The sequence below is a fragment of the Sphingobacterium sp. JUb20 genome, assembly GCF_004342035.1.
Classification (GTDB): domain Bacteria; phylum Bacteroidota; class Bacteroidia; order Sphingobacteriales; family Sphingobacteriaceae; genus Sphingobacterium; species Sphingobacterium anhuiense.
Map to the genome: position 1 here is coordinate 57,672 of NZ_SLYV01000001.1, position 230,686 is coordinate 288,357.

Below are 230,686 nucleotides of genomic sequence, written 5' to 3' on the forward strand. Positions count from 1 at the left end.
GTCTTGCGCGAAGAATTTATGTTTTGCAAAGGGTACAAGTTCTTTTTTATCATGACCAACCTGTCCATAAAGTTTATTATGCTCTAGGGTTACTTTAAATACAGGTCCTGGATTAAATTTGATCATATCAGTGCTTAAACCTGAAAACTACATCAGAATTAGGTTTTATAAAGTTCTTGCTAAGAAATATGATGAGAGACATAATACGAAAGATCTAACTCATCTTTATTGAAAGTTTATATTTCCAAAAAAATCTATAGCATGAAACTGTGGATGCGGTAAATGAATAGGAGACCAAGATAAATAATGAGGCTGTTCCAATTTATCACCGCATTTATAAAAGTTCCCTTTAAACTTTTGATTAGCAAATGAATCCATTGGATTTAAATAGAAAGCAGTTAATGGTATGATGACAGCTAGTTGCCAAGAGGTTGTTTGATTTTGAATATTGATCGGATCGCTACCTAAAGAGGACCATCGCTTGATACTGTTTAATATAGGTTCTGTGGCCAATGCACGTTTTCCAGGCTTACCTGCCTGCATTAATAACTTTCCGATACAGTTGAATTCAAAATTATAATAGGTTAAATCAGAGGCCTGAGGTTGGACAAAAAATTCAACACATGCATCTTGAAATACTTTCCCGTTATCATGATTAGTAACAGCCCTTACATGTTTCTCCTCCACTAGGTAATGAATTAATAAAGCCTTATCGGTATATGCAATAGCAAAACTAACCTGCGGTTTATAGGGATATGTAGTCCAATTCACCTGATCAATAGCTTGATAGGTAATAGCCGCTTTATTAAAAAAAAGAGGGATATCTTTAGGATCAGCTATATCCGTTTTCAATCTCACTACTGTTAAAGACTTTGACCTGTTATGCACTTGGGCAGTTAAGTTACATGTTGTAAATACCGCGAAAAAAATAAGTACAGCTCGAATCGAATTTCTCATTATAGATATAAGGTAAATATTTAAGTCAGCTATGGTGCTGGTATCAAAGCTTATTTAGAACACAACATAATCATATTTTCTATGTTTTATAGCCGTAGTTTTATATTCATTTTTTCAAAAAGACCAGCTGTCCAGATTACTAAAATAGCAAAAAGAAAGCAATTAAGAAGACCTGGCAACCCAGAGGTTAATTGATCGGGTAATGTAATTAAGGTTAAACTAGAGGCTGCATAATACAAATAAGGTATACAATAAGTAGTAAGTGTACTTGTACCAGCTGGTTTGATCCATTTAAACCATCCTGTCAAGTTATAATAGGTTAAGATATCCATTAAAGTATATGTCAAGAGAGAAATACATAAGACATAAAATAACCAAGGTAATGTCGCCGAGATTTTATTTACAATCCAATATTGATGACAGAAATGTCCCATCGCTAAACTGATCAACCCAGATAAAATGATATAGAACCATTGCATGCTTTTAGATAATTTTTCCATTTTAGCAAGTGACATACTGAGTATTACACCACCCATGGTGAAAGCTGTTAATACGCCATTGCCGATATGAAATAGTGCAATGAATCCGTCAATAAAATTACCTTTTGGTAGATTTAAGATTGAAGTTCCACCAAACTCTGCTTTTAATGGCGTTTTAAGAATTGCGATCAAAATAAGGATGACAGCAATGTAAAATAGGTATTTCTGTCGATCAGAAAATAGTAAATAAACAGTCGCACAAAAGAAATAAGAAAAACCAATCATCCCAAGAATACCCCAATTCGAAGAAAATACAGATCCATTTGCTCCTCTAAAGCTAATTGCTAAATAGAGAAGTATGAGTACACCTATTATTTTGAAGATGGGGATCAGGCCTTGTATTCGATGATTCGTAACCTTTGAATAGTCGTTCCAGATGGCAACAAAAGCTAGGATCATCAGTACCCAATAGATAGCGATTGAATAAGGAGTGTCTGCCGCTAGCCCGGCTTCGGAATTTCCGATAAAAACTCCAGTAATCAAAAGTGCAAATGTACGGGACAAAATATGCTTTATTGTCGATAGCGATTCATATCCTTTAGTATACCGTATCTCGATTGCATAAGGTATGGATAAACCGACAGAAAAAAGAAAGCATGGAAATATAACATCTGCTAGCCCCATAAAATCTTCTCCATAAGCAGCATGCTCAAGATAATGGGGAACGTCATGAATTTTCCAAAAATCATTAACAAAGATCATAATCAACATGGTCAGTGCCCGCATCATATCAATTGCTGGATTCCGCTTATGATAAAATAAACTTTGCTTTTCCATTCTTTCACAATAAGGTTATTCCTGTACTTATGTTCAATTGTTGATTACTCGAATATTCCTGAATAAACTGTACTTCGAAGTATTCCTTCTTCTGTATCACCAGCATATTCCCAATACATAGCTCCTAATAAACCTTTTGCTCTTATAAAATCGCACTTGAGCCTGATGGATTCGGGGCTTTCATAGGACAAAACAAATTCTCCTTGTTGATTGACCATGTAATTCGCTTTTGCAACATCATCCCATTTTTTTTCCAATCCTTGTAGCTTTAATAAGTCTTTGTAATCGATAAAACTTTTAACTTCTTCCTTATTTCCTCTTCCATAAAAGGGTATTCCTAAAACAAGTTTGTGAGCAGGCATCCCCGCGGTAATATGTGCTGCTACTGCTTCTTCACATGTTGTATTACCAGACAATGCTGATCGGTATAGGCTCGCATGGTGGTAAGGAGGATTACCGGAATCGTAGGTCATGATATTGACAAAATTTAGATAAGGTGCAACTATATCGAAAGCCACATATTTACCACTTGCCACAGAAGCCATAGTTAGCAATTTTTTAGTGCCAATAGCTTTTCTAATCGCTTTCATCAATAAACTAAAATTATGGGTATCATTAATATGGGAAGATATACCTGCGGCCGAACTAGTAGGGTATTCCCAGTCAATATCAATACCATCTAAATGAAATTGTTTGACAGCTCGAGCACAATCTTGGGCAAATTGCTCTCTTTTAGTGTTATCTGAGGCCATCTCACTAAATCGGCCACTTCCCCAACCACCGATCGACAATAATACCTTAAGATGAGCATATTTTTTCTTCAGATCGACAATCGATTGTAACCGTGTTTCATTATCGATACGAATACCATTAAAAGCATCATTAACATGACCAAATGCGTAATTAATATGTGTAATCTGTGTTGGATCGGGTATATCTGATGTCCAGGAAGTTACATAGGCGACTATAACCTTACTAGGTTTCTTTTTCGCAAAAATGGGTGAGACAGTAGATATTAGCAGTATTAACATAATAATAAGCTGAAAGGAAAAAAACGCTATACACGATTTCTCATTCTTTTTAATTAGCATAAGTTTCAATATATTAGATCTTTTTTTTAATGTTAGGTTAGTCCTATCTGTAAATATAATATATTATTTGTTGATAATCAATTCGTTCTATATCTTTTTTTCTAACAAGATAAATTGTCTGAACTAAAATGAAAAGTATATTTAAACATCCTTTTATCTAGCATTAATCTACCCAATCTGCTTACATCCTCCGGTTAATGTTGATAGAAGTCAGAAGTTTATTCTTTAACTTTATAAACCAGTATATTTGAATCGCAGCATGAATGAAAAGATAGAGACAATTAATAGGTGGATTGACCAATACAGTCTGCCCTTATTAAAAAGAGCAATGTATTTAGTGTCTGATAAAGAAGATGCCGAGGATTTGGTACAAGATGTTTTTATAAATGCCTTTGAGTCATATACTAACTTCAAGGGTAATAGTAGTCCCTTAACTTGGCTCATGCGTATCTTAAAGAATAAAGTTGCTGATTTCTATCGTAAAAAGTACCGTCATAACGATCAGATCAGTTTGGATTATTTTTTTGATGAATCAGGATCATGGAAAAGTGATGATATACTATATGAGTGGAACGAAGAACAAAATCTGCTGGATGACAAAGAGTTCCATGTTGCTTTGGAGGAGTGTTTAGAAGGTCTTCCTTTAAAGTGGAAAATCCCTGTAAAGCTTTATTATCTCGAAGAAAAAAAGGCAGCTATAGTTTGTCAGGAAACCGGAATTACAACGACTAACCTTTGGAAAATACTTCAGAGAAGTCGTTTACAATTACGGGCCTGTTTGGAAAATAATTGGTTTAATACTCAAAATTAAAACATTACTATGTTAAAAAGAACCATACACTTTTTACTGCTCTCTTGTTCTGAGACGACTTTGTTAATTGAACTGCAAAATGCTGACGAATTATCATTAATTCAAAGACTAAGATTAAAGGGACATCTTTCTATTTGTAAATGGTGCCGCGCTTATGAGAGAAAGTTTATTTTTATGGATACACTTTTGCGCAACAATCTGAATAAAGGGCATAATCAGGTTATTCATGAAAATGATATACAGGAGTTTAAAAGTAAAATAAAAAGTAAAATTAAAACTTAATCTTTTTTGTCAGGATTTGAAAGTATCAGCGACTATTGATGTAAAGAAACATCACTGAACTTTAAAATCAATCAAAATGCATGCAAAAAACAAAAATAATGATCCAAATATAGGGTCTTCGTTAGGTTACTATATTTCGTTTGGAGGAGCAGTTCTTATTTTACTTTGGATAGGAATATTTAAGTTTACACCTACGGAGGCAAATGCGATTAAACCACTGATAGAAAATCATCCACTATCGGCTTGGATGTATACCATATTGAGTGTGCAAACCGTATCGAATATAGTTGGTGTAGTGGAAATTTTGGTAGCAATTTTACTGATTCTGACATTAAAATTTGACGAACTGAAAAAATATGCAGGATTTGCAATGTGCGTCATATTCCTGATGACATTGAGTTACTTATTCACCACACCAAATATGTGGAAGATTATAGATGGCGTACCCTATACAGATTTTTTTATACTTAAAGATCTGATGTATCTAGGATTTGGTATGCATTTGGTAAGTTATAAGACAGTTTAAAACATAAAACAATGAAAAATACATTAATAATATTGATATGTTCTATTGGAGTTGTCACATTGATGGCAATGGGTCTTGCTTTAAAGAAAAAGACAATAGAGCCACTAAATAAAATACCAACCGACATGAATCGTAAAACAAAAGAAATTTATTTTGCAGGAGGATGCTTTTGGGGTACAGAGCATTTTTTTAAACAAGTAAGAGGTGTTACTGCTACAGAAGTAGGATATGCGAATGGAACAGTTGTAAAACCAACTTATGAGGCAGTTTCTAAAGGTGTAACAGGAGCTGCAGAAACCGTTAAAGTTGTCTATGACCCCGAAGAAATTGATTTAGAACTGTTAATTGACTTGTTTTTCAAAACGATCGATCCAACACTTTTAAATCAACAAGGGAATGATATAGGAACCCAATACCGGACAGGTATTTTTTTCTCCAATAAAGAAGATGAAAGTTTAGTACATCAAAAAATTGAGGAATTAGGAAGGGCTTATCCGCAAAAGAAAATAGTGGTAGAATTTGGACCTGTAAAGAGTTTTTATGATGCAGAAACATATCATCAAGATTATTTGGACAAGAATCCTGGAGGCTATTGTCATATAGGGGCAGATTTATTTGAATTAGCAAAGAAGGCAAATCCTGTCAAAGTGGGGGAATATAAAAAAAAGGATAAAGAAACCTTAAAAAAAGAACTTACGGATATCCAGTACAATGTAACGCAAAAAAACGCTACCGAAAGAGCTTTTGATAATGAGTACTGGAATGAATTTAGAGAAGGGATCTATGTTGATGTGACTACAGGCGAACCATTGTTTATATCTTCAGATAAGTTTGAGTCGGATTGTGGATGGCCAAGTTTTTCAAAACCGATTAGTGAGAAAATAGTGAAGGAACTATTGGATAATTCATACGGAATGGAACGTACTGAGGTGCGCAGTAAGACAGGCGATGCACATTTAGGACATATTTTTAATGATGGTCCAGCAGATAAAGGAGGTTTAAGATATTGTATCAATAGTGCATCTATCAAATTTATTCCTAAAGATGAAATGGCTACGAAAGGTTATGCTAAGTATATCGCATTGTTAGAGAAAAAAGATCAGAAGTCAATTAAATAACATGTTGTTAGGTAGTTCTTTATTTTATAATCATTTTCGAATTATCAGGATGGAAATTTATACATAAGATCATCCGTACATGATAAAGTTATTTATATAAGTGTTATCATTAAATAGGCGATGTGTTAAAATTATTATAGACAATCTCAGAGAGAGTAAGATATTTTAAAGATGAACTTACTCTCTTTTTTTATCTATTTATTTTTCCCTCGAACCGCTTAAAATATCTATTCATATATATTTAACAGGGCCGTAATTTATAACATGCATTCACGCGACGTCATTTACTTTAATAATGATGGATTGTCTATTCACCTTCAGTATACTGTTTTTTAGCGAGTTTAATATATTGTTAATCTAAATGTAATAAACAATATACGTTGTTTGTCTTAATTTTGAATCAGAAAGTTAAAGGAAATTATTAAGGGAAAAATTATCCAAAAATCTACTCATTTAAAGCACAACAAACGAGTACTAAAAAATAAAACATGATGACAACGTTAGTAAAAACATTCGCAGCGGTAGCATTAGTAACTTTAGGTAGCATTACTATGGCGGCAGATAAACCAGAAAAAAGTATGGTTAATCTTTCTACAGCTAACTTAGCAATTGGTCAATATATAGAAATCATTACCAAAGGACAATCAATAGGATTAGAGCAGTTGTTTGCAAGCGATTTTAATCAGAAAGTCCAAGGGACACATGCAAAAACAAATAGTCGATCAGAACTTATTAACTTCTTTAAAAAGCAAAAAGGAGAGCGATTAAACTGTAAGACTACTACACAGATTTTAGAAACCTCCAAAGACTACGCTATTGCCAAAGTGATCATGCAATTCGATAGCTTTACCAAGATTGACATTGTAACTTTAATCAACGATAAGGGGACTTGGAAAATAACGGACTCCGTCACCTCATATAAATAGAAAATTTCACTGAAAAATATAGGTTTTATATCAGGCCATATCGTTAGATATGGCTTTTTCTATTAGACATACATTTCTATAATATTACTCTTTTTGTTCTAAGATATTATAACTTTATTAGAACTAAAGAGTCAACATCTTGACAAACTGATGAATTTATTAAAATGTGAATAAGTTATTTTTACTGAAATATTTATTTGAATAAACATGAAAAAAGTAACAATTAAAAATACAGATTTAGAAATTGCTCCGATAAATTTTGGAGGTAATGTTTTTGGATGGACTTTAGATGAAAAAGAATCATTTGATATTTTAGACGCGTTTGTAGATGAAGGTTTTAATTTTGTGGATACTGCAGATACATATTCTTGGTGGGTGAATGGAGTAGGAGGTCAGTCTGAGACTATCATTGGAAAATGGATGAAGCTACGTAATAACAGAGAAAATATTGTCATTGCAACAAAAGTGGGATCTGAAACAAAAGAACATCCTGTTGATATCAGTAAAAAACATATCCTGAAATCCGTTGATGAATCTTTACAGCGTTTAGGTACAGACCATATCGATCTGTATTATACGCATTTTGATGATCAAATAACACCAATTGAGGAAACATTATCTGCGTATGACGAAATTATTAAGGCTGGTAAAGTTCGTTATATTGCAGCTTCTAATCTATCGCCTAAGCGATTGATAGAATCTTTTGATGTTGCTGAGAAGAACAATTTTCCGAAATATGTAGCGCTTCAACCACATTATAATTTGATGGAACGCACTACTTTTGAAAAGGATTACGCACCTTTAGTTGAAAAATATGATTTAAGTACTTTTTCATACTGGTCATTAGCCGCCGGATTTCTAACAGGAAAATATAGAAATGAATCAGATCTTAACAAGAGTGCGCGTGGTGAAGGAGTGCGGAAATATTTAAATGCTGAGGGATTAAATGTGCTGTCAGCTCTTGATAAAATAGCATTGAAATATCATACACAACCAGCAACAATAGCCTTAGCGTGGCTACTGGCCAATCCATTAATTACAGCACCAATAGTAAGCGCAACGAGTAATAATCAATTGAAAACGCTATTTGATGCTCCTAAAATCACTTTAGATCAGGAAGATTTAGCATTATTGAATGAGGTCAGTAAATAATTGAGATTTTGGTACTAATGGTAAGAATATTATTTATAATGGTATAAATTACGGATGTTTAAAAAGTAAAGGATCTGTCTAATTATTTTTTAAGTAGCTTTATGATAACACACTGTGCTGCTCAATACATAAATATGAAGACCATACTACTTATACTGCTCATTATAGTCGCTTTATTGATGATTTACTTTGGAATTGGAGGAAATCTATTACCCCCCATATTAACTGGATTAGGATTTATTATTATAGCAATCTTATTTAAAATCGGCGTCAAGAAATAATTTGACGCCGATTTTAAATTATATCGATTGGGAAAATAGGTGATCTATATCAACTATTTAAACAAGTTTAAAGAAGATGCGATCCGGCATGCTTCAATTGAATTCGTAACTCGAAGTTTTTCAAGAATATTTTGTCGGTGTCGATTGACAGTATTAATACTGATGGAGAGGTCATCAGCAATTTCTTTACTGCGTCTGCCAATTTTTATTAAACTAAGAATTTCTATCTCTCGCTTGGATAATAAATTGCTACTTTCCTGTTTTTCAGGTTGAATAATTTGCCCTGTAACACTGTTAACAATAAAGCCCTCGTAAGACTCTGTGTTATCGGACAAATGAGCAAAATTGTATAAACATAGGGCTAACCAAATACTGCCATTAGGTGAATTCTGAACATAATACATGCGATGGGATATCCATATATACTGACCTTCCTGATTGTACATCCTGATCTTACTAATGACATGAAAATTGTGACGGTCAGTAAGAGGTATATGTTTTATAAAATGAAAATATTGCAATTCAAGGATATGCTTCCGTAGTAGATCATCAGGGTGAATAAGCTTGAAAATTGCATCTTCCCATATGGAATCAATCTCTGAATCATGATCTGATAATCCTAGTGTTTGGGCAAGCCCTCCGTTGTAGATATAGCTTTTGTCATTTTTAAGATCACTCAAAACCGCGATCGCATTTTCAATATGAGCATAAAATTGTGCAATATATTGACATTGCTGAAGCAGTTTGTGAGGATCTGGCTCTTTCTCAAATACTTGCTCTAAAAGCTTTTCGTTAAGAACTCCTGCAATGTTATTCATATCTTAAAAAATGGTTATTTATCAGTATTGATAATCTTTAAACGCACGTATACCTTTGCTAAAGTAAAAAATTATAAGATTATTTGAATACAGAGATGAAGAAATTAATACTACTTATGATGACTGTCCTTTGCCAACAGTTGACAATGGCACAAAATCTAACGAAAATGCAGTGGTTTAATGAACCGGCAAAGTGGGAGGTAAAGGACCAAACGCTGAGTATGTTCGTAACACCCCAGAGTGATTATTGGCGTATATCGCATTATGGATTTACTGTTGACGATGCTCCATTTTATTATGGAACTTATGGTGGTGAGTTTGAGACAAAAGTAAAAATTTCTGCTGACTATAAAGCGAGATTTGATCAGATGGGATTGATGCTTCGTATTGATAAAGAAAATTATATTAAAGCAGGAATCGAGTTTGTTGATGGAAAATACAATTTAAGTACTGTCGTAACACACCGCACCAGTGATTGGAGTATCATCAGTCTAGAAAAAGCCATTCCATACGTATGGATAAAAGCTGTAAGGAGGTTGGATGCTGTAGAGATATTTTACTCTTTTGATGATAAAAATTATACTTTAATGCGTAATGCCTATTTACAAGATAATACACCTGTTATGGTGGGCTTAATGGCGGCATGTCCTGATGGTAATGGATTTAATGCAACATTTGAGCATTTCGAAGTGAAGCATCTTGCTGATCAAAGACGCTTAGAATGGTTAAAAAATCACGCAAACTAAATGGTACATGTTCATACCCCAATAAAAAAATAGAAGTACCCCTGTATTTTTAGTGAAAATTTAATAACTGAATCGGATAATAGCTACAGATTAGCTTTATCCGATTTTTCATTTCCTTTTTTGATGTTAATGCATTGGCATTTTTGCTAATATAAAAATTTGTTTGACAGATAATATGATTAATAAACGATGTTATATGGTGCTTTAGTTCAGGTTTTAAAAATAATTACATTAAATCTACTTAGTTAGTAGACTTTATTAAATTTATTTTTATATTTGCCTTATCGTTACTCAATTGGCGTTGGCAAACGAAACCGAAATTAATATTCATTATTTAACAAAGTTTATGAAAAACAACCTTACTAACCCATCTACAAGAGCAGTCTCCGTGACTGCTTATGTTTCCTTTAATTTCCCTTCCTGCTGGATGCGAATGTGCATCTAATTTCAAAAAATCTTCTTTAAAAAAATAGGGGAAGCTTTAACGCTCCCCCAAGTTTGGATATAATGAACCACAAGTCTTCAATTGGCGTTGGCACTTGTAAGTATTCACTATTAAACACCGTAAAACTATGAAAAAATTAGGAGTACTTCGGTATTCTATACTTATTTTGTTCTTAATACACAGCCTGAATTCGCTGTATGCTCAAATAGAACCTAAACCGATAATAAATGCCTCCTTAGTTGGTACAGTTATCGATGCTTCCAGTAAAGAGCCCATTGAAGGTGTCACTGTGCAATTGGAAGCAGTAACACATAGTGTAAAAACAGATGGAAATGGGCGGTTTCAATTTGTCACAGGTCAAAAACTCCCTTTTACGCTGATTGTATCTTTTGTCGGGTATGAAAAGAAAAAGATTGTTATCAATACATCACCTACTGTAATTGAATTAAGCCCTACTACGGAAGATCTTGATGAAGTCGTAGTGGTAGGCTATGGTACGCAGAAACGCCGCGATTTGACGGGATCAGTTGCTTCCTTAAATGAGTCTTTATTGAAACAGAATGTATCATCGCTAGATCAGACTTTGAAAGGTGGTATATCAGGGGTGCAGGTTACGCAAACTTCTGGGCAGCCGGGCGGTGGTGTCAGTATCCGTATTCGTGGAGGCGCATCTATTCAGGGGGGAAATGAACCCTTATATGTTATTGATGGTTTTCCCATATATAATCAAACAGAGAGTACTGGAGTAGGTAGTGGAACTCCTGTCAATCCCATGTCGAGCATCAATCCAAGTGATGTCGAAAGTATTGAAGTTTTAAAAGATGCTGCTGCAACAGCAATCTACGGTTCTCGTGGTGCTAACGGCGTAATATTGGTGACAACTAAGAAAGGTAAAGCAGGTCGTGTACAACTGAACTATGATGGTAGTATAGGCCAACAACAGGTGTTAAAAAAAATAGATGTCCTAACAGCTCCAGATTTTGCTATTCTTCGCAATGAGGCCTTATATGATGCATATCCGAATCTGGGAAAATTTCAGTACCTCACACAAGACAAAATCGATCAATTAGGTTCAGGAACAAATTGGCAAAAAGAAGCTTTCCAAAATGGACAGATTACGAATCATCAATTATCTTTATCAGGTGGAGCTGAACAGGTGCAATATTTTATTGGAGCCAATTATTTTGACCAAGATGGAGTAATTAAAAATACAGATTTTAAGCGTTTAGGTTTCCGTTCCAATATCAATGCTAATCCTTTTAAGCGCTTAAATGTTGGCGCTAATTTTTCAATTAACAGAACAACATCTCAAATTGCACCATCAGGAATTATCAATGCATTATTGATAATGCCTCCAACCGCAACCATATATGATGCCGATGGATCCTACACATTAAGAAATCCGTTTGAAAACATTTTTGCAAATCCTATTGCAACATTAAAAGAAACCACCAATACATCAAACGCATTACGCATTTTAGGAACTTCATTTGCTCAATATGATATTATAGAAGGGCTTCAAGCGAAAGTGTTATTAGGTGTAGATTTAAACAATAGGACCGATAAATTTTATTTGCCTTCTTACATCTACGAGGGGGCAGGTAACAATGGAAAAGCAAATTTAGGTAATCTAGATTCATATTCATGGCTGAATGAAAATACGTTAAACTATACCACTTCTTTTCAAGATCATCATTTAAATGCTTTAGTTGGATTTACGCAACAGGAAGCAAAGAATGAGACCTTCAACGCGGGAGCTGAAAATTTCGTAACGGATGATCTTTTGTATAACAGTCTGCAAAGTGGATCAACCCTTGTCCGTCCAAATTCCGATGCTTATTCTTGGATACTGCATTCTTATCTGGCTCGTGTAAATTATAATTATGCCAATAAATATTATTTATCAGCCAGTATCAGGCGCGACGGTAGCTCTAGATTTGGAGCTGATAATAAATGGGGAAATTTTCCTTCTTTAGCTTTTTCATGGAGAGCTAGCAACGAAAGCTTTTTTAAAGAAACGTTCAGTGCAGTCAATGATTTAAAAATCCGAGCTAGTTTTGGAACTACAGGCAACCAGGAGATCGGTCAGTATCAGTCGCTTTCGACATTATATAACTTAAATTATTTATTTGGCAATAAAATAGTAACCGGTTTTGCTTCGCAACGTATACCAAATAAAAATTTAGGTTGGGAAACGACCTATCAGTATGATGGAGGATTTGATATTGCGCTATTTAACAGTAAACTACAGTTTACCTTAGACTACTACTACAAAAAAACCACCGATTTATTACTTAATGTTGAAATTCCATGGACATCAGGTTATGCATCTTCTTTACAGAATTTTGGTTCAGTTTCCAACAAAGGATTTGAATTTGGCTTGAAAACCAGGAACCTAAATGGAAAATTTGTATGGAATACAGATGTGAACTTTTCATTCAATCGAAATCAAGTATTAACCATTGGTACAGGAGCACAATCTTATATTTCTGGAAATTATATCATTAAAGTTGGTGAACCTCTCGGAACTTTTTATGGCACACAGATCGATGGAATTTTACAAAAAGGAGAGGAATCAACTAAAGGTTTATTTACTGGAAATGCCATACCAAAAGCTGGGGATCGTCTTTACAAAGATATCGACGGTGACGGTAAATTTACAACAGCAAATGACCGAGGCATCATTGGAAATGCACAACCAGATTTTATTTTTGGACTAACCAATACGCTTTCTTATCGCGGCTTTGATCTTACTTTTTTAATACAAGGAACAGTTGGCAATGAGTTACTTAATATCAATCGTCAAAACTTGGAAATGTTTACGAGACAACAAAATGCATCAACAGATGCTTTAGACAGATGGACTGAAACAAATGCCAGTCAAAGCTATCCTAGAGCGAAATTAGATCCTGCTCCAATTTTTTCAGATCAGTTTGTTGAGAATGGTTCATTTGTCAGATTAAAGTCTTTTCAATTTGGCTATACCATTCCTAAACATGTATTAAATGCTACTCGAATATCCAATGTGAACGTATACCTATCTGGACAAAATTTACTTACCTGGAGTAAGTACAAAGGTTTTGATCCTGAAGTGACATCAGGTAGTAACGTACAGATAGGGACAGATTCTGGAATTTATCCAGCTTCACGCTCCCTCACAGTAGGTCTTTCTTTAACATTTTAATCCAGAGGTACATGAAAATTACAAATATATTATTCGCATCCACATTATTGATTGGAATCGTATCATGCTCAAAATTAGATGAGAAACCGGAAAGTCTACTGGTTTCTGAGCAATTTTATCTGAATGAAAATCAAGCTGTTTCTGCTGTTAACGGAACATATCGAAAACTATATGAAAGCGGACAGTCCATCTATAATAGTCTTTTTCAAATTGGAGTAGAAATGGCTACTGATGATTATGAAGCTGGACCAAGAGCGCGGAATGCACATGTACGTGCGATCAGTAACTTGACACACGATGCATCGAATGACCGTATGGAACAATTGTGGAAACAAAGTTACGACGCTATAAATGCTTCAAATCAAAATATTGAATACATCGCTTTGATATCACCTGAAAAGATTAATGACGCAATCCGTAAGCGTTTAATTAATGAAGCCAAGTTTTTAAGAGCACTGCATTATTTTAATTTAGTTCGTTGGTTTGGTCCCGTTCCTTTAGTTCTAAAACCTGTAACATCACTTAGCACGGAAGAACTTTATGTGACCAAGGCTTCTGAAAAAGAAGTCTATAACCAAATTATTGCAGATCTTAAAGATGCAGAAAATCTACCCAATTATAAATCTTACGGTGACAACGATAAAGGAAGAGCTTCATCAGGAGCTGCCAAAAGTATACTGGCAAAGGTATATTTAACACAACAAGATTGGTCAAATGCAAAATTAAAAGCACAGGATGTAATTGATAAAGAGGGATATGATTTGTTTTCCGAATTTACGGATGTATTTAATATCGATAAGAAAAACGGTATTGAACATATTTTCTCTGCACAATTCAAAGGGAACAGTGGATATCAGGGAAATTCGCTTGCAAGTAGATCTGCACCTGCGGATATTCCGGGTATTAATGGTGACTATGCGGATGCTTGGCATGCTGAAGGTGGTTTATATGGTACTTTTTCTAAACAGGATAAACGTTTAAATACCACATTTACTACAGGGATGATTTCTCCGGTCGATGGTAAGTATTATGCACTTGCAAAACCTCAATTTAATAAATATTATGATGAGAGCGTAGTAGGCAACCAAAGTCAATCATCTAAAAATTTACCCATTATTCGTTATGCTGAAATATTGCTCATATTGGCAGAAGCTGAAAATGAGCTCAATGGATCAACTTTACTAGCACAGACTTTTCTAAATAAAGTTAGAGTGCGTGCAGCAACAGGTGATATCGAAAAAAATTTAAGTAAAGATGATTTTAGAGAAGCAGTATTTGAAGAGAGAAGGAAGGAGTTAACTTTTGAATATCAAAGGTGGTTTGACTTAGCGCGCAGAGGGGCAACCTATTATGTTGCAAAACTAAAGGCCGCAGGTAAAACAAATGCGGCTCCAAGACATATTCATTTTCCCACGCCTCAACGCGAACTGAATTTAAATCCAAATCTTAAACAGCATCCAGATTGGGTTAATAATTAAAATCAATTCACATTCATTAAAAATCTCACATAATGAAAAGAAACTATTATTTATTGACGCTCTTAATGACTTTAAGCAGCCTCGCTGGATGGTCCCAGGACAAACGTCCAAATGTGATCTTGATCTTGGTCGATGATCTCGGTTTTTCAGATATTGAACCATATGGTGCATCTGATATCCATACGCCAAATCTAACAGAATTGGCATCTCAAGGAACTCGTTTTCAAGAATTTTATAACAACTCGATCTGTGCTCCAACAAGAGCATCTTTATTGACAGGGCAATATGCCCATAAGGCAGGACTAGGTTATTTCAATGTAAACCTTGGACTTCCTGCATATCAAGGTTTCTTGAATAAAGAATCGCCAACGTTGGCAGAAGTTTTAAAAAATGCAGGTTATTCCACTATTATATCAGGCAAATGGCATGTTGGGGACGATTACGATCAGTGGCCGGCACAACGAGGATTTGAAAGGTCGTTCAATTTTGTAGGAGGTGCGTCTAATTTTTATGAAATCAGCGATTCTACTCAAGCGACAGTGCCTTTGTACAAGAATAATAAACCCTTCTATTTACCTAAAGATCGATATCTGACCGATGAAATTACCGATCAGGCAATTGGATTTTTGAAAGAGCAACATCATGATAAAAAGCCATTCTTTCTATACCTAGCCTTTAATGCACCACACTGGCCTCTACAGGCACCAGAAGAAGAAACGCAAAAGTATCAGGGAACTTATACTATTGGTTGGGACAGTTTACGCACAAAACGATATGAAAATGCTATTAAACAAGGCGTATTCCCTGCGAAGCAGAAAATAAGTGCTAAAGATACATTAACGCAAGGATGGAATAAATTAACCTATGATGAGCAACAATACTGGAAAAGAAGACAACAAGTATTTGCAGGTATGATTGATCGTGTGGATCAAAGTATCGGTAAGATTCGTCAGACCCTAAAAGAGTTAAAAGTTGATGACAATACAATCATTATATTTTTGTCTGACAATGGTGCACAAGGTGGTGATCGAGCCCGTATTTATACAAGCAGAAACACGGGTACTGTTGGTTCTGCAGGATCTTATGATGTGCAAAATAGCAATTGGTCACAAACGGGAAATTCACCATTAAGAAGTTACAAGGATAACCCATACGAGGGCGGTATTGGCGCTCCTTTTATTGTTTGGTACCCTAAGTAAGTAAAAGCCAACACCATTAAAAGAGGAACTGGACATCTAATTGATATTGCTCCAACATTATATGATTATGCCCAAGCAAAGTACCCAAATACGAATTATGGGACCGCTACCAATACACTTCCCGGAGTCAGCCTTAGAAAACTGTTAAATACTGATCTGGCACAGGTGGAGCGTAATCAAGCTTTATTTTGGGAACGTGCCGGCAATCGAGCTGTCCGTTTCGGAAAATGGAAACTGGTGTCTACCTATCGTAACGGGAATAATGTAGAGTTATATGACATCGATACAGATAGAGGAGAGAATCATAATGTCGCGTCTCAGAATCCTCAAGTTGTAAAACAGCTTGAAGAACTGTATCGAAAATGGGCAAAGGAAAACGACGTTGTCAATTATGACCGAATCAAAGGACAATCCTCATTTCGCTAAAATTTAAAATCAAACATTACCATGAAAAAAATATTTTCCATATTATATTTAACTGCAAGCCTAACGACACTTGGTGTAGCACAGCAAAAAAAGTCTAACATCGTGCTAATCTTAGCCGATGATTTGGGTTATTCAGATCTTGGCGCATACGGAGGTGAGATTGAAACCCCCAACTTAGATCGGCTTGCATCAGAAGGATTGCGGTTACGTGAGTTCTATAATAATTCCATTTGTGCACCCACTCGTGCGTCTTTATTGACAGGGCAGTATCAGCATAAAGCTGGAGTAGGCTATTTTTCTAATGACCTCGGATTACCTGCTTATCAAGGATATATTAATCAAGAATCACTAACCCTTGCTGAAGTATTGAAGGAAAACGGTTATAACACCATCACATCCGGCAAATGGCATGTATCTGGCAAAGGGACGAGTCTTCCTTGGCAGCGTGGTTTTGATCTCGTATTTCCAAAGGATGAAAAGAGTTCTGATTCAGGTGCGCCCGGTTTTAAAGGTGAAACAGATGCACAAGGATATCCACTTCCTGAAAACTATGCTACCAATGTAATCAATCAACATGCTTTATCATTTTTGGATCAAGTAAAAGATGATAAAAAACCCTTCTTCCTCTATTTAGCTCATACAGCTCCACACTGGCCTTTAATAGCGCTACCTCAGGATATTGCAAAATATAAGGGGAAATACGATAAAGGCTGGGAAGCAATTCGTCAAGAAAGATTTAAACGTCAGAAGGAGTTAGGTTTAATTACACCTGATACCAAATTATCAATACGTGATGAAGATATTTACGATTGGGACCGACTATCTTTTGATCAACGTCAATTGTGGGCAAAGAAAATGGAAATATATGCCGCTATGGTCGACCGCTTAGATCAGAGTATTGGTCACCTTATCCAGAAATTGAAAGACAATAATCAACTGGATAATACACTCATTGTTTTTTTATCCGACAATGGAGCTCCGGCTGAAGATTTAGTGAAGTGGCATCATGGCGCAAGAATAAACTCAGGGCCTGTAGGCACTACAGGTTCGTATGAATCACAGAGTAAAAACTGGTCATATGCTTCCAACACACCTTATAAAGCATTTAAAGATTACACATATGAAGGTGGTATTAATACACCATTTATAGCTTGGTTTCCTAATCGAATACAGGCAAATACCATTAAAAATGGGACGGGACATATTATTGATTTAGCACCAACATTCTACGCTTTAGCAGGAGCGACATATCCAAAAATATACAAGGGTTTAAAAACCAATGATTTAAAAGGTAAAAATCTGTTGCCTGTTATTTTTGATGATAAGAATAAAATTGACAGACCTGAAGGACTTTTCTGGGAACGTGCCGGTAATCGCGCGGCTCGAATAGGCAAATGGAAGTTGATCTCAACTTGGCCCTCTTATAAATGGGAATTGTATAATTTAGAAAACGACCCTACTGAAATAAAAGATGTTGCTAGCCAAAATCATGATGTGGTATCCCAATTATCTCAAGCATATTTCAAATGGGCTAAAAATAACGGTGTTGTTGATTTCGCCGAACTTGAGGATCGTGAACCGGTATCTATGAAAGAATTTAGAAAAAGTAAGACACAAGAAATAGCAGCACCCGCTTTCCGTTTCTAGTGAATTATCTTTTCTAAAAAATGAACTCGTAACAATTTAAGAAAATTCGACATTTATATCGTGTTTAACAAATGAAAAAACAGATTACATTAATCCTAATTTTATTGGTCATCACAGTGTTTGATGGCAAAGGACAAAACCAATCATCTCCGATAGAGAAGGAAAAGAGAGAACAAAAAGATTTTCGCGTAAAAGCGGCGTTATTTCATGAAAAAATAAGCGAACAGGATAAGCCTCAGATTTTAGATGCTCGCAGTGCTGAAGAATATGAACAGGCACATTTACCACAAGCTCGTCAGATCGATCCTGCCGTTAAAGGTTATGAACAGCAATTGGGTAGATTAATCAAAAGTCAACCAGTCTTTATCTATTCTATCCAAACCGGGCGATCTACAAAAATCGCTAATTTACTCGCAGAACGTGGATTTACAAAGATCTATGTTTTGGCACCTGGTATTTCAGCTTGGATCGGAGCAGGATATCCAGTAGAGGTAGCAACTGTAAATAAAAATAGAATTTTATTGGCTGATTTTAAAACAGCATTGAAATCTCAGGAATATGTTCTCGTTGACTTCGGATCAAACTATTGCCCGCCTTGTAAAAAAGTAATACCAGTATTAGATTCAATCAACAGCAAGGCGGAAAATAATATCAAAACAATTTTAGTAGAAATAGATGCAAATCCTGAAATAATTAAAGATTTTAAAATAACTTCCATACCAACATTAATTCTTTATAAGAATGGTGAACCTATATGGAAAAAAACAGGTATTCCCTCCGTTGCAGAAATTGTAGCTGCAAGTGTCAAGTAGTGGTCTTGACCTGCTATAAGCATTATGATTTTAATAGCTAATCTGTATAGTACAGGTTAGCTATTTTTGTATACTAGTTCTGTCTTGTTTTCCAAAATCAGGTTTTAGTGACTTAAATTCCCATGTATTCATAGTATATGTAAATTTCCCTTTCTCCATCTGCCTTACACCTTTTGCAATTCGCTTCTCTCAGATAGTGATGAAATATAATTTCAGAATGATAGCATTACCCTTGTTCAAGTCATCCATTTAACTGCATAAATCTTATTTTGTAATGTAGATCATTTTTGTATATTTACGATAAGTAACCAATTATTTAATTACCAGAAACAACCTATATTCTTAACAATTTGATAACCTCCTAAAAGGATTAAGCTGTTTGTTTTTTAAATAAATTTGCCCGTGGTTTTCAAACCACAAAACCACAGATGTAGAAGATAAAACATATCAATTAACATGAATAAAACGGTAACAGAAATTGAAGAAATCGTAGCAATGTCGAGGGGAGACGTAAAGGCTTTCAATGCATTGTATGCGCGGTATCATAAACCTGTACATGCAAATATTCTAAAATTAATCGATAATCGTGAATTAGCGACCGAAGTGTTGCAAGATGTTTTTTTATCGCTTTGGCAGAATCGATTTAAGATACAGGTAGATCGTCCTGTTGGAGGCTGGTTATTTGTTGTTAGTTATAATAAATCGCTTAATGTTCTACGCAGTAAGTTGAAAGAATCAGTTGCGTATATTGCCAATTATCCCGAAGAAATTTATGCCGAGGAAGATAGCAGTATTCAGGAAGAAATTTTCAATAAGCAAATGGAAATCTTGGAAGAAGCCGTTGCCGTATTACCAAAAAGAAAACGGGAAGTATTTAAATTGTGTCGTTATGAGGGGCGCACAAAAGAAGATGTAGCTGATCTTTTAGGACTTAGCCCACAATCGGTAGCAGATTATCTCAAACAATCGAACAAAGCCATTAGAGAATATGTCGCTAAGCAATACCCTGCCTATGCAGAAAGATCATTAGTCATCGTCTTTCTTCTCGCGAATCTTTAATTTTTTTTATCCACTCCTTATTGCCTTATCTCCGGAACATTCTGATCAGAATCATAGTAAACCGCTTCATAACTTTACAAAAGGCTTTTTTACAAAAAAAAATAATCCTTTGTACCTCCGTAAAATTCGAATTATTATTTCTTTTTAAGTACGTTGGGTGATTCATCTCTCCCAAAGATTATTTGTCTTTTTTTGATAAGTATAAAAGGATGAGTATTGCGTTTACATTAAGGCTCAAATATAATCTTTCTCATATGTGATCATGTCTTTAGTATTAAGCGATGTATCCACATGTTTAATTGATGTTTTATTAATAATTTCTTAACAACAAAAGCATCCCCTTTGGAAATTTCTTGTGTATTTACTATTGATGAAGCAACAGATTCTTAATTTAATTACTCGTTTTTGGGAAGGAAAACTTTCTAAAAAGGATCAGCATAAACTATTGTCCGACTTAGAAGATTCCAAACACCCTCTAATGGAGGAACTTCGGAATGATTTTGCAACAGTACATGAAAACGAAAAATTGGCAACAGAAGAAGAGTATCAACAGATGTTATTCGGTATTCATGAAAAAATGGGAGTGATCAAAGCATTACCTAATCGACGTCGTTTAAAAATAGGCTGGTCTATTGCCGCCTCCATTTTATTGGCTATGGGAATATTTGGGTATCACTTTGTCCAAACAAATTTGCCTATTCCCATTACAACAGTACAAATACCAGAACCACTCATATATGAACTTGCCAACAGCAGTACAGATACGCTTACCTATAAAATGAAAGATGGATCTCGGATTATTTTATCCCCTAACAGTAATATTTATTATACAAAAGAATATGGAAACATCGATAGAAAACTGACACTAATTGGAGAAGCGAGATTTAATGTCGCCCATGATGCGCAACGACCATTTATTGTATCCGCCAACGGTTATACAACAACGGCACTTGGTACTGAATTTACAGTCGATAGTTATACTAAAAGTAAATTATCGGTTAGGTTAATATCTGGAAAAATAGTTGTGAAATCAACGAATCGCAGTCCATTTGAAATGAAAGATCAGGTGCTCAAGCCTGGACAACAGTTATTGATTGATGATCATTTTAAAACAGCTTTATTAGTTGATCGACAAGAAAAAGCGAACAATCTAAAATTAGCGGACAACGTGAAATCAGACGAACATAAACAAGAGGGTGGCCTGCAGTTTGATCAGACGCCACTTCCACAGGTGTTTTCTAAGATTGAAAAACTAAAGGGTGTAATCATTAATCTAGAAGAGGTATCTCTTGAAGGACTATCCTTTACTGGGAAATTTGAAGAACATTATCCACTGGATGTTATGCTATCCATTATTTGTCAGATGAATGAACTTACCTATACCCATAGCAATAACAGTATAATCATTAAAAATAAAAAGCAATAAAAGAAGTAAATAATACCGTTTAAATTTTAGTTCATGCGGTACAAACCACCTACAAATTAAAAGACTAAATGAAATGAAAAGAAACCCGATGAAGTTAAGAGCATTATTGACAATGCTATCGATCTCCGTTGCTCTGCAATCTTATGCCCAGTCCAATGGGCAAATAAGAGGTACCATTATGGATAATAATGGTGTTGTCAAAACAGGAGCGACGGTTGTACTTTTAGATACGAAAGGACAAGTTGTCACGAGTATATCGACAGATCAAAAAGGTGTATTTGCATTTAAAGAATTAAATGAAGATGCGAAGTATAAGATCAAGGTTTCCATGATTGGGTACGAATCTTACCTTGAAGATCTTAAAGGTATAAAGAGTGGTGATAGTAACTCAATTTTGATTACATTGAAAGAGCAACTTTCAGCTCTTGATGAGGTGGTTGTCATTGGTTACGGTCAGCAAAAAAGGGGAGATTTAACAACTGCTGTAAGCTCTTTACCTAATGTCGCAGAAAATGTTGCTCGTCCATTAACTAACGTGGCAGATCTGATGCAAGGAAATGTTGCAGGAGTAACGGTGATGTCTGCAGGTGGCGATCCTTCGGCAATGCCTAAAGTGATGATTAGAGGAATGGGGACACTAAACGCCGAATCGCCACTTTATGTAGTCGATGGAGCACCCTATTATGGCGGACCTATCAATCCAAATGATATTGAAAGCATGGATATCTTGAAAGATGCAGCTTCTGCAGCTATCTATGGAGCTCAGGCATCATCTGGAGTTATCGTGATCACAACTAAAAGCGGTAAAGCTGGAGCGCCCAAACTAAGTGTCGATCTGTATCGAGGTTGGCAAAATGCGAGTAATCTACCGACTGCTTTGAACGCGACACAATACGCCCAGGCCTATAATGATGCAGCGAAAAGAGATGGAGTGAATCCTGCCGATGGTCATAATGCGACATTAAATCCTTGGGGACAGGAAACCCGCACAAATTGGATGAATGAAATCTTCAGAACAGGGAATATTTTAAATGCAAATGCGCAGGTGTCTGGTGGATCAGAACGATCCAGGTATAATTCTTCATTTGGTTATCACGATAAGGAAGGTTTATTGCTGAATACAGGTTACAAACGTTTTGCTTATCGTTTGAAATCCGAATTTGATTTTTTTGATCGATTGACATTAGGACAAAATTTTTATGTCAACCATACCACCGCTCGAGGTACAAATACATCTAGCAGTTATAGTGGATCGATCATCAATGCAATTTATATGAATCCTGCAGCACCTGTATATGATGAGAAAGGATTATTTCACGGTACTGTTCCTTTTAATTTATCGCAATTTTCATCTGCATATGGTGATACTTATAATCCAGTAGCTTTACTTCTACGTCCAACAGTTAACAATCCGACACTTAACCTCAATGGTAATGTTTTTGCCAAAGTGGATTTATGGGATGGTTTAACCTTTAAATCTAATTTTGTTTTGGATATAAATCGGTATTCTTTAAAAAGATTTGATCCCAAAATACCAGAAATTGGAAGATCAAATGGCAACAATTATTTGACGCAAGAAGAAGCTCGTACAGATCGTTGGATTTGGGATCAGCAATTGAATTATACGAAACGTTTTGGTGATCACCAGATTGACGCTGTAGCAGTATACTCTGCCCAGAAAACAAAGTATGAACAATACTACATTCAGGGAATGGGATTTGAACGGGAAGACGATTGGTATCAATATATCGAGAATGCACAATCTATACCAGGAATTCCAACAAGTGATGTCTGGGAAGATGCACTAACATCTGCTATTGCTCGTGTTAATTACAATTATGCAGGACGGTATTATTTAGGAGCAAGTATCCGGCAGGATCGCAGTTCACGTTTACCAATAAATAATCGATCGGATGTATTTACATCAATTTCGGGAGCCTGGAAAATTTCTTCAGAATCATTTTTTAAAAGTGACTTTATTAATGATTTAAAACTACGCGCTTCCTGGGGCCAGATTGGAAATATTCAATCAGTAGATAAGTACGCATATAACTTACCTTTGAATAGCGGTACTGTCACACCTTTAGGGTCGGAAGGACTTTTGGTACGCCATTTTGCAATGATCAAACAAGGTAATCCTAATCTCATCTGGGAAACTTCTGAATCATGGGATATCGGCCTAGATATGACTTTATTTCGTCAGTTAAGTTTTACAGCAGATTATTATCGTAAAAAGACCATCGGAATGATCTATGAAATTCAACCCGATCCACATTCAGGTATGCAGAGAGGCCCTACAAGTAATACAGGTGATATTATGAACAAAGGATTTGAATTCAGTACAAAATATAATCATCAATTTGGAGATTGGAAACTTGGTTTAAATGCTAATATCGCTTTCAATCGGAATGAGGTATTAAATATTGATGGGTTAGGAAGTGACTTTATTGAACACGGAGATAATGTTCGAGGCATACTGTCTCCATATCGGTCTACGCCAGGACAAGCATTATATTCATACTATTTGATTCCGAATACCGGAATATTTAATTCCGAAGCAGAAGTACAGGCGCATAGTCTAAATGGTAAGCTTATTCAACCCTTTGCACGTCCTGGTGATTTAAAATTCGAAGATACAAATGGTGACGGTAAAATCAGTTTTGATGATCGTGTATATATGGGTAGTGCGGTTCCTAAGTTCACCTATGGTTTTGCCCTTAATTTAGATTATAAAAACTTTGATCTAAATGTATTAACCTATGGTATTTCAGGAGCAAAAATTTTTAACGGATATAAATTCACAGCCTATAACGCGGGCTTACAGGGTTATAATCTGGATAATCGTGTCCTAAATGCCTGGACGCCGGATAATCTAAATAGTAATATTCCAGCACTTTCTTCTAAAGATCCAAATGCTAATTACGGAACGATATCAGATTGGTACCTTGAAAGTGGCGATTATTTTCGTATAAAAAACATTACTGTTGGCTATAACTTACCTAAGTTTTTGAATAAACTGCAATCTAGGATTTATTTTTCTGCGGAAAACCCGTTCACCTTTACCTCTTATTCTGGTATAGATCCAGAGGTCGGCAGTATTGGATTAGATGTAGCGAATTATCCTTTAGCCAAGACATACACGATAGGATTAAATGTTAATTTTTAAGAATGAAAATCATGAAAACACCATCCATAAAAAAATACAAATACATTACAATAGCATTAGTAGGATTGAGTATAGGTATACAGGGCTGTAGCAAGAGTTTTACTGATCTGACTCCAAAAGGATCAATTACTAATGAAAACTTCTGGAAGACAGAAGCAGATGCCATCTTTGCCAGTAATGGTCTTTATGAACATTTCAATGACGATAATATGTTCGGAAGAGGTTTGTTTTGGTTTATCAACGCATCGGACGATATGGTAACAGGACGTACAGATGCAGGATCAGCAGCAGTGCGTAATTTTACTGCTACAGGTGCTGAAAGCCGTATTAATAGTATGTACAAGAAATTTTATCAGATCATACAACGTGCAAATACCATTATCACTAAAGTGCCAGCTATGAGCATTAGCGATAATGTAAAAAAACACGTATTAGGACAAGCATATTTCATGCGAGGTTATGCCTATTTTTATTTGTCACAATATTATGGAGATCAACGTGCTGGTGTTCCCATCGTTACAGATGCAAATATGAATGAAATTAAATTTGTACGACCGACACATGTAAAAGAGAATTTAGCACAGATTGAAGGGGATCTTTTAAAGGCAGCAGAACTATTGCCACTTGTCAACACATATGGAGCAGGTGATTTAGGAAGAGCGCATAAAGACGCTGCTTATGCCTATTTAGCCAAAACAAATTTGCAATGGGCACGATATGACGAGAGTAAATGGACGCAAGTTGTTAAGTACTGCGATATGGTGACCAACTCAGGATCAGGTCGTAAATTAATTAATACAGGAAAACCAGAAACAGATTTTGCAAGCGTCTTTTACATCGAAAACAATTTTTCATCTGAATATATCTTTTCTATAGTTTCTAATAAAATTCAGGGTTCCATATTGCCGGCTGTATTATTTGAAAATACAGGTTACGGACTTTATAATGGGTGGGGATACTTTCACCCCACTTTAGAATTGTATAACGCTTTCGAATCAGGTGACAATCGTAAAAAGGCAACCATACTTGAATTTAACGATACATTTACGTTATTTGGATTGGATCGGAAATATTATTCGTCTAATTCTCAAACTGGTTTTCAGTTCAAAAAGTATATGCAACCTTTCCGTTTTCCAAAAGATCAACATTTAAATCCAAGTGGAGATTATCCGACTTCTGATCTAAATATTCCTTTAATCCGTTATGCAGATATTCTTTTGATGAAAGCCGAAGCGCAGATTAAACAAGGGAAATCTGGAGATGTGGAGATTAATTTGGTACGTAACCGCGCAGGGCTCCCTGCAATAAGTGGCGCAACAATGGTTAATTTAAAAAGAGAGCGTCGTTCAGAGTTTGCTGCAGAATATACCGATAGGCATAGTGACTTGGTTCGTTGGGGTGATGCCCAAGCGGCCTATGCACGACCAGCAACCGGAAGGCAACATATTGCTAAAACTGATCCAACTTCTAGCTACACCATAGTACAAGTTTGGCCTGCCCGAACTTTTAATCCTGCTATTCATCATGTATGGCCAATTCCGCCATCAGATTTGAGTAATTCTGGGATCAGTCAAAATGAGGGATGGTAAAATTATCCTACAAATAACTTAAATCACAAAGACGGCAGGCTAGAAAGATGCGAAAGAGTGATCAGGTCTGTCGTTTTTTGTCCAATAGAAAGAATGAAAATGAAATTTGCTAAGTTATTATTAATACTGCCATTAGTTGGGATAATGGTCAGACTTGATGCGCAGGAAACAGCTACAGCTGTTAATCGTTTTGATAAACTCATGTATAGTACGCATCAACAGCACCATGCACTTCGGGTCCGTGGTCATAGTCATAATGATTATGAACAGGATATTCCCATGTTACGTGCTTATTATGCGGGAATGGAATCCATTGAAGCAGACCTATTTCTACGAGATGATACCTTATATGTTGCGCATGAGGCTAAAGATATCAAAGCAGGACGAACCTTGGAAAATCTATATATAAAGCCTTTGGCAAACTTATTTAAACAAAATAAGCAACATCCCTTTGCTGACAGCAGTAAAAACTTACAGCTGGTTTTAGATCTGAAAGAAGATTTTCAGATTATGATGCCAAAATTAGTAAACCTGTTAGCACCTTATCGTTACCTAGTAGATCCCAAACAAAATAAATATGCTATTCAAATTGTCATCAGTGGCAATATGCCGTCACCTGCTCTCTTTAAAAACTATCCAGACTACATATCCTTTGACGGTAGATTTGAAAACACATACACCAGCCAGCAACTGCAACGGGTAGCTATGATGAGCGATAATTTACGAACCTATACGCAATGGAACGGGAAGGGGGTGCCAACGAAGCAAGAGCAAATGAAAATTGAACAGCAAGGAGCAAAGGCACGAAAATGGGGTAAACCATTTCGTCTCTGGGGTGCACCTGAGAGTGTCAATACGTGGATAGTTTTAGAAAAAATGGGCGTTACCTGGTTAAATACAGATCATCCTGATGTGCTAAAAGCTTATTTAAATGATTTGGAGAGTTCACGTTTTACGGCAAATAAACCATACGCTGTGTATCAACCTAATTTTGCAAAAGATGGGAGTAAGGGTACAGTCAGAAATGTGATTCTGTTAATAGGAGACGGTATGGGATTAGGTCATATTCAAGCTGCTATGGTTGCCAACCGTGGTCAGTTGCATATGGCTCAGATGAAACATGTAGGGTTCTCTTTAACAGCATCAGCCAGTCCAGGTAATACAGATTCAGGAGCTGGGGGATCAGCAATTGCTACCGGGCATAAATCATATAACGGTTCGGTAAGCGTAGACACATCTGGTAATAGGTTACTGCGATTACCTGAACTATTAGCAAGAGTTGGAAAGGTTAGCGGAATACTATCCACAGGGGATGCCTCGGATGCGACTCCCGCAGCATTTTATGCGTCAAATATAGACCGAAATGCATCCATTGCAATTACAGAAGCGCTCATCGAGAATAAGGATGTTAAAATATTGGCAGGTGAACTACCTGGACCTTATCGGGAGAAAGAAAGAAAAGATGAGTTGGAAAAAAAATTAAATCAAGCCGGATATCAAGTTGTTGATAACCTAACCGAATTAAAAAACGCCAAATCAGAGAAAACAGTAGCTTATTTTAATGAACAAGATATGGTAGCTGTCAAAGATGGTAGAGGTACTATTTTAAAAGAATTGCTCGCAACGAGCATCAGTAAACTTCATGGAATGGGAAGTGGATTCTTTATTATGGCCGAGGGGGCTCAGATTGACTATGGTGGCCATGCGCGAGATTTAAACTATGTGGTAACAGAAGCTTTGGATTTTGATCAGGCAGTCGGCGAAGCACTTCGTTATGCTGATCAGAATGGTGAGACACTTGTAGTGGTAACAGCAGACCATGAAACTGGCGCATTATCTTTATTAGATGCTGATGTAAAAACAGGCAGTATACAAGCCAGCTTTGCGTCTAATGATCACAGTGCGATGATGGTGCCTGTAATGGCATATGGCCCCGGGGCTCAAAACTTTTTGGGTTATTATCAGAATACCGAACTTTTTAAAAAAATTGCACAAGTCTTAGGCGCAATACAGCAGTAGTTGAATTATCAAAAATAAGCTTGTATATAATAAACTGGGCATTTCATTCTTATTAAATGGCCGGTTTATTATCTAACAAAATCTGATACTAGTGCAAATTTTTTAAAAATTATCTCTTCATTATGATACCTTCACCATAAGCGTATATTCTTGAGCATTTATCTACATCTTCTGATGATTGGAGAAATAAGATTCCCCCTAAAGAATACAATTTTGCACATCCACCTTCATGTATAGTTGCTGTAAATCATTAAAAATCATATTATCTAATAGCTGTTTTTAGTTGTCAATTAAACTTTTGGGTATTAAAGAAGTCAAAACTAATATTTAACAGCACTTATTCTAGCCTTGAAAATAAGTGGTATCATTTCGAGTATTTACAATTTGTAAGTGTTAAGTGTAATCCTTACAAAAGAACAGCAGGAACACTCATAATTACTAATAAACAGTATTAAGGATAGTTTGGCTCGATATTTGAATGATATGAAGTAATCAAAACAATATATATATGATAAAAAGAGAAAGAACAAGAAAATCAAAAATTGAACAAAACCCATACATGTATTACATGACTAACTGGGGTTTTATGGAAACGGAAATCAAAGAAGATCGTCCCGTAGCATTGAAAAAAGAAAATGACAAGCTTGAGAAATAATTCTCAACGCTTTTAAAATCACAAATTAGACACTTGCTTTTCCTAACGGAAAGCATTTTGTGTTTATAGACCTTTCCAATCTTTTATTTAATTATTTCAGGTATGTCGACGTCTAGTCAGAGTTGCTCATGTGTCTACATGTAAAAGCCGCTATAAAAATTTATTTATAGCGGCTTTTAATTTTTAGAAAAATTTCGACTATTTCTTTGGCTCTAATCCTTTAGTCAGATCTTTTGCGTGCTTGACTTTTTTATCCAATAATCCGAGCGCAATGACATCAGCCATTTCCGTCACATAGTGAAACTTCATATCTTTGATATAACTCTCTTTGATCTCTTCAATATCTTTTTGATTAGATTTACATAAAATAATCTCTTTGATATTCGCTCGCTTAGCTGCCAAAATCTTCTCCTTAATACCGCCAACAGGAAGAACTTTTCCACGTAAAGTAATCTCACCTGTCATTGCTAAGTTTTCTTTAACCTTACGCTGTGTAAATAGGGAAGTTAATGCCGTCAACATGGTTACACCTGCCGAAGGCCCGTCTTTTGGTGTAGCTCCTGCTGGAACGTGAATATGTACATCCCAATGATCGAAAACGCGGTAATCAATGTCAAATTCTTCAGCATGCGAACGTAGATAAGCCATTGCAATGGAAGCTGATTCCTTCATCACGTCGCCCAAGTTACCTGTTAAGCTCATTTTTCCTTTACCTGGGCTCAAACTTGACTCTATAAACAATATATCGCCACCGACAGAAGTCCAGGCTAACCCTGTAACAACACCAGCAACTTCATTATTTTCATAACTATCTTTATCAAAAATAGGAGCACCTAAAATCTCTACAAGATCCTTATCATTAATATTGACATTGTATTCTTTTTCCATAACAATGCGAGTTGCAATACCACGGACAGTAGAACCTATTTTTTTCTCTAAACCACGTACACCAGATTCGCGCGTATATTCTTCAATTATTTTCTCAATAATTTTAGATTTCAACGAAATATCCTTTGCTGTTAATCCATGTGCTTCACGCTGTTTCGGAATAAGGTGTTTCTTGGCAATTTCAATTTTTTCTTCGATCGTATAACCATTAACTTCAATAATCTCCATACGATCCAAGAGAGCTGGTTGTATATTATTTAAGGAGTTAGCTGTAGCGATAAACATGACCTTAGATAAATCGTACTCCATCTCAACATAATGATCATAGAAACTCGTATTTTGCTCCGGATCTAAAACTTCTAATAGGGCAGAAGATGGATCTCCTTTAAAGTCAGCACTCATCTTATCAATTTCATCCAATACAAATACAGGGTTCGCTGCACCTGCTTTTTTCAAAGATTGAATGATACGACCTGGCATTGCACCAATATACGTCTTTCGGTGACCCCTGATTTCTGCTTCATCACGCACACCACCTAAGGCCATTCTAGTATACTTACGGCCTAATGCTTTTGCAATAGATTTCCCTAATGATGTTTTACCGACTCCCGGAGGGCCTACTAAACATAAAATAGGAGCCTTCATATTGTTTTTCAATTTCAATACGGCCAAATACTCAATAATACGCTGCTTAACTTTATCCAACCCATAATGGTCTTTATCCAGTACTTTTTGTGCTCTATTCAGGTCAAAATTATCTTTTGTAAACTCATTCCAAGGAAGGTCAAGTAATAATTCTAAATAATTGATCTGAACAGAATAATCTGCGGCAGCAGGATTGATCCGTGCTAATTTTTCAATTTCTTTATCGAAATGCTTAGCAACAACTTCATTCCATTTTTTCTTTGATGCTCTTTTTTTCAATTCGATAATCTCTAAATCGGGAGTGTTTCCGCCCAATTCTTCTTGAATCGTCTTTAACTGTTGATTTAAGAAATAATCGCGTTGTTGTTTATCTAAATCTATTCTTACTTTATTTTGAATCTGGTTTTTAAGTTCTAAAATTTGAATTTCAGAAGTTAATAACTCTAATAATAGGCGAGCTTTCTCATCAGCATTTAATAATTCCAATAACTGTTGTTTCTGAATTAAATCAACATTGATATTAGAAGAAATAAAGTTAATAAGGAAAGTCGGACTCTCGATATTCTTAATGGCAATACCTGCCTCGCTTGGTAGGTTCGGCGATAGTTGAATAATTTGAAGAGCCATCTCTTTTAAAGTCGCTATTAAGGCTTTAAATTCCTTAGTCGACTTCGGTTTCTCTTCCTTATATTTCTCAACGTTAGCTTTTAGATAAGGTTCGGTCTGAACAGCTTCAAGCAATTTAAAACGTTGCTTACCTTGTAAAATCACCGTTGTATTACCATCAGGCATCTGTAAAACTTTGATGATATGTGCTACAGTTCCGACTTGATAAAGCTCATCAATAGTAGGATCTTCCATAGACATATCCTTTTGAGCTACAACACCTATTGTTTTATCTCCTTGGTAAGCGTCTTTAACTAATTTGATGGATTTATCCCGACCCACAGTAATTGGAATAACTACTCCAGGAAATAAAACTGTATTGCGTAAAGACAAAATCGATAGTGACTCCGGAATCTCTGCATTGCGCATGTCATCTTCATCTTGTTGACTTAATAATGGAAAGAATTCGGTATCTTCAGATATAATGGGAATCGCCTGATTGAAATCAAATGTTTCGAATTTGCTCATATTATGTTAAGGTATATTAATATTTTTATGTCAGTTTATGACAACATGTCGTAATTCTGATAAAAAGTTATTTTAAATTTGTGAATGTAGGGTATTGCAAGTAAGATGCCAACCTATTATTTGAAAACGAATGATCCATTAATGCAGTGCTTTAAGAAAAAAAGACAGTCTGACATGTGAATTTTGTCACATTATTCAATTTATTATTGTGTAAATAGGCATAATAATTGTAATATTGAATACGTATTTAGCGTTGTATGTTGAAGTCAAGTAAAACGAGATTTCAACAACACAAACTAAGCGGTTGAATATGAATTAAATACTTTAAATTGAAACGTAATTAAATAAATATGACTCTTAAATCGATTAAATTAGGCTTATTTACTGGTGCATTTGCCTTGATGTCACTTTCATCTTTTGCACAGACAGCAAAACAGGAAGAGCATTCGAATCCAAATGTTCGTTTAGGTCAAAAAGCACTATTGGATGGTGACTTCAAAAAAGCAGCAATTTACTTAGAAAAGTCTTTGCCAGTGGAAAGTAAAGATCCAGATGTATTATATATGTTAGGTTACTCTCAATTTCAGAATGGCGAATTTAAAAAGGCAGCAGAGTCTTTCGGAAAAGTAGTTGCTTTGGACAGTAAAAATGCAAACGGTTACTATTTTAAAGGAAAAGCAAATAATAATTTAGCGACTCAAACTTCTACAAAATTGAGCAGTTCTGCTCGTGAAGCATTATTAAAATCTGCTATCGAAGATTATTCTAAAGCGATTGCATTAAATGCAAGTGATGTGAAGCTTTATCAAAATAGAGCGCTAGCTTTCCGTGACTATGGTATTTTAGTTGGAACTTCCGGAGTTGCGAATTATAATAAAGCAGTTGCAACTGATGCTTATAACAACGCAGTAAAAGATTTTGAAAAAGTTTTAACTTTTGATGCTTCTCGTAAAGACATTCAAACAGAAATCAAAAAAGCTAAAATTTACAGAGATAACTTGAAGTAATCTTTCAAAAACAAAAAAACACCATATCGCGATATGGTGTTTTTTTTTGTAATTACTTGAGATGTAGGAGAGGTTTCTAAATTTTAGTGATTCAGAAACTTTCCTATAATTTTATAATGACTTTTTCCCAATATCAGAATATCCTGATTTTTTTCAATTTGATAAATAGAGTCAACATCATACGTCAGTTTTTCTTCACTTGAATATAAGCTATTGTCTACTTTTCTTTCAATGACAACCTGTCTAATCTTACCTTTTAAATCATGCTCCACAGCGAGATACTGAATCGCTAATCCGGGATCTTTGGCCTGATAAATTGTTTTACAATCTTCTTCTCTAAAATTATACAAACTGGCATCAGCATTTTTTGTAATATCAGCAGCTATAAATCCACTGAGTTCATTTTGCCAGTTTGGGATCTTCAAAGATTTCACTTCCTCATCGGAGTCTTTAATGACCGTTTTTTCAACCGTTGGATTCAATTTTGTTAACTTTTCAATTTCAGAATTAAAAAATGAATCCAGAGAAAGAGTTGATCCTTTTACTTGCTTTTGCACCGTTTTGTCGTTTTGACAGGACGATAGTAGGAGCGCACCCCCTATAATTAATAAAGAGAGTGCGTTACCTATACGTTTATTTTTCATATTAGTCTTGAATCAATACCTCGCCATCCATTTCGGCAGGGATCTCAACTTTTAGTAATTTCAATACAGTAGGCGCTATATCACCCAATTTACCATCCTTAATGCTTTTATAATCCTTATCGATCAAAATACATGGAACAAGGTTTGTTGTATGAGCAGTGTTAACTGATCCATCAGCATTGACCATAAATTCGGAATTACCATGATCTGCAATGATGATAAATGAATATCCGTATTGTAAACCCTTTTCAACAACTTGTTTAGTACAATTGTCTACTGTTTCAACCGCTTTTACTACCGCGTCAAATACACCCGTATGTCCGACCATATCTGGGTTTGCAAAATTCAGACAGATAAAATCTGGTTGCGCTTCTTCAATATCTTTTATAATAGCATTAGTAATGCCTTGTGCAGACATTTCTGGCTGTAAATCGTAAGTCGCAACTTTAGGAGATGGTACCAACAAACGGTGTTCTCCATCAAACTCCTGTTCACGTCCTCCAGAAAAGAAAAATGTGACATGTGGATATTTTTCAGTTTCTGCGATACGTACCTGTGTTTTATGATGAGCCGCTAAAACTTCACCTAAAGTATTATTTAAATTGTCTTTATGGAAGATGACTTTAACATTTTTAAATGTCTCGTCATATGACGTCATCGTAATATAATAAAGATCCAATGGTTTTAGGTCGTACTCTGGAAACGCCTTTTGCGTTAAAGCAATAGTAATCTCGCGTCCTCGGTCTGTTCGGAAATTAAAACAGATTACGACATCTCCATCTTGAATTGTAGCAACAGGTTGATTTGCAGCATTAGTCAAAACAAGCGGTTGCACAAATTCATCTGTAATGTTTTGATTATATGATTCTTGTATAGCGTGTTGTAAATCTTTAGTTTCAGTCCCACTACCATGTACCATCAAATCATACGCAAGTTTTACACGCTCCCAGCGGTTGTCGCGGTCCATTGCATAATAACGACCGATTGCTGACGCAAGAGTACCGACAGACTGAGGTAGGAAATCTTGCAATTCTTTCACATAGTTTAATCCAGAATTTGGATCTGTATCGCGTCCGTCAAGAAAAGCATGTATAAATACCTGATCTGAAGTTAAACCCGCATGTTTTGCAGCATCACATAGACCACGTAAATGACTTGTATGTGCATGAACGCCACCGTCGGACAATAAACCGATAAAATGAACCTTCTTATTATTTGCTAAAGCATATTTAAAGGAGTCTTGAATAGTGATGTCCGTATTAAAAATACCATCACGAACAGCTTTATGAATGCGGCCTAATTCTTGATAAACCACACGTCCTGCGCCCAAATTCATATGTCCAACTTCAGAGTTACCCATTTGACCTTCAGGTAAACCAACAGCTTCACCAGAAGCTACTAGTTTTGAATTGGGGTAGTTCGCCTTCAAATAATCCAAGTAAGGAGTATTTGCCGCAAATGCTGCGTCAGATTGATCTTCTTTTCCGTATCCTAATCCGTCTAGGATTAATAGTGCTACTTTTTTTTCCATAATTATATAAGCAAATATAATTTAAAACAACTGATAATTCAAGATTATGAGGAATGTAATGAAGAATTAAAGTTTGTTTAATGTAAAATTTATATAAATTTGGCATTGTTTATGTGAATCATCTACCAAATCACAAAGCTAGTCTTTAACACAATAACTATTGGGTAAGTTCTTGAACTACACAGAGTTTAATTTCTATAATTAATGAAAAAGATCCTATTTTTTATAAGTCTTTTTATGTGTATAACTATGCGCATATCAGCGAATAATATTGACAAGAACAACTTACCAATGTATGAATCTTCTTTATTTATTTCTGATATTAACGATGCTTTAATGCTGCAATTGAAAGCAGGGAATGCTAAAAATATAGCACGGTATTTTGCGACAAATGTAACGTTGTCAATCTTAAGTGAGGATGGCCAATATTCTAAATTTCAGGCTGAAATGTTGTTAGAGTCATTTTTCTCAAAAAACAAACCAGGTGCAGTAAAATTAATACAGAAAATTACAAATAAAACCAATTACAGTTATTACGTATATCAACTTACCAGTAATAAAAATCTGTTTCGAGTTTTTGTGAAGATAAGTTCGGCAAAATCTACACAAACTATAGAAGAATTTAGAGTTGAAAAACAGGCTTCTAAATAATAATTCCAAATTATTTTCTTGAATAAAATTTAAATTTCCATCTTCGCTACATATTTTGTGAGGACTCATGATGGAAAAAAAAGAATATATTAAAAAATTCGTTCAACAGGCAATTCTAGAAGATGTCGGAGATGGTGATCATACAACACTTTCAACGATTCCTAAAGACAAAGCTGGAGAGGCTAAATTAATTGTTAAAGAAGAAGGTATACTTGCTGGGGTAGAGATTGCATTAGAAATTATCAATCAAATAGATCCTACACTTGCTCATGAAGTGCTAATTCATGATGGAGCGAGTGTAAAAATTGGTGATATAGCCTTAATCCTGAAAGGAAAAATCCATAGTATCCTAATTGCCGAACGCTTGATCTTAAACGTGATGCAACGCATGAGCGGGATTGCGACAACCACAAACCGATATGCGAAATTATTAGCCGGAACAAAAACGAAAATATTAGATACGCGCAAAACAACTCCCTTGTTACGTTTGTTAGAGAAAGAAGCGGTAAAGATCGGAGGGGGAACCAATCATCGTTTTGGCTTGTATGACATGATTTTAATTAAAGATAATCATGTTGATTACAGTGGAGGTATCACGCAGGCTTTAACTCGCGCAAATGCCTACAGAGACACCTTAAATAAGCATATTGAGATTGAAATTGAGGTTAGAAATTTTGAGGAGCTAGCTGAAGTTATTACCTTTGGCAAGGTCGACCGCATCATGTTAGACAATTTTAGTCCCTCAGATGTGAAGAAAGCTGTCGATATTATTGCAGAAAGATTTGTCACTGAGGCTTCTGGAGGAATTACAGAAGACACACTTCAAGCATATGCAGCAGCCGGAGTAGATTTTATCTCGGTTGGAGCATTGACGCATTCTGTAAAAAGTTTGGATTTAAGCTTAAAGGCCAAATTAGTTTAGGATTTAACAATAATTAATGATTTCTATTTATTTAGTAAGTGCAGTAGTACTAGCTTATTTATTTGGTTCAATCCCAACTGCGGTATGGTTTGGACAGGCATTTTATGGCGTTGACGTTAGAGAGTATGGAAGTGGTAATGCCGGTGCAACCAACACCTTTCGCGTTTTGGGACCAAAAGCAGGTGCTGTGGTGATGTTCGTCGATATCTTTAAAGGGTTCACGTCTACAAATCTAGCTTATTTAATAGAAGCGGGGCAAAGTACCAGTAATGTCCAATTTGTTAACTATCAATTGGCACTTGGTGTGATTGCTGTTTTAGGACATCTATTTCCTGTTTTTGCTGGCTTTAGAGGAGGCAAGGGAGTGGCAACACTCTTTGGCATGATCCTCGCAATTCATGCTCCCGCCGCATTACTTTGCGTTACGGTCTTTATTGTAATCTTGTTGACAACGCATTATGTATCATTAAGTTCAATAATGGCAGGTTTTACCTTTCCTTTTAGCATAGCTTTCTTATTTAAAACATCTATTCCTTCAGTTCTATTATATGGCATCGCGATCTGCGCATTGATATTGATTACCCATCAAAAGAATATCGAACGCCTCTTAAAGGGACACGAATCTAAAGTTTATCTTTTCAAGAATAAAAAGAAGAAAATTTAGGCATAGGAATTGCGTCGGGTACAATCTAATGCAGTGTTTAACATTTAAAATATGAAAAAGGTTTTTAAATATACAAGTATGTTCCTGATTGGAGCTACTTTAGCATCCTGCTCGACTGTGCCGATTACTGGACGTAAGCAGTTGAGTTTGGTGAGTGATAGTGAAATTCAGGAACAAGCGGCGTCTTCTTACAAACAATTTTTAAATTCCTCAAAAACAAAAGTAATTACAGGTACAAGTCAGGCAACTTTAGTTAAAAAAGTTGGTAATAAACTGGCGATAGCCGTTAATCAATACCTTACGCAGCAAGGTATAGCAAATCAATTTAATTTCAGTTGGGAGTTTAATTTGGTGCAAAGCGATGAAGTCAATGCATGGTGTATGCCCGGTGGAAAAGTAGCTATATACACAGGTATTCTTCCAGTTACGCAGAATGAAACTGGATTAGCGACAGTAATGGGACATGAAATTGCCCACGCAATAGCACGTCACTCTATGGAGCAGATGTCTCGTCAATATGCTACACAAGCAATTGGTAGTGTTATTGGGGTTGCAACTGCTGGGAGTAGTTATGCCGGGATTATCAATAACGCATACGGTATTGGCGGTCAATTAACGTCATTGAAATACTCGCGTGGGAATGAATCTGAAGCAGATCGTATGGGTTTAGTGATTATGGCAATGGCGGGCTACAATCCTGCTGAAGCTGTTAAATTTTGGGAACGCATGGCAAGTGGCGGGTCTAAAGGGAATCCTGAATTTTTAAGTACTCACCCTAGTGATGCAAGACGTATCAGTGATATTCAAAAATTGCTTCCAGAAGCTTTAAAGTATTATAAAAGATAGTTTCTATATAATTTAGAAAAAAAGAGGTTATTAAACCTCTTTTTTTGTGGCTAATCAGCTCGGGTTAATCCAATTCATTGGCTTAATTATTGTTTTGAATTTCTAAACGCAATTAAAACAGATGAAATTATGGGAATGACAGATTTAATCACAGGTGGCCTTGGTAATCAAATGGCTGCAGGATTGTCCAAAAAGCTGGGAATTGACAGCACCAAAGCAACTTGGATATTAGCAATAGCGGTTCCTTTGATCGCGGGAGCAATTAAATATAATCAAAGTAAGGACGACACCAGTCAGGCTAAAGGTTTTGCCGATGCATTAGACACAAAACATAACGGTGAAATATTGGATCATGTCGATGAGGTAATCGAACAGGGACCTACAGAAGATGGCAACAAGATCGTGCAGCACATCTTTGGCAGCAAGACTGAATATGTTGCTTCTGGATTAGCGGAGAAAAGTGGATTTAGTTCGGCTCAGGTTACAGGAGTACTGGCTACCCTGGCACCTATTGTTATGGGTTATTTGGGTAAGGAAAAAGCAAATGCCGCGCAAAATGGAACGAGTAATCCTTTAGGTGATCTGCTGGGAGGCTTTTTAGGTGGCAATACGGGTTCTGGAGGAGGATTAGGGAGTATAATTGGGAATATATTCGGTGCTGATAAAAATGAACCAACAGCCACAACTACTTCAGGAGGATTGACAGACAAGATCTCCGACTTTTTTGATAAGAATAAAGATGGTAGTGCCATAGATGATATTGTTGGTATGTTTACCAAAAAATAACCAGATGATAAAAAACACTTTGCTGTTCCAATTGTTATTTTATTAAAGATCAAGATACAAGATTATGGAAGATAGAAATAAATATGACTCAGCTACTGTTGCCCTAGAGAAGTTAAAAGAAGCGGGGTATACAATAGATTATAACATTGAACTGGATTCTTTGATTGCAAATCCATCTAATTATAAGATTGATTATATTTATCGATATGAAGGAGATTCGAATCCGGATGACGAAAACACAGTTTATGGAATCACGGAGAAAAACGGTTCAAATAAAGGTGTTTTTGTCATTGGAAATTTATCCTTTGTGGAAGGTGATATAAGAGATGTTATAATAAACCTCGAAATTGCCCATAAAGAGAGCATTTAATGCTATAAAATAGAAAGAGAGGTGTTGACCTCTCTTTCTATTTATAGAGGATCACAGCGCTTTATAAGTAATGTGTGGTTCTAGCGCTCAAAAGTCATGTAGAATCAGGCTTCCTAAATCCTCATCTTTCACAATTTTAACTGAAACAGGGATGCGCTCCTGTAATTCATCAACATGAGAGATAATTCCTACAATACGATTTTCTTTATGAAGGGCATTTAAAGTTTCAAAAATTAAATTGACAGATTCAGTATCTTGTGTTCCAAATCCTTCATCAATGAAAAAGAAATTCTTTTCATTCTGATTGAGACTACGCGTGCTCTCCGCTAGTGCTAGAGCCAAACATAAGGATGCCTGAAAAAATTGCCCTCCCGATAATGTCCTCACAGATCGCGATTTACCACCATTTAAATGATCCATTACTTCAAAATCATTTTCATTATTGATGATTAGTTTCAGATGACCTCGAGTGAGTCTTTCAAAACGATGATTGGCGATATGACATAGATCCTCTAAGTATTGAGTTGAAATGTAATCAACAAAACCATTTCCCTTAAAGAGATTTGATAAAATACTTAAATTCTTATTTCGAAGTGCCAATTTATCGAAAGCACTTCGCAATTCTAATTTCTCAGCGTATCTCTTTTTTGAAATTAGAATTTGATCTTTGAGAGATTGCAATTGACCTATCAGCATTTCTTTGGCTTCTTTTGCCAATTGCAGATCTTGGCTGATTTTTGTAATCTGGGAAATATCAACAGCTTCCTGATTTATTTTCTGCTCTAATTGTACCAGATTGGCCTTAACAATAGCAAAATGCTCTTCAAATCGTTTGATACGTAATTCTTCTTTTTCAAGATCATATTGCTGTTTTAATATTTCTTTTACAGCGTCAAGAGACACAAAATCATGCTGCTGCAACAGTTCTTCAATCAGCTTCTGCTGCAATGATATCTTAGATTGCTTACTCTTTAATTGCGTCTCTAACGTATTGCTTGTTGTAGAAAGTGATGCTATAGAAATATTGAATTGATTAATTTCATTTAGCAACCTACTGTATTCCTGCTCTATATGGCCTATTGATTGAAGTGATTGTGTAATCAATATTTCAATTTCAGATATTTCAAATTGTTCGAATTCCGATAATTTTAATCGTTTAATCAGTTGTTCATGAATACTTGATCGTCCTTCAAGTGTAGATTTAGTAAGAGCAATACTATTCAAACCATTACTGTATTTTTCCTTTTTAATCTTTAGATCATCTAATTCCTTTTGAATTGCTGCTAAAGTCGATTCTGCTTGTGTACAGGCTTGTTCAATGGATTCAGCCTGCAATTTCCATTGATCGAAACTTGTACGATCATTGTGCTGAAAGTTAGTCCACGTGAATTGAGTCAGGTGATGATTAAATTCTATCGTTAGCGCATTCAACTTTTCGACACTTTTATCTATATCCCTTTGCAATGTTATCAGGTTTGCATCTAGTTGGATGAATCGTTGTTGACGCTGTTGAATTTGCAGTATTGTTTCTTGCACATGCATTTTCTCAGATTTAAGTTTAACCAATTGCTCAGAAACATCCTCAGTTTGCATAATATGTGGATGGTGCTCGGAACCACATAAAGGACAGGCTTCTCCAGCTGTCAAAGCATGAGAAAAGTTAGCTAACTGTTGTTTTACCTGAATTTTATTTTCATCCAACTGAATTCTTTCTAGTAAAATAGATGCACTCTTCTCATCTTCAGTAAGTTTCTCTCGCCAGGATGTAGGAGTGAGGTTTTCCTTTTCGAATTGAAGTATGATATCCTGATAATCCTTTCGCTTAATTTTTAAATCTGCTTCTAAATCATGTTGCGTTTTAATATATTGCTCTTGTTTTGAATACCAATCATTTATAGTCATTAATAAATTACTTGCCACACGGCTTGCTTTAAGATTGGTAATTTCTTGCTGTTTTTCCTGAACTAACGTTTGTTTATTTAAAATCTGCTGGTCAACACCTTGCAGCACAACCTGTCCATTAGCTAATCGTTCAGCTTCTTTTTTGATATCAACTTGCAGTTTTAAAATATGAACAATATTTCTCATATCCTCAACAGCAATTCTTTTATTATCGAGTTGATTAAAATCCTGCTCTACTATCTTAAATGCACTATTTGCTGTTAACAGTGATGTATGGACTGCATTTAATTGATGTTTCGTTCGAGCAAAATCTTGTGTTAGCTGGAACTCCTCTGTCTGTAGATCTGCGAGATTATCGAGCGCATGCTTAAAAATACGATCAACTTTTTGAAATAACAGAATCTGTTTCTTTAAATTTTCAATTGTACCTTGTTCGGCATTTAATTGAGCAAAAGCTTGTTTCTGTATAGCTATTTCTTTATGGAACTGTTGAACTTCCAATAATTTTTGATGTTGTTGATCTAATTGTTGATGTGTATTTGTGACTTCTTGGAGCTTCAATTGTTCATTCTCCAATTGTAAAAGCAATTCAGCTATACTTTCTTCTGTGTAATCCTCTAAAGTTTGTACTGCGCCAGAAATATTTTGGAGTTTCAGTTCTGTTTCCTTACTTAGAGAAGCGACTTTATAAAATAGATCATAATGATCTAAATTAAAAAGTTCCTTCATCATGCCCGAGCGTTCAGCTCCCTTAAGCTCAAGAAACTCTTTAAATTGCCCCTGAGGTACAATAACTGTACGGTTGAAGTTTTTGTAAGATATGCCTAATATGGTTTCAGCATCGGTACTTTCAAGTGGTATTTTTTCATCACCTTCAAAAACATAAGCTTTTCGTACAGGTGTTGTAACTTTTTCAAACTGCTTGCTATTTCTTCGCCAAGATGATTCAAACGCATACTTTTTGTTTTCTTTTCCAATAAAATGAAACTCAATCCGCAACTGATTGGAATTTAAGTTCATCATATTGTAGGCTCTATTGTTGCTGTTTAACCGATTTGTGCTTGCAAATAAGGCAAAAGTAATGGCTTCCAGAATCGTTGATTTTCCAGAACCAACTTTTCCAAAAATACCGAAAAGACCGGCCGCTGTCAAAGCGGTAAAATCTATTTCTTGTTTTGATTGATAGGAATATAATCCTTCTATGGATAGATATAATGGCAACATAATCGTTAATTCTCCTTTTCAGTTTGAGTACCCAGAACTTCGTTAAATAGCGCTATCAATTCCTCCGATGGAGATTGGTCATTATTTCGAAATCGGAAATAATCAGAGAAATTTTCGTTAATACTTTTGCTTCTTCTGGATATGGGTTCGTTTTGATAGGTAGCACTACTGTTCACTTCAGGAATGATATAGATAATACCCGGGTGGCTATCTTCAATACGTTTCTTTTCACCTTGCGTTAAAGATGTTTCTGAAACAAGTGTTAGTTCAACTAAACAATCTTGATTCACTGTAAGCCAATCAATAGCATCTGTAACAGAATGAAATTTTTTTCGTATTAATTTTTTTCCAGATTGGATGTTGATCGCTTTATAGACCGCCTCTTTTTGTGGCTCCAGCGTTACAATCACCACTTTCTTATCTTGCCCTGCTTCGGAAAAAGAATAGCAAAGTGGACTACTCGAATAGATAACTGGTGCACGATGTCCTCCCACTTCTTGGTAGCGATGCAGGTGACCTAAAGCTGTATATTGAATTTGAGGAGGAATACATTCCGTATAAACAGTATCTGCAAAACCAATACGCAAAGGTTTTTCGCCGTCTGGCTCCTCTAATACGGGACCTCCCTTTTTATTCATGTATAAATGTGAAACCAAAATATTAGCGCCTCGATCATCGCAGTATAAATCGGCCAGCGAGCTCCATTTTTTACTTAAAACTTCATTGAGCCCGATCTGTTCATCTTCACCAAGATATTCTTTGAGTCGATGTTCGTTAGCAAAGGCAGTTATAATAAGCCGAATTGGAAAATCATGAGCTGGAAGCTTGATTTCAAGAAAACCGATATCCCCTTTAGTGATTTCAAATCCTCCCTCAATTTGATAAGGATTAAATTTCATGTTGGGTTTACCCGCGAAAATAATTCCGCAATCTCTCGCAAGGCTATCAGGAGCATCTACACGATCAGGTGAATCGTGATTTCCGGCAATGGCAATGACAGGTCTGGAACCATTTTTCGTTAAGCGTTTAAGTGTTTTATAAAGGAGTTCAATAGCTTCGACAGGTGGATTGAACGCATCGAACAGATCTCCAGCGACAATAACAAGATCAACTTGTTCTTGATCTGCTATCTGAACAATTTCATCCAGTACTTCTTTTTGTTCATCAAATCTGGAGAAATAATCCAATCGTTTACCCAAATGCCAATCGGCTGTATGTAAAATTTTTAGCGACATGTTTTACTTGTGAAAACTTAAAATTACCTCGAATTTTCTATAAAAAAGAAGTTAATTAATATTAATATCTATTTTGCTGATTCAGAATAAAATGTATTTTTGTTTCTTATGCATACGATAAACAATTCTCATAAACGTAATTTTTGGCTTTTAGGTATTATTTCCATGCTAATCTGTAGCATCTGGAATAATGAAGTATATGCCCAACTAAAGGCGATTAAAGGGGAGACGACCTATCCTTTTTTATTGAATTTACCAGAAGAAGAACAGATCGATAACCTGCCAGGCGATAAACAGCCCGTTTTGATATTTCTCCACGGAAGGAGTCTGTCGGGTACAAATCTTGATCGTGTTAAACGATATGGCGTACTTTATGCGATGAATAAAGGTCAGGAAGTTCCTGGTATTGTAATCGCTCCACAGTCACGAGGCGGATGGGATCCTGATAAAGTTATTGAGATTGTGGATTATGCTATCGAACATTATAACGCCGACCCGGATCGGGTATATATCTGCGGAATGAGTATGGGCGGATACGGCACAATGGATGTTGCAGGTAAATATCCAGATCGTATCGCAGCGGCAGTAGCTATATGTGGAGGTGGAAGTGTTAAGTATGCCGACAACCTAAGTCAGGTACCACTTTGGGTACAACATGGAAATCGTGACCGGGCTGTACCCATGTCAGAATCAAAAAAAATAGTCAATGCAATTAAGAAAGCAGATCCTGAAGCTGATGTAACGTTGACTATAATTCCAGGTGGTACACATGGGAGTGTGGAACGCCTTTTTCATCAAGATGAAATTTACGAATGGCTGTTTAAGCATACGAGGAAGGGATCCTAAACACCTAACTTGTTTTTTTGTTTTATTTAGAGATTAATATTACAAAACAGGTAAACTTTCAAAATTATTTTGCTCCAAAATGATCCATTATGACAATCGATTGCATTGTCTTTTTTGCAATTATTGAATGCATCAATTATTATAATTATAAAAACGAATGTTAATTTTTGTTAAAATTCTCAATTTATCAATTATTACTTATTTAAATAAAAAAGCATCCAATTGAAGACTCTTGTTATGAGTAGGTTAAGTTTTTGTTAAGTGCTTTCAATGTTAAATTCTCTTTATACTTTTGAGCCATATTTATAACAAAAATTTTCTTTATGAAAAGACCTTTACTCTTTTTTGCGCTTGTATTAGCAAGTTATGGTACCATTCACGCTCAAGTAACAACAAGTAGCATGACTGGTTTAGTAACACAATCTGGTGGTCAAATTACTTCTGGAGCCACCATTAAAGCAGTCCATGTACCATCAGGAACAGCGTACACAGGATCTTCAAATTCTGCCGGTCGTTTTAATCTTCCTGCAATGCGTGTAGGAGGTCCTTATAAGGTAGAAATTACCTATGTAGGACAACAACCGATCGTTTATAATGATGTTTATATTCAATTGGGACAACCGTACATTATTAACGGTAAATTTGGTTCAGGCGAAACTATGCTTGATGAAGTAGCTGTTACAAGGACTAAAGGATCAAAAAATTTAAAAACTGGTGCTGAAACGTCTATCTCTAGAAAACAGTTAGAAAATTTACCTACGGTTTCACGCTCAATTGAAGATTTTACAAGATTGACACCACAAGCTGATGTAAAAGGACAATCGGTATCCATCGGTGGTATGAATAATAGGTTCAATCAGTTCACTATCGATGGAGCAGTTACGAATGATGTTTTTGGACTTAACTCAAATGGATTAAACGGAGGTGGTAGTGGAACCAGTCCGATCTCATTAGATGCCATTGAACAGATGTCTGTTCAGGTGGCACCATTTGATGTCCGCTCAAGTGGATTTGCAGGGGGAGGGATTTCAGCGGTTACCAAGTCTGGAACCAATCAATTTCAAGGTTCAGTTTACCATTATTTTAGAAATCAAAGCTTAACAGGGAAGACTCCAAATGCTTTGCTAAAAGATAATGAAAAGGGGACAAGATTAGCTGATTTTTCTGAGAAAACTTATGGAGTACGTCTTGGAGGACCAATAGTTAAAGACAAATTATTCTTCTTTGTGAACTATGAGCATACAAAAAGCAAAACTCCAGAAAATTTTCAAGTTGGTTCAACCGGATCGAATTTACTAGAAGCCGATGCGCAACGTATTTATGATATTGCTCGGAATAAATATGGTTATGATGCAGGTTCTTTTACAGACCTAGTAGATGAAAATAAGTCCAATAAAATTATGACGCGTTTGGACTGGAATATTGACGAAAAAAACAAACTTTCATTAAGATACAATTACGTAGACGGTACAGATGTTGGCAATACTCGTACAGCTACATCACTGACATTTGGTAATGGTGCCATATTAAAAGATTTTAAATCTAATGCGCTCACCTTGGAATTTAGTAGCCGTATCAGTAATTCATTTGCTAATAGCTTTATTGCAGGTTATTCACGAGTTCGAGATGCGAGAAGTTATAAAAATCCCTTATTTCCGAATGTTCGTATAAATGTTCCAAGACAAATTGAGGTAAATGGAGAACCAACTACGGTAACAGGTAACTATTATTTGGGAACAGATCCATTTAGTAATATCAATCAATTGGACCAGGATGTATATACATTATCTAATAATTTAACGTGGTATAAAGGTCTTCATACATTGACATTTGGTACACAAAATGAATTCTACAAGATGTATAATGCTTATACAGGAAATTCGAATGGAGCATTTGTTTTCAGTGATTCTAAAGTAGGAGATGTAAATCCTGCAACAGGAAAACCCTATACTGCAATTGAGAATTTTGAACGTGGCATGGCCAATAGCATGCAATTCAGCTATAGTAATACTGATGATCCTCGTCAGGGTGCCAAATTCAATGCAGTTCAATTGGGATTCTATGTTCAAGATGAATTTCAAATGCAGGATAATTTAAAAATTACTGCAGGTGTACGTGTAGATATTCCAATTTATTTGGATAAACCATTGGAAAATACCGATTTTAACAACTCTATCCTAGCTAAGCAGTACGATGTTCAAACCAACCGTATGCCACGTCCTGCCTTGATGTTTTCTCCTAGAATAGGTTTTAACTGGGATGTGAATAGAGATCGCTCTACCATAGTACGTGGGGGAATGGGAATATTTACTTCTCGCGTTCCATTTGTATGGGCAGCAGGCGCCTTTACGCAAAGTGGAGCATTACTAGGTGGTAATAATCTTGGTAACGGTACCGATGCTAATGTTCCGTTTATTAGCGATGTTAATAAATTGCCTAAATATCAAGGAACTGTTACTCCATCCGGAAATATTACGGTACTTGACCGTAATTTAAAATTACCGCAAATTGCCCGCTTTTCAGGAGGAATAGATCAAGTGCTACCATATGGCATCAAAGCAACATTAGAATTGATTTATTCGAAGAATTTAAGTGCATTCAATTTTAGAGATATAAATTTAGAGAGACCAATTGGAACATTAGAAGGAGCGGATAACCGTCTTGTGTATGATGCCAATAACAATAACCGTCGTGTATTAGATAACTACAGTGAAGTTATCTATGTAAATAATGTCAATAAGGGCTATTCTTGGTCTACTACTGCGTCATTATCAAAAAGTTTCTTGTTTGGCTTAGATGCATCAGTAGCATATACCTATACAGCAGCCAAGGATCTAATTTCCGGCACTTCCTCTCAGAATCAATCAAATTGGTACCGGGTTGCTTCAGTAAATGGTTCAAATAATGTGACTCTTGCACACAATCCATTCAGTACGGGAAGTCGTGTAATTGGATTTTTATCATTCTCGAAAGAGTACCTTAAACATCTTGGGACATCAGTTTCTTTAGTTTATACAGGACAGTCAGGGGCTAGATTCTCTTATCTAGCTGGTGGAAACTTAACGGGGTATGCATCTTCACCTAGTAATCAGTTTAACTTAATGTACATTCCGAAAGATCAATCAGAGATTACATTTGTCCAAAATAAAGAACAAACCCCACAGCAACAATGGGATGCGCTCAATAGCTTTATTGAATCAAATGATTATTTAAAATCCAGAAGAGGTCAATATGCGGAAAGAAATGCAGCTAGAACACCTTTCTCTCATAAATTTGATTTAAAGATTGTTCAAGATTTATTTACCAATATTGGTAGTACAAAAAATAAATTACAACTTTCGGTTGATATCATGAATGTTGGAAACCTATTAAATAATGATTGGGGTAAACAGTATAATGGTTCCGGAGGATTCTTTGACAATAGTTTTATACCAGTTACATTCGCTGGATATGAGGGGACCACTAAGAAACCTACGTATAGATTGGCGAACGTTAATGGTAATGTACCTTATTATGTTCAAGATCTTTCTTCTAGATGGTCTGCTCAAGTTGGTATTCGTTATATCTTTAACTAATATAGGATCAAATTCTAAATAGGTTGAACTATATTTAACCATAAAAACCTTATCTGTTTACTTAGATAAGGTTTTTTTTAGAATTGTAACAATACTATTAAAACAGGATGATTTCATTCTAGCCGATTTTTTTGTTTGCTTTTCACTGTAAATTACAGCACCTGTTATTATCAAATTAAAGTCTCCTTTTGGTTTTATTAAAATATTTAAATCAGTATTGACATATTTTAGCCAGAAAATAGAGGGGATAGATCGTGTTTTACCTCGATGATGTCTCTAAAATGTAACAAGCATTTGTCAACGCATATAGTAGTAGAACAGTTTAATGCATTAGTACTATCAAACGATGGCTATAGTATATATTAGACACGTTGAATTTTAGAAAAGAAGCAATCACAAAAGGTATACCTTCCACATAAAAAAAGCTCAGCACATCCTATGCTAAGCTTTTTTTATATCAATCTTAAAGATCCTCTAATTAACGTTTTACTTATTTAGGCTTTCTAAACATAAAATAAAGTCCACCTAATATAAAAGGAATACTTAGGAGCTGTCCCATATTTAAAGCCATTCCTTGTTCAAATGCTTCCTGGTCAATTTTGAAACTTTCGAGGTAAAGTCGAGCAGAAAAAAGTAAGACAAAAAAGAGTCCCATTAATGCTCCGGGTTTTTGCAACTTTTTATTTTTGAATAAGTAAACAATAATAAAGAAGATGATGATATAGGCAATAGCTTCATAAAGTTGTCCTGGGTGACGAGGCACTTGATCTACATGATCAAAAACAATCGCCCATGGTTTATCGGTAGGTGTACCAATAATCTCCGAATTGAAAAAGTTACCTAAACGGATGAAGGCTCCTGCAATTGGTACAACCACTACAAGGCGGTCTGCCAGCCAAAGAAAGTTTGTTTTCGTTTTTCTGCAGAATAAGTATAATGCGACCAATATACCTATCGCGCCACCATGACTAGCTAAACCTGCAAATCCAGTCATTTGAAATTGACCATTTACAAATTTAAATGGTAATACCATTTCCCATAAATGATCTTTATAATAATCAAATTCATAAAATAGACAATGTCCTAATCTAGCGCCAATTAAAGTTCCTAGAAAGATATAAATGCTCAATTGATCCAATAATTCTTGACTCTTATTTTCATTTCTGAATATTTTAAGCATGATCATATACGATACCGCAAATGCCGCTAACCAGCATAAAGCATAGTAACGAAGACCAAAAGTGCCAATTTTAAATATTTCAGGATCTAAATTCCAATGTATGACGCTGAATAAATTCTCCATATTGTCTATTAATTTTTTTACAAGCGTAAATATAATGTTTAAAATCATTTTCAGCTCATGATTGCATCGGAATAAAGCTAAAAAAGCAAGAAAAGTGCCCAATATGGGCACAGATGAAATAAATTCAATTTTTACTTTTGTGGTTACTATAATTTTTCATAATTTGACATCGGAAATAAAATTAGGAGCATGGCAGACAAGAAGAAGAAAGAAAATAAACATATTTCAATAGTAACAAAGGACTCGATTTCTTTTTTTGAAAAATATATTAATAATCCGTCACCAACTGGATTTGAATGGGAGGGACAGCGCTTATGGTTAGATTATTTAAAGCCGTATGTAGACGAAACATTCACGGATAACTATGGTACTGCTGTAGGAGTTATCAACCCAGAAGCTGACTATAAAGTTGTTATAGAAGCACATGCTGATGAGATCTCCTGGTTCGTTAACTATATCACGAAGGACGGTTTAATTTATGTGATTCGCAATGGTGGTTCCGACCACCAGATCGCACCATCTAAAAAAGTAAATATTCATACTGATAAAGGTATTGTAAAGGCGGTATTCGGTTGGCCAGCAATACATACACGTTCAGGAGAGAAAGAAGAAGCACCTACATTAAAAAATATCTTTTTAGATTGTGGTTGTATTTCCAAGGACGAAGTAGAAGCTTTGGGTATTCATGTAGGTTGTGTTATTACTTATGAAGATGAGTTCAGCATCCTTAATGACCGCTATTATGTAGGTCGTGCTATGGACAACCGTGCTGGTGGCTTTATGATAGCTGAAGTAGCGCGTTTACTCAAAGAAAATAAAAAGAAATTACCATTTGGTTTATATATCGTAAACTCTGTTCAAGAGGAAATCGGTCTACGTGGAGCTGAAATGATTGCACAGCGTATCAAACCAAATGTTGCGATCGTTACAGATGTTACACATGATACTCAGACTCCAATGATTAACAAGATTACACAGGGTGATTTATCATCTGGAGGAGGACCTGTATTATCTTATGCTCCGGCAGTTCAGATTAATTTAAACAAATTATTGGTTCAGGTAGCAGAAAAAAATGCAATTCCTTTCCAACGTCAAGCATCATCACGTTCTACAGGTACCGATACCGATGCATTTGCATACAGTAATGGAGGTGTGCCATCTGCATTGATTTCATTACCTTTACGCTACATGCATACTACTGTAGAGATGGTGCACAAAGAAGATGTCGACAATGTCATCCGCCTGATCTATGAAACATTATTGAATATTGAAGCAGGACAGGACTTTAGAACTTTTAGCAAATAATAAGAATAACATATATTAAATACTTATAATAAATTTTATGGAAAATAATCAAAATCAAAACGAATTGAGTATCGAGTTGACAGAAGAAGTAGCAGAAGGAATCTACTCAAATCTAGCGATCATTACACATTCAAACACAGAGTTTGTGATTGACTTCGTACGTGTAATGCCAGGTGTGCCGAAAGCTAAAGTGAAATCTAGAATCGTTTTGACACCAGAACATGCTAAACGTTTGTTAGGTGCATTACAAGATAATGTTATTCGCTTTGACGCTATTGCTGCTGGAAACCAAACTGCTGATGCAGAAGTAATCGGTGGTGATCCAACTGTTGCGTTCCCATTTGGTGGAACAACTGGTCAAGCGTAATTTTTCGCATTGTAAAATGCAATAAATAAGCTTCTACAAAAGAGCTAAAGCCGTAGGTTTTAGCTCTTTTTCTTTTATATCGCATGAACTGTGCTTTTAGGCTTGAATTTTGTTTAAATTTAGATAACTAAAATTATATTATATGGATATTCAAGTCAGGAACTTGACGAAGAAAGATTATGTTGATTTGAGAAGGTCAATGACCGAAGCTTACCAAGGAGTAGGAGATGTCTGGACAAGAGAAAATATTGTCGATTTAATCGATATGTTTCCTGAAGGACAATTATGTGTAGAAATCGACGGTCATGTTGTAGCTTGCGCACTTTCCATCATTTTAAACTCAAAAAAAAGTAATATATACGATAGTTATTATGAAATTATTGATGACGGAAAATTTTCAAAACATACCAGCGATGGCGACACACTCTATGGTATAGAAGTCTTTGTACATCCAGATCATCGTGCATTAAGATTAGGAAGGCGCTTATATGATGCACGTAAAGAACTGTGTGAGCAGATGAATTTAAAATCTATCGTAGCAGGAGGAAGGATCCCCAATTATCACAATTATTCAGATAAAATGAGTCCAAGGACATATATTGAAAAAGTGAAACGTAAAGAAATTTTCGATCCAACGTTAACCTTTCAATTGTCCAATGATTTTCATGTCAAAAAGATATTGAAGCATTACCTTCCCGAAGATTCAGAATCGATGGAGTTTGCAACCCTATTGGAGTGGAATAATATCTATTACGAATCAGAAACACGTTCTATTTCTACCACCAAACAAACCATTCGATTAGGTTTAGTACAGTGGCAAATGCGTTTATTTGACAATATTGATGCCTTTTTTGATCAAATTGAATTCTTTGTTGATACCGTGAGCGATTATGGAACAGATTTTATTATGTTTCCAGAATTTTTCAATTCACCGTTAATGAGTCCGTATAATGAATTGCCTGAAAGGTTGGCAATGGAAAAACTAGCAGAGAAGACATCAGAAATTATTGATAAAATCCAACAATTTGCTGTTTCCTATAATGTCAATATCATTGCTGGCTCCATGCCCATCATGGAAAACAAGAAACTATATAATATATCTTACCTCTGTCACCGGAACGGTAAACTGGATTCATTTAAAAAGATTCACATTACTCCCAATGAAAGTAAATATTATGGAATGACCGGAGGTAATGAAGTGAAAGTATTTGATACAGATTGCGGGAAAGTAGGTTTACTGATTTGTTATGATGTTGAGTTTCCAGAATTGAGCCGTATTCTAGCCGATCAAGGAATGCAGATCTTATTTGTACCCTTTATGACAGACACACAGAATGGCTACATCCGTGTTAGAACCTGTGCACAGGCTCGCGCAATTGAGAATGAATGTTATGTGGCTATTGCCGGATCTGTAGGAAATTTACCTCGGGTCAATAATATGGATATCCAATATTCACAATCGGCCGTATTTACACCTTCGGATTTTGCCTTTCCAAATAATGCGATAAAAGCAGAGGCTACGCCAAACACCGAGATGGTGCTAATTGCAGATGTCGATTTATATGCACTTCGTGACCTGCATGAATATGGAACCGTCAAGGTGATGAAGGATCGACGAAAGGATCTTTATGAAGTAAAATTGTTAAAATAACGATATTAAAAAAGGGATTTAATGAATTAAATCCCTTTTTTAATATCGTTAACCTTGAATGTTATTTTTGCAATTTAACATTTACGGCATTCATACCTTTCAATCCTTTTTCAGTTTCAAAAGTTACTTTGTCGTTTTCTTTAACAGCATCAATCAGACCATTAACGTGGAAAAATATTTTATCCTGAGTCTTGAGATCACGAATGAAACCAAAACCTTTGTCTGTATTGTAAAAATTCACAATACCAGATTTGATTAAATCCTCAGGGTTTGCTTCATATTTAGCAGTTGATATCGCGATATCTTCTACGTTAATTTTTGTTTTTTTTGTTGGATCAGGAGGAGTAGAAGTTATATTTCCATATTCATCGACATAAACAAACATTTCTTCTAAACTTTTACCTTTATCGGTATTGTTTTTTCGTTCTTCTTTCTTTTGTTCCTTATCTTGTTTCTTTTTTAACTTTTTCTTCTCTTTTTCTTTTTTGCTAAAACTTTCTGAACTACTCATTTATTTATTTAAAATTAATATTAAACCATATTAAACTACTCAATTTATAGCAGTTTAAGTAAACAAAAGTCAGCGCATTAAATAAATTCAAAGGTGAAAGCCATATCTCGAATTAAGATAAAATTGATATGTTTTAAAACGTAAGGACTCTGCTTAATGACACAAATATACTAAAAAATAGTGAATATTATATATTATTCATAAAAATTACAATTTAATTTAGACTAGGAGACTGCGGAAAATTAACCACATGAGCATACTTGGGTCCCAGACTCATAACAGATTGTTTCCAAAGTAGTTCTGTATCTTTTTCAAACACCAATCCCGTTGAAAACTTGTTCTGTACAGCCCAGCTATTTTCCTTAATTTCTTTATCTAACTGCTCTGGTTGCCAGCCCGAATACCCTAAGAAAAACTTGACTTCATCTTCTTTTATCTTATGATCATTAATAAGTGAAAATAGCAATTCTGGATCTCCGCCGAAATAGATATTTTCACGAATTTCGTCACCACTTAACAATAAGTCAAATCTTGAGTGGATAAAGAATACCTCATTTTGTGCTACAGGTCCACCAATATGTAGTGGAAATGTGCAATTCGCTATTTTTTCAACCAAATCACCGATACAGCCCACAACCTTATGATTTAGAATAAATCCTAAAGTACCTTCTTTTTCATTATGATTACACAATAAAATCACAGATCTTTCGAAGTGCGGGTCGAGCATAAAAGGTTCAGATATTAATAAACAGCCAGCCTTTGGGTCAAGTTCGTTAAACATTGCGATACATATTAGACTTATTATACAATAAAATTAATGCCAAAGTCATTTTGCAGATTAATTTATACTAGATTAGTCGATAAAAATAAGTGAATTTAGTATGTTTGTGACATACAAAAAATCAAAGTCATGGCAATCGAACATAAAGATATTGCCGCTATTCGACAAGATTATGCATTAGGTAATCTGTGTGAAAGCGAAGTAAGCAATGATCCTTTAGTGCAATTTGAAAGATGGTTTAACGAAGCTGTTCATAGTGAGGTTCTTGAACCCAATGCAATGGTCTTATCAACCGTAGGAGAGTTTTCCCTACCTTCTTCCAGAATTGTTTTGCTTAAAGATCTTAAAGAGAACGGTTTTAGTTTTTTTACAAATTTTAATAGCCGTAAAGGAACAGAAATGGATGCTAATCCTCATGTTGCCGTACTATTTTTCTGGCCAGAATTGCAACGTCAGGTACGTATTGAGGGATTGATAGAAAAATTACCAGTAGAAGACTCTGATGAATATTTTCAGTCAAGACCAAAAGGAAGCCGTATTGGCGCTATTGCTTCACCTCAAAGTGATACCATTCCAAACCGTACTTTTTTAGAAGAAAGAGTGGCAGGTCTAACAGAAGAATTTAAAGACCAGGAGCAAGTACCTCGTCCCGAATTTTGGGGAGGATACTTAATTAAACCACTATATATGGAGTTCTGGCAAGGGCGTTCAAGCCGCCTGCATGATCGGATTGCTTTTCAGAAAGTTTCAGATTCATGGAAAATAACCCGTTTAGCACCATAGTATATGAATATACACGAAATTTCAAAATCAATAACTGCGCAGTTCGGGGAAGAGGCTATCGAAAAGATTGAGGAATCGGGTTTGCAGTCTGCTTTATTTGTTAATAAATCATTTTTAGAACAAATCTGTTATTACCTGAGGGATCAAGAAGGCTTCTATTTTGATTTTTTAAATAATATTGCGGCAGTTGATTTAGGTGATGCTGGATTTTTGGTAACTTATCATATGACCTCTATACCATACCAACACACTTTGGTGTTAAAAGTTGCCGTTGCAAATGATCGTGATTTACAGCAATTACCCGAAGTACCATCGTTAGCCGCAGTGTGGAAAACTGCAGATTGGCATGAAAGGGAAGCTTTTGATCTCATGGGTATATTTTTCACGAATCATCCTGATCTTAGACGTATTCTACTCCCTGATGACTGGGAAGGATACCCCTTAAGAAAGGATTATCAAGACCCTGAAAGTTATCATGGCATAGCAATTAAATAAAATAAGAACTGGATAACCAAAAATATGTCGCATACGAAGTATACTGCAGCTTTAGAAAAATACCAACAACATTTAGATAGCATTGGCTCTCAAGAAATGATTATTAATATGGGCCCGCAACATCCATCTACCCATGGCGTGCTTCGGCTTCAATTGATTACAGATGGAGAGCTTGTAAAAGAAGTCATTCCACATTTAGGCTATTTGCATCGCTGTTTTGATAAACATGCGGAATCAATGAATTATGGTAAAAGTATTCCATTTACAGATCGTCTGGATTATTTATCATCGATGAATAATAGCCATGCATTTGTAATGGGGGTAGAGCGCATGCTCGGTATCGACGATAAAATACCAAAAAGAGTTGAATATGTACGTGTTCTGGTCTGCGAATTAAATAGAATAGCATCGCACTTAATTGGTATCGGTACCTATGGAATTGATATAGGTGCATTTACGCCGTTTATGTGGTGTTTTAGAGATCGGGAGCATATCATGAATATGCTTGAATGGGTATCCGGTTCACGCATGCTCTATAATTACATTTGGGTTGGAGGCTTATTTTACGATTTACCGGTAGGTTTTGAAGAAAGGTGTGCTGAATTTGTAACTTATTTTAAACCAAAATTGGTCGAACTCGATGAACTGTTGACCGAGAACCAGATTTTCATATCCCGAACAGCAAATATTGGTGTGTTGCCTGCAGATGTCGCGATCAATTATGGTGTTTCTGGTCCGATGTTAAGAGCTTCAGGAATCAAATGGGATCTGAGAAGAATTGACGGTTATTCTGTTTATCCAGAAATTGATTTCGAAATCCCTGTTGGAAAAGGAGAGATGGGAGCGCTCGGAGATTGCTGGGACCGATACAAAATCCGGGTCGATGAAGTAAAAGAATCTGTTAAGATTATCGAACAATGCTTGGAAAGACTATTAAAAGAATTTCCGCGTACAGATACATTTGACCCAAGAGCACTTGTACCTAAAAAGGTGAATTTAAAAGCACAGGACTATTATGTAAGAGCAGAAAATCCGAAAGGTGAATTAGGATTTTACTTTGTAACACAAGAAAAAACAGACATTCCTAAGCGTGTGAAAGCAAGAGGTCCGAGTTTTAACAATCTTTCCGTTTTACCTGAATTAGGAAAAGGAACCTTAATTGCTGATCTGATCGCTATATTGGGTTCTATGGACATCGTATTAGGCGAAGTCGATCGCTAATCGCTGTATTTGTAATTTTTGTGTTATCAAGACGCATCAACCCGCAAATTAGTTTGGTTTACCATTCCTTTATCCTATATTTGTAGTCTCATAATTTAAGTTTATAATTGGTTAATAAAAGTCTGCTATTGCAAAATAGTGGACTTTTTTATTTTGCAAAACACCTCATTATACCAATTAAACGCACGTCAAAATCCCAATAAAATTAGTAACTTTACCACACACAAAATGTTTTTAAAGTGGCCGATAGTTTAGTTATCATACCTACATATAACGAGAAAGAGAATATTGAAAAAATAATTCGCAAAGTATGCTCACTCTCAGTACCTTTTCATATTTTAATCGTTGATGATGGTTCTCCAGATGGGACTGCACAAATCGTAAAATCGCTTGAAGCGGAATTCAGAGGACGTTTGTTCATTGAGGAACGCAAAGGGAAATTAGGACTTGGCACTGCTTATATCCATGGTTTTAAATGGGCATTAGCACGAGAATATGAGTTTATTTTTGAAATGGACGCAGATTTTAGCCATAATCCAGAAGATCTAATTCGTTTAAGACAAAGTTGCTTAGATGGTGCAGATATGAGTATCGGATCTCGTTATATCAAAGGGGTCAATGTCGTTAATTGGCCGATGAATAGGGTTTTGATGTCCTATTTCGCATCTGTTTATGTACGGTTTATCACCGGAATCAATATCCAAGATGCTACAGCCGGTTTTGTGTGTTTTAGACGGAAAGTTCTTGAGCGTATACCGCTTGATAAAATTCGATTTGTGGGCTATGCCTTTCAGATAGAAATGAAATTTACGGCGATACAATATAAGTTTAATGTGGTCGAAGTACCGATTATTTTTACAGACCGGACAGAAGGTACTTCAAAAATGAGTACCAGTATTTTTAAAGAAGCTTTTTTTGGTGTTATTCAACTAAAGATTTCAAGTTGGACGCGAAAGTATAATTAAATTGAAGAAAGGAAAGCGTAAATGAATGAACACTTAGATCCAAATGCGGAAAACTTAAGTCATACAGACAGAGACATTGAACGTGTATTGCGACCTCAGGCTTTTGAGGACTTTACGGGACAGGAGAAAATTTTAGAGAATCTTAATATTTTTGTTAAGGCTGCAAAATTAAGAGGCGAGTCTTTGGATCATGTATTACTTCATGGCCCCCCAGGATTGGGTAAAACGACACTTTCCAATATTATCGCCAATGAGATGGGCGTAGGTATTAAAATTACTTCAGGACCCGTTCTGGATAAACCCGGTGACCTGGCGGGATTACTGACCAATCTGGAAGAGGGTGACGTCTTGTTTATAGATGAAATCCACCGGTTAAGCCCGATTGTTGAAGAATACCTCTATTCAGCAATGGAAGACTTCAAGATCGATATCATGTTGGAGACCGGACCAAATGCACGATCTGTGCAAATATCGCTTAACCCATTCACCTTAATTGGAGCAACAACACGTTCAGGACTATTAACATCTCCATTACGTGCGCGATTTGGGATTAATGCGCGATTACAATATTACGACGTTAAGTTATTGACCACCATAGTACTGAGATCTGCAGATATCCTAAAAACACCCATTACAGATGAAGGTGCCTATGAAATTGCAAGAAGAAGCAGAGGAACACCGCGTATAGCCAATGCCCTGTTGAGAAGAACACGGGATTTTGCACAAATAAAAGGAACAGGTTCTATTGAGCGAGAGATAGCAAAATATGCACTTAATGCCCTAAACGTGGATGAAAATGGTTTGGATGAAATGGATAATCGTATTCTGACCACCATCATAGATAAATTTAAAGGAGGTCCTGTTGGTTTAAAAACCATTGCTACTGCCGTAGGAGAAGATGAAGGTACAATTGAAGAAGTTTATGAACCTTTTCTTATTCAAGAAGGTTATTTAATGCGAACTTCGAGAGGGAGAGAATGTACTGAAGCTGCTTTTAGGCACCTAGGGCGAGCATATTCACATAAAGGTAATACACTATTTTAGTGCTAGAGTTATCTGAAAAATAGTAATTAAATGCTATGATGATGGTGGACATCTCTTAAATCTTGAAGATAAGAGAGCGAAAGCAAGTCATAGCATTTTAGTTTAACCTATTTGATGTACTTTTTCAAAATTTTCAAACTCCTGCTTTTAATCGCTGGAGTAGGGTTTATTCTCAATAAATATTCGACCTGTGCATAAAGTTCTTCTTTAACCCACGCATATTTTTTACTCATTTGATCTAAAATATCCATGCAATTTGCAGCTACAGCAACCGGACAACTTGGATCAGTTAACCATTTGAAAGAGACGTCAATTATGCAATCATATTCTTCATCAGACAAGCGGATATGATTTACTTTTGGAGAGGTGATGTATATTAATACTTTGCTATAACTTCTAGCGCAGCTCCAATTATTTAAATCTGTCAGATTTTTAATCAGCATTTGGTAGTTACTCTTGTCAAGCAAGGCTTTATCTTTTAAAACAATGGTCTCGAACATCCAGGCGCTTCTAAAGGCAAGTTGCTTATCCGCTTCATATGTAGACAGCGCCAAAAGATCAAGTAAAGATAATCCTTGTAAAATATCCAAAGAAAAATCCGCTACCTGATACTGAGTATAGATAGCGGAAAAAATTTCTAATTTTTGTTTTGTAATCATTGATTATCTACTCAACGGTATTTCTCTATTCATTTCAGTCATATTGACTTCTTCAATTTTTGAATCACCGATTAGGTATTCTGCAAAATAGTCACCCATTTTCCAGAAAAAATATTCTGTCATATCACCAAATCCGTGACGTTGACCAGGTAAAAGCAAGAAGTCAAAACGCTTATTTGCTTTGATTAAAGCGTTCACCATTCTAATAGAATTAGCCGGGTGTACATTATTATCAATATCACCAGTTGCAATCAGAAGCTTACCTTTAAGATTTTTTGCTAAGTCTGTATTTTTATCGATCTGATAAGCAAATGTAGTATCGCCTTTGGCACTAATTTTCTCCGTTACACCATGATGTCTTTCACTCCACCATCTGTTGTAGATGTTATTTTCATGATTTCCAGCACCAGAAACAGCTACTTTGAAGAAATCAGGATATACCAACATTGCTGCAGTTGACATAAATCCACCACCCGAATGTCCTGTAATTCCAACACGGTTGATATCAATAAACTTGTAGCGGTCTGCCAATTGTTCAGCAGCGGCCTTTTTATCTTCCAATCCATAATCCCTTAAGTTACCATAGCCAAATGTATGGTACCATTGTGATCGAGCAGGATGACCACCACGGTTACCCACTGTAATGACAATCATGCCAAATTGTGCTAATCGGTCAATTCTATCCATGCTTCTACCAAAAGACTGATTTACAGCCTCCGTTTGTGGTCCAGGATAGATATATTCCACAATGGGATAAGTTCTGGTGCTATCAAAATCAAATGGTTTATACATAACACCATATAGATCAGTAATACCGTCACCAGCTTTTACTTTAAATGGTTGCGGAAACTTATAACCAGCAGCAAAAAGTAAAGATAGATCCGCCTTTTCTAAGGTCATTAATTTCTTACCATTTGTATGGTATAAAGCGATTTCTGGAATCGTATTTACCCTAGAAAAATTATTAACAAAGTAACGAGAACTTTCACTGACATCAACCTGATGATCAAAGTTTCCTGGGTTTAATAATTTTAGATTTCCACCATTAAAGCCCACACTGTAGTGATGTAAATAATACGGATCTTCATTTTTTTCTCGACCATTAGCCGTGAAATACAACGTTCTTGTTGCCATATCAGATCCTGTAATTTCTTCACAATTGAAAGATCCACTTGTCAACTGCTGTTTCAAATTACCTTGATTATCATACAGGTAAAAATGTCCCCAGCCATCACGTTGTGACCAATGGATAAACTCAGCACCATTATTAATTAATAAAGGCTTTTTGATATCCTGATAAACGTTAGATCTCTCTTCAACTAACACTTTAATTGAGCCGTCTATATTAACCTTAACCAAATCGATACGTTTCAAATCACGGCTAGAACGTGCGATGTAAAATGCCTCATTTGACCCTAACCAGTAATTGATAAAATAATCACCCTTGTAGCTATTTTTATCTGTGGTTTTAGACCAATTACTTATCGTTTGATTTTTAAAAGCATCAACTTTTATCTGTTTGTAAGTTTTATCAGAAGCCTTGAAGATGAACATTTGAGTTTCCGTAGAATCTACTTCACCTGGCATCTGGTATTTATAGGTCTCTAAAGTAGGACGTTTACTTCCTACGTTATTAATCACCCATAACGGGTTTAAACTTCTGTTATCTTTACGTGTAATAACAAAATGCTTACCATCAGGAGACCAGTTCATCCATACACGCTTGCGCTTCACAAGATCTTCATCTTTCTTATCGTCGCCTGTAGTGGTGCTATATTCATCACCCGCCCAAGCATAATATTGTACGCCATCTTTAGTGATCTGATGTTCTACAATTGTTGAATCTTTTTCATTCTTAACCGCTTTTTCATAATTGGCGCGATCCATCCAGTACAAATTAAAGTCCTTAGCAAAGTAGACGGTATTGGTATCAGGAGAGAAGGTTGCCCATGATAGAGGCTGTTTCTCTTTTGATTTATCGCTTAGCTCAATGACTTTCTGTGTTGCCAGATCATATTCCAGATAGAAAAGCTTCTTTTTTATCGTGTCAGTTTTCACTTTCAGCTTCTCAATCTCTTCTTTGGACTTTACTGTATCTTTCGTACTGGCAACCTCAAATCTGATTTTCTTCTCATCTTTTGTAAATCTTAAATTCTGAAGAGACAGATGTTGAGCATCAAATGGATTTTTCACAATCTTAGTAATTTGTGCCGCTAATTTTTCATTATCGAAAAGTGTTTCTTTTTTATTGGCAGCAGGATCCACTAGGTACCAGTTTTTTCCTTGAGGTGTAGTGAAATCGTACCAGAAGCGATCAGAAAAGTTTATCCAATTTGGTTTAACCGTAGTAGAAAAAATCATTTTCTTAAGCCTATCTGGCGAAAATTTTGACGCTAACAGGTAGTTTGCTTTAGGTGGTGAGGTTGATTCTTGGGCTGTAGCATAAAAACATGATAGCAACAGTCCTAAGAATAAGTAAATCTTATTCATTCTTTAGTTTTATGTGAAATTTATAAATCAAAAGTATTAAGTAATCACATGAGAAAGAAGCAAGTCTTGTAAAATTTTAGTTAAAGAGCCCTAAGAGTAGAACTTTTCATTAAAATTGACTAAAAAGAGCTCTTCTGTAGCCCGGGTAATTCCAGTATATAGCCACCTTAAAAACTCGGTAGTCAACATTTCATCTGTCAAATAGCCTTGGTCGACAAAAACAGCTGGCCATTGTCCACCCTGAGCCTTGTGACAGGTAATCGCAAAAGCAAATTTTATCTGTAACGCATTATAATAGGGATCTTTCTTAATCGCTTCCAGTCGATCCTGTTTTAAGAAAATATCTTCGTAATCCAGCGCCACTGCCTCGTATAGTTTTTTCTGTTCCTCATAAGGAAGATTAGGGCTGTCTGTATAGAGACTATCCAGAATAACACGGCAGGTTATTGGTTCTTGATTTTGAGTATCCATAAATTCAAGAGTAATATCCGCAAACCGAAATCCATGTTGCTCATGCACGTTGCTTACTTTTCTTATTTTCGCCATATCACCATTAGCAATAAAGCCATTTTCAATCCCATTATCTTGAAGCCAAAAATAATTATTGCGTACGACCATGATATGATCCCCACCTGTAATCTCCTCGTCTCGAAATAGAATCTGGTTACGGATATGCTGATTGTATAAGTTAGCAGACTTATTGCTACGACAGATTATCATTGTATTTTCGATTCCGAACTTATCATATGCATAATTAATTCCCTCAATTAAACGTTCACCTGTCATTCGGTAAATATCTTTAAATCCATTTGTTATGAATTTAGGGAAAGGGTAGGTGCCTTCCAGCTCTTCAAGATTTATTTCCTGACGGATCTTTGTCGCATTAAAAAGAATTCCAGAACTTTTCTGTTGCCGAACAACATCTGTCAATTCGAAGGTATAAGGGTGAAAATAAAATTCATGCTCTAAATAAGCCGGATTAAGAGCAGGGCTTTCCCACAGACCCACCGGCGGTAGCTGGGCGGTATCACCCACAAACATGATCGAACAGTTTTTACCGCTTCGTACATATTTCACAAGATCGTCCAATAAGCTTTTCGAAAACATGTTGACGCTTTCATTCGATATCATGGAAGATTCATCGATAATAAATAATGTATCTTCATGCAGGTTTTCAGCTAAAGTGAAATCCAGCTGAAAAGAAACCGCATTTTTCTTACGGTATATTTTCTTGTGGATGGTCAGTGCAGGTCTACCCGAATAGAAACTCATTACTTTTGCTGCTCGACCCGTAGGAGCAAGCAAGACCGCTTTCTTCTTGATATAAGGAAGGGTTTTCACGAGAGCGGAAATGATCGTTGTTTTACCTGTTCCGGCATAGCCCTTTAATACAAAACAATCTTGCGTATGAAAAGAACTCAGAAATTGAGCTAACAGTTCAAAAACAGAATTTTGTTGCGGAGTCGCTGTCCAAGGAAAGCGTTGGATCAATAAATCTTTAATAAGCACCATCAAAGTTATCTAAAAGGTTTGTCTTATCGTTTAGAAAAGTTAATTTTGTTAGGTTGTACAATTTAATAATTGAATTTGGAAAGCATAAATATGAATTATATATCGGAGAAGTTTAATATCCATTTTTTGCCAGAATACACCTTATCTGCGAAAGCGGGTTTTAGCAAAGATGTAATTGCAGTTACAGACAAGCAGTTAAATCTGAATCTGTTGCTAGAATATGACGCCGAAAACCCAAAATTGGATGCTACTCAAATCCTAAGTTTACCTTTTCGATATGTTAAGGTGGTCATTCCTCATCAAAGTTTAACATTCATTCCTAAGGAGGTTTTTCAAGAAGATCGATTAAGCGAATATGCACCATACTTGGTAGAACATGTTCCCAATCATATTCACACCTATGAAATGAAAAATTTGGGAATTGTTGCCGTGTTTGAATACGATCTCATCTTATATAATAGATGGAAAGCGCTTTTCCCTGATGCAGAAATTTTCCCTGAGTTCTGCATTATATTAGATCAGGCGCAAGATCTTGTTCCAATTAGAGGTTCCGTTTTAGGTGTACATTTTGTATCCGATCATTTGGTAGATTTATACTTGTTTCAAAATGGGCAATTCATGTTGTATAATTCTTTTGATGTGCATTTTGCAGATGATTTAAATTACTACATTTTAAATATTATACAACAATTTTCACTAACTGATCAAGTTTCTAAAGTATTGGTATCAGGCGAAATACCTAATGATACCTATCGTAAATGTTTAGAAAGATATTCGACAACCATAGCGCACTTAGAATCTAAAAGTAAGGCTCATATCAATAAGGATATCGAAGGAATCAATTTTAAAAAATATAATACATTATTTGACGCGATACTATGCGAATAATAGGAGGGCAATATGGTGGTATACGTCTTAATCCACCCACAAACTTACCAGTAAGACCAACTACAGACATCGCAAAAGAGGCTTTGTTTAATATTCTACAAAACCGACTGGATTTTGATGAACTGAATTGTTTAGATTTATTTGCAGGTACTGGTAATATCAGTTTTGAATTAGCTTCTCGATACGCAGCTTCAGTTGAATCAGTAGACCTGCATTTTAAATGCGTTCAATATATTACGGATACAGCAAAGAAAATGAACATATCCACTATAAAAGCTAAAAAAGCAGATGTATTCAAGTATATTCAAACAGCCAAAGGTAAGTTTGATTTTATCTTTGCTGATCCACCATATGATATTCCAAAACTGCCGCAGCTGGCACACCTTATTTTAGATAGCGGACTTTTGGATAAAGAAGGCTTATTGATTATTGAACATCCTTCCACCCGGGAAATGGATCCACATCCAAATTTTATTGAAAAACGGAAGTATGGATATTCATCATTTTCATTTTATACTATTTAAATTATGAAGATTGCTGTTTTTGCAGGATCCTTTGATCCTTTTACATTAGCACATCAAGACTTAGTGGAGCGTGCTTTACCTCTTTTTGATAAGATTTATATCGCAGTTGGAGTAAATAGTGCCAAACAGGGCTTATTAACTGTAGAAGACAAGTTATATACGATTCAGGCTGTTTTCAAAGATCATCCGGCAATTGAAATCGTTTCATTTGAAGGGTTAACGATTAATTTCTGTAAAAAGGTCGGCGCTAATTTCTTGCTAAGAGGACTTCGCAATACTGCTGACTTTGAATTTGAAAATAGCATTGCACAAAACAATTTATTGTTAGCTCCGCAGATCGAAACCTATTTCTTGATGAGCAGGAGTGGACTTGCCCATATCTCTTCGACTATCGTTCGGGATGTCTGGAAAAATAAGGGCTCCATTGCTCAAATGGTTCCGCCCGAAATAGATGATTTTTTGAAAAATAAATAGCTAACGTACAAAAAAAGGATATCCAGTCGGATATCCTTTTTTTTTGTTAAAAGCACTTATTTATTATACCAAATTATATTTTGTGTACTTATGTAGCTCTTTGTTTTACAATGCTTTACACAGCTTACATATACTCGAGGTACAACTAAATTAGCTATGTTGTAGAAAATACAGAAATACGCATACCTTATGACCAAATTTAATTTTGTTTTAGATGTTATCAATTTCTAATGAATTGATAATAAGTATTTTGTATCAAATTTATTAACCTATGAATCATATCGATCAAAGGCAACAATAAAGGATTTTCGCATGATACTGAAGTGGTTTAACACTTCCGCGATAAAGGTTTCATCCAGTAATTCGAAGACACCATTCACACCGCCTACGATATCGGTTTCTGCAATCTTATATGACTGTTCCAATGTCCCTTGTTCAAACTTAATGATGAACTTTTGATTCATACCAAAGATGGATATCTTACAATCAGGATGTGGTAATTCTGCTAATATTCTCATGTTGCTATTTTTTACAAAGTAAATAAAAAAACGGTTAATCCCACTTAGGGATTAACCGTTTATATGGAAAAAATACAACGTTAAATTAAACGATGCCTTGTTCAGTCATTGCTCGGGCAACTTTCAGGAATCCCCCAATATTTGCACCTTTTAAATAATTGATGTAATTTTTGTCATGACCATATTTAACACAAGTTTTGTGAATATTAACCATGATATCTTTTAGTTTACAATCGACTTCTTCTTTAGTCCATTGTTGGCGAATAGAATTTTGCGACATTTCTAAGCCAGATACAGCTACACCGCCTGCATTAGCAGCTTTCCCTGGTGCAAAACTAATTTTCGCATCGTGGAAGACTTTGATAGCTTCTGCTGTTGAAGGCATATTAGCACCTTCAGCTACACATTGACAGCCATTAGCAATTAATGTTAACGCATCCTCTTTTGTTAGCTCATTTTGAGTAGCACAAGGTAGCGCAATATCACATTTAAACGCCCAAGGCTTTTTGTCTGTAAAATACTTTGCATTCGGATATTTAACCACATATTGATCTAAATCACGTCCGATAGTTCCGATGTACGCTAATTTTTCAGAAGTAATTCCTTCTTCATCATAGATTGTTCCTTGACTATTTGATAGCGTAATTACCGTAGCACCTAATTGGATTGATTTCTCAGCAGCGTAATACGCTACATTTCCAGCACCTGAAATAGCAACGATTTTGTCTTTTAAATCCTGATTATTGAAATCATAGATGCATTCAACAAAATAAAGTAAACCATAACCAGTAGCCTCCGGTCTCGTGTAAGATCCACCCCAAGAACTTCCTTTGCCTGTTAATACGCCTGTAAATGCATTTTGCAATCTTTTATACTGGCCAAATAAATAACCAATTTCTCGTGTTCCAACGCCGATATCTCCAGCTGGTACATCTGTATCCGGACCGATATGTCTAAACAGCTCGGTCATAAAGCTTTGACAGAAACGCATGATTTCAGCATCTGACTTTCCTTTCGGATTAAAATCTGCACCGCCTTTACCGCCACCTATAGGTAAACCTGTTAAACTATTTTTGAACACCTGTTCAAAAGCTAAAAATTTTAAGATACTTAAGTTGACAGAAGGAGCAAAACGTAATCCACCTTTATATGGACCTATAGAACTACTCATCTGCACGCGGTAACCTCTATTGATTTCAACCTCGTTCTTGTCATTTAACCAAGCAACGCGAAAAGAAATAACGCGCTCAGGTTCAACTAATCTTTCTAAAATTTTCAGCTTAAGTAATTCTGGATGACTTTTAGAAATAAATGGAATTAAATCCTCTGTAACTTCTTGTACAGCTTGTAGAAATTCTGGTTCATTCGGATTGCGTTTCTCAACGTAATTTATGAATTCGTTAAAAGTGTTTGACATGTATTATAGTAAATTTTCCCTTTTGAATTGCTAATATATAAAAATTAATCTTATTTCATTACATTTTTTTTATAAAAACTTACAGTTATGTGTGAAAATTAAAAATAGCCGTTTAATTTCATATTCTTGATTAATTTATTATTTTTGTAGTAGATTCAATCGATAAATTTGAAGATATTCGTCTATATATTATGCTTATACTTCATCGGGTTAACGATGGTTCCTTGTGCAGACCAAGTGCAGGAGGCCACGGCTATACACATAACCGGAACGCAAGATAAGGGTCATTCTGATGAACATCAGGACTATTGCTCACCTTTTTGCATCTGCTCTTGTTGTTCTACTGTATTGAATATCGAACAAACAAATACCATTTCCTTTATTATAGTATTACTAGAATCAAAACGAAAAATTGCGTACGAAACCAATTTATATTCGTTTGATTACTCTAGTATTTGGCAACCGCCCCAGCTCGCATAATTTTACGATAAAGTCTTAGTTGACTACTTTTCATTCGCTTATCTTCATGATGAGCATTTTGTATAGCTATTTTAAGTAAAATATTATGTTGAACGCAATCATCAGGTTCAGTATCCGTAATAAAATTATTATCGGACTCTTTACACTGATATGGATCATCTGGGGACTATGGAGTGCATTGCACATTCCCATAGATGCTAACCCAGATATTACCAATAATCAAGTACAAATAATCACAAGCTCTCCGGCCTTAGCAACGCAAGAGGTGGAGCAATTCGTCACATATCCGATCGAACAAAAATTAACAAATCTACCGGATCTGGTAGAATTACGTTCGATATCCAGATTTGGACTTTCAGTTGTTACCGCAGTTTTTGACGATGATGTCAATATTTATTTTGCAAGGCAATTGATCAGCGAAAAACTGCAGGAAGCAAAGGAAAATATACCGGAAGGTCTCGGAAGTCCAGAATTAGCGCCGATTAGTACGGGGCTTGGTGAAATTTATCAGTATGTTATTCATCCTGCAAAAGGGGCTGAATCAAAGTATACTGCCACAGATCTCAGAACAATGCAAGACTGGATTATCGCCAGACAACTATATGGAACGCCTGGTGTTGCTGAAGTCAATAGTTTTGGTGGAAAACTAAAACAGTATGAAGTTGCTGTTAATCCTTATAAATTAAAAGCTACCGGTGTCGGAATCAATGAAATATTTGCAGCCCTGGAAGAAAATAATCAAAACACAGGTGGCGCATATATAGATAAAAAACCCAGTGCTTATTTTATACGGGGTATTGGTCTTTTGACATCCATGGAAGATATCGGCAATGTTGCTGTAAAAAATAAAAATGGCTTCCCTATTTATATTAGGGATGTCGCAGAAGTACGTGAAGGTGCTGCAGTACGCTATGGTGCACTGACTTATAATGGAGAAAAAGAAGCCGTAGGCGGCATTGTTATGATGCTAAAAGGCCAGAACTCCGCAGAAGTAGTCGCAGCAGTAAAGGAAAAACTCGAAAGAATTAAACAATCTCTACCTCAAGATGTTGTAGTTGAAGCTTTTTCAGACCGAACAGATCTGGTTAATCGTGCTATTGGAACGGTTGAGAAAAATTTGATTGAAGGTGCCCTGATCGTCATTTTTGTTTTAGTCATTTTTCTAGGAAACCTGAGAGCAGGCTTAATTGTAGCTTCGGCAATTCCATTATCAATGTTGTTTGCATTAGGAATGATGCGTTTATTTGGGGTAAGTGCCAACCTTATGAGTCTGGGCGCTATCGATTTCGGTTTAATTGTCGATGGCTCCTTAATTGTCGTGGAGGCAACTATGCATCATCTGGGGCTTAGAAAAAGTAAGCATGTCCTGAATCAGGCTGAGATGGATGAGGAAGTATACCAATCATCTTCAAAAATCAGAAATAGCGCCGCATTTGGTGAAATTATTATCCTCATTGTCTATATACCCATATTAACACTGGTAGGGGTCGAAGGGAAAATGTTTGGCCCTATGGCGCAAACCGTTAGCTTTGCCATTATAGGAGCGCTATTATTATCACTCACCTATATACCGATGATGAGTGCACTGTTTTTATCCAAAAAGCCTCACCACAAAATTACTTTCGCCGATAAGATGATGGCCAAATTGCAACAATGGTATGCACCATTAGTTCAAAAGGCTGTCCGCATAAGAAGAACACTATTATTATTAACAGTAGCACTCTTAGGTTTTTCCGGCTTCCTATTTAGTAAAATGGGTAGTGAATTTATACCGCAATTACAAGAAGGAGATTATGCATTTCATTGTATTTTACCACAAGGATCTTCACTCTCACAGAGTATAGAAACATCCATGCAGGCTGCGAAAATTATTAAAAAATTTCCCGAAGTAAAAATTGTTGTAGGCAAAACAGGTAGTGCCGAAATCCCGACAGATCCAATGCCGCCCGAGGCAACAGATATGATTATCACCTTGAAACCAATGTCAGAATGGAAATCCGGGGATACATATACGGGACTAGCAGAGCGCATGCTTGATTCACTTTCCGTCATTCCAGGTGTATTCTTTGAAGCATCGCAGCCTATTCAGATGCGATTTAATGAATTGATGACAGGTGTGAGACAGGACGTTGCCATAAAAATATTTGGTGAAAATATAGACTCACTTGCAACGATTGCAAGTCGTGTAGGTCAAGTTGTACAAAGTGTTGAAGGAGCTTCAGCACCACAGATTGAACGTACAACAGGGCTACCACAGATCTCGATTGTTTACAACAGAACACAGTTAGCCCTGCACAACGTAACAGTCAAGGACTTAAATAAAGTTATTGCTATGTCTTTCGCTGGCACAAGCACAGGATCGATATATGAGAATGAAAGGAAATTCGACCTTGTTGTTCGTTTAGATAGCGCATATAAAACGTCAATGGCCGATGTTGAAAACCTACCAGTCTTAACTGGGGATGGAGATCAGATTCCATTGAGCCAACTGGCAACAATTAGTATAAAAGATGGCCCTGCACAGATCAGCAGAGAATCAGGGAAGAGACTTGTCGTGATCGGATTTAATATAAAAGAGCGCGATGTTACTTCAGTAGTAAATGAGATTCAGGAAAAACTGACAAAGATGGATGTGATGCCAACAGGTTACTACTATACTTTCGGTGGGACATTTGAAAATCTAAATGCAGCTTCTAAAAGATTAGCACTGGCAGTCCCGGGCGCATTGTTGCTTATCTTTATATTACTTTACCTGACTTTTAGGTCAATTAAAGAATCCTTACTAATTTTCACAGCCATACCTATGAGTGCAATAGGTGGAGTATTTGCACTATTAATCCGCGATATGCCTTTTAGTATTTCCGCAGGTGTAGGGTTTATAGCATTATTTGGAGTAGCTGTACTGAATGGTATTGTTTTAATTTCCACATTTAATCAATTGGAGAAGGAAGGAATTTCCGATGTATTTGAGCGGGTATGGGAAGGGACAAAAATTCGACTCAGACCAGTGTTGATGACTGCGACAGTGGCTTCATTAGGGTTTTTACCAATGGCTCTAAGTACAGGAGCTGGAGCAGAAGTTCAAAAACCGTTGGCAACAGTTGTCATAGGAGGTTTGTTGTCTGCAACCTTTTTGACACTTTTTGTATTACCTTGTTTATATGTCTTATTTTTTAATACTAAGAAAATGAAAATAGGGAAATCGACAATCATAACATCATTAGTGCTGGCTTTCTTATCACTTTCTACAATAAGTTTAGCGCAAGAAAATCCAAAAAGGATTCAATTGGAAGAAGCTATAGCACAAGCTTTGGACGCCAATCTCAATTTTAAAAACACGGCATTAGAACTTGAAAAATCACAGATTGACCAACAGAAATCTTTCGATGGCAAAACAGGAATTTTTGTAGAGAATGAAGATTTCTCCCCTTTAGAGCCAAATGGATTATGGAAAGTTGGGTTAAGTCAAGATTTCGCCTGGCCAGGGTTTTATAAGGCTAGAAAAGAATTTTTAAAAAAGAATGCCCAAATGGTTTTGGAGCAAAGAGAAGATGCGAAAAAACAACTGATAAGGGATGTATCTTTAAATTACTATCAGCTTATTTATCTAGAAGCTAGACAAGCTTTCTTTCTACAGCTGGACAGTACCCATCAAAAATTATTTGAATCCGCAAAACTTCGGGTAAAAACAGGGGAAGCGGCCGGTTTGGAGCAGATGGCGGCAGAAACAAAATGGCAAGAAAATAAAACCATTATGCTACAAAATGAGCAGGATTTAGCCATTGCCGCACAAAACTTCAGCGTTTTATTAAATAACAACAACTTGATTTTACCGATCAAGAGTGCGCTGCAAAAAATAAGTGCTTTTCAATTGCCAGATTCAATAGGTGATCATCCTTTGCTTAAAATACAGCAGAAATCAATAGAGATGGCTGAAGCAAATACCAAAATGGAGCAAAAAACCAAGTTGCCAGATTTTTCTGGTAGAGCTTTCTCCCAAAAACTTTGGGGACAACGGAATCCTGTTACCGGTATATCACTAACGATGAATATGCCTTTATTCTCTAATAAATATTACCATAATAAAGTTAAAATAGCTGAATTGGAGACGGCAATAGAAAGACAAGAATTGGAGCAGCTGAAAATAAGCCTTACAGCGCAACAAGGTAATGCAAAGAAGGAAATCACCAAAAATGAGAAGCAATTGCAGTTTTATGAACAATCAGGATTAAAGCAATCCGAGGGCATTATGAAAGCTGCCAATTTAGCCTATCAAAGTGGTGAAATCAGTTACGCAGATCTTATCCAATTTCTATCACAGTCCATTGATATAAAAATAAATTACCTAACAGCTTTGAATGCGTACAATCAAAGTGTGATTCAATATCAATATTACCATTCAAATTAAGTATCATGAAACTAAAGTTTTTAATTCGATATAGTTTATTTTTTGCTAGTAGCGTAATCGCTCTAGGATGTCAAACCAATACTTCAACTGAAAAACAGCAAACAGAAGAGAAAGGGGAGCAAGAGCATGAGGAAGAGGCGCTTACATTGACAGCTGCCCAAGAAAAGCAGGTAGGATTAACCTATACAAATTTATCCTATCAGATGCTAAGTAATGGCTTAGTACTCAATGGTGTGCTTGATGTGCCGAATGATAAAAAAGCCTACGTGACATCTGTATATGGTGGAGTCTTGGAAGAACTTTACGCTAGACCGGGAGATTTTGTTAAGAAAGGACAGATTTTAGGAAAAGTGCTCAATCCAGATCTGATTAAAATGCAAGAGCAATTACAACTGATTAACAATCAGATTTCATTAACTCAGATTGAAGTCAACCGTCAGAAGGAATTAGTAGAAGGAAACGCCGCACCTTTAAAAAAGCTACAGCAAGTTGAGGTCGAACTGGCCAATTTGAAAGCTCAAAAGAACAGTTTGTCAAGACAGCTGTCATCCGGTGGAGGGTCTTTGCACATTTCTTCACAAATTACGATTAAGGCGCCAATCTCGGGAGTGGTGGCTTCGATTCAAGGATTGATTGGAACGCGTATCGAGGCGTCTTCGCCAATTTTAGAAATTGTCAATAATGATGCATTGCATGTGGATATGTATGTATATGAAAAAGATTTCTCAAAAGTGAAAAAAGGGCAAAAAATTCTATTTTCTCCTGTTAATAACGCTAATGCTTCATATGAAGCAAAAATAGATCAGCTCGGACAGGCTTTTGAAAAAGAGACCAATGCAATCGCAGTTCATGCCCAGGTTTTAGGCAACAAAGAAGGACTTATTAATGGCATGCAGGTTCAAGGTACAGTTGTTATTGGAGATGAAAAATCACTTGCTGTTCCCACAGATTGTATTGTAAGTGCCGAAGGTAAAGATTACATTTTCATATTAAAGGAAGACCATAAAGCACATGGATCAGAAACAAAAGAAGCTGATACCCATAGTCACGAAGATCATGCGGACCACAACCATGGAGAAGTAGGTAACGAATATGAAAGAGTTCCGGTTGTTAAAGGAGTTTCCTCAAGAGGATATACCGCAATTACTCCTATAAAAGAATTAGATGAACATACGAAGATTGTTCAAAAAGGGGCATTCTTTTTATTAGCCAAAATGACTAATTCCGGAGAACATTCGCATTAATCAATGGCAAGTTCCAAGTTTTATTGCATAAAAAAAGCCGTTATGAAAATAACGGCTTTTTTATTATCAGGCCTCTAATTTCAGTGTTAAAACAACACCGCTAAACGATACGCCATCCCAGCCACTAATCATAAATTGACGTATGTTTTGATGATTATCACCATCAGGATCATTTAAAACAGCCTCATAATGCTCCGCAAATAGGGCAAGAGTCTGATCTTTATCTAAATTGTTTAAACTAGCAAAAGCAAGAATCTTTGCACTGCCTTGATTTTCCGTCTCTTGATTTACTTGATTTCCATTCGTAAATGCAGTAGGGGTGTGCTCATAACGAGCTGCTATGTAGTTCAAAACATCTGAAAAAATAATTTCTTTATTCGCCAGTTTTGCCAAAAGTTCGTGTGCCATTTTGATACAGTATTTAATTTACACACGCAAAATAATAAATTTATTGCTCTTTATTGAGTAACAATTGAATTGAAATATCAATATCTTCATCAATCAAGAGACTATTGGCCTCTAAAACTGAATTATATTTCATATCAAATTCCCATCGGCTCACTTTTCCGGTCACCTCAAATGAAATTTTTTCCTGACCTTGTGGATCAATTATTTTACCATTATATTCCACTTGTAGCTCCACCAATTTTGTATGACCATGCATGGTTAAATGGCCTTCCAATCTAAATTTCTCACCCTTAATCTTTTTAAAACTAGTGGATTTAAATGAAATTGTCGGGTATTGTGCTGTATCAAAGAAATCAGCACTTTTCAAATGTTTATCTCTTTCTTCCACATTTGTATTGATACTGTTTGCATCAATATTAAATTGTATAGAGGCTTCTTTAAAATGCTCACCCCATTCAGCGAAACCGTTAAAAGTGTTAAAACTTCCTCTAATAGAGGCTATTACCAAATAAGTAATACGAAATTGTACCGAGGAGTGGGCAGAGTCTATAATCCATTTTGATTTTTTCATACGATTTACACATTTACAGATACATTGATGATCTAATTTACAAAATAAAAGCATGATATTCAATAGCATATAACGGTATTATGAATCGAAAAGAATCAATCTGATAGCAGTAGAGAAATGAAATTTAAAACAATCGACATCGATATACCTAGCTGTCATAGATGAATCAAAATCCCGTATAAAACCATTCTTCAAAAGATTCTGAAGATTATAAATTGTACTGTAGTAGCTTGATATAGCGCAGTAATAATTTGTTAAAAAACACCTAGATGAACTTAAATACGATGTTGCGAAATAGTCATTTTTGGTAAACAAATTTTAGATATAAATGTATGCAGGGGATGATCATATAATTTCTATTTAACATAATATAAATTATATGACTTATTAATATACTCATTTACAAGGGTTCCATATAATGGCGGTAGTTTCATTTATACGTGGAAATATTTTATTTATAAGACTTTGTTCATGTGATATAACCACCAAAGGCTTATTGTGCTAAAGAATCAATCAATATTGATCTGTATGACTTAGTCTAAATACCACCTGCATAGTACTGTTCATCTTATGCGGTTAACTTCAATACAATTCAAACCAGATGAACTCTAAATAAAACTGTACACAAATTTCCTGTCGAAATGGATCGATCAATAATCGAAATGAAAAATATGAATTTCATTAAATTTTTAAATTCGGACATTTTACAAAAAACAGCGAAATTATATTCTAAAAAACCATTTCTGAGATTTTGATTATCTGGACAATTGTCCGTTCATTTTTTTTTATTGAAATCTCAGCGATTAGGAATTTTGATAAAATACAGCTGCAGCAAATATTAAGACAATGTTTTTCTTTTGTAATATTTATGTGGTTGTTCCAGCATAACTATTTGATTTTATATATTTGTTTTTTATGTGGATTAAAATATTTCACTTCTTGGCATTATTTGGTTACTTGAACATCCTTTTTTATCAGGCTGGCGTCAATACCAATACGCGTGCATCAAATATTTCCACACAATATTTTACCGGAGATTCATTACTTGAATTTGTTCTTGACGATGTGTTGGATATTCCCATTGAAGTTCCTGAAAAAGATTCTGAAGTTCAATTTGACGATTATCGTATTTTCAATTTTAATCCTCAGATTTTATCCGTTTTTATTTTCGTTCTGGGACTTGTTTATTCTGCATTATCAATTTTAAAACAGAAAAAGCACCCGCTTTACAGTAAGAAAAATGCCTGCTTATCAGGTTACTATCAGTATCTCTACCGATACAGTTTATTCTAGTTTACCCCCTGCCCTATTTTTTAATTTTAAATTAGATTTTAAGAGTCTAATTTTCTAATAATCAATATTTTATATTGATTTATTCTATTCGTTAACATTTTATTTTTTATATGAAAACACGTTCCATGTCTTGGTATGCATTGTCATGCCTAGCGATTTTATCTGCCTGCACAGCCAAAAGCAATGATAAACAGGTAAGTACAGCTCCTAAAAAAGTACCTGTATCCAATTTAGTTGTTATGGATACCACAATTTACAAAGACTATATTGCTGATATACAATCAGTCAAAAATATTGAACTTCGATCACGTTTAAGTGGCTTTTTAGAACACATCTATGTGGATGAAGGTGCCGCAGTAAAGAAAGGTCAAGTATTGTTCAGACTAAGTGATGAAGAATACAAAGCCGATTATGCGCGCGCAAAAGCCAACTTTAATGCAGCACTTACAGATGTCAAAAAAGTGGTTCTTGAGTTAGAACGTACGAAAGATCTAGCCGCGAAAAACATCGTAAGTAAAACAGAAGTCGAATTACTTAAATTACAATATACAGCTGCGGAGTCAAAGGTCGAAGAAGCAAGATCGATCATGCAACAAGCTAAAACGCAGTTGAATTTCACATTAGTACGTGCTCCTTTTGATGGTAAGATTGATCGTATCCCCCTAAAAGAAGGATCACTCTTAGAGCAAGGTTCTTTACTAACGACTGTTTCCTCACTTAACGAAGTAAATGTATACTTTGACATTTCCGAAAATGAGTACTTAAGTATTGTATCTGACTCATCGTTTAACAAAGACTCTTTTAACAAAGATGTAAAACTGATCCTCGCTGACGGTAATCCGTACCCATATCCTGGAAAGGCATCCATTGTTGAGAGTGAATTTGAGAAGAACACAGGATCAATATCTTTACGGGCTAGGTTTTCAAATCCGCAGGGCATGTTAAAGCATGGTGCTTCAGGTAAAATCTCTGTTCCAATACAGACCGGCGATACCAAATTTGTACATCAAAAATCTGTTTTTGAAATTCAGGATAAAACTTACGTCTATATCTTAAATAAAGATAAAACTGTTTCGATGAAATCTTTTGAAGCTGGCCAACGTGTCGGGCATTACTATATCGTGAATGGAGGTTTGTCTGATACAGATCAGATCGTATACGAAGGTGTACAATCCTTGAAGGATGGTATGAAGGTGGAAGTAATCCCTGTTAAGTTATAAAAACTTTGTTTTAAAAATATTTTATGTTTGATGTTTATATAAAAAGGCCTATCCTATCGTTGGTAATTTCATTATTTATAACGTTACTAGGATTATTGGCCTTATTTACACTACCTGTTACCCAGTTTCCAGATATTGTACCTCCGTCGGTCGTTGTTACCGCAAATTACACAGGAGCAAATGCGGAAGTCAGTACCAATGCTGTTGCCATTCCGCTGGAACGTGCGATCAATGGTGTTGCAGGTATGACCTCGATGAATACCGTTTCCACTAACAATGGAACAACACTCATTCAAGTCGTTTTTAAAGTTGGAATTGATCCCGATATTGCCGCAGTAAATGTGCAGAATCGGGTAACAACAGTATTAGATGAGCTTCCCGAGGAAGTGACACGCGCAGGTGTTACCACAGAAAAAGAGGTAAACAGTATGTTGATGTATCTCAATCTGTATACTGAAGATGAAACTGCTGATGAACGCTTTATTTACAATTTTACAGATATCAATGTTTTAAAGGAACTCAAGCGTATTGAAGGCGTTGGTTTTGCTCAGATTATGGGTATGCGTGATTACGCGATGCGTGTTTGGGTTAAACCTGATCGGTTAGCGGCTTACAACATCTCAACCGACGAACTAATTGCTTCCCTTCGTAAACAAAATATCGAAGCTGCCCCTGGTCAAACGGGTATAAGCTCGGATAAAATGGTCAATATGCAACAGTATGTACTTCGTTATCCGGGAAAATTCTCGGAACCGGAAGAATATGCCAATGTACCTATTCGGGCAAATGCAGATGGTTCTATTATCCGTATAAAAGACGTTGCTGAGATCGAATTCGGCTCATTAGATTACGAAATGGTTTCTAAAACTGACGGTAGACCTTCGGCTTCCATCATGTTAAAGCAATTGCCGGGATCCAATGCACAAGATGTTATCAAACGTGTTAAAGATAGAATGGCGGAATTACAAAAAGCCACATTCCCGGCAGGTATGAAATATACAATGGGTTATGATGTTTCCCGCTTTTTAGATGCATCGATATCCAGTGTTATCAAAACCCTGCTTGAAGCATTCTTATTGGTGTTTATTGTCGTATTTATATTCTTACAGAATTTTAGAGCGACATTGATCCCGATCTTAGCTGTTCCGGTGAGTTTGATCGGTTCACTATTCTGTATGCAGATGCTCGGATTCTCAATCAACTTATTGACACTATTTGCACTCGTATTAGCGATCGGAATTGTAATTGACAATGGTATTGTCGTCGTCGAGGCCGTATTTGCCAAAATGGAAGAGGAAAATCTTCCACCTATGGAAGCTACGTTAGCGGCAATGAAAGAAGTGGGTACTGCTGTAATTGCGATCACTTTGGTCATGTCAGCCGTATTTATACCCGTGGCCTTCCTTGATGGACCCGTCGGTATTTTTTATCGGCAGTTTTCGCTCACATTGGCCTCAGCTATTATTATCTCCGGCATCAATGCCCTGACATTAACACCCGCACTTTGTGCGATCATGTTAAAAAATCCACACGATCAGAAAGAGAAAAATAACTGGATGACACGTTTCTTTAAAAAATTCAATCAAGCTTACGATAAATTAGCTGGAAAATACCGTGGATTTTTATCGAAAACCGTAAGCCGTCGCGGACTTACAGTACTTGTTCTGGTATTATCTTTTGTAGCAACTTGGGGAACAAGTGCGATCCTACCATCCGGTTTTATTCCCACAGAAGATCAAGGTATGGTCTATGTCAGTGTAACAACACCTCCAGGAGCCACAGTTGATAGAACAGAGAAAGCGTTAGATGAAGTAGATCGTATATCAAGAAGTTTAGAGTCCGTAGAAACGGTATCAACACTTGCCGGATATAGTATTTTGACAGAAGTATCAGGTTCATCCTACGGTATGGGAATGATCAATTTAAAAGCTTGGGAAGACCGTGCGCAGACAGTTGATGATGTGATGAATGAACTCAAAGAAAAAACAGCACATATCGCAGATGCACAGATCGAGTTCTTCCCTCCGCCTACCGTTCCCGGTTTTGGTAATGCCGCAGGTTTTGAGGTTCGTTTACTGGATAAAACAGGAACTGAAGATCTCAATAAAACGGCTGTTGTATTGGAAGAATTCATGAATAAACTAAACGCTAGCGAAGCTATAGAAAGCGTTTCTTCAGGATTTGACGTTAACTTTCCGCAGTATATGTTGGAAATTGACTACGATTTAGCGGCCAAGAAAGGAATATCTGTTGATAATGCAATGAATACATTGCAAACACTTATGGGTAGCTTCTACGCCACCAATTTCATTCGTTATGGACAGATGTATAAAGTAATGGTGCAAGCAGACGCACATTATCGGAAACAGCCCGAAGATGTTTTAAATCTTTTTGTGAAAACCGATAATGGCGAAATGGTTCCTTACTCAGCCTTTATTACCATGAAGCGCGTATTTGGACCGGAACAGATTACACGCTATAACATGTTTACAAGCGCCATGATCAATGGGCAGCCGGCATCTGGATTCAGTACCGGACAAGCAATTGAAACCATCCAGGAGATTGCGAAGAGCTTACCGCAAGGCTATAGTATTGAATGGTCAGGTATGACTAAAGAGCAGATTGCTTCTGGCGATCAGACTATTTACATTTTCGCCTTAGTACTATTGTTTGTTTACTTACTATTGGCTGCGCAGTATGAAAGTTTCTTCTTGCCCTTACCTGTTATCTTATGTATTCCCGCCGGTATGTTCGGAGCGTTTCTATTCTTAAAGTTATTGGGATTAGAAAACAACATTTATGCACAGGTGGCACTCGTCATGCTGATTGGGCTTTTAGGAAAAAATGCCATTTTGATTGTCGAATATGCAGTACTCAAAAACAAACAGGGTATGTCCATTGTGGAGGCCGCGATCGACGGTGCGATAGCACGTCTAAGGCCAATTTTAATGACATCATTTGCCTTTGTGGCGGGACTTATTCCATTGATGTTCTCCTCTGGAGCAAGTGCTATCGGTAACAGAACAATTGGTACCGCTTCCGTTGGAGGTATGTTGATCGGAACCATAATCGGTGTTTTGATTATACCTGCACTTTATGTTCTCTGTTCAAAAAAAACAACAAAAGTTAAGAAGAAGAAATTAGCAACAGTAGTTTCTGTTGTGCTTGCTGTTATTTTAATATCGAGCTGTTCTGTTCCTAAAAAGCTGACACCGATGCAAGCGACAGCATTGCCCGAAAAATTTTCACCGGCAAATGTGCAAACCGATAGTTCGATAGGTCAGATTTCTTGGAGAAAAGTATTTGAAGATAAAAAACTGATTGCCCTTGTGGATTCAGCATTACTGTATAACTATGATTTACAGATGGCGATAAAGCGTATAGAGATTGCTCAAGCAAGCTTCAAACAGAAAAAAGCTGCGCTATTTCCAAAAGTAAATGCTGAAGTTGGCGCAGGTTTGACAAAGTATGGCTTTTATACAGAAGAAGGCATTGGTAACTACGATAGTAACTTTTCAGAAAACTTAAAATCAGACGAAAAGATTCCATCACCTGCTATTCCAGATTATTTTGTAGGACTGCGCAGTTCTTGGGAAATCGATGTATGGGGCAAATTAAAAAATCTGAGACAGTCATCGTACGAGAATTATCTATCACAGCTTGAAGCAAAGCAATTGATTGCGACCGAATTGGTGACCAATATTGGTTCTGCCTACTATCAGCTCATCAGTCTGGATAATCAGTTAGCAGTCTTTGAAAGAAATCTAAAACTGCAGGAAAAAGCCTTAGCTATTATTGAAGTACAAAAAGAAGCGGGTCGAGCGACCGAATTAGCTGTTCAGCAGTTTAAAGCTATTCTAGCAAACTCCAAGTCAGATCGTGCTAAGACAAAGCAAGAAATCAGTATTCTCGAAAATCACATCAATTTCCTTATTGGACGTGTGAATCAGCCTATTGAACGTACTGCAATTCAGCTGGAAGAAGTACATCTGTTTGATAAATTGGCTTCTGGAGATCCCGCATTAATGCTTGCATTGAGACCAGATATCCGCGAAGCCTCTCATCAGATGGTTTCGGCCATGCATGAAGTTCATGCTGCGAAAGCTGCTTTTTTACCCGCAGTAGTCTTATCTCCTTTTATCGGCTTAAATTCATTTAGCTTCGATAAACTGATTGACATCAATAAATCGGCAACTTACGGTTTATTCGGTGGCATTACAGCTCCGATTTTTAATCAAAGAGAATTAAAGACGCAGTATGAACAGTACAAAGGAAATTATGGTATTTCATTCTTGAATTACGAGAAGATTGTTTTACAGGCTTATAACGAAGTATCCAATGCCTTGCTGACAGAAGATCATATTATTGAACGCTTTCAGCACAAAAATGAACAAGTCGTTGCCTTAGAATCATCCGTAAATTCGGCTCATGATTTATTTTTGGCAGGCCGTATCAATTACTTAGAGATCATCACCAGTCAAAGAGAATCCCTTGCTGCTCAAATTGAGCAGGTCAATATTCTAGAAGAAAAGATCTTAAATCAATTAGTGTTATATAAAGCCTTAGGTGGAGGTTGGAAATAAGAATAAAAAAATGTTAATGATAAAAGGGTGGCCAATAAGACCACCCTTTTTCATGTTAATTAAAAAGTAATTTACTTGACTTTCTATCCCCCTCGCCTGCTAAGCAACGCTTTCAATCATAACAGCCGCAACTGTTAAGTTAGTGCGCGGGTCAATGATAATGCCCCTGCCGGTTGCCTGGTGATCCTGGTAAAGATCAAACGAGATATCTTCAGCGGCCTTAATCTGTACACGGCCTATATCATTAAGAGCTATCTCTTCACCATACTTATATTCCTGGTTGTTGATATCCACTTTATGAATGATTTCATTTATTTTCACTTTTGTCGTTCTACCGAAATTCTGAAACAAATAGATCTGATTCGTATCCAGAGCCTTGTTGTCAAACCAGCAGATATTCGCTTCAAAATTACGTTCCACTAGACCCGAATTTTGAGCCGTTACAATGGTATCACCACGGCTGATATCAACATGGTCTGCAAGATGGACAATAACCGACTGGCCATCTTCCGCTTCCTGCAAATCTACTCCAGCCAGTTCAATACTTTTGATGCTACTTTTAATAGAAGAAGGTAAAATTAGCACATCATCTCCTACTTTTAGACCATGGCCAACAACACGTCCAGCATATCCCCTGTAGTCATGTAGCTCATCAGTCTGTGGCCTTACCACCCATTGCACCGGTAAACGCCAAGCTTGCTGATCTGCCTCTTTAAATTCTATCGTCTCGAGATAAGACAATAAAGAAGGTCCCTCATACCAAGTCAAATGTTCTGAAGGATGCACAATATTGTCACCTTTTAGTGCAGAAACCGGCATAAAATCAATATCAGTTAATTTTAAACGTTCCGCTAAGGTCTGATAATCAGCTTTAATGTTTTCAAACACTTCCTGGCTATAATCCACCATATCCATTTTATTGATACACACTAAAACTTTTTTAAGTTCAAGTAGTTTTGCTAAAAAAGAATGACGTTTCGTTTGCTCAATAACCCCTTTACGCGCATCGACCAATATAATAATGAGATCAGAGTTAGAAGCCCCCGTTATCATATTGCGTGTGTACTGTATGTGTCCCGGTGCATCAGCAATGATAAATTTGCGGTGCTCTGTTTGAAAGTATTTATAAGCCACATCGATCGTAATTCCCTGTTCACGTTCAGCTTTCAATCCGTCGGTCAAAATTGCTAGATCCACAGTCCCATCATTATTTTTGCGGTTAGCCTTTTTTATCGCTTCCAGTTGATCGTCCAGTATCGAATCTGTATCATATAATAAACGGCCGATCAATGTGCTTTTACCATCATCAACAGAACCAGCCGTTATAAATTTTAAAATTTTCATTTTCTAGATTTTTGTATTAGTCACCAAACCTTATTGCATTGCTCCTTAGAAGTATCCCTGTTTTTTTCGGTCTTCCATTGCCGCTTCAGAAACTTTATCATCCATACGGGCACCACGCTCACTTACTGTAGAAGCTTTTATTTCTGCAATGATATCATCTAAGGCAGTAGCCTGCGAGTCCACAGCTGCAGTACAGGTCATATCACCGACTGTTCTAAATCGGACCGATTTTGTTTCCACAACATCCTCTTCATCGATGTTTAAGAAAGACGCAGCTGCCATTAATTGGCCATTCCGGGTGATCACTTCACGCTCGTGACTGAAGTAAATACTTGGAAGTTTAATATTCTCCCGTTTGATGTAATTCCAAACATCCAGTTCAGTCCAGTTTGATATTGGAAATACGCGGACATTTTCGCCCTTATTGATTTTTCCGTTAAAGATATTCCATAATTCAGGACGTTGGCGCTTCGGATCCCACTGTCCAAATTCATCACGAACAGAGAATACACGTTCTTTAGCCCTTGCTTTCTCCTCATCACGACGTGCCCCTCCAATACAGGCGTCAAAACCATTTTCAGCAATTGTATCCAGTAAAGTCACCGTCTGTAAAGCATTTCTGCTGGCATTTTTTCCCTTTTGCTCAACAACTTTACCAGCATCGATACTATCTTGTACATGTCCTACGATCAGTTTTTCACCGATCTGTTCTACTAACCAATCGCGGTATGCAATGGTTTCCGGAAAATTGTGACCTGTATCAATATGCACTAGTGGAAAAGGAAATTTACCCGGTCTAAATGCTTTTAATGCCAAATGAACCAAAGTAATAGAATCTTTTCCACCAGAAAATAAGAGCGCAGGATTTTCAAATTGCCCGGCCACTTCACGTAATATATAGATTGATTCTGCTTCTAGTTGATCTAAATAATCCATTTAATCTTGCTTTATTTTGTTGTCACATGTAATCCACACTCTTTTTTACTCTGATCTTCCCACCACCATCGGCCGGCGCGAAAATCTTCACCCTCCTGAACAGCCCGGGTACAGGGCTCACATCCGATGCTCGGAAAACCCTTATCGTGCAGTATATTGTAAGGTATACGCTCGCTTTTAATATAATTGGTAACCATCTCAAAAGTCCAGTCAAATAGCGGATGAATTTTGATAATATTATTCGCCTCATCATACTCGATATACTCCATATCGTGACGATTCGCCGATTGCTCCGCTCTAATTCCTGTTATCCAAATTTTGGCACCTCGCAAAGCCCGCTGTAAAGGCTCTATTTTGCGTATGTAGCAACAAGATTTTCTATTTTCAACAGACTCATAAAATGAGTTCGGCCCCTTTTCAGAAACAAATTCCTGAACCTTTTCGGTATTCGGGTAGTACGTATCAATTTTTAGCGCATAGCGCTCAGCAGTTCTGCTCCATAACGAATAAGTCTCCTTAAAAAGTCTTCCCGTATCCAAAGTAAAAACCCTGATATTCACTTTGCTCTTTCCTATCCAATCTGTAATAATCTGATCTTCGATACCGAAAGATGTCGAAAATACAACCTGATCAGGATATTGTTCAGTAATAACCTGAAGCAGATCCGCTCCCTGTTTTCCTGATAAAAGTTCTTTAATTCCACTAATTTCCATCTCTCTCAATTAATGATTTTGTATGTTTATTCAGCGCCGTGACTTTTGACTGAAAATCACCTTTTAATTGATTCCGCAATTGGCTCATCAATTCCAATGTTTCATCAATCTCCTCAGGAAGCATTTCCTGTAAAAACTCCTTTACTCTTTTTGCAATTGTCGGGGATTTACCGTTCGTTGAAATCGCAATTTTCAAATTACCTTTTTTCACGATCGATCCAAGATAGAAGTCACATAGTTCCGGTTTATCTGCCGCATTTAGCAAAATATGTTTTGAACTCGCTAACGCTCTTATTTGATCATTAAGTTCATGATTGTTTGTTGCCAGCATCACGAGATGTTTTTCATTAAGATCCGATTCCACAAAATCACGCTCTTCAAAAACGATATGCTTATATTGCGTCATGATGATTTTAAATTCATGACATATTTTAGTCGCAATTACTGTTATATGCGCTTTATCATTATTCTGAATGATTGCTTGAAATTTCTCTAACCCGATCGGTCCACCTCCCACTAATAAAATGTGAATCTGATCTGGCTTGACAAAAATTGGAAATAGCGTATTCATTTAAACAGTTGCGTATTTTTCTATAATATGTTTAAAATTCGGATGCTTAGAAACAACTTCGCCCAAAACAATAATAGCCGGTACACCAATGCGTTTTTCCTGAGTTTCGTCCAGTATATCGTCAATCGTACCGATAATAATTTTTTCATTTGGCATAGAGCCATTTTGAATCAATGCAATAGGCAGATTTTCTTTACCATGCTGTTTGTATAATGCGACTATTTCTGTTAGCTTACCAAATCCCATCAGCACCACTACTGTTGCATTTGTTTTAACAGCTGCATACAAGTCCTCTGAGAGTTTTCCTTCAGTTGTAGAACCAGTTATCACCCAAAAACTTTCACTTATACCGCGATAAGTTAAAGGAATCTTTTGGAGGCCCGTTAATCCGATACTAGAGGAAATACCCGGAATAACCGCTGTTTCGATATCATATTGATTAATAAAATCAAGTTCTTCACCACCACGTCCAAATACAAATGGATCTCCGCCTTTTAATCGCACCACATGACCATGAGTCAGCGCATAATCGACCAGTAACTGGTTGATCTGATCTTGTGAAGTAGAAAGCTGTTCCGCTCTTTTCCCAACATATACCTTCGTGCAGTTTGCACTGGCAAAATCCAATAAACTCTCATCCACTAAAGCATCGTATAAAATTACATCCGCTGCCTTTATCGCTTTTATACCTTTTAAGCTGATCAATTCAGGATCACCAGGACCCGCTCCGACCAAAGTTACTTTTGGTTTAATATTCATCTTCTATCCTCCTCATTAATTAACTTTCATCGCATTTCTATACTCATACACAGCGTTAAAGAATGTATTCAAGCTCTCAAGGTAGTTTTCAGCAAACTCTGGAGTAGGCTCATTCTTATTTATTTGCAAAACCAGTTCTGGGAACGTAGTTTCCAATTCAAAAATATGTTGTTCCACAAATTGCGCTTGGAACTCCTGGATCACAGCATGCTGTGAACTCACATTAACACCTTTATCCAATAATAATGCTTTAGCACAACCTATAAAAGTACTGTAGGCATGATAAATAGCATCCGCATACTTTTTCTCCTCAAGAGCAGAAACCGCCCAAGCTCTTTTTTCTTCAGCTTCAAAGATCAAAGTAGCAACAAGGTCAATCATGACTCCCGCACATTCACCCACACCGATCGCTGTTTCAAAAGTCTCCTGATGACCCCAATCAATATATTCATCATCAGATAGTGTTGTTAGATCAGCAAGAGGTTTCAATAAAGTGTAGAAATAGTTTTTGGTCTGACGGTCATAATAAGCATGAAAGTTTTCACCTTCCTGAACATTCTTTTTATAATCCGTTAAAACCAGGTCAACCACGTGCAGCACTCTTTTGGTAGGTACTTTGATAATTCTTTCGGCCACACGACCTACACCATCACCAACAGTACCACCACCGATCATGACCTGTGCAGCAGGAACAACTTTACCGTTTGCTTTTACAGAACTTCCATGAAAACCCAGATGCGCCAATCCATGCTGTCCACAAGAGTTCATACAGCCTGAAATTTTGATCTTCAGTTCACGGTTGTAAACAAAATCTGCGTAAAAATCACGAATGTATGACTCAATAACCCGTGCCATCTCTGTACTGTTTGAAATACCCAGATTACATGTATCCGTTCCTGGGCAGGTCGTCACATCAGACGTGCTTTCAAATCCAGGAGAAGCCAACTCAAGCTTCGTCAATAATTTAAAAATATGAGGAAGCGTTTTCTCGGTAGCATACTTAAGCAATAATCCCTGATTCTGGGTGAAACGAATTTCATCGGCAACCAGACCTTCCAGTCCAGCAACCAAAACTCGTGCTTTTTCAGTTGGAAGATCGCCCGTAGATATTTTAGCAAATACACCATAAAAACCTTGCTGCTTTTGCTCAAAAGTATTTGTTGACTTCCAGATCAGGTAATCCGGATCTAAATCCAAAGATAAACTTTCCACGGCATCCGTATCCGGTGGAGTCGGTTGCGTGATCGTATCGCGGTTGATCTGAAAAGATTTTACATGATTAGCAACGCGTTCTTCAGCAATTAATCTTAACACTTCATCAATACCCAATTTTTGGATCAAATATTTAAAGCGTGCTTTATTTCTATTATTACGCTCGCCATAGCGGTCAAATACACGTAAAGAAGACTCAACAAACGGAATCAACTGATCTTCATGTAAAAATTCATGTACCAAGTGCGCTAGAAAAGGTTGAGAACCCAATCCACCACCTAACAGAACTTTAAAACCACGTTCTTCTTTACCATCAATAACCTGTATTTTAGGAATAAAGCCAAGATCATGGATATATGAAAAAGCAGTATCATCATCTGATGAAGAAAATGACATCTTAAATTTACGACCCATTTCCGCACAGATCGGGTTTCTTAAACAAAATTCGAAAACGGCCTGCGCATACGGAGAAACATCAAAAGGTTCTTGTGGATCTATTCCGGCTGTCGGTGATGCCGTTACGTTACGCACAGTATTACCACAGGCTTCACGTAAAGTAATATCATCCTCTGCCAATTTGGCCCATAACTCTGGTGTGCGATCTAGACTAACAAAGTGTATCTGAATATCCTGACGGGTCGTGATATGCAGATTGCGAATCGCATATTCATCCGATACATCAGATATTTTAATCACTTGTTTGAAAGTTGCTTTTCCAAAAGGTAATTTAATACGCACCATTTGCACTCCAGGTTGACGTTGACCGTAAACCCCTCTTGCAAGGCGTAATGAACGAAATTTTTCATCCGTAATTTTCCCTTCCTGAAAAAGTCTAATTTTCTTTTCTAAATCAATAATCTCTTGCTCAACCACAGGGTTTTCAAGCTCTGTACGGAAACTTTGCATATGCTGAAATTCTATTTATTGGTCTGTATTCTCTTCTATTTGGTTCAAAAGTAGAAAAAAAAACTATATAATCTATAAAATCTATTAAATTAATATATATTTGTCAAAAATAATATTGTAGACCAATCCTATAGAGATAGATAAAATGAAAAAAAACAACCGTAATATACTTATATTAAGCTTATTGTTGTTACTTACGAATAACGCGTGTGCTCCTAAAATAGAGAATGGCTATAGAAAAGAAAGAGGATTTGAAGGTAATATTTCCTTATCTGGAGCGTTTGCACTCTATCCTTTAGTAGTCTTATGGAGTGAAGAGTTTAAAAAGGAACATCCACATGTGCGTTTTAATATTTCAGCTGGCGGAGCAGGCAAAGGAATTGCAGATGCATTGACCGGTATGGTCGACATCGGACTTATTTCCCGCGATCTTCATCCACAGGAAATAGCAAAAGGCGCCTTTCCTATCCATGTTGCTAAAGATGCTGTGATCTGTACCATTAATGCTGAAAATCCAAATTATACCTTACTTAAAGAACGTGGTTTGACCCATGCGGAACTCAAAAATATCTTTATCAATAAAAAATATAAAACCTGGAACGAGATCGACGCGCGATTTTCAAAAGATCCGGTGATCGTGTACACACGTGCTGATGCCGCCGGTGCCGCCGAAACTTGGGCCAATTTCTTTAAAAGTAAGCAGGAGGATTTAAAAGGCGTGGGAATCTTTGGTGATCCAGGAATTGCACAGGCAATTAAAGACGATAAAAATGCCATAGGATTTAACAACATCAATTACGTCTATGACTTAAAAACAAAAAAAGTAATGGATAAAATTGATGTCTTGCCAATCGATCTAAATGCAGATGGGCAGATCAGTGAAAACGAAGATTTTTATAGTACCATAGATGATTTAACGGATGCTGTCAGTAACAACCATTACCCTAGCCCACCAGCCAGAGATCTTTCGTTTATCACAAAAGGGAAGCCTGATAATTTGCTCGTTAAAGAATTCATTTCATTTGTGCTAAAGAAAAAATCGCAGAGTTATTTATTGGAAAATGGATATGTGCCATTAACAGAGTCGTTAATTAATAAAGAACTGATTAAACTGTAATATGCTAAAAACAAGGTTATTAAAAAATGCAATCGCAAAACAGGTCAGTTTTGTTTTGTTGCTCATTTCACTTTCAGTGGTCATTATAATCGGTATCGGACTGACTTTTAAATCAGTACCCTTATTTGAATCGTTTAACATTCTTGAACTATTGACAAATCATGTGTGGGCACCTATGAAAGGAAGTTTTGGTTTCCTACCCTTTATTATGGGCACACTCAGTGTCACATTGGTTGCGCTATTGATTTCATGCCCACTTTGTATCTTAACCTCTATTTACTTAACAGAGTATGCGTCAGACACCTTGAAAAATGTCATATTACCGCTTATCAATGTTCTGGCAGCCATTCCTCCTGTGTTATACGGGGTTTGGGGTGTATTATTTATCGTACCTGCAATACAATCTTATATTGCGCCCATTTTTGCGGTTTCTACTTCGGGTTACACTGTTTTAGCTGGAGGAATCGTACTCGCAGTGATGATTTTCCCGATCATGATCAGTATTATGGTCGAGGTTTTAAAAACGGTACCGGCAGAACTTAAAGCAGCATCACTGTCTTTGGGCGCTACCAAATGGGAAACTGCCCAAAAAGTCATACTTAGAAGAGCAAAACCTGGTATAATAGCCGCAATTGTATTGGCGATCTCCAGAGCATTCGGCGAAACAATTGCAGTTTTGATGGTCTGCGGTAATGTTCCTAAAATACCGACATCCATATTTGATGCTGGTTATCCTATTCCCGCACTCATTGCAAACAATTTTGGGGAAATGATGTCAATACCATTATACGATTCGGCACTGATGTTTTCAGCCTTACTCCTTTTCGTTATTATTTTCGGATTCAATCTCATTTCACGCATCATATTAAACAGATTGGAGGGCAAGCATAATGGATAATCTTAAAACAAGACTTTTTAAAGAGAAAGTTGCAAAAGGTTTTATGCATCTTTCCGGAATGTTGGTCACCGGTTCACTTTTTTTTATAATCGGCACCATCCTATATAAAGGGTTACCTTATCTATCTTGGGAAATGGTGAGTCAATTACCAAAGGGTGGCTTTTACATGGGTAAAGAAGGTGGTATTTTAAATGCGATATTAGGATCTCTTTACCTTGCAGGTGTAGCAACTATATTGGCAACCTTAATCGGTGTGCCGATCGCCTTATATTTAAATATATACATCAAAACATCATCGAGACTAGCGCAGTACTCGAAATTAATGTTTGATATCCTGTACGGAATTCCTTCTATCGTATACGGAGCTGTAGGATTTACCATCATGGTTTATTTTGGCATCCGCGCATCCCTTTTAGGTGGAATTATTACCATTACACTGCTAACAATACCAATTGTGGTGCGAACAGTCGATGAAATCATCAAAACAGTTCCCACAGACTTAAAACATGTTACTTTATCTTTAGGTGCGACCAAATGGGAAGTCGCAAAAGTTTTTATTTTACACATTAAACAAGGAATATTTACAGCAATCTTACTTGCATTTGGAAGATCTATCGGAGATGTTGCCGGAGTTTTGTTAACAACAGGATTTAGCGACAATTTACCCCGTTATATTGACGAACCCGCCGCAACATTGCCATTAGCGATCTTCTTCCAGTTGAGCAGTCCTATTCCAGAAGTTCAAGGCCGTGCTTACGCATCAGCACTTATCTTAACTTTTATTATTCTAATTATTGTCATATGCACGCACATCCTATCATCGAAACAGAACAAACACAAATTGTAAGACCGGCTATTCAACCGCATATTCAGATACAGGATTTGAATATTCATATTGACGGTCATCATATTTTGAAAAACATCAATCTGTCGTTGCCTAATAACAGCATTACCTCGATCATTGGTCCCTCTGGTTGTGGGAAAACGACATTACTGAAAACCTTAAACCGGCTTATTGATGATACGAAAGGAGTTCAGGTGTCAGGCTCTGTATTTGTCAATGGTGAAGATATATATGCCCCAAATGCCGAAGTAACACATATTCGAAAAAAAATGGGCTTACTTTCTCAAAAACCATTTCCATTGCCGATGTCGATATATGACAATGTCGCTTATGGCCCTCGCATCCATGGGACAAGAGGAAAAAAGGAATTAAATGAGATCGTAGAAACACAGTTGAAGAATGTCGGACTTTGGGAAGAGGTGAAAGATCGGCTGGATCAATCCGCTACGCGACTTTCCATTGGGCAGCAGCAGCGTCTATGCCTGGCACGTGGGCTTGCCGTCAAGCCTGAGATTATATTAGGCGATGAATCAACCTCTGCATTAGATCCAATATCGACGCAGACGATCGAAAATCTACTTATTGAACTCAAGAAAGATTATACCATTGTGTTGGTTACGCATATTCTGAGACAGGCACGCCGTGTTTCTGATTATATCATTTTTGTTTATGGCGGCGAAATTCTTGAATTTGGAAAAACAGAAGAAGTACTGTTAAATCCCAAACATGAAATTACACGTCAGTATGTAAAAGGCTTTATTTCATGATAAAACGCTTTGCATGTAATTTTTAAATAAATTATTTATATTTTTATATGATATGAAACAATTCAATTTGTCTATGAAAAGTAAATTATCCACAATCCTGATTAGTTCTTTCGCATTATATTCTTGTTCTAACGGTACTACAGGTGCTGAAACGAACAATAATACAGTAGATAGTATATATCCTCCTGTAGAAACGAATGCGGCAAATACAAAATATAAACCTGCCTTTGAAGGCCAGACCCGTATCGCTGCTGTAAAAACGACTACACCATTTGAAGGAGTTGTACTCAATACAACATTGAAATCTCCTTGGGGAATTGCGTCTTTGCCGGATGGACGTTTACTCATTACCGAAAAAGAAGGAACCTTTAGAATAGCAACTGCTGACGGTAAAGTTTCTGAACCGATAACAGGTCTACCTAAAGTGGATACAGATGGTCAAGGTGGTTTATTAGGACTAACGATAGATCCTAATTTTGAAACAAACCGAATGATCTATTTTGTTTTTTCTGAGCCAAGCGCTGAAGGAAACCTAACAGCTGTCGGGAAAGGAAAATTAGCCGCAGATGACAAGACAGTTGAAAATGTCGAAGTTATTTACCGCGCTACACCAAAGTACAAAGGTAAACTACATTATGGTGGGCGTATCCTATTTGATAAATCAGGCAATTTAATTGTAAGTACGGGTGAACGTTCAGATTTAGCCACCAGACCTCAGGCACAAGATCTAAAATCAGGATTAGGCAAGATTGTTAGAATAACAACAGATGGCGCTCCAGCAGCGGGTAATCCGTTTGCAGGGAAAGCAGATGTAAGACCAGAAATTTACAGTTATGGACATAGAAATGTTCAAGGATTGGCACTTCATCCTGAAACGGGTGATTTATGGGAGACAGAATTTGGTCCTCGCGGTGGAGATGAACTAAACCGTATCGAGCCTGGCAAAAACTACGGCTGGCCAATCATTACTTACGGTTTAGAATACAGTGGTGAAAAAATTGGAGAACCTATCCAACAAAAAGAAGGATTAGAGCAACCGGTTTATTACTGGGATCCCGTATTATCACCTAGCGGTATTACATTCTATACAGGAGATGCCATTCCTGAATGGAAAAACAATCTATTCATCAGTGGACTAAGCAGTACGCATATTGCCCGTCTAGTTATTAAAGATAATAAAGTCGTAGGCGAAGAAAGGTTATTAGCAAAAGAAGGACAACGCTTCAGAGATATCACACAAGGTAAAGATGGAGCGCTTTATGCCATTACAGATCTAGGACGTCTTTACAAAATTGACAAAAAGAAATAACAATTTCGATTGTAAAAAACAGCTAAAGGTAACCAGAAAGGTTACCTTTTTTTATGTATGTGTATTAATCAAAAAGATGGTATGACAAAACACGTTCTAATCAGAATAGTCGCATTGATCATTCTTTTATTTATGGCCATTCCCATCGGTTTGTCCCAGTTAGATCCAAATAGACGTTGCGGTACAGCCGATAGCTTAGCTATAATTTTTTATATGGGAATCTTTTTGCTGCTATGGATGATCTATTTAATAGTAGAATCTGTTTTCTTATACCGTAAAAACGAAATTCCAAAATTCAGATTCAATATCATTGCCGCTCTAATTATCCCTCTTTTTATATTGATCTCTTTTTTATTTAATTTACTTGATTAAGAGACCAATTCCATACTGTATAAGTCAAAATCTTTCGCCCAATAATCTTTTACAATCTGGTTTAAAACAAAGCCATTTTTCTGATAAAATAGATAAGTACGTTGCGAAGTACGGACAATGATGCGGTCGATCGTTTTCAGCTCTTTTAAAATTGCTATACGGTGTTCCAGCAACTTTTTGCCATATCCCTTACCCTGTTCTGCAGGAAGGACCATATCCCAGCAGATTACAGCCCTATTCTCTTCCGGCTCAACGGTAATGCCACTGCATGCCACCACTCTATTGTCTACTTCAAGAACAAAAAACTGCTGCATCTCAAAATCCAGATAATACTTCAAATCCTCTTTTTCATCCTGAGCAAAGTAAGCTGGAATATTTTCTTGCATAATATTGAGTACGACATCCCGATCCCGTAGCTCGTAAGCCCTAATTAAAACCATATCGCCATTATTTTTGGAACAAAAATGAACATTGCTATAACCACAGAAACGATCGCTGCTGTTAATACTGCGGCAGCTGCTAGATCTTTCGCTTTTTTTACAAAATCATTCTTTTCCTGACAAACCAGATCCGCAAGATTTTCAATAGCGGAATTAATTATTTCAAGCGCAAAAACAGCACCAATACAGAGTAAGATGATCATCCATTCAATCGCAGCGATATCAAAGTAAATTCCAGCAACAATGGTCACAATAGTTGCCGCTACATGAATACGCGCATTATGTTCTTCTATCAACAGTATTTTGAAACCATTGAATGCATATGCAAAACTTTTTATTCGATCCTGTAGCGAGAATTGTTGATTTTTCATGTAATATATGCTGTAAAAGCAAAAGCCGTTTCTTAATATAATAAAGAAACGGCTTTTATTTGATTATTTTAAATTAAATCAGATGAAATATATCATCAACACCTAATATTTTCTTTGCCGTAAACCCTTCAGCATATTTTACCTGTATCGATCTACCAAATTCTCGCGCCCTTGCAGCTGTAGATTCCATAAAATCGGGATTCGAAATATAGGTCTGCGGTTCGTCGAGATTCGTGTCTTCGCCTGTATAAAACTGTGTTTTATACGCTAGTATTGATTTTTCCTTAATCGTATAATAATCCGTAATATCCAGTACAATATCAGGTTTAATATAATAATCCTGAATCATCTGCAGCACCAATCTAGGACGGTGAGCTTCTTGTAAAATTCCGTCTGCTATCGTTTCTATTTTCCTTAGACCTGCCAAAAAGCATGCTTCATTCACCATGTGACCTGCTCTACCATGATCAGGATGGCGGTCAGTAATGGCATTTGTGATTATAATTTCTGGTTGATATTTACGGATCGCCTGAATGACAGCAAGCTTATCTTCTTCACTATTATTGAAAAAACCATCACGTAGCGCTAAGTTATCTCTTACCGTTAAGCCCAGTATTGCTGCTGCATCGTTTGCTTCACGATCTCTGGTTTCAGCAGTACCGCGAGTACCAAGTTCCCCTCTCGTAAGATCTACAATACCTACCTTTTTACCCGCAGCAACATATTTTGCTATTGTACCTCCGGCCCCTAATTCTGCATCATCCGGATGCACAGTAATTACTAATAAATCAAGTTTTATCATGCGAGTCTATTTTCAATGTTTAACCAACTAAATATAGACAAAAGTAGTAAACATTTCGTTCTTTCTACCCTTCAGATAATAATTGCTCAACACGTTTTTTGATTCTAGACGCCGTTGGTGAGGTTGTTGAGTAAAAATAGTCGACTACCTCTCCATTTTTATTGATCAAATATTTGTGAAAATTCCATAGTGGTTTACTCGAAACATGTCCATTTTCCTCCTTTTGAGCAAGATAACGATACAAGGGCGAGGCATATTCGCCAATCACATGCGTACGTTTAAAAACAGAAAAATGAACTTGTTGGTTAATTTTACAAAAAGTCTCTAACGTATAACCAGTTAGTGGTTCCTGTTTTCCAAAATTATTAGATGGGAAAGCAAGAATTTCAAAACCATCATTTTTATAGGTCTGGTAAAGTTTTTCTAAGGATTTAAATTGGCTCGTAAACAGGCACTGGCTGGCCGTATTTACAATGAGCAATACTTTTCCCTTATAGTCAGCTAATGATTTTTCTTGACCATTGAACTGTAGGGCTTTAAAATCATAAACTGTCTTCATAAATTAATAATTTTTAAAAATACTGTGGATCTCTTCTCGTTTTTTGAAATTCTCTAATGATATTTTCTATTTCAAAATCTTCTCTCGGATCGTAAGTACTTTTTAGGTTATGTCCAAATATTTTAGCTACCCCTTGGTATAAAAAAGCAGATAACCCACCTTTCATCTGTTTCACCATTTCATAGCTCGAATGTCCTGTTTGTCGGTCTATAAGTTTAATGAGAATTTTCCCCTGTGTAATACTCATATTTTTAATTTCCCTATTAAACATCGACTTCACTTCATTCTCACATGTTTCGATCAGCTTTTTCTGTTCTTTTTTATCAGAAACCAATGCAAGTTCCCGGTCTAACTGATCATATCTTTTTTGAGCAAAAATAGCATAAGGCAATACCCTTAACACATTTCGTCTTAGCCTTAGATACTGTTTTTTAGCATCTTCCGAAGTCCATATTCTTGGTTTTGATATTTTGACCTCTGGAATTAAGAACCAAGGAAGCCTCTCGCCACTCTCTAATGTGGTCATATTATACTCTTCAATTACTTGTTGCTGCCCCTCCCCGTAGAGCGGTACTGTCAGTGCTTGAGACATCCCCAAAAAAGGGATAAAAGCAAGTAAAGATAGTATCCAGCGTAAGTTTATTCTGATCATTACAATTTAAAAATTGTCTTTTTTTGTCAATAGTATTAAAAAATTATTACATTTAATAAAAATAAATCGGGTTTACTATTTATTCCTTTAAATTAACAATAACTAATTTAAGAAATGTATTTTTAAAATCATAATGCAACTGCAAGTTTATGAAAGATTATGTGATTGATATAGAAGCAGAAAATAAAGAAATACGTAAAAGATACCGAGCATTACTACGCGCATGTAAACCAACGATGCAACGAGGTGACAAGCAGATGATCAGAAAAGCATTTGATCTCGCATTAGAAAGTCACAAAGAAATGCGTCGAAAATCTGGCGAACCTTATATTTTCCACCCGATTGCCGTAGCTCAGATTGCTGCAGAAGAAATTGGTTTAGGTACAACTTCAATAGTTTGTGCCCTCTTACACGATGTGGTTGAAGATACCAACATTACACTCGATGAGATCGAGCAGATGTTTGGTAAAAAAGTGCGTCGTATTATTGATGGACTGACAAAAATTTCAGGAATTTTTGATCCGAACAGTTCCATGCAGGCAGAAAATTTCCGTAAGATGTTATTAACATTGGCAGATGATGTCCGTGTTATTTTGATCAAACTAGCGGATCGCCTGCATAACATGCGTACCATGGAATTTATGGCACGTGATAAGCAATTGAAAATTGCTTCAGAAACCAGTTATTTATATGCGCCATTGGCACATAGACTGGGTTTATATGCGATCAAGTCTGAATTGGAAGACTTATCCATGAAGTTCACAGATCCCGACACCTACAAGTTTATCGCTCGAAAACTTAACGAAAAAAAGGCGGAAAGAGAGAAATTTATCTCCGACTTTATTCAGCCTGTGCAAGAAATATTACAGGAACAAGGTATAACGGCGCAAATTTTCGGCAGACCCAAATCCATTCATTCCATCTGGACCAAGATGCGTAAAAAATCGATTCCTTTCGAAGAGGTTTACGATTTATTTGCGATCCGTATTGTCATCGATACCGATGATGAGCGTGAAAAAACAGAGTGTTGGAAAGTGTATTCTATTGTAACCGACCTGTACCGACCAAACCCCGACCGTCTAAGAGATTGGGTATCATCACCTAAAGGTAATGGATATGAATCCCTGCATACCACGGTTATGGGACCTCGTGGTCAATGGGTTGAAGTTCAGATCAGAACCAGCCGCATGAATGAAATTGCGGAGAAAGGTTTTGCGGCACACTGGAAATATAAAGAATCCAATTCGGACAGTGGATTAGATCAGTGGATCAAAAAAATTAGAGATGTACTGAGCAACCCGGAACAGAATGCACTGGACTTTGTGGACGACTTTAAAATGAATTTGTTCTCCGATGAGATCTTTATTTTCACGCCAAAAGGAGCCCTTATTCAATTGCCACATGAAGCCACTGCATTAGATTTTGCCTTTGAAATCCACTCGGATATCGGAGCAACCTGTATCGGTGCAAAAGTCAACCATAAATTGGTGCCTTTAAGTCATGTTTTGCAAAATGGTGATCAAGTAGAGATCATAACTTCGAGCAAACAGACACCAAAAGAAGACTGGTTGAATTTTGTCGTGACAGCAAAAGCAAAATCCAAAATCCGTTCTTCACTGAAAGAAGAAAGACGTCGTGTGGCGGAAGATGGTAAAGAAATTCTGGAGCGTAAGCTGAAAACGTTAAAGATTACCTATAACACTGATAATATTAATAAAATTGCGAATTTCCTTAAATTTCCAAGTTCGCAGGATCTGTTTTATAATGTAGCCAAAGGACTCGTTGATATTAAACAATTGCGCGAATTTGTGGCGCACGAAAAAAACAACGATGCGACACTGAGTACCCAAAACACCCAATTTAATACACATATTGGTGGTTTAGTAGAGAAATTCAGTAAAAAAGATCAGGATACCCTCTTGTTAGGTGATGATTTGCAGAAAATCGATTACACCCTTGCTCCTTGTTGTAACCCAATACCTGGAGATGATGTATTTGGATTTTTAACTGTAAACGATGGTATAAAAATACACCGTACCAGCTGTCCAAATGCATCCAAATTAATGGCGAACTACGGTTACCGCATTATGAAGGCTAAGTGGACATCCCAAACAGATGTATCTTTCTTGACCGGATTACGTATTGTCGGTATCGATGATGTTGGTTTGGTCAATAAGATCACCACCGTCATATCTCAGGAGTTTAAAGTTAATATTCGCTCCTTAAGTATTACCAGTAACGAAGGAATTTTTGAAGGGCATATTATGGTCTTTGTAAATGATACAGAACAATTGGAAAATTTAATGAAAACGCTTAAACAAGTGCGCGGCATTACCACTGTTTCACGATATGAATCTGAGAGTTAAACATCAGCTGAATATCACATTTTTTTAATACTACAATAATTGAATCAAAATTGGTAAATTTGTAAAGAATCTTATTGATTAATATGAACGCAGCTGAAAATTACGCAACAGTAAAAAAGATCTTTGAAGCTTACTTAGAAAATAAAAATCTAAGAAAAACTCCAGAGCGTTATGCTATTTTAGAAGAAATTTATTCCCGTACAGATCACTTTGATGTAGAATCATTGTACATCCATATGAAGAATAAAAAATACCGAGTTAGCCGTGCCACTGTATACAACACGTTAGAATTGTTGGTATCCTGTGACTTAGTTACTAAACATCAATTTGGGCGCAATATGGCTCAATTTGAAAAATCCTATGGCTTTAAACAACACGATCACGTCATTTGTATTGAATGTAATATCGTGGTGGAATTTTGTGACCCACGTATCAACCAGATTCAAAGCTTAATGGGTGATTTATTAAAATTCGATATCAAACATCACTCGTTAAATCTGTATGGTGTTTGTAATGATTGCCAACAAAAAATCGCTGCCTCAAAAGCAAAAGAAGAGGTTATTTCAAATTAATCTCAGGATTGGCGAAATATAATAGTACATTTGTTCAGAAAATGATTTGCTCATTTTTCTGAACATTTTGTTTTTAGATAATTCAAAAAATTAACATAAATTCTTAATCACAATACTTTAAAAGCTATGCAAGTTGATGTGCTTTTGGGCTTACAATGGGGAGACGAAGGTAAAGGTAAAATCGTTGATGTATTTTGTCCACAATACGATTTAATTGCTCGTTTCCAAGGCGGCCCTAACGCCGGACACACATTGGAGTTTGATAACAAAAAATTCGTTTTAAACACGATCCCTTCGGGTATCTTCAATGAAGGAACTCTTAACCTAATCGGAAATGGTGTTGTTATCGACCCGATTATCTTAAAGAGAGAACTAGACAATTTGAAAACTGCTGGATTTGATCCAGTAGGTAAAGGAAATTTAGTGTTAGCTCGTAAAGCGCATTTAATCCTTCCTACTCACCAGTTACTAGATGCTGCTTCAGAATCTAAAATGGGTGATGGTAAAATTGGTTCTACCTTAAAAGGTATTGGTCCTACCTATATGGATAAAACAGGTCGTAATGGCCTACGTGTGGGTGATACTACATTGCCAGATTTCAAAGAGCGTTACGAAAAATTGAGAGAAAAACACCTTTCTATTTTATCACACTACGGTGAAATCCCTGATTTCTCTGAAAAAGAAGAAGCTTTCTTAGCTGCTATCGAATTCATTAAAACTATTCCACATGTTGATTCAGAACATTTAGTGAATCAATATTTAAAGGATGGTAAAAAAGTATTGGCGGAAGGTGCTCAAGGTACTTTGTTAGATGTTGACTTTGGTTCTTATCCATTCGTTACATCTTCAAATACAACTACAGCGGGCGCATGTACAGGTTTAGGTATTGCTCCAAATAAAATTGGTGCAGTATATGGTATCTTCAAAGCTTATGCTACTCGCGTAGGTGGAGGCCCATTCCCGACTGAATTACATGATGAAGTAGGTGAAAACTTACGTAAATTAGGTCATGAATTTGGTGCAACAACAGGTCGCGCACGTCGTACTGGTTGGATTGATATTCCTGCTTTAAAATATGCCATCATGTTAAACGGTGTTACCGAATTGATCATGATGAAAGCTGATGTGTTGGATACTTTCGAAAAAATCAAAGTTTGTACACACTACAAACATGAAGGAAAAGTAATCGATTACATGCCATATGAAATTATCACGAACGAGGCTGAGCCTATTCTTGAAGAAATCGACGGCTGGAATCAAGATCTGACTGGTATCACTCAACAAAGTGAAATCCCTGCAGCATTACAAAATTACATTACGTATCTAGAGAAAGCATTAGAAGTGCCTATCACGTTCCTATCTGTTGGTCCAGATCGTAAACAAACATTAAAATTGACTAAATAGTTAATGCGGGTCGAAGACAATTTTGTTATAGATTCAACGAATAATTTTCATCAAAAAGCGCTGCAATGGGCAGCGCAATTTGATGAAGTAGCTTATCTCCATTCCAATGGACATAGCGATCAGTGGAGTGCATTTGACTGCTTAATTGCAGTAAAAGCAACTTCCTCTTACACCTCGACTTCCGGTAATACACTTCAGGATGTTCAAAAATATATAGACACATATCCAGATACTTATATTCCTGGTTTTTTTTCGTACGATCTGAAAAATGAAATCGAAGAACTGGAAACACATCATGATGATCCTTTAGGATTTCCATTAGCCTATTTCTTTGTTCCTGCAGTTACGATCAAAACAATTGGAAATACCGTTTGGATAACAGCTGAAAATCCTGCTCAAATCTATCAAACCATTTTAGATTTCACATGGCAGACCGGTTCTGTGGGTTTTGATGGCCAGATACAGACCAGATGGTCTAAGGCCGAATACATGCTTGCATTTAATAAAATGCAAGATCATATCCAAAGAGGAGATATTTACGAAGTCAACCTCTGCCAGGAGTTTTATGCTGACCAGGTCAACTTAAATCCCGTAGCGGCATTTGAAAAATTGAACAGCATCTCCCCTACGCCGTTTGCGGCATTTTTTAAATTCAACAAGAATTACATCCTTTCCGCATCTCCAGAAAGATTTCTGGCGAAAAGGAATCAACAGCTCATTTCCCAACCTATAAAAGGAACTGCAAAACGAGGAAAAACTGCTGAAGAAGATCAAAAGATTGTCCAAGGCATGTTAAACTCTACAAAAGAAATTGCTGAAAATGTGATGATTGTAGATTTAGTTCGCAATGATCTCACGAAAAGCGCAGTACCAAAATCTGTCAAAGCAGATCGTCTGTTCGAAATTCAGACATTTAAACTCGTTCATCAGATGATTTCGACCATTACCTGTGAAATCGATGAAAAAGTAGCGGATGTTGAAGTTATTAAAAATACCTTCCCTGCTGGTTCAATGACCGGCGCTCCTAAAATTGCTGCCATGCAGATCTGTGATCAAGTTGAAGCAACAAGACGCTCCTTATATGCAGGATCCATCGGTTATTTCGGTCCTGAAGGTGATTTTGATTTCAATGTTGTGATCCGGACCATTTTATACAATGCACAAAGTAAATATCTGTCCTTTCAGACAGGGGGAGCTATTACCGTTCAGGCAAATGCTGAAGACGAATATCAAGAATGCTTGTTAAAAGCAAATGGAATGTTGCAAGTTCTTGATACACATATTCAATAAATATCTATATCTTTAGTAGATAAAATTCTCAAACATCATTTTTTTTTCTGAAATTTGCGCCTGATTATGACACAGATATACATTGATATCCATACCCATCAGCATCACTCGTCAGAGACTGAACGTTTTGACGTATTTAATCTTATACTGAATGCTGATCCAGATGATCATTATTTACCGCCAGTAACCGCGGGGTTACACCCATGGCACATCAGTGAAAGTGACCCTTTTAAAGGCATATCGATCCTGCAAGAATTGCTTCTTGATCATGAAATTCTAGCTGTCGGGGAATGTGGTATGGATAAAGTAATATCTGTGCCCCTAAATGTGCAGCAAGACGTTTTTCAAAAACAAGTTAGCTTAGCAAAAGAATACGGTAAGCCATTGATCATTCATTGCGTCCGTGCTTTTGACGAAGTACAGCAAGTTTTAAAAAGTGAAAATTTCACAGGTCACACCATTTTTCATGGATTTAACAAGAATAAAGAACTTGCTGAGCAATTGCTTAAAAAAGGATATTACCTCTCGTTTGGTTCATCAATTCTCACGGGAAAATTAGATGAAACGCTTGTAGCGACTCCTCTTGAACAGCTCTTTTTGGAGACGGATGATGCGCATGCCGATATCAGAGAATTGTACGCTTATGCAGCACAATTGAAAAAGATATCAATAAATGAATTAAAAGAAAACATAATAAGAAACTATCAACTTGTATTTGAGTAAAATATGAAAGACTTAACTTGGCTATCGCGTACAGAGGCATTAGTGGGGCGTGAAGCTTTAGAAAAATTGGCAAATTCTCATGTCATGGTTTTGGGATTGGGAGGCGTAGGATCGTTTGCAGCGGAATTTATCTGCCGTGGCGGTGTTGGCAAAATGACCATCATTGATGGCGACACTGTAGATCCTTCTAATAGAAACAGACAGCTACCAGCATTGGCAACCAATCATGGTCAATCTAAAGCACAGATCATGCGCGATCGGTTGTTATCTATAAATCCTGAACTGGATTTGACTATTGTTGAAGATTTCGTTCTTCCTGAAAAGATTTCCGATCTATTGGATCTTAATCCCGACTATGCAGTGGAAGCAATTGATAGTATCACGCCAAAATTATTTTTTATCCGTCAGGCTCTAGAGCGTAAAGTTCGTTTTGTAAGTTCTATGGGAGCTGGGGGAAAAATGGATCCTACAAAAATAGAAATTGCAGATATCGGAGAAACCTATAATTGTAAACTTGCTCATCATATTCGTAAAAAGTTATATAAACATGGGATAAGAAGTGGTTTTAAAGCGGTATTTTCTACAGAATTACCAGATAAAGCATCCCTGTTGTATACCGATGGCAGTAACTATAAGAAATCTGCATACGGAACGATGTCTTATCTGCCAGCCGCATTCGGAGGAGCAATTGCTTCCGTTGCATTAAGAGATTTAATCGCTAAAAATTAATGATATTCTCGTCAATATATCGCATTATATTGACGAGAATATGTAGTTTTGGCTATGGAAAAACTTATAAAATTAGTTGAAAAGAATAAGCTTGCTCATCAACCGGTTGATGAATTTTCAATGGTTATCGATGATAAGCAGGTGGTACACGGTGCAATTTTTGTTATAAAAATTGAAAAGAAAACCTTTAAACTTTTCATTCCAGAACCGCACTACAAAACCATTATTGAGGGAGAAACAAAACCTTTGATCAAAACGATCCTCAAACATCCTGAGGTTATGCTGTTTATGTAATTTTCAAACAATCCTATTATTTTCAAAGGCATTTAAGCATTACTTTTTTCTGGAATAAGATTCTGAGGCATATATCCTTGAAATTACTGTCGCAATCTATTGATCAATATATCTATAGAACAGCACATTCTGAAAATTAACCGCTTTATATTGAAGCTAATTTTAAGCGATTTAAAGAGTTCTGTTAGACCAATCTAGCAAAGACTTGTCTTGGTGGATTAAATTGCTTAAATCTCTTGTTTTCAACTAATCTGATCTATTGTAAAGACATAGTGATGGCGATCTGTTGTATGTTTTAATAATAGATTAGGAATGATCGATTTTTTTTTGAGAGATGTTCGGGATTTCTTTGAGATTACGAGCAGACTGGTTCGTGTTTTGTTCGCCATTTGTTCGACTTGTTTTCGTCTTATGGTCGAAGCCGAGTCGAAGAACAGTCGAAGTGCACCCGAATCAATCCCGGAGTTGTTCCCTATCATTATCGAGCCGTTGTGCAAGCATTCTCGAGAAGACTAAGGACTTTTACGGACTTCCATGGACTTTCACGGACTTCTTTGGACTTTTAGCTTATACATTCTTCGTAATAAAGCATAAAATTTATACATCACTAAAAAAAAGATCAAGTTATCTACGGCAAGAACTTTTCTCCGCAAATTCGAGTTTTATTTGACTGCCCTTCGGGTCTGCTTCGCCCCTTCCTCGGGTAGTTTATACTAATCCTCTACTATGCCTATACTCCGCCTCTACTGTTTATGTAGAGGAAAGGTAGACAAACAGTAGACAAACAGTAGAGGCACAATAGACAATTCCCGAAGCCTTCCCGAAGAAAGGGCGAATAAGTTACGAGCCATTACTTAATGATACCGGAAGAATTTTCTCATTCTATTACCCTTATAAATGGTGGCTGCAGTGCAATAATTTACGGTTAAAAACCGAATTAGCATTGACTGTCATGTCATATTGCTATATCAAATTAAACACTAGTAATATAGAAGCAGCAAACAGAACAAATAAGCCTGTTAAGAAGATGATATCGGCAATATTTTCCAGTCTTTTAACTTCCCTTAGATCACCTCTTTTCATCGCAATAAAGGAAATAATACAGCTGGACATAAATATGAAAATAGCAATAGCGGCACATTCATCAATTAAACTTCCCTCTGTGAGTTTCATCGTTTTTATTGTCGTTAAGACCAGAAAACAAATTCCCAGTAAATTGGCTGAAGTATTTAAAATATGAGAAGTCCGCCCCGAGCTGTCTCTTTTCTCTCTGTTATGATTTAAATCCATGGTCTATTTTCATTTACAAAAAAAGTAATAATTTCTTTGTTCTTTTACTAATATCGAAATATCCATATAAAGGATATTTCTTGCCCAATTAAAATCTTATAATTTAAACCTCAAATGTTACAGCATTAATTTTTGTCTAAAGAGGGATATTTGTATAGGTTAATTTAAAGCAGATTATGAATCAAAAATATCAAATATCCGGCATGACTTGCAATGGATGTCGCACAAATGTCGAAGATAAGCTAAATGAGATACCAGGTGTAAAAGCTACTGTTACATTAGCTCCACCCGAAGTCATTATTGATAGTGAAGATCGCGTTGATGTAGATGAATTCAATAAAGCACTTTCAGAAATTGGTGATTACCACATCGTGCAAGACAATAGTCATCACAACGGAAACAGCTCAGTCTATCATAAAGCAGATGATCAATCGAAAAAAAGTGCAGTAGCTGTTTCAGGCAAATACATTTGCCCCATGTTCTGTGAGGGTCAGGATAAAACGTACGATTTACCGGGCTCCTGTCCTGTCTGTGGTATGCATTTAGTACCCGCAGAATCATTATCGGAAAGTAAACATACACAGGATGAAAGTGCGAACGCCTCTTGCTGTTCATCAAAAAATAACGGAGAACAGATAAACCAAACGGTGGAAAAGTCATCAGGTAAATACATATGTCCTATGTTCTGTGAAGGTCATGATAAAACGTACGATCAAGAAGGTTCCTGCCCCATATGTGGGATGCATTTAGTACCTGTTGAGCCATTATCGGAAAATAAACACACACAGGATGAAAGTGCGAACGCCTCTTGCTGTTCATCAAAAAATAAAGATGAACAGACAGTCCAAACTGCAGGAGCACCATCAGGTAAATATATCTGTCCTATGTTTTGTGAAGGTCATGATAAAACTTACGACCAAAAAGGTTCCTGCCCTGTTTGTGGTATGTTTCTCGTTCCAGTTGAATCTTTAGCTGATAAAGCAGATAAGCATCACCATGATACTAAATCCACAGGCTTTTCTTCGCATGAAAAAGTTGGCACTCCAAAGGTCACGGCCAGTTCAGCGGGTAAATATTATTGTCCTATGATGTGTGAGGGCGAGAAACTGTATGACAAACCAGGATCTTGTCCAGTCTGTGGTATGAACTTAGAGAAAATGCCAGAAAAGAAAGCAGCTTTAACTTACAGCTGTCCGATGCATCCAGAAGTTCAAAGTGATAAACCGGGTTCTTGTCCCATCTGTGGTATGGATTTAGTAGCAAATGCCGACACAGAGGAAGATGATCACACATATCAAACACTGAAAAAGAAATTTTGGGTAGCGCTGTTATTCACCGTTCCCTTATTTATATTATCAATGGGTGAAATGATTCCTGGCAACCCGATCGGGCAAGTCATCACCCCAAAGATGTCAGGCTGGATCCAGTTATTTTTAACCATTCCAGTTGTTTTTTATGCCACTTGGATGTTTTTTGAGCGTGCTTGGACCTCTTTCAAAACTTGGAACTTAAATATGTTCAGCTTGATAGGTCTAGGTGCCGGAGCAGGATTTTTATACAGCGTAGTGGCTTTATTCTTTCCATCCCTATTTCCGGATGCATTATTAGGTCATCATGGTCAGGTTGCACTATATTTTGAGTCTGTTGCCGTTATCTTAACGCTAGTACTATTGGGACAACTAATGGAAGCGAAAGCACATTCAAGAACGAATTCAGCTATTAAAGAACTTATAAAACTTTCTCCTGCAGAAGCTAATCTAGTTGAAAATGGAGTGGAAAAGAAAATTTCGGTCGCAGACATCCAATTAGAACAAATTTTACGCGTTAAACCAGGAGAAAAGATTCCTGTAGACGGAGAAATAACTTCTGGACATAGCTCGATTGACGAATCCATGCTAACGGGCGAACCGGTTCCTGTCGATAAAAATGAAGGCGATAAAGTGAGTGCTGGAACGATTAACGGTAATCAGTCATTCTTAATGAAAGCCAACCGGGTCGGTAATGATACACTATTGGCACAAATTATAGAAATGGTCAATAGTGCAAGCCGAAGTAAAGCACCGATACAGAAGTTAACCGATCGTGTATCCCGCATATTCGTTCCTATAGTAATTGCCATCGCTATTTTAACATTTGTCGTCTGGATGATCTATGGAGTGGAATCTAAACTGGCCTTTGCCTTAGCCAATGCTTTGGCGGTTCTTATCGTAGCCTGTCCATGTGCTCTGGGGCTTGCAACGCCGATGTCGGTCATGGTCGGAATCGGTAAAGGTGCAAAAAATGGTATCTTGATAAAGAATGCGGAAGCGCTCGAAAAGCTAGATAAAGTGAATGTACTGGTGACAGATAAAACCGGAACCATAACCGAAGGAAGGCCGAGTTTGGAAGAGGTATTCAGTACGTCAGACAGTATGGTTGGTGAATTGTTGATCTTGGCAGCTTCAGTCAATGCCAATAGCTCCCACCCTTTAGCCGAAGCGGTAGTGAAGAAAGCAAAGGAGTCAAAACTAACATTAAAAGAGACAGATCGTTTTGATACCATAAACGGTAAAGGTGTTATTGGTTATATTGCCAATGATAAAGTGCTTCTTGGAAATGAATCGTTGTTATTGGACGATGGTATTGCGATCAGCGAAAGCGTTAAAGAACAAGTTGCTGTAGAACAGGAAAAAGGCCGTACAGTATCTTACTTAGCTAAAGGAACAACACTGTTAGGTTATCTCGTTATTGCCGATAAAATAAAAGATACGGCAAAACAGGCTATCCATTACCTGATGGATCATGGTGTTGATGTGATTATGTTAACAGGTGACAATGCCAAAACAGCTAAAGCTGTAGCGGATGAACTGGGTATTAAACACTTTAAAGCACAAGCGCTACCAGAAGATAAGTTGATGGAGATTAAAAAGCTGCAACAGGAAAATAAAGTAGTCGCAATGACTGGTGACGGTATCAATGATGCTCCAGCATTAGCACAGGCAGATATAGGTATTGCAATGGGTACAGGTACTGATGTGGCTATCGAGAGCGCTGAAGTAACCTTATTGAAAGGCGACTTAATGGGTGTCGCTAAAGCTAAAATACTGAGTCATAAATTAGTGCGCAATATTAAACAGAACTTACTCTTTGCCTTCCTTTATAATGTTTTAGGCATTCCGATTGCAGCAGGTATTTTATACCCTACATTTGGTATCTTGTTATCGCCAATGCTTGCTGCCGCTGCCATGAGCTTAAGCTCAGTATCCGTTATCCTCAATTCATTACGATTGAATGCGGTCAATATCGATGCGAAATAAATTTAAATAAAAACATATAGCTGTCCATCACAGCTGAAAAAGTCGCCTCTTTTTTTAAGAGGCGACTTTTTATAAATTAAATGATCATGTACGAAGAACCTTATAGTAACTATAAAACAGTATTGGCCTATCTGTTAGGAACGCTACTGATCTTCGCTTTACTGAGCTGGCTTTCTTATCACAATGGTATGGCCTATGATGGTTTAACTACAGTAGGATTTCCGTTAACGTATTACAGTGAAGGTGCAGGACAAAGTCTGGTTACAGGTCAAATGCAGGATTTCAGTAATTATTCCTTAATGGCGTTTGCCATAGATCTGGCTTTTTCCTTGCTTACTTACGCAGCAGTTTGCTTCCTATTTAAGAAATTAAAAAAAGATCATAAATAGTAGCATTTAAGTTCTATCGGATCCTTTCTGGTACATTATGGAGAGGTTCAAAATTTGCGGTATAAATTTCTGTTGATACTATAGTCTCTGCTTTAATCCCCATTCAGAATTTCCGTTTTTTTAATCCGATAAGAGCATTACCATCGTCAAATTTTGACAAAAACTAATTATATAAAGCTATTAGTGTACCACATGAAGTCCATATGCTACATAAAAGTCCAAATATTAGGCAGTATAACAGGATATCCATTTCCTTTCGTAATTTGATCCAAAATACAACAAGAAACATAAGCGGGCACACAACTACTGAAATAAATAAAAATGATGCTAATATCACAAAAATATCTTCATTGAAATCCATGAGCAAAATCCTAATTCCAATGTAGGATAGCCAGACAAATATTGGCGATATAAGACATATTAACCATTTCCAAACTAATTTTAGTTTAAGTTCTTGAGGAAATGTATTACGGTACTTTTTGATTAAGAATTGGATTATGAAAATGATAACCAAAATCATAATACTGATCTGAACATATGTATTTCGGATAGTATCTGCTCTGGTATTAATATGAGTCTTAGCAACCAATTTACCATGATCAAACTGCTTGACACTTGTCCGTTCTCCATTTACAAATGTTTGTACAACGACGTTATCGCTGTCACCGGAAGTAAAAGTCCAAGTTGAGTCTTCTACTCCCATTTTGTAAAATCCTTCAATGATTAATTTATCATTTAATTTTCTATTAAATTTACCATCGAGGCGTCCCCCATTAAATCTTAAAAAATCCTCACCCTCCGTTGTATTAATAATGAGAGTAGTTATTTTTCCGTAAGGAATTACAGTGGCGCTATCTGCTAGCCTTGCCACAACATTTTTATCTAGATCTTTAAGTGAATGGTTCTTGTTATAATCATCGTTTCTAATGGGCCGATTAATATACCAATGATTGACCTTAACGACAAGTAGAGAATCCTTTGGGTAAAATTCAAATTCATCATATAAATTTAAATCGGGAACTGTAGCTGATTTTAAGAGAACATATTGTGGCTGATCAAAAGATTGGACATACCTTTGCTGACTGGTTGCGCAGAAAGCGAAAATTGTAATACCTGCGACAATCAAAGTACTTAATCTTGCTATTAAGGAATCAGCAATCAATACGATAGAATCGTTTTTTATGTAAAACCAACCTACAAACAGCATTGGCAACGCAATTAGATCGCTTAGGTCTACCGTTCGTTGAATGTTAAATAAGCTATTTAGCAGTTCTATAAATCCTGAGGCAAGTTCACTTTTCCAAAAGACAAACAATATTCCGGTAAAGATAAAGATCCATAATTTATGACGGGGAAAGATCGCTGACCAAAAAATAGGAAAAATAAATAACCCACAGAAATCAGAAAGTTTTCCGGTAAACGCATTGTGGAAAGTTGCTTTCATATAAAAATCATTGGCGATCAATAGTACGAGGCAGAAGATAAAAAGCGGTGACAATAACTTTTTTAGACGGTCATACATGCTTATAGAAGTTTATTTATATATTAATACAAGTTAATTAATTTAGTAACCTTGTGCAATATTCATTCTAGTCTTCAGAACGTTATCAAAACGAATAATAGATCCTGCACCTCTAAGAATATAAAGTATCAATGACAATGATTATTTTTGGTAAATAAAAACGCGAAAAATGAATTTCAAAACGATCATACTTTTAATTTTAGTCGTCATTATTACGATTTTTTTTATGCAGAACACTGCTCCGGTAGAATTTTGGTTTTTTGGTAAGCACATCTTCGCATTATCATCAATTATTGCGATCACTCTTTTTATCGGGGTCATCATTGGGGGTATTTTGTTGAGACCTAAGAAAAGAAAGACAGAAGTGATTCAAGTAAATCCAACTAATCCATCAGAAATTGAACAATCTTCAGTTCCAAATTCAACTTTAAGTAATGAAGATCGGGATTATATTTCTTAATTAAAAAAAATTAATTCCCTATAAATGAAAGGACAAGAAAGGACTTTGTAATTAAATAGTCGTTTTATTTGCACTGTATGCTAGTTTTTTCTACCTTTGCATCACTCCAAACAACGAAGGAAACTTCAAAAAAGAGTAAGATTCCGTAGCTCAGCTGGTAGAGCAATACACTTTTAATGTATGGGTCCTGGGTTCGAATCCCAGCGGGATCACAAAGGAAAAGCTAATCGCAAGATTGGCTTTTCTTGTTTAAAAATATTAGGATTCGAACATCAGCATTGGTATGGGTTCGGGGATAGCTATCTAACATTTAAAACTGTTGCAAGGCTTGTTTTACAATATCCTTGTTGGGCTTAGAAATAGGTATTTTATCTCCAGATATTAAGAGTAGAATACCTCCATCTTCTTTTAGCCAACTTTTTACATATTTCGGGTTTACTAAATGGCTTTGGTGAGTTCTCAAAAATCCGTTGGGTCGTAACAAATCTGAATACTCTTTAAGTGATTTAGAAACCAATATCTTTTCACCATTCGAAAGGAAGAAGTGGGTATATGTGTTATCTGCTTCGCAACGTATAATTTCTGATAGTGAAACATACCTTATTTCGCTTTGCATCGGTAAGGCAATTTTGCTTATGGTCGGTTCTGGCTTTTTAAGCTGTTGCAATAAAAAATCGAGTTGCGAGGTTTGTATTTGCCTTGTAAATTTGCGCTCGGCTTTTTTTACCGCATGCATTAACTCTTCAATATCAATCGGTTTTAAAAGATAGTCCAAGGCAGCAAATTTTATCGCTTCTATTCCATATTGGTCATAAGCAGTAACAAAAATAACATCGAAATTACGCATTGGAAGTAGTTTTAGCACATCAAAACCTGTCTTATCACCCATTTGAATATCCAAAAACACTAAGTCTGGCACATATTTTTCAATAACATCAACTGCATCACGTACACTTTGTGCTGTTGCAATTATGGTTACCTGCGGACAATGCTTTTCTAGCAAAATCCTTAGGTTTTCTAGGTTAGAATTTTCATCATCTATTAAAATTGCTCTCATCATATTATAGCCAATCAGTTAATGTTAAGCTTATTTTAGTACCGTTAGAATTTGATTGTATAGCTAAGGTAAAGTGATTTTCTTTATAAACACTATTCAATAGTGTTATTCGACGATTAGTCAACAGCAACCCTAATCCATTATTCTTATTTTTTGTGTCAAAACCATTCCCATTATCAGTAATATGTAACACCAAATTGTTCGCTTGCTTAATAAATTCAATCACAATTTTTCCTTCGCTAGCTTTTTGCGATATGCCATGCTTCACCGCATTTTCGACAAAAGGTTGTAGCAACATACTGGGAATTTCAGTGTTATCTAAATCCAAGTCTTCGGAGTGATTAATTTCGTACTTAAAGCCGAATCGCAATTGCTCCATTTGTAAGTAATCATCTAATAATTTTTTTTCTTGAGATAAACTAATCAGTTCTTTATCATCAAGTACATTACGAGTTAACCGAGCAAATTTAGATAGATATTTATTGGCATTGTCGATATCGTTTTTGTTCATTAAATTTTGAATACCAGAAAGTGCATTAAATAGAAAATGAGGATTTAATTGAGACCGAATTAAGCTAATTTGAAGCTTCGCCTTATCTTTTTGCTGTTCATTTTCAGCCAGCATTTTCTTATTTCTTTTTTTGTTAAAGTAAAGGATAATAAGAACTGCTAATCCAATAGAAAATAAAACGACTAACGTATATGTTAAAAGTTCTTTTTTGCTATAGTTCTCTTGATCTAATGTTATGGAAAGAGTATATCTACTTGTGTATTTGTCGATATCTTTTGATGCTGAAGTACCCCACTTGATCAATGGTTGAATACTAATTTCGTAATCTCCAGATTTTTTGAAAATGTTTTTGTTCATCTTAACATAAGGTGAAAGTTTATGTTCATCGACATAGCCCCCATATTGCCATGAAACTGACTCAAAGATTGTTTTATTTGTTTGCTTATCTTTTATGGAGATAGAGTAAACATAATCAATATCAGATCTGTCTTTAACAATAGTAAGTTCATCGTCTTTCTCTGTAAAAACAATAGCTGTTGTTTGTTTTGGATCGACTATATAACTGTAGTCAACTCCTTGATCAATTTCGAACCGCTTTGCAATAACCTTTATTTTAGCTTTTGGAATAGGCTTTCCGTAAAAAACAGACTTGTCTATATCTAGAGGCTTTTCGATGCTGTAGACTAAGGTTGTAATGGTTTTTCCGTTAATAGGAAAAACACCAAGTGTTGTCGATCTGAATGATTCGTCTGCCCTATCGATATCTCTAAGTTGCGGTAGGTCTATTGGCTTATTTACAACTATTGGTTTATCATCGGCTAAAATGCTATACCGATAATTCTGTACATGGTCTTTTTTTCTGAAATAGATTTGGATACTTACATTGCTGATTTCAGGTAAATAATTAAAGTAAGTGTTAGGTTGATTCGCGAAGGTATTATCATAATAGAAATTTTCTGCAGTACTATCAAGACACATAAGAAGCTTGCCTCCAGCAGCGTAGGTGTGTGAAAAATTAATGCCTTTTTGTGCATTTACTGTAGATAGCGTAATAATAAGGCTGAGAAGTGTGAAGATGATCCGTTTCATAATATTAAGTTTAATTTGTCTCAAACTTATTGCAATAGTAATAAAACTAAAACCATAAAACAGCAAAGGCAGTGTTTGAAATAGTAAATGTAGTATTCTATACAGAATTTAAAACTTTTATCTTTAAAAAACAAGTATTATTAAAAGTTAAATTTTTAATATTTCACCATAAATCGCTATTACTACAATATTCAGGTTGTTAATTATTTCGCAATTTATTCCCCATTTCAATTTGATTCTATCGCAATAAAACTTGCATTAGATAGTAAATAAGAAAAGCTAATCTTTCGATTGGCCTCTCTTATTTAAATAGAATGAAATGTCGTAAGAAACGTCGACTATAGTGATTTAATTTATCTCTTGTAATTTGGCTTATTAAGCAAAATTGGTGTCGGATTTAGACGTACCCAGTTCGTTGCAAGTTCACATAGGCAATTAAGATCATCAGCAAATCCAGTATTACGAATATCTTTGATATAAGTCTTTGCCTCTTCAAGTTCAGCAACAGATAAAGCGTGCTCAGAAGTTAAGTGCAGGTAAAATGCATCCAACATTTTTTTGAAATCAATGTTCCAGTTTCCACCCCCATTACGGTATATTTCATCACGTACTTTCCCTGCAATTCGCACAACCTCCCCTTGCACTGTGTCAGCGTTTCCCTTTGATGGCACTAATAACTCCCACAATTCTTCAAATTGTTTTTCCCAGCTTGTTCCATTTGCAATTATTGGTGATACACCATCATGCATAATACGTTTCTTGACAGGTATAACTTGATATATTTCATAAAGATTACTTAGTGCATGGTCTGTCTCCTGTAGATAGTCTTTATTAAAATTTTTCCGATGAAATTCAAAACCTTCTCCTATTCGAATAATTTCATCCTTCATTTTTTGAGTGATTTCGGATTCACTTTGCAGTAATATTCGCGATATTTCCACCAAATGTACAATGTCAATGTTGTTTGCACTACTTAAAGCTCGCTCGAGGGGTGTTTGTTTATATGAATTTAGCGCTTTGGTATCTGCACCATAGGCTACAAGTTGTTTTACAGATGAAACATTAAAACTACTTCCAGCTGCAAAATGTAGGGGTGTGTCCCCATAGCTATCCACTGCCTTGATATTTGCACCCAATTCTAAGAAGACAGCTAACTTGCCACTTCGCATCATCGCATGTTGATGCAGTGCCGTACGTCCATAACTATCGATAGCTTCGATGTCCGCTCCGCTTTGCAACAACCAGCGAACAAGTTCATCCGGAACATTAAAAAAACTAAGAGCTGTTGCTTTTCCATAACCACCTCTTGCATCGAATTCACACGTATCAAATACTTTTTTAAGATTGTCTATATTATTTTCAGTAATTAATTCACTGAAGTTTTTTGGAAGTGTTTTTTTCTTTTTTGCCATTATTTATCGGTTTCGGATTCAATAAAAATTATTGCCAATGTTTTGGACCCTTACGAAATTCGGTATTACAATTTCATTAATCCAAATTTAATACAAAAGTTTCATAGTGTTAGTCTCATTCAATGACTTTGATCTAACGCCAGTATCACAAATTCTAATGTGAGCAGCTTCACATATCCTTGATGCCGACAAAATATGTTGATCTCAATAAACGCAGAAAGATTAGTATTTCAGATTCAGTAAAAAACGGTCATTAGATATGAAGAGTCTTAGTAATTCATTCAACTCATTCTATTGACTGTCAAAACAAAAGCTCGTATTATTATTTAAATACGTTCTTCGATAAGCTCTTTATTTGCAGTCATTCCTGTCAATGTTCCCATTGCTACTGCGTTAGCGACTGTTCGCATTCGTGTCGCTGTATCGCCACAAGCATACACACCGTTTATGGTAGTTTTTTGAAAAGAATCAATTTTCAGGTAACCGTCTTCGGTTAATTCACATCCCAGTTGTTCAGCAATGCTACAATTTTGCTCAAAAGGCAGTTTTGTATAAATTGCATTTACCATTTGCTTTGAACCATCTTTAAAGATGATGGTTTTGACTTTTCCGTTTTGGTGCTCAAATTTCTCGATTTCTATTTCTACTATTTCAATAGCATGCTTTTCAAGTAGATTTTTTTGTTCGTCAGTCAGTGTTGCTATTCCATTGGTAAAAAGGGTTAACTTTTTTGTCCAATTTGATATCAGTTTTGAAAAATCAAAGCCAAAATCACCATTCCCAAGTATACCAGTTGTTTCATTTCTCACTTCGTAACCATGACAATAAGGACAATGCAGGACAGAAATTCCCCAGCATTCGGAAAAGCCAGGGATTTCGGGCATTATATCTTTTATTCCTGCAGCAAAAACTAAATTAGATGTTGTGAATTTGTTGCCAGATTCGGTTTCAATTTCAAACCCTTTTTCGATTTTCATACCTTTTGTGGCAAAACCACTATAGAATGTAATGGTATCGTACTTCAATACCTGTTGCTTTGCTATTAAAGAAATTTCTAATGGGGTTTTTCCGTCTTGTGTTAAAAAGTTGTGCGAATACGGTGTCTGCCTATTACAAGGCTCACCACTGTCGATTATCAATACATTTCTTAAAGCTCTTCCAAGCGCCATTGCCGCGGCAAGTCCAGAATAGCTGCCTCCTATAATAATTACATCAAATTGATTTTGGGTTTTCATTATTTTTCTATCTACAAAAGAGTTAAAAGTAAGAGGCAGGAGAAATACGGACGCCAAAATCCCACCCTGCTTCATAAAAGTTCTCCGGTTAAAATTTGTCATTGTTATTTATACTCATCAATACATAATGTATAAAAGGCAAACCCAAAAAGACCATCCAAGGAACCAATATTACAGTTAAGATGAGTGTCCTCACATACAATGGAAGCTCCGCTAAAAAGCTTCCAAATAATAAGTAGAAAAGCGTTATCGAAGGATAAATTACTAACCATATTTTAATCGATTGGATCATCTTACTTTTGTTATTCATTTCAATTATTTTAAGGTTTGATAATATGTCCTGTTCCAGCGCCAAATAAACTTTTTCTGAAAAGATATTCTAGCTGTTTCATCGTTGTTGGAATTTCTCCAGGGAAATAAGGAAAATAATGGGGTGAATTTTCAATGACTGAAGGACTGACTGCATTGATACGGATGCCATTTTGCAACTCAATAGCTGCGGCTTTCACAAAACTTTCTACAGCTCCGTTTACTGCTGATGCATTTGCAAAATTAATTTGAGGTTCGTGTGTTAGCGCACCTGTGATCAAGGTAAACGAACCTTTAGGATTAATGTAATGCTGGCCGATTAGTACCAAATTTATTTGTCCCATCATTTTACCTTCAATTCCTTTTTTGAAAGTTTGGTCGTTCAAATTTTTCCATGGACCGACAAAAGTCTCTCCAGCGGTAGTAACCAACGCATCAAAGGGGCCTATCTTTTCAAACATTGCTTCGATAGACTGGGTGGATGTCGTATCGACTTGGATCTCTTTAGCTGATCGACTGGTTCTTATTAATTCATGACCTTCACCTTCTAGCACATCAGCTAAATAAGTACCCATAGTACCTGAAGCACCTACAATTACAATTTTCATATTTCATCTTGTTTTTAAATTCTTTTCAAAATTACTTGATGATAAAGCTTGTTTTGTAGGACAAACGTGTAATCCAGTGGTACTTATTTAAAGTTTTTGCGAAATGCTTCTGGCGAATAGTTGGTATTCTTTTTAAAAAAACGGATAAAATAAGAAGGATCTTCAAAACCTAAATCGAATGCAATTTGATTTATCTGATTAGTGGTCGCTAATAAATTTCTTTTTGCCTCAAGCACAATTTGTTCATTAATGAGTTGTGAGCACGATTTACCAACAGTTTCCTTGGTTATTTTATTGAGTTGAAATGTAGTAAGATGCATCAATTCTGCATATTTCGTTACTTGCTTATAGTTTACAATGTTCTTCTGTAATAATTCCAAAAACTCTTCTAACTGATTTTGAGAATAATCATTACCATTCTTTGTAATTTCTTTAGGACTACTACTCTGTCTGACAAGTTCAATAAAAAGTATTTCAAGACTTGCTTTTATAACATCCTTGTAATGCTCACGTTTACCTATATACTCCTCAGAAATAAAAGCTAGTTGTGCTAGAATTCGACCAAATCTCTCGACAGAAAGTGGGCAGTAATTTTTATGACTTACTTTTCGTAAAACAAAATTAATCGGTTCTTCTTTTGGTGTATAAAAATCACGGTTAAATTGCATCAAATAGCCTTTACTACCTTTTTTTAAAATGAGTTCATGCACCTGTCCAGGTCGCATGAAAAAAACAGCATAATTGTCAACAGGATAGTTTGTAAAATCAATACGATGTTCACCCGTTCCCTTTTCTAAAAATAAAACAAAAAAGAAATCGTGCCTATGAAGATCTTGTACCAAATCTTTTTCAGAAAGCATACCTTCAATCTCCCGAATAGCAAATCCCTCTGAAAAATCGGGTTCTTTAATTTGTCTTATGCTTATTTCTTTCATTTATTATATATTCAATAATTTTGCTCTGATGATAATGCCAATTACGGCCAACTAACGTTTGTGAAAGACTGTTTTCCGGTATTACTTTCTGGAATTGATTCACCCCGTTTTTTGCAATCTTTTCTTTCTTAATGTCAGTTTAGATAACTGATATTACTTCTTAATCTGTCATGGTATCGCAACTTGAAGCTCTATTTCTGAACTTCCGTTTCTGCGGAACCAAAAAAGGAATATAAGAGAAGGGAAGCCGCTCTTTTTGCTTTAGTGTCTACAGGAACAATTTTTAGACTCAATTCCATATTTTTTAAAACACCATCCGGTCCCCAAGTGATATCTTTACCAGAGCCATTAGAGATTGTTCCATCTTCTTTGATGACGAGTAAAACTTTTCCGTCATTGGACAGTAACTCATTACCTTTTAAATGGACCAATAGTTTTCCTGTGTCAGACTTCAATTCTCCTGCTGCCGTAATAGTACCGATAAATTCTTTACCCACATAGCACTTTCCTTCCTTATCCATACTTAATACAGCTTCAGCAGAACCGCCATCGCTATCCAGAATCTGAAATGCCTCTAAAATAATGACCGGTTTATTTTCTTGTTTTGGTTCGACTTGAACAGTAACGACTGAATCTGCAGAGGTATACTTAGCAACGTTATTTTGACCTGCCCAAGATAATAAGAAGAGAAACGTTCCGTTTAACAATAGTGTTCCCATGACGAATAGTTTAAAATTAATAAGTAAGTATTCCTTAGTTTATTGTAGTGTTCACGTCGTGAACTTTATATTCATTTGGCCTGATCCCATTTTACTCTATCTATCCAGGTGTACAATTTTTTCAATCTAATTCCACTTTTAAGATTGATTTGATCTTTTGCTTCTCAAAAGTAAGCTCATAAAAGAACTTCTTCTCCTCATTCAGGCTTTGAAAAAAATCTTCGGAAGATTGCATCGATTCCGTATAATATTTAAAATCATCAGACAGTTCCTGGCTTTGTTCTATTGTGGAGATACAATCCAACTCATAGATAAATTTTTCACGTTCATTCTTACCATCGGCATCACTAATAGATGCAATTGCTGTATGGATAGTCGCGCAATTAAACAGTAATACCTTCCTATTTTTCTCATTTTTCAACCGAATGTTCGTGGCAAATAAAACACGGTCTATTCCGACCGTCTTTTCACAGTCGCAATTGTGGTCCTTTGCATTATGAGTAGCCTCTATTTTAGCACTATGACTACAAGAGAAAACCACATATACTGTAATCAAAAGCATTACTTGTTTCATGCTATCCTTTTAAATAATTATTAAGATATATCAACTGAAGATTCTGATTGTGCATGCTTAATGCATTAAATGTAAAATACTACTTTCTATTATTTAAGTCATGATGTAAAAACAAACTTCTTAATTAAACTTAGTCGAATATTTGTGTATTTACAAAAGACGATCTTATAATAAATAGTTTATTTGCTTTTTACTGATCAAATCATCGCCAAAGCTATGCCAAATAATCAAGAAATTGTAGGTATTGTCAATTCTATCAATCACAGGAGGTTAAAAAACGGTGAAATGTGAGAAGTCCTATCAACTGCATTCAAGAGATTGATCCATCCCTATCGTTATCATAAATCAACGAATATATTTATTTGAAAAATTACCGCAAGCGGGATAATTCAGTATCTTTATCTATTATAATCTTGAATATGAAATTAATTACACCAATTTTAATCCTAGTTGCAACTTTTTGCTTAATAGCAAGCTGTAAAAAAAACCGTAATTGTGATAATATCTTAAACCAAGCACCTCCTCGACGTATTGGCCTTACCTTCACAGATAAGGAAAGTGGTTCCAACCTCATCTTGACAGATGCTTTTGGCGAAAAGAATATAAGTGTCAGTGTTGGAGAAACTGGCATACCATTCTATGACTGGCGTATCATTAAAGGTTCAGAAAATTCACCAATGAATGGATTTATGGAGATTATATTCTTCAACGATACCCCTGGAGACCATAGTTTTAAGATCCAGATTCAAGGAAAAGAAACGATCATCCTCTCGTACACCATTTTAAAGGAAAAAAGTGAAGAATCCTGTCGCCTTTTTTCTTATCCTATAACAGGACTTAAAATTTTAAATTATGGTTGGGATATATATAAGCAGAATGGAAGTATAGTACCACTTGTTTTAGTTGTAAAAATGTGATCATTTTAAAAAGATCTTCTATTTATTTTTTACGATAATGCTAAAGCGAAACAATTGAAGTGGAAATGAGGAATAATATCGCTTCTTTAAAACGCTAAGACGTATGTATACAACGTCTTAGCGACTAACATTTCAAATGATCCCTGAGTCCGATAAAGCCCTATAGATAGGAAGCAATACAACATTGATAAACAAATTCTTAAACGGATTAAGCCATTTGACTATTGCGTTATCATAGCCATTGATTGAATTTTTTGATATACCATGTTTTAACAAACTGTGTCAGTGTGCAGTAAGAAGCTAGTATGGCTATAAGCCAAGGAAAATAACTCAGTGGCAATTGTTGCATATATAATGCACCTGCAAAAGGTGAAAACGGAATTAATACTCCGATAACCATAATCAGTGAAGTTAACGCCACTACAGGCGCAGTAGCCCAACTTTGGATAAATGGAATTTTTCGCGTGCGAATCATGTGAACAATCAATGTCTGTGAAAGTAGTCCTTCAATAAACCAGCCGCTCTGAAATAAACTTTGGTGTTCTGGACTATTCGCTTTAAAAACAAAGAACATAACTGCAAATAGCGCATAATCGAAGATGGAGCTAATTGGGCCAATATAAAGCATAAATCTTTTAATGCCTGAAGCATCCCATTTTTTAGGTTTCTCAATGAAATCTTCATCCATTCTATCCCATGGAATAGATACCTGTGATACATCATATAGTAAATTTTGCACTAATATTTGCACCGGTAGCATCGGTAGAAATGGCAGAAAAGCACTGGCGCCCAACATGCTGAACATATTTCCGAAATTGCTACTCGCAGTCATTTTGATATATTTGATGATGTTTCCAAAAGTTCTTCTCCCATAAATTACTCCTTTTCTCAAAACCATCAGGTCTTTTTCGAGCAAAATTATATCAGCACTTTCTTTAGCAATATCCACCGCTGTATCGACACTGATTCCTACATCGGCATCTCTAAGTGCTGCTGCGTCATTAATACCATCACCCATAAAACCAACTGTATGACCTTTTTCTTTAAGTATTTTAACAACCCGAGATTTTTGAACCGGGCTTAATTTTGCCAGAATAGAAACCTCTCCAATCTGTTCCTTTAATTCCATATCAGTCATTTTTTCAACTTCAGCCCCCAAAAGTACCTGATCAAAAGGAATACCTACATCTTGGCATATCTTCTTGGTGACAATCTCGTTATCACCTGTCAATACTTTAATATTCACACCTAACTTCTGTAAAGCTTCAATTGCTGCTTTAGCGGAAGGTTTAGCAGGATCAAGAAAACCGATAAATCCAGTGAGCGTCATATTTTGTTCATCTTCTAAAGAATAATTCAGTGCTCTGTCATCAAATTCACGTATAGCAACCAGTAAAACCCGTAGCCCTGCTTCATTTAGTTTATTTGAAGTTCTTAAAATCATCTTCCGCATCGCTTCATCCATAGGCATTACCTGATCTGATTGAATATGTAGCTGTTTATCATCTCCCGGATCAAAGGCGTGACTGCACAAATTAAGCATTTCTTCTACCGCTCCTTTACAGATGAGCAGATGTTTACCATTTCGTTGTTTTAACACAACAGACATTCTACGTCTTTGGAAATCAAAAGGAATTTCATCGACTTTTAAAAAATGCTCTTCCACTTTCAGGTAATCATGTAATTCCACATGTTCGAGAACAGCAACATCGAGCAGGTTTTTAAGGCCTGTTTGATGAAAACTATTCAGATAAGCCCATTTGAGTACCTCTTCATCTTCCTGTCCGAAAATATTCAAGTGTCTTTCCAAAACGATTTTGTCCATAGTCAGCGTACCCGTTTTATCTGTACACAGCACATCCATCGCTCCTATATTCTGGATGGCATTGAGCCTTTTGATAATCACTTTGTGCTTACTCATATTCACTGCCCCTTTTGCAAGATTTGCAGTTACGATCATGGGTAGCATTTCTGGGGTCAGACCTACGGCAACGGCAATTGCAAAAAGCAGTGCATCCCACCAGTTTCCTTTAACGAATCCATTGATCATGAAGATCAAGGGCACCATGACGACCATAAAACTGATCAAAAGGTAGCTCACTTTATTAACCCCGATATCAAAATTTGTTTCGGCACGTTTACCCACAATAACTTTACTGAGTGTGCCAAAATAAGTTTGATTTCCTGTATTGACGACAACTGCTGTCGCGTAACCACTTACCACATTGGTTCCCATAAAGCAGATGTTATCCAGCTCTACCAGTGGTTTCTCTTCAGCGTCCCGAACAGCCAAACTTCTCTTTTCTACGGGCAGAGACTCTCCTGTCAACATAGATTGACTTACAAAGAGATCTTTAGATTTTACGATACGGCAGTCTGCTGGAATCATATCTCCCGCAGAAAGCAAAATGACATCGCCAGGCACTAATTTCTTAATATCAAGCTCTTCCTTTTCAGTCATATTCCTTACAACTGTCGCGGTAGTTTTTACCATGCTTTTAAGTTGCTCAGCGGCCCGATTACTCCTGTATTCTTGAAAGAACCTGAGTAGAGAGCTTACCATCACCATAATACCGACCATTACAACCGTTTTATAATCGGTCTCCCCGGGACTGGCCAACCATACATCCAATATAAAGGAGATCGTGGCAATAATAAGAAGTATGCCAATAAAGGGGTTGATAAATGCCTGAAATAGTTGCTTTATCCATGTAGGCGCTTGTTCATGGTGCAACTCATTAAAGCCAAATCTACTTAACCTCTCTTTGGCTTGTATAGAAGATAAACCGCCGATATGGCTTTCCAGCATGGCGAAATAAAAATCCTGATCCGATCTTGAAACATTTTGCAGCTTGGTCGCAGCAGCCTCATCACTACCTTTTGACATAATTTTTCTTCTGTCAGTAATCGTTTTATCTTTTAAGCGCTCTTTTACGTTAATCATGATATTAAATAGATATTGTTAGTTATACAATTGGAAATGAAGCGATATCACCCCAATCATTATCAGATATTTTAAATAATTATTAGTTTTTGGATATTGGTCCTTGGGTTATTAATCTATCTACGATGGGGCTAAAGATCATTCTCCATACCAGCTTTATTCCAGCTAACTTCAGAAACTTCATGTTCAATCGTTAATCGTCCCGCAATCCGCTCCATAATCGCATCTTCATTGCTATTTGCCAGTATTTCAGCCATTATTATTGCTCTGCTTGCGTCTCCATCATCAGTACTTTTTAGCGATCTTAACAACAGTTTTTCATCACTTCCAGTGAACTGAAGTAATAATACTCTCAAATGATTCTCCACATCTTGTCTGCATTTTATAATTAAGAGATACGCGACTGGATTATCAGCACTATTTACAGGTATACGGCTTAACTTTGTACCTAAAGGACGCATCAGCACGTGCGTAATGATCAGAAAGACGGTAAAGATGGTGGCTTCAGAAAGAAAACCCAATCCGCAGGATGCTCCTATGGAAGCTGAGCACCACAGGGTAGCTGCTGTATTTAGTCCCCTTACGTTCACACCGTCTTTCATTATTACTCCTGCACCAAGAAATCCGATGCCACTTACGACGTAAGATATTACTCTACCGGAAGCATCTCCGCCAACTTTCACCCCAAGTGAAACGAACATGCAGGCGCCAAGACATACCAACATATTGGTTCTTAGTCCGGCCATCCGCTGTCTCCATTGACGTTCAGTGCCGATCGCTGCACCAAGTGCAAATGCGATAGATAATCTTAAAATAAATTCAAATAGTGTCATTGGCCCTCCTATTTTTAGTGTGCGTGAGGCTATACCTGACCGTATATAACAGTGAGGATGATAATCTTAAAAAGAGATGCCTGAAAGGGTAATTTTGCTTGTCACAGATGCGATCCACTATAGCGACCACCATCATTGGTCTTATAACTGAAGCGATTGAGTAGTCATACACGACAAGATCGTGTGTATATTTTTTAAATAGTTTTGAAAAATGAAACATAACGTTGTTTTTGGCCTGCAATCGGCATAAAACAAGGTTATGATGATTCGCGGGCAATTAAATAATTATCTCTTGTGTCTTTGAATGGGGGCCTGAGTCCATATTGTTTTTGTTTAAATGTGTTGCAAATATAAAATGCATACCGCTAACACGCCATTAGAGGATCAACAGAAATTTATTAGAAATTTATTAGAATTTGGAGAGAAGATAAATGTGAAATTTCACTGATCAGCGTAGGACCACTATGCACCACATAGATTATCGAGTCACGATTTAGAACAACGATTTTTGAGCAGGAGATAAAAATTCCGTCTAGGATTAAAATCTTTTATAGTCATGCCTATGATAGGGAGTCATCGCATTAGGAATATCTATTGCAATAATACCTATTACTCATGAAGTGAAAACAAGATGGTGAATAGCTTAGATTTAGATTTGACAAGCTTTTTTAAGTTCCCAAAAATAGAAATTACTCATCCATATTGTAAATTTTTGCAAATGGGCTAAATGCACAAAGGTATCACTTCCGGGAAAATACCTGTTTATCCCAGATTGATATTTTCTGTATACCGATAGACTTGGTCCGGTATATCAGTTTATTGTTTTCTATCGTAATTTCACTGTAAGGTGCATGGTGATCCTTATCCTCGGGCATGACCAATGTGTCTTTCTTGATATATGCCTTATAGACATCGCCATGCTCTCGGCTTTGGTATTTACGGGTCCAATCGATGATCGTCGCAAATCGGTCATTATCAAAAGTTATCTGCAGGCATCTGGTCGTTTTTCTGTCAATCCATGTTCCACCATATTGTTTTTGGAGCTGTGTTATCGTGACAGATTTTTGGCTATAGCCGTTTGATGGGTATAAAAACCAAATGATTAGAAAAAGAAAGATCTTTTTAATGGCTAGCATAACGTTAAATATAAGAATTTCCGTTTAAACCTTTTCAAAATAGGATGACAGAACTGACGGCAGCGCCGACATCGATCTAAAAGTATTATGCTCACCGCTGTCATGTTCCGATTATAGTGCTTTACACTAATCACGCAGCACTAAGTTCATTAAATATTAAGCTGTCAATTCAAATCTTCAGCTATCTTAAAGTTTGATCATAAAAACACAAAGTTGATGATCATTCCACAGTTTGCTGCTCTCTATTTTTTGAATATATCAGACATTGTTTCCTTGTCTAATACAGCCATGTCAAGTAGTTTCAACGATTTTACCATGGTAAGCGTAGTCGTTTTATACTTTTGAAAATGTGGAGTTTTCAGATGTTGCTGGTAGGCCTCATCGTTGGCGTAAATTTCCAAAATACGGATCTGTGATCGATCAACTTTAATGTACATCGGAAAAATGGCTATTACACCTGGTTCTAATTTTACAGAGGCAGCTGCTTCTTCCTTTAAAATAGCACAGTATGCATCAAAATCTTTCGGATACACTTCAATTTCCGAAATTCGCACCAATTGTTTATTGCTATTAATCGTAGTATCCTGAACTGAGCTTTGTGCAAATATGATTTGACTACTTATTAGCATCACAAGGATTGTCAAAAATGGTAATTTGAATATATTTTTCATCTTTGTATTTGTTTGTTGGCAATAGCATATTCTTCCTCTGAAACGGCCTGTAACCAGGTCACATTTTCTTCATCTTTATAATTGGTGATCGCAATGTGGACCATGCCACTTACTGCAGATGCGCCATGCCAATGCTCCACAGCTTCAAGAATATTGATGATATCCCCTTTTTTAATCAACTGGGCGACTTGACCTTTTTCTTGATAAATGCCTGTACCATCGGTGATAATCAATACCTGACCTCTTGGATGTGTATGCCAGTTTGTCCTTGCTCCTGATTCAAAAGTAACATTGCCGAGGGCAAAATCATTATTTTCATCTTTTTCTTGCAACAGATTTAGAAATGCATTTCCTGTAAAATATCCATTGGTTATTTGATTTCCCTTTTCAAATATTTCATTTATTATATGTTCCATATCCTTCTATTTATTGGTGTTACATGAAAATTGCATTCGGTAGTCATGACTACAGGTATAACCTTCTCTAAGAGTAATTGTTTTTAACTCAGGTCTTTGACAATCTATTTATTTACATCCAGTACAAAAATCCTCATTTAATAGAAAATATATGGTATATAAATCACGGAATCTCTTACCAATTTTACTGATTTATCATTACACTGATCGGTGTTATATAAATTTAAACTAGCTCTTTGACGCCTAAAATAGATAAACTATCAATTTAATTAAACGAAATCAATAAATTTAAAATCAATATATTAATCATGTGTCACATTGTTAATCAGAATTTAAGGTTTTCCAAGCTTCAAATGTCATTTCGAATTTGATCTCACCTTTTCCATGCATACCCACCTCCTTCCAACCCGCAGTTTTGTAAAATATTGAAGCTCTTGTACCGGGTGCAGTTCCCAGCCAAACAGTTTGCTTTGTTTTATCGAAATACCAATTCAGCATAACATCGTGCAGTTGTTTTCCAATGCCCTGTTTTTCATAGTCTGGATGTACAAACAATGCCCAAATATTATAGTCAACTAGATCAACAATTGAAAAGCCAACGATCCTCTGGTCAATTTCACATATCCAGCCTCTCCCTCTTCTTATTAAAAAATCTTCACAGTCCTCATCACTTACCAGATTAGGATCTGAAAGCATATTTTCCTTGACGGCATTTCTCACAACTTGTATCTGCGGGATATCTCCGACTCTTGCTACTCTAAATTTCATTTTAATTTTTAATGATTGGTTATTATTGCATTTCTCTAGGAATTGTGTTCAAGTTAGCTTATTTGTATATCGTAAATTTATTATGAGACAGGTTAAATCCAAGATTTTCATATATGGCAATATTCTCAATTCGCTTTTTGTTTGTGGTTACTTCAATACTTTTCAGGTTATTTTGATCAGCAATCTCCATAATTTCATGAATCAATTTTCGCCCTATACCTTTGTTTCTGAAATTCTGTGTTACGTAGAATTCTTGAATTTCGCCGACCAGTCCACTATGATGTAACAGATACTGCGTATGGAAAGTTATAAATCCCATTTTCCCATCTAAATTTTCAGCAATCAAATAATAATAATTTGGGTTTTTAATATTGTTATTGAATATCTCTTCAATAATTTCTTTATCTAAGATTTCATTTGCAAGTGCACACAAGCAATCGTAAACAAAGTTAAAATCTGTGCTTTTGATTCTTCTAATAAGTGTAGATAATTCCATAAATTTTTATTGCAAAAAGTATAATTCAATTTATTTGATTAAAAATGATAATTATAAACGGAAACTCCTAAATAAACTGGAACATAAGACTCTATAGAAGCTTTGAAAAGATGCTGGATCATAAGAAAAGGATCTCCGTATTTTTCAGCATTTTTTGTATTTTTAACTTTTAAAAGTAAAACAAATGCATTATCAAGAGTTCCTTCCAGAAACGTCTTTACAAGACTACATCCGATATTTTTGGGTATTGGAAGACGACACAGATAATTTTAGCATTAAGTCATTTAAGATCATCCCAGATGGCATACCTACATTGATCTTTCAAGAAAAGCCAAACCTATTTTTTGATATGAATGCTCAGGCAGCACCCCAGTTGTATATACAGGGGCAGTCAACTAAGTTTACAGAGCATCGGGTTATAGGTAATTTTAGGATTATTGGAGTTTATTTACAACCAACAGCTTTAAAGACTATTTTTAATGTAGATGCTTTCGAATTTAATGATCAAAAAGTTTTACTTTCACCGACCATTTTTTTGATTTTATAGTCGTCACCAAGACAGTTTGCCCAATCGTTAAAAATAGGTTGAAACTCTTTTTTTGAAGTAGTATCTTTTGAAAAATTTATGAATGCGTTTGCTTTTGCCAAACCATATACATCTATGCTTATACCTGTCAGATTCTTATTATACTTTCCATAAATAGTAATTGGGACAGTCTTCGTTTTGATTACACTTAAGACTATCGTGCTGTTATCTATTTCTTTCCAACTTCCGATTTGGTATCCATCATAATAAAAAAGAAGAAATTCATTATTGGGTAAAACAAAGAGTGAGGAAGATGGCATATCTACACCTCCATCGTGCAAATTAAAATATCCTGTAAATTGTGCACACGCATTTGTGACAAAATGAAGTATAATGAAGAGCATACAATAATTTTTCCAAGATGTCATTTGTTTCTGTATTAATGTTTTTTATCGAAATCAACCCTATTATCATATCGACTCCTGCTGATAGGACTTCTTCATGTAAATATTGAAACTCTCGCCGAAAATAACCATTCTGTTTTTAAGGAAATTTCTACTTATAATATATTTTTCTGATCAGCTTCTCTTTGATTTCAGGTTCGCAATTGTAATCAATATTTTCGAGCAGTTTTGGTTCTTCTGTTTTAACTAGACTTTTTTTGTTATCCACTTTTTTATTTGTTGCGACTTTCTTCTTTGCTGGACAATAGGTTTGTTTAATGCGTTCTATCCAATTGCCATTTTTATCATACTGATACAAATACTCATATTCGCCACCAATTTCAAAATATTCTCCTTTTTGCACATAATCCCATTCTTTACGTTTTTCGTATATAAGCAGATCTTTGTTATTATACTTATACTGATAATTTGATAAACGGTTTGCTTGATCATACGAGCTTATTTGTCTTTCATTTTTGGAAATTTCCAGAATGACTTTTTTACGGAGTAACGTGTTGTTCTCATTCAGTACTTCTTTAATTTTCTGACCTTTTTCATTATAGCTATAATAAAAATCGAGAAAATTACTTGAACATGAACGACTAACTTGTTTATGAGCCACTAGATTTAAACTGTCCGTATATTGATACTGAATAACGCAGGTGTCGTTTTTAAATTCGTCAATTTCAAGTGTTTTTTCTAATCGGTTCTTGCTGTCATAGAAATTTTGATTCGTGTGATATAATGCACCTATTTTATTGTAGTATTTTTCCGCTGTAATATTGTTATTGTCATCATAAAACTCAACAAAACTATTTCGTAAACTTTCTTTAATCTCTTTCTTATAATTTACTGGGATCGGCCCTCCCATCAAAGAAAGATTTCTTTCGGACATATAATCATTAGTAACAATGAAGTCTATTTTCGTATGTTCATGAGTTTGTCCCAAACACAAGGTCTGGAACAACAAAACAACTACAACCAGTAATACGTTTTTACTTTTCATAAGCCTAAATAAATCATTGATAACGATGTCTATATACAATAAGTATTGATGTAATTTACTGTAAAATTGCACTTTCCATTTTTTTCTTTCGCATCCATACTCTTACAGCGCATATATTTTGCCAAAGTATACAACCTGATCAGTACATACAAGTAGACTTTGGTTCGTAAAACGCAATTTTCGAAGTAGCTTCTATTTACTAAAATACTGTTATTAAGTTAGTTTAAGGGAATAAACTGACTTATTACACGAATTGTAAAACATGTTTCGCGAATTGTAAATCTACTATTTGGTTTTGATTATTACATGTATTTTTATTACTGCTAACAGCAACGATGCACTTTAGATAACTGCTTTAAAACTTATTACTAGTATAACTATGCCCAAATGCAGAAAATATCAACAATAATGCACTAGTGGACTATATAATAAAAACTAAAAGTCGTACGAAACTGTTAAAAGAACTAAAGAATAGAATCCTGAAAAATTAAACCTAATAAAATCAAGCTATGATCATATTTGGAACAAGAGCAAAGATCTTAAATTCAAAAGAAATGCTGTCTTACGACTGTGAGAACTGTAATAGCAAAGGGACTGTTACTTTTTTATTTTTAGCCCGCTATTTTCATATTTTTTGGATTCCTATTTTTCCAACTTCAAAAAAAGGAATGAGCCAATGCAGTCATTGCAAACAAGTTCTATATGCAAATGAAATGAGTCCAAAAATGAAGCAAGACTATTTCATGGCATCTGCCAAAGCAAAAAGACCGATTACACATTATTTTGGATTATTTGTTATAGGATTGTTATGCTGCATGATCATCTTTACTGTTTATCAAAATTCGGTTAATGAAACTGAATATTTGGCAAATCCAAAAGTTGATGATTTATACAAAATAGAAAAAAATGATACCTATACGCTGTATAAGGTTTATGAAGTAAAAGGCGATACTTTGATTTTTAAAACACATAGTATGTCAACGAAAAAGTATTCTGGACTTTCCGACTTGCTAAAGAAATATAAAAATGATTATGCAGACGCAACAATAAAATTTACTAAAGATCAAATAAAGTCAATGCAACATGATACAAATAGTGAATTTGGTAAGATTTATAGTATCAAGAGGGATTAAATAACGGCTAAATAAAATTATCGTTAACTCACGATCGATCTCTAAGCATAACTAAATGAAGCAATGACAGTATTTTAATGATTCCCAAAGTATAAATGAAAAATCTCACAACTCTTTTAGTTTTAATGATTCCTATTTGTCTTTATTCACAAGAAAAAGTAATACTATCTCACACCATTAAGATGTACAATGAAATTGAGATAAGTTTAGAACTTGAAAATAAGCCCAACGACAGATTTCACCTGATTAAAATAGATACGCTTACTGCGACCTATAATAAGGGACAAATATTGCACAATAATATATTTGAAAATTCTTTCAGACGAGCTAATGTTGTAGCAAGGTTCGAACTTGAGGAAAATAAAAAATATCATAAAATTGATATTAAAGGCACGATCATATACTTCAAGCCATCAGAAAATAAAAAATCGTATTTCAGTTTGGGTAAACTGAAAGGTTTAGAAAAAAACATCAATTTAATAGATAAAAGTGTATTAAAAGCAAATCCAACTGTTTATTTTTCAATTGTAGATTCTGCCAACATACAAAAAGCATTTCCAGATTTTAGGTATAAAACCAATAATGGGGAAGATTATAAAAGCATTGATTTCAAGTCTTATGACTTAATGTATGCGTATCGATCTACTAAAAATCAAGATTTAATAATAGCTGTTAATGAAGACTTAGACCACGGTTACAATAACCTCACTTTGACAGATAAGCATACAAATATGAAATATAAGCTGATTAAATTGAAAAAAAATATGTCAACAACCGAAAAAGAGGAAATAAAAATTGAACTGATGATCGAAAATGAAAATTCGATTGAGCGGATACCATTTGATTTCAAAAATGCGGATTTGAAATAGAAAACCGATCAGCCGATTTTAAATAGCTAGAAGTGCTTGGCTTGAGCTATACCTCTACTTTCTTTTAACCTGAGATCTCAAGCAACTATCTTATATATATTCATCATGTCATTTGTAATGTATTGGAAAGCATGATGATGTTCGATTTCCCCAATCGTCCTCCATACCCTTTGAATCAAAAACTTCTGCACTGAATTTTTTTATAAGAATTCTTATTCCGAATGCAATCCTGCACAAGATGTCTTTTTAATTAAGACTGTAAATTAACCTTCAAATAATATGTTAAAAACTAGGGACTATCGAAATCATTAGTTAACTTTAATTGTAATAACAGTTTAAATCACTGCATATTATCACAATGTACTTTATTTATAATAATATCATCACGTTATGAATTATAAAAATATTTTATTAGAATTAGGTGCCGAAGGCGAAAATCTACTAGGCTTTAATACACCAAAAATTTTGAAGGAACAACTTCACCTTCCCTCCCCAAAATTTATCGATGAGATTTTCCTGCAAAGCAACCGCAATCCTCAGGTACTTAGAAATCTTGCGGCACTCTACAAACATGGACATCTGGCTAATACCGGATATTTATCAATATTGCCAATTGATCAAGGGATAGAACATACTGCTGGTGCTTCCTTTTCTCCGAACCCTTTGTATTTTGATCCAGAAAATATCATCAAGCTTGCTATCGAAGGAGGTTGTAATGCTGTTGCAACAACTTTTGGGAATCTTGCTATAATGGCTAGAAAATATGCACATAAAATTCCATTTATCGTTAAAATAAATCATAATGAATTGCTTACTTATCCTACAAAGTATGATCAAATTATGTTTGGGAGTATAAAAGATGCTTGGAACTTAGGAGCAACTGCAATAGGTGCTACGATTTACTTTGGTTCAGAAAATTCAAACAGGCAAATTGTAGAAGTTGCCGAAGCCTTTGAAAGAGCTCATGAGTTAGGAATGCCCTGCATTTTATGGTGCTATACCCGTAATAATAGTTTTACTAAGGATAACGTTAATTATGAAGTTGCGGCAGATATTACAGGTCAAGCCAATCATTTAGGTGTAACCATACAGGCTGATATCATTAAGCAAAAACTTCCGGAAAATAACGGCGGATTCACTACCATTAATTTTGCCAAAAGCAATCCTAAAATGTACACGGATTTATCATCCATGCATCCTATTGACCTTTGCCGTTATCAAGTAGCAAATTGCTATATGGGCAGAATTGGTCTTATTAATTCAGGAGGTGAATCGAAAGGTGAACGCGATCTTCCTGAGGCTATTAGAACAGCGATTATAAACAAACGAGCCGGAGGCACAGGGCTAATATTGGGTAGAAAAGCTTTTCAACGTCCGCTCAAAGATGGCATAGAAATTCTTAGAGCGATACAAGATATTTACCTGGATGAAACCATTTCAATCGCATAATGTATATCAGATAGGAAACAGTGCTGTTATGATACATTACAGCTTTGTTTCCTATTTAATATATATACCTAAAATTATTCCAAGCTTAATAAGCAAGCGTAAAACGTTGTTTGATATGTGCGGGTCTTTCCAGCTCATCGAGCAAAGCTACTGCGAAATCGACTGTAGAAATCTTACTTTCTCCTTTATCATTAAATAACACTTGATCTTTCCCTAAGCGAAAAACACCTGTACGCGGGCCGGGCTCGATCACCATGGCTGGGCTCAAGACGGACCAATCCAGGTCGGTCACCTGCTTGATAACATCAAATGCGTCACGTGTAGCAGTAGCACCGCCCTTCCATTCAGCGGGAAATTCTGGGGTATCTAACAATTGTACTCCGGGTTTTACTTCGAGGCTTCCGGCACCGCTAACAGCTAATAATCGCGTAATACCTGCTTTTTTCGTAGCATTAATAATAGCTGTGATAGCCTTTACATAGGTCGATGAGTCATTTGCGCTGTAAGCACTGATAACAGCTTCGTTTCCTTTCAAAAGGCTGATCAACTCCTCTTCTTTTATAACATCTCCTTTTTTGACGTTAAGACGTGGTTCGGAAACCGTTACTTTTTCTGGATTTCGGACAATAGCGGTTATGTCATGACCTCTACTCAGTGCTTCATTTAAAATAGCTGATCCGATAAATCCGGATGCTCCGATGATGGCAACTTTCATAATGATATTTTTTTGTCGTGAAATAAGTAATACAGCTCGACCTTACTGTTTGTTTTAATTGTTTAAAAATACCATAGTTGGTAATGAAGGCCGGAACTGCTTAATCTGTACGGAATAAAAATTATAGTAACAACCTTTTTCACCACAAACTATTAGATGCTGGATAAATATGGAAATTGGTAAATCGCATCACACATTATTTCTATGATAACATTTACAACTCATTTAAATTGTAAATAGGTTGTAAATGTTGCTAAAAATTTAATATATATTTATGTAACTAAAATTTACACATGCTAGAAAATTTCGAATTTTATCTTTTTTTGGTGCTACTTATCACCATGCTGATCATGTTGGCGAAAAAGATTCAGGTCGCGTATCCTGTTTTGCTTGTATTAGCTGGTCTTTCCATAAGTTTTATTCCGGGAGTACCCCCAATAAAAATAGAACCAGAGTTAATATTTATCATTTTTTTACCGCCGTTGCTGTATGAAGCCGCTTGGTCAACCTCATGGAAAGAGCTATGGCGATGGCGCAGAATTATTTTCAGTTTCGCTTTCGTAGTCGTTTTTTTTACGGCATTATCGGTAGCGGTCTTCGCTAATTATTTCATCCCCGGATTTTCTTTAGCTTTAGGTTTTTTATTGGGCGGAATCGTTTCACCACCTGATGCAGTAAGTGCTGGAGCAATTTTAAAATTTGTAAAGGTGCCTAAAAGATTGGCGTCAATCCTCGAAGGCGAAAGTTTGCTGAATGATGCTTCTTCTTTAATCATTTTCAGGTTTGCGATGATTGCTGCCGCAACCGGGCAATTTGTATGGTACGAAGCGGCGGGAAGTTTTGTATGGATGTGCATTGGTGGCGTAGGCATCGGGCTTGCACTTGCGTACATCTTTCTGAAAATGCATAAAATACTTCCGACAGATTCTAATACTGATATTTTGCTCACTTTTATCGCCCCTTTCTCGATGTATTTGGCGGCGGAAGAACTGCATGCGTCGGGAGTTTTGGCGGTGGTAAGTGGCGGATTATTCCTATCTTATCGTAGTCATGATTTTTTGAGCAGTGCATCTAGAATACGTACTGTAACAGTTTGGGAAAGTTTTTGCTTTTTGTTAAATGGAATTGTTTTCATGCTCATTGGTTTAGATTTACCTGAAATTGTTTCTGGTTTGGGAGATACTGATATTTATACAGCAATCGGTTATGGAATAGCTGTTACTGTAGTGCTGGTTCTTGTTAGAATTTTCTCCGGTTATGCGGCGGTGATAACGACTTTAATTATGAGAAATTACATTACCGTTGCTGATGCCAAATCTCCTGGCTGGAAAACTCCTTTAATCATTGGCTGGACCGGAATGAGAGGTGTTGTTTCATTGGCCGCGGCACTTTCAATTCCCCTGACTTTAGCGGACGGAACTCCTTTCCCTCAAAGAAATCTCATACTTTTCATCACATTTGTCGTCATTCTTTTAACATTACTTGTCCAGGGACTTACACTTCCTTTCTTATTAAGGAAATTCCCTCAAATAGACCAAGATTTTACTCGAAGTGAAAAGGAAGTCGATTATGAAATTCAGAACAACCTCGCTCAAGTGGCAGTGGATAAAATTCGTAAAGATTATGCTCACAAAATAGACAGTTTTCCAACATTGAAAGATCAATTGCAAAAATATGAAAATCAATTGAGCAGTTCTGAAATCATCATTAATTTTGCTGAATATCGAAGTATTTATATTGACATAATCGAAACGCAAAGAACATGGCTTATCAATAAAAACCGCGAGGAGCTTCTGTTAGATGAAGAAATTATCAGAAAACATCTGCGATTACTCGATCTTCAAGAAGAAAGATTGAATATGAAAAGTTAGTTATTTGACCATAATTCCAGTGTCGAAACAACATGATTAATCATAACGTTTTTGATTCATAAGCTTAGCATGTGTTATCTTGCATATGCTAAGCTACTGATGTAAAGCTAAATATTAAAAAGATTTTACCGTGCGATAAGTCTTAAATGCTGTATAAATCCGTGTTTCTTTTAACTTCTTGTTTTTATAAATTTCAATCTTTTCTTTTTCGCCTGTTTTCTTATTGAAATAGGTTATTTTAGTAAGTTGCCCGTCCTTAGCAAATTGTTCTAATTTGAAATTTCTGCCGTCTTCCTGATAATGTACACTATTCAGACGTCCATTCTTTTTATAAAAATATCTTTTTGTGTTATAGAAATTCCCATCGTATGTTATTCCTTCATAAATATACTGTGCTGTATATTTTCCCTCCTGCACTAACTGTTGTTTATCGTTATAAATGAAATAATACATTTCATCTTTAGGATTACGCAATTCATAACGTAGCCCTAATCGAGCGTTTCGATCAGGATATCGCTGTATTAATTCTTCCGACCTAAAAACTGCTGTGTCATTTTGCGAAACCCAAAGTGTATCAATTTCCTGCAAACCGCTTCTGCGGTGTATTTTGTTGATGATTTTATTATCAGAGTCCGAATACTTGTGCCACCCGTTACATCCGGTAACCCCCATACCCATAACTAAAAGAAAGAATATCGTTTTCATAAATTGCCCGTTTAGATTTTCACCTGTTTTAATGCTTTAAAACTGTTCGTAGAAAAAGTTGTCTTAACTTTTCCATTCTAGTATGATCATTGATTCTGACACCAGCGTAAGCGATAAAGTTTCCTTGTACAATTCTAATCAAATTATAACAGTTTCTAAAAAAGGAATTTTACTGGATCTTCTTTAAACTGTCATTGCTGATGTAAAATTTTAAAATAGATACCCTCCTATCTTTCTTCCAGCTTAAGGTATTTCTGTCATAACTTTACTACTTTTATACTTAACAAATAATGTTAGATAAACTTATATTACATACCAATTTAAAATCGTTACCATTGAATAGATTAATCGATATAATTACGATAAATTCGCTTGCGGAAATTCCTGATCTTGAAACAATTCGTGCCATTCCCAGAGAAAGAAAACTAATGCTTATCTTCGGGGAAAGCGTTCAAAATGAAAGAGAAACCACAGGGCACGACCTAAAAAAAGAACTTCAAGGTTTTCAGGTTGGAATACACATTTCTGAACCTAAGATAAATATTGCGAAACTTATCGCTGATAAGGATATTGAAGACCATCAAGATTTCTTTGAGCAATGTGCAAAGGATTACAGGAAGTTGGGTGAAGAGTTGATACTCAAACTAGTGGGTAAACTCAAGGTGAAATTAAATCGAGATTTTCCATTGGATACTTTTGATGAATATAAATGGGATGAAAGGCAAATAGGAAAACTTGACGATTGGAGATACGACATTCATGGGATTCATTGTGGATTTGAAAACAGCAAAACAGGTCAAATTATAGAAGTTTCTCTTAACGTCCCGAATGAATTTGGTGGCTTAGACCCCTACTTCTTTTCACAATTTATTAGAACAACAGTAAAGTACAGACCACTGCCTATTGATATTTTTGAGAATTTCGCTGATGGTTCAAGAATAATCGACAAAATGCTTTTACTTGGAAAATTTGAAAAAATAAGTCTAAATATGGATAATTGCTATGCCATTGTCTTGACTGATCGCTAATATATTGCAGTCAATATAAAGATTTAAACAAACTTTTCTATTGACTACAAATTTCACAGCTTAAGACTTTAGCCATTACAAACTATCTTAGGGCATTGGTAAATATTACTAAATCAAGTAACCTCCTAAAAATGAGTATGAAAAATTATGAGCGTTGTTATTTTATAAAATCTCCTTTTGTTTCAAATAGTCTCCCCTCTTGATCTTCTACGATGAAGATAACATCATATTTCCCATTTTTAAAGTCTTTTAGGTCCAAATGCTCATGAAAGGTATGTTGTAGAGCGCCGATCATCGCTCCTGTATTATAAGTATAGGTTTTGGAAGATGAACCCCATTTAAGCTGAACCTTTACGCTTTTAATCTTTTTGGAGGCAGTAATTTCTGATTCTAGATGCAAATTATCTTTCTTTGCATTAAGACCGACATCAATTTTCGACGCAAATGGCATCGAACTATCTACCTTTAGATTGATCTCAGCTTCTTCCTCCGCAATTTCTCCTACTTCCGAAACTGCTTTGATACATAATTTATAAATTCCGACTGCTAAATACACTGGAATAGGTATAACCCCGCTTAAATGATATTGATTATGTTGTTTGACATCGGTAGTATAATCCTTCACATAGGACCAATCTGTCTTTTTTATTGGTTCAAATGTCACTGTCAGCAATTTAATTCCTTCAGGAAAGTAAATATTTGTTTTAAAATGGAGATCTTGGCCTATAAACGCATTAACCTCATTACCTGTTTTTCCGACTTTAATCGTACTTATGCCAGTTTGAGAATTATTGCATCCAGTTAGGAATATGAGGATCATCAAGAGAATCGATAATTTGTAATTCATTGTATTCATTCTTTAGTTTTTTTTAATGTTCGTGATGTGATTCGTGATTATGGTGATCATGTTCAGAATGGCTATGATCATGTCCGCCAATGATTAAACTGCTCAGTGATAATACTATTCCCAACAATACTGCAATCATCTTCTTTTTATTGAAAACATGGTGGTCTGCAGATCCGGACTCAAAAAGGATTGTAGTGGAAACATGAAGGAATATACCGATCACTACAGCCATAATTTTATCAAAATATTGTGCAAGATCACCCACAGCATGCTGACTGATAAACTGACTGGTCAAAAAACCTGCTGGAGTCATCATAGCAAATACGAAAATAGCAATCAGTAATGTTCTTTTTGAAACTTGAGAGGCCAGAAGTAAAGATCCCAATGCAAATGCTGCTGGAATATGATGGATCGCGATACCAAAAACAAGATGTTGACGCTGTGCACTAACCAAAGGCATACCTTCTAAAAAAGCATGGACACATAAGCTCAACATAATAGCTATTGGAAAAGAATTGATATTTTCCTTCTTCATATGTATATGTCCATGCTCCACTCCTTGGGAGAAATGTTCTAACAAAAGCTGGAACATGAACCCGCCAAGTATATACAGTCCAATGGTATCCATATGCTCCGACGCTTCTGCATACACGTGCGGAATAAGATGAAGTATCGTCAGTCCAAAAAGATAGGCACCACTGAAGGAAAGAATCAATTTTAAAAATGTTGAACGATCCCGTTTGACTGATAAAACGGAAATTCCACTTACAAATGGAGATAAAAAAAGTATAGAAACAATAAGTATAGCATTCATTTATTATAATAATTAAAAATGTCAATTGGATTATCAATGCTCAAATATAGATAAGATAATTCACAAAAGCAATTTAGTTGCATTTGAAGAATTTAGATTTATATTTGTTAAATATTTAATAGCACTTTGAATTAATATAACAACAGTATAAATCATGATGAATTCATTATCACAAACAGAAACAATCTCCAATACAGAGGATATCGGAGATCAACATGCCATGACTTCTATCGAAACGCCTTTACGACCGGATGCATTTCTCAGAACTGATGAAGAGAAAATGAATCGCATTTCCGAGCTTTTTCAACAAATATTGTGGGAACTTGGATTAAATCTACATGATGACAGTTTAAGTGGCACGCCCTACCGTTTCGCTAAAATGTACATAAAGGAATTGTTCTATGGTCTCAATCCTTTAAATAAGCCAAAGCTTTCTACATTCGTCAATAAATATGATTATAATAAAATATTGATTGAAAAGAATATCCGTGTAAATTCAACCTGTGAACACCATTTTCTGCCCATTGTAGGACTTGCGCACATCGGTTACCTTGCAAAGAATAAGGTAATCGGTCTCTCTAAAATTAATCGTGTGGTCGATTATTATGCACACAGACCTCAGGTGCAGGAAAGATTAACCTTGCAGATATATAATGAATTGAAATCTGCTTTACAGACCGATGATATCATTGTGGTGATCCATGCCGAGCATCTTTGTGTATCTGCCCGCGGTATTAAGGACAGTACAAGTAGTACAACTTCCATTGAATATGGTGGCATTTTCTCTTCAGAGACAAAGAGAAATGAGTTTTTAAACCTATTAAAATAGATCATAACATCTATTATGTTTAAATACTAAAGAGCTATATAGTTATTCTTACTGACCGCTAAAAAATAATGGTTTACCGATTTTCTTCCTTCATCCACCTATTTCCACTAAGCTTTGAAACGCAATAGCGCTACTTTTGAATCATAAACAAATACATAAACAGATTTATCATGAAAACTAAAACAATCTTCGACATCAATAGCAAAACAATCACAAATGGCTTTCAAAAAGCATTTGATTCGCTAAAAAATTCTAAATTAAAAGTTTCTTCTAGTACGGGAAAAGTGTACTTGAGCATTTCATTGCTCTTTTCAATAATTATCGGAATTATATTTCCGGTTGCACTTATCGTACTATTAGCATTTACGATATTTTCGAAACTTACAATTTCGATTGAACAAGAGGTTAAAGAAGCAATGGATAATAATAAAATAATTGAATTGAAATAATTTATAGGCTAACAGTTATGCTTGACTGCCTATAGTTCGCTCACGATATCAGGAAGCATATTTAATGTGACCTGTTCATTCAAAGAAAGGACAATGAAATATGCTTTTAAAGCGAAAAAAGCCATGTAATGTACATGGCTTTTTTTTCTTCATACGTAGTATGTTACTTATCCATTTATTTTCGAATAAATGACAGTAGCCAAAAATTGTCCGTTGTAGAACTCATTTTCCTTAAAATATCCTTCTTTAATAAAATTACATTTCTCTAATACTTTGGCAGGCCACATTTTCGGGATCAATTACTGCTTCAATTGAATGTAGTTTCATGTCGGTAAAACCATAGTTAACTATTGTAGTCTTAAACAATCAATGTGGTTGAGAACTGAATTTTATTTGATGAAAATAATAGTCTAGAATTGCCAACATCAGAAAATACATTCCTCCGTAAGCATAAAGATAATTGGTCGAATCCATATTAAAAAAGAAGGATACAAAAAAGAGCAAGCAAAAGCTGATCACCATCAGAACAATGCTTTTCTGCAATAAAACTTTGATAGATTGGCCAAATAAGTACTTGACTTTAATGGGCTCTACAAGGGTTGATAGGAACGGTAGTGCAAGTTCGTATCCACTTCTATGATGTAGGAACGAAACTGGGAAAATCAAAAAACCAAGTATAACCATCAATAAAATAACTGAAGTAATATGCTGATTTTTAACTATTTTTTTATCTAGAAAAAGACAGATTACGATTCCTAATACTGTGTAAAATAATAAAAATGGTGTCAATAATATTTCTTTCGTTTTAAGTATCGGAAACAGATTCTCGCTGTATAAAATCTGTTTAAAGTACAAAGCACTTATCATTAAATTAATGAAGATAGTAATCCAGATTTTATATTTGCTCATTCGTTATCGTTTTAAGACTTAAAAGTAATTAAAAAATCCCTATCTGAATGAACAGACAAGGATTTTAAAAACCAAACATAAACTAATATCAAGCAAGTATACTATTACAATTTATTTTCCTTTGCGACTAATTTTTTGGATAATCTTGAAACAATCGAATCCGATAGGCTATAGTAAAACATGTCCTGACGTTTATATAATCTATCCAAATGTTTATTATTGATCACGATATAACTGATAGTTTAGTCCCACAAAATATATTCTTCCTGGCTGAAAAGGCATTTTGGAATCAATAAAATTCAAAATATTCTCTACAGATGTTCTTAGAGCTAAACGCTTTACGGGGAATTTCTTTTCAATACCTGCATTTAAGAGATAATGCCCACGTACGAATGTATCAAAGCGATCCAAATAACCGTTATTGTTACGATCACTGAACGGATACTTACCTCTATAATTTAACCGCATATTAAAAGTCATCTGCACCGGTTGATAGGTATAGAATACACGAGCATTAAACATATGGTTGGATCGATTCTCCATTCCCCAGTAGTCTTTTGAAGATGGCGTATAATTCACAGTACCACCGACCGGATCAAATAAGGGATCAAAATACTTTCCTCCTTCACGTATTTCTCTGGCTATACTTCTATCTTTAGCGATCAAATACTGATAACCGCCGCTGATATGTAGATCATGCAAAGGACTATAGGTAAAAGAAAAATCAGCTCCTTTATAATATGCTTCTGGATTATTCTGGTAAGAGTATATTAATCCTCCTGTTACATCTGTACCGATTAAAACACGATTGATTTGATTTTTAATATCATGATAGAACACACTTGCTTCGGCGCGAAGCTTCTTACTGCTATGTTCCCAGATTAAGCTAAAATTATAAGACTTGCTCATTTCAGCATTCAGAGCAAGGCCTTTAATTTCATCATAGATAGGCTCCAGTTCATATTGGCTCACTCGACCTGATTCTCTTAAGGAATTAATGACATCGCGCATGGTATTTGTTCCTAAAACCATACTGTTAATTCCTGGATCATATGAAACCTGATATAATTTTTTCATATCCGGTGCTTTGAAGGCTGTTCCATAGGCCATCTTGGCTGTTAAAGTCGGTAATATTTTATATTGTAAAGCTGCACTTGGGTCTAAGCGCCAACCGTATTTGACAATATGGTCATAACGTAGACCAAATGTAAGTTCCAATTTAGGAAGTATTTTCCAATTGGCCTGTGAATATGCAAAATAGGATTTAATCTCATTGATGTTATCCAAAATATTCTGATCGATACTTTCTACAGTTCCACCCGCACCTGTAATGACATCCAAACGGTTAGGAATGGTATAGGCGATCTGTTGCTCCAAGCGATGTAAATTCTGTCCAAAATTGGTCTGATTTAGACTGTCCCCTTGTACTAAAGAAACAAACATATCGACATCAAAACGTGTATAATAGTAGCGAGTCATACTGCGCCAGCGTTCGCTAAAACGATGATCAAAATTGACCATAAGATTTAAATCTTTTTCATCCAGAACGTCCTTTGTCTGATAATCAGTTCCTGCAAAAGCCTTATCCATAAAACTTCTTCGTAAACCGTATCGCGCACTAACGGAGGCAGTGTTATGATCATTAAACTTATATCGAAAGCGTGCATGCCCTGCGTAATTATCATATGGAGGCATGGTACTGCCCTTGATCAACCCTTTGGAAGTATTGAATCCACCTGTGTGGTAATAATTTCCCCCGAGAGAGATTGCACCTTTTTTATTTAATATAGGGGCTTCTCCATCTAAAGAAACATCGAAGGTCTCGTTACTCCCATAGCTTCCGGAAAATAATGCCTGCGGATCAAGAATGACTTGTCTGGTAATAATATTGATTGTACCGCCTAAGGCATCGCCCCCGTAAATATTGGAGGCTGCACCTTTTGTAATTTCAACCCGTTCTATATTATTAACACTGATCCGCGATAGATCAAAGTTTCCGTTATTACGTCCAACAATTGGCTGTCCATCTATCAGGATCATAATGTATTCACTACCGAATCCCTGCATCTGAACTCCTACTGCTCTTGCTCCCGCACCAATATCATTGACGATCGCTATACCTGTCTGCTCCTTAACCACTTCATCCAATCGACGGCTACCCATTAATTCTATGGTCCGTCTATCAATTACGGTCACTGGCATGATGGAATTTTCAATTTTTACTAACGTTTCGGTATTGGCATTAATCCGACGACCCTGCACGGTTACTTGATCGATTTGCTGTTGATCATGTTCCAGTACAATCTGGTAATTTGCGGTGGCATTTTTAAGAGCTATTTTATAAGTTTTAAATCCTATTGCCGAGGCTTCGAGGCTTACACTACTATTCGGAATTTGGGAAGTATAATTGCCAAGGCTATCTGTCAAAGTTGTATTTCCACTAGGTTGGATACGAATGGTGGCCTTATGTATCCCTTTACCTTCACGATCTATCACTTGACCTTTAATTCTAAAAGTTTGGGCTTCAGTCGAAGTAATAATGGAAAACATGAAAGCTATAATCGTAATATATATTTTCATATTTTTTTAATTGCTGTTCATTAATTTTTTGTTTTCAGATTTCTACTTCCATCTTTCTGGATGAAAAACCTAAAGGTCATGTAGGGATTTGGCCAATTGGGGTCTGTCAGTACCTCAGGAGCTCCCTTATACATACTGATCAATTGCATTTTTCCATAGAGATATGTGCCATCAGCTTGTTCTAATCGGAGATAGTAGGCTCTGTAAGGAAATGGCTTGGCAATAAAAGTACTTCCGTATTCATACCATGAATTAACTCCAGGACCAAATTGAGATGTGTAACTGATCAATAGATTTTCGGCGGGCCTATTATCGAAAAATTCATCTTCAGGAGCTTCATTCATAAAGTCATAGCCATAATTATACATAATCAAAGATGATTTTGTAATCGGACTTCCTGTGCTTGGTCCTATTTTATTACGTCCATTATTTAAAAAGATAGTGCTATTCATTTCGCCGGTAAAAGCAATATCCCATTCTGAAGTTTTTAGGTAACGTGCAGAATCTGCTGCATCGCGAATAAACTGTTGCCAGCCATCCTTAAAACGGAATAAAAAAATGCTATATTTTCCAGCTTCCTTACCGCTCTTACCAAATTGTACTTGCACAAAATCTGTATTCTCATTGTAATTTGCATTATTTGTGATCAATTCCCAAGCCATACCGTTATAGCGATAAACACGGAAATTTTCATTGTCCCGATATGCCCAACCTAAACTTGGAGCAGCCGGCGGTATACTTGAAAAACCTCTCCAGTTAATCGTTATATTTTTCCGATCTTCTTCCTTGAAGTTCACTTTAATTTCCATTTGATACCAATGGTTTGAACGACGAATGTAATGTAGATTGGTTTGTGTATTTAAATATGCGTTATTATTAACCGCATTAGCTGGGTGTACAGTTGCATTGGGTAGCCATTTAATCTGGGCTTCACGAGCTAGAACTGCATCTTTCCATTCCTGAGCAGACATGTCCACTTGAGCAATCTCTATTCCTTCTGCAGCATTGATAATTTCATTTTTAATAGGTACAAAACGTATAGAATCTGTCCAACGTGATGTGTAATAACGTTGTCGCAAATAAATATCTCCAGACTCTAGCTTTTGTTCCCAACCATCTGTGGCCAAAGTATCTCCTGGCAAGTCATACACAACAGTACTATGGGCATCTTCAAAATTTGGTGTTAAATCTTCTAATTTATAACAGGAGCTCAACAGCAGCAACAATACAGATATATTAAACAATTGAAGTAGCTTGTTTTTACTTAAGGATTTTATGTACATGAGGTATGTCTTCAGTAAAAGTATATCTCAGGTAGATTTTCCAGTAGAAAACGCTACCCAAGATACTTTTTTCAAAATATTTAGTAATTAATTATCCAGAGCTTTCGTGATCCTTGTCCCTTCTGGCATAGGAAAAACTTTTTTAGCTAAACTATATGAAGTGGTAGACCTTCTATCTTTATAAGCGAATGCAAAAGATACCGATATCAAATCTGCGGGATTTTGGATCACGGCCAGAGTTGCTTTGTGTTTAACCTGATTGCCAACAATGGTCAAGTCTTTCGCGAGGACATTGTGATAAGAAACAACATTGGCACCTCGATTATGGAAAATATATTCAATGCGACTCAAGTTCTTTAACGGGTAATATCCAACTATTTTACCATCAAAATCATCATGAATGTTATCAAAATTAAAACTCATTTCATCTCCAACACGCAAAGCTTGTCCAATTTGATTGAATTTAAAATCACCTTTTAAATAGGCTGGTGGTGGAGGTCCAATGCTTATTTTATCCCCTTCAAATGTACGTCCGTTCATTTTAAGAATCATTTGATGCATTCCTGTGTCCAGCACGGAGGTATATTTTGGGAAATCTGAATTGATCTTATTTTCGGTCAAGGTTTCAATATTGGATTCGATCTCGAAACCGTCACTTAAACGTCTTAAAAACACGCGAAAATCTTTTGATGGACCCTGTCCAGAAAGAAAGTACTCGCCCTCAATTGTAAATTGATGTTTTTTTACAAAAGTCTCTAAGGGCATTAGCTCGGTCTTACCAGATCTAGCATATAGCATCTCCACCTTTTCTGCTGTTTGATCCTTACCTACAAAGAAATAATAACCTGCCGGATCTGGAGCTCTTAAAGATTGATAAGGATCCAATATCCCGTGTCCCCAGGCCATAACTGCCGGTGCACTCGTTTTCTTGAAAATATTTGGTATCGGCGTATTGACTAAAGGTATCAATCGATATTCTTTAATGGTACCATCCTCTGCGGTTACAGTAAATACGGTCTTGTCAGAAAATGGAACCGCCTCACCAGAAGCAGGTTTAATACTTGCCGCATTAGCCACAGAAATCCTAGGACTAATGGTATTGGGCAACGCTAAAGAAGGATCCCAATAAATACTAATGCTATCTCCCGCTATAACAGCATTTAAAGAATCTAACCCTTCGATTGGAGACGCTATTTTAAAACTTAAAATATCGGTGTAGGGCTTTTTTAGATATTCGTATTTTGTTTTTTCACAAGATACGGTCAAAAGAGATGAACCGATTAAAGCCGTTGCTAAGATCGATAGACCTAAGTTATATATATTTTTCATATTGTTGTCGTATTAGTTATTTTTTAGGTGTTATCTCAAAGCTTGTATTAAAAACACCAGTACGAATACCTTTACCATAACCCGTATTTGGTGCATAGTCAAAATAAATAAGTATCTGATTACTTGTAGATTGATATGTCCCATTAGGTAAATCAGGCATAAGCAGTTTCACCTCTCTTCTATTCTGTGAAGCAACTTTAAGTTCTATTTCTTTACCAAAAGAACTCAGTGGGAATCCTGTTGGTACTTTGGCTGGTTCAAGTATAACCATGTACGCGCGTTCTATCTCTAAGTATACACCTTGCCCAGAAGTACTGCCGAAAGAAGAAGGGATAAAAGTGATGCTATCACCTACAGCATAAGTTTTTGGGTTATCAAAAAATGATGGGAAAGGCATCCCGTAATAAATCTCCATATCCGGCAATTTTACAGTTCTGCCTTGATGTTCAAGTTCAACTTCGTAATTTCCTGCTATAGCTTCTGGCACGATATCGACACTCATGGTATAATACGCCTCACTAGGAGCTACTGAAATAACTTTAGTAAAATCTTTATACTTTTTCCCAGTGGCTTTATCCGTAAAAGTAAAGTGGGCAAATGTACTGGTTGAAGCAAAATTTCCATAAACCTTAAACGGATCTGTTGCTGCTTTCCGTTCCGTTTTTGTATCGGTCATAGCAGTGGTGTAGCTAGCTGTCAACTCCTGATTAAAGGGAAGAAAATGTAAACTTAAGGTATAGGTACGAACGGCATTATCCTCACCTTTGACGCGATAGCTGACCGCATCACCGACACGCACCGGTTCTACACCACCGTCGAGATTAATTTCTTCACCTTTCTCATCAATTAATATGGCACCTTTATCCATTTTAATTTGTGGCACGAGATAATCAACGCCTAAATAATAAGGTATGTAAATATTGATTGTATTTTGATCCTGATCAATAGCGCCCATAAGTTGCTGTTGACTATTTATGATCTTATATTCGATCATTTTGTTCTGAGGTTCCTTTTCGAAATCTACTTGCTCTGTCTTAGTACATGAACTTAAAAAAATAAGACCCAACATACTGAATAAACTTAGGCGTACTGCATGTATTATATGTTTCATTATTGTTAATTATTTTGATATTTAAATCGATTATTATTTTCCTACTGTTACTTCTTTATTGGACATATTCACCGTTAGAGAAGGTTTTCTAGCAACAAATCCAAAACGTCTTTCATCTGCCTTGATCACCATATAGCGGAAAGTGTAAATGGGTACGGTGTATCCGCGACGCATGACCAAAGGATCGCTGACTCCTTTGTATACGGATTGTGTTTCTAGTTTAACATAATTTCCTCTTGCAGTTTTAATGATCATGGTGCGAGGTCTTAGAGGTTTTCCTTGTAGATTTTTAGCCTTTGGAAAACTTTTCACCAGATCTTCGGATAGGCAGTACAACATGTGTCTATATTGATTAGCTTCTTGGGCCGCTTTAGGATTAGATTCATCATAGCCCGTTACTTTATCTGGCCTAATAAAATTGCCTCCAAAAGTATAAACGACATGGCCCATTTCATAGCTAAGCGTACCTTGTGCATCTAGGCCAACATTTCCAGGAACAGCAAAACTGATATCGTCTGGTACATGCGTTAATTTACTATATGGTGTATCTAAAATAGCAACCTCTCCTATTGCTGAACTGCCATAACCAATACCCGGTGCACGACCATTATTGACCGAAATATTGCTTCGAAATATTCCTGAAAAAGATAAATCCCAACGTTCTGTACTTTTATAATTTAGATTAATGGAAGAAAATTTTTCCAAACTAAATAACATCGGATCCATCTGATCCAAAGGATTGTGTCCCAATGGAAGATTATCGCCATAGTTTTGAATATAAATCTCTCTATTGAATACGGAGTCACTCAAAGGTGTTTCAGGTTCCCAATCAAATCCATTGAGATCGTAAACATCGCCACAAGAAATCATAGTCATCATAATCCCAAATAAAGCGGTGGCATATTTTATCCTTGTATGTATTCCTTTGTTTATCATTTTAAATTGTATATTATTATACTGCGTGATTTATTATAGTTGCTGTTGCAATCAAATTGATTTTTTTACTGCCTAATTGACCTTTTACCTGACTAAAAGTTAAATAATACGTGTATTTACAGGTTATTTTAGAACATCATTTCACAAAGTGTTCGTTATTAAATCTAATTCTAAATAAGGCATTGCAAATGTGCCTAATCTATATTAGAAAGCTTATATGCAATCCGTATTATTTTATATGCTAACCGTATTATTTAAGCTTATTCTTTCTAAAATCATGTTTAATTCAAAAATTACAGTGGAAAAGCGAAGAATCGTTTTATACAACCAGGAATGCTGTCATTCTATGGTAATATCCGTGCTTATTATTTTTAATTAGTCTACACTGCTAGTATAAATAAGAATATTTAACTATTTTTGTTAAAACATCCAAGACAATCATGTTAATAAAATCCCGCATTGAAAATATCGATGATTACCTTTTTAATGAAGAGGTTCCTGATCATTATATCCCTAATTATCTATTGGATCAAAAAGATATTTTCATTAGCAGCGATAATAAATTTTTAAGAACAAAGCAGCTTACTACGGGTGGATTATTCTTGGTCCATGCAGAAATGCGTTTTGACTCCCCTACTCAGATTTACACAGAGGTACAGGGTGAGACAATTACGAGTCAATTTATATTTTATAAAAAGGCCATTGACCAGATGAAAGGTAAGCCAAATGCTCTGTATGGAAAAAGTAGACATAATATACGCTATATTCCTACCACGACAAATGAACATGAGATCAAGGAAAATATAGATTATATGTATTTTCTGATTGTTTTAAGTAAAGATTACTATTTCAATTTGATTGATCGGCACTCCATATTACACGAAGACTTTGTTAGGGAAATAGAATTTGGAAATTACACTTCATTCGCTCCGGAGGATTTTTTCGTTACTTTAGAAATGCGCCGTGTTATTGATGATATGATCAATTGCAAACAAGAAGGAGAACTAAAGCGTATGCATACGGAGGCACATATTTTGGAATTACTGATGTATCAATTGGAACAATTGGGCGGTCGAGGTCAAGAACAAGAAATCATACGCGGTGATGATATCCTTAAATTAGAAGAGGCCCGCGATATTTTAAAACAACGTTACACCGTTCCCCCTACTCAAAAGGATCTATCCCGTGAGGTGGGAATCAATGAATTTAAATTAAGAAGAGGATTTAAGGAATATTTCGGTATTACAGTATATGATTTTATAACCAGGCTCCGGATGGAAAAAGCAAAAGATCTACTCTTGATTGATCAAATGAGTATTTCTGAGGTTTCAGCGGTAGTCGGATTCTCTCATCAAAATAATTTTAGTATTGCTTTTAAAAAATACTTTGGTCTCCCACCAAGTGAGTTGAAAAATTAGATTGATGTTTTATGCTACAAATTCGTTTGCTTCCTCTTTATTAATTTTTAATGATGCGATAGTTACTTCTTTGGGGATAATATAAGTACGTAAGGTCCGCGGGTTAACGACTATTTCCGCATCTATTCCAAATATGGTGTATACATTTCTGGTATTCAGCACTTCATGAGGTGTACCATCCATCATTTTCCGCCCATTTTTCATTAGCAATAACCGATGGGCATATTGTGCCGCAATATTGATGTCATGCAATACGCAAATTACCATCCATCCTTTTTCTGCCAAAGCTTTTGCTATTGCTAATGTCTGATGCTGATATTGTAGATCTAGCGCTGAAATCGGTTCATCTAATAGAAGCAATGCTTGAGGAGTATCCCATACCTGCGCTAAAATCCGAGCTAAATGGACCCGCTGCCTTTCCCCTCCTGAAAGACTTAAAATAGAGCGGTCTGCAAATAGATCGATCCCACATAGAGACATCGTTTGTTGAACGACTTCTAGGTCTCTTTTTTGCGGAGAATTAGTAAAATGTGGATAGCGCCCCATTAATACAACTTCTTCAACAGTAAAATCTGCCGCAATCTGTGGTTGTTGCACCATAGTGGCTCGTATCAGGGCGAGTTCAAGCTCGTTATATTCGGTTAACAAGCGTCCATGTAGTCTTATGGCACCTTTGGTGTTCTTGTATTCAGTACTTAAAAGTTTAATTAAAGTAGATTTCCCTGCACCATTTGCACCCAAAAGTGCAACCAGCTCACCTGGCTTTACAATAAAATTAATACCTTTTAAGGTATCTCTTTCATTAATAGTATGCGATATATTTTCAGCAATAAGCATAACGACTTGAAATTAAACGATGATCTTTTTTTTATCTCTAATCAAAATATAAATAAACATAGGTGTCCCCAATAAAGCTGTCACAACACCAATAGGTATTTCGGAAGGTATAGCAATGGTACGTGCTATTAAATCGGATAGGGTAAGTATAATACTCCCAAATAATGCTGAAGCAATCAATACAAAACGGTTATCTGATCCACCCAACATTCGAACAGCATGTGGCACCAATAAGCCTACAAAACCAATTATACCTGCGACCGAGACTGCCGCTCCAACAGCCATTGTCGCTAGAATAATTACTCTGAATTTTACCCGATCCGGACGTTGTCCCATTTGCTTTGCCTCCTGCTCACCCAATGCAAAAGTGTTTAACGCCTTAGCTTGCATCGGTAATAGTATGAAGGCCAACATAACAAATGGTAATAAGGTAAATACAGCCTCCCAACTCGCCCCTCCTAAACTTCCCAATAGCCAAAAAGTAATTGTACGCAACTGTTGTTCATTAGATAAATAAGAAATTAAGCCTGTCAATGAACCTGCCAATGCATTAATAGCTACTCCTGCCAGAAGCATAGTTCCGATATGAGGCCGTCCCTTATACAGGGAAATTCTATACACAAACCATGTTGCAATTCCAGCACCTAAAAATGCTCCAAATGCAAGTATATAATGCCCTAATAATTGTCCTATAGCTGTAAATAACAACGATTCAAAAGCAATAATAGACGCTGCCATTAACGAAGCCCCTGCCGATATACCAATGAGGCCTGGTTCTGCTAAAGGATTTCGAAAAACCGCCTGAATTGATGCTCCCCCTAATCCTAAGGCTGCGCCAACAAGTATTCCCATCAGTGTGCGTGGCCAACGAACTAATTTAATCACGCCATCGGATAAACTGTCCAAAGGGTTATCTAAAAATAATCCCATCGATTGGGCCAGTGATAAAAGAACTTCTTTAATTGGGATATATATAGCACCAAGACTAAGTGAAAGTATAGAAACGATAAGAAGTAAAATTGTAAGAACAATAAAACTGAAGTTTTTCTTCCTAATTTTAAAAGCCATTTATGGTTTATTATGGGTATAATAGTTTGTTTAATTCGGCTATTGCTTGAGGCAATCTATTGGCAAAGTTGATCAATAAGGGACCGTTCATAGAGATTATCCGACCTGTTTTTCCTGCATTGGTCAACGAAACACCTGGCATACGCAAAATACCTTGCTTTCCTCCAAGGCTCGATGCACCAAAATCAAAAAGTAGGATGATATCCGGATTTGTTTGTATCAAGGATTCTGTGCTATAAGGTTTAAAATCATTAAATTCCTGAACAGCATTTCGACCTCCCGCTAATGAAATTATAGCTTCAATATGACTGCCTTTTCCTGCGACACTCATTAAACCAACTCCCTGCGCATATACAAATAAAACCTTCGGCTTTTTATTTGCACCATTCAATTTTACCATCACCTTTCCTAATTCTGCATTAACTTTATTCGCTAATTGTACACCAGCTTGTGGCTCTCCAATGGTATTTGCAACTTCTCGAATAAAACGTTGTGCACCTTTTACCGAATATTCTTGTTGTATAATCACCACACGGACTCCCAACTTTTTTAATTTTGTCTCTACTGCCATCGATAATTCAGCAGGTGGTGCTAATACCAGGTCTGGTCTAAATGACAATAAACCTTCAAGGGAAACATTTCGATCCTTACTAACCCGTGGCTTCTTATTAATTTCCTGAGGATACTCGCTGGTCACATCAACGGCAACAATCTTTGATCCTGCCCCCAAGGCATAGGTGACCTCACTTAATGCAGTACTTAGTGTGATTATACGTTTTGCTTGAGCATGTAGCGTCTCCCCTATAAAAATGAAGCAGACGAGAAATAGAATAGGATAATGTTTCATTGTACTACAAAGGAAAGCTTTCAGGGAGCTATAAACAAATTTTTATATAGACTTATTAAAAATAATACGGATTGCATATAAATAAATACGGATTGCATATAACAACAACTAAAAAGAGTGGTCTAATTTGTATTATGATAAGTAATGAAATAAAACGAGCCACTCAGGTTGCTCATCAGCAATTAGAAAAAGCGGTCATTCTTGAAATGAAAAACATTCGTTCGGAAGCCGATTATGCGCAAGTACTAAAGAAATTTTATGCCTATTTTCAAGCTGTAGAACAGGCTATAGAACCTTATGTCACTCCGGCATTAATGCCACACTATACTGACCGTCGGAATTCCTTATACATTAAACATGATATTGAAGCATTAGGTGAACATACCGATGATAAGTTAAATGCAATAGCTCCATCAATTAACAGCCACATTGAAGCTCTGGGAGCTTTATATGTTTTGGAGGGTTCAATTATGGGGGGACCATATATTGTGCAAATGTTAAAAAAATATGGTATGAAAAATGGCTTTAGCTTCTTTTCGGGCTATGGAGAAAATACAGAAAAAATGTGGAACTCTTTTATCGAAGTCTTGAACAATATTGCCCACACCGAAGTCGAAAAAACAATTTTGATCAGAACTGCAGAGCAGACTTTCAAAAATTTTGGACTTGTTTTCCAATCTGCTATCGATACTCAATCTGCTCATTATGAAAAATAGCTTGAATCAGATACTGGCTAAATTGACTGATCAGGGATACATGATTAGCCAGAGACGTCATATCATTATAGCCGCTCTTTGCCGAGCTCAGAAAATTGAAAGCATTGATGATTTCTGGTATGAATTGAGAAAAAAGCATCATATTGGTTGGTCTACGGTACATACAACTGTGCGGCTTTTAATTAGTTTAGGTTGTCTGCTGCCACTTCATACCCAAAACAAACAAGGTCATTTTCTCATCATTTATTCAGAAAATATAGATTGCATACAAAATAATACGGATCGCATATAAAATCTTTAAAATAAATTATACACTTTTGCATCATGACCTTATTTAGAATTAATATAAATAAAATATTTATTGCAGCATTGCTTTTTTCAGCCTGTACAAAGGATGATCAACCTGCAACAAAACTTGACGATGGAAAAAGTACCGTAATCAACGACTTAGCAGGTGATACACGCGCTTCCATATCGGATGGTGTTGATGGTAAAGAAAAACGTCCTTTCTACACTTTTTTATACAGTTTTAAAGATAAAAAACAGATCTGGATCAGAAATCAGGCAGACTCGGCGCAATGGCTCAATACAGATAAGTGGGATATTGCTTTTACAGGTAATTATAACAGTGATATCTATATCAATAATGGAACTATAATAGGTAGTCCTGGATATAAAAATTCCATAAATAATACGGCCATATTATTTGTCGATCAACCCTATAATATTGTAAATACGGCTCCTTCTGATGGTGAATTTAATCAAAGTACGATTCGGATGGTTGGTATGGCTGATAGTAAAAACACACATGGTTGGTATGCTTACAATCTAACCAGTCATATTATGAAGGCCTTTCCGGATAAAACATATGTACTGCGACTGTCTGATGGTAAATATGCCAAGTTGCAAATATTAAGTGCATATAAGGGTAATCCTCCTGGTGTTACGGATATGTATTGGCCAGCTCCTTATCTGTCCTTTAGATTTTATGTACAGCAAGATGGAAGCAAAAACCTCAATACAAAATAATACAACTAGAATATGTGTAAAATGCATGACAACAAAATAGACACAAGCATCTGGCGGGATATTAACTATAAATTCCTGATCAGAATTTTACGATTTACGACCCTTTAACAGTTTTATTTACACACAATATATTTTTAAAAATAGTGAAAAGTATAAGAGCTCATCTGTATTTATGACAACGATCAACACCATAAATACAGATGCTATTACAGTTGCAAGATAGCTATTGTTTTACTCCCACTCTGCCATTATGGTTTATTATCTAAGATTGACAATAGGCCAGTGTATCAAACCATTAAAAATATATATTCCTTAGCCATGTTCAGCTCAATTACAGCTATTTGCGCGTTCAAAAAAAATGATTACATGCTATTCCACAGATACCGTAACCTGAAATATATCTTGTTTTTTGTTGCAAATGTAGCGATTATGGAAGTGCAGGCCCAACATACAGGAACCTTTCGAGGAAAAGTATCTGACAACATGAAAAGACCGGTATCTGGGGTCACTATAACCTTAGAGCCTGATAGAAAGATTACGCAGTCAGACAGTCAGGGTAATTTTATAATTCCGAAACTCTATCCTGGTGTCTATCAGGTACGAATGGCTCACGTGGGTTTTGAAACTTATATGGATTCCACAACGATACGAATTGGTGACACTACTGAACAACAGATACACCTGTTCCACAGCAGTAGGACAATCGATGAGGTGCAGATTCAGGGCGAAGTAGCTGTCAAAAATCCATCTCCAGATAATCTGATAAAAATGGAAAGAGCTGGTATGCCCATGCAGGTTATCACTAGACGTACGATAGAGCTAATGGGAAGTCGTAGACTTGATGAAATACTTAAAGAGCAAACAGGGATGGCTATAGTAAATAATGTCACCGGAGGTAGCCGCTCTGTTGGTGTACAGATACAGGGATTCGGAAGTGAATATATCATGATCCTAATTGATGGACAGCCCATGGTAGGCCGTAATAATGGTAATTTTGATCTTTCCCGTATTAGCGTTAGCAATATCGAACGCATTGAAATCGTAAAGGGTGCTTCCTCCTGTTTATTTGGTAGCGAGGCATTAGGGGGAGCGATTAATATCATTACCCGACATGGCGCTATAGATCCACAAATTGCAGCTTCATTCAATTATGGTACCCTCCATATTGTTGATGCCACTGTAGATGCTGAACTCCCATTTGCACATCAACGCGGTACGATAAACTTCAGCACGAACTACTATCGGACAGATGGTTTTAACACAAACCCTTATTTAAAAGATGGATTGAGCAGTCCTCCATATGAAAATTATAGTATGCAGACGCGCATCCGATACCGTACCAGTAAAAATGGTACATTAGGCAGTAGTATCCGTTATGGCTTAAGACAATCATACATGCCTAAAAACTGGGGTGATGGCTGGATATCAGGAGATAGTCAAGATGAAAAAGATCTCAATGTTTCTTTGACCTACGACCATAACTTTCGCTCCGGATGGAGGAGTATAAGTCGTTACTATTTAAGTAATTATATAGCTGATGAGTTCATTCAATTAGGAGATCAGATCGCCGCTAACAATCGTCTACAATTCAGACAGCAGATACACCGTTTTGAACAACAATTCGCACGTCACTTTAAAAAGGGATTACAGATTACTGCCGGTATTGGAGCTGGATTAGAAGTAATGGATGATGAAGCCATAGAAAATGCCAAAGATATGATTACCTATTTTGGCTATATACAAGGTGATAAACGTTTATCATCTAAAGTTAATTTATCAGGAGGTATTCGATATGATCTTACCAGTAATTATGGTAACAAGATCAACCCCAGCTTAGGTCTGCAGTATGAACTTGCCAAATCATTAACATTAAAAGCAGGTATTGGTACCGGATTCAAAACACCAGATTTCCGCATGCGTTACTTAATTTTCTTCAATCCAGCGGCTAATTATCTTGTTATTGGAAATGAGGTTTTGGGAAAAACGTTAAATGAAATGCAGGATAAGGGACAGATCAGCGAAATTCGAAATTATGTCGTGAATCAATTAGATCGCAATCTCTCTGCTGAAAGAAGTACTTCTTATAACATGGGACTTACTTGGAAACCAACTGCCACATTTTCTATTGAATCTAGTGTATTCTACCACCAAATAAGAGATCAAATAAATGCTATTCAAGTCGCAACAGGGACTGGTGTGAGTCAGATATTCTCCTATCAGAATTTACCTAAAGCCATCAATAAGGGATTAGAAATTTCCAGCACTTGGAATCCGATCACCGATCTAAATCTACAATTTGGTTATCAGTACCTAATCTCAAAAGATATGAGTGTAATCGATAGCATCCGTGCAGGAAATTGGCCCTATAATCAAAATCTGCGAGATCCAAAGACCGGTAATCACTTCGTTCCTCGTACATCTGATTACTGGGGGATAGAAAATAGATCGCGCCACATGTTTAATATCCGCGCGTTTTACACCTATAGACCATGGAATACCAGTATGTCATTGCGAGTTAATTACCGCGGTAAATATGCTTTTGAAGATTATAATGGCAATCAATTTATTGATCGATTTGATACATTTGTTCCTGGTCACTATTTGATCAATACCTATATAGAAAAGAAACTATATGGTCAGCATGTTACTTTAAGATTTACTGTGGATAATCTTTTAAATTTCAAAAATATGTTGATGCCAGGACAGGCTGGACGGTTGTTTATTGGAGGATTGACTTATAGGTGGTATAAAGGGGATTAACTTTTTAAATATATTTTTGTAGTAATAATATAGAGGGGAAACCTCCTCTATATTATAGTAATTTCTCTTTTGTGTATTCAATCATAAAAGCTTTGCCATTCATATGGGCATGTGTTCGTCATTTTAAAAATCATTTTCTCTCTGTCATCAAGTCCATTATAATATTCTGAAAATTGGGTTAGATAGTCCTCTCCTTTTCCCATCCTCCAAAACATATCATTAATATCCATATTAGGGAATTTCTTCCACGGCGGTTGAATGGAATTCTCAAGTGGCTTGAAATGTCCAAATTGTTTAAAAAAATCACGCACATACATTAATGCAAAACCTAAGAGATTTTCTCCACGCCAATTATAAATATTTTCAATATCATCGTTATCTACAGCAATACCAATTCCCCAAATTACATCAACCGGACTTGCTTCTACCAAAATTCTATTTTCTGTTTGCAATAGATAATTTGCTAATCTTGGATGTTGATTGAATTTATGTATATTTCCCATTTTTACAATTTCAAATTTATGCTCATTCCAGATTTGTTGATCATAGCCTAGGATTTGTCTGCCTAGTTCTTTTGCTTCTCCAGGTTTTTCACAATTTATGATCTTATCAAAAAGATTATCATCACCGAACAGTAGAGCTTTGTGAGCCATCATCCAGTGTTCAGAAGTTTTATAATTAACACTGTCAACCGTAAAAGGGCAATCAAACCATTGGCTAAAACAAGATTTACTTACCACATCTTTATGTCTATTTTCATGCCCCCAAAAGAAAATATATTTCAAGGTTTCACCACTTTCAAATCTTTCAATTAACCAATCTATATCGTATTTTATCTTCATTTTGATGCTATCAAGTCTATCCAATTGATATTGAGATTTTTAAATTTTATTATACCGTATCTTAGAGTGTGTTCAATTTAGATAATATCTAACATTAATTCCCAAAAAACATTTATTTTTTCTGTTTCAAGAAAGGGTGAAATATTCCAAATTAAATTATGTCCTTTCGTGTTAATCAAGAATCTTATGGATAATCGTTAGCTAAATTTACTTTTCAAATAATTTTGATGACAGAAATAATAAAAGCATCCACCTGCGAAGTAACACAGGGTATCTATTGGATCACTGACATTGTAATTGGTGTATTGAGGCATGATATATTCAAAAACAATGGAAACGAAAAACGCTAATACAAGTATCTGATATAATGGATAATAATGTGGTGCGCTGTATAAAGTTAAAAGGAGATTGCCAATGCAAAATGCGATATATGCGATTAATGGAACAAAGACAAAATCTGTCAACCAGTTATTTAAAACCGGGATTGGCTGTCCTGTCTGCCTGCAATATCGAATAAGAATCCACGATAGACCATAAAACAGCAAGAATGGGTCAGATAAGTATTGCTTTAATGTGCAAAAGAAATTGCGATCAAGGTAGCGACTATTCCACATGTCATCAAGGTTAAAAACATATACCATCCCATAACTTTACTGGCTCTTTTCAAAGTACTATCTGTGGTATTAAAACCAAAAATAGTTTCTCGAATATCTTTAAGATTTCTTATGAACCAGTTCTCTTTTTGCGTTTTCATACACAAAAGTAAAAAATATATTCAAAATTAGAACAAAAGTTCTAATTTTGAATATGAATACAAAAGAACGCATTCTTGAAATTTCATTGCAGGTCTTTAATACCAGAGGTCTTCGGAATACCAGTACCCGCCACATCGCCACAGAAATGGGTATCAGTGCAGGAAATTTACATTATCACTTCAAACATACGGAGGATATCATACAAGCCTTATTTGACCGCCTTATTGAAGAATCAGATGTGCTAATGGCTTCTCTTGAAAACTATGTAGAAGGTGTTGACATGGAATTAGTATTTACTATTTTCAAAGATTTTTATAATCTCCTCACTCGTTATCAGTTTATATTCATAAACTTTGTTGAAATCTCCTTATGGATCCCTTCAATCCGCGAATCATATGCTGCAATAGTGATTAAACGTAAAAAGGAAACCAAACGTTTCTTTAACTTGATGGTTCAAAAGAAAGTATTAAGAAATGATATCCCTGAAGAAGTGTGGGATTATCTGATCAACAATATTTTTATTGTGGTTGACTTTTGGCCCTCACATAACTTGATTAATGAAAAACTTGAAGGTCTCCAGGCGTATGAATCCTATGTCAGTTCCATCAAGGCTTTAATGTATCCCTATTTCACACATCCAGAGTAACTAATAATAATTCAACTTAAATTGGATCGGCATCATTTAAAAAATATGAACTCGAAATTACACCTTATTTAGACTCGACAGAAGGAAAAAGTAAACAGGTTGAACACATGTTTGATACCATCTCCGAAAAGTATGATCTCCTAAACAATATTATCACCTTTAGGATGGATAAAAGTTGGCGACGTAAAGTTTTAAAAATAGTTTCAGAATGTCATCCCCGTCACATACTTGACGTCGCAACCGGGACTGGCGATATGGCAATTCTTTTAGGAAAGACGCAAGCTGAAAATATAATCGGCGTTGATATCTCTAAAGGAATGCTTAAGATCGCAAATGAAAAAATTAGTGCCAATAAATTAGACGGACGCATTCACACTGAAGTGCAGCATGCTGAATCTCTATCTTTTGCTGATTGTTCTTTTGATATAGTCAATATCAGCTACGGTGTAAGGAATTTTGAAAACCTTGAAAAAGGACTTGGAGAAATGTATAGAGTAATGCAGTCTGACGGAACGATTGTTATTTTAGAAACTTCGGTTCCCTCAAATAAATTAATAAAATTTGGATACCTCCTGTATACGGAACACCTCATGCCAAGGATAGCCCGAATCTTTTCCAAAGATAAAAATGCATATGCTTACCTATCCAAATCGGCTATAAACTTCCCTTCTGGAGATAAATTCTTGAGCATACTGGAAGAATCCGGCTTTGTTAAAGTAAAAGCCTATCCACAACTTTTTGGTGCAGCTACCATTTATGTTGGTAAAAAGCAATAATAAAAGCTGGCTTCCTGCTGAAATGAAGATCAGCAGCACAATTCAGCAGGAAGCCCACTTATGGGATTATATTTCGCGGTAGGAACAAAAACTAATCTTTCACTTACGTTTGTTGGTGAAAAGCTACGACAAGAGAACAATCTGTACAAATTTCAACATAAAGTGTTCCTTCTGAACCGTTCATGATTTGATCCCAAGAAAGAGCCGCTAGTAATTTCATTTTCTCTTGACAGTCAGGACAGTTTTCATATTGCCAATCCTGCACCCATTCTGCGTTCCCTCCTATTATTGATACATCATCATTTCCGCAAGCAAAATAAACCGGTTTTTTTGAAACTGATAACGCCAGTTTGTTTGTTGTCAATTCTTTGAAATCTGCTAACGACAAATAGTTTTCTTCTGTATACGGTTCTACGATCTCAAAAGTGCTCGCTCCATCAATCTGATAACGAACTATTGTCCTTTCACACATACTTGCACAATTCGGACATATTGGAATTTTTACAAGCCCTGGTAATCCAAGAAATGATAGCCGTTCGTCGTTTCCATTTAGGGTTAAAATATCGACCGTTTGACAATTACAGATCTGACAATTCTCATTTTTTGGCACAGCTACTTTGACTGCATTATCTTCATGTTGTTCACCTTCTAAAAGTGAATAACACGTTCCATAATTAAGTTGAACCTTGTTTCCTTCTTGATCAAAAGTCCATCCGCCCAATGCGGCATAAAATGAAGGATCTACATACAGATTTTTACGCCAAGGCAGTGGATTTTTCTCCAGTTCATAGAAAGTCTTTCTTACTTTTTCACCACCTACCACGGCAAGACAACTTAATATATGGCCTGCATAAGCACAATCAGGTGTACAGATTAATGCGATTAATTGATCTTGGATTTCATCTGATGCATTTCTATATAAGGTTGGCGGATAAAAGATCTTTCTTTGAAATGCTGCATCAGCAATTTTACTTGTATCAATATCCTGATAAGCCAGTAATCCAGAGAAATCTTTATAGACTTCTTCCCATTTGTCAATGGTTTCAATTTTTGCAATAATATTTTCAACCGTTTCAAGAATCTGGCCTCTGCTCATCGATTCATAATATTCTCGCAACTTTCTGTTTTTGCAAGAATAGCACAGTCCCTCAAAATATTTTTCTCTGTCACATTCAGGACATGGTATAGCTGTTCTCTGTGTCATTTATTTCAATCTTATTTTTAAAGTGATTAGGAAAAAGCCGGAACTAAATATTGGTTTTTACGTTCCCATTTCAACATTATCCCAGTCATTTTCGCGGTTGAATGCCCATTCCAAAGATTTCCGTCGCTCATAGATCAGTCCTTCATTTAACTTAGCTTGACGGCCATTTAGTCTTTCATCTACACAGTACCAATGCAATCTATAATAGTAATCCAGCATCGTATATAGCTCGATCTCTGTCCGTACTTTTGACAGACGCTCAAGCTTAATATTCGTTTCACCATGTTGTAAATTAGGTAACAGGGAGACCATATGATCACCGACAAAGTCCTCTGCTTCTAGACGCTCAATCATACCAGTTGCCCACATTAAAGCCCATAAACTTTCTAAATACCAATTCAGGCTATTAATTTCGATATCCGTTAGCTCATCATTGTCTTTTTCTAAGATTTCTTTTTCAGCATCTGAAAGAAATACGAGAAGATTTTGGTTTTCAAGCCATTCCTTAATAATATAAACTGGAGCCTCAAAAGCAATATTTATGAGCGCATTCATAACCGACATTCTGCCTTTTATTTCATCCAATGTCCGAAAAGAAGATGTCTCTAAAATGGGAAGCCAATCATTAACACGATAACCTTTATCTTTAATTATTTTATCGTTTTCTAATTTTATCTGATGTTTTTGTTCTTCTGTCATTTTATATTGTCAATTATAATAGTAAACATAGTTTGATAATGATCTAAGCATGGAAGTCATTTCTCTTCTCAAACGAAAATACAGATTAAGATAGTATCTGCAAACACGATAAAGAAGAGAATATGCATTAATTTATGATTGTACTTAACTACATATTGCTTTCATGAGCGCTTATTGGTAGCTTTATAAGGAAAACAATCATTATCAATGAAGCAGATGTCACTAACAATTGATATACTAAACTACGGTCTAGAACTTTCAATGGACTTTGGTGAAAACTGGTTGCAACCGATCAATGAAAGATTGTCAAGTGTATTTCCGAATTTAAGTGCACAAAAACTGGAAGAGTGTCATTTAATTTGTAAGACTGTGAATAAAATGGGAAATCGCTATGTACAAGAAAACCCAGTTCATACAGGGACAGAGATTACATTTATTGCTTTTGAAGCTTTTGAAAAGTTTATGCTAAATAAGTATCATTGGGTATCTGCAAAAAATTTAAAACGCCTTTACAGTCAAAGTTGTTATTACGCTTATAAATAAAAACATCATGTAATAATGCAAACACCCTTTACGAATCGAATATTAGCATTAATGATGAGACCCCTATTTACTATGATGAGCAGTATGGCTTTACCTCAGTAAATTATCAGAGTCAAGGATGTTTTCTATTCATTGGGGTAATATTCTTCTTATTTCGAGTTATTCTATTTAGATAATGTAAAGAAGATTAGAGAATACTAAATGCTATTATACAAGTTAAAAAGTTTCAAAATAAAAAAGATAAATAAATTTACAACAGCATTTATGGAAAATAAAACCAAGTTTGAAACTTTTGATCAATTGGTCTTTTTAACCGAATTATATCAAAATGAAGATAGCTTTAATAAAACAGCATCCTTATTGATCAATGCATTAAATGATTGGCCTAATGCTCACTCATTAAAAATCTCGGAATTTATACAAGAGTTTGAAAGTTATTTTGGTAAGCCTATTACAATAGATAAAATCCGAAAGAATTCTATCGGTTCCACATATCTCGATGCTTGGAGATGCGAAGCTGGAAGTTCATTAATAGAAATGATTGAATATGCAGAAGTACTTTATAATCGATCTGATTTTTCTTATATCATCGAACAAATAATCATTTATTACCAAAATAAAATTAAAATGATTGATTTTGTTGCTGAATTAACATATAGAACTCTGGAAGAAGGAGGTCGATCAACTCCAGCTTTTTCAAAATATAGACCACAAGTAAAATTTGATTTTGACGACATGCAAACATCCGGGGAACAGACTTTTATTAATAAGACAGTTGTATATCCTGGGGAGGAAGTTAAAGCTACCCTTAGAATTATTGGACAAGAATATTTCAGTGGCAGGTTGGAAGATGGAATGTTTTTTGAATTTCGTGAAGGAAGCAGGATAATTGGTACGGGAAAAATTGTAAAAATAATGAATGAGAAATTGAGGAAAACTATAAATTCCTGATCGATTCAAATAAAGAAATATTGAATAATACGAATTAATAAAATATAATTACCCCCTTAATGGTTCATAGTAAAGCATGATCGCACCCCTTTTTAATTTCATGAGCACGATTTCCTCCAACAATAGCGTATGTTTCAACAACCTTGGCAACGGTTTAGTTGGTTTTAATTATTGCTCCATCTCCAATCATCATCCTCGACATACTTTTCGCATAATAGCCAATCCAAACATCATTTCCAATATTAATATATCTTTTTGCTGGATAAGCTTTATTATCCATCGTTTTTCCCCAGCCATTCCAGCTATCAACTTTTTCTTAAATAAATATTGTTCCAAAACTTATTTTTTTCGCTTTAGCTGATTATTATAACGACATAATCTGAATTATCCCACAATCAAAACACTGTAATTTTTACATTCCATAAGGATTGATTGTTTAAAGATATTTAAATCTGCTTTATTTAAAAAGTAAACCTTTTAGATCAAAAAAATAGAGGAGTCAAAATCCTAAATGTGACACCGAAAAAATGCATCTACATAGAAATTCACAATATGATAACGAGCAAGTTTTGTAAATTTGTATAATAATTAGAAAATTACAATGTAAAACTGTCACTGCTCTTATGTTGTAATTAAATACAACAAGTAACTTAAGAATGGAAAATACAGTGCTAAAAAAAGTAACTCTTCAGGATGTGGAAACTTTACAGAAGATTGGAAGAGCTACTTTTGCCGAAACATTTTCAGATGGTAGTAAGAACGAAAGCCTAATAAAATACCTAGAAGAAGCCTTTTCTATAAAAAAACTCACCCAGGAATTGAACGTTATTTCTTCTCAATTTTACTTTGCTGTACGATTAAACGAAGTAATTGGCTACATGAAGCTGAATAAAGGATCATCACAGACTGAATTGCAAGATGATCAAGCGCTTGAGATCGAACGCATATATTTACTTCGCGCTTATCACGGAAAGAAAATTGGACAGCTCCTTTGTGAGCAGGCTATAGCTGTTGCCCAGGACATTGGATCATATTATGTCTGGTTGGGGGTGTGGACGGAGAATAAAAGAGCAATTCGATTTTATGAAAAAAATGGATTTCTTGAGTTCGACAGCCATATCTTCAAGCTAGGAAATGATGAACATATCAATATCATGATGAAAAGGAACTTAAAACAGGACTAACACACTTCTAATGCTTTAAGCATATCAGTTTCCAGTGCAATCAATGAATTGTATATTTTAAATGTAAATCCTGGTGTAAAGTGGCTAGCGGTTTGATCTAAATTGTATAAAGTATATTGATCATGCTTCTGCATCATCCGGAATAAACGGGCTATTTACATGATTTTCATCATAAAATCCTTTCAAGTCTTTCCTAATTATTTTATGAGTTCCTACTCTAAAAAAGACGAGTACGATAGCGGATACAAAAGTAACAAAAAACAAATTTTACTGTCTTATATCTCAATCATTGATAAAGTAAAAATATTACAAAATATGTAGTTCCTTTAAGATCTTAACTGTTATCTCTTTTCTACATTTACCGAAATTAGTATTGATATCCGTTCGATCTTTTAGGAGACGTGTCGCAAAAAAATAGACATTGTCCTTACGTTCTACATATCCGATCCACCATCCGGTATCTTTTCCATCGTCTCGTGTCCAGCCCGTTTTTGCTCTAATCGTATATGCCTTGGTTTTGGTTTCAATCATCATTTCTTTCAGAATCTTAAAAGAATTTTTTTTAAATGGTAATGTTTCTTCATATACACCCCGTAATATTTCTATTTGATTGACGGGAGATATTGCAAAATTTCCAAAATTCCAAAAATCATCGTCCGCAACTGAAAGGTCTACATTACCATAATGGCTGGCTTTCAAATATTTCTTATACTGCTCTTTACCAATCACTTTAGCCATCTCAACATATGCCCAGCCCGCAGATTGCTTAAATGCTTCTCTCATGCTCATGTCGTGATAAATATCAGGTCGATAACCATATTTTATAGTATCAGTTGAACCAGGCCACTTGATGATCTGTTCTTCACCTGAAACGACATTCGTTTCGAGAGCAATTAATGTATTGATAATTTTAAAAGTCGAAGCGGGTAAAGTTGGACTGTTACTATCAATTATGTCGCTAGAAATCCATTTTTTCTCCTTAAGATCATATATCGTAACACTCCCCTTTAGATTACAATCCTCAAATGGTTTGGAAAGATTGATTTGTGCGCTTGACGGTGCTATCAGCACAATGATCGCAATTAGGATTAAAATTACATTTTTCATGGAGCCAGTTTTACTTGTATCATCAATTGGATTTAACATGTACACATTTATTTGAATTTGTAAAATACAAAGTAAATACAAAAAACATCATGAATAGCTAGATATTATAGCTTTAAACATCTTAATATAGGACCTATATATGCAAAAAGTTGATATAAATAGTTAAAAATGATTATTAATATATCACAGCTAGTTTAAATTCATAATCGTATTCTGTTTTCTACCATAAAAAATGCCCCGAAAAAGTGTTCAACTTTCCGGGGCAAGTCCAAATCCATGGATTGCAGGTTTGTTTGAAGGAGTCTTTAATAATAAGAAAGGAGCCACTTCATGATTAATGCTTTTGCCTCTTCTAAATAGTCAAACTTTCCACCAAACATGTTATTTCCTTTTATTCCCCACGCATGATTTCCCTGAGGAAATAGGTAAAGCGTTGCAGGAATATTATGTTTTTTCAATGCTTCGTAATATGTGGTACTGTTGAGTGTCGAAACCACCGTATCATCATCACTAACCAAAATTAACGTAGGCGGAGTATCTGCACGAACCTGCTTTTGACAGGAATACTTTTCTATTGTGTCTGGTGATGGCTGTTTACCTAGTAAATTTTGATAAGTATCTACTTGTGTATGCACTCCCATGGAAATAACAGGATAGAATAACATTGAAAAATCGGGACGGGTGCTGATACCTTCGACTGAGAACAATGTAGATGCTAATGCTGCAAGATGTCCTCCTGCTGAAAAACCAGCTACGCCGATCTTATTTTTATTTATACCTAAATTTTTAAAATTCTTACGTAAATACCTAATTGATTCCTGAAGATCATCTAGCGGAACTTCCTGATGACCATTAGGCATTCTGTATTTCAGAACTGCTGCAGTAATACCCAAGTTCACTAGCCAGTCTGCAAAATCATAGCCCTGACTGGTGATAGCTAAGCCAGCATAAGCACCTCCGGGACAAATAATCACAGCGACACCTGTATTGTTTGCTTCTTCTGGACTATAAATGATAAGTTCCGCTTCGGTAACATTGACAATTTCCAAAATTTCTTCTGAATTTACAATCTCCGCTTCGGACAATCCACTAGCAGTTGGGGGATTACCATCCCAAAGTTTTATTTTTTTTATCTCGCTCATTATAGTAATTATTTCTTTAATGCTTCCCTTACCTTTGGTGCTATTTTAGTCCCAAATATTTCTATTGATTTCATCAGGTGTGCATGGGAAGGCGCTCCTACATCCAAGTGTGCTGAAAAACGTGTAATGCCAAATAACTCATGCGCATATATTATTTTATCGACTGTCTCCTGTGCATCGCCAACAAACAATGCACCCTCTCGAGATCTTCCAAAGTCATATTGTTCTCGTTGAAATGGAAACCAACCTCTGGTTCTTCCAATACGGTCCATTTGCGCTCCGTAAAGAGGATAATAATAAGAAGCGATTTCTTTACTATTATCTCCAAATAGAGCATGTGAAAACATTCCCACTTGAAATTTTGCCATATCATGTCCAAATTGCTGATAGGTATTTTTATACAACTCATAGAGCGATTTGAATCTTAACAAAGATGTACCGGCAACAATGGCAAATACTAAGGGCAATCCTAGTCTGCCTGCACGAATAACAGAATCGGGTGTTCCTCCTGCCGCGACCCATACAGTAAGCTTACTATTTTCCGTCCTAGGCAATACTTGCTGATTTTCTAAAGGAGCACGGAAACGGCCTTTCCAATTAATGGTTTCATTTTTATTGATTTCTAATAAAAGATCCAACTTCTCTTCAAACAAAGCACTATAATCTTGTAAGTCATAGCCAAAAAGAGGAAAAGACTCCGTAAAGCTTCCTCTTCCTGCCATTAGTTCTGCTCTGCCGTCAGATAGCAGATCTACCATCGCAAAATTCTGGTAGAGCTTCACGGGATCTGATGAACTTAAGACTGTAACTGAGCTGGTTAACTTAATTCTCTTTGTTACCACTGCTGCCGCGGCAAGGACAATTTCCGGACTTGGTACTGCATATTCTGGTCGGTGGTGCTCTCCTATTCCTATCACATCAATTCCCAACTCATCTGCAAGTTTTATCTCTTCTATAAGCTCTTTTAACCGCTGTTTAGCAGATTGCATTTTTCCGGTCACCTGATCGATGTGCAAATCACCAAACATACTAATTCCTAATTCCATATCATTTTGATTTATTATTATAGAACAATCATTCTATTATTGTGCAAAAAAAACTAAAGCTCTAATTATTATATATAAAATTCATATCGTTTATTAATGGAACGATCGTTCTATTAATAAACAAAAAAAATCGATTTCCCGCCCTTAAAAAATATTATCTCAAAATTGCAAGCATATTTTCTGCCATTTGCTCCACCATTTTTTTATCATTATATAAAGATTGCATCTGCCATAAACCTGCAAAATTTCCAACAATAAACTGTGCCAATTGTCTTGCATCTTTACCAGCAGAAATTTCACCAGCTTGCTGCGCTTTTTCAATGAATACTTGGAAAATGGTTATCAGCGCATTACTTAGCTTTTTTAATAATACTTTAACCTCTTCATCTTGGGGTGCCATCTCGAAAGAAGACTTGACAATCATGCAAACTTTATTTTCTTCAAAGGATCGTGCTATTGCTTTCTTCACAATGAGTTCAATGCACCTAAGTGGTGAATTTTCTCCAACCGCAGCCTTTTGATATGCACTATACGTTTCCAAAGCATAGTTTTGAAGACTTTCCACAAAAAGCTGATGCTTATCTCCATAAGTCGTATACATACTACCCCTGTTCACCTTCATTTGGCTTACTAACTCTTGCATTGAAGTGGCATGATACCCCTTTTCCCAAAACAAAGCGCGAGCTTTTTCTAACTTTTCTGTTGGATCAAATTCTTTGTTGCGTGCCATAATGATGACAAAAGTATATAATTGGAACGACTATTCCAATTAAATCTACATATTAAAAATAGTCAAAATAACACACTGAAAATTAATTCATTATAAAACATAAAAAATTACATCATACGCTAGTTCAATAATCTAAATTAAGAATCAGCTTTAAAAAGAATAACCATATACCAAATTTCACGTGTCTGGACCAGCTGTTTTATCTTCGAACTGTACCATGGCAGTAAGCCTTAGATGAAATACTTTTGGATCGTAATAGTTGGGTGTGATTTGTAATAATGAGTTTAAATGAAACCAATAAAATGTCAATAAGAGAAACCGAATTTTCAGATCAAGTGGAAGCCACTGTAACATTTAGTGGAAAAACACAGCGTATACAATGGCGCAAGGAGATGTCATTACTAGATGCCATGTTGAATGCCGGAATTGATGCGCCCCATTCTTGTTGTAGCGGTAAATGTGGTACTTGCGTTTGCAAACTGCAAGCTGGTGAAGTATGTTTAAAAAGAAATTTTGTTTTATCTGAAACTCATCTACAGCAAGGTCTAATTTTGGCTTGTGTAGCAGCTCCGGTTAGTGATAGTATTCACATAACTTATGATAATTTCTGACCAATTATAATGACTTAAGTGGTATAACAAAAAGAATACTTCTGTTAATAAAGATTGATAGCATTGGTGAAGAAATTGAGTTGATGTACCTACTTAGATATCAATTTTTGAAGTAAAAGAAGATAAATTAAATAATAATGCGTACGGAATCTAAAAATTTGTATTAATCTTTACAGTGCTAAAATATTTAAATATAAAAAGTCAATCGCATTAGAAAGAGTACATCTATAATTTACTTGCAGATATGAAAATAAAAGATGTGGTATCAGTACGGAATAATAACATACATATTGTTAATCTTGTTTACCAAACCCCGTTTTTGCTCTAAAAAGTAATTAGAAATACAATTACCCCCTTAGCGGTTCATAGTAAAGGATGATCGCACCGCTACTAAAAATCTTCGTTTTGATGAGCTTCAATAAAGTTCGATCATGCATTTCCTCAAACAGTGACAAGCCCTTACCTGCGATAAGCGGATGCACGCAAAACTGGTATTCATCAATCAGATCCCATTTCATGAGTTGATTAATCATACTCCTGCTGCCCAGTAAAATATCTTTCTCAGAATTTTCTTTCAGTGCTAAAACTTCCTTTTCAATATCCTGAGTTGCTAATCTTGCGGTATCCCAATCCGTATCTTTCAGTTTATTCGAAAAGACTATTTTTGGAATCTGATCTATTGCTATGGCAAAGTCATTCATCGATTTTTCTTCTGAAGGATCTTTTAAAAACGTCTGCCAATATTTCATAAGCTCAAATGTAATTCTACCATATAGAATTACCTCAGAATCCTTTAATAAATTTGTATAATGCTGATGAACTTCTTCGTCCGGTTGTATGGCCGTATGATCAAAAACACCATCAAGTGTCATATTGATCGTTGCAATTACTTTCTTCATTACCGCTCTTATTTTATATGAATGCCCGTTTTCTGAAATACCAATATGAAAATACAAATTTTGAATGGTAAAATCTCACTTTGCCCATAAGTAACACAGCTATTTACTAGAATCGTCCAAAATACAGATCTAAAAAAGGTGCTCTTCAAGTCAATGAAAAGCACCTTTTATCCTTCTTTCTACTTCCTATTGCGAAGCTTTTAGAAATGCATCGTAGTTATCTTTGCTTTCGAAGTATGCGACTTCATCCTGATCTCCGATCAACACGATGTAGGCCGTTGCTTTATCTACTTTCTTTAAAGTGTGAGGATCGACCGCCATTCTGACCTTGGCATCATTTGGAATACGCTCTTTACACATCTCGCAACAACCGTAATATAGCTTACCCTCGAACGGAACTTCCAGTTGCTGTTTGACCATATAGGCATCATTCACCATACAGACCAGATTATTGGGTACCTGATCTCCCTTTTTAGGAGTTGAAGTTCCTGCAGGAGCTGGAACCAGAATAGGCTTTTGAGCCGGTGTACCACTAATCGCCCCCGCTTCTTTCGGTGCTTCATTCGTGCAGGATACCAGTACGATGGCAGCTATTGCCACCATCGCTATTGTGTTGAATTGTTTTATCATGATTTTAAATATTTTATTTATTTGGAATTGCTGAACCATCTTGAATCTCTTCACTGCCCATTTTAAGGATCACCGTATCTTCTGCCAATTCGCCCAATACTTCGACCATCTCAGGCATCACACGTCCTTTGCTTACCGCAATCTTTCTTGCTTTCCCACCTTCAACGGCAATGACATACATCCCCATATTACTGTCTACAACGGCAGATTTTGGGACAAAGAAAGTCGCTTCACTATTTTGTAAAGGAATTTGTGTTTCGGCTATCATAAAAGGTTTCAAAGCATTATTGGTATTGATAAAATCTGCCTCAACTTTCTCCGATCGCAATTTTAAATCAAGACTACCCGATTTACGGCTTATCTTCGCAAAATATTTATGTTGCGGTTGCGATCTCACATAAAACTGAATGGTATCCCCCAGTTTTATAAAAGGAGTATTTGCTTCTGGTATGGAAAGATTCAGACGCAATTTCTGATTATTCTGAACCACTAACAACGGTGATTTACCCATTGGTCCCACATAAGCACCCAAATCAACACTTCTATCCGTGATGATACCATTGAAAGGTGCGCGGATCACTAAATAATCGTCAATATTTTTGATTTCATGATACGCTGATTCTGCGGCGGCCAATTGTGCCTGATCCGATAATTTCCGGGCAGTGATCTGATCCATTGCGTCGCGGGCGATAGCGCCCGCAGTCTGATTGGCTCTAACCATGCGATCATAAGTAGCCAGCGTTGATACATAAACAGCTTGCTGGGCCTTAAATTTCGCTTTAGCAGTTGCTACCTGCGACTGGATCTCAGGAGCCTCTAACGTCATCAAGATCTGTCCTTCAGAAACGCGATCACCGATGTCTACACGGATATTTTTAACGTAACTGTTTACTTTAGCAAATAGTTCTGTGCTCTGATCAGGTTGCAATTCACCCGCTAGTTTCAGGATAACCAAAGGATTAATTTTCTTCACAGGAACGCTTTCGAAAGGATTCATCATCATCATACCCCCCATTTCCTTTTTCTGCTCTTCTTTATTTTCTTTTTTAGATTCAGCGCAGCCCGTGAAAATAAATGCCGATACAAGTGTTATATAAATTAAGTTTTTCATTTTTTTCTGTTTTCTAATTGTTAAAATGTACACTGTTTTCATCTTCAGGATCTAGAGAAGGTGATTGAACTTTAGTTTTACCCAATACCCAAGCAAATACCAAGGGTAAAATGATGAGTACGGAAAAAGTAGAAGCTACCAGTCCACCGATAATCGCTCTACCTAAGGGTGACACTTGATCTCCACCTTCGCCAAATCCAATTGCCATCGGCAACATACCGGCTGTCATCGCCAAAGTGGTCATAATGATCGGACGGATACGCAGTCCCGTTGCTGTAATAGCAGATAGCATGGCATTTTTATTTTCTAACCGCAAGGTCTCCGCATTACTGATCAATAGTACAGCGTTGGCAATTGAAACACCTACTGCCATAATAATCCCCATATAAGATTGCATATTGATAGTTGATCCGGTCAATTTCAGTAAAACCAAAGAACCAAATACCACGAAAGGGACTGTGGTTAAAATGGTCATTGAAACCTTGAAGGATTGAAAATTAGCTGTCAGCATCAAAAAGATAACCACGATTGCGATCAATAATCCGCTTGCTAGGCTATTCATGGTATCATCCAAAACTGGAGCCATACCCGCTACTTGTATATTCACACCTTTTGGTAGTTCTCCTAAAGAATCAATTGCAGCCTGTACATCTTTTTTAGCTCGGCCAAGATCAGTCTGATGTACATTGGCTGTTACAGTTGTGTAACCCATTGTTCCCAAATTATAACTTTCGCCCAATGTTTTGACAGGTGTTATGGTTGCGACATCGCCTAATACAGGTCTGTCCGCATTTTTAGATAATGGAATGTTCGCCAGTTCATCTTGGCTGTTTAAAATATTTTGAGGCATTTGTACCTGCACGTCATAAGCAATCCCCATCATACCGCCTACCCACATATTTTTACTTGTATAACGTGAAGAAGCAGTACTGGCGACCAAAGACTTCGAAATATCCTGCGCATCTAAGCCTAACTGTGCGGCTCTATTTCTGTCAATATTAATTTCCAGAGCTGGGTAATTCATGGATTGTGGTATTTTGACATCACGTAAGTAATCCAATTCTTTAAGCTTCGCCATCAATTTATTGGCAGACATCGCATTCATCTTCTTCATCATACCCGAAATACGGATCTCAATAGCGGTATTCGCACCTTGACTTAATATTTTTTCGGTTAATTCGATTGGTTCGAAAGAAAGCTTAAGTTCTGGCATCGTTTTTTTGAGATGCGCTCTTATTTCATCTTTTAAGAGATCCGAATTCCCTTTAAAATCTTTTAGCGCAACCTGAAGTAATGCTTCATGTGGACCCGCATTATAAAGATAAATGGGACTTACCGCAAATGAGGATGGATGTAAGCCGACGTAGGCAGAGGAGATCGCAATTTTATCTTTCCCGATCAAAGTACCCAATTGATGCAATACGGCCTTTACCTTTTCTTCCGTTTTTTCAATACGCGTTCCTTCAGGCGCAGTGATCCGCACCTGGAATTGGCTCGAATTGACGTTCGGAAGAACATCTTTTCCTGTAAACTGATACATAACAGCAACTAGGACTAGGATCAGCACCAAACTGATCGAGACAATGATCTTCTTACTGGCCATTAATCGTTCCAACAGATTCGAGTAGCGAACTTTAAATCTATCGAAAGCTGTTTCTTTATGCACTTCACCCGCTACATGATTGTTTTTCATCATCCAATTGGCCATGATCGGCACAAAAGTCTGAGACATCAGGTAAGAAGTGATCATAGAAAATCCAATTGAAAGAGCCAGTGGCATAAACAGTGATCCCGGTATCCCCGTCATCACCAGTGCAGGTGCAAATACGGCGAGAATACAAAGTAAGATCAATAATTTAGGGAAAGCGATCTCCATACAGGCATCCCAGATGGCCCTTGCTTTTGTTTTTCCCATTGCAAAGTGCTGATGGATATTTTCGATCGTGACCGTACTTTCATCCACCAGAATACCGATGGCTAGCGCTAATCCCGACAAACTCATGATGTTGATGGTTTGTCCAAATAATTTAAGAAAAAGCACACCTGAAATAATGGAAATCGGAATTGTTAAAATCACGATAATTGCGGCACGCATATCTCTTAAAAATAGGATCACCATTAAACCCGTTAGCAATGCTCCCAGGACCCCTTCTACAATCAGACTTTTTACAGCATTGATCACATAGACTGACTGATCAAATTCATAAGAAATCTTCACATCATCAGGGAGGTTTTTTTGAATATTAGGAATGACCTTTTTAAGGTTCTGTACGACATCATAAGTTGACGCTTTTCCTGATTTGGCGACATTGATATATACCGAACGCTTGCCATCAATCAAGGCATAGCCAGCTGTAATATCTGCACCATCTTTAACAGTTGCAACATCTCTTAAATATACATTATCTACCTGTCCTTTGAATAATGGAATATCGCCAAACTCTTCGACCGTCTTTAAGGTATTGTTGGTCGGCGTCAAGTAGTTGATATCGTCTATATACACGTTTCCTGAAGGTGATGTAATGTTCTGTCGACTGATGATTTCCACAATCTGCTCTGGCGAAAGCTGGTGTACACGGAGTTTATTGGGATCAATATTAATTTCAATTGTCCGTGGACTACCGCCAAATGGTGGCGCTGTTGTTAACCCCGGAATGGCAATCAAGAAAGGCCGTGCTGTAAAATTGGCAATATCCTGCAGCTGATTATTCGTTTTGGTTTCACTGCGGAAAACCAATTGACCCACCGGTTGTGATGAAGCATCAAACCGAATGATAAAAGGTGGCGGAGCACCATGCGGTAAGAATACCTGCGAGCGATTGGAGAGGGCTGTCAGCTGCGCAATAGCCTCTCCCATCTCAGTACCCTCATAAAAATTGACTTTCATCAATGTCAATCCCTGTGTATTTTTCGTCTCAATACTTTTTATTCCATTCGTAAAAAGCATCATATTGACATACATCTTGGTAAAGTAACCCTCCATCTGTTGTGGCGTATAGCCGTTAAACGAGTGAGCTACATAAACCACTGGTAAGTTCATCTCAGGTAAAATATCTACCTGTATATCTTTTGCTGCCCGTATTCCGAAGAATAAAAGGCCCAATACCATAACCATGATGGAAATTGGTTTGCGAAGTGCAAATCTGATTAAATTCATTTTCGAAGAAAAATTAGTGTTGAGTCGCTTTAAGTAAAATCGAAATATCTCCTTGTGCAGATGCTAATAGCAGCATCGCCTGCCAAACATTGTTTTGGGCAATTTCATAATCGACCTCAGCCCTATTGAGGCTGTACAATGCCTGTGTGAAATCAACCAATGTTGTAAGACCATTCTCATACAATGCTGTATGTTGACGATGGGCTAACTGTGAAGCGGTGAGCTGTACTTTTGTTTCTTCAAGATTATCGACCGCATTTTGAAACTGTACTTTCGCTAAATTGGTTTGCGCATTCAGTTCTTTCTCCAATAAAGTATAATCTTGCTTTAAGGATTGGGATTGAAACTGTTGCTCCTTTATTTTACTGGCAAACCGAAAGATATTTGTCAAATTCCAACTCAATGTACCTCCCAAAAGGTAATTGCTACGCTGAATTCCTGCACCTTTAAAATAGGAAGATGAATATGCGGTGTTATCCTGGACATAGTTCCAATCAAAACCTGAACCACGTCCCTGCACCACACCAAAAATATTGATGTTGGGCATTTTATGGCTGTGGATAAATTTTTCAGATTGCGCACTTTCATCAATCTTGCGTTGCTGCAATTCCAATAAAGGATGCCTCGCTACTTTACTTTGAATTTGATCCCATAGCATAATAGGTACACTGGTATTGAATACACTGTCCAGTTCATACGTTTGAAAATCATCGTCCAACAAAACGGCAAGCTGTTTTGAATAGGCCAGCTCTTTATCGTAAGATTTGATTTCTAACGATCTCGCATGAGAGACCTCTGCTTTCGCAAGCGAAACATCAACTTCTGGAATTAAACCACTTGTTGCCCGACTGTAGGTCATATCAAAAAACACCTGGGCACGTTCTGTATTTTTACCCTGAACAAATTTAATACGTTGGCTCGCCAATAGATTAACATAGGACGCCGCAACTTTGACCTGATGTTCAAATATGATCTGATCGACATCAGCAGTTGCAGTCTGCTCCTTTGTACGGGCAAGTGCCACTTGATTTGTTTTTTTGCCAAAGGTGAATACATTCCAATTGACGTTAGCAAAATACAGAGACCCAAAAGCAGCATTCCAATTTTGTTCAGCCAAAGGCATTGAAGTTGCGGCAGAAGCTAAACCTCCATGAGCATACATGGGCCCGTTTTGTGCATTGATCGTTCCATAACTTTGCTGTGCACCCAAGGTCACATCGGGAAGAAATTGTTTGTTTTGAAAAATAGTATTCTGTTCAGCAGACTGAACAAGAGTTCTTTTTGATTTTATTTTATCATGCTGGTCAACTGCACGTTGCAATGCATCAGATAAGTTTAGTACTTGTCCAAAACCCGATGAGTTAAGAGCAAGCATAAAGCCTACTGACGCCATGAATTTAAGATTCATAGACGAAAGTTTAAAAAGTTATATAAAGAATGAGTACCGATTCCTCTTCATTGGGAATGGTAAATGTCAAATTCAATACATGACTTTCTATATTCTATAGATGCAATGGAAGATATAGAGGGGATTTGTCCGGGGAAGTATTCTGTCGGACAGGTAATTAGGATTATTAGAGACATTAGTGATCGATAGTTTATCGAAAACAGCACCTAATGTTCGGTTGGGAATAACATCTCCCCAAATTTTTAGCGAAAAATCAAAGCCAGCTTGTTTACTTGAAGCTTTATCGGTCTTAAAGATCTGCGTTTCTACTTTGCAACAGTTCTTCTTTTTCTTCTCCAGTCCTTTTTCCTTAGAAGCACAGATGGCACAAGGCGTATTGGTATTATGATTGATATTCGTTAAGGTTACTTCTTTCGTTGCGGTTCCCATACAAAAATGCGCATACTGAGCAAAGCCCGAGGACAAGATCAGGTAAACGAATGAGAGGAATATGACGAATAGTTTTTTCATAATACTTGGTGCAAAGCTAGCGCAATAGGCAACTTAGATTTTTATAACATTATGGGTAAATCTTGTAAAACTTTATGAAATTTGCACCGAGCTTCACCCTAATAAAGTGCCGTTACGTGATTATACCCTAGAAATGTACCATTTAATAAGATATCTAAACTTTTCCTTTTATAAAGAATATGACCTGCCGTAAAACAGTAATAAGAATACTTAATTAGCTGTAAAGTAAGCACTAGTATAAAATAGAAAAGCCGATGACCCGAAGTGAAATCATCCGACTGGAGATTACAAATCTGTCAATTTTGTCGTGCAAAAAATAAACAGCCACAAAAATTTGTTTTCATATCCGCACAAAATTATCTAGATTTGCATCAGTAACTAAAAAGCAACATATCCATGTAATAAATAATTTCTTTTTGCAAAAAATTAATGTGACGCATACTCCATGCGCACGATCGTTCATGCTAAAAAAAGAAATTATGCTTATTTTACAAAACATTTCATATATACATCAAAATAAAGATGTGCTGTTTCAGGACATCAGTCTAAGTTTGCAGGACAATAAAAAAGTTGCTTTGATCGGAAACAATGGTGTCGGAAAATCCACACTGTTAAAGATCATTGCGGGTGAATTAACCGTCGCTCATGGCCAAAAAAGTATTGATGGCACCTTATATTACGTGCCGCAGCTATTCGGTCAGTACAATCATTTAACGGTAGCGCAGGCATTAAAAATCGATCATAAGTTAAGTGCACTTCATGCCATACTTTCAGGAATTGTAACAGAAGAAAATCTAACTGTACTCGATGATGATTGGAACATTGAAGATCGATGCCAGGAGGCATTGTCTTACTGGAAATTAACGGATCTCGCTTTGGACCAAAAGCTAGACAGCCTGAGCGGTGGCCAGAAAACGAAAGTTTTTCTAGCAGGGATCAGTATTCACCAGCCCAAACTGATTTTACTCGATGAGCCAAGCAATCAGTTAGACACCATGAGCCGTAAGCTGCTGTATCAATTCATCCGTTCTTCATCCAGCACGATGATTATCGTAAGTCACGATCGTTCCTTGCTCAATCAACTCGATGCCATGTACGAATTGACCTCTTCTGGATTGATTTACTATGCCGGTAATTATGATTTCTATCTGGAAGAAAAGAAGATGAAACAAGAGGCCTTGCATCATGACATCAAACATGTCGAAAAAGAAATCAGAAAAACAAAGATCAAGGCGCGCGAGACCATAGAGCGGCAACAAAAATTAGATGCTAGAGGGAAGAATAAACAGCAGAAAGAGGGCGTTTCCCGAATCATGATGAATACCTTGCGCAATAATGCTGAAAAAAGCACCGCTAAAATAAAAGATACGCATCATGAAAAAAGTGCCGGTCTATCTCAGGAGTTGCAGAGCTTAAGAAAGGGAATTCCAGATATTGACAAAATAAAGTTTGGTCTAACGGACTCCAATTTACACGCAGGCAAAAAACTCTTTACCGTAAAGAAGCTGAATGGCAATTTTAATGGAAAGCCGCTTTGGAATACAAATTTAGATTTTGAAATCTCAAGTACAGAACGTATTGCTTTAAAAGGAGAAAATGGATCTGGGAAAACAACTCTTATTCAGATTTTGCTCAATAAGATCCAAGATTACCAAGGTGAAGTGTATCGTGCAGCACATAAATCAGTGTATATTGATCAAGATTATTCCATGATCAACAATGATCTGACCATATATGATCAGGTACAGTTATTTAATGACACTAGCTTACAGGAACATGAGATCAAAATCAGATTAAATCGATTTTTATTTGGTAAAGACAGCTGGGATAAGCGATGCAATACCCTGAGCGGTGGAGAAAAAATGAGGCTATGCCTATGTTGCTTAACAATTCAGAATCTAGCACCCGATCTCATCATTATGGATGAACCGACTAATAACTTAGATATTCAGAATATTGAAATATTGACTACCGCTTTAAAAACTTACCAGGGTACCATACTGGTCGTATCTCATGATGAGTACTTTTTACAGGAGATAAATATCGAGCGAACAATCATGCTCTAGTTTATTTGGCATTATAAAAATTGACTTTTCGACTCCACGTCAGACCTATTGTAAGTGGAGTCGAAAAGTTATCTTTTTCCTAAAGTAACGTATGATTACTGTACCACCACGCTTCATACAAAAATCTAGCATTGTTCTTTTATAGGCGGCATATCATGGATAAACTTCCTGAATTTTAAATAAATTGCTGGTTGCCGTCATTTTCTTAATCTAGATCAATAATATAAATAAAACAAGTACTTATCTTTAGCAGAAGAACGAGGCGTTCTCTGGCATGTGTTTATCAGTATCCCTAGCGATAACCTATTGAATATGGTTTTGCTGACACCAAAACTAAAATACATGACAACTGTTTCATACAATAAGATTTTAAAATAACATAGCTATGTCTAACATTGGTATTATTATAGAAGAACGGGCCGCAGATATCGGCAATTTTATGGTTGGTCGTTTATTGCCTTTTCGTCAAAAGCGAATGGTTGGGCCTTTTACTTTTATTGATCATATGGGCCCTGCGGCATTAAATGAATATGAAAACCTCGATGTCGGTCCACATCCTCATATTGGCTTATCAACCCTAACCTATCTCTTTGAAGGAGCAATTATGCACCGCGATAGTCTAGGTACCGAAATGGAGATAAAACCCGGAGCGGTAAACTGGATGACTGCGGGTAAAGGCGTAACCCATTCTGAGCGTACTCCCGAATACTTAAGACATACCGATAAAGTGTTACATGGCCTTCAGATCTGGGTAGCATTACCAAAAGAACTTGAAGAGTGCGAACCATCTTTTGAACATACCAATGCCGAAGATTTACCACATTGGGAAGATGAAAATGGGGTCAGCTATACCTTAATTGCGGGTGAAGCCTTTGGAAAAAAATCACCTGTATCCGTATACAGCAAATTATATTTCATCGAAATTAAATCTAAAAACAAGGCAAAGATCAGCATCGGCAACGATTTATACGGCGAATCGGGTCTTTATATTTTAGATGGTACCATTACAGATAGCGGAACAACATTTGAATCTAAACATTTATTGGTCGCTAAAGATGCTAAATTATGTGAATTTGAAATCGGTGAAAATTCAAAAATCTATATTTTCGGAGGAGAACCTTTACCCGAGGAACGGTATATTTTATGGAATTTTGTGAGCTCCTCCAAAGAAAGATTAGAACAAGCAAAGCAAGACTGGATCAACAATAGATTTCCAGAAGTTCCGAATGAAACAGGAAATATTCCACTTCCAGAATTTTATTTAAACAAATAAACATCATGAATAGCGCTAAAGCTACTATCGGTATAGATAAATATAAAACAACAGTAACTGCAGGAAAAAACAGCATTATTGTAGACGAACCAGAAGAAAAAGGTGGTCTTGACCTCGGATTTCATCCGCAGCAGTTATTAGCGGCATCTTTGGCATCCTGTACAGCCATTACCTTAAAAATGTATACTGACCGAAAGGAATGGGATATTGGTCCTATCGATGTAGAAGTTGATATTGAACAGTCAGAAGATAAAAAAGAAACGAAATTTATCAGAAAAATTAGCTACAAAGGCAATCTTGATGATAAGCAGAAGGGGCGCATTGAAGCGATCGCCAACGCCTGCCCCATTCATAAAATACTCCTTTCACAAGTAACCGTTGAGACGCGAGTGATAGCGTAAAAAAATGCCTCAAAAAGCTTTATAATTTAATTTATAAAGCTTTTTTGCTATCACGCTGTAACATTTTATGCTTTTCACATACTTATAGTGTATTAAAAACTTATTTATATGAAAAAAATATGCCTTATGGCTATCATAGCCTTTATCGTAGCCACCTTTACTGTTCACGCACAAGATAATACCGTCCTGTGGAAAATATCAGGAAATGGATTAAAGAAAGACTCTTATTTATTGGGTACGATGCACATTATGTGTGAGGACGATTATATATTAAAAGATAAAATTAAAAACCTAATACCGCAGGTCGATGTTGTAACTTTCGAAGTAAATCTTGCATCAGAAGAAAATAAAGCACTTATTCCTGAAATGATGAAACCTGACACGAGTTTTCTGAAAGGATTAAGTCAGGGTGAACTATTAAAAATTGACAGCATTCTGATTTCACAGGGCCTATCCGTTAAAATGTTAGAGATGATGTCCCCTGCTGTCTTTGTTTCTATCTTGAGTTTAAAATCAATGAATTGCTCCGACCCTAGAAATGTTAAAACCATGGAGGCGGACATCCAGACATTAGCGGCGTCAGCAAACAAAAAAATAGATGATTTAGAAACACTGAAATTTCAGATCGACATGTTAAACAGCATGTTTAAGGCATCCGATTTACTAAAATACCTTGAAAAAATTGATGAAATGCCAGCTGTATCGAATAAGATGGTCACTGCTTACAAGGCCGAAAATCTAAAAGATTTGGAAACAGTAATTTATGACAGCAGTTATATGTCCAAAGAAGAACAAGCTGATTTCTTAACCAAGCGCAACAACAATTGGATCAACAAAATGCCCGCTAAGATGACGCAATCTTCACATCTATTTGCAGTCGGTGCAGGACATCTGGTTGGCAATGAAGGTTTATTGAAACTCTTAACTGCGAAAGGTTATAAGCTCACTCCTATCTTATAAAATATGGCGAAGAACAAAACAATGCCCACAGATGAATCTGTTACGCAATTTATTGAACAGATACCTGATCAACAGAAAAGGGTCGACAGTTATAAGCTGATCAAAATTATGGAAGAGATTACAGCACAGCCCGCAACTTTGTGGGGACCAAGTATCATTGGTTTTGGCAGCTACCATTACAAATATGCCAGTGGCCATGAAGGTGATGCGCCTTTGGTCGGTTTTTCTCCAAGAAAACCTGCGATATCATTGTATCTCTATACCTGTGATGATGAACAAAAATACGATCTTGAGCAACTCGGGAAATATAAAATGAGCAAATCCTGTATATACGTCAAACGGCTTTCTGATATTGATGAAGCTGTTCTCAGAAAGATCGTAGAAGATGGTGTAGCAGCAGTAAAAAAGAAATATAGTTAACAGTAAAAGGCGAAAGATAATCTTTCGCCTTTTTGATAGTTACCGTTGTGATTCCAAGTTATTTTCGTACAAGTCTGTACGTAAATTTTCAAGGGAAACGCCCCGATTTATGACAATAATACACCGCTATGCTTCTCCCGATCGAGATGAGCATAGCTGTCATATCGTTAAAATATATACTTGGTGCTTAAGAAATTAGATCTATTTTCACTCACAATATCATTTAACAAATCTTTGTTGTGCTCTGTATTTTTAGTAGCTACTAATGATCGGATAGAAAAAGATCTTAGCGCATCGACAACAGACAAAGTTCCTTCAGCACTATCTTTTCTTCCTGTAAATGGAAAAATATCTGGTCCACGTTGACATTGGCAATTGATATTTACACGACTTACCTGATTGACCAAAGGATCGATCAAAGAAGAAATAACAGCCGCATTATTACTAAATATACTCACCTGCTGTCCGTGAGAGGATCCGATTAAATATTCAATTGGTTCTTCCAGATCATCAAAAGGAACAACTGGAACAACTGGACCAAATTGTTCTTCACGGTATAATTTCATCTGCTCATTGACAGGATAAACAATAGCCGGATAAACAAATGACTCCAATACTTCACCACCATTCGGGTTGATCACTTTCGCTCCGAACTGCTTTGCATCTTCAATACACTCTGTTAAATAAGCTGGTTTATTCACTTCAGGAAGCGGTGTAAGTGCTACTCCACTCTCCCAAGGCATACCGTACTTCAGTCGTGACACTTCTTCAGTCAGTTTTTTCAAAAATTCCTGAGCTAGACTACGGTGCACATATACGATTTTAATCGCAGTGCATCGTTGACCGTTAAAAGATAACGCACCCAATACTGTTTCTTTGACTGCAAGGTCTAAGTCAGCATCACGGGTTACTATAGCCGCATTTTTGGCATCTAATCCTAGAATTGCACGTAGACGGTTCACTTTAGGATGAAGCTTTTTTAACTCATCAGCAACTCTGCTTGATCCGATCAAAGTCAGTACATTGATCTTGCCAGATTGCATCAGTTGCGGTACGATTTTATTTCCTCTACCATAAATGGTATTGACAACTCCTTTAGGAAAACTAGAACGGAAAGCCTCTAACAACGGATAGTGTAAAAGAGTACCATGCTTAGGTGGTTTGAATAATAACGTATTACCCATGATCAAAGCGGGGATCAACGTTGTAAAAGTTTCGTTCAGCGGGTAATTAAAAGGTCCCATGCAAAGTACCACACCAAGTGGCGATCTTCTCACTTGGGCAATAATTCCTTGCTCGATTTGAAAGCGGGATGAATCGCGGTCAATATCCTTTAAAGCGTCGATAGTGGCATAGATATATTCTACGGTACGATCAAATTCCTTTACAGAATCTGCATACGACTTACCGATTTCCCACATAATCAATTTAACAACAGTATCCTTTTGCTCTAACATTTTATGTGTAAAACGCTCAACACAGGCAATTCTGTTGGCAACACTCATCGTCGGCCATTCGCCACGTCCGTTGTCAAAAGCATTTACAGCAGCATCTAATGCTTCCATCGATTCCTTAACTGTACATACCGGGTAGCTACCGATGCGCTTTCGCTGAAGTCCGTCTTTTGTCTGTATACAAATAGGCGAAAACACTTCGTTCACCTCTCCTGCCCAAGGAAGTAATGCTCCATTTGAAAGGAAAACACGTTGATCCAATTGTTCAGCTAGATTAAATTCTGACGGAATATCCGCTTCAGAATAAAAAATGCTCTTTAGGTCTAAGTTCATTTTTCTTTTTTAATTTACTTTATTTTAATGAAAAAGGTTAGTGGTAATGTTTGGAAAAACAGATTACTTTGATAAAAAAAATATATATTCCCTTATTACTCTATCATAAAGGTATACAATTAATTTAAATTTTGCTAATATAATTGTGTATTTATTACACTATCTATAACAAAGTTGATTTTTTTGAATTAAATCAGCATTTCAGATACCGATAAAATTGAAAGACAGTACTTAACCTTTTATAAATATAAATTGCTTTTGAACCTTTTAGCTAACATTCCTGAACCTTTGGCTGGATCGATATCAACAATTAAAACCACCGCTTCTCCATACTGCTGATGCTTAACACAGGAACCATCCGGTGCAATTACAGCTGAAGCAGACTCTTGATAAGTGGAGGCATAATTGACACTGGCAAAGTAAATGGTATTTTCCAGGGCACGCATCATCATGGCCTTTTCATAATAGGGATTCTCCTTCGCTCCGAATGTATGATAGTGTTGACCTGTTTCATTACTGCCTGTTAGATGCGGATGAAACACGATATGAGCTCCATTGCATGCACTCCATCGCACAGATTCGGGGTAACGAAAACCTTCATGACAGATCGTTATTCCAAATTTTAATCCGTTTATTTCAAAAACCTTACGCGATACTCCTGCTGTCCACAGTTCATCTTCGCTTGGATCAAGCTGATTTTTAGTCTGATAACCTAAAAGCTCACCCATACCCGAAATGACATAAGCCAAATTATAAATACAATCGGCAATATATCCGTCCATCGGCAATATAAGCGCAATGTTATGCGATTTTGCAATGAGTTGTGCTTTTTCCAAAGCCATCTGTAATGCTGCGGGAGTACGGCTTTCAATAGCATAACCCATACCTGGATAGCCCGGTATAAATGATTCAGGGAAACAGATGATTTCCGGCACCTCCACGTGCGGCATCGCCTGCGAATTTTTCGAGCAGTTGAAGGCCATGATCTATTTAACTAGGGAAAGGTGGTGATGCAAGTGCTATTTTCATGATCGGTGCTAATGGAAGATAATAGTTAACATGCTGAAGGCAATAAATATTCCGTACGAAAGGCTTACATAAATATAGAAAAATAAAGCCCGATCGATTTATTGCGGAAAAAAAACTTCTCCCTTTCAAGGACTTTTTACTCCCTTTAACAGACTTCCCGGATTAGCTTAACACACTATATTTGCCCAAACAGTAATATTATGTAGAACTATTCTTAATAATAGTTGCCATAACACGAATCAAATGAAAGAAGAAAAAAATAAAAAAAGCGGTATCGCCCGTCTGCTTGAGATAGCCGGCCGAAAAAAGGGTTTATTATTTGTCTCAGGATTTCTATCCGTCATGCATGCCCTACTGAGCTTAGTGCCCTATGTTCTTGTTTTTTATATTATCCGTGAACTCACGAAAGAAAACATCAATTTCAGCTTAGTCAATACCTATGTCATCTATGCTATTTTAGCGGCCATAATCAGTATGCTTGTATTTTTTCTATCAGGCGTATTATCCCATATCGCCGCGTACAATATATTATTTGAACTGCGTAAATTTATCACCGCTCAGGTCGGCAAATTACCCATGGGTTATCTCAATAACCGTAATTCAGGAACATTAAAAAAAATACTTTCTGATGATGTTGAACGCATTGAAAATTTTATCGCCCATCAAATACCCGATTTTGTAAAAGGTATCGCCTTACCCATCATTACTATTGTCTATCTTTTTTTTCAGGACTGGCGTCTGGCTGCAATCAGCTGTGTCCCACTTTTAGTTTTAGCCGTCATGTTACCAAAAATGTACAGTGGAAGAAATAAAAAACTGATTCAGGATTATCATCAATCCTTAGAAGAAATGAATGCCGGTATTGTAGAATATGTCAGAGCTATGCCTGTCATGAAAATATTCGGTCAGTCTGCAGAAACATTTGACAAGTATGGCAACACCATAAAACGGTTCAATAAATTTGTGGGCGAATGGGTTAAAAGCAGTACGCCCGGTTTCGCTATATTTATGAGTTTCACGAGCAATGCGATGTTACCGGTATTGGCTCTCGGACTCTATCTCTATTTTCAGAATGGTGTAACTCTTGCCACACTTCTCTTGTTCCTGATCTTAGGGACCGGATACATTAAGCCTTTGTTTGCCCTCAATAATATGGGTATACAAATATCCATCATCAATCGTGGTGTTGAACAGATCGATGAACTGCTGTATACAGAACATTTACTTGAAAATGCAGCTGTACAGCACCCTATCGACTACTCCATTACATTTGAACATGTAAGTTTTGCTTATCAAGACAAAAACTGGGGACTTCAAAATATTAATTTTACAGTACCTGAAAAAACAATAACAGCTTTGGTCGGCCCTTCGGGGGCAGGAAAAAGTACCATCGGACAATTGCTCGCCCGCTTTTGGGATGTCACCAAGGGTGAAATACGCATCGGCGGTATTGATGTCAGAGATTATCCTACAGAACAGCTCATGCGTCTGGTCTCATTCGTATTTCAGGATAGCTTTATGTTTCAGGACACTATGTATGAAAACATCTGTATGGGTATGAAAAAAAGCCGTGAAGAGGTCGAAGATGCGGCCAAAGCGGCGCAGATACACGATTTAATTTTGAGCTTACCCAACGGATACGATACCTTATTCGGACAGTCCGGTGTACACTTAAGTGGTGGTGAACAACAGCGCTTTCAATTAGCCAGAGCTATTCTTAAAGATGCGCCTATCTTAATTTTAGATGAAGCAACAGCATTCGCTGATCCCGAAAACGAAATCAAAATACAACAAGCATTTAGTCAGTTGATCAAAGATAAGACAGTATTAATCATTGCGCACCGATTGAGTACCATTACTGATGCGGACCAAATATTAGTTTTTGACCATGGTGAATTAATCGATAATGGAAAACATGATGAATTACTGGAAAACAGTGCCTTATATGGACGCATGTGGAATGCCCATACCAGAGCAAAGGAATTTGTGATCTAGTGCACATGGGGAATTTCGCCTCATAAAATTCCGCCTCATCGTTCACATGATAAGGGCGATCATTCATTCAATTTATTACAGCATACAATAGAAATCAGTAAACATGATAAAGAACCTAAAATACGTTACCGCTTTTAACAGAAAAGATACGCGTAAAATCATACTTTGGGAAATACTCCATAGCCTGTTCATTGCCGCTCCTTCAGCAATTTTACTGGTCATCATATGGGAATTGTTTTCTCCTCAACCCGATGTACATAAAATATGGACGGTAGTAGGTATTATGGCTGTCATGCTGGTCGTGCAATTTTTTATTGCATCGCAGTCGATGGTCAGATCCAACTTATGGGTCTATGACCTGTCCACAAAACTTCGTATTGCCTTAGGAAATCGCATCCAGAAATTTTCCCTTGGTTTCTTCAAACAACGTGATCCAGGGGAAATTGCATCCATCGTACTGCAGGATGTATCAAATTTTGAAGGTATTTTTGGGCATAGCGTTGGAAATCTGGCTTCTGCTATTTTTGGAACCACGGTGCTTTCTATTTTCCTATTTATCTATGATTGGAGATTAGCTCTTTGTCTCTTAGCAGCATTGCCACTCATTTATCCCTTTTTATATTTGGCCAATTATTTCGTCAGCAAATTAGGGAAAAAACAAATAGCGGCCCGGAATACTGTTGGAGCAAAATTTTTAGAATATGTACAGGGCATACGACATTTAAAGTCTTATGGATTAACCGGTGAGAAGCATAAGGGATTGGAAAATTCATTTGAAGATCTGAGAAAAAAAAGTATCCGTATGGAGGCTATTCCTGGTCCGTTTGTTGTCACAGCAGGCATTGTTTTCGAGATCGGTTTTATTTTGATGGTCGCCTTAGGATTATACTATTTATCCAACAATACCATCACCATTCCCGTATTAATTACGTTCCTCATTATGGGCTATAATTTATACAACCCGCTTAAAGTGGTCATGGTCGATTATCTGGTGCTTCGATACATGAATGAAAGTCTCAACCGTATTGTTGCTATTATGGAAACACCTACCATGGAAACGGGAAAAGAAGCTGTCCCCAATCGATATGATGTCGTATTCGACAATGTTAGTTTTGGTTATCAAAATAAGTTAACCGTTCAGAATCTGAGTTTTACTGTTCCTGAAAAATCAATGCTCGCTTTGGTAGGCCATTCTGGTTCTGGAAAATCAACAATTGCCTCGCTCATTGCTCGTTTTTGGGAGGTAAATACCGGCGTCATTAAAATCGGCGGCATGGACATTCGCGATATTCATCAAGATCAGTATTATACACTTATCAGCGAAGTATTTCAAGATGTATATCTCTTTGACGACACTGTTTATAACAACATCAAAATTGGTAAACCAGACGCAACCCTAGAAGAAATCATTGATGCGGCCGATAAAGCACAGATACTGGATTTCGTATGGGAATTTCCGAAAGGGATGGATACCATGGTGGGTGAAGGTGGCAGTAAACTTTCAGGAGGTCAAAAACAGCGCATCAGCATCGCCCGTGCATTATTGAAAAATGCACCGATTATACTGCTGGATGAAGCCACAGCAAGTCTCGATCCTGAAAATGAAATTTATATCCAGCATGCCATACAGGAACTTGTAAAAGCTAAAACCGTAATTGTAATTGCGCATAAATTGGCTACCATTAAAAATGCAGACCAGATCATTGTATTGAATAATGGCGGTATTGCAGAAAAAGGAACACATGAAGCATTAGTGGAACAGGATGGTATTTACAGAAAAATGTGGGAAATACAGCAGAAATCAAATGGATGGAAAGTGAATAAGGATAGCTAAGCTGAAGAATTTAGGAAAAAAAAAGACCTCATGAATCATGAGGTCTTTAACACAATTTCACTGCATCAACTATTTAATTTTTATTATTTCTGAATAGACAGCTTGATCTCCGGCATTTGCCCGAACACCTACTCTGGCAAAAAGAGGTCCGCTTCCACTCACTTCTTTTAACTGGCTGAGATCTTCTGATAAACTGATCTCCGTTTTACCATCCTGATAATCCTTTCGGAAAATATTTGTGGCATCATCGACAAAGGCCGTACGGCTAACCAGCAACATATAATAATTGACACTTGCATTGTCAAAAACCTTGTTTATTGTAAAACTGCTTGATAGCTTTTGGTTGGCATCTAAGGATAACTTTACATTCTCAATGGTGTAATAAGGAGTCACTTCATAATTGACAGTCGTGCTCCCTTTCAATTCAAATCGAACGGTATCGGTACTGTTTAACCAAGGGCCATTATTATTAGTGGCGATTAGTTTATACTTGCCATCAAAAATTTTAGACTTGAAACTTCCGTCTTGGCCTACGTAAACCTGAACTGGAGCATTGAGTTCAAATCCTTCTTGGTAAAGCTGTAATTTAACAACCTCACCTGTCCCTCTGACCCCAATCGGCTTTCCTTTATAGCTAACCTGCCCACTTATTGTCGAAGTAGGTTGGTCATAATTATCTTTACCACAAGCAGAAAACAGTAATGACAGTACAGTCATAATAATCAATATATTTTTCATATTCTTTGATTTAGTTTTATTGATACGGATTTCTAACCATTTTAGGATTATTATTAATCCAGTCCTGATTGATGAAATTATAATAATTCTTCATTTGGAAGAATCGCGGATTCGGTGAATTTGTAAAAGGTTGTTTATCAAAAACCCATTTGCCATGATTAACATTTCCCGGAGCTACAACTTTATAGGGAAACAAAGCATACTGTATAGCATCCGGATTTTGCGTAGATCCATTCCATATTTTATCGGCCAATCTCCATCGTTTTAAATCCCAGTACCGATGATCTTCAAATGCAAATTCGACTCTTCTTTCCTGCACAATATCTGCTAGAGACATCGTATTTAATGCCTTTAACCCTGCTCTAGATCTGATCTGATTAAGATAGCCTAGTGCTTTACTCATATTGTTTAACTCAAAAGCCGCTTCACTGGCGATCATGACGGCCTCAGCAAATCTAAACCGCGGGAACCACATTTCACTATTACGGCCTCTTGTTGAAGCTCCGGGATTTTCATCTAAAAATTTCCGGAAAAAGAAGCCTGATTTATTGACATATTGCAAGTTTGAGGTAATTGGCCCATTTGCCGCAGTGATCAGACCATTAGCATCACTTGTTCCAGGCTGGCCGATTTTAGTTACGTAAGACCCGCCCTGCAATATCTTCTGACCAGCTTGCAAAGTAACCACCTCGCCCTTAAAAACCGATCCAGGCAAAATAATAGAACCACTTAGTCTTGGATCTTTATCCTGGAAAATAGCTAAAGGATTATCATAGAAGATATAATTACCGTTCGCATCTTTATTTTTTAAAATCCCATTTCGATCATTGATATATTCAAAATCTTCAACTAAATTTAAAATCGGTCCTGCATATGCACGGTCAATATCTTCCGCCAGCGATGGCGCAATATTATTCTTGGTAAATTCTACCGTTTGTCCCGGATATTTATAATCTCTGGCCCATATCACTTCCACATTGTTCTCTTTGAGATTAATCGCTTCGTAAAAATTCCGGCTTAGATCATCCGGTTTCTTCAAGCTGAGCTGATATTTACCGCCATTGATCACCTGCTCTGCCGCACCAAGTGCTAATTCGTAAAACTTCTGAGCCTCAGACGCCGCGATACCAACTTCACCATTTGTTGTTTTAATCGGATTGGGCATCTTATTGTTATAATTCGCCAATGATCCGGCATACACAGCCGCCCTTGCTTTTAACATTAATGCTCCCCATTTATTTATTCGACCCGCATTTATCGTCGGACTGTCACCCAAGTTAGCATGGATCTCATCGATTTCCTTAATGATATAGCTATAGATCTCCGACTCTGTTGATCGCGCATATTGCAGTGCTGTAATGTCATCTCCAGGGGTATATTCAAAAACCTCATCCCCCACGATCGGCATACCGCCCATCCCGCGGGCCATATTAAAATAAACCCAGGCTCTTAAAAAGCGTGCTTCCGCTTCATAACTCAATTTCTTAGTCATACTGAGCGCATTTGTACTCCGCAATCCAGCTAAAAACTGATTGATACTCCGGATGAGCGTATAGTCATACACCCGCCATAAATCATCGCCATAGTTTTGGATATTATCAGGACCGCCATCAGATTTACCCGCTTCATCCAAAATCGTATAGCTGTACGAATCTGCTGTATTTTGTCCCCAGTGAACACGTCCATAAAAATTAGCCAGAACAGAATTGATCATGATTTCATCACTAAAAACCTGTTCATCACTGATGATCTTATCCGGGTCCTGGTCAAGTATATTATTGCAGCCGGTAGATAGTAAACCGATCAGCGCGATCCATATAATTTTATTACTGAATAACTTTTTCATATTTATCATTTTAAATTAACAGCCTTAATTAAAAAGTCAGGTTTAAACCAAAATTATAGATCCGCGTTGTCGGATAGACCAGACCACTTGTTGCGTTGATCTCCGGATCCACACCTTTTACATTAGATAACGTCAATAGATTCTGTCCCGAAAAATAGACCCTTGCTCTTTTGATACTCGCTTTTTTCAGGAAACTCTCCGGAAGGGAATAACCAAATTCAAGATTTCTTAGTTTAATGTATTTTACATTATGCTTCCAGAAATCACTGTTCCAATAATTACTATGCGATGTATTGCCGATCAGTAACATGGGGTATTTCCCAGGTATCAGTTCACTGTTTGCATCATATATATCGGAAAGTCTCCAGGTATCTTCCATGTAGTATTGTGCATTATTACCCCCATCATGAAATGGATTTCTTTGCTCATTGTCCTGGTACCAAGAATTCAGACCACCGCCAGTTAAATCAAAGGCTAAATCAAAGTTTTTATAGCCGAATGAAAAATTAAAACCAAAATTCAAAATCGGTGTCGCGTCTTCACGGTATCCAATAGGACGCTCATCCAGTCCATTGATAACGCCGTCACCGTTTTGATCTACATATTTGATATCTCCTGGTCTTAAAGTTTTATTCCCTTGTCTATCATTATCAACTGTCCAGTTTGCGATCTCTTCCCAACTTTGGAACTGACCTGCTGATTCCAGCCCCCAGTTGATGTAACCGAAACGCTCGTTGATTGAATTTCTGTACACATTCCAGGAATTACTAAATCTCGGTTTATACTGGTTCCAATCGTAAAATCTAGAGTAAGTTGCATTCGCAGCGACACTGTAACTCAATTCACCGATACGGTCTGACCACTTGATCATCCCTTCAACACCTTTATGCATATCTGAATTTAAGTTTTCATACGGCAAGTTAAATCCCACTTCCGACGGCAATAATATATCATATCTTCTTGCTGGTAATCCAGTTCTCAACCTTCTGAAATAATCAAAACTTCCTGTCAGTTTAGAGTTGATTAGGGCAAAATCTAGCCCGATATCCAATATTTTCGCTCTAATCCATGATAATGTCGTCACTGGTAGCCCCCTGGGTTGTGAGCCAATAACATATTTTCCATCAATTACAGCACCCCCTGACTTATAATCATAACCTGGTAAATAATCAAATGCATTATAAACAGCAGTATTATTCACTTCAATTTTATCATCGCCCAGCAAACCATAAGATGCACGCAGTTTAAAATCATTGATTTTATTCAATATGGAATTATCTTTCCAAAAACTCTCAGCTGAAGCTCTCCAACCTAATGATGCCGAAGGAAAAAATCCCCAACGCTGTCCTGGAGGAAACTTCCAGGAACCATCGTATCGACCCGAAACTTCAATCAGATATTTACTATCATAATCGTAATTAATACGGGCCAGATAACCTAATCGACCTTCTGTCCTATTTCCATCATCGTTATAAGTGTCCATTGTTTCATAATCGATCAAGTTCAACGAGTTTGCTGTCGGAATGGAATGCACCCACGTGGTTGGTGTATTACGGACAATGGTTTCAAAACCACCAATCACATTCAAATTATGCTTATCGAACAGTTTTGTATAAGCCAACTGAAAATTGGATGTTAGCTCTTCATTATGCCCCATTCTTCTTTCTCGCCATGGATTGTTATTTTCAAAAATCACCGGATAGGTATCATTGGCTTCATCGTATCCATATAATTTATAGGTATATTCGTGGTTATTCAGATTTTGATTTGCATAATAATATCCTACCAAAGCCTTTGCTTTCAAGCCATCAATGATATCATATTCTGCATTGAAATTTAATTGGGCAACACGCCATGTTTCTGTATATTTTCCAGATAAATCATAATTTAACCAGGCGAAATTAGTACCTGGATCGGTAGAGGTTAATGTCGGGTAATTTGGATTATCGTTTGCAAATGGTCTAGCAGTTGGCAAATTACGATAAGTAGCAAAAATTGGCAACCAATAATCATCACCACCGGGCACTCCGGGATTCGTCCGGTTTTCGTAACGCGCATTAAGGGAAGCGCCCACTTTAAGTTTTTTGGAAATCTGCGCATCCACATTCATCTGCACATTGGTCCGTTTAAAACCACCATAATTAACAATCATAGATTCTTGGTTCATATGGCCTGCACTGAAGTAATAATTAATATTATCGGAGCCTCCAGAAGCATTGACCGAATAATACTGTTGTGGTGAAGTCTTCCAGATATAATCATACCAGTCAAATGGAACATAGCCTTTTTCTGTACCCGCTTTCCATTTTTCGAGATCTGTGCGCGAATATTTATAATCTTTGATTCCCTGCACAGTTTCCGATTGGATATAGTTTTCGATGTATGTGACTGCATCTGCAGCCTTAGGAAAGGTAGATAAATTCTGAAATCCGTAATTAGCGATTAGATTGACCGTATTAGCAGAATTTCTTTTTCCTCTTTTTGTTGTGACGACAATAACTCCATTAGCCGCACGGACACCGTAAATAGAGGCAGATGCATCTTTTAGTACAGAAACACTTTCTATATCGTTAAAATCAAGATTATTAAACTGACCCGCATCTTTTTGGACACCGTCAATCACATATAATGGATCACCCATATTGCGGATCTGTAAGGCAGTACCTGCGCCGGGACGGCCATCCGATTGCCGCGAGTTTAAACCCGGAATCTTACCGACCAAAGCTCCTGAAGTTGTTGAAGCAGTAGATCTTTTGATATCGTTGGATCCTAATGTTGAAATGGCAGATGTCAACGATTCCTTTTTTTGTGTTAGTCCAAAACCCGTTACGACAACTTCATCAATGTATTCAGGTGCACTGGAAACTAGGGTTATATCCAGGTTTTGGGATGAAGTATTGAGCTGGATTTCTTTCGTTTCATATCCTTTATGACTCACAACTAGTGTTGCATTAGTGGGATTCATACTTAATGAAAACACACCTGTATTGTTTGTTGATGTTCCAGCAGTGGTTCCTTTGACTAAAACTGTTGCGCCTTGCAAAGGTGTGCCGTCCGAACTTTTAACCGAGCCTTTTACTTCTTTATTTTGTGCATATGCTAGGTTTATGGAACATATACTCCAAATTATAAAAAAATAAGGCACATAGTCTGTTTTTAGATCAAATACCCTCAACAGGAATTTAATCTTAAAGAAAAACTTAATCATAATTTTAAATTTATTTTGGTTATAAAGTTTAAGTGTTTTTGCAAATAGGTGATTGCAAAAACACTTTAAATAGTCTTTCAATTATAGGATGCTTTTTAATTAAATAATATCTATCGGCTTATACCCTCCTTTCTTGTTAAAATAAATAATTAATAGAATAAAAAATACAAACAAACCGATTGGCAATAAGGAAACAGTGGATAGTGCCGCTTTTTTGGCTTTGTTTTCCATTTGCTCAACCACTTGCTGACTCTCTTCGTCTAGGGTTGACAAGTGTGAATAATCAATCGTTTTATATTCCCCGAATATGCTTGATCTCGTTCCTGTCACCAATTTTTCATGGTAATGTGTCTGGTGAATCTGATCATACTCAACCAGTTTTTTATCAATATTACTGTCTTGGATAAAGCCAAGAAAAACAGCTCCGATAATTCCTACCCCTAGTTGTCCTACAGCGCTAGTGATATTTAAAGCTAAGGCGCCACCTTTGGGAAATTGTTCTGAAACAACCCCAAGCATCGTACCCCATAGATAGGTTTTTCCAAAAGCATATAGAACAGCCGCCAGTAAAATATAAATCCCGGAAGAAACGGATAATAACTGCAGACCGAAAGCAGAGACGAGCGCACTTATGGATAAGAGCGCCAGTGGCGACAAAAATTTAACAACTGTACCGCTGTACATCCGTAATATGGTCATGATCACTGCTGTAAATACAAGCACCCAACCTCCCTGAAAGCCCATTTTTTTCATTTCTGGAGTCATAAGATCCGTAATCCAGCTATCGGTACCCAGCTCCATGGTCGCCAAAGGAACCATAGCCAGTAGTAACAATACAAAAAGTCCCTTACCCCATGACCGCACGAAATATCCAAATATGGCTACAATGGCGATGCTTAGTACAATATTGATTTTGTAATCCCAGCTAAATAAACTTCCTAGTTGAAAAACACATAATGCTACAATAATCAGGGCTCCTAAAACACCAACTTCTTTTAACATGTCCAAATAGCCAACACCGGCTTTTACTCGCTCATTTACTGGAAATTTTTGATTGATGATCAATGCGCCATAAGCGACTGCTGGAATCAAAATAAAACCAATGACGATTCGCCAATTGATATCCAGTGCTAAAAGCCCAATACCCAACAAGCCCGATATCGCAATACCCATAGGCCAACCTGCATGTAAAATATTCAGCCATTTGGTTTTTTCTTTCGGATATAGCGATGCGACAACGGGGTTGATAACCGCTTCGGCTGCACCATTTCCTAATGCGAAGAAAAAGGTTCCTGCATATAACATCCAGTAACCTGTAGCAAAAATAGTCAGGACGATAGAAATCAGATGGCAGATAAAAGCAAAGATCATGGACTTTTTGTAGCCGATCCGGTCAATAATTAAGCTAAAGGCAACGATACTCAGTGCAAATGGCCAGAAACTAACACCAAAGATTTCGCCCTGCTGTGTTTTACTCAAATCAAACATAACTGCCCATGTGGGCATAAGAAAGGATCTGAAAACAAAACCAAAAGCCGATGCAACCAGTACAATAAAGCAACCCCAAAAAAGGGTACTTTTAGCGTGGTTGTCTGGTTGGATTATATCTTGTGTAGCGGTCATAATTGTAATGGATTATTTTTGAAAATTTCTGTATAAAAGTTAGCTCCATCCCGAGCTAGAATATCTGAACTTTCCGCTAATGGACGCCAGATACTTGCCGCACGGGCCAGTTCTTTAGAAGGCGATCCGAAGGTTTCTAAAATGACACTTCCCTGATACCCGATTTCATTTAATGCATCACGTATTCCGCACCAGTCAACCTGTCCCGTTCCCGGTGTTCCGCGATCATTTTCATTACCCTGAACATGAGCAAGTTTATCCCCTAAAAGATGGATTGATTTTAAAATGCTTTTCTCTTCAATATTAGCATGAAATGTATCGAGCAAGATCTTTAAGTGAGGATCATCAATCTGATTGATCAATTCCAGAGCCTGCTCGACTGTATTGATCATATCTGTCTCAAAGCGGTTTAGTGGCTCTAATGCCAATACAATACCTTGTTCTTTTGCATACTGCGTTGCTTCAAGCAGATTTTCTAAACAGAAATTCCGTTCTAATTCCTTCTGTTCTTTTGAAACTAATCGTGTTTTTCCAACAGCAGCATAAAGCGGTCCTCCAAAAATTGGACTTTCTAATTCATTAGCGATTTGTATACAATCTTTAATGTAAGAAAGACCAATTTTACGGTATGCGCTATGTTCACTTGAAATGTCTCTTTCTGTACCAAATGCACCGCTCACAGATAAATCTAAACCAATACGCTGCGCCACTTTCTTCAGTTGCTTCACATCAATTGATGCTACATCTTCGACAGCAATCTCCATGACATCATAGCCATAATCCTTTGCTTTATAAAGAATATCAATATGATCTGCTGTGTAAGGTGATACCCATACAAAAGAGCTTATTCCTATTTTCATAGCTTTACATTTAATCAAATGAAGGGATTACGATTCTGACTCCACCCTGCATCGCCGATTCATGGGCACAGATACCAGCACAGGTATAATTTGCCGCTAAGGACGCATCAACGGCAGAATCTCTTCCCTCCACAATAGCTGCAACAAACTCTTGAACTAAATGTGGATGAGAACCCCCATGACCTGCTCCCTGTAAAAATGAAACATGATTTGGATCATCTATTCTTTCCCTTTTAGTAAAGTCTGCAATCTCCGGAATCAATAAATCATCTGTATCCGGCGCCTCCATGCGTACGGCATTTTCGCCACCGTCGAATATAACATGTTGCTCATCCTGTAACTGCTCCCATTCAAAAGACATTTTATCACCATACACATCGTAACTTTCGCGGTACTGTCTCACAACATCAAATAATGATCTTGTCGCCTCAGCGACCACATTGGAATCTTTCAGTTTAAAGGTGGCTGTTTCCACTGCAAACGGTGAATTATACCGGGCAGCAAGATCAGCACTTAGTTGACCTGAACCGTGGCAAACCACAGATTCCGCTATGGTATTATTGATACGTAATAATGGGGAAATGGCATGTGTACCATTTAGCATCGGTGGATAGCCTTTCCAGTATTCCGCCCAGCCCTCCATACTCATATCCTGAATATGTGAACCACGAACAAACTGTATTTTCCCTAATTTCCCCGTATCAGCAAGTTTCAATCCGTACAGAAACTCACGGGTATATAAGGCTGTCTCCATCATCATATAAACTTTATTGACTCTTTTCTTCGCTTCCACGATAGCCTGACAGTCGGCCACGGTCATGGCCATCGGTATGGTACAAGCCGTATGCTTATTCGCATTTAAGGATGCTAATGTCATTTTTGCGTGCTCTGGCACAGGCGTCACCACATGGATGGCATCGACATCATCTCTTTTAATGACCTCATTAAAATCTGTAAATAGTAAATCATCGTCTAGATTGAACTTCTCTTTTAATTCTCTTAGTGTTTCAGGATTTCTAGTACAAACACCAACAGATTTAATATTAGGATGCTTTTGATAAATTGGAATAAATTCTTTTCCAAACCCCATTCCTACGATAACGACAGTGATTTTTTTCATTTTGATTATTTTATGTTGATTTAAATATTTAATGCCCAATGGATTGTATTGATTAAAATTTTACGATAGTCTTTATTTAGATGACTATGCTCATCATGCCCCAGTGTAATTCCCGCTATTCTTGATTTATCATGATTGACAGTGAATACAGCTGGGTATACTTTAGCCGTTTCTAAAGACTGACCGATCACCAGTACATCAATCCCTTTACCAGCAGCATCTGGTTGGTGGCGATACAGTTCGTCTTTGAATGTAAACTCCGGAGAAACGCCTTTACTGATCGGATGTGCCGTGTTCACCACCAGATTTTTAAATTCTTGGAAGTTTTCATGGCTATTACTTCCTCCACCTACGTATTCCAAATTGTACTTAGGCCAGTCTTGCCAATTGTACCATACTGCAGCATGCAGAAGCACGAGCGGTTTACCGTGTGCAATAAACTTTTCAATCGCCAGTTGTGAAGCTTTTGGGATCGGTTGATTATTGGTCAACACCAAAAGATCTGTCGTTTTTAAATAAAAGCGTATGGAATCCGTATTGTCTGTATAGGTCGCATGTACACCTTCAATGGTATTGATCAGCTGTGTATCCTCGATTTTGTACCAGCGATTAAAATCATGCGATCCACCACCACCGACAACCAGTATATTCTTCTTTTTTTGCGCATTAGGGAGTGAATGTACACTTGCTTTGGCATATAAAGTTCCTATACTACTTACTACTATAGTAAGTAATAGCATTACCATTCTATTTTTCATATGTTTCGTTTATATTATTCCACAACTTTCATTATTCCGTTCATTCCTCTCCAATGTCCCGGAAATGTACAGATGAACGGATATTCACCTTTTACTTTAGGAGCTTGAAATTTAAGCGTATAGCTTTGTCCCGGATTCACCAGTTTGGTATGAAACAGTACTTCCCTGACTTCTGGAACATAGTCTTTTTCCGCCGCCGAAGACGCTTGCAACATGGCATCTGCCGCTTTACCAACGATCTCTGTTGTACCAGGTTTGATGATCACTAAATTATGGGGCATAGCATCCGGATTTTCCATGATCAACGTAATCTGACTTCCTGCTTTCACCGTAATGGACCGTTTATCATACTGCATAATATCTTTTACCGCTTTAATCACAATGACTTCAGCAGGTGCCTCGTTTTGATTCACTTCCACAGGACTCGCGCTGTGTATATGATGATGCGCATGCTCGCCGTTTAATTGAAGCTTTACTTTGATCTCACTGATATTTCCGATAAATTCAGATCCCTGCTCGTACTTGGTCAGTGCAACAGATTCATCCAGATCTTCTCCCGACCTCAGATAAGCCCGCAGTGGTTTATTGAACGGTTTGACCTCTTTGATGTTACCGACCAATTTGTTATTGATGTAAAGACTAGATCCTTGGTTTGCTGTTATGCTTGCATTGACTTTAAATCCATTTCCGATTCCGTCTGTAGCCGCTATACGCTGTATTTCACCATTATTATATACGTCCCAATATATTTTATTACCCTGCATGTATAATGCAAAACCATTTTTCGCATCACCTTGCCCTATAATTAATCCTTTGAAAGCATCCTGATCACGGCGTAACACCTCTGTTTCAATCGTTATATTCTTATCAGCCACATTTGGTGAAAACTGAACACGGTTTTTTCTACCCAATGTATAAATCTCTTCATTTAGTGCCTGATTTACAGATTTTTGATATGCATTGGACGAAGACTGATCAGCAGCCATCGACATATGACTATGATTGGTCTGGATCGCCGCAAATAAAGCTGGAGACAGCCATCTATCCTTCGCGTTGACAGGATCATTGATTGCCGCCTTTAATACTGTTGCAACTGCAGCAAATGGAGCCGATTCTGCTATTTTGACAAAAGCGGCAAGCCTGGTATTTAGATTCTCATCTTTAAAAATATTAGACTGTGCTATTTTATCAAAAGATTTAGCATTTAAATCCAGTACTTGAACAGCAGCTTTTCGCACACCTGCCGATGGATGCGATAATGCAGCTAATATTGCATCATTCACTTCTTTCTTTGTTAGAAGACCCAAACCTTTTAAAGTCCAGATCGCATGTATAGCAGGTGCATTCAATCCAATTTCATCAACAGATTTATTGTTGATTATTTTGATCAAATCTTGCTCCACATCCGCTTTTTTTCGCTCGACCAAAAGTCTTTGTGCGTGGGTTCTCCAAAATTTATTTTTACTATTTAAAGCTTCTATCAGCCCTTTGGGATTATCTTTTGATAGTTTGAAACTTTCATTATGCTTGCCATTTTTATATAAAACGCGATATACACGGCCATGCTTTTTGTCTCTCAGATTACTTTCAAATGCATTTCCGGGTCCTCCAACCTGATCCTTAAAAGGAAGGACTTTCTCTGATGGCGCTTGAGCCGGAACAAAAACATTATGCTGAATGATAAAGTTGTACCAGTCTAATACCCACACTGCTCCATCTGGTCCTACCTCAGCATGGACAGGTCCAAACCACTCATCAGAACTTGCTAGTAAATTCCATCCATCTCTTTCTTTGAAACCGGCACCATCTTTCTCAATAATTGCGTTATGCAATAATCTTACTGTAGGTTCAGCTACAAATGCCACACTGTTCCAATAAGACTGTGGAAAATCCCGTGCGGTATACATCTGATGGCCTGCCGCTGATGTAAATCCGCCTACAACATCGACTTGTCTTAGATTTGGTGTTAAAGCATGAACTTCATAATGCCCGTCAATTTTTTGGATAGAATTGATCGGATTAGCGCCAGGAATATTGTCTACACGTCGCTGTAAATATTTCTCTGGCATCGAATAGAAAGCAGAATGCGTGTTATTCGCCGTGGATACAAAGACATTATTATCTTCCGAAATACCAAGACCCCAAGTATTATTGCTGGTTGTAGCTAGATATTCCAGATCCGAACCATCTGGATTAAGTCGGTATAAACCTTGAGAGAAAATATGCTTTTCACCATTAACAATACCATTGTAACCTGCATATCCGTTAACACCCCAGATTTTGTTGTCAAAGCCGTATTGCAGATTTGATGGACCGGCATGCGTATCTCCTTTGCTCCAACCGGTCATGATGATTTCTTCATGATCGGCCACATCATCACCATTAGTATCTTTTAAGAAAACAAAATTGGGAGCCATCGCCACAATGATACCATCATTGGCAAAAGTTAAACTTGTTGCAATATTTAAGCCCTTAGCAAACTCTGTAAATTTGTCCGCAACACCATCGCCGTCGGTATCTTCACAGATGACGATGCGATCATTTCCTTTACCTTTCACCTCCTCAAAACTATTCGGATAATCTACAGCTTCAATGACCCATAATCTGCCTTTTTCATCCCAGCTCATCGCAATCGGATTGGTGATATTGGGCTCCGCGGCAAAAAGTTTTAATTCAAAATCCACAGGTTTCTGTATCAGTTTCATCGACTGCTCTGGACTAAGCGGATCCTGCACTTTAGGAACATCATAACGTGCTGTAAAATCGGATATGGAATCGGGATATATGCTTACATTCGGAATAGCCAATTTATTCACCATACTTTGAACCTGCTCTCCAAGTGACCACCAGACCGCACTGCTGACCGTTCTTAGAAACTGATGATTTTTCCAGGTATCATCATGCTTCCCTAACGCGTGATATAAAAAACGACCGCCGTTTTCCTCACTATACCAGATGTAGTTTTGTTTTGAACCATCTATCGCAGCGCTACCGATAACAGTTTGATCTGTTTTTTTCTTGAATATGTATTTTTCATTGTTAACCTGAATGGTGTTAATGGATGAATCCAGTACATGTTTGGCGTTTTCTATCGTAACAATTGCTTGTCCATCACCCGCGTCGGTAAAACCACCTTGTACCAAGTTGGTATACCATTCGGAATTCTGAAATGAATTAGCAGACGAGTTCAAGGCCACAACCCCTTTTCCTTCTTTCAGGAATTTCTTTAATGCCTGCTCCTTTTCTTCACTGAGCTCTTTTTCATTCACCAATAAGACAACCCCATCAAACTTATTTAAATAATCAAATTCTAAACTTGCTAAGGTGTCGGTATAGGTTAGATTGATGCCCGATTTAAAAAGTTCGACCGATAACCAGGTCGCTTGATTAGAAGATTGCTTATTTCCAGCACCAATAAATAGTACCTCTGCCCTTCTCGGTTCATCAGCTCTACAAGAGGTCAAAAACACTAAAAATAAAAGTAAAACTCTTAAAATATTATTCATGATTTAGTTGAAATTTGGTTTTATCTATAATTGTTATAAGCAAATATAGAGATATGAAGTAGCTTGGAACTTAGCTTTTTTATCAAGTTTCAGACATATTGTATCATTTTTAACTATATTTACCCCAATAAACTGAAATCATAATGCTAGATAAGAGAGTTATTTCAAAATCGCTTATTCCAGAGAATAAAACTTTTTCGATAAAACAAATCAATGAACCTCATTTTGATCCAACCTTTCATGCACATCCGGAATTTCAACTTTCGTACGTAATAAAAGGGGAAGGAAACAGAATTGTAGGTAATAGTTTGCAACCGTTTCATGCAAACGATATGGTATTTATTGGTCCCAATCTACCCCATGTCTGGAAAAATCATTTGTCTTATTTTAAAAAGGACAGTCAGCTCGATACGTCGGTTATAGTGATCTACTTTCATAACAATTTCTTTGCTGAAGAAATCTACGATAAGGAAGAATTTTTCAGGCTCAAAAAGTTCTTTCTCACCAGCAATCTCGGGATCGAAATAACGGGAGAAACCAGAGATATTATTGGAGGGATGATGTTTGAATTATTACATAAGGATGGGCTGGAAAGCGTAATTCTGCTATTGAAAATATTGGACACTTTAGTGCTGTCCACAGACTGCCGTTACATCAATGAGTTTGATGAAGCCATAAATTATAAACAGGCCGAAACCGAACGGATACACAAGGTTTATGATTACGTGATTAAAAACTTTGATCAGCAGATTCGTCTGGAGAAAGTTGCAGAAATTGCAAATATGACCAGTACCTCTTTTAGCAGATACTTTAAGACACGCCTCAACAAATCATTTTCTGACTTTTTGAAGGAAATAAGAGTAAACTACGCCTGCAAACTATTAAAAGACGATAGTATTTCCATAGAAACAGTCAGCTACGAATGCGGCTATCCTTCAGTAACCAACTTCAATAAGCAGTTTAAGAGTGTCATAGGCCTGCAACCTAGGCAGTATCGGGATAATTTTCTAAATCTCATTTAAGCCCTTTTTATATAAACAGGCTTTTATGCACTAAAATCCTGCCTATATAAAAACATAGCGCGTTATCTTAATTGGTGCAGTCTGCAATCAAATTGTACGTGCGACTGTGCGATCCCAATCCGATCAAATAGTTCCGTTCTTCGACATCTACAGCACAGGTATTAGCTTAAAACGCTATATAAAGCCATACACAACGTAGTACCTTGTTCTGAGAGAATGACTACGAGACGTTCAGATGCCAGATAGCACCATTTTTTGTTGTGCTTTTTTGCAACAGTTTATTTGCGGTAAGTTCGTTCAACAGCTCCTCACTTGCTGATCTTGGCGTATCTGTCAGTTCAGCATATTCCTTAGCAGTCAGCGAATTGTATGTAGAAAAAATACTTTTCCAGTCCTGACGATAACTCCCTTTTATAGCTGTCGGATTTAATTTTAAAATTGCGGCTTCATAAAAAGCATAAGGTTTCGCGCCATACACCATCTCGCGATTTCCATGCATATCCTCAAAATAAAGTGTTGGAAAACCTCTTACACCGTAACTTCTCGCCAATTTAAGGTCTTTTTCAAATTGAACAGGCGCTGATCTTTGATAGTCTGACAATAATTGAACTTCATCTAACCCGACCATTTTTGCCGCCGCAGCTATGTATTCCCATTTAGCGATGTTTTTCTTCTGTAAAAAAACCATTTCTCGCAATGTTCTTAAAAACAGAATAGCCTGATCATTATCCTGCAATTGTGCTGCTTTAAAGGCAATAGAAGACGGATAGGAAGAGTCTAAAGGATCTTCGAGCCAGATATCACCATCAATCGGCATATCATAATAAATACTCACCTCGTCCCAATGCCCGGCGACATCACTAGGTTTGCTAATTCCCCCACTGTTATAGTTCCAGTCGGGCAGTAACCCGCCCATATGATAGTGCATGGATAAGCAATCACCATATTCAAGTTTTAGTTTCCGCAATTGTGGTTCAATTCCCCAACAGGAAGAACATATGGGATCTGTGAAATAAATGACTTTAAGGGGTTTATCTGTTTGTTCAAGAGGGTGTACTGCTGCTGATTCATACGCTAAAACAGGCATTTCACAGCTACCTGTTTCAGGATCGCACAAAAGTGGATTCTGGTTAGACTCGTTCTTCATGTTCGGTTTATTTGGTTTATGTAGTCAAATTTCAAGCAATATCGAAACAGCATAAGATGCCGCTAAGCCCTGAAAAGGTTCGACCTATTGACCGCGCAGTATAGCTACTTCGCAGTAAAAAAAACACGCTTTAATTTTTTAAAGCGTGTTTTTATAAAATTATTTTTTTGCAGCGATATTCAGCTCCATATCTACTTCTTGAGAGATCATCCAGTCTTTAGGATCACCTTCAGTACCGTACGCTAATCCCCAGTCTTGTCTGTTGATAGTGAATTTAGATTGTACATTAATTTCATTATCCGTTACGCTAACTTTTGCTGGAAAAGTAACATTTACAGTCTTATCTTTGATTGTTAAGTTACCGCTGATAATGTTTGTTGCATCCGCAATGACACTTTTGTCTTTAGCAGCATCAAAAGCTGTAACTGCTGTAATTTCAAATTTAGCTGTTGGATATTTTTCCACTTCAAAGAAATCACCCGTTTTTAAGTGACTATCTAAATCAGCTGCAGTTTTACCACCTGATTTTGCAGGATCAACCGCACTCTTGTCTGTTGTCACTGAATTCATATCGATAACAAATGATCCACCTGTGATCGCTCCTGCTTCTACAGATACAGTACCTTCACTTTTCAATGTACCAAATCTTGGATCAAATCCACCTTTGTGATATGCTTTCCATTTGATTGAACTTACTGCTGTATCAACTGCAAAAGTTGCACCTTTTTGTTCGGCAACTTGTTGCTCTGTTCCTGTTTGAGCTTTATCACCATTTGAACCACCACATGAAGCTAAGATGACAGAAGCGAATACTGCTAAGATTGCTATTTTTTTCATTTTTAAATTATTAATTATATAAATCTTGTGCAAAAATAACATAGGATTAGTATACAAATGCTATTGGTTTCCTTTTTGAAACTACTTTCCTATAGGAAACTAATAATCGTTTCCGTAATTTTACAGCGTAATTTTGTATTGTAATAAAAGATCATGAAGAAAAATCCAACCATAAACAATAGATCAGGATGTAAAGCCCGGATTATTGCGATCACAGATACTATGGAAATCTTATCCGGAAAATGGAAATTTCATATTTTGGGAACATTGATGGAAGGTGGAAAGATGCGATTCATGGACCTGTTGCGTGAAGTAGATGGTATTGCTGCCAAGATGCTCTCGAAGGAATTACAGGACATGGAAATGAATCACCTTATCAGCCGTACGGTTATGAATACAAAACCCATTACCGTTGAATATGAAGTGACCGAATACGGCCGCACATTAGAACCTATTATTGACGAAATTGCAAAATGGGGTGAAGCCTATAGAAACGCAATGTTTAAAAAACAAAATGAAAATGTCCCTGTTGAGGAACATTAAAAAATCTTTGTAATTGGCAATAGCGGTACTTTTTGCTTCCAGGTGCCCGATACATCAAATAAATGCCCAGAAGATTGATTTTTAATCGTAAACGTATATTGGCATTCCCGTGTAAGGTATTTGATCTCTCCCTTGACCTGAATATTTGAATACGGCTGTACTAATATCATTTGTTTGCTTGCAGAATTTATATAAGGTTCAAAAAATTTCCCTTCTTTATATGGTACTTGTTTCGACCAGTATATTGCCCCGTCTTTCAAGATTTCACCCATGAATATAAGTGAATCCTGAGCATTTATCCATTTAAAAGCGTCTTCATCAGTACTACTGAACTCGGACAGGTAATTGACGTCTTTAAAGATGGCAACCGTTTCCATATTTTTTGCCGTGGAGGTATTGTTAGAAAGCGTTATGGTATAACAGCCTTCATCACTTGTAAACTCTTTCCGGCTTCCAGGTACTTCTATGATTTCTTTCTTCACAATCTCATAACCAGCACCTCTGCTCTGTGTAAAAGAAAGTTCATCTTCCGTTCCATTCGCCGCTATTCCAATTACAAACTTTCTGGGTTCTGCGTTGAAATTCTCTTTTAATGTTAGATTAAGCAGATGACTACTTGCTATTTTCTCTAATTTCAACCAGCCACCGGCCACTTCAACAGTACCTGCAGCATTTAAGACAACTGGATTATCATTTATATCCTGAAGTATTTCTCCTGAAAGCGCATCTTTAACATAGGCTACGGACCATTCTTTAGCATTGATTTCAATACCATTGTCTACAAAACCTGTATTGACCTGAATACTCTTATAGTCTGGACTAAATAATGCAGTTTTTTGCCCCATATCTTCTTTATCACAGGCGCTCATCGAAAAAATAAGGACAGCGGCCAAGCAGGTAGTCAAGAATTTAGAATAGTTTAGCATCATCGGAGTTACAAGATAATAGGTAAATACACATTATAAAAATACTGTTAGCAATTTAGCATTATTTTAAGCAATAATCGACTGTTAATGAAAACTTTTTGTTATAAAATTGTAATGAATAGCGCACAGTAAAGCGATAAATCGTACATGCGTCAGGTATAAATAACCGGGCTGAAATCTAAATACGTAAATGGCGCAAAAAAAATACGCTTCTTCGTATCATGACAAGAAAATGGCATATGCTTTGAAAATAATCCCATAGTTATATCTAGTAAGCACTAAAAAATTATCAATCATGAAAAAGCAAGATGGAAACTTGAAAAAATTAGGATTAAAAAAAGGATATTACTTATTACTTATGGCAATTTTGGATATGCCTATAGAAGAAAAAATAAAAAAGGCAAGAAAATAGACAATTAAGTACCCTTTATATAGAAGAGTTCTCCATTTTGGAGAACTTTTCATTTTATATTTTAAAAAAATTCATTTCAGAATTTTTCAAAGTTGTTAATGTCCGAATCCGAAATACATACTAAAGGCAATTATGATCAGCACTAGCGTCGTGATGAAGACATATAGTTTATCACCCTCGATGATAAAGCTGACCAATGAAAGTAATAATCGGATCAATGGGGTACAAAAAAGAATGATGATCGCTAAAAATATAATCGAACGTCCTTGCATGTTGATGACTCCACTGAAAACATCCGATACGACTTCAATAATACTTCGATCATTTTCTGTAAATCGGGCATAATCAGCCTGTTCATTCGCATGGTTATAAAGAAAGATCAATCCTCCGATGGTACTGATCGCCAATACTGTTCTTACGCCGTATTTTAAGACATCTCCAATAATTCTTTGTATCGTTTTATCTGTCATCTGCATTAGAATTTTCCTTTAATACCGTTATAAATCATGTTAAAAGCCAAGAAGAAAATAATAAAAGCAAAAAATACTCTTAATTTCTTAGGATCTGTCGCCATCAATATCTTGGAACCGATCATCGAGCCTATTAGGACACCAATCATGACCGGAAGACAGATATCAGGGACAACATACCCTTTCTGAAGATAAATCACGCAACTTGCTAGAGCCGTAACGCCCATCATAAAATTACTCGTTGTGGTCGACACCTTAAAGGGTATGCGCATAATGGTATCCATGGCGATCACTTTAAAAGCCCCCGATCCTATTCCCAGCATACCCGAAAGTACTCCGGCAAGTCCCATCATACTAAATCCGCCGATGACATTTTTTGTTCCATAAGACACCTCTGTGCCCTTTACTACAGGATAGGTGGAAGGCAGCTTGAGGCTGATCGCCAGCTTACTGGACTGCTCTACGATATGTTCTTCTTTTTTCCGGAGCGAGTTTGCCGCAGAAAAGATTAAAGCTAGACCAAATAATACGGCAATAAGCGAACTGGGAGCCGATGTTGCGATAAGTGCACCGACAACAGCACCTGCAGTAGTCGCAATCTCTAAAAACATGCCGAGCCGCATATTTGCGATCCCTTCCTTAACATATGCGGCGGCAGATCCCGAAGATGTCGCAATTACAGAAACTAAAGCAGCTCCTATCGCATAATGGATATCTACTCCAAGCAGAATAGTCAACAAAGGTATTACTACAATTCCACCACCAAGCCCGGAAAGCGAACCAATAATACCTGCACATATGGCTCCAAGGAGCATAATGAGTGTAAACGTTAAAACAGTCATATTTGCAAAATTTAAATGCAGGAAAGCCACCTGGACTTTCTTGCCTAAAGAGCCAAAGGTAGAGAATATATTATTCTTGAACGAAATCTGTTCGCTATTCTAATCGTTCTTTAATATGAAGAAATCCAGCCCTAATCTGAAATTGCGAGTTATACCTAACACGCTCATCCTATTTTTATAGATCAAACTGTCATCAAAAAACACCGCTGCTTTTTGAAATAAATTTAAAGTATTACATTCGTTTAATTAAAACCGCAAAAATTGTAAACGCAAATGAGCAATTTAAGTTTCGAACCGATCGTATCAAGTGATTTCGCACAGCTTGTTAACTTACAACCTGAGGGCTGGCATGATATAATACCCAAATTTGAATATTATGTCAATCAAAAATACTGTATCCCCATCAAGCTACTTGAAAATCAAGAAATCATAGCTATAGGATCGGTTATCGTTCATCAAGATGTTGCTTGGCTGGGACATATTATTGTTCATCCCGATCATCGAAAACAAGGTTATGGAAAGCTGATGACACAACAGCTCATAGCAACGGCAAAAGCGGAGAATTGTACTAGTATTCAATTGATCGCAACAGAACTGGGAGCAACAGTATACGAAAGTATCGGTTTCATCACAGATACAGAATATCTCTTTTTTAAGGATGTCACTATTCCTGTACGCCAAGTCGCTAATCCGCATATCAGCAGTTACGATGCGATCTATAAAGATCAAATGCTGGCATTGGACAGTTTGGTATCTGGAGAAAATAGAGCCTGGGAGCTCGAAGATCATTTAGCGTCTTCTTACCTCTATGTCATCGATGGTTCCCTTGCAGGATATTACTTACCGACCTTCGGCGAAGGTTTAATCATAGCTATTCATCCAGCTGCAGGTAAGGAACTTACGGAATTTCACTTACAAACAATAACAACTGTGGTCGTACCGAAAGAGAATATAGCCGCACAAGCCTTTTTACAAGAGCATCAGTATCAACCTTATGCCAGCGCTAAACGCATGTATATCGGTCGAGAGATAGCGGTCAAATTTGAACATATATATAACCGTATTGCTGGAAATATCGGTTAATCAAGCTTGCTGAAAAGCTATTTGTGCCTTTTGATCGGGATATCAACATATAAAGACACAAATAGACTCTTATTTTACTACTTGCGGAGCATAGGAAGATACTTATGCCAGTTTTCGATGATAACCCAAAGAACAATTGCAGCCAGAACAAGCGCAATAGGTAAACCTGATGGCGCGGTAGTGATGTTCGATAACAAAATACCGGTCAGAATTGGCGTTAGAATAACTGCTCCCAGCGCTCGCGTTGTACTAAAGATCAATAATAAACCGCCTGTGATCTCTCCGAACGCCACCAGTGGCATTAACCAGCCGATTTCCATAAATGCCTTTCCTGCGTTGATCATTTTCTCAGGCATATCCTTGGGCATAGGCATGTAATGAAAAAATTTATCCAAGCCGGCATTGATAAACATTAAGCCTGTCAATAAGCATAATACGAAAAGAATCTTGTTTTTCATGGTCATTTAATTTAAGTTATAATTTCAGATTATAAAAACAGCATGATCCCATTATTGTTCTATCGGGTGTTCATTTTTTTTGATGACAGGATTAAAAAAATTAGACTTTAACGTTTGTGTTTTTAGTGAACTTATTATCTATCTATGTCGTATTAAAGTGAATATAAAGGCAATTATCATATTTATATAAACAATCTGTTTATAATGATAACAGGATTATACTTTTACTACTCTGAAATGCTCTCATATTAAAGTAAGCCCTTATATTTGATAAGCTTATTTTTCATAAATGGATAAGCACAACTTAATGGATAATATGATCGCACATTCTTTTTTTTATCTCGCACTTGTACTTTTTTTTATGCACGAAATGGATGCTGTACGTTGTAAGGAGTGGCGTATTTTCCCCGGGTTAGCACTGCTAAAGGAAAGTTGGGGATATCCTGTATTTATACTGGCTCATATCCCACTTTTTTTATTCATAATATGGGGACTTACGCAACCCTCAGAAAATTTCATCATGGGATTTGATATTTTTGCGATCTTACATCTTGCATTGCACCTCCTCTATCTCAGACATCAAAAAAATGAGTTTAAAGATTGGATATCTTGGACAATAATTACTGGAATAGCAGTTTTTGGTACACTCGATTTGCTGTTTTAGTAAGGGTGCTTATTCATCAAGAATAAGTACAAATAAAATACATAAAACACTTTAAATAAGCACCATAAATATTTGATATAATTTTAAATGAATGTTCAAAAAGTATGTCAGCGCTTATCCATACTTTTCTTAACGGGTACCAAATAAAGAATCGCTATAGAATTGGATTCTATAGCGATTTGAGGGGTTCTTTTCTATAATGGTTTTGGTAATATCGTTTTTTTTATAGATTCTGTGCCTGCGCATCATAAATCATTATAAAGCAAACATAAACAATTTTTCTTATCATAAGGAAATTTAAAATAAAATTTTACATTAATTATCGCATCTTTAAGAAAATACACCCCCACACGGCATATTGCACCTAATTCAATTAAATTTTAACGGGTTCGTATCACATGCATCGGCAAACTTTTCGAACCTGTTGTAGTGGAATCGATTTTTTAAATAAAACAACCCCTCAAATTATCTTTGAGGGGTTGCCAAGTGTAGAAACAACAGTATTTTAAAGTTTATTTTTACTCGATAACCAAACAATCCCTAAAGCTATAGCGCTCCAGATCAGCATTTGCGAGAGCGCAAAATCCCACCCTCCTAACGACCAGCTTAGCAGACCGAAGAAGGTACCTGTTCCGGCACCTATGAAATAAGTGGTCATATACACCGTATTCAGGCGACTATGCGCTTGTTCATCCAACGAATAGATCCGGGTGAAATTTGTAATCTGAGTGGCCTGAACACCGATGTCCAGGAAAAATATAGCAATGATCAAAACCCAGATCGAATGTGGGAAAAACCACATCACCAAAATGCTCAAAAATAACATCCCTACGGTAAGATATAAGTTTTTAAACACTTGACCTTTATCCGCCATTTTCCCAAAATAAGGTGCAACTAGCGCACCTCCTATAGCGATCAGACCAAATAGGCCAATGGTAGATGCAGGATAATGAAATGGCTCTTCACTCAGATGAAAAGTTAACGTAGTCCAAAAAGAGCAAAACACCCCAAAAGTGAAAGATCCCAGTAAAGAAGCCTGTCGAAGTATTTTATACTGCCCAATCAGTGAAATCGTTGATTTCAGTAAGCCAAAGTAACTTCCCTTAAATTTAGCAGGCATCTCGGGTAAAAGGAAAAAAAGTAATAAACTGCTTATGGATACCAAAATTGCTGAACAGAGGAATACACTTTGCCACCCCCATAGATCAGTCAAAGCCCCGCTCAATAAGCGTGAACCCAAAATTCCACATAGGATGCCACTAAATACAATACCGACATTTTTACCCCGGTTTTCTTTCCCCAAAGCTGCCGACATAGGAAGGATAATCTGTGCAGGTGTAGAACAAACACCGATAATAAAACTAAGGACAAGCAATAACGTAAAATTAGTAGTATTCGCAAGTATAAGAAGCATCACGATAAGAGTGAGACAAATGCTTAAAATCAGTTTTTTACGATTTAATTTATCACCTAAGGGTAGTAAGAAGAACATCCCTAATCCGTAACCCAGCTGAGCAAGCACCGCAATTTTACCCACGGCATTTTCAGATTTCCCTAAGCTTTCAGCAATATTCCTTAAAATAGGCTGACTATAATAGACATTAGCAACAATAGTTCCTGCTGAAAAAGACATGACAGGAATAATCCATTTATTCTGTTTGTTTATTGACATTTCAAATTATATAACAGCAGGCAAACTTAAGGAGCTTAATTGGAAAAAACATAAACATTTGGAAATATTTTTGACACATTGAGTTAAAAAAGAGATTCGGCGGCAACATAAAAAACAAACCCTAGAAAGTACTATTTATTATACATTTATTACCTTAAGTGACGCTTAGATTTGTGATATATTCGCATTATTTTTTAAAAACAGGTATTTGTGAATGAAAGAAAAACTATTGATCCATCAGGAGGTTAATCTGCCTAATGCATTCGATATAAAAGATTTTAAATTATTTTATAGAGACATAGATCTATTCAGACTATCCAAGAAACAGGGTACGCCTTTACGATTCACCTATCTTCCTTCCATTCTGGAGAAGATCGATGAAATGAAGTCAAATTTTAATAAGGCCATTAGAAAAACATCTTACCAGGGAACTTATACGTACTATTACTGTACAAAGAGTTCACATTTCCAGCATATCATCAAAAAAGCCTTGCAAGCGGATATTGGTATTGAGATTTCCTCCGCTTACGATATTGATTTAATACAGTCGCTTATTGAAGATGGACATGTGAAAAAGGGAACTAAAATTATATGCAATGGTTATAAGACTTCCGATTATCAACGGGGCATTATGTCGCTGATCAAACAGAACCATTGTGCAGTTACCCCGATGGTCGATAGTCCTAGCGAGTTAATCTATTATTGCAACAACATCAACAGCAATACAAGCCTGAATGTCGGTATTAGAGTCAATCTTAGTTTTTTAAGCGCTTATCCCAAAGAATCCAGATTTGGTTTATCTCCGGAAGATATTATCACCTGCTATCAGCGCGATATTAAACATAACCAGCAGATTACCTTGACCACTTTGCATTTTTTTAATGAAAATGGACTATCTTCTGATGATCAATATTGGGACGTTCTCGAAGCGATCGTTCGCTTCTATTGCCAGTTAAAACGATTAAATCCTCATTTAACGACACTCGACATCGGCGGAGGTATGCCTTTTCAGAGTACTGCAAATGAAAATTTTGACATTCCATATTTAGTGAGACGTATCGTTTCAACGATTTTAGGTATCTGTCAGCAAGAGTGTGTGCCAGAACCCGATATCGTGACCGAATTTGGTAAATACACCGTCGCTGAAGCGACCACAACTATTTTCAAAATACAGGAGAAAAAACAGGGTGAAAAGATAAATTGGGGGATTATTGACGGTTCATTTATTACCCATCTCCCGGATACATGGGCCATACAGCAAGAATATCCGGTGTTTGCCGTGAATAATCTCCAGGAAGAAAATAAACCTTTTATCCTAGGGGGCTTAACATGCGATAGTGCAGATGTCTATCCGAATTTCAAGGAACATAAAACCGTTATGCTGCCTCACTCAGATCAGGAACAGTTTGTAGCATTTATGCATACAGGCGCATATCAGGAAGCATTAAGTGGATTCGGAGGTGTCAATCATTGCTTGATTCCATCTCCAAAACATATTATTATTGATCAGGGCGACAACGATGAACTTGAATTTACAACATTTTCAGAAAAACAGACGAGCGATCAGCTCCTGCAAATTTTAGGATATCGCTAATTGACAATTACAATTTTTCATTTTAACTAGGGTATTGAAAGAAGAATCGATCAATACCCTTATATAAATAGTAGTAAAGCGTGTTTAAGACAGCGCTTAGCTCGTACTATTTTAATAAATTCGTTAATTCATATTCAATCTCATCATCGTGATCGGCGGTTTTTATAAAGTTTAAACGTTCTAATAGTTTTATCGCTTGCAAATTTCCCTTCGTTGTCACCGCCCATATACGACCTAATCTGAGGCTTTTTTGACCAAATGTAATTGCCAGCCGCATCGCATGAGACATGTATCCTTTTCCACGGAACGGAGATAACAAGACACAACCCAGTTCCCCCTCCCCACTTTCCAACCCCCGGTAGTAACCGCACGTGCCAACCACTTGTCCACTAAGCCGGTCAATTATACACCAGTGAAATGAATTTCCATTCAGGATATCTTGATCAATCTTTGTTTGCATAGCAAATGCCATCGCGATGTCCGAAGCCTGGATGCCGTCATAAAAAGATATTGCAGCAAGAGCTGGAATATCCGTTGCTTCAACTTTTCTCAATAGGATCCTTTCATCCGAAAGCTCCGCGTAATTATCGTTTCCAATTTGTGGACTTGTAGTTGTCATAAAAAACATTTTATTGTCGCTTGTAACACTTGAAATGAATAATCAAAGTATTGGAACCTAATCATCCATCATAGCCCTAGCCTTCCCTTAGGTACCGAAGATAAACAGAAATATATCAAATCACCTATCTTCATTTTATTGCAGCTATTTTTTACCTTTTTAAAGTCGTAATGACACAACAATTTAGCCATGTCATTTGTTATTGAAGTATAGAGCTAATTAAGCATCATGATGATGAATCTACAAGAAAACGCAACGAATAAAAGACTAGGTCTTATTATTGCAACAATTTTGGGAAATGCGAATCAATCTTTCGCAAATGAAAACACAGCAACATTACAAAACAGAGGTCCCGAGGATGACGACGAACTGGAGGAAGATGAAGAACTCTATGATGACGATTTCGAGGAACCCGATCCTTTAGAAGAAATACCTGATGAGGATGAACTTGAACAGGAAGATGACTTCCTTTAAAAAATTGCCTTTATTGTGCTGGTATTGAGCACATGTACATAAAAAAGAATGCAAGATAACCTTGCATTCTTTTTTTTATGCCATTACCTTTTTCTCGCAAATCACCTGCGTACTTCTCCAATATTTCAGGTATTTAACGAACCAACTATTTCATTCTGAAAGCTGTTCTTCTTACAAATCACATCATAAAAAATTAGAACTATGGACTTAAATAAAACAACAGCAACAAAAAGACTAGGTCTTATTATTGCAGCAATTCTTACCAATACCGACCCGAACAGATCTGCTAACAATGAAAACGATCTTCGCGAGCAAAAGCAGGCAGAAAATCCATCCTCCAATCCTGATCCGGAGTTAGAGGATCCAAATTTTGTACCGGACGAAGCAGATGATCAAGATTCAGGACTGAATGAAGACGCTTTAGAGGATGAGGATCGTGATGATCGCAGAGATCGTGATGATTTAATTGACCCCATCGATCCATTAAATCAGCGTCCTGATGAAAGTGACATTGATCCCGATGATGAAGATCCGTTGGAACTTCCTGAGCAAGATGAAGATGAACTGGAAGAAATAGAACCTGACGATGAGTTGCCGGTTGAGGAAAAAGATGATCTTGGACAAGATACACCGAGCGAATTTCCGGAAGAAGACCAAGATGAATTTTTGGAAGAAAGAGATTTCTCTGATCAAAATAATAATGAAAATAAAGACTTCGATCATAATGATCAGGATCTGGAAGCAGAAGGACTCGAAACGGAAGATAATCGAGGCAATTTCTTGTAATCGCTAAATCAGTCGATGATCAAGGTGCTTTCCTGATAAATGTCAATCCGATCGATGAAAACTTTAAGTACACATTTTTTACCATGTAGGTTGTCATATCCGTATGTCCTGATCTACATGGTAAAATAATCGAATCACAAGCTATATAAATGTACAACCGACGACCATATATGCCTAACCAGCTAATCGGTAGAACCAAAGGTCAATACCACAAGAGAGATCGCTCTTGACCCACATGGAGAGACTCTGCCATTTATAAGTATTAAATACCTTTTCTATAAATCTGACCTATTTCTTACAATGTTCTTAAAATGGATAATATCTAGGTAAAAATGCTAACCATCCCCTTTTTTATCAAAAGACACTTCTTGCACTTTATACGTATTATTACATCTCACACCCTTTACCTTACTTATTATCAAACTATTATCTTAAATTTAACGTTATATAAGGATCAAGTTGGTGTTAAGAAGGAGGTCCAGATGGGGAATGTAAATTTAGATGTCTTTTTCCAGGAAAAAAGACAATTACTAAGTCATTTTGCAAGTCAATTTACATCAGATTATGACGAAAAAGAAGATCTGATACAAGAAACGTATTTAAGGGCATTAAAATCTATCCATGATTTTATCAATGATCCGAAATTAGTGACGTGGCTCTATGTCATCATGAAAAATGTTTACATCAATCAATATCGCAAAGAAAAGCGAAAAAATGTGATCTATGATTACTTTTTACACGCTGGTTCCAATGCATATATAAGTACTAATTTATCAGAAAACAAAATGATTAACGAAGATATTCAAAAAGCAATTGATAGCCTATCCACCGAAAATGCAGAGATTTTCCGTTTGCATTTAGATGGTTATAAGTATCATGAAATTGCGGAACTGCTTCAAGTTCCAGAAGGCACCATCAAGTCACGCATTCATATGACGCGTAAAGCGCTGCAGCAAAAGTTGAAGATGTATGATCATGCATAAGAGTGGGTAAAGAGGGAAAACCCTTTTGCCAAAAAAATCACGTTAAGGAAAGCATAAATACCTTCTTAACGTGATCTAAACATGACTTAAGCTTATTATAAAATTAATTCTTTTCTTCACTATCCCCCCTTAGTATAGGGCGGAATAGTCGAAGCTGTTTCAGTTGCTCCATTTGCCACTAATACACGGGCTTGGTCCAAGTGTGCTTTAAGAGAAGGTAAGGTACCAATGATCCAGTTTTTAAGACCGACATCTTTGATCTGCTCATTGCTGCTTGCTTTTTCAAATAAATCGATCGCCTGCTGATGGGAGGCAATCGCCTCATCTTTAAAAGCTTGATCGAAGCTGGTACTGTCACTCCCTTTTACCATATCCCACTTCTTTTGATGATCGGCATCCAGGCCATCCGTCAATGTGAAGCCAAGTGTACTTGACATCTTTTGCAAATCGCCGATTAATTTTTGATGGTCATCGATCAACATGCTGGCATAATTTTTAACCGCATCATTATTCGATCTCTCACTGGCCAATTTAGCAATAGCAATTTCATATTGATTGGACATATAAGCTTTCGTTATAAATTCCTGTTCAGCATTTTGCTGTTTAAAGGCTAACAAGGCAATAATTCCTAGAAATATACCCCATAATTTTAAATTTCTGATCATGATTTTAATATGAATGTTAGTGATTTATCTTCATCTATAGTAAGAATATACCTTATGCATTTTTATTATCCTGCTGATCGTGTCCCTGAGTTTTCACGATCTTATTGTAAATTCCAAACAGCAGAAACGGTGCTACCCATTGCCCAACAAATAGTGCACTATGTTTGTGCCCGACACATTTTAAAGCCGCTGCGCCGATCATGGCCGTGATGGCTGCACATAAGAATACTTTTGAAGGCAACTGAGCGGTTTTTTCCTCGATCTCCTTGGTCATCTCTCCTTCTTGAAGGTTTTTGTTTTCTAAATTTTCCATCTTACTCCTTTTTTTGATTAAGTAATACATTATGATGTCTTAAATAAAGAATCAATCCGAACAGGTAAAAGTTCAATTCATATTACTTTAAGGGTATTTCACACCGAGACAACAGGTGTTTCCACCTATAAATGACTGATTTTATGTGTTATACCGCGTATGTGGTAAATGCGCAATCGCTTTGAACAAACACCCCTTTCACTATGGATACGATCGGGCAGGGAAAATCTTTAATTATCAAAAATATGATCTATGGCAGAAATGATGCAGATTTTGACCGTACGGATCACAGTGGTACTTATACCTAGCCCCATAAAACCATTAGCTATACCCTATTAAAGGCTAAACTTTTAATGCCAAATGACCGTTAAATTAGTAACACTTTTAAATTAATGGAGGAAAATATGGAACATGCAAATTTAAATGTCTTATTCCAGGAAAAAAGACAACAACTGAATCATTTCGCTAGCCAATTTACCAATGATTACGATGAAAAAGAGGATTTGGTACAGGAAACGTTTATTCGGGCGTTAAAATCAGTTCATAATTTCATCAATGATCCAAAATTAATGACCTGGTTGTATGTGATTATGAAAAATATCTATATCAACCAGTATAGAAGAGAAAAACGTAAGCATTTAATCTATGAAGAATATATTCATACAGACTATTTCAATACCGTATCAAAAAATTTAAATGAAGATAAAATGATACAGGATGATATCCAAAAAGCTCTGGCAAGTGTATCGGCCGATAATGCAGAAATATTTAAGCTTCATCTCGATGGTTATAAATATCACGAAATTGCCGAAGCCTTTAACCTACCGGAAGGAACGGTTAAATCACGCATTCACCAGACCAGAAAGACTTTGCAACAGAAACTCAAGATGTATCAGCTATCCTGATTCCACGGCATTGCAGTGGAAACAACTTCATTTAAAAGTCATCACAATAATTGATCACCTCACTGATGTTGGCGATCGATCAAAATAGATGAACAAACTAGATCATATTTTTTTAACATAACAATTCAATCATGAACATGACGTCCCTAATTTTAGGAGCTTTTATAAGCCTTGCTATGGTCACAGGATGTGGCAATGCCAATAATGATAATAAAGACGCTGATAAAAAGTATTCAGACACGATCGATGATCAGGGAAATCCCATTTATCCAGATAGCGTCAATCAGGACTCCACCACGGTCAACTACCGGGATACAACTTCCAATATACCAAGTGGTACAGTCCCTCCTACTTCAAAATAGGATGATTACTGAAGATGAAACAAGTTCATTAAAACAACTGGATATACAATCAAAAAAATGTGTTTTTAAGTTTAGAACAAACTTTTACCCCGCACCGGTTGTTTTATTAATGAAGCGCAATAGTTAACAAAAAAGATTCAATCATGGAAAACTCACAATTAAAAGAAGAATTTGAACAAGTCAACGAAAGCAGTGGCACTTCCCCACATCGTTACGGTAAAGAAGCTTTTAGAAAAGAGAAAAAAGCAAAATGTAATAAGAATCTCTTCTGGTTAGGCGGAGCAATTGTAGCCCTAGCGATATGGAAATACTGCGAATCAAATCATAAAAAAAGTGGATTGCTAGCCATGTTGGATGGCGGTAAAAGCTCTTGCCCGACCGACTTACTTAAATCCAGAAGATAACAAGTTCGAGATCAATCTGTATCTCCTTATTGCTAGTTATCGCAAAAGGTATCCAAATATCATTTTAAACAAACATTTAACGCCATTAATATGAGCCAAGAGAATATTATAAACAGAGAAGAAGCTCTACAAAAAATCAAAGAGCTTGCCGAAGGCATCAACTATTGTTTTTTCTGTACCGATCTGAAACAGCCACCATTCGAATCCACTCCGATGAGTGTTCAAGAAGTGGATGATCAGGGCAATATCTGGTTTCTTGCATCAAAAGAAAGCGATAAATACAAAAATATTAATCAGGACAAACAAGTGCAGCTGTACTTTTCAGATCCTTCTTCCATAGAGTACCTCGCTTTATACGGAAGTGCGGAAGCCGTCGATGATCAGCAAAGAATTGACAAATACTGGAACAAATTTGTAGAAGGTTGGTTTGAAAAAGGCCGTGAAGATCCCAATATCATTTTATTTAAGATCGTTCCTGAAAAGGCACATTACTGGGATACCAAACATCATAAACTTGTTTCCTATGCCGTCACACTGATTAATGCCATAGGTGGCGATCTGGGTGATCAAGGAAGAGAAGGTGACATCCTGGTATAACTGGTAGTATTAAAAAAGTAGAAATTCACACAAACACATATATTATGAGAAAAGTAGCATTATTGACAATGGCGTTATCTGCCGCTACGCTATACGCATGTAACAACACACCACAGGAAAAAGCAGAAAAAGCAATGGAGCAGACAGAAGAGAAAGCAATGGATGCTGCCACTGATGCTGAAAAAGCTTCTGATAAAGCAGCGAATATTGATATGGAAAAAACAGTCTATGCCAATATGGCCGCGGCAAATGCAGCGGTAGCTAAAATTGCGATGCCTGCATTATCAAATAGTAAAGCAAAAGAATTGGCTTCAGATTTAGGTAAGTCAATTGTAGATCGCATCAATGCGAAAACAAACGATGATATTGTTGAAGCCGAAAAAGATATCATTGAGGACAGAACTGATGTGGAGAAAGCATTCTTAGAAAAGAAAATTTCCGCTCAAGATAAAGATCATATTTTGAAATATGTTGATGACTGTCTAGCTGCCGCACGCGGAGCAGTTTAGTCTTCCGGTCAGATAAAAAAAAGCTAGCATTTTATAAATGCTAGCTTTTTTTTGTTTTTACAAATGCATCATACTAGATGGTGACACGTCCGCCGGTAGCCGGTATTGTCGCTCCCGAAATATAGGAAGCTGCAGCCGACGCTAAAAACACATAAATAGGTGCTAATTCTGCAGGCTGACCAGGTCGGCCAATCGGTGTATTGGCACCAAATTTTTCATGATCAGGAATTGTGCTCGGGATAAGTGGTGTCCACACCGGTCCAGGCGCAACAGCATTGACCCGAATTTCGGAACCGTCCTCAAAAAATTGTTGCGCAAGGCTTGCTGTATAATTCTGTATAGCCGCCTTTGTCGCGGCATAGGGTAACAAAGAAGGATTAGGATCATAGGCATTGACCGAAGTCGTATTGATCACACTCCCGCCTTTGGGGAGATGTGGCTTGGCATGTTTGGTCAGATAAAACATCCCGCTCACATTCGTTTCAAATGTCTTATTCCATTCTTCGGCAGAGATATCGGTCACAGACTGATAACTCATCTGATAAGCCGCATTGTTGATTAAAATATCCAGTCTTCCAAATTCTTTGATCGTATGCTTAATAGCAGACGCGCAAAAAGATTCTTCCCGTATATCTCCTTGAATCAGGAGTGCTTTCCTTCCAGCCTTTTCAATCCAGCTCGCTGTGTCAGCAGCATCTTCACTTTCGATTTCATCCAGATAGATAATTGCAATATCAGCACCTTCACGTGCCATGGCTATGGCAACCGCCTTACCGATCCCTGAATCTCCGCCAGTGATTAAGCAGACCTGCCCCGAGAGCAGGTTATTTCCAACATAGGTCTTCTCGCCATGATCGGGCACGGGATCCATTTTCTTCGATACACCTGGAACAGGCTGATCCTGTTTCTTGAACGGAGGTCGCGGATAAGAAGGGTGTTTTGGTGTCGTTACTTTCATAAGAATATAGTTTAGTAAACTTCGTTAATCGTCCAATACAAGAGATTATAAGCGGGTAAGTAAAACTTCTTATATTGGGTTATAAGAATTAATTTGAGCGCGAAATAAATGCAAGCATTCCACGATCAACACTGTGTTTTACCTGATCTTCAGGTTGGCGCTAACAACCTAAAGATTTAAAACAATGCCGATGTGGAATGCCTGATGGTAAAAATTATCGTTGCCACATATAAAGGAAGACAATGATCATGACAATGACCGCAATCCAAATCGCCCATGGGATCGTTTTGGCAGCAGGCTTATCACCGTTCTCTTCAAGAGCTTCCTGTGGGACTTCTTCCTCTGAGGATTTAGTCTTATTATCAAAATTATTTTCCATGATCGTTACTTAGTTTTATGGATAGAGTCAGTTTTTGTTGAATCTATTTTTATCGTATCACCCTGCATGGTCATTTCCTGTTGTTCACTTAAATTATAGCGGGTTTCATCACCTGCGGATGGAGCAATCGTACTGCTATTACCTTCACTGTTAGTATCTTTTGAAGCATTCTGGCATGCGCCCATGATTCCTAAAACAATAATTCCCGATAATGCAGCTAATTTGAAATTTCTCATAGTATGTTATAGTTGATTCACATATAAATAACATGTGGCACGGTGCTATTGTTTGCCAAAGTCTGTCATACACGCATTAAAACAAAGAAGCGCAGGTATTAATACCTGCGCTTCTTTTATTATTGATAACCATTGGAAATTACTGCATTAAACCCGTTCTAATGGCATATTTAATCAGTGCTGCCGTATTCTTGACACCTGTTTTTTCCAACAAATTCTGTCTATGCCCTTCAACAGTTCGCTTACTTAAAAAAAGCTTATCTGCTATCTGCATATTGGTATAGCCCTCTCCTATTAGTTCCAGCACTTCCATCTCGCGCTCTGAAAGACCCATTTTTTCCATGATCTGTTCAATATTTAAAAAGGCTGTTGGTGATTTCTGTAACGTATCGAGCATAATACCGCCGATCTCCTCACAGATAAACTGACCTCCTTTAGCGACATGTCTAATGGCATAAAGCATCTCTTCATAGCCCACATTTTTAACAAGGTAGCCATTTGCGCCATTTTTAAAGGCCTGCAATACATGTTGGAGATTATTTAACATGGAGAGCACGATTATTCTTACTGATGGATATTGGGCTTTAACCTTGGAGATTAATTCCAGCCCATCCATGTCCGCCATGTTAATATCCGTTATCAGAACATCAGGAATATTTCCTTTGCTCATGATTTCTAAAACCTCATTGCCATTCGTACCCTGATCGATAACTTCAAGATCAGATTGTGATTCCAATAATAGTTTCACTCCGTTTAGGACGACTAAATGATCTTCTGCTATAACAATTTTAACCATATTTAATTTAGTTTTACAATAACTACTATCTTATGCTCTTGAGGATCGGTATTAAAAGCAAGCGTTCCTTCAAGCAGATTAACGCGGTCTTGCAATTTTTTAATTTTCTTACTATTTGTCTGTTTAAGTTTATTTAAATAATTATTATTTACGCCTATTATTTCCAGATGCAGGTTCTCGTCCTCCACATGGAGATAGATACCAAAAAATGGCAAATCTTCGGTTACAATAGCTGAAATAACATACCTTACCATATGAAAAATAAGCAGCTGACAACTAAAATCGAGGTTATTAACGTGTTTATCTACAATTACCTCATTATTATTATTGATACTTAAAAAATGATCCTCCAATGCTCTTTTTAATCCAAAATCTCTTAAAACCACATTCAGCAGTACATTAGATAAGTATTGTACTTTACTGATGGTTTCGGTAACCATACTTCTCATTTCCTCAAGTCCCGCGGTATTGCCATGTTCAATCGCATACCGCTGTAAATTTAACCGTATTGCATAAAGATCCTGGGCAATATTTTCCCTGAGAACCTGTCCGTGCTTCAAATTCCGCTTTTCATATTCTTTAATTACTATTTTATAAAATTGCTCACGTTTATTCATACTCGGATGTCAGTAAATAAGGTTATTCACATAACACTTAAAGATGCAGATAGCATTAAGCAAAGATCGCACCGTTTATAAATAGATTAATACTTAATCAAAGCAAGTATATATACTTGTTAATTTATATGGTAATTATTTGCCTGATAGTGTTAAAATGTCAATCGAAAAAGAAATTCAATGTCACAACATGAAATCACAACAAGCATAAGTCAAGTGTATATATTTTTTTTCCAAAATTTAATCCTTATATTTAAAAATGATTATTCATTCATATGGCGAATATAATGGATGATTTCTAAGATATACTATATGAAGTAACTTTTTACTAATTTTATAGTCCGCCTCAAAGCAAAATACAAAAATGGAAAACATACGACCTGCCCTATCTGGCTTTATTCAACAATTTGGCAGTCTCATCGTGCTTGATTTTGATTTTCAGGTAACGGGAGTCAGCGACAATGTGATTAAAAAATTAGATCAGAAAGACTGCGATGCTGTTCTAGGTTCCAAATTTGACCTTTATTTCAGCACTCTTTTTGGAAAACAGTTTTCGAAAATAAATCAGATATTGGAAAATATCCGGGATAAAAAATATCCGAGACAGATCTTACCTATAAAATTAGACCATAAAAGAATATATCTTAAATTAAGTTTACATCACGATCATCTTTTCATTGAGTGGGAAGAACAGTTTAAAAAATATACCTCTGCCAAAAAAATCAATGAGTTTAGTTTCCTGCTGGATACGATCCAGCCCAATAACTGGGACCGGGTATGTCATGGGATAAATCGTATTCTCCATTATGACCATGTATTTGTAGTACAGATCCAGGAAACCGGCTATAGCCAGGTTATTGCAGAAGATAACCTAGATGGTAAAGACTACTACAGGAACATGGAGTTTTCAAAAAGCTTTATGCCCAAGGACGTGTTTTTATATTATAGCATGTGCTCTTACCGCTATAGCCCCAATTTACAGAACAACTGTCAGCAATTCTATTCTACTGATCCGGAAATCAATTTATTAGAAAGTCAGCTGGCGCCTGTGCCTCAACTGCACCGGCTGTTTTTATCGGAAAAAGAAGTCACAAGCGCTTTATTTTTCTCCATTCACGTTGATGGGCAGTTCTGGGGTCTTTTGATCGGTCACCATCATGAAGAAAAGAATATCGATCTGCAGCAGCGGAAACTATGCACCTTCATGATTCAGAATGCAACAAGCAAATATGAGAATTACCTCAAACAAGATCTCTTAGAGCGGAATAAGCTCTTGAAAGATGCAGAAATCAATCTAAAAATCGACTTATTAAAATACAAGACCGCCAACTGTGCGCTTGTTCAACATATGGAAACCATCATGGATATGGTTGGTGCTGACGGCCTGGCCATCTTTAATCAGGGCGATGTTTATTTTCAGGGAAACTGTCCAAGTAAAGCACAGCTGTATGAGATCATAACATTTATTCAAGCGCACACAGAAAAGGCACTGTTTAAAGACAATAACTTTAGAGAGAGCCATGGAGCAAAAATAAAAGGACAATTACCTTTTGCCGGATTGATGTATCTGAAAATTGGACTTATTAATGATCAGATTTTGATCTGGTTCCGAAAAGAGACCGTGAGCAATGTTCTGGAAATGCAGGTCAATGCAGCAACAGATGATATCAATGCTGCTAAACAGATCAAGCTAACCGAAAAAGTAAATTATGATATCGCTACTCCGTGGAACGATGTTGAGGTCAGTTTTGTCCTGCGTCTCAATCAGATCTTAAAAGAATCGATTGTTGGTAAATTAAAAGATAAGCAACAATGGAGTGAACAGCTGTTAGCACTCAATAATGAATTGGAGATGTTAACCTTCACACTTTCGCATGATTTAAAAAACCCATTATCAATACTTAAAATGGGTATCCAATTTTTACAGAACAGTAAAGAATCCCTCAATCCGACCGCACTTGAAAAATGGTACAGTAATCTTATTGCCAGCACGGAGAGCATAGAAAATATCATCAATGGCGTCGTATTACTGGCACAGCGCAAGACGGGTACCTTTACCAAAGATCCGATACCGATGGCGTACAGCTTAGACCAGATCTACAAAGAGCACATCTTGTTGCACAACCCTGAGGCATCGGATATTCAATATGGTAGGCTTCTTCCAATCTGGGGTGAAAAAAGTGCTTTATATCAGATTTTCAGTAATGTCATCGGCAATGCGATCAAGTACAGTCCTGGCACCGCCGGCGTAAAGCTTCACATTGACAGCTATTTTGAAGATGAGCAGGTCTGTTATAAGATAAAAGATCAGGGTATCGGTATTCCCAAAGAAAACCTGCACAGCATATTTGAGATTTTTAAAAGGGGAAAAAATGTGGATCACATCGAAGGAACAGGTGTTGGTCTTTCCTTAGTGAAGCGTATTATGGAAAGATTAGGGGGAACCATCAAAATAGATTCTGAAGAAGAAAAAGGAACGACCGTTTACCTCTACTTCCCTATTGTTGAAGAATTCCCACCCAGTATGCTTTTAGATGATCTGTAAAAAAATTGCTAATCATCCAGATCAAGGGTGAACCGGTACAGTTCATGGATAATATGGTTGACTGCGGTGATATAAATCTGGGCAGCATCGCAGTCTACACAGTGCAGTGTTTTTCGCATATGGATACCACTAAAGCATATGGCTATAAAGATATCGCCCACCTCAGCTTGATGTTCAGTGGATGAATCCGGAAAAGCCATCCCGGTTATCGCCACATAAACATCGGCCTCCACTAATTTTTTAAGCCCCTCCAGCATTTCAAACGTGACTTCCGATGACTCTGGAGTAAAGTATGAAATGCTATGTTCATCTACCTGCAACAACGACTTTTTGACACTTGTCGCATAACTCGTCACTCCTCCTAAGAAATAAGATCCAGAGTCCGTCTGCATACTCAGCACACTGCCGAGAAAACCACCCGTCATACTTTCTCCTATAAAGACCTTGAGCTGGTTATCTTTTAAAAACTGACCAACTTTGTCTAATGTTGTCGTATCAATATATTCCATCATATATTTTAATTGTTAGTGGTACTACATGAAATCTTTAATTACAAACAACCACCGATCATTAAAAGTTCATTTTTATCATTTCCGCATAGGATAATTTTTCATTTACTAGTAGACAGCCCGGTTATCTTAACGGGTATAAATACCCAATTTTCACATGTATTTCCCAAACGATAAAATCTATTTTGTCCTCACCCCGATTATAAACAGCATTTAATCGTCAGACTAGGCGCTAATGTGCTGTGAAGCAAGCCCTATACTAAAATAACGCATGATCTAGGTATAAATACCTGGTGGCACAACCACCTCTTTTTTACCGCTTCAAGAGGCTTTTTTGGCTGGAAATTCGCTTGTATATGGCTGTAATTTACCGCTATCCATTTTCGGCACGACTCAAGTTGCATCGGGTAACAGTAAACGACAGCACATCATAATTTATAAATACAGCAATTATAATCACGATGCAAAATACAGATGACACGCTTCCAAGCCCAAGGCTGCTTCAACACAACCACTGGGCATTAAACGCACAGCATAACGCAAAAGTAGGCAGTAGTCCAGGCTATGTACATGAAAATTAAAACCCATTTTAGAACAAAAACTTAGTCAATATCGAGCCCGTTAACAACAGATGGCCATCTGTAAAGAGACCATCAAAAATTAGAGAAAAACATGTATAAGAAAAGAACAATTATCGTTTCCAATAGATTACCCATACGCATTGAACGTAAAAACAACGAACTGCAGTTTATCCCGAGCGAGGGCGGTCTGGCCACAGGCTTAGGTTCGGTTTACAAAAGCGATGAGAACATATGGATTGGTTGGCCCGGAATTATTCCCTTAAACACACAAGAAGAAGAAATCATAACCCAGGGACTGGCTGAACACAACCTTATTCCGGTCTTTTTAACCGAAGAGGAACTAAAAGGTTATTATGAAGGATTTTCGAATGAGGTCTTATGGCCGGTTTTTCATTACAGACCTTCCTATGCGGTGTACCGTACACCAGATTGGGAAATGTACCAAAAAGTGAATGCAAAATTTTCAGCAGTAGTCGACCAGCAAAATGTACAGGAAAAAGATGAAGTCTGGATCCATGATTATCAGCTGATGCTGCTCCCACAACTGGTTCGCCAATCGCATCCTACCATTGCAATCGGCTTCTTCCAGCATATTCCTTTTCCAAATGATGAAGTTTTTAGAAGTATCCCCTGGCGAAATGAATTACTCAAAGGACTACTGGGAGCAGATCTTATCGGTTTCCACACCTTTAATGATACGCAGCATTTCCTCAACTCCTGTGCCCATATTCTTGGTCTCAATGTACAGAACAATTGTCTGCATACCGATGGGCGCAGTATATTTACTGAAGTCTATCCAATGGGTATCGATTTTGATAAATTCTCACAGTTGTCCAATAGCGAACCGATCCAAACCCGTGCACAGGCAATAAAAGATTATTATAAAGATCAGAAAATAATACTCAGCATTGATCGTCTTGATTACAGCAAAGGCATCATTGAACGTTTAGTGGCATATGAAAATCTCTTGGTTAAATACCCGGAATTAAAAGAACAAGTCGTGCTTTACATGATTGTCGTTCCTTCACGTGATCATGTGGCTCAATATAAACAGTTACTGGATGAAATTGACCGTACTGTTGGCCATATCAATGCTGTATTTGGCAGTAACGAATGGACACCTATCGCCTATTTCTACAATTCATTTCCATTGGAGGAATTATCGGCCCTGTATGTGGCAGCAGATATCTGCCTGATCACTTCGTTACGTGATGGAATGAACTTGGTGTGTAAAGAATATATCGCCAGTAAGGAGAATACCGATGGTGTGCTGATCTTAAGCGAACTGGCAGGCGCGGCAAAAGAGTTGACACAGGCCATCCATATTAATCCCAATGCAACAGATCAGGTGACCGAAGCCATTTATGCGGCATTGCATATGCCGGTTGCTGAACAGCGCATGCGCCTCAATGACAGCATTGAAATCGTCAAGAAATTTAATGTCAGACACTGGGTGCGTCTATTTTTCAACAGGCTCCGCGAAATCAAGTTATTTCAGCAGAATGAAATGGCCCGAAGAATCAATGAGCAGACCAAGCTAGCGATCCTCGATCAATATAACCGCGCTACCAGAAGACTCTTTTTTCTGGATTACGACGGTACACTTATTGGTTTCCAAAATGATGCGGCCGCTGCGATACCTACAGAATCGTTATACAATACACTCAATCTATTGCAGGAAAACGATGCCAGTCAAGTCGTCATTATCAGTGGAAGACCGCATGAAACCCTCGATACCTGGTTTGCCAATGAAGAATATTTTCTGGTAGCAGAACATGGCGCATGGAGCAATTATCCGACCCACAAATGGCAAAGCGGTGCGATCTTATCTACCCGATGGAAAATTCCTGTCAAACATATCATGACCAAATTTGCCAATAACACCGCTGGTTGTGTTATTGAAGAAAAGTCATACTCTTTAGCTTGGCATTACCGTAAAGCACAGCCCGGATTAGGACAGCTTCGCGCGCTCGAACTGGTGGAGAGCTTACGTTACTTAGTGCAGCAACATGGCCTGCAGCTGCTGATGGGCGATAAAGTGATCGAAGTTAAAAATAGCGAACTCAATAAAGGGAAAGCAGCCATGGAAATCGTGAACAGCTATAATCCGGATTTCATCTTTGCAATCGGCGATGATGCGACCGACGAAGATATGTTTTTAGAGCTACCTGCCGATGCCATTACCATCAAAGTGGGCAATAAAAAGTCCGCTGCGCAGTTTTATGTAGATACACAGCAGGAAGCTGTAAAGCTCATCGAGTACTTTGCTTATAATAGAAAAAATCAAAAACTGATCAGTCAATCAGAATCTGAAATTAAAATAGAAACTTATGACCAAAACACCGAAGCATAAATACAACAGCGGCATCATTGGAAATTGCTCCTATATTGCGCATGTCAATATCACCGGCAATATTACCTGGTTATGCTGGCCCACATTTGAAGATTCATTTGTGTTCGGTAGTTTATTGGACCAGGAGAATGGTGGAGAATTTTCGATCCTGCCGACTTCCGAAATTACAAACACCGATCAGCAATATATCGAAAACACCAATATTCTATGTACGACGTTGACCACTGCTGAAGGCAGTTACCGGATCACCGATTTTGCACCGCGTTTTGAGCAGTACGAGCGCTATTACAAACCACTGATGTTGGTCCGTAAGGTAGAACCCATTTCGGGACGACCAAAGATCCGTGTTCGCTGTACCCCCAAATATCAATACGGAAAACAGGGATTTACGAAAAACCGAGGCAGCAACCATATCCAATTTGAGCAGGAGGACATCAAAATGCGCTTGGCCACCAATATGCCGGTCAGCCATTTTTTCGATGATATTCCACATGTGCTGAGCAGTACGGTTTATCTGGTCATGACATTCGGGAGCCCATTTGAGGCTCCGATTGAACGTACCGCAGAAGATTTTTTAAGCAGAACCAAAGGTTATTGGCAACGTTGGGTAAAAAATGCCTCTATACCGTCCTTCTGCCAGAAAGAAGTGATCCGTTCTGCACTCGTGCTCAAGCTGCATCAATATGAAGATACAGGTGCTTTGATCGCGGCCAGTACGACAAGTCTTCCCGAACATCCGGGAAGTGGCCGTAACTGGGATTATCGCTACTGCTGGTTGCGGGACAGCTACTATGTACTGACTGCCCTGAGCCACATCGGGCAATTTGAAGAAATGGAGAAATACGCCTCTTACATTGCCAACATTACACAGACCGATCGCGGACGGCTGCAACCGCTCTACGGCATCATGGGTCAGCATCAGCTGACAGAAACCACACTCGACCATCTGGAAGGGTACTTAGGGAATAAGCCCGTACGTTTAGGGAACCAGGCTTTTGAGCATATTCAGAATGATGTCTACGGACAGGCACTGCTTGCCCTGTTGCCGATGTTTACCGACCACCGCTTCAGTCATCAGAATACCGGTTTGGCCAAATCCTGGACCAACTATATTCTGAAGAAAATTGAAAGCACCATCGATGAGTTCGATGCGGGGATCTGGGAATTCCGGAATTTTGAAAACAGACACTGCTATTCCAATCTGTTTCAGTGGGCCGGTGCGACAGCAGCTTTAAAAATTGCCGAACAGTACGGTTTTGAGGAAATCAAAATTAAGGCACAAGAATTACGGGAACGCGCCAGTGTGCATATTGAAAGCTGCTACGATGAAGAGCGCGGTGTGTACACAACGGCTACGAAAAACCCCAATTTAGATGCTTCTACCCTACAGCTGATCATGATGAACTATCTGGATCCCGCTAGTGATAAAGCAAAACGTCACCTCGAAGCTTTGGAAGAAGAGCTGAAAGGAGAAAATGGGCTGTTTTACCGTTATCTGCATAAAGACGATTTTGGAAAACCGAAATCAACATTTCTGGTATGTGCCTTCTGGTATGTGGAAGCACTGGCCTGTGTGGGTAGATTAGAAGAAGCGCAACAGGTATTCAAGCAGTTGATCGGTTACGGCAATCACCTTAAATTATTCAGTGAGGATGTCGATGAGCAAGACGGTAGTCAATGGGGCAATTTCCCGCAGGCTTATAGTCATGTGGGACTGGTCAATGCAGCAAACCGCATAGCGGTTAAACTGGATCATCCTGCATTCTTGTAATCTCACTGATTGTCAATAAATTTGGAATAATAGAACAGAGACAATGCTTGAGTTCTATTATTCCAATTTGTTTAGGCTATTTCAAATAAAGGCAGGGTGCCACTCGGAAATAGCGATCGCA

At 36.7% G+C, this 230,686-nt stretch carries 207 protein-coding genes, 1 tRNA gene and 1 pseudogene (1 of these 209 running past the window's edge); 106 read left to right on the forward strand and 103 right to left on the reverse strand.

Annotated elements, in window-relative coordinates; translation table 11 throughout:
* The 4 genes from EDF66_RS00240 to EDF66_RS00255 form a co-directional block, all read right to left on the reverse strand.
* Nucleotides 1-126: the 5' portion of a hypothetical protein gene (locus tag EDF66_RS00240; RefSeq protein ID WP_132768330.1), read on the reverse strand. It extends 96 nt beyond the left edge of the window; the window shows 126 of its 222 coding nt (coding positions 1-126); the start codon lies at nucleotides 124-126; the stop codon falls past the left edge of the window.
* A gap of 99 nt (nucleotides 127-225) precedes the next feature.
* Nucleotides 226-852: a carbohydrate-binding family 9-like protein gene (locus tag EDF66_RS00245; RefSeq protein ID WP_165902316.1), complete on the reverse strand. Its 627-nt coding sequence runs from the start codon at nucleotides 850-852 to the stop codon at nucleotides 226-228.
* 191 nt (nucleotides 853-1,043) lie between these two features.
* Nucleotides 1,044-2,273 carry a DUF5009 domain-containing protein gene (locus EDF66_RS00250; RefSeq protein ID WP_132839734.1) on the reverse strand — a complete coding sequence of 410 codons (1,230 nt, stop codon included), beginning with the start codon at nucleotides 2,271-2,273 and terminating at the stop codon, nucleotides 1,044-1,046.
* Nucleotides 2,274-2,317: 44 nt separating this feature from the next.
* On the reverse strand, nucleotides 2,318-3,304 hold the full coding sequence (locus tag EDF66_RS00255; RefSeq protein WP_132839736.1) for a glycoside hydrolase family 18 protein: 987 nt from the start codon (nucleotides 3,302-3,304) through the stop codon (nucleotides 2,318-2,320).
* A gap of 307 nt (nucleotides 3,305-3,611) precedes the next feature.
* Here EDF66_RS00255 and EDF66_RS00260 point away from each other — a divergent pair, with 307 nt between their 5' ends.
* The 8 genes and pseudogenes from EDF66_RS00260 (at nucleotide 3,612) to EDF66_RS25950 (ending at nucleotide 8,460) form a co-directional block, all read left to right on the forward strand.
* Nucleotides 3,612-4,175 (forward strand): sigma-70 family RNA polymerase sigma factor, encoded by a 564-nt coding sequence (locus tag EDF66_RS00260; protein ID WP_243655962.1) that lies wholly within the window; start codon nucleotides 3,612-3,614, stop codon nucleotides 4,173-4,175.
* Nucleotides 4,176-4,184: 9 nt separating this feature from the next.
* Nucleotides 4,185-4,457, forward strand: a complete 273-nt coding sequence (locus tag EDF66_RS00265; protein ID WP_031288290.1) for a hypothetical protein — start codon at nucleotides 4,185-4,187, stop codon at nucleotides 4,455-4,457.
* A 76-nt stretch (nucleotides 4,458-4,533) separates the two neighbouring features.
* Nucleotides 4,534-4,983: a DUF417 family protein gene (locus EDF66_RS00270; RefSeq protein WP_132839737.1), complete on the forward strand. Its 450-nt coding sequence runs from the start codon at nucleotides 4,534-4,536 to the stop codon at nucleotides 4,981-4,983.
* 125 nt (nucleotides 4,984-5,108) lie between these two features.
* Nucleotides 5,109-5,570, forward strand: a pseudogene (gene msrA, locus EDF66_RS26530) (peptide-methionine (S)-S-oxide reductase MsrA); the annotation flags it as partial.
* Between the two features lie 60 nt (nucleotides 5,571-5,630).
* Nucleotides 5,631-6,101 (forward strand): peptide-methionine (R)-S-oxide reductase MsrB, encoded by a 471-nt coding sequence (msrB, locus tag EDF66_RS26535; protein WP_259192894.1) that lies wholly within the window; start codon nucleotides 5,631-5,633, stop codon nucleotides 6,099-6,101.
* A gap of 488 nt (nucleotides 6,102-6,589) precedes the next feature.
* Nucleotides 6,590-7,027 carry a nuclear transport factor 2 family protein gene (locus EDF66_RS00280; protein ID WP_132839741.1) on the forward strand — a complete coding sequence of 146 codons (438 nt, stop codon included), beginning with the start codon at nucleotides 6,590-6,592 and terminating at the stop codon, nucleotides 7,025-7,027.
* A gap of 207 nt (nucleotides 7,028-7,234) precedes the next feature.
* Nucleotides 7,235-8,179 carry an aldo/keto reductase gene (locus EDF66_RS00285; protein WP_132839742.1) on the forward strand — a complete coding sequence of 315 codons (945 nt, stop codon included), beginning with the start codon at nucleotides 7,235-7,237 and terminating at the stop codon, nucleotides 8,177-8,179.
* 134 nt (nucleotides 8,180-8,313) lie between these two features.
* Complete coding sequence (locus tag EDF66_RS25950) at nucleotides 8,314-8,460, forward strand: hypothetical protein (RefSeq protein ID WP_165902317.1); 147 nt, start codon at nucleotides 8,314-8,316, stop codon at nucleotides 8,458-8,460.
* Nucleotides 8,461-8,513: 53 nt separating this feature from the next.
* Here EDF66_RS25950 and EDF66_RS00290 read toward each other — a convergent pair whose 3' ends face one another.
* Nucleotides 8,514-9,278, reverse strand: a complete 765-nt coding sequence (locus EDF66_RS00290) for a response regulator transcription factor (RefSeq protein ID WP_132839744.1) — start codon at nucleotides 9,276-9,278, stop codon at nucleotides 8,514-8,516.
* Nucleotides 9,279-9,373: 95 nt separating this feature from the next.
* On the opposite strand from EDF66_RS00290, the gene EDF66_RS00295 reads away from it, so the two are divergent.
* The 13 genes from EDF66_RS00295 (at nucleotide 9,374) to EDF66_RS25955 (ending at nucleotide 29,129) form a co-directional block, all read left to right on the forward strand.
* Nucleotides 9,374-10,024 (forward strand): DUF1349 domain-containing protein, encoded by a 651-nt coding sequence (locus EDF66_RS00295; RefSeq protein ID WP_132839746.1) that lies wholly within the window; start codon nucleotides 9,374-9,376, stop codon nucleotides 10,022-10,024.
* 572 nt (nucleotides 10,025-10,596) lie between these two features.
* A complete protein-coding gene (locus tag EDF66_RS00300) occupies nucleotides 10,597-13,653 on the forward strand; it encodes a SusC/RagA family TonB-linked outer membrane protein (protein ID WP_132839747.1) in 3,057 nt (1,018 codons plus the stop codon).
* An 11-nt stretch (nucleotides 13,654-13,664) separates the two neighbouring features.
* Nucleotides 13,665-15,131, forward strand: coding sequence for a RagB/SusD family nutrient uptake outer membrane protein (locus tag EDF66_RS00305; protein ID WP_132839749.1), 1,467 nt, complete (start codon nucleotides 13,665-13,667; stop codon nucleotides 15,129-15,131).
* Between the two features lie 32 nt (nucleotides 15,132-15,163).
* Nucleotides 15,164-16,330 carry a sulfatase-like hydrolase/transferase gene (locus EDF66_RS00310; protein WP_207898365.1) on the forward strand — a complete coding sequence of 389 codons (1,167 nt, stop codon included), beginning with the start codon at nucleotides 15,164-15,166 and terminating at the stop codon, nucleotides 16,328-16,330.
* A 45-nt stretch (nucleotides 16,331-16,375) separates the two neighbouring features.
* On the forward strand, nucleotides 16,376-16,756 hold the full coding sequence (locus tag EDF66_RS26220) for a hypothetical protein (RefSeq protein WP_410528405.1): 381 nt from the start codon (nucleotides 16,376-16,378) through the stop codon (nucleotides 16,754-16,756).
* 21 nt (nucleotides 16,757-16,777) lie between these two features.
* Nucleotides 16,778-18,403 carry an arylsulfatase gene (locus tag EDF66_RS00315; RefSeq protein ID WP_132839750.1) on the forward strand — a complete coding sequence of 542 codons (1,626 nt, stop codon included), beginning with the start codon at nucleotides 16,778-16,780 and terminating at the stop codon, nucleotides 18,401-18,403.
* A gap of 71 nt (nucleotides 18,404-18,474) precedes the next feature.
* Complete coding sequence (locus EDF66_RS00320; RefSeq protein WP_021189396.1) at nucleotides 18,475-19,215, forward strand: thioredoxin domain-containing protein; 741 nt, start codon at nucleotides 18,475-18,477, stop codon at nucleotides 19,213-19,215.
* Nucleotides 19,216-19,671: 456 nt separating this feature from the next.
* Nucleotides 19,672-20,274, forward strand: coding sequence for an RNA polymerase sigma factor (locus EDF66_RS00325; RefSeq protein ID WP_132839752.1), 603 nt, complete (start codon nucleotides 19,672-19,674; stop codon nucleotides 20,272-20,274).
* 370 nt (nucleotides 20,275-20,644) lie between these two features.
* Nucleotides 20,645-21,700 carry a FecR family protein gene (locus tag EDF66_RS00330; RefSeq protein ID WP_132839753.1) on the forward strand — a complete coding sequence of 352 codons (1,056 nt, stop codon included), beginning with the start codon at nucleotides 20,645-20,647 and terminating at the stop codon, nucleotides 21,698-21,700.
* 73 nt (nucleotides 21,701-21,773) lie between these two features.
* Nucleotides 21,774-24,866 carry a SusC/RagA family TonB-linked outer membrane protein gene (locus EDF66_RS00335; protein ID WP_207898368.1) on the forward strand — a complete coding sequence of 1,031 codons (3,093 nt, stop codon included), beginning with the start codon at nucleotides 21,774-21,776 and terminating at the stop codon, nucleotides 24,864-24,866.
* An 11-nt stretch (nucleotides 24,867-24,877) separates the two neighbouring features.
* A complete protein-coding gene (locus EDF66_RS00340) occupies nucleotides 24,878-26,455 on the forward strand; it encodes a RagB/SusD family nutrient uptake outer membrane protein (RefSeq protein ID WP_132839755.1) in 1,578 nt (525 codons plus the stop codon).
* A gap of 93 nt (nucleotides 26,456-26,548) precedes the next feature.
* Nucleotides 26,549-28,474, forward strand: a complete 1,926-nt coding sequence (locus EDF66_RS00345) for an alkaline phosphatase (protein ID WP_132839756.1) — start codon at nucleotides 26,549-26,551, stop codon at nucleotides 28,472-28,474.
* 508 nt (nucleotides 28,475-28,982) lie between these two features.
* Nucleotides 28,983-29,129, forward strand: a complete 147-nt coding sequence (locus tag EDF66_RS25955) for a hypothetical protein (protein WP_021190220.1) — start codon at nucleotides 28,983-28,985, stop codon at nucleotides 29,127-29,129.
* A gap of 198 nt (nucleotides 29,130-29,327) precedes the next feature.
* On the opposite strand, the gene lon is transcribed toward EDF66_RS25955, so the two are convergent.
* Nucleotides 29,328-31,796, reverse strand: a complete 2,469-nt coding sequence (gene lon, locus EDF66_RS00350) for an endopeptidase La (RefSeq protein ID WP_021190219.1) — start codon at nucleotides 31,794-31,796, stop codon at nucleotides 29,328-29,330.
* Between the two features lie 350 nt (nucleotides 31,797-32,146).
* Between lon and EDF66_RS00355 the strand changes: the two genes are divergently transcribed.
* Nucleotides 32,147-32,803 (forward strand): tetratricopeptide repeat protein, encoded by a 657-nt coding sequence (locus tag EDF66_RS00355; protein ID WP_232789279.1) that lies wholly within the window; start codon nucleotides 32,147-32,149, stop codon nucleotides 32,801-32,803.
* Between the two features lie 83 nt (nucleotides 32,804-32,886).
* Here the strand turns inward: EDF66_RS00355 and EDF66_RS00360 are convergent, their stop codons facing one another.
* Together EDF66_RS00360 and gpmI are read right to left on the reverse strand one after the other, a co-directional pair.
* Nucleotides 32,887-33,447, reverse strand: a complete 561-nt coding sequence (locus EDF66_RS00360) for a hypothetical protein (protein ID WP_132839758.1) — start codon at nucleotides 33,445-33,447, stop codon at nucleotides 32,887-32,889.
* Between the two features lies 1 nt (nucleotide 33,448).
* Complete coding sequence (gene gpmI, locus EDF66_RS00365; protein WP_132839759.1) at nucleotides 33,449-34,981, reverse strand: 2,3-bisphosphoglycerate-independent phosphoglycerate mutase; 1,533 nt, start codon at nucleotides 34,979-34,981, stop codon at nucleotides 33,449-33,451.
* 246 nt (nucleotides 34,982-35,227) lie between these two features.
* Here gpmI and EDF66_RS00370 point away from each other — a divergent pair, with 246 nt between their 5' ends.
* The 6 genes from EDF66_RS00370 (at nucleotide 35,228) to EDF66_RS00395 (ending at nucleotide 39,217) form a co-directional block, all read left to right on the forward strand.
* Nucleotides 35,228-35,629 (forward strand): DUF4783 domain-containing protein, encoded by a 402-nt coding sequence (locus tag EDF66_RS00370; protein ID WP_165902319.1) that lies wholly within the window; start codon nucleotides 35,228-35,230, stop codon nucleotides 35,627-35,629.
* Nucleotides 35,630-35,696: 67 nt separating this feature from the next.
* On the forward strand, nucleotides 35,697-36,551 hold the full coding sequence (gene nadC, locus EDF66_RS00375) for a carboxylating nicotinate-nucleotide diphosphorylase (protein WP_132768284.1): 855 nt from the start codon (nucleotides 35,697-35,699) through the stop codon (nucleotides 36,549-36,551).
* 16 nt (nucleotides 36,552-36,567) lie between these two features.
* Nucleotides 36,568-37,215 (forward strand): glycerol-3-phosphate 1-O-acyltransferase PlsY, encoded by a 648-nt coding sequence (gene plsY, locus EDF66_RS00380; RefSeq protein ID WP_132768282.1) that lies wholly within the window; start codon nucleotides 36,568-36,570, stop codon nucleotides 37,213-37,215.
* A 51-nt stretch (nucleotides 37,216-37,266) separates the two neighbouring features.
* A complete protein-coding gene (locus EDF66_RS00385) occupies nucleotides 37,267-38,061 on the forward strand; it encodes a M48 family metallopeptidase (RefSeq protein ID WP_132839761.1) in 795 nt (264 codons plus the stop codon).
* Nucleotides 38,062-38,196: 135 nt separating this feature from the next.
* A complete protein-coding gene (locus tag EDF66_RS00390; protein ID WP_243655963.1) occupies nucleotides 38,197-38,847 on the forward strand; it encodes a DUF937 domain-containing protein in 651 nt (216 codons plus the stop codon).
* A 64-nt stretch (nucleotides 38,848-38,911) separates the two neighbouring features.
* Nucleotides 38,912-39,217 (forward strand): hypothetical protein, encoded by a 306-nt coding sequence (locus EDF66_RS00395; protein ID WP_021190213.1) that lies wholly within the window; start codon nucleotides 38,912-38,914, stop codon nucleotides 39,215-39,217.
* Nucleotides 39,218-39,304: 87 nt separating this feature from the next.
* Here EDF66_RS00395 and EDF66_RS00400 read toward each other — a convergent pair whose 3' ends face one another.
* Together EDF66_RS00400 and EDF66_RS00405 are read right to left on the reverse strand one after the other, a co-directional pair.
* Nucleotides 39,305-42,343, reverse strand: coding sequence for an AAA family ATPase (locus EDF66_RS00400; RefSeq protein WP_132839764.1), 3,039 nt, complete (start codon nucleotides 42,341-42,343; stop codon nucleotides 39,305-39,307).
* A gap of 5 nt (nucleotides 42,344-42,348) precedes the next feature.
* On the reverse strand, nucleotides 42,349-43,578 hold the full coding sequence (locus tag EDF66_RS00405; protein WP_132839765.1) for an exonuclease SbcCD subunit D: 1,230 nt from the start codon (nucleotides 43,576-43,578) through the stop codon (nucleotides 42,349-42,351).
* 165 nt (nucleotides 43,579-43,743) lie between these two features.
* Between EDF66_RS00405 and EDF66_RS00410 the strand changes: the two genes are divergently transcribed.
* Together EDF66_RS00410 and EDF66_RS00415 are read left to right on the forward strand one after the other, a co-directional pair.
* Nucleotides 43,744-44,424 carry a prolyl oligopeptidase family serine peptidase gene (locus EDF66_RS00410; protein WP_132839767.1) on the forward strand — a complete coding sequence of 227 codons (681 nt, stop codon included), beginning with the start codon at nucleotides 43,744-43,746 and terminating at the stop codon, nucleotides 44,422-44,424.
* A 323-nt stretch (nucleotides 44,425-44,747) separates the two neighbouring features.
* The gene (locus EDF66_RS00415) at nucleotides 44,748-47,999 is read left to right on the forward strand and encodes a TonB-dependent receptor (RefSeq protein WP_132839768.1); all 3,252 of its coding nucleotides are present in this window, start codon (nucleotides 44,748-44,750) and stop codon (nucleotides 47,997-47,999) included.
* 490 nt (nucleotides 48,000-48,489) lie between these two features.
* Here the strand turns inward: EDF66_RS00415 and lgt are convergent, their stop codons facing one another.
* Nucleotides 48,490-49,302 carry a prolipoprotein diacylglyceryl transferase gene (gene lgt, locus EDF66_RS00420; protein WP_132839770.1) on the reverse strand — a complete coding sequence of 271 codons (813 nt, stop codon included), beginning with the start codon at nucleotides 49,300-49,302 and terminating at the stop codon, nucleotides 48,490-48,492.
* 189 nt (nucleotides 49,303-49,491) lie between these two features.
* Between lgt and EDF66_RS00425 the strand changes: the two genes are divergently transcribed.
* From EDF66_RS00425 to EDF66_RS00435, 3 genes are all read left to right on the forward strand, one after another.
* Nucleotides 49,492-50,607 (forward strand): M42 family metallopeptidase, encoded by a 1,116-nt coding sequence (locus EDF66_RS00425; RefSeq protein WP_021188226.1) that lies wholly within the window; start codon nucleotides 49,492-49,494, stop codon nucleotides 50,605-50,607.
* A gap of 37 nt (nucleotides 50,608-50,644) precedes the next feature.
* Nucleotides 50,645-50,974 (forward strand): DUF3467 domain-containing protein, encoded by a 330-nt coding sequence (locus tag EDF66_RS00430; RefSeq protein ID WP_021188225.1) that lies wholly within the window; start codon nucleotides 50,645-50,647, stop codon nucleotides 50,972-50,974.
* A gap of 142 nt (nucleotides 50,975-51,116) precedes the next feature.
* A complete protein-coding gene (locus tag EDF66_RS00435; RefSeq protein ID WP_132768247.1) occupies nucleotides 51,117-52,625 on the forward strand; it encodes a carbon-nitrogen hydrolase family protein in 1,509 nt (502 codons plus the stop codon).
* 61 nt (nucleotides 52,626-52,686) lie between these two features.
* Here EDF66_RS00435 and EDF66_RS00440 read toward each other — a convergent pair whose 3' ends face one another.
* Both EDF66_RS00440 and EDF66_RS00445 read right to left on the reverse strand, forming a co-directional pair.
* Complete coding sequence (locus tag EDF66_RS00440) at nucleotides 52,687-53,136, reverse strand: cold-shock protein (protein WP_021188224.1); 450 nt, start codon at nucleotides 53,134-53,136, stop codon at nucleotides 52,687-52,689.
* Nucleotides 53,137-53,350: 214 nt separating this feature from the next.
* A complete protein-coding gene (locus EDF66_RS00445; protein ID WP_021188223.1) occupies nucleotides 53,351-53,917 on the reverse strand; it encodes a YqgE/AlgH family protein in 567 nt (188 codons plus the stop codon).
* Nucleotides 53,918-54,046: 129 nt separating this feature from the next.
* On the opposite strand from EDF66_RS00445, the gene pdxH reads away from it, so the two are divergent.
* The 5 genes from pdxH (at nucleotide 54,047) to ruvB (ending at nucleotide 58,425) form a co-directional block, all read left to right on the forward strand.
* The gene (pdxH, locus tag EDF66_RS00450) at nucleotides 54,047-54,700 is read left to right on the forward strand and encodes a pyridoxamine 5'-phosphate oxidase (protein ID WP_021188222.1); all 654 of its coding nucleotides are present in this window, start codon (nucleotides 54,047-54,049) and stop codon (nucleotides 54,698-54,700) included.
* A gap of 3 nt (nucleotides 54,701-54,703) precedes the next feature.
* Entirely contained in the window at nucleotides 54,704-55,195 is a 492-nt protein-coding gene (locus EDF66_RS00455) for an NADH-quinone oxidoreductase subunit C (protein WP_132839772.1), read from the forward strand.
* A 24-nt stretch (nucleotides 55,196-55,219) separates the two neighbouring features.
* A complete protein-coding gene (locus EDF66_RS00460) occupies nucleotides 55,220-56,416 on the forward strand; it encodes an NADH-quinone oxidoreductase subunit D (protein ID WP_132839773.1) in 1,197 nt (398 codons plus the stop codon).
* A 239-nt stretch (nucleotides 56,417-56,655) separates the two neighbouring features.
* A complete protein-coding gene (locus EDF66_RS00465) occupies nucleotides 56,656-57,381 on the forward strand; it encodes a polyprenol monophosphomannose synthase (protein WP_132768240.1) in 726 nt (241 codons plus the stop codon).
* 21 nt (nucleotides 57,382-57,402) lie between these two features.
* Nucleotides 57,403-58,425: a Holliday junction branch migration DNA helicase RuvB gene (gene ruvB / locus EDF66_RS00470; RefSeq protein ID WP_021188218.1), complete on the forward strand. Its 1,023-nt coding sequence runs from the start codon at nucleotides 57,403-57,405 to the stop codon at nucleotides 58,423-58,425.
* Nucleotides 58,426-58,532: 107 nt separating this feature from the next.
* On the opposite strand, the gene EDF66_RS00475 is transcribed toward ruvB, so the two are convergent.
* The 3 genes from EDF66_RS00475 to EDF66_RS00485 form a co-directional block, all read right to left on the reverse strand.
* Nucleotides 58,533-59,084, reverse strand: a complete 552-nt coding sequence (locus tag EDF66_RS00475) for a hypothetical protein (protein ID WP_132839775.1) — start codon at nucleotides 59,082-59,084, stop codon at nucleotides 58,533-58,535.
* Between the two features lie 3 nt (nucleotides 59,085-59,087).
* Nucleotides 59,088-61,574, reverse strand: coding sequence for a S9 family peptidase (locus tag EDF66_RS00480; protein WP_021188215.1), 2,487 nt, complete (start codon nucleotides 61,572-61,574; stop codon nucleotides 59,088-59,090).
* 90 nt (nucleotides 61,575-61,664) lie between these two features.
* Nucleotides 61,665-63,083 carry an ATP-dependent RecD-like DNA helicase gene (locus EDF66_RS00485; RefSeq protein ID WP_037524810.1) on the reverse strand — a complete coding sequence of 473 codons (1,419 nt, stop codon included), beginning with the start codon at nucleotides 63,081-63,083 and terminating at the stop codon, nucleotides 61,665-61,667.
* A gap of 93 nt (nucleotides 63,084-63,176) precedes the next feature.
* Between EDF66_RS00485 and EDF66_RS00490 the strand changes: the two genes are divergently transcribed.
* Genes EDF66_RS00490 through coaD form a run of 3 tightly spaced genes read left to right on the forward strand, consistent with a single transcriptional unit; the run spans nucleotide 63,177 to nucleotide 64,972 of the window.
* Nucleotides 63,177-63,974 (forward strand): DUF3822 family protein, encoded by a 798-nt coding sequence (locus tag EDF66_RS00490; protein ID WP_021188213.1) that lies wholly within the window; start codon nucleotides 63,177-63,179, stop codon nucleotides 63,972-63,974.
* Nucleotides 63,965-64,498, forward strand: coding sequence for a 16S rRNA (guanine(966)-N(2))-methyltransferase RsmD (rsmD, locus tag EDF66_RS00495; protein WP_021188212.1), 534 nt, complete (start codon nucleotides 63,965-63,967; stop codon nucleotides 64,496-64,498). Before EDF66_RS00490 ends, rsmD begins: the two co-directional genes overlap by 10 nt.
* Before the next feature lie 3 nt (nucleotides 64,499-64,501).
* On the forward strand, nucleotides 64,502-64,972 hold the full coding sequence (gene coaD / locus EDF66_RS00500) for a pantetheine-phosphate adenylyltransferase (protein ID WP_132768230.1): 471 nt from the start codon (nucleotides 64,502-64,504) through the stop codon (nucleotides 64,970-64,972).
* 269 nt (nucleotides 64,973-65,241) lie between these two features.
* On the opposite strand, the gene EDF66_RS00505 is transcribed toward coaD, so the two are convergent.
* Both EDF66_RS00505 and gdhA read right to left on the reverse strand, forming a co-directional pair.
* On the reverse strand, nucleotides 65,242-65,490 hold the full coding sequence (locus EDF66_RS00505; protein WP_021188210.1) for a hypothetical protein: 249 nt from the start codon (nucleotides 65,488-65,490) through the stop codon (nucleotides 65,242-65,244).
* 85 nt (nucleotides 65,491-65,575) lie between these two features.
* Nucleotides 65,576-66,907, reverse strand: coding sequence for an NADP-specific glutamate dehydrogenase (gdhA, locus tag EDF66_RS00510; protein ID WP_021188209.1), 1,332 nt, complete (start codon nucleotides 66,905-66,907; stop codon nucleotides 65,576-65,578).
* A gap of 168 nt (nucleotides 66,908-67,075) precedes the next feature.
* On the opposite strand from gdhA, the gene EDF66_RS26540 reads away from it, so the two are divergent.
* From EDF66_RS26540 to EDF66_RS00520, 3 genes are all read left to right on the forward strand, one after another.
* Entirely contained in the window at nucleotides 67,076-67,387 is a 312-nt protein-coding gene (locus tag EDF66_RS26540; RefSeq protein WP_409049524.1) for a DUF6660 family protein, read from the forward strand.
* Between the two features lie 85 nt (nucleotides 67,388-67,472).
* Nucleotides 67,473-71,795 (forward strand): CusA/CzcA family heavy metal efflux RND transporter, encoded by a 4,323-nt coding sequence (locus EDF66_RS00515; RefSeq protein WP_132768228.1) that lies wholly within the window; start codon nucleotides 67,473-67,475, stop codon nucleotides 71,793-71,795.
* A gap of 5 nt (nucleotides 71,796-71,800) precedes the next feature.
* Nucleotides 71,801-73,039, forward strand: coding sequence for an efflux RND transporter periplasmic adaptor subunit (locus EDF66_RS00520; protein WP_132839776.1), 1,239 nt, complete (start codon nucleotides 71,801-71,803; stop codon nucleotides 73,037-73,039).
* A gap of 66 nt (nucleotides 73,040-73,105) precedes the next feature.
* On the opposite strand, the gene EDF66_RS00525 is transcribed toward EDF66_RS00520, so the two are convergent.
* Entirely contained in the window at nucleotides 73,106-73,447 is a 342-nt protein-coding gene (locus EDF66_RS00525) for a HopJ type III effector protein (protein ID WP_132768224.1), read from the reverse strand.
* 40 nt (nucleotides 73,448-73,487) lie between these two features.
* Entirely contained in the window at nucleotides 73,488-74,018 is a 531-nt protein-coding gene (locus EDF66_RS00530; protein WP_031287132.1) for a YceI family protein, read from the reverse strand.
* A 915-nt stretch (nucleotides 74,019-74,933) separates the two neighbouring features.
* Between EDF66_RS00530 and EDF66_RS00535 the strand changes: the two genes are divergently transcribed.
* The 3 genes from EDF66_RS00535 (at nucleotide 74,934) to EDF66_RS00545 (ending at nucleotide 81,114) form a co-directional block, all read left to right on the forward strand.
* Nucleotides 74,934-75,311 carry a hypothetical protein gene (locus tag EDF66_RS00535; protein ID WP_132839778.1) on the forward strand — a complete coding sequence of 126 codons (378 nt, stop codon included), beginning with the start codon at nucleotides 74,934-74,936 and terminating at the stop codon, nucleotides 75,309-75,311.
* 110 nt (nucleotides 75,312-75,421) lie between these two features.
* The gene (locus EDF66_RS00540; RefSeq protein ID WP_021188205.1) at nucleotides 75,422-76,531 is read left to right on the forward strand and encodes an efflux RND transporter periplasmic adaptor subunit; all 1,110 of its coding nucleotides are present in this window, start codon (nucleotides 75,422-75,424) and stop codon (nucleotides 76,529-76,531) included.
* A gap of 23 nt (nucleotides 76,532-76,554) precedes the next feature.
* The gene (locus EDF66_RS00545) at nucleotides 76,555-81,114 is read left to right on the forward strand and encodes an efflux RND transporter permease subunit (protein ID WP_132839779.1); all 4,560 of its coding nucleotides are present in this window, start codon (nucleotides 76,555-76,557) and stop codon (nucleotides 81,112-81,114) included.
* 99 nt (nucleotides 81,115-81,213) lie between these two features.
* Here the strand turns inward: EDF66_RS00545 and EDF66_RS00550 are convergent, their stop codons facing one another.
* The 6 genes from EDF66_RS00550 to EDF66_RS00575 are packed head-to-tail and all read right to left on the reverse strand — an operon-like array spanning nucleotide 81,214 to nucleotide 87,555.
* The gene (locus tag EDF66_RS00550; RefSeq protein ID WP_165902320.1) at nucleotides 81,214-82,458 is read right to left on the reverse strand and encodes a sulfate adenylyltransferase subunit 1; all 1,245 of its coding nucleotides are present in this window, start codon (nucleotides 82,456-82,458) and stop codon (nucleotides 81,214-81,216) included.
* A 45-nt stretch (nucleotides 82,459-82,503) separates the two neighbouring features.
* Nucleotides 82,504-83,394, reverse strand: coding sequence for a sulfate adenylyltransferase subunit CysD (cysD, locus tag EDF66_RS00555; RefSeq protein WP_132768218.1), 891 nt, complete (start codon nucleotides 83,392-83,394; stop codon nucleotides 82,504-82,506).
* Nucleotides 83,395-83,405: 11 nt separating this feature from the next.
* Nucleotides 83,406-84,107 (reverse strand): phosphoadenylyl-sulfate reductase, encoded by a 702-nt coding sequence (locus EDF66_RS00560; RefSeq protein WP_132839781.1) that lies wholly within the window; start codon nucleotides 84,105-84,107, stop codon nucleotides 83,406-83,408.
* On the reverse strand, nucleotides 84,097-84,678 hold the full coding sequence (locus EDF66_RS00565; protein ID WP_132839782.1) for a bifunctional precorrin-2 dehydrogenase/sirohydrochlorin ferrochelatase: 582 nt from the start codon (nucleotides 84,676-84,678) through the stop codon (nucleotides 84,097-84,099). The genes EDF66_RS00560 and EDF66_RS00565 overlap by 11 nt, the downstream gene beginning before the upstream one ends.
* On the reverse strand, nucleotides 84,679-85,437 hold the full coding sequence (cobA, locus tag EDF66_RS00570) for a uroporphyrinogen-III C-methyltransferase (RefSeq protein WP_132768214.1): 759 nt from the start codon (nucleotides 85,435-85,437) through the stop codon (nucleotides 84,679-84,681).
* A gap of 15 nt (nucleotides 85,438-85,452) precedes the next feature.
* Nucleotides 85,453-87,555: a HEPN domain-containing protein gene (locus tag EDF66_RS00575; protein ID WP_132839784.1), complete on the reverse strand. Its 2,103-nt coding sequence runs from the start codon at nucleotides 87,553-87,555 to the stop codon at nucleotides 85,453-85,455.
* A 145-nt stretch (nucleotides 87,556-87,700) separates the two neighbouring features.
* Here EDF66_RS00575 and EDF66_RS00580 point away from each other — a divergent pair, with 145 nt between their 5' ends.
* From EDF66_RS00580 to EDF66_RS00600, 5 genes are all read left to right on the forward strand, one after another.
* Nucleotides 87,701-88,672 (forward strand): PstS family phosphate ABC transporter substrate-binding protein, encoded by a 972-nt coding sequence (locus EDF66_RS00580; RefSeq protein WP_132839785.1) that lies wholly within the window; start codon nucleotides 87,701-87,703, stop codon nucleotides 88,670-88,672.
* A 1-nt stretch (nucleotide 88,673) separates the two neighbouring features.
* Nucleotides 88,674-89,570, forward strand: a complete 897-nt coding sequence (gene pstC, locus EDF66_RS00585) for a phosphate ABC transporter permease subunit PstC (RefSeq protein WP_021188200.1) — start codon at nucleotides 88,674-88,676, stop codon at nucleotides 89,568-89,570.
* Nucleotides 89,563-90,417 (forward strand): PstA family ABC transporter permease, encoded by an 855-nt coding sequence (locus tag EDF66_RS00590; RefSeq protein WP_132768208.1) that lies wholly within the window; start codon nucleotides 89,563-89,565, stop codon nucleotides 90,415-90,417. Before pstC ends, EDF66_RS00590 begins: the two co-directional genes overlap by 8 nt.
* The gene (locus EDF66_RS00595; protein ID WP_132768206.1) at nucleotides 90,372-91,181 is read left to right on the forward strand and encodes a phosphate ABC transporter ATP-binding protein; all 810 of its coding nucleotides are present in this window, start codon (nucleotides 90,372-90,374) and stop codon (nucleotides 91,179-91,181) included. The genes EDF66_RS00590 and EDF66_RS00595 overlap by 46 nt, the downstream gene beginning before the upstream one ends.
* A gap of 73 nt (nucleotides 91,182-91,254) precedes the next feature.
* The gene (locus tag EDF66_RS00600) at nucleotides 91,255-92,490 is read left to right on the forward strand and encodes a PQQ-dependent sugar dehydrogenase (RefSeq protein ID WP_132839787.1); all 1,236 of its coding nucleotides are present in this window, start codon (nucleotides 91,255-91,257) and stop codon (nucleotides 92,488-92,490) included.
* Nucleotides 92,491-92,858: 368 nt separating this feature from the next.
* On the opposite strand, the gene EDF66_RS00610 is transcribed toward EDF66_RS00600, so the two are convergent.
* The 5 genes from EDF66_RS00610 to EDF66_RS00630 all read right to left on the reverse strand — a co-directional run bounded on the left by EDF66_RS00610 (nucleotide 92,859) and on the right by EDF66_RS00630 (nucleotide 95,686).
* Nucleotides 92,859-93,302: a GNAT family N-acetyltransferase gene (locus EDF66_RS00610; RefSeq protein ID WP_132839790.1), complete on the reverse strand. Its 444-nt coding sequence runs from the start codon at nucleotides 93,300-93,302 to the stop codon at nucleotides 92,859-92,861.
* On the reverse strand, nucleotides 93,293-93,673 hold the full coding sequence (locus EDF66_RS00615) for a diacylglycerol kinase family protein (RefSeq protein WP_021188194.1): 381 nt from the start codon (nucleotides 93,671-93,673) through the stop codon (nucleotides 93,293-93,295). The genes EDF66_RS00610 and EDF66_RS00615 overlap by 10 nt, the downstream gene beginning before the upstream one ends.
* Before the next feature lie 73 nt (nucleotides 93,674-93,746).
* Nucleotides 93,747-94,472, reverse strand: a complete 726-nt coding sequence (gene bshB1 / locus EDF66_RS00620) for a bacillithiol biosynthesis deacetylase BshB1 (RefSeq protein ID WP_132768963.1) — start codon at nucleotides 94,470-94,472, stop codon at nucleotides 93,747-93,749.
* A 67-nt stretch (nucleotides 94,473-94,539) separates the two neighbouring features.
* On the reverse strand, nucleotides 94,540-95,034 hold the full coding sequence (locus EDF66_RS00625) for a glutathione peroxidase (protein WP_021188193.1): 495 nt from the start codon (nucleotides 95,032-95,034) through the stop codon (nucleotides 94,540-94,542).
* A 13-nt stretch (nucleotides 95,035-95,047) separates the two neighbouring features.
* Entirely contained in the window at nucleotides 95,048-95,686 is a 639-nt protein-coding gene (locus tag EDF66_RS00630) for a DUF4294 domain-containing protein (RefSeq protein WP_231576973.1), read from the reverse strand.
* Between the two features lie 149 nt (nucleotides 95,687-95,835).
* Between EDF66_RS00630 and EDF66_RS00635 the strand changes: the two genes are divergently transcribed.
* The 7 genes from EDF66_RS00635 to EDF66_RS00665 all read left to right on the forward strand — a co-directional run bounded on the left by EDF66_RS00635 (nucleotide 95,836) and on the right by EDF66_RS00665 (nucleotide 103,064).
* Nucleotides 95,836-98,052, forward strand: coding sequence for a RelA/SpoT family protein (locus EDF66_RS00635; protein WP_132768198.1), 2,217 nt, complete (start codon nucleotides 95,836-95,838; stop codon nucleotides 98,050-98,052).
* Nucleotides 98,053-98,135: 83 nt separating this feature from the next.
* A complete protein-coding gene (locus tag EDF66_RS00640) occupies nucleotides 98,136-98,624 on the forward strand; it encodes a Fur family transcriptional regulator (RefSeq protein ID WP_021190674.1) in 489 nt (162 codons plus the stop codon).
* 126 nt (nucleotides 98,625-98,750) lie between these two features.
* On the forward strand, nucleotides 98,751-100,028 hold the full coding sequence (locus tag EDF66_RS00645; RefSeq protein ID WP_132768196.1) for an adenylosuccinate synthase: 1,278 nt from the start codon (nucleotides 98,751-98,753) through the stop codon (nucleotides 100,026-100,028).
* A gap of 3 nt (nucleotides 100,029-100,031) precedes the next feature.
* Entirely contained in the window at nucleotides 100,032-101,318 is a 1,287-nt protein-coding gene (locus tag EDF66_RS00650; RefSeq protein WP_132839792.1) for an anthranilate synthase component I family protein, read from the forward strand.
* A gap of 66 nt (nucleotides 101,319-101,384) precedes the next feature.
* Complete coding sequence (locus EDF66_RS00655; RefSeq protein ID WP_132839793.1) at nucleotides 101,385-102,041, forward strand: TatD family hydrolase; 657 nt, start codon at nucleotides 101,385-101,387, stop codon at nucleotides 102,039-102,041.
* A 3-nt stretch (nucleotides 102,042-102,044) separates the two neighbouring features.
* Nucleotides 102,045-102,770 (forward strand): ThiF family adenylyltransferase, encoded by a 726-nt coding sequence (locus EDF66_RS00660; protein ID WP_132768190.1) that lies wholly within the window; start codon nucleotides 102,045-102,047, stop codon nucleotides 102,768-102,770.
* A 54-nt stretch (nucleotides 102,771-102,824) separates the two neighbouring features.
* Entirely contained in the window at nucleotides 102,825-103,064 is a 240-nt protein-coding gene (locus EDF66_RS00665; protein WP_132839795.1) for a hypothetical protein, read from the forward strand.
* A gap of 963 nt (nucleotides 103,065-104,027) precedes the next feature.
* On the opposite strand, the gene EDF66_RS00670 is transcribed toward EDF66_RS00665, so the two are convergent.
* A complete protein-coding gene (locus tag EDF66_RS00670) occupies nucleotides 104,028-104,354 on the reverse strand; it encodes a hypothetical protein (RefSeq protein WP_132839797.1) in 327 nt (108 codons plus the stop codon).
* Nucleotides 104,355-104,530: 176 nt separating this feature from the next.
* Between EDF66_RS00670 and EDF66_RS00675 the strand changes: the two genes are divergently transcribed.
* The gene (locus tag EDF66_RS00675; protein ID WP_132839799.1) at nucleotides 104,531-107,650 is read left to right on the forward strand and encodes a heavy metal translocating P-type ATPase; all 3,120 of its coding nucleotides are present in this window, start codon (nucleotides 104,531-104,533) and stop codon (nucleotides 107,648-107,650) included.
* Between the two features lie 86 nt (nucleotides 107,651-107,736).
* Nucleotides 107,737-108,039 carry a hypothetical protein gene (locus EDF66_RS00680; RefSeq protein ID WP_132839801.1) on the forward strand — a complete coding sequence of 101 codons (303 nt, stop codon included), beginning with the start codon at nucleotides 107,737-107,739 and terminating at the stop codon, nucleotides 108,037-108,039.
* 163 nt (nucleotides 108,040-108,202) lie between these two features.
* Here EDF66_RS00680 and EDF66_RS00685 read toward each other — a convergent pair whose 3' ends face one another.
* Complete coding sequence (locus tag EDF66_RS00685) at nucleotides 108,203-109,561, reverse strand: hypothetical protein (RefSeq protein ID WP_132839803.1); 1,359 nt, start codon at nucleotides 109,559-109,561, stop codon at nucleotides 108,203-108,205.
* A 169-nt stretch (nucleotides 109,562-109,730) separates the two neighbouring features.
* On the opposite strand from EDF66_RS00685, the gene EDF66_RS00690 reads away from it, so the two are divergent.
* Nucleotides 109,731-110,021: a LapA family protein gene (locus tag EDF66_RS00690; RefSeq protein ID WP_132839805.1), complete on the forward strand. Its 291-nt coding sequence runs from the start codon at nucleotides 109,731-109,733 to the stop codon at nucleotides 110,019-110,021.
* Between the two features lie 139 nt (nucleotides 110,022-110,160).
* Nucleotides 110,161-110,233, forward strand: a tRNA-Lys gene (locus EDF66_RS00695).
* Nucleotides 110,234-110,331: 98 nt separating this feature from the next.
* Here EDF66_RS00695 and EDF66_RS00700 read toward each other — a convergent pair.
* The 8 genes from EDF66_RS00700 to EDF66_RS00740 all read right to left on the reverse strand — a co-directional run bounded on the left by EDF66_RS00700 (nucleotide 110,332) and on the right by EDF66_RS00740 (nucleotide 118,470).
* A complete protein-coding gene (locus EDF66_RS00700; protein WP_243655964.1) occupies nucleotides 110,332-111,081 on the reverse strand; it encodes a LytR/AlgR family response regulator transcription factor in 750 nt (249 codons plus the stop codon).
* Nucleotide 111,082: 1 nt separating this feature from the next.
* The gene (locus EDF66_RS00705; RefSeq protein ID WP_132839806.1) at nucleotides 111,083-112,678 is read right to left on the reverse strand and encodes a sensor histidine kinase; all 1,596 of its coding nucleotides are present in this window, start codon (nucleotides 112,676-112,678) and stop codon (nucleotides 111,083-111,085) included.
* A gap of 353 nt (nucleotides 112,679-113,031) precedes the next feature.
* Nucleotides 113,032-114,090 carry an ankyrin repeat domain-containing protein gene (locus EDF66_RS00710; RefSeq protein WP_132839808.1) on the reverse strand — a complete coding sequence of 353 codons (1,059 nt, stop codon included), beginning with the start codon at nucleotides 114,088-114,090 and terminating at the stop codon, nucleotides 113,032-113,034.
* 326 nt (nucleotides 114,091-114,416) lie between these two features.
* Nucleotides 114,417-115,427, reverse strand: coding sequence for an NAD(P)/FAD-dependent oxidoreductase (locus EDF66_RS00715; protein ID WP_132839810.1), 1,011 nt, complete (start codon nucleotides 115,425-115,427; stop codon nucleotides 114,417-114,419).
* Nucleotides 115,428-115,645: 218 nt separating this feature from the next.
* Nucleotides 115,646-116,242, reverse strand: coding sequence for a short chain dehydrogenase (locus tag EDF66_RS00725; protein WP_132839813.1), 597 nt, complete (start codon nucleotides 116,240-116,242; stop codon nucleotides 115,646-115,648).
* Between the two features lie 83 nt (nucleotides 116,243-116,325).
* Nucleotides 116,326-117,177 carry a helix-turn-helix domain-containing protein gene (locus tag EDF66_RS00730; RefSeq protein WP_132839815.1) on the reverse strand — a complete coding sequence of 284 codons (852 nt, stop codon included), beginning with the start codon at nucleotides 117,175-117,177 and terminating at the stop codon, nucleotides 116,326-116,328.
* A 191-nt stretch (nucleotides 117,178-117,368) separates the two neighbouring features.
* Nucleotides 117,369-117,896, reverse strand: a complete 528-nt coding sequence (locus tag EDF66_RS00735) for a hypothetical protein (protein ID WP_132839817.1) — start codon at nucleotides 117,894-117,896, stop codon at nucleotides 117,369-117,371.
* A 121-nt stretch (nucleotides 117,897-118,017) separates the two neighbouring features.
* Nucleotides 118,018-118,470 (reverse strand): hypothetical protein, encoded by a 453-nt coding sequence (locus EDF66_RS00740; RefSeq protein WP_132839819.1) that lies wholly within the window; start codon nucleotides 118,468-118,470, stop codon nucleotides 118,018-118,020.
* 419 nt (nucleotides 118,471-118,889) lie between these two features.
* Here EDF66_RS00740 and EDF66_RS00745 point away from each other — a divergent pair, with 419 nt between their 5' ends.
* Nucleotides 118,890-119,387 (forward strand): hypothetical protein, encoded by a 498-nt coding sequence (locus tag EDF66_RS00745; RefSeq protein ID WP_132839821.1) that lies wholly within the window; start codon nucleotides 118,890-118,892, stop codon nucleotides 119,385-119,387.
* Between the two features lie 232 nt (nucleotides 119,388-119,619).
* Here the strand turns inward: EDF66_RS00745 and mgtA are convergent, their stop codons facing one another.
* The 7 genes from mgtA to EDF66_RS00780 form a co-directional block, all read right to left on the reverse strand.
* Nucleotides 119,620-122,331: a magnesium-translocating P-type ATPase gene (mgtA, locus tag EDF66_RS00750; protein WP_132839823.1), complete on the reverse strand. Its 2,712-nt coding sequence runs from the start codon at nucleotides 122,329-122,331 to the stop codon at nucleotides 119,620-119,622.
* Nucleotides 122,332-122,462: 131 nt separating this feature from the next.
* Entirely contained in the window at nucleotides 122,463-123,164 is a 702-nt protein-coding gene (locus tag EDF66_RS00755) for an MgtC/SapB family protein (protein WP_132839825.1), read from the reverse strand.
* A 740-nt stretch (nucleotides 123,165-123,904) separates the two neighbouring features.
* Entirely contained in the window at nucleotides 123,905-124,300 is a 396-nt protein-coding gene (locus tag EDF66_RS00760) for a hypothetical protein (RefSeq protein WP_132839827.1), read from the reverse strand.
* Between the two features lie 242 nt (nucleotides 124,301-124,542).
* A complete protein-coding gene (locus EDF66_RS00765; protein WP_132839828.1) occupies nucleotides 124,543-124,971 on the reverse strand; it encodes a putative quinol monooxygenase in 429 nt (142 codons plus the stop codon).
* Nucleotides 124,968-125,387, reverse strand: a complete 420-nt coding sequence (locus EDF66_RS00770) for a cupin domain-containing protein (RefSeq protein WP_132839830.1) — start codon at nucleotides 125,385-125,387, stop codon at nucleotides 124,968-124,970. The genes EDF66_RS00765 and EDF66_RS00770 overlap by 4 nt, the downstream gene beginning before the upstream one ends.
* Nucleotides 125,388-125,708: 321 nt before the next feature.
* Entirely contained in the window at nucleotides 125,709-126,155 is a 447-nt protein-coding gene (locus EDF66_RS00775; RefSeq protein ID WP_132839832.1) for a GNAT family N-acetyltransferase, read from the reverse strand.
* 58 nt (nucleotides 126,156-126,213) lie between these two features.
* On the reverse strand, nucleotides 126,214-126,651 hold the full coding sequence (locus EDF66_RS00780) for a GNAT family N-acetyltransferase (RefSeq protein WP_132839833.1): 438 nt from the start codon (nucleotides 126,649-126,651) through the stop codon (nucleotides 126,214-126,216).
* A gap of 184 nt (nucleotides 126,652-126,835) precedes the next feature.
* Between EDF66_RS00780 and EDF66_RS00785 the strand changes: the two genes are divergently transcribed.
* On the forward strand, nucleotides 126,836-127,198 hold the full coding sequence (locus EDF66_RS00785; protein WP_207898370.1) for a DUF6597 domain-containing transcriptional factor: 363 nt from the start codon (nucleotides 126,836-126,838) through the stop codon (nucleotides 127,196-127,198).
* On the opposite strand, the gene EDF66_RS00790 is transcribed toward EDF66_RS00785, so the two are convergent.
* Complete coding sequence (locus tag EDF66_RS00790) at nucleotides 127,156-127,581, reverse strand: hypothetical protein (protein ID WP_132839835.1); 426 nt, start codon at nucleotides 127,579-127,581, stop codon at nucleotides 127,156-127,158. The genes EDF66_RS00785 and EDF66_RS00790 overlap by 43 nt on opposite strands.
* 151 nt (nucleotides 127,582-127,732) lie before the next feature.
* Nucleotides 127,733-128,626, reverse strand: a complete 894-nt coding sequence (locus EDF66_RS00795; protein WP_132839837.1) for a hypothetical protein — start codon at nucleotides 128,624-128,626, stop codon at nucleotides 127,733-127,735.
* Between the two features lie 509 nt (nucleotides 128,627-129,135).
* Here EDF66_RS00795 and EDF66_RS00800 point away from each other — a divergent pair.
* The 3 genes from EDF66_RS00800 to EDF66_RS00810 all read left to right on the forward strand — a co-directional run bounded on the left by EDF66_RS00800 (nucleotide 129,136) and on the right by EDF66_RS00810 (nucleotide 132,077).
* Nucleotides 129,136-129,759, forward strand: coding sequence for a zinc-ribbon domain-containing protein (locus EDF66_RS00800; protein ID WP_132839839.1), 624 nt, complete (start codon nucleotides 129,136-129,138; stop codon nucleotides 129,757-129,759).
* A gap of 95 nt (nucleotides 129,760-129,854) precedes the next feature.
* Nucleotides 129,855-130,628 carry a hypothetical protein gene (locus EDF66_RS00805; protein ID WP_132839840.1) on the forward strand — a complete coding sequence of 258 codons (774 nt, stop codon included), beginning with the start codon at nucleotides 129,855-129,857 and terminating at the stop codon, nucleotides 130,626-130,628.
* 390 nt (nucleotides 130,629-131,018) lie between these two features.
* Nucleotides 131,019-132,077, forward strand: a complete 1,059-nt coding sequence (locus EDF66_RS00810) for a class I fructose-bisphosphate aldolase (RefSeq protein ID WP_021188532.1) — start codon at nucleotides 131,019-131,021, stop codon at nucleotides 132,075-132,077.
* Nucleotides 132,078-132,162: 85 nt separating this feature from the next.
* Here the strand turns inward: EDF66_RS00810 and EDF66_RS00815 are convergent, their stop codons facing one another.
* Entirely contained in the window at nucleotides 132,163-132,792 is a 630-nt protein-coding gene (locus EDF66_RS00815) for an NAD(P)-dependent oxidoreductase (protein ID WP_132839842.1), read from the reverse strand.
* Between the two features lie 293 nt (nucleotides 132,793-133,085).
* Between EDF66_RS00815 and EDF66_RS00820 the strand changes: the two genes are divergently transcribed.
* On the forward strand, nucleotides 133,086-134,663 hold the full coding sequence (locus EDF66_RS00820; RefSeq protein ID WP_132839844.1) for a Na+/H+ antiporter: 1,578 nt from the start codon (nucleotides 133,086-133,088) through the stop codon (nucleotides 134,661-134,663).
* A 114-nt stretch (nucleotides 134,664-134,777) separates the two neighbouring features.
* On the opposite strand, the gene EDF66_RS00825 is transcribed toward EDF66_RS00820, so the two are convergent.
* Entirely contained in the window at nucleotides 134,778-135,368 is a 591-nt protein-coding gene (locus tag EDF66_RS00825; RefSeq protein WP_132839845.1) for a hypothetical protein, read from the reverse strand.
* 290 nt (nucleotides 135,369-135,658) lie between these two features.
* Here EDF66_RS00825 and EDF66_RS00830 point away from each other — a divergent pair, with 290 nt between their 5' ends.
* On the forward strand, nucleotides 135,659-136,396 hold the full coding sequence (locus EDF66_RS00830; RefSeq protein WP_207898372.1) for a DUF6896 domain-containing protein: 738 nt from the start codon (nucleotides 135,659-135,661) through the stop codon (nucleotides 136,394-136,396).
* Between the two features lie 157 nt (nucleotides 136,397-136,553).
* On the opposite strand, the gene EDF66_RS00835 is transcribed toward EDF66_RS00830, so the two are convergent.
* On the reverse strand, nucleotides 136,554-137,243 hold the full coding sequence (locus EDF66_RS00835; RefSeq protein ID WP_132839847.1) for a hypothetical protein: 690 nt from the start codon (nucleotides 137,241-137,243) through the stop codon (nucleotides 136,554-136,556).
* Nucleotides 137,244-137,265: 22 nt separating this feature from the next.
* The gene (locus tag EDF66_RS00840; protein ID WP_132839849.1) at nucleotides 137,266-138,057 is read right to left on the reverse strand and encodes a ZIP family metal transporter; all 792 of its coding nucleotides are present in this window, start codon (nucleotides 138,055-138,057) and stop codon (nucleotides 137,266-137,268) included.
* A gap of 154 nt (nucleotides 138,058-138,211) precedes the next feature.
* Between EDF66_RS00840 and folE the strand changes: the two genes are divergently transcribed.
* Together folE and EDF66_RS00850 are read left to right on the forward strand one after the other, a co-directional pair.
* Nucleotides 138,212-138,886, forward strand: coding sequence for a GTP cyclohydrolase I FolE (gene folE / locus EDF66_RS00845; RefSeq protein ID WP_021188537.1), 675 nt, complete (start codon nucleotides 138,212-138,214; stop codon nucleotides 138,884-138,886).
* Between the two features lie 170 nt (nucleotides 138,887-139,056).
* Nucleotides 139,057-139,335 carry a hypothetical protein gene (locus tag EDF66_RS00850; RefSeq protein WP_132839851.1) on the forward strand — a complete coding sequence of 93 codons (279 nt, stop codon included), beginning with the start codon at nucleotides 139,057-139,059 and terminating at the stop codon, nucleotides 139,333-139,335.
* Between the two features lie 1,125 nt (nucleotides 139,336-140,460).
* Here the strand turns inward: EDF66_RS00850 and EDF66_RS00860 are convergent.
* The 5 genes from EDF66_RS00860 to EDF66_RS00880 form a co-directional block, all read right to left on the reverse strand.
* A complete protein-coding gene (locus EDF66_RS00860; protein WP_132839852.1) occupies nucleotides 140,461-142,824 on the reverse strand; it encodes a TonB-dependent receptor in 2,364 nt (787 codons plus the stop codon).
* A gap of 20 nt (nucleotides 142,825-142,844) precedes the next feature.
* The gene (locus EDF66_RS00865) at nucleotides 142,845-144,107 is read right to left on the reverse strand and encodes an HmuY family protein (protein WP_132839854.1); all 1,263 of its coding nucleotides are present in this window, start codon (nucleotides 144,105-144,107) and stop codon (nucleotides 142,845-142,847) included.
* A gap of 87 nt (nucleotides 144,108-144,194) precedes the next feature.
* Nucleotides 144,195-145,436 carry a hypothetical protein gene (locus EDF66_RS00870; RefSeq protein ID WP_132839856.1) on the reverse strand — a complete coding sequence of 414 codons (1,242 nt, stop codon included), beginning with the start codon at nucleotides 145,434-145,436 and terminating at the stop codon, nucleotides 144,195-144,197.
* A gap of 16 nt (nucleotides 145,437-145,452) precedes the next feature.
* On the reverse strand, nucleotides 145,453-146,547 hold the full coding sequence (locus EDF66_RS00875) for a hypothetical protein (RefSeq protein ID WP_132839858.1): 1,095 nt from the start codon (nucleotides 146,545-146,547) through the stop codon (nucleotides 145,453-145,455).
* 33 nt (nucleotides 146,548-146,580) lie between these two features.
* Entirely contained in the window at nucleotides 146,581-147,483 is a 903-nt protein-coding gene (locus tag EDF66_RS00880) for a hypothetical protein (RefSeq protein WP_132839860.1), read from the reverse strand.
* A 440-nt stretch (nucleotides 147,484-147,923) separates the two neighbouring features.
* Here EDF66_RS00880 and EDF66_RS00885 point away from each other — a divergent pair, with 440 nt between their 5' ends.
* Complete coding sequence (locus EDF66_RS00885; RefSeq protein WP_132839861.1) at nucleotides 147,924-148,901, forward strand: helix-turn-helix transcriptional regulator; 978 nt, start codon at nucleotides 147,924-147,926, stop codon at nucleotides 148,899-148,901.
* Between the two features lie 9 nt (nucleotides 148,902-148,910).
* Here EDF66_RS00885 and EDF66_RS00890 read toward each other — a convergent pair whose 3' ends face one another.
* From EDF66_RS00890 to EDF66_RS00900, 3 genes are read right to left on the reverse strand one after another with little or no spacing between them, the layout of a single operon-like run.
* Nucleotides 148,911-149,738 carry a heme ABC transporter ATP-binding protein gene (locus EDF66_RS00890; RefSeq protein WP_132839863.1) on the reverse strand — a complete coding sequence of 276 codons (828 nt, stop codon included), beginning with the start codon at nucleotides 149,736-149,738 and terminating at the stop codon, nucleotides 148,911-148,913.
* 12 nt (nucleotides 149,739-149,750) lie between these two features.
* The gene (locus EDF66_RS00895; protein ID WP_132839865.1) at nucleotides 149,751-150,806 is read right to left on the reverse strand and encodes a FecCD family ABC transporter permease; all 1,056 of its coding nucleotides are present in this window, start codon (nucleotides 150,804-150,806) and stop codon (nucleotides 149,751-149,753) included.
* Nucleotides 150,807-150,816: 10 nt separating this feature from the next.
* Nucleotides 150,817-151,653 carry a hemin ABC transporter substrate-binding protein gene (locus EDF66_RS00900; protein ID WP_132839866.1) on the reverse strand — a complete coding sequence of 279 codons (837 nt, stop codon included), beginning with the start codon at nucleotides 151,651-151,653 and terminating at the stop codon, nucleotides 150,817-150,819.
* Between the two features lie 134 nt (nucleotides 151,654-151,787).
* Here EDF66_RS00900 and EDF66_RS00905 point away from each other — a divergent pair, with 134 nt between their 5' ends.
* The 4 genes from EDF66_RS00905 to EDF66_RS00920 all read left to right on the forward strand — a co-directional run bounded on the left by EDF66_RS00905 (nucleotide 151,788) and on the right by EDF66_RS00920 (nucleotide 156,158).
* The gene (locus EDF66_RS00905; RefSeq protein WP_132839868.1) at nucleotides 151,788-152,369 is read left to right on the forward strand and encodes a biliverdin-producing heme oxygenase; all 582 of its coding nucleotides are present in this window, start codon (nucleotides 151,788-151,790) and stop codon (nucleotides 152,367-152,369) included.
* The gene (locus tag EDF66_RS00910; RefSeq protein ID WP_132839870.1) at nucleotides 152,359-152,661 is read left to right on the forward strand and encodes a hypothetical protein; all 303 of its coding nucleotides are present in this window, start codon (nucleotides 152,359-152,361) and stop codon (nucleotides 152,659-152,661) included. The genes EDF66_RS00905 and EDF66_RS00910 overlap by 11 nt, the downstream gene beginning before the upstream one ends.
* A 32-nt stretch (nucleotides 152,662-152,693) precedes the next feature.
* Nucleotides 152,694-153,398, forward strand: a complete 705-nt coding sequence (locus EDF66_RS00915) for an HmuY family protein (protein ID WP_132839871.1) — start codon at nucleotides 152,694-152,696, stop codon at nucleotides 153,396-153,398.
* 366 nt (nucleotides 153,399-153,764) lie between these two features.
* Nucleotides 153,765-156,158 carry a TonB-dependent receptor gene (locus EDF66_RS00920; protein WP_243655965.1) on the forward strand — a complete coding sequence of 798 codons (2,394 nt, stop codon included), beginning with the start codon at nucleotides 153,765-153,767 and terminating at the stop codon, nucleotides 156,156-156,158.
* A 77-nt stretch (nucleotides 156,159-156,235) separates the two neighbouring features.
* On the opposite strand, the gene EDF66_RS00925 is transcribed toward EDF66_RS00920, so the two are convergent.
* Together EDF66_RS00925 and EDF66_RS00930 are read right to left on the reverse strand one after the other, a co-directional pair.
* Entirely contained in the window at nucleotides 156,236-157,000 is a 765-nt protein-coding gene (locus EDF66_RS00925; RefSeq protein ID WP_243655966.1) for an NADAR family protein, read from the reverse strand.
* 568 nt (nucleotides 157,001-157,568) lie between these two features.
* The gene (locus EDF66_RS00930; RefSeq protein ID WP_021188542.1) at nucleotides 157,569-157,754 is read right to left on the reverse strand and encodes a hypothetical protein; all 186 of its coding nucleotides are present in this window, start codon (nucleotides 157,752-157,754) and stop codon (nucleotides 157,569-157,571) included.
* Between the two features lie 53 nt (nucleotides 157,755-157,807).
* Here EDF66_RS00930 and EDF66_RS00935 point away from each other — a divergent pair, with 53 nt between their 5' ends.
* Nucleotides 157,808-158,401, forward strand: coding sequence for a TetR/AcrR family transcriptional regulator (locus EDF66_RS00935; protein ID WP_132839873.1), 594 nt, complete (start codon nucleotides 157,808-157,810; stop codon nucleotides 158,399-158,401).
* Between the two features lie 56 nt (nucleotides 158,402-158,457).
* Nucleotides 158,458-159,177: a bifunctional demethylmenaquinone methyltransferase/2-methoxy-6-polyprenyl-1,4-benzoquinol methylase UbiE gene (ubiE, locus tag EDF66_RS00940; protein ID WP_259192886.1), complete on the forward strand. Its 720-nt coding sequence runs from the start codon at nucleotides 158,458-158,460 to the stop codon at nucleotides 159,175-159,177.
* A gap of 103 nt (nucleotides 159,178-159,280) precedes the next feature.
* Here the strand turns inward: ubiE and EDF66_RS00945 are convergent, their stop codons facing one another.
* Both EDF66_RS00945 and EDF66_RS00950 read right to left on the reverse strand, forming a co-directional pair.
* Nucleotides 159,281-160,381 carry a hypothetical protein gene (locus tag EDF66_RS00945; RefSeq protein ID WP_132839877.1) on the reverse strand — a complete coding sequence of 367 codons (1,101 nt, stop codon included), beginning with the start codon at nucleotides 160,379-160,381 and terminating at the stop codon, nucleotides 159,281-159,283.
* A 57-nt stretch (nucleotides 160,382-160,438) separates the two neighbouring features.
* Nucleotides 160,439-161,080 (reverse strand): DUF4272 domain-containing protein, encoded by a 642-nt coding sequence (locus EDF66_RS00950; protein WP_132839879.1) that lies wholly within the window; start codon nucleotides 161,078-161,080, stop codon nucleotides 160,439-160,441.
* 216 nt (nucleotides 161,081-161,296) lie between these two features.
* Between EDF66_RS00950 and EDF66_RS00955 the strand changes: the two genes are divergently transcribed.
* Both EDF66_RS00955 and EDF66_RS00960 read left to right on the forward strand, forming a co-directional pair.
* The gene (locus EDF66_RS00955; protein ID WP_132839880.1) at nucleotides 161,297-161,623 is read left to right on the forward strand and encodes a hypothetical protein; all 327 of its coding nucleotides are present in this window, start codon (nucleotides 161,297-161,299) and stop codon (nucleotides 161,621-161,623) included.
* Nucleotides 161,624-161,887: 264 nt separating this feature from the next.
* Complete coding sequence (locus EDF66_RS00960) at nucleotides 161,888-162,574, forward strand: hypothetical protein (protein WP_132839882.1); 687 nt, start codon at nucleotides 161,888-161,890, stop codon at nucleotides 162,572-162,574.
* Nucleotides 162,575-162,728: 154 nt separating this feature from the next.
* On the opposite strand, the gene EDF66_RS26410 is transcribed toward EDF66_RS00960, so the two are convergent.
* Nucleotides 162,729-162,854 carry a hypothetical protein gene (locus tag EDF66_RS26410; protein ID WP_259192758.1) on the reverse strand — a complete coding sequence of 42 codons (126 nt, stop codon included), beginning with the start codon at nucleotides 162,852-162,854 and terminating at the stop codon, nucleotides 162,729-162,731.
* 376 nt (nucleotides 162,855-163,230) lie between these two features.
* Between EDF66_RS26410 and EDF66_RS00965 the strand changes: the two genes are divergently transcribed.
* Nucleotides 163,231-163,758: a GNAT family N-acetyltransferase gene (locus EDF66_RS00965; protein WP_132839884.1), complete on the forward strand. Its 528-nt coding sequence runs from the start codon at nucleotides 163,231-163,233 to the stop codon at nucleotides 163,756-163,758.
* A 306-nt stretch (nucleotides 163,759-164,064) separates the two neighbouring features.
* On the opposite strand, the gene EDF66_RS00970 is transcribed toward EDF66_RS00965, so the two are convergent.
* From EDF66_RS00970 to EDF66_RS00985, 4 genes are all read right to left on the reverse strand, one after another.
* Nucleotides 164,065-164,865: a class D beta-lactamase gene (locus EDF66_RS00970; RefSeq protein ID WP_132839886.1), complete on the reverse strand. Its 801-nt coding sequence runs from the start codon at nucleotides 164,863-164,865 to the stop codon at nucleotides 164,065-164,067.
* Between the two features lie 305 nt (nucleotides 164,866-165,170).
* Nucleotides 165,171-166,007 (reverse strand): alpha/beta hydrolase, encoded by an 837-nt coding sequence (locus EDF66_RS00975; protein WP_132839888.1) that lies wholly within the window; start codon nucleotides 166,005-166,007, stop codon nucleotides 165,171-165,173.
* Nucleotides 166,008-166,015: 8 nt separating this feature from the next.
* The gene (locus EDF66_RS00980; RefSeq protein WP_132839889.1) at nucleotides 166,016-167,053 is read right to left on the reverse strand and encodes an LLM class flavin-dependent oxidoreductase; all 1,038 of its coding nucleotides are present in this window, start codon (nucleotides 167,051-167,053) and stop codon (nucleotides 166,016-166,018) included.
* A 154-nt stretch (nucleotides 167,054-167,207) separates the two neighbouring features.
* Nucleotides 167,208-167,783 carry a TetR/AcrR family transcriptional regulator gene (locus EDF66_RS00985; protein WP_132839891.1) on the reverse strand — a complete coding sequence of 192 codons (576 nt, stop codon included), beginning with the start codon at nucleotides 167,781-167,783 and terminating at the stop codon, nucleotides 167,208-167,210.
* 302 nt (nucleotides 167,784-168,085) lie between these two features.
* Here EDF66_RS00985 and EDF66_RS00990 point away from each other — a divergent pair, with 302 nt between their 5' ends.
* Nucleotides 168,086-168,394, forward strand: a complete 309-nt coding sequence (locus EDF66_RS00990; protein ID WP_165902322.1) for a 2Fe-2S iron-sulfur cluster-binding protein — start codon at nucleotides 168,086-168,088, stop codon at nucleotides 168,392-168,394.
* Between the two features lie 347 nt (nucleotides 168,395-168,741).
* On the opposite strand, the gene EDF66_RS00995 is transcribed toward EDF66_RS00990, so the two are convergent.
* From EDF66_RS00995 to EDF66_RS01020, 6 genes are all read right to left on the reverse strand, one after another.
* A complete protein-coding gene (locus tag EDF66_RS00995; protein WP_132839894.1) occupies nucleotides 168,742-169,293 on the reverse strand; it encodes a dihydrofolate reductase family protein in 552 nt (183 codons plus the stop codon).
* Nucleotides 169,294-169,479: 186 nt separating this feature from the next.
* A complete protein-coding gene (locus tag EDF66_RS01000) occupies nucleotides 169,480-169,923 on the reverse strand; it encodes a hypothetical protein (RefSeq protein WP_207898374.1) in 444 nt (147 codons plus the stop codon).
* A 13-nt stretch (nucleotides 169,924-169,936) separates the two neighbouring features.
* Nucleotides 169,937-171,034, reverse strand: a complete 1,098-nt coding sequence (locus tag EDF66_RS01005; RefSeq protein ID WP_132839896.1) for an efflux RND transporter periplasmic adaptor subunit — start codon at nucleotides 171,032-171,034, stop codon at nucleotides 169,937-169,939.
* 13 nt (nucleotides 171,035-171,047) lie between these two features.
* Entirely contained in the window at nucleotides 171,048-174,191 is a 3,144-nt protein-coding gene (locus EDF66_RS01010) for an efflux RND transporter permease subunit (protein ID WP_132839897.1), read from the reverse strand.
* A gap of 13 nt (nucleotides 174,192-174,204) precedes the next feature.
* Nucleotides 174,205-175,599 (reverse strand): TolC family protein, encoded by a 1,395-nt coding sequence (locus EDF66_RS01015; protein ID WP_132839899.1) that lies wholly within the window; start codon nucleotides 175,597-175,599, stop codon nucleotides 174,205-174,207.
* 87 nt (nucleotides 175,600-175,686) lie between these two features.
* Complete coding sequence (locus EDF66_RS01020; protein WP_132839901.1) at nucleotides 175,687-176,109, reverse strand: HYC_CC_PP family protein; 423 nt, start codon at nucleotides 176,107-176,109, stop codon at nucleotides 175,687-175,689.
* Between the two features lie 479 nt (nucleotides 176,110-176,588).
* Between EDF66_RS01020 and EDF66_RS01025 the strand changes: the two genes are divergently transcribed.
* The 5 genes from EDF66_RS01025 (at nucleotide 176,589) to EDF66_RS01045 (ending at nucleotide 181,229) form a co-directional block, all read left to right on the forward strand.
* A complete protein-coding gene (locus EDF66_RS01025) occupies nucleotides 176,589-178,175 on the forward strand; it encodes an ABC-F family ATP-binding cassette domain-containing protein (RefSeq protein WP_132839903.1) in 1,587 nt (528 codons plus the stop codon).
* Between the two features lie 385 nt (nucleotides 178,176-178,560).
* Nucleotides 178,561-179,448: a pirin family protein gene (locus EDF66_RS01030; RefSeq protein ID WP_021188553.1), complete on the forward strand. Its 888-nt coding sequence runs from the start codon at nucleotides 178,561-178,563 to the stop codon at nucleotides 179,446-179,448.
* A 5-nt stretch (nucleotides 179,449-179,453) separates the two neighbouring features.
* On the forward strand, nucleotides 179,454-179,849 hold the full coding sequence (locus EDF66_RS01035; protein ID WP_021188554.1) for an OsmC family protein: 396 nt from the start codon (nucleotides 179,454-179,456) through the stop codon (nucleotides 179,847-179,849).
* Between the two features lie 108 nt (nucleotides 179,850-179,957).
* Nucleotides 179,958-180,809: a TraB/GumN family protein gene (locus EDF66_RS01040; protein WP_132839907.1), complete on the forward strand. Its 852-nt coding sequence runs from the start codon at nucleotides 179,958-179,960 to the stop codon at nucleotides 180,807-180,809.
* 3 nt (nucleotides 180,810-180,812) lie between these two features.
* Entirely contained in the window at nucleotides 180,813-181,229 is a 417-nt protein-coding gene (locus EDF66_RS01045; protein ID WP_132839909.1) for a DUF1801 domain-containing protein, read from the forward strand.
* 167 nt (nucleotides 181,230-181,396) lie between these two features.
* Here EDF66_RS01045 and EDF66_RS01050 read toward each other — a convergent pair whose 3' ends face one another.
* The gene (locus EDF66_RS01050; RefSeq protein ID WP_021188556.1) at nucleotides 181,397-183,016 is read right to left on the reverse strand and encodes an NADP-dependent glyceraldehyde-3-phosphate dehydrogenase; all 1,620 of its coding nucleotides are present in this window, start codon (nucleotides 183,014-183,016) and stop codon (nucleotides 181,397-181,399) included.
* A gap of 239 nt (nucleotides 183,017-183,255) precedes the next feature.
* On the reverse strand, nucleotides 183,256-183,999 hold the full coding sequence (locus EDF66_RS01055) for a carbon-nitrogen hydrolase family protein (protein WP_243655967.1): 744 nt from the start codon (nucleotides 183,997-183,999) through the stop codon (nucleotides 183,256-183,258).
* A 289-nt stretch (nucleotides 184,000-184,288) separates the two neighbouring features.
* On the opposite strand from EDF66_RS01055, the gene EDF66_RS01060 reads away from it, so the two are divergent.
* Nucleotides 184,289-186,040 (forward strand): ABC transporter ATP-binding protein, encoded by a 1,752-nt coding sequence (locus tag EDF66_RS01060; RefSeq protein ID WP_207898376.1) that lies wholly within the window; start codon nucleotides 184,289-184,291, stop codon nucleotides 186,038-186,040.
* 103 nt (nucleotides 186,041-186,143) lie between these two features.
* Nucleotides 186,144-187,874, forward strand: coding sequence for an ABC transporter ATP-binding protein (locus EDF66_RS01065; protein WP_132839911.1), 1,731 nt, complete (start codon nucleotides 186,144-186,146; stop codon nucleotides 187,872-187,874).
* Nucleotides 187,875-187,943: 69 nt separating this feature from the next.
* Here EDF66_RS01065 and EDF66_RS01070 read toward each other — a convergent pair whose 3' ends face one another.
* The 8 genes from EDF66_RS01070 to EDF66_RS01105 form a co-directional block, all read right to left on the reverse strand.
* Nucleotides 187,944-188,612, reverse strand: coding sequence for a DUF3823 domain-containing protein (locus EDF66_RS01070; protein WP_132839912.1), 669 nt, complete (start codon nucleotides 188,610-188,612; stop codon nucleotides 187,944-187,946).
* Between the two features lie 16 nt (nucleotides 188,613-188,628).
* Entirely contained in the window at nucleotides 188,629-190,458 is a 1,830-nt protein-coding gene (locus tag EDF66_RS01075; protein ID WP_132839914.1) for a RagB/SusD family nutrient uptake outer membrane protein, read from the reverse strand.
* A gap of 28 nt (nucleotides 190,459-190,486) precedes the next feature.
* Nucleotides 190,487-193,666, reverse strand: coding sequence for a SusC/RagA family TonB-linked outer membrane protein (locus tag EDF66_RS01080; protein ID WP_132839916.1), 3,180 nt, complete (start codon nucleotides 193,664-193,666; stop codon nucleotides 190,487-190,489).
* 99 nt (nucleotides 193,667-193,765) lie between these two features.
* Nucleotides 193,766-195,289, reverse strand: coding sequence for an MFS transporter (locus tag EDF66_RS01085; protein ID WP_132839917.1), 1,524 nt, complete (start codon nucleotides 195,287-195,289; stop codon nucleotides 193,766-193,768).
* Nucleotides 195,286-196,149, reverse strand: coding sequence for a sugar phosphate isomerase/epimerase family protein (locus EDF66_RS01090; RefSeq protein ID WP_132839919.1), 864 nt, complete (start codon nucleotides 196,147-196,149; stop codon nucleotides 195,286-195,288). Before EDF66_RS01090 ends, EDF66_RS01085 begins: the two co-directional genes overlap by 4 nt.
* Before the next feature lie 10 nt (nucleotides 196,150-196,159).
* Nucleotides 196,160-197,269, reverse strand: coding sequence for a Gfo/Idh/MocA family protein (locus EDF66_RS01095; protein WP_207898378.1), 1,110 nt, complete (start codon nucleotides 197,267-197,269; stop codon nucleotides 196,160-196,162).
* Nucleotides 197,270-197,289: 20 nt separating this feature from the next.
* A complete protein-coding gene (locus EDF66_RS01100; protein WP_132839920.1) occupies nucleotides 197,290-198,027 on the reverse strand; it encodes a ThuA domain-containing protein in 738 nt (245 codons plus the stop codon).
* A gap of 14 nt (nucleotides 198,028-198,041) precedes the next feature.
* On the reverse strand, nucleotides 198,042-201,533 hold the full coding sequence (locus EDF66_RS01105) for a PVC-type heme-binding CxxCH protein (protein ID WP_132839922.1): 3,492 nt from the start codon (nucleotides 201,531-201,533) through the stop codon (nucleotides 198,042-198,044).
* Between the two features lie 143 nt (nucleotides 201,534-201,676).
* Between EDF66_RS01105 and EDF66_RS01110 the strand changes: the two genes are divergently transcribed.
* Nucleotides 201,677-202,555 (forward strand): AraC family transcriptional regulator, encoded by an 879-nt coding sequence (locus EDF66_RS01110; RefSeq protein ID WP_132839923.1) that lies wholly within the window; start codon nucleotides 201,677-201,679, stop codon nucleotides 202,553-202,555.
* Nucleotides 202,556-202,775: 220 nt separating this feature from the next.
* Here EDF66_RS01110 and EDF66_RS01115 read toward each other — a convergent pair whose 3' ends face one another.
* Together EDF66_RS01115 and EDF66_RS01120 are read right to left on the reverse strand one after the other, a co-directional pair.
* On the reverse strand, nucleotides 202,776-203,702 hold the full coding sequence (locus tag EDF66_RS01115; RefSeq protein ID WP_132839925.1) for a DsbA family protein: 927 nt from the start codon (nucleotides 203,700-203,702) through the stop codon (nucleotides 202,776-202,778).
* A 159-nt stretch (nucleotides 203,703-203,861) separates the two neighbouring features.
* On the reverse strand, nucleotides 203,862-204,539 hold the full coding sequence (locus tag EDF66_RS01120; RefSeq protein ID WP_132839926.1) for a YceI family protein: 678 nt from the start codon (nucleotides 204,537-204,539) through the stop codon (nucleotides 203,862-203,864).
* Nucleotides 204,540-204,692: 153 nt separating this feature from the next.
* On the opposite strand from EDF66_RS01120, the gene EDF66_RS01125 reads away from it, so the two are divergent.
* Nucleotides 204,693-205,082 carry a winged helix-turn-helix transcriptional regulator gene (locus EDF66_RS01125; protein ID WP_021190331.1) on the forward strand — a complete coding sequence of 130 codons (390 nt, stop codon included), beginning with the start codon at nucleotides 204,693-204,695 and terminating at the stop codon, nucleotides 205,080-205,082.
* Here EDF66_RS01125 and EDF66_RS01130 read toward each other — a convergent pair.
* The 3 genes from EDF66_RS01130 to EDF66_RS01140 form a co-directional block, all read right to left on the reverse strand.
* A complete protein-coding gene (locus EDF66_RS01130) occupies nucleotides 205,079-206,011 on the reverse strand; it encodes a hypothetical protein (RefSeq protein ID WP_132839928.1) in 933 nt (310 codons plus the stop codon). The genes EDF66_RS01125 and EDF66_RS01130 overlap by 4 nt on opposite strands.
* A gap of 504 nt (nucleotides 206,012-206,515) precedes the next feature.
* Nucleotides 206,516-206,896 carry a DUF1634 domain-containing protein gene (locus EDF66_RS01135; protein WP_132839929.1) on the reverse strand — a complete coding sequence of 127 codons (381 nt, stop codon included), beginning with the start codon at nucleotides 206,894-206,896 and terminating at the stop codon, nucleotides 206,516-206,518.
* Entirely contained in the window at nucleotides 206,896-207,732 is an 837-nt protein-coding gene (locus EDF66_RS01140; protein WP_031288480.1) for a sulfite exporter TauE/SafE family protein, read from the reverse strand. The genes EDF66_RS01135 and EDF66_RS01140 overlap by 1 nt, the downstream gene beginning before the upstream one ends.
* A gap of 273 nt (nucleotides 207,733-208,005) precedes the next feature.
* Between EDF66_RS01140 and EDF66_RS01145 the strand changes: the two genes are divergently transcribed.
* Complete coding sequence (locus tag EDF66_RS01145; protein WP_132839931.1) at nucleotides 208,006-208,815, forward strand: GNAT family N-acetyltransferase; 810 nt, start codon at nucleotides 208,006-208,008, stop codon at nucleotides 208,813-208,815.
* Between the two features lie 77 nt (nucleotides 208,816-208,892).
* Here EDF66_RS01145 and EDF66_RS01150 read toward each other — a convergent pair whose 3' ends face one another.
* Entirely contained in the window at nucleotides 208,893-209,273 is a 381-nt protein-coding gene (locus tag EDF66_RS01150; RefSeq protein WP_132768087.1) for a DoxX family membrane protein, read from the reverse strand.
* Nucleotides 209,274-209,562: 289 nt separating this feature from the next.
* Here EDF66_RS01150 and EDF66_RS01155 point away from each other — a divergent pair, with 289 nt between their 5' ends.
* Entirely contained in the window at nucleotides 209,563-209,937 is a 375-nt protein-coding gene (locus tag EDF66_RS01155; protein ID WP_132839932.1) for a DUF6713 family protein, read from the forward strand.
* Between the two features lie 505 nt (nucleotides 209,938-210,442).
* Here the strand turns inward: EDF66_RS01155 and EDF66_RS01160 are convergent.
* On the reverse strand, nucleotides 210,443-211,609 hold the full coding sequence (locus tag EDF66_RS01160; protein ID WP_021190323.1) for an MFS transporter: 1,167 nt from the start codon (nucleotides 211,607-211,609) through the stop codon (nucleotides 210,443-210,445).
* Between the two features lie 214 nt (nucleotides 211,610-211,823).
* On the opposite strand from EDF66_RS01160, the gene EDF66_RS01165 reads away from it, so the two are divergent.
* A complete protein-coding gene (locus EDF66_RS01165; protein WP_132839933.1) occupies nucleotides 211,824-213,203 on the forward strand; it encodes an arginine decarboxylase in 1,380 nt (459 codons plus the stop codon).
* Between the two features lie 106 nt (nucleotides 213,204-213,309).
* Here EDF66_RS01165 and EDF66_RS01170 read toward each other — a convergent pair whose 3' ends face one another.
* A complete protein-coding gene (locus tag EDF66_RS01170; protein WP_132768082.1) occupies nucleotides 213,310-213,822 on the reverse strand; it encodes a GNAT family N-acetyltransferase in 513 nt (170 codons plus the stop codon).
* Between the two features lie 228 nt (nucleotides 213,823-214,050).
* Here EDF66_RS01170 and EDF66_RS01175 point away from each other — a divergent pair, with 228 nt between their 5' ends.
* The 3 genes from EDF66_RS01175 to EDF66_RS01185 all read left to right on the forward strand — a co-directional run bounded on the left by EDF66_RS01175 (nucleotide 214,051) and on the right by EDF66_RS01185 (nucleotide 216,065).
* Nucleotides 214,051-214,296, forward strand: coding sequence for a hypothetical protein (locus tag EDF66_RS01175; protein ID WP_132839935.1), 246 nt, complete (start codon nucleotides 214,051-214,053; stop codon nucleotides 214,294-214,296).
* Nucleotides 214,297-214,497: 201 nt separating this feature from the next.
* Complete coding sequence (locus EDF66_RS01180) at nucleotides 214,498-215,082, forward strand: hypothetical protein (protein ID WP_132839936.1); 585 nt, start codon at nucleotides 214,498-214,500, stop codon at nucleotides 215,080-215,082.
* Nucleotides 215,083-215,564: 482 nt separating this feature from the next.
* On the forward strand, nucleotides 215,565-216,065 hold the full coding sequence (locus EDF66_RS01185) for an RNA polymerase sigma factor (protein ID WP_165902323.1): 501 nt from the start codon (nucleotides 215,565-215,567) through the stop codon (nucleotides 216,063-216,065).
* A gap of 119 nt (nucleotides 216,066-216,184) precedes the next feature.
* Here EDF66_RS01185 and EDF66_RS01190 read toward each other — a convergent pair whose 3' ends face one another.
* The gene (locus EDF66_RS01190; protein WP_132839939.1) at nucleotides 216,185-216,730 is read right to left on the reverse strand and encodes a DUF4142 domain-containing protein; all 546 of its coding nucleotides are present in this window, start codon (nucleotides 216,728-216,730) and stop codon (nucleotides 216,185-216,187) included.
* 52 nt (nucleotides 216,731-216,782) lie between these two features.
* A complete protein-coding gene (locus EDF66_RS01195; RefSeq protein WP_021190315.1) occupies nucleotides 216,783-217,043 on the reverse strand; it encodes a hypothetical protein in 261 nt (86 codons plus the stop codon).
* Nucleotides 217,044-217,435: 392 nt separating this feature from the next.
* On the opposite strand from EDF66_RS01195, the gene EDF66_RS01200 reads away from it, so the two are divergent.
* The 5 genes from EDF66_RS01200 to EDF66_RS01220 all read left to right on the forward strand — a co-directional run bounded on the left by EDF66_RS01200 (nucleotide 217,436) and on the right by EDF66_RS01220 (nucleotide 219,820).
* Entirely contained in the window at nucleotides 217,436-217,948 is a 513-nt protein-coding gene (locus EDF66_RS01200) for an RNA polymerase sigma factor (protein WP_132839941.1), read from the forward strand.
* 131 nt (nucleotides 217,949-218,079) lie between these two features.
* A complete protein-coding gene (locus tag EDF66_RS01205; RefSeq protein ID WP_132768070.1) occupies nucleotides 218,080-218,310 on the forward strand; it encodes a hypothetical protein in 231 nt (76 codons plus the stop codon).
* A gap of 143 nt (nucleotides 218,311-218,453) precedes the next feature.
* Entirely contained in the window at nucleotides 218,454-218,714 is a 261-nt protein-coding gene (locus tag EDF66_RS01210; RefSeq protein WP_132768068.1) for a hypothetical protein, read from the forward strand.
* A gap of 90 nt (nucleotides 218,715-218,804) precedes the next feature.
* Entirely contained in the window at nucleotides 218,805-219,311 is a 507-nt protein-coding gene (locus EDF66_RS01215; RefSeq protein ID WP_132839942.1) for a pyridoxamine 5'-phosphate oxidase family protein, read from the forward strand.
* A 44-nt stretch (nucleotides 219,312-219,355) separates the two neighbouring features.
* On the forward strand, nucleotides 219,356-219,820 hold the full coding sequence (locus EDF66_RS01220; protein WP_132839944.1) for a hypothetical protein: 465 nt from the start codon (nucleotides 219,356-219,358) through the stop codon (nucleotides 219,818-219,820).
* A gap of 73 nt (nucleotides 219,821-219,893) precedes the next feature.
* On the opposite strand, the gene EDF66_RS01225 is transcribed toward EDF66_RS01220, so the two are convergent.
* The 5 genes from EDF66_RS01225 to EDF66_RS01240 all read right to left on the reverse strand — a co-directional run bounded on the left by EDF66_RS01225 (nucleotide 219,894) and on the right by EDF66_RS01240 (nucleotide 222,806).
* Entirely contained in the window at nucleotides 219,894-220,778 is an 885-nt protein-coding gene (locus EDF66_RS01225; RefSeq protein WP_132839945.1) for an SDR family oxidoreductase, read from the reverse strand.
* Between the two features lie 214 nt (nucleotides 220,779-220,992).
* Nucleotides 220,993-221,157, reverse strand: a complete 165-nt coding sequence (locus EDF66_RS25960) for a hypothetical protein (RefSeq protein WP_165902325.1) — start codon at nucleotides 221,155-221,157, stop codon at nucleotides 220,993-220,995.
* Between the two features lie 5 nt (nucleotides 221,158-221,162).
* Entirely contained in the window at nucleotides 221,163-221,393 is a 231-nt protein-coding gene (locus EDF66_RS01230; protein WP_132839947.1) for a hypothetical protein, read from the reverse strand.
* A 139-nt stretch (nucleotides 221,394-221,532) separates the two neighbouring features.
* Nucleotides 221,533-222,189 (reverse strand): response regulator, encoded by a 657-nt coding sequence (locus EDF66_RS01235; RefSeq protein ID WP_132839949.1) that lies wholly within the window; start codon nucleotides 222,187-222,189, stop codon nucleotides 221,533-221,535.
* Nucleotides 222,190-222,191: 2 nt separating this feature from the next.
* Nucleotides 222,192-222,806, reverse strand: coding sequence for a hypothetical protein (locus EDF66_RS01240; RefSeq protein WP_132839950.1), 615 nt, complete (start codon nucleotides 222,804-222,806; stop codon nucleotides 222,192-222,194).
* Nucleotides 222,807-223,170: 364 nt separating this feature from the next.
* Here EDF66_RS01240 and EDF66_RS01245 point away from each other — a divergent pair, with 364 nt between their 5' ends.
* Nucleotides 223,171-225,351, forward strand: a complete 2,181-nt coding sequence (locus EDF66_RS01245) for an ATP-binding protein (RefSeq protein WP_132839952.1) — start codon at nucleotides 223,171-223,173, stop codon at nucleotides 225,349-225,351.
* Nucleotides 225,352-225,359: 8 nt separating this feature from the next.
* Here EDF66_RS01245 and EDF66_RS01250 read toward each other — a convergent pair whose 3' ends face one another.
* Nucleotides 225,360-225,863 carry a CinA family protein gene (locus tag EDF66_RS01250; protein ID WP_132839953.1) on the reverse strand — a complete coding sequence of 168 codons (504 nt, stop codon included), beginning with the start codon at nucleotides 225,861-225,863 and terminating at the stop codon, nucleotides 225,360-225,362.
* A gap of 669 nt (nucleotides 225,864-226,532) precedes the next feature.
* Here EDF66_RS01250 and EDF66_RS01255 point away from each other — a divergent pair.
* Complete coding sequence (locus tag EDF66_RS01255; RefSeq protein WP_132839955.1) at nucleotides 226,533-228,794, forward strand: bifunctional alpha,alpha-trehalose-phosphate synthase (UDP-forming)/trehalose-phosphatase; 2,262 nt, start codon at nucleotides 226,533-226,535, stop codon at nucleotides 228,792-228,794.
* Entirely contained in the window at nucleotides 228,772-230,565 is a 1,794-nt protein-coding gene (locus EDF66_RS01260) for a glycoside hydrolase family 15 protein (RefSeq protein WP_132839956.1), read from the forward strand. The genes EDF66_RS01255 and EDF66_RS01260 overlap by 23 nt, the downstream gene beginning before the upstream one ends.
* Nucleotides 230,566-230,686: the final 121 nt, after the last annotated feature.

Bases quoted from the DNA above. Each gene is read 5' to 3' on its own strand.
- EDF66_RS00250 (WP_132839734.1), bottom strand. From the start codon at position 2,273: ATGGAAAAGCAAAGTTTATTTTATCATAAGCGGAATCCAGCAATTGAT.
- EDF66_RS00255 (WP_132839736.1), bottom strand. From the start codon at position 3,304: ATGTTAATACTGCTAATATCTACTGTCTCACCCATTTTTGCGAAAAAG.
- EDF66_RS00265 (WP_031288290.1), top strand. From the start codon at position 4,185: ATGTTAAAAAGAACCATACACTTTTTACTGCTCTCTTGTTCTGAGACG.
- EDF66_RS00270 (WP_132839737.1), top strand. From the start codon at position 4,534: ATGCATGCAAAAAACAAAAATAATGATCCAAATATAGGGTCTTCGTTA.
- EDF66_RS00280 (WP_132839741.1), top strand. From the start codon at position 6,590: ATGATGACAACGTTAGTAAAAACATTCGCAGCGGTAGCATTAGTAACT.
- EDF66_RS00285 (WP_132839742.1), top strand. From the start codon at position 7,235: ATGAAAAAAGTAACAATTAAAAATACAGATTTAGAAATTGCTCCGATA.
- EDF66_RS25950 (WP_165902317.1), top strand. From the start codon at position 8,314: ATGAAGACCATACTACTTATACTGCTCATTATAGTCGCTTTATTGATG.
- EDF66_RS00290 (WP_132839744.1), bottom strand. From the start codon at position 9,278: ATGAATAACATTGCAGGAGTTCTTAACGAAAAGCTTTTAGAGCAAGTA.
- EDF66_RS00295 (WP_132839746.1), top strand. From the start codon at position 9,374: ATGAAGAAATTAATACTACTTATGATGACTGTCCTTTGCCAACAGTTG.
- EDF66_RS00300 (WP_132839747.1), top strand. From the start codon at position 10,597: ATGAAAAAATTAGGAGTACTTCGGTATTCTATACTTATTTTGTTCTTA.
- EDF66_RS00305 (WP_132839749.1), top strand. From the start codon at position 13,665: ATGAAAATTACAAATATATTATTCGCATCCACATTATTGATTGGAATC.
- EDF66_RS00310 (WP_207898365.1), top strand. From the start codon at position 15,164: ATGAAAAGAAACTATTATTTATTGACGCTCTTAATGACTTTAAGCAGC.
- EDF66_RS00315 (WP_132839750.1), top strand. From the start codon at position 16,778: ATGAAAAAAATATTTTCCATATTATATTTAACTGCAAGCCTAACGACA.
- EDF66_RS00320 (WP_021189396.1), top strand. From the start codon at position 18,475: ATGAAAAAACAGATTACATTAATCCTAATTTTATTGGTCATCACAGTG.
- EDF66_RS00325 (WP_132839752.1), top strand. From the start codon at position 19,672: ATGAATAAAACGGTAACAGAAATTGAAGAAATCGTAGCAATGTCGAGG.
- EDF66_RS00330 (WP_132839753.1), top strand. From the start codon at position 20,645: ATGAAGCAACAGATTCTTAATTTAATTACTCGTTTTTGGGAAGGAAAA.
- EDF66_RS00335 (WP_207898368.1), top strand. From the start codon at position 21,774: ATGAAAAGAAACCCGATGAAGTTAAGAGCATTATTGACAATGCTATCG.
- EDF66_RS00340 (WP_132839755.1), top strand. From the start codon at position 24,878: ATGAAAACACCATCCATAAAAAAATACAAATACATTACAATAGCATTA.
- EDF66_RS00345 (WP_132839756.1), top strand. From the start codon at position 26,549: ATGAAAATGAAATTTGCTAAGTTATTATTAATACTGCCATTAGTTGGG.
- EDF66_RS25955 (WP_021190220.1), top strand. From the start codon at position 28,983: ATGATAAAAAGAGAAAGAACAAGAAAATCAAAAATTGAACAAAACCCA.
- lon (WP_021190219.1), bottom strand. From the start codon at position 31,796: ATGAGCAAATTCGAAACATTTGATTTCAATCAGGCGATTCCCATTATA.
- EDF66_RS00355 (WP_232789279.1), top strand. From the start codon at position 32,147: ATGACTCTTAAATCGATTAAATTAGGCTTATTTACTGGTGCATTTGCC.
- EDF66_RS00360 (WP_132839758.1), bottom strand. From the start codon at position 33,447: ATGAAAAATAAACGTATAGGTAACGCACTCTCTTTATTAATTATAGGG.
- EDF66_RS00370 (WP_165902319.1), top strand. From the start codon at position 35,228: ATGCGCATATCAGCGAATAATATTGACAAGAACAACTTACCAATGTAT.
- nadC (WP_132768284.1), top strand. From the start codon at position 35,697: ATGATGGAAAAAAAAGAATATATTAAAAAATTCGTTCAACAGGCAATT.
- plsY (WP_132768282.1), top strand. From the start codon at position 36,568: ATGATTTCTATTTATTTAGTAAGTGCAGTAGTACTAGCTTATTTATTT.
- EDF66_RS00385 (WP_132839761.1), top strand. From the start codon at position 37,267: ATGAAAAAGGTTTTTAAATATACAAGTATGTTCCTGATTGGAGCTACT.
- EDF66_RS00390 (WP_243655963.1), top strand. From the start codon at position 38,197: ATGACAGATTTAATCACAGGTGGCCTTGGTAATCAAATGGCTGCAGGA.
- EDF66_RS00395 (WP_021190213.1), top strand. From the start codon at position 38,912: ATGGAAGATAGAAATAAATATGACTCAGCTACTGTTGCCCTAGAGAAG.
- EDF66_RS00400 (WP_132839764.1), bottom strand. From the start codon at position 42,343: ATGTTGCCATTATATCTATCCATAGAAGGATTATATTCCTATCAATCA.
- EDF66_RS00405 (WP_132839765.1), bottom strand. From the start codon at position 43,578: ATGTCGCTAAAAATTTTACATACAGCCGATTGGCATTTGGGTAAACGA.
- EDF66_RS00410 (WP_132839767.1), top strand. From the start codon at position 43,744: ATGCTAATCTGTAGCATCTGGAATAATGAAGTATATGCCCAACTAAAG.
- EDF66_RS00415 (WP_132839768.1), top strand. From the start codon at position 44,748: ATGAAAAGACCTTTACTCTTTTTTGCGCTTGTATTAGCAAGTTATGGT.
- lgt (WP_132839770.1), bottom strand. From the start codon at position 49,302: ATGGAGAATTTATTCAGCGTCATACATTGGAATTTAGATCCTGAAATA.
- EDF66_RS00425 (WP_021188226.1), top strand. From the start codon at position 49,492: ATGGCAGACAAGAAGAAGAAAGAAAATAAACATATTTCAATAGTAACA.
- EDF66_RS00430 (WP_021188225.1), top strand. From the start codon at position 50,645: ATGGAAAATAATCAAAATCAAAACGAATTGAGTATCGAGTTGACAGAA.
- EDF66_RS00435 (WP_132768247.1), top strand. From the start codon at position 51,117: ATGGATATTCAAGTCAGGAACTTGACGAAGAAAGATTATGTTGATTTG.
- EDF66_RS00440 (WP_021188224.1), bottom strand. From the start codon at position 53,136: ATGAGTAGTTCAGAAAGTTTTAGCAAAAAAGAAAAAGAGAAGAAAAAG.
- EDF66_RS00445 (WP_021188223.1), bottom strand. From the start codon at position 53,917: ATGTTTAACGAACTTGACCCAAAGGCTGGCTGTTTATTAATATCTGAA.
- pdxH (WP_021188222.1), top strand. From the start codon at position 54,047: ATGGCAATCGAACATAAAGATATTGCCGCTATTCGACAAGATTATGCA.
- EDF66_RS00455 (WP_132839772.1), top strand. From the start codon at position 54,704: ATGAATATACACGAAATTTCAAAATCAATAACTGCGCAGTTCGGGGAA.
- EDF66_RS00460 (WP_132839773.1), top strand. From the start codon at position 55,220: ATGTCGCATACGAAGTATACTGCAGCTTTAGAAAAATACCAACAACAT.
- ruvB (WP_021188218.1), top strand. From the start codon at position 57,403: ATGAATGAACACTTAGATCCAAATGCGGAAAACTTAAGTCATACAGAC.
- EDF66_RS00475 (WP_132839775.1), bottom strand. From the start codon at position 59,084: ATGATTACAAAACAAAAATTAGAAATTTTTTCCGCTATCTATACTCAG.
- EDF66_RS00480 (WP_021188215.1), bottom strand. From the start codon at position 61,574: ATGAATAAGATTTACTTATTCTTAGGACTGTTGCTATCATGTTTTTAT.
- EDF66_RS00490 (WP_021188213.1), top strand. From the start codon at position 63,177: ATGAATTATATATCGGAGAAGTTTAATATCCATTTTTTGCCAGAATAC.
- rsmD (WP_021188212.1), top strand. From the start codon at position 63,965: ATGCGAATAATAGGAGGGCAATATGGTGGTATACGTCTTAATCCACCC.
- coaD (WP_132768230.1), top strand. From the start codon at position 64,502: ATGAAGATTGCTGTTTTTGCAGGATCCTTTGATCCTTTTACATTAGCA.
- EDF66_RS00505 (WP_021188210.1), bottom strand. From the start codon at position 65,490: ATGAGAATATTAGCAGAATTACCACATCCTGATTGTAAGATATCCATC.
- gdhA (WP_021188209.1), bottom strand. From the start codon at position 66,907: ATGTCAAACACTTTTAACGAATTCATAAATTACGTTGAGAAACGCAAT.
- EDF66_RS00515 (WP_132768228.1), top strand. From the start codon at position 67,473: ATGTTGAACGCAATCATCAGGTTCAGTATCCGTAATAAAATTATTATC.
- EDF66_RS00520 (WP_132839776.1), top strand. From the start codon at position 71,801: ATGAAACTAAAGTTTTTAATTCGATATAGTTTATTTTTTGCTAGTAGC.
- EDF66_RS00525 (WP_132768224.1), bottom strand. From the start codon at position 73,447: ATGGCACACGAACTTTTGGCAAAACTGGCGAATAAAGAAATTATTTTT.
- EDF66_RS00530 (WP_031287132.1), bottom strand. From the start codon at position 74,018: ATGAAAAAATCAAAATGGATTATAGACTCTGCCCACTCCTCGGTACAA.
- EDF66_RS00535 (WP_132839778.1), top strand. From the start codon at position 74,934: ATGTGGATTAAAATATTTCACTTCTTGGCATTATTTGGTTACTTGAAC.
- EDF66_RS00540 (WP_021188205.1), top strand. From the start codon at position 75,422: ATGAAAACACGTTCCATGTCTTGGTATGCATTGTCATGCCTAGCGATT.
- EDF66_RS00545 (WP_132839779.1), top strand. From the start codon at position 76,555: ATGTTTGATGTTTATATAAAAAGGCCTATCCTATCGTTGGTAATTTCA.
- EDF66_RS00550 (WP_165902320.1), bottom strand. From the start codon at position 82,458: ATGAAAATTTTAAAATTTATAACGGCTGGTTCTGTTGATGATGGTAAA.
- cysD (WP_132768218.1), bottom strand. From the start codon at position 83,394: ATGGATTATTTAGATCAACTAGAAGCAGAATCAATCTATATATTACGT.
- EDF66_RS00560 (WP_132839781.1), bottom strand. From the start codon at position 84,107: ATGGAAATTAGTGGAATTAAAGAACTTTTATCAGGAAAACAGGGAGCG.
- EDF66_RS00565 (WP_132839782.1), bottom strand. From the start codon at position 84,678: ATGAATACGCTATTTCCAATTTTTGTCAAGCCAGATCAGATTCACATT.
- cobA (WP_132768214.1), bottom strand. From the start codon at position 85,437: ATGAATATTAAACCAAAAGTAACTTTGGTCGGAGCGGGTCCTGGTGAT.
- EDF66_RS00575 (WP_132839784.1), bottom strand. From the start codon at position 87,555: ATGCAAAGTTTCCGTACAGAGCTTGAAAACCCTGTGGTTGAGCAAGAG.
- EDF66_RS00580 (WP_132839785.1), top strand. From the start codon at position 87,701: ATGAAAAAAAACAACCGTAATATACTTATATTAAGCTTATTGTTGTTA.
- pstC (WP_021188200.1), top strand. From the start codon at position 88,674: ATGCTAAAAACAAGGTTATTAAAAAATGCAATCGCAAAACAGGTCAGT.
- EDF66_RS00590 (WP_132768208.1), top strand. From the start codon at position 89,563: ATGGATAATCTTAAAACAAGACTTTTTAAAGAGAAAGTTGCAAAAGGT.
- EDF66_RS00595 (WP_132768206.1), top strand. From the start codon at position 90,372: ATGCACGCACATCCTATCATCGAAACAGAACAAACACAAATTGTAAGA.
- EDF66_RS00600 (WP_132839787.1), top strand. From the start codon at position 91,255: ATGAAAAGTAAATTATCCACAATCCTGATTAGTTCTTTCGCATTATAT.
- EDF66_RS00610 (WP_132839790.1), bottom strand. From the start codon at position 93,302: ATGGTTTTAATTAGGGCTTACGAGCTACGGGATCGGGATGTCGTACTC.
- EDF66_RS00615 (WP_021188194.1), bottom strand. From the start codon at position 93,673: ATGAAAAATCAACAATTCTCGCTACAGGATCGAATAAAAAGTTTTGCA.
- EDF66_RS00625 (WP_021188193.1), bottom strand. From the start codon at position 95,034: ATGAAGACAGTTTATGATTTTAAAGCCCTACAGTTCAATGGTCAAGAA.
- EDF66_RS00630 (WP_231576973.1), bottom strand. From the start codon at position 95,686: ATGATCAGAATAAACTTACGCTGGATACTATCTTTACTTGCTTTTATC.
- EDF66_RS00635 (WP_132768198.1), top strand. From the start codon at position 95,836: ATGAAAGATTATGTGATTGATATAGAAGCAGAAAATAAAGAAATACGT.
- EDF66_RS00640 (WP_021190674.1), top strand. From the start codon at position 98,136: ATGAACGCAGCTGAAAATTACGCAACAGTAAAAAAGATCTTTGAAGCT.
- EDF66_RS00645 (WP_132768196.1), top strand. From the start codon at position 98,751: ATGCAAGTTGATGTGCTTTTGGGCTTACAATGGGGAGACGAAGGTAAA.
- EDF66_RS00650 (WP_132839792.1), top strand. From the start codon at position 100,032: ATGCGGGTCGAAGACAATTTTGTTATAGATTCAACGAATAATTTTCAT.
- EDF66_RS00655 (WP_132839793.1), top strand. From the start codon at position 101,385: ATGACACAGATATACATTGATATCCATACCCATCAGCATCACTCGTCA.
- EDF66_RS00660 (WP_132768190.1), top strand. From the start codon at position 102,045: ATGAAAGACTTAACTTGGCTATCGCGTACAGAGGCATTAGTGGGGCGT.
- EDF66_RS00665 (WP_132839795.1), top strand. From the start codon at position 102,825: ATGGAAAAACTTATAAAATTAGTTGAAAAGAATAAGCTTGCTCATCAA.
- EDF66_RS00670 (WP_132839797.1), bottom strand. From the start codon at position 104,354: ATGGATTTAAATCATAACAGAGAGAAAAGAGACAGCTCGGGGCGGACT.
- EDF66_RS00675 (WP_132839799.1), top strand. From the start codon at position 104,531: ATGAATCAAAAATATCAAATATCCGGCATGACTTGCAATGGATGTCGC.
- EDF66_RS00680 (WP_132839801.1), top strand. From the start codon at position 107,737: ATGTACGAAGAACCTTATAGTAACTATAAAACAGTATTGGCCTATCTG.
- EDF66_RS00685 (WP_132839803.1), bottom strand. From the start codon at position 109,561: ATGTATGACCGTCTAAAAAAGTTATTGTCACCGCTTTTTATCTTCTGC.
- EDF66_RS00690 (WP_132839805.1), top strand. From the start codon at position 109,731: ATGAATTTCAAAACGATCATACTTTTAATTTTAGTCGTCATTATTACG.
- EDF66_RS00700 (WP_243655964.1), bottom strand. From the start codon at position 111,081: ATGATGAGAGCAATTTTAATAGATGATGAAAATTCTAACCTAGAAAAC.
- EDF66_RS00705 (WP_132839806.1), bottom strand. From the start codon at position 112,678: ATGAAACGGATCATCTTCACACTTCTCAGCCTTATTATTACGCTATCT.
- EDF66_RS00710 (WP_132839808.1), bottom strand. From the start codon at position 114,090: ATGGCAAAAAAGAAAAAAACACTTCCAAAAAACTTCAGTGAATTAATT.
- EDF66_RS00715 (WP_132839810.1), bottom strand. From the start codon at position 115,427: ATGACAAATTTTAACCGGAGAACTTTTATGAAGCAGGGTGGGATTTTG.
- EDF66_RS00725 (WP_132839813.1), bottom strand. From the start codon at position 116,242: ATGAAAATTGTAATTGTAGGTGCTTCAGGTACTATGGGTACTTATTTA.
- EDF66_RS00730 (WP_132839815.1), bottom strand. From the start codon at position 117,177: ATGAAAGAAATAAGCATAAGACAAATTAAAGAACCCGATTTTTCAGAG.
- EDF66_RS00735 (WP_132839817.1), bottom strand. From the start codon at position 117,896: ATGGGAACACTATTGTTAAACGGAACGTTTCTCTTCTTATTATCTTGG.
- EDF66_RS00740 (WP_132839819.1), bottom strand. From the start codon at position 118,470: ATGAAACAAGTAATGCTTTTGATTACAGTATATGTGGTTTTCTCTTGT.
- EDF66_RS00745 (WP_132839821.1), top strand. From the start codon at position 118,890: ATGAAATTAATTACACCAATTTTAATCCTAGTTGCAACTTTTTGCTTA.
- mgtA (WP_132839823.1), bottom strand. From the start codon at position 122,331: ATGATTAACGTAAAAGAGCGCTTAAAAGATAAAACGATTACTGACAGA.
- EDF66_RS00755 (WP_132839825.1), bottom strand. From the start codon at position 123,164: ATGACACTATTTGAATTTATTTTAAGATTATCTATCGCATTTGCACTT.
- EDF66_RS00760 (WP_132839827.1), bottom strand. From the start codon at position 124,300: ATGCTAGCCATTAAAAAGATCTTTCTTTTTCTAATCATTTGGTTTTTA.
- EDF66_RS00765 (WP_132839828.1), bottom strand. From the start codon at position 124,971: ATGAAAAATATATTCAAATTACCATTTTTGACAATCCTTGTGATGCTA.
- EDF66_RS00770 (WP_132839830.1), bottom strand. From the start codon at position 125,387: ATGGAACATATAATAAATGAAATATTTGAAAAGGGAAATCAAATAACC.
- EDF66_RS00775 (WP_132839832.1), bottom strand. From the start codon at position 126,155: ATGAAATTTAGAGTAGCAAGAGTCGGAGATATCCCGCAGATACAAGTT.
- EDF66_RS00780 (WP_132839833.1), bottom strand. From the start codon at position 126,651: ATGGAATTATCTACACTTATTAGAAGAATCAAAAGCACAGATTTTAAC.
- EDF66_RS00785 (WP_207898370.1), top strand. From the start codon at position 126,836: ATGCATTATCAAGAGTTCCTTCCAGAAACGTCTTTACAAGACTACATC.
- EDF66_RS00790 (WP_132839835.1), bottom strand. From the start codon at position 127,581: ATGCTCTTCATTATACTTCATTTTGTCACAAATGCGTGTGCACAATTT.
- EDF66_RS00795 (WP_132839837.1), bottom strand. From the start codon at position 128,626: ATGAAAAGTAAAAACGTATTACTGGTTGTAGTTGTTTTGTTGTTCCAG.
- EDF66_RS00800 (WP_132839839.1), top strand. From the start codon at position 129,136: ATGATCATATTTGGAACAAGAGCAAAGATCTTAAATTCAAAAGAAATG.
- EDF66_RS00805 (WP_132839840.1), top strand. From the start codon at position 129,855: ATGAAAAATCTCACAACTCTTTTAGTTTTAATGATTCCTATTTGTCTT.
- EDF66_RS00810 (WP_021188532.1), top strand. From the start codon at position 131,019: ATGAATTATAAAAATATTTTATTAGAATTAGGTGCCGAAGGCGAAAAT.
- EDF66_RS00815 (WP_132839842.1), bottom strand. From the start codon at position 132,792: ATGAAAGTTGCCATCATCGGAGCATCCGGATTTATCGGATCAGCTATT.
- EDF66_RS00820 (WP_132839844.1), top strand. From the start codon at position 133,086: ATGCTAGAAAATTTCGAATTTTATCTTTTTTTGGTGCTACTTATCACC.
- EDF66_RS00825 (WP_132839845.1), bottom strand. From the start codon at position 135,368: ATGAAAACGATATTCTTTCTTTTAGTTATGGGTATGGGGGTTACCGGA.
- EDF66_RS00830 (WP_207898372.1), top strand. From the start codon at position 135,659: ATGTTAGATAAACTTATATTACATACCAATTTAAAATCGTTACCATTG.
- EDF66_RS00835 (WP_132839847.1), bottom strand. From the start codon at position 137,243: ATGAATTACAAATTATCGATTCTCTTGATGATCCTCATATTCCTAACT.
- EDF66_RS00840 (WP_132839849.1), bottom strand. From the start codon at position 138,057: ATGAATGCTATACTTATTGTTTCTATACTTTTTTTATCTCCATTTGTA.
- folE (WP_021188537.1), top strand. From the start codon at position 138,212: ATGATGAATTCATTATCACAAACAGAAACAATCTCCAATACAGAGGAT.
- EDF66_RS00850 (WP_132839851.1), top strand. From the start codon at position 139,057: ATGAAAACTAAAACAATCTTCGACATCAATAGCAAAACAATCACAAAT.
- EDF66_RS00860 (WP_132839852.1), bottom strand. From the start codon at position 142,824: ATGAAAATATATATTACGATTATAGCTTTCATGTTTTCCATTATTACT.
- EDF66_RS00865 (WP_132839854.1), bottom strand. From the start codon at position 144,107: ATGTACATAAAATCCTTAAGTAAAAACAAGCTACTTCAATTGTTTAAT.
- EDF66_RS00870 (WP_132839856.1), bottom strand. From the start codon at position 145,436: ATGAAAAATATATATAACTTAGGTCTATCGATCTTAGCAACGGCTTTA.
- EDF66_RS00875 (WP_132839858.1), bottom strand. From the start codon at position 146,547: ATGAAACATATAATACATGCAGTACGCCTAAGTTTATTCAGTATGTTG.
- EDF66_RS00880 (WP_132839860.1), bottom strand. From the start codon at position 147,483: ATGATAAACAAAGGAATACATACAAGGATAAAATATGCCACCGCTTTA.
- EDF66_RS00885 (WP_132839861.1), top strand. From the start codon at position 147,924: ATGTTAATAAAATCCCGCATTGAAAATATCGATGATTACCTTTTTAAT.
- EDF66_RS00890 (WP_132839863.1), bottom strand. From the start codon at position 149,738: ATGCTTATTGCTGAAAATATATCGCATACTATTAATGAAAGAGATACC.
- EDF66_RS00895 (WP_132839865.1), bottom strand. From the start codon at position 150,806: ATGGCTTTTAAAATTAGGAAGAAAAACTTCAGTTTTATTGTTCTTACA.
- EDF66_RS00900 (WP_132839866.1), bottom strand. From the start codon at position 151,653: ATGAAACATTATCCTATTCTATTTCTCGTCTGCTTCATTTTTATAGGG.
- EDF66_RS00905 (WP_132839868.1), top strand. From the start codon at position 151,788: ATGATAAGTAATGAAATAAAACGAGCCACTCAGGTTGCTCATCAGCAA.
- EDF66_RS00910 (WP_132839870.1), top strand. From the start codon at position 152,359: ATGAAAAATAGCTTGAATCAGATACTGGCTAAATTGACTGATCAGGGA.
- EDF66_RS00915 (WP_132839871.1), top strand. From the start codon at position 152,694: ATGACCTTATTTAGAATTAATATAAATAAAATATTTATTGCAGCATTG.
- EDF66_RS00920 (WP_243655965.1), top strand. From the start codon at position 153,765: ATGCTATTCCACAGATACCGTAACCTGAAATATATCTTGTTTTTTGTT.
- EDF66_RS00925 (WP_243655966.1), bottom strand. From the start codon at position 157,000: ATGAAGATAAAATACGATATAGATTGGTTAATTGAAAGATTTGAAAGT.
- EDF66_RS00930 (WP_021188542.1), bottom strand. From the start codon at position 157,754: ATGAAAACGCAAAAAGAGAACTGGTTCATAAGAAATCTTAAAGATATT.
- EDF66_RS00935 (WP_132839873.1), top strand. From the start codon at position 157,808: ATGAATACAAAAGAACGCATTCTTGAAATTTCATTGCAGGTCTTTAAT.
- EDF66_RS00945 (WP_132839877.1), bottom strand. From the start codon at position 160,381: ATGACACAGAGAACAGCTATACCATGTCCTGAATGTGACAGAGAAAAA.
- EDF66_RS00950 (WP_132839879.1), bottom strand. From the start codon at position 161,080: ATGACAGAAGAACAAAAACATCAGATAAAATTAGAAAACGATAAAATA.
- EDF66_RS00955 (WP_132839880.1), top strand. From the start codon at position 161,297: ATGTCACTAACAATTGATATACTAAACTACGGTCTAGAACTTTCAATG.
- EDF66_RS00960 (WP_132839882.1), top strand. From the start codon at position 161,888: ATGGAAAATAAAACCAAGTTTGAAACTTTTGATCAATTGGTCTTTTTA.
- EDF66_RS26410 (WP_259192758.1), bottom strand. From the start codon at position 162,854: ATGGATAATAAAGCTTATCCAGCAAAAAGATATATTAATATTGGAAAT.
- EDF66_RS00965 (WP_132839884.1), top strand. From the start codon at position 163,231: ATGGAAAATACAGTGCTAAAAAAAGTAACTCTTCAGGATGTGGAAACT.
- EDF66_RS00970 (WP_132839886.1), bottom strand. From the start codon at position 164,865: ATGAAAAATGTAATTTTAATCCTAATTGCGATCATTGTGCTGATAGCA.
- EDF66_RS00975 (WP_132839888.1), bottom strand. From the start codon at position 166,007: ATGAGCGAGATAAAAAAAATAAAACTTTGGGATGGTAATCCCCCAACT.
- EDF66_RS00980 (WP_132839889.1), bottom strand. From the start codon at position 167,053: ATGGAATTAGGAATTAGTATGTTTGGTGATTTGCACATCGATCAGGTG.
- EDF66_RS00985 (WP_132839891.1), bottom strand. From the start codon at position 167,783: ATGGCACGCAACAAAGAATTTGATCCAACAGAAAAGTTAGAAAAAGCT.
- EDF66_RS00990 (WP_165902322.1), top strand. From the start codon at position 168,086: ATGTCAATAAGAGAAACCGAATTTTCAGATCAAGTGGAAGCCACTGTA.
- EDF66_RS00995 (WP_132839894.1), bottom strand. From the start codon at position 169,293: ATGAAGAAAGTAATTGCAACGATCAATATGACACTTGATGGTGTTTTT.
- EDF66_RS01000 (WP_207898374.1), bottom strand. From the start codon at position 169,923: ATGATAAAACAATTCAACACAATAGCGATGGTGGCAATAGCTGCCATC.
- EDF66_RS01005 (WP_132839896.1), bottom strand. From the start codon at position 171,034: ATGAAAAACTTAATTTATATAACACTTGTATCGGCATTTATTTTCACG.
- EDF66_RS01010 (WP_132839897.1), bottom strand. From the start codon at position 174,191: ATGAATTTAATCAGATTTGCACTTCGCAAACCAATTTCCATCATGGTT.
- EDF66_RS01015 (WP_132839899.1), bottom strand. From the start codon at position 175,599: ATGAATCTTAAATTCATGGCGTCAGTAGGCTTTATGCTTGCTCTTAAC.
- EDF66_RS01020 (WP_132839901.1), bottom strand. From the start codon at position 176,109: ATGAAAAAACTATTCGTCATATTCCTCTCATTCGTTTACCTGATCTTG.
- EDF66_RS01025 (WP_132839903.1), top strand. From the start codon at position 176,589: ATGCTTATTTTACAAAACATTTCATATATACATCAAAATAAAGATGTG.
- EDF66_RS01030 (WP_021188553.1), top strand. From the start codon at position 178,561: ATGTCTAACATTGGTATTATTATAGAAGAACGGGCCGCAGATATCGGC.
- EDF66_RS01035 (WP_021188554.1), top strand. From the start codon at position 179,454: ATGAATAGCGCTAAAGCTACTATCGGTATAGATAAATATAAAACAACA.
- EDF66_RS01040 (WP_132839907.1), top strand. From the start codon at position 179,958: ATGAAAAAAATATGCCTTATGGCTATCATAGCCTTTATCGTAGCCACC.
- EDF66_RS01045 (WP_132839909.1), top strand. From the start codon at position 180,813: ATGGCGAAGAACAAAACAATGCCCACAGATGAATCTGTTACGCAATTT.
- EDF66_RS01050 (WP_021188556.1), bottom strand. From the start codon at position 183,016: ATGAACTTAGACCTAAAGAGCATTTTTTATTCTGAAGCGGATATTCCG.
- EDF66_RS01055 (WP_243655967.1), bottom strand. From the start codon at position 183,999: ATGGCCTTCAACTGCTCGAAAAATTCGCAGGCGATGCCGCACGTGGAG.
- EDF66_RS01060 (WP_207898376.1), top strand. From the start codon at position 184,289: ATGAAAGAAGAAAAAAATAAAAAAAGCGGTATCGCCCGTCTGCTTGAG.
- EDF66_RS01065 (WP_132839911.1), top strand. From the start codon at position 186,144: ATGATAAAGAACCTAAAATACGTTACCGCTTTTAACAGAAAAGATACG.
- EDF66_RS01070 (WP_132839912.1), bottom strand. From the start codon at position 188,612: ATGAAAAATATATTGATTATTATGACTGTACTGTCATTACTGTTTTCT.
- EDF66_RS01075 (WP_132839914.1), bottom strand. From the start codon at position 190,458: ATGAAAAAGTTATTCAGTAATAAAATTATATGGATCGCGCTGATCGGT.
- EDF66_RS01080 (WP_132839916.1), bottom strand. From the start codon at position 193,666: ATGATTAAGTTTTTCTTTAAGATTAAATTCCTGTTGAGGGTATTTGAT.
- EDF66_RS01085 (WP_132839917.1), bottom strand. From the start codon at position 195,289: ATGACCGCTACACAAGATATAATCCAACCAGACAACCACGCTAAAAGT.
- EDF66_RS01090 (WP_132839919.1), bottom strand. From the start codon at position 196,149: ATGAAAATAGGAATAAGCTCTTTTGTATGGGTATCACCTTACACAGCA.
- EDF66_RS01095 (WP_207898378.1), bottom strand. From the start codon at position 197,269: ATGAAAAAAATCACTGTCGTTATCGTAGGAATGGGGTTTGGAAAAGAA.
- EDF66_RS01100 (WP_132839920.1), bottom strand. From the start codon at position 198,027: ATGAAAAATAGAATGGTAATGCTATTACTTACTATAGTAGTAAGTAGT.
- EDF66_RS01105 (WP_132839922.1), bottom strand. From the start codon at position 201,533: ATGAATAATATTTTAAGAGTTTTACTTTTATTTTTAGTGTTTTTGACC.
- EDF66_RS01110 (WP_132839923.1), top strand. From the start codon at position 201,677: ATGCTAGATAAGAGAGTTATTTCAAAATCGCTTATTCCAGAGAATAAA.
- EDF66_RS01115 (WP_132839925.1), bottom strand. From the start codon at position 203,702: ATGAAGAACGAGTCTAACCAGAATCCACTTTTGTGCGATCCTGAAACA.
- EDF66_RS01120 (WP_132839926.1), bottom strand. From the start codon at position 204,539: ATGAAAAAAATAGCAATCTTAGCAGTATTCGCTTCTGTCATCTTAGCT.
- EDF66_RS01125 (WP_021190331.1), top strand. From the start codon at position 204,693: ATGAAGAAAAATCCAACCATAAACAATAGATCAGGATGTAAAGCCCGG.
- EDF66_RS01130 (WP_132839928.1), bottom strand. From the start codon at position 206,011: ATGATGCTAAACTATTCTAAATTCTTGACTACCTGCTTGGCCGCTGTC.
- EDF66_RS01135 (WP_132839929.1), bottom strand. From the start codon at position 206,896: ATGCAGATGACAGATAAAACGATACAAAGAATTATTGGAGATGTCTTA.
- EDF66_RS01140 (WP_031288480.1), bottom strand. From the start codon at position 207,732: ATGACTGTTTTAACGTTTACACTCATTATGCTCCTTGGAGCCATATGT.
- EDF66_RS01145 (WP_132839931.1), top strand. From the start codon at position 208,006: ATGAGCAATTTAAGTTTCGAACCGATCGTATCAAGTGATTTCGCACAG.
- EDF66_RS01150 (WP_132768087.1), bottom strand. From the start codon at position 209,273: ATGAAAAACAAGATTCTTTTCGTATTATGCTTATTGACAGGCTTAATG.
- EDF66_RS01155 (WP_132839932.1), top strand. From the start codon at position 209,563: ATGGATAAGCACAACTTAATGGATAATATGATCGCACATTCTTTTTTT.
- EDF66_RS01160 (WP_021190323.1), bottom strand. From the start codon at position 211,609: ATGTCAATAAACAAACAGAATAAATGGATTATTCCTGTCATGTCTTTT.
- EDF66_RS01165 (WP_132839933.1), top strand. From the start codon at position 211,824: ATGAAAGAAAAACTATTGATCCATCAGGAGGTTAATCTGCCTAATGCA.
- EDF66_RS01170 (WP_132768082.1), bottom strand. From the start codon at position 213,822: ATGACAACTACAAGTCCACAAATTGGAAACGATAATTACGCGGAGCTT.
- EDF66_RS01175 (WP_132839935.1), top strand. From the start codon at position 214,051: ATGATGATGAATCTACAAGAAAACGCAACGAATAAAAGACTAGGTCTT.
- EDF66_RS01180 (WP_132839936.1), top strand. From the start codon at position 214,498: ATGGACTTAAATAAAACAACAGCAACAAAAAGACTAGGTCTTATTATT.
- EDF66_RS01185 (WP_165902323.1), top strand. From the start codon at position 215,565: ATGGGGAATGTAAATTTAGATGTCTTTTTCCAGGAAAAAAGACAATTA.
- EDF66_RS01190 (WP_132839939.1), bottom strand. From the start codon at position 216,730: ATGATCAGAAATTTAAAATTATGGGGTATATTTCTAGGAATTATTGCC.
- EDF66_RS01195 (WP_021190315.1), bottom strand. From the start codon at position 217,043: ATGGAAAATTTAGAAAACAAAAACCTTCAAGAAGGAGAGATGACCAAG.
- EDF66_RS01200 (WP_132839941.1), top strand. From the start codon at position 217,436: ATGGAGGAAAATATGGAACATGCAAATTTAAATGTCTTATTCCAGGAA.
- EDF66_RS01205 (WP_132768070.1), top strand. From the start codon at position 218,080: ATGAACATGACGTCCCTAATTTTAGGAGCTTTTATAAGCCTTGCTATG.
- EDF66_RS01210 (WP_132768068.1), top strand. From the start codon at position 218,454: ATGGAAAACTCACAATTAAAAGAAGAATTTGAACAAGTCAACGAAAGC.
- EDF66_RS01215 (WP_132839942.1), top strand. From the start codon at position 218,805: ATGAGCCAAGAGAATATTATAAACAGAGAAGAAGCTCTACAAAAAATC.
- EDF66_RS01220 (WP_132839944.1), top strand. From the start codon at position 219,356: ATGAGAAAAGTAGCATTATTGACAATGGCGTTATCTGCCGCTACGCTA.
- EDF66_RS01225 (WP_132839945.1), bottom strand. From the start codon at position 220,778: ATGAAAGTAACGACACCAAAACACCCTTCTTATCCGCGACCTCCGTTC.
- EDF66_RS25960 (WP_165902325.1), bottom strand. From the start codon at position 221,157: ATGGAAAATAATTTTGATAATAAGACTAAATCCTCAGAGGAAGAAGTC.
- EDF66_RS01230 (WP_132839947.1), bottom strand. From the start codon at position 221,393: ATGAGAAATTTCAAATTAGCTGCATTATCGGGAATTATTGTTTTAGGA.
- EDF66_RS01235 (WP_132839949.1), bottom strand. From the start codon at position 222,189: ATGGTTAAAATTGTTATAGCAGAAGATCATTTAGTCGTCCTAAACGGA.
- EDF66_RS01240 (WP_132839950.1), bottom strand. From the start codon at position 222,806: ATGAATAAACGTGAGCAATTTTATAAAATAGTAATTAAAGAATATGAA.
- EDF66_RS01245 (WP_132839952.1), top strand. From the start codon at position 223,171: ATGGAAAACATACGACCTGCCCTATCTGGCTTTATTCAACAATTTGGC.
- EDF66_RS01250 (WP_132839953.1), bottom strand. From the start codon at position 225,863: ATGATGGAATATATTGATACGACAACATTAGACAAAGTTGGTCAGTTT.
- EDF66_RS01255 (WP_132839955.1), top strand. From the start codon at position 226,533: ATGTATAAGAAAAGAACAATTATCGTTTCCAATAGATTACCCATACGC.
- EDF66_RS01260 (WP_132839956.1), top strand. From the start codon at position 228,772: ATGACCAAAACACCGAAGCATAAATACAACAGCGGCATCATTGGAAAT.